Source organism: Lutispora sp. QWL-02, assembly GCF_058315355.1.
The window spans coordinates 288,358-519,043 of record NZ_CM177762.1 but is presented as its reverse complement, the minus strand read 5'-3'; the positions used below and the strand labels follow the sequence as shown (position 1 = coordinate 519,043).

Here is a 230,686-nt window from a genome sequence, read left to right as displayed (position 1 = left end):
AGCCTGCGCTGCCTGTAAAACCGCTTAAATATCTCCTATTTGCAGGGCAGTATATAAGTGCGGCATCAAGATCCGCTTCTGCTGCAAATTTCTGCACATAGTTACTTTTTCTCATTTTATCACCTTTCCATGCTGACTCTCAACTACAAGCCTTTGCCTATACCGGCCCCACAAGATAGGAAGCCCCCGCCCAAATGGGGGGGAGCTGTGTTTATACAAGATAATTTTAGAAGTAGAAATCCTCAATCTTGAGCTGACCGTCGTCATATACACCAAATCCTTGAATATTGGCATTGTATACTACGACTTCTTCAGGGCACTGGAGGAATACGCAGGGGACTTCTTCCCAAACTATTTCTTGGGCCTCAAAATATGCATTTTTCCTGACCTCCGGATCTGTGGAGGAACGGCCAAGTTGCAGAAGCTCATCGACCTTCTTATTTGTATAGAAGGACATGTTGCCGCCTGCTCCATGCATAGAAGAGTGGAAAGAGGCATAAAGAGAATAATCCGGATCTCCTGTATCCGATGTCCAGCCAAGCCCGAACATCTCAAGATTGCCTCCGATTACCTTATCAATAAATGCGCCGCGTTCAAGGGTCTCGATATTGACCTTTACTCCTATTTCTGATAACTGTGCCTGAGCCATTTCAGCAGTATCAAGGCGTTCCTGGTTTTGATCACATGAGATAGTAATTTCAAGACCATTTGGATATCCAGCCTCTGCCAAGAGGGCTTTTGCCTTCTCAATGTTGTATTCGTGAGGAGCCAGCTTATCATTAAAGGACCATACAACACTGCTCATAGGAGCAGACGCAATTGATCCGACACCTTGATAAACAACGTTGAAAATAGCTTCCTTATTTATTGCCATATTGATAGCCTGTCTTACCTTGATGTTATCAAAAGGAGCTTTTTTGCAATTGAAGCAAAGGAAGTTGATTCTGGAAGCCTGGCGCCTGAATACCTTGACATCTTTATTTGACTCAAGACGGCTAAGCTCGGAAGCCTGCACATCAATAGAAACATCTATCCCTCCTGTTTCAACTTCGATGGAACGGCTTGCGATCTCAGGTATGCTTCTAAATACCACATTCTTTATTTTAGGTTTATTACCCCAGTAATCTTCGTTGGCTATAAGGTCTATGCGGTCACCGGTTGTCCAGCTTACAAACTTGTAAGGGCCTGTTCCTACAGGATTCTGACCGACCTTATCTCCTGCCTCTGTATAAGCTTTCTCATTTACAATTGACATAACAACGTGACCAAGGTGGTTTAGAATAGGTCCAAATGGCTCAGTCATCTTCATTTCAAAGGTGTAATCATCGATAACCTTAGATTTTTCAAAGTCGATGGTTGCTCTGATAGATTCAGCGTGGGGAGATTGAGCAATTTGGGAAAAAGAGAAGGCTACATCGCTTGCTTTAAACTCCTCACCGTTATGGAACTTAACGCCCTTTCTCAGGTGAAAGATATAGGTTGTGTCATCAACAATTTCCCAGCTCTCTGCAAGGCCCGGTGCTACGTTGCCCTCATCATCACGAGTAACAAGGGTATCAAAAATGCAGCTTGCCACACGTCCTGCAGGGGAATCTGTCGTACCGTAAGGATCAAGGGATTTGGCATCTGCTCCCTGAGCAATTATGATTGTATCTTTTACTTCTTTGGGAGTATCAGTGCCGGAATCAGGTGCATTTGTCTTTGCACTGCAGCCTACCGTCAATACCATGGCAATGGCAAGCATGACTGCAAGTACGTTTCTGAACTTTTTCATATACATTCTCCTTTTCATTTTTAGTATTTATAAAACAGCCTTGTATGCTGGTTTAATAAAAAATCAATATAGATGGCATGCTACAAAATGCCCCGGCTCAAGCTCCTTAAGCTCAGGCTGCAATTTTAAACACTCAGGCTTTGTATAAAGGCAGCGAGGTGCGAAACGGCATCCGGGAGCAGGATCTATGGGAGAAGCTATTTCCCCTTTAAGCAGTATGCGCTCTCTCCTGACATTGACTTTTGCTATCGGTATAGCAGAAAGAAGCGCTTGAGTATAGGGATGGAACTGCTTTTCAAAAAGCCTGTCAGAGGAGCACTTCTCCACTAGTGTACCTAAATACATAACGCAAATATTATCGGATATATGCTTAACCACTGAAAGATTATGTGTGATGAATATATAAGTAAGGCCTCTTTGTTCCTGCAGATCCTGCATAAGATTGAGTATCTGTGCCTGAATGGAAACATCAAGGGCAGAAACCGGCTCGTCGCAGACAATAAACTTTGGCTCCAATGCGAGAGCACGCGCTATGCCGATTCTCTGCCGGCGTCCTCCGTCAAGCTCATGGGGATATGAATCAGCAAGACGCTCTGCAAGCCCCACCGTTTCCATTATTTCGAGAACCGCTTTCTCCTGCTTTATCTTGTCACCGTCGTACATATTATGGATTATCATAGGCTCCACAATTATGCTTTTGACAGTCATGCGGGGATTTATGGAAGAGAAAGGATCCTGAAATATCATCTGCATATCCTTTCTGGATTCCTTAAGCCTATCACCGCTGATATTGGTTATATCCTTATCCTCAAAGAAAATCTTCCCCTCGGTCGGCTCGAGAAGATGAATAATGCAGCGGCCAAGGGTAGATTTGCCACAGCCTGATTCTCCTACAATACCCAGCGTTTCGCCTCTTTCTATTGAGAAGGAAACATCGTCTACAGCGTGGAGGAGCCCTTTTGGGGTTTTGAAATATTTTTTGAGATTTTCTACTCTAAGCAGTTCAGACATTATTCGTTCCCTCCTTTCTCAAAATTGAAGCATTTTACAAAATGTCCCGCCTCTACTTCTATATCAGGGGGATTCTGTGTTTTGCATTTCTCGCAAGAATACTTGCAGCGAGGTTCAAAACTGCAGCCCCTAGGAAGATTTGCAGGGTCAGGCATAAGTCCCGGAATAGGGCTAAGCCTGTCCGCTTTAGACTCAATATCCGGGATGGAACCAAAAAGTCCCTTTGTATATGGGTGGCATGTGTTATCATAAATTTGTATGAGTGAACCATATTCCACTATTTCACCAGCATACATAATGGCAACTTTGTCACACACTTCCACAACAACACCAAGATCATGGGTTATCAGGATCATGGATGTATTTTTCTCTCTTTTTAGTTTTGAGATAAGGTCAAGAACCTGTGCTTGAATGGTAACATCCAATGCAGTGGTGGGTTCATCCGCCAAAAGCAGCTCCGGGTTGCAGGAAAGAGCTATGGCAATAATAACACGCTGCTTCATCCCGCCCGAAAACTGATGAGGGTATTCTGAGTAGCGCTCTCCGGGAATACCAACAAGCTCAAGCATTTCCTTTGCCTTTAAAGTAGCGTCAGCATATGAAAGCTTTTCATGGATACGAAAACTTTCTGCGATCTGATCTCCTACTGTAACAACAGGATTTAAAGAAGTCATAGGATCTTGAAATATCATAGATATCTTTTTACCGCGAATAGCTCTGAGCTTATGCTTATTGAGCTTTAGAAGGTCCTGACCCTGAAAAATGATTTCTCCTTCAGTAACTATTCCGGGAGGATCAGGTATAAGTCCCATAATGCCTAAAGCAGTGGTAGTTTTACCTGCCCCCGTTTCACCAACAAGACCAAGAGTTTCACCCCGGGACAAGGTAAGATTAAGCCCGTTTACAGCCTCAACAGTACGCTCATCGGTTTTATATTGAATAGTAAGGTTTTTTATTTCAATAATATTGTCATTGTCCATTCTACTGTGACCTCCTTAGTTCTTAAGTCGAGGATCTAACGCATCACGCAATCCATCACCCAGTACATTCAAAGCAAAGATAGTTATCATAATTGCAACTCCCGGGAAGGTGGCCATATGCCAGTAAGCTCTGATGTACTGCCTTGCGGATGAAAGCATAGAGCCCCACTCCGGTGTAGGAGGTTGTATGCCAAGTCCAAGGAAGCTCAATGCAGAAGCGGAAAGTATAGCGCCTGCCATACCCAAGGTTGCCTGAACAATAATTGGTGCAAGGCAGTTAGGTATGATATGTTTGAGAATAATTCTCGAATCTGAGGCGCCTATACACTGTGCTGCTTCTATATACTCCTGATCCTTTATGGTAAGGACAGAAGCGCGAACAACACGAGCATACCCCGGAATATCAGCAATAGCAATGGCTATTACCAGATTAAACAAGCCTGGCTTGAGGGCCGCCGCAAGGGATATTGCAAGGAGCATACCCGGAATGGCCATGAGAATATCCATAGCACGCATGAGCATATTGTCCACTTTTCCGCCATAGTATCCGGAAATAGCACCAAGCAACCCTCCAAAGATGATTGCCGCAATGATTGAAGAAAACCCAACTATGAGGGATATGCGGCTGCCGTAAATAATACGGCTGAGTATATCACGGCCAAAATTGTCAGTGCCAAGAAGATGCTGTTTGCTGGGAAACTCAAATGTGTGGCTGTAATCCTGAAGATCATAAGGATAGGGGGCAATGTAATCTGCAAATATTGCACAAATTATCAGAGCAGCAAGTGTTATGAGAGCAAACATTGCACTTTTATTCTTTTTCAAGCGATGCCAGGCATCATTCCAAAAACCTTTTTTTGGACCTTTTTTGTTACGCTTCCACATTCTTTTTGGGCCCCCTTTTCCTGGACAGTTTGTACTGGGACTTAATCCTGGGATCAATAAATCCATATAATATATCTACCAAAAGATTACAAATACTAAAAGACAGAGCAAGTAAAAGAACACCGCCCTGCACGACAGGGTTGTCTCTCATATTTATACTGTCTATGATAAACTTTCCAAGGCCGGAAATTGCAAATACAGATTCGATAAGCACAGAGCCGCCGAGGAGTGTGCCAAAACGCATCCCAATTACTGTAATAACAGGTATCATAGCATTTTTAAGTGCATGATATATAATAACTACACGTTCATTTTGCCCTTTTGCCCTTGCTGTTCGTATATAATCCTGGCGAATTACCTCAAGCATGCTGGATCTGGTCATTCTCATGATTGTAGCGGAGCTCGAAAGACCCAGCGTAAGCGAAGGAAGAATCCAGTACTTCCACCCGTAGGAACCTGATGCCGGCAGCCATCTCAGATATACCGAGAATATTATTACCGCCATAAGCCCCGCCCAAAATGTCGGCATGGATACTCCTATCAAGGATATGCTTGTTGCTATCTTGTCAAATATCGAATATTGCTTGGTGGCGGAGATTATACCCATAGATACTCCCACAATTACCGAAATTGCAACGCTGAGTGTTGCTAAAAGTATTGTAGTCGGGAACCTCTCCAAAATTTCATCTATTACCGGTTTCTTAGATGCATAGGAGTTGCCAAGATCGAAGTCAAATACCAGGTCTTTTATATAGCGCAATAGCTGCACAAAATAAGAATCATTGAGCCCTAAAGTTTCGCTGAGTTCTTCAACTGCCGAAGCTGATGCCGCTTCACCAAGAATCATTCTAGCAGGATCACCAGGCGTCATATACATAATTGTAAAAACAATTATGATAACTCCGAGAAGCACGGGTATCATCATCAGAAGTCTTTTACCAATATACCTTAACAAATTGTTCACTCCTTAAAATGGTTTAAATACTTATTATTTGACACCTTTTTTTTCTGCAAGTTTTATAAGAGCCTTTCTCATTCGTATTACAGCCTCCCGAAGCTGATCTTCATTGAGAGCGCCGTGAACAATGCGCACATGCCCCCTTCCCTCGTTCCCATAGGGAGCACCTGAGTTTATCGCTACAAGCGCCTCATCATTAAGGTAGGACGTTATTTCACTTCCTGTGCCCAAACGGGAAACGTCCACCCAGGATAGAAAACCTGACTCTGACATGATCATAGAAACACCGGGTACATCGTGAAGAAGCTCATATACGATTTTTCTGCGTCTGTCAAAGCTTTGAAAATAAGACTCCATAAAGCTGTCATCACGCAAAGCGGCAATGGCTCCCAGCTGTGCGGTTGTATTTGCGGCGCCGATCACGGTAACGGCTGTTCCATACATCTTGTCAATGACCTTGGCATCGGCAACTATATACCCCACACGCAAACCGCTTAGCCCCATACCCTTTGAAATGGAAAATACGGAAACGGTACGCTCCCACATACCCGGAAGAGCAGCTATCGAAACCATCTCTATACCGTCGAAGCATGGCTGTTCAAAAGCCTGATCGACTACAACGACCAAATCATTTTTTATTGCAAAATCCGCAAGGCTGGAAAGCTTTTCCCGGCGATAAACAGCAGTCGTCGGATTGTTGGGATTTGTCAGGACGATCATCTTTGTTTTTGGTGTGAGTCTTTTTTCAAATTCCTCAATCCTAAACTGATAGCCATCTTCTGCATAAACAGGTATGCGGACCACTTTACCGCCCATAATCTCTGTATTTTGAAAATTATTGGGGTAGCTGGGGTCTATTATCATCACTTCATCGCCTTTGTCTATAAAGAGAAGCATGGCGAAGAACAGGCCGGAATCGGATCCGGGTGTGATAAGAATATTTCTTTGTGGTTCGACTTCCATTCCATTTATCTTTTTAAGTTTTTTTGCTATTTCTACCTTAAGCTCACTATTGCCGATAGGCGCAGTATAATGGCTGGCAAAGCCGCTGTTGATAGAATCTGTCATTGCTTGTGCTACATGAGGCGGAATAGATGGATGGGGATAGAAAGGATCAGCCCACATCATTAGTGCCACGCCACGTTCGCCCATCTTGAGGACTGCATCACCTACGTCTGCTTTTTCTACTGCTGAAAAAAGTCCCCCCTCGGCTTTTTGAAAAGCCGGTGTCATTTTTTTTACAATCATCCCATTATCTTTCCTTTCAATTTTGCTTCTATTTCAATAAGTTTAATTTAAAATATTATTCTAACTGATAACAATTATGCTGTTTCAGAGGCTAAGAGTTTGTAAGCTTTATAAGACCAATATCAGCCAATATTTCAAAAAACTCTTCAGCATAATTGCTGCATTCCACTCCGGTCTGAAAATAAACTCGGCGTGCAATATCCGCTGCAGTTCTTTTACCGTCAGCTTCATAAACTAAATAATCATCCAAGGAAGGATACCCGGGATATTTGCTGCGCAAGCCATAGAGTTTTTTCTTTTCTTGGAAGGTCATGTCTCCTATTATGCTCCTCATCGCAAGAGGAGCCTTGAATAATCTAAGGGGAATGGGAGAGGATGACAAAGGATTTTTTTCTCCTCTTTTAAAGTAAATCTGTTCAAGGCGGAGAAAAAGTTTCTTTTCATCCTCGATCACCGATGAAATCTGACAGAACTCTTTTTCATTAAAAAGAGATAAAATACGGTTGAGGGTCGCAAAATATATATCCCTAATATAATCGCAGCGTTCTCTGGCATCACTGCAAGCCTTGTTTCTTCTCAAGCTGTTTATATACTGAAAAAATCGGTCAGAAACCTCAGGTATTACAGCTTCTGCATCTTCCACGGTAAACCTTGAATATATGTAGCAATATGAGCCTGCTAAAGCCGCAGAACGGCGAAGCATTTTCGGATCAATATGATCAATGCTGTCGGCACTTGTGTGATAGGTCTTATCCGGCCACTGCGTTAGTGCAACAGTAGGAATGTCTACAGTAGGATCAGAAAGAATATAATGATCACTGCCAAAAGCAAATGGCACCTTAACACCCATAAAAAGGGGGACATATCTGTCCTTACCCCCAAAGCTGCATTCCTTTGACAGCTCTCCCATAATGATCGATGAAAGATCCCCGGAGAAGGAATGAGCACAATCGGGCGTATCAACAATAATGGTTGGACCTGCTTTGCCGTTCTGACAGCCTGCTACCATGTCAAGATTTATACCCGCCACTATCTTAGAGAGCCTGTCCTCGTTTTCCTTAAGAAATGCATATGTGCCTGTAAACTCTGGTATCAGCAGCAACCTTATTGTCCTGTGCGGGCGAGGAAGAGTACCATCTGCGATAAGCCTTCCAAGGGCGCACATTGCTTCCATAGCCGCTGCCACACCGGAAGCGTTATCATTTACGCTGGAGCGCGGGTGGCACAAGTGGGCTACCATCAATATTTCCTCATCCGTATCACCATGGATAACAGCATCAACGTTTTCTATAAAGCCCTCCGTCAAAGTTGAAGAAACCTTAAAGCGCGCCGTAGGCCTTCTTTCTTCAGCTGCCATAGCTATGCAAGCTTCACGAAGCCTTTTGCCGCTATAGGGTGATATGGCAAAGCCGCAAAGCTTATTCTCCTGTTCCTCACTATAAATATGAAAACTGAGATTTGCATGGGAATAAGCCATTTCCTCATCCTCACTCATATTTATGCGTACAGGCTTTATTTCCGGCATGGACACGGTTATAATGCCCAGCGCACCTAAGTCTATGGCACGGTTATACCATTTGTCAAAATCATTTTCCACAAAGAGTAAAGCTCCTGCAAGGGAAGTATTAAAATCTGCCGGAGCAATATTATTCTCTACATATATGATTGTGATATCCTTATTTGAAAAATCCATACTTGCACTGCGCTGTATAATGGACATTTCCTCGCGGTTAAAATCAGAAAGGCGCTCCTGCCATGGCAAGGTAATTTCCAGCCACCCTTCTGTGCAATTCCATTCCTTAAAGAGCTTCTGGGTAAAGCAGAGAGTCCTTCCATCGGCAGGATAGCTGTGAATGCAAACATCCAGGCCGTTTTCCCGCAGAATACCAGCTGTACACTCTGCAGCAGCTCTGTATCCCTGTGAGGCCTGTATCCTATGAAAAGCGGAGACTTCTCTGACAAAGCTCATTGCCTCACCATCGCTGCAGGCATCATTTATGACCTCTATGCATCTTTGCAAAGTAAATGCCGCGTTGGATTTTACCATTTCAGGGCCTCCTTCTATACGAAGATTTATACTGAATTATTATTCATCAGTATAGCACAGCTTGTCTCTAAAGCAATGGAAACAGGAGAATTCAGAATACTCGCCAGTCACTAATTATGCAACAAAAAAGCATCCCTTTTACAAGTACCAACTTGTATTTAACTCAGATAGATGATAAAATTATTAAATAAATATCATGGTGAAGGGGGGCAGCAGCTTGGACAATATTGTCAGTAAAATACACAGATTAAATACAGTATTTAGTAGATCTGCAACCACATTTATACCACTTGACGCACTTTGTGATGAACTTTGCGGTATAATAGGTTGCAATATCTATCTTTTTAATACTAATGGGCATATATTTGCTTACTCAGTTGCACAAAAGTTTCTTTGTCCATATACGAAGTGCTCCCTTGAAAATGAAGAACTCCCTCAGTACTATATGGATTTTTTCAGTAAAAACAACATGAGCATTACAGATATGTATGAGGAGCACCCAAAATGCACCTATGCAGATGTGAAACACTGTCTTTTCAGAAACAGATACTACTCTATGTATCCAATATTTTCTGCATTTAAAAAAGTAGCAGGTATATTATTCATAAGATATGAAGAACCTTTTTCCGAGTCAGACAAGATTTTGTGCGAGTACACTTGTGCAATAGTCTCGATAGAAATGTTGCGGCAGGAACAGGAGAAAATACAGCACCTCTCTATGGAGGCTGCCAAGGCCAAGCTGGCTGTAAACTCCCTTACATTCAGCGAGAAAAAAGCCGCCCGCGCTATTTTGGAGGCCATCAAGGGAGATAGCGGTGAGGTCTTTCTCAATTCTATTGCATGCAAAACTTATACAACCCCATCTACAGTATCCGGGGCCCTTAAAAAGCTTGAGCTGGCAACTTTGATAGTTACAAGAACAAGGGGGGTAAAGGGTAAATATATAAAAATACTCAATCAAAATCTGCGAAGTGAGCTTGAAGAATACGAAAGAAATCCGCGCACAATTTCCTGATAATTGCTATTGATTATTGGAATAAATCAGAAAAGGAACAGCCTTATAATTAATATATAAATATAAGCAATACTTATAATACAATCTATAAAATATAATGCACCATATATTGGTGCATTATATTTTATAAACTTATATGATTTTTATATTTTTATTGGCAATAATTCATATAAAAGGCTATTGAACTATACAATTTTTTTGATGAGAAAAGCATTTGCCGGACAAACTACAAAGCAAGTAGGATTATCAGAATGAAAATTATGCTATAATAGATTATAAACCGGATTTTATTCCTGTTTCGGGAGGAATTGATATGAATTACTTCAAATACATAGCCTACAATGAAGACTTAGGCCATACACCGGTGGAAAATACTTTTATAAACCACTATATGCCGTCAGCTCCGGGAGATTATGTCAAGGTGTATCTATTGGGGCTTAAATGCTCCTATAGCCTTCAAAACAATTACTTATCTGATGAAATAATCGCCAAAACAGTGAATATATCTTTAGAAGAGGTAAGGAAGGCTTGGCAGTACTGGGAGGCCCAGGGCATACTCCGGGTTATACAGCAATCCGAGAAAGAAGACAATAATGTAATAGAATTTATGGATATAAAAGAGCTGGTTCTGAACATAAAGGGCAAGGAGAGCAAACCCGGAAAGAACAGTGTAGATAGGATCATACTGGCAAGACAGAACATAAAGGTTAAAGATATGTTCGATTACATAAGAAAAATTTCCGGCAGGGAGCTGTCTCAAAATGAAATCTTCACATTTTTAGACTGGATAGACGATTATGGCTTCCCCCCTGAGATCGTGGTCATGATAGTGGAAGACTGCTATTCCAGAAGCAAGAAGGATCTCCCTTATCTGAAGCAAGTAGCCAAAAACTGGTTCGATGCAGGGGTGGATTCTCAGGAAAAGGCCTTGATCTATGCCAACCGCCACAAGGAAAAATGGCAAAAGTACAGCAAGGTATTAAACTTTCTCAGGATTGGCCGTCAGCCCACAGCGGTGGAAGAGGAAATGCTGCAGAAATGGTTTTATGAGTTTTCCTTCTCCGACGAAGCGGTGATCAAAGCCTGCGAGCTCACAGCCAAGACCTTGAAGCCTTCATTTTCTTACATAGACAAGGTGCTGTCGGAATGGCATGGGAAGAACATAAAAGCGATGGATGAAATCGAAGCTTATCTGTCCAGAAATAATACTGAAGCGAAAAAAAGCACGCCCAAAACAGGGAAGAGCAGCTTCAATAATTTCAAAGGCCGTACATATGACGCAGATCTTCTAAAACAAAGGCTCCTAAAAAAGAGCAGAGGTGAGTTAAGTGAATAATATCCAGGCCATCATGAAGGAATATGAAGAAGCCAGAGAAAAGAGCAAAAGAGAGCTGGAAAGCAGAAAAGAGGAGCTCTATGCCAAACTGCCGAGGCTAAAAGAAATTGATGATGAGATGATAAACCTGAGCATATCCATAACCAAAGCAGTGCTGAATAATACCGGGGACCATGAAAAGCTGGTGGAAGATTTGCATAAAAAACAAACAGATTTGAAAGTGGAAAAAGCAGAAATACTCACGGCAAATGAATATCCGAAAGATTATCTCCAAATAAAATATAATTGCAAAAAATGCAAGGATACAGGCTATGTGGGATTGGAAAGATGCAACTGCTTAACACAAAAACTTATCGCTCATCAGTATAAGCAGTTCAAGCTTTCTCATAGGATAGCCCAGGAAAACTTCGATAACTTCAACATCAACTATTACTCGGACGAATTAATGGACAATAGAGTATCTCCCAGAGAAAATATGAAGGAAATATATTTTGAATGCATAAAATATGCACAAGAATTTGACAATCACGGCAAAAATCTGCTGTTTATAGGGAGACCGGGCCTTGGCAAGACCTTTCTATGCAACTCCATAGCCAAGAGCTTGCTGGACGCGGGCAAAAGCGTCATATATCAATCATCTCCGGACTTGATAGACCTGGTGAGAAAGTTCAAATTCGATTTTGACAATGAAGAAGCGGGAGATGAGGCTTTAAAGGATGTATATGAATGCGACCTGCTCATAATAGATGATCTGGGCACTGAGTTGAACACCCAGTTTTCCGGCCTTGTCATATACAATATGTTGAATAAAAGGCTTACAGACCACAAAAAGATGATAATATCCACCAATCTGGATGTGGATGAAATAATGAAGGCTTATTCTGAGAGGATATCCTCAAGAATATTCGGCAACTTTGATATGTTCGAGTTCTACGGTGAAGATATAAGGCTTAAGATGCATGATATAATATAAATAAACTACCCTCGCGGTCGGCGAGGGTAGTTTATTTATATATTTACAGCACTGCTAAGTCTTCGTCTTTAGGATCGCAGATGAACATGTGTCCCGGAGAATGGGTTATCATAAGCTCCGGCTTGCTTGTCATCGCTATGGATTGGGGTGTAACGCCGCAGGCCCAGAATACCGGCACTTCTCCATCCTTTATGTTGGAAGGATCTCCAAAATCAGGCTTGTTTACATCCTTGATCCCTATTTGGCCCGGATCTCCTATATGGATCGGAGCACCATGGACCTGAGGAAATCTTGAAGTTGCCTGAACAGCCCTTGGCACCTGGCGGTAGGGTATGGGCCTCATGCTGACGACCATTTTGCCGTGGAATTTGCCTGCAGGCACGCAGTCGATATTTGTTATATACATAGGTACATTATGGTTATCCTCTATATGCCTCACAGGTATTGAGGCGTTTAACATGGCGGATTCGAAGGAAAAGCTGCAGCCCAACAAGAATCCGACGAGATCGTCTCTCCAGTACTTTTCAATATTATTCACTTCATCTGCCAGTTCCCCATATTTATAAATCCTGTATTTCGGTACATCGAATCTCAAGTCTGCACCCTTTGCCATGATCTTGGGCTCCGGGTCGCCTACGTCTGTCACATCCAATATGGGGCAGGGCTTAGGATTTCTCTGAGCAAATAATAAAAAGTCAAAGGCTAAATCCTTGGGAACAATTGCAAGGTTTGCCTGTATGTGACCCCTGCACATGCCTGAGGTAGGCCAGGTCACTTCTTCTTTCCCGATAAGTGCTCTAACTTCTCTTGGACTCATATTGGCTAAATCCATCATATAATCGCCGAACAGCTCGGCTATCCCCCTTTGTTTTATATTGTATCGCTTATATATAATATTACCACAATAGGTACTAATAATGTTCACATAGTGTGTATAATCCCCCAGGCACCATACGTTAAATTTTCCCTTTTAATTCAAAATAATCATTTTCTGCTCGGTTTTCTATGCCCTCTAATACTTCTATCATTTTCAAAATTACGGTATAATTATGGAAGAAACAAATCAGACTATAAAGCTTTGAATTTATTTTTATTTTTTGGGGGATAGCAATGGAAAAAGCAAGTATAAGCAAAATATCAAACAAAACATTAACAAGTATGTTAAACAATTCTATAGAATTGCTTGTAGAAGATTTTATAAAAATAGTTCTCAGTGATTTTTCTTCAGCAAAAAAGATAATTGGTATTGCATTAAAACAAAAGCAAGCAGAGAAGGTTAGAAATAAATATGAAGAAAACGGATTGCATATACCACCGTTTATGATAAGCTCTATAACCAGCATATGTAACTTAAAATGCAAGGGATGCTATGACAGGTTGAAAACTCATAGTTGCTCGCCTGAGCTTTCTGAGGAAGAATGGTCAGGTATTTTTCTTCATGCAGAAATATTATACCTGTTGTAAGCATAGAAGGAGATAAGAATCAAACTGATAATAGAAGAGGGGAAGGCGTATTTGAAAGGATTTCTTTAAGCCTGGATTTGCTGAAAAAAAGAAATATTTTTTATGGCATATCCATCACTGTGACATCAGATAATTTTGATAGTGTTCTGGATGAGGGCTATATAAGAAGCTATATCGATAGAGGCTGCAAGGCTTTTTTCTTTATCGAATATGTTCCCTTTGTGCCATATTCAGATGTAAGTTTAAAAAACTTAACACTTAAAGAGGCATTGAGTTCATCTTTATTAAATGAAATACGAAGCCTTCATGGATTGTTACAAGAACATAAAGGCGGATGCACACTCTTTGAAAATAAAGACATTGTAGAGAGCCATTTGAAAAACACAACTTATAAGTAATACATAACATTGCTGAGCTTATGCTATATAGTTTTATAAACTCTGAAACCAACGTCCAGCTTATCTATGTACTCCTTATCCTTATAATCTTCCTTTATCTTTTCTCCGGCTCTTCGAATCCTATCTTTGCCTATTTCGCATATATTTTTATACCCGGCCTTATAGGCTTGAGATTTTTCACCCGTAGGCTCCGGCAGCTGTATCATGATAAACCTGCGGTTTCCTCCGTCCTCCGCGTTGAGCTCCATGACTGCGTGGGCTGTGGTCGCCGATCCCGAGAAGAAATCCAGCGCTATATCCCCATTGTTCCTCACCGTTGATAGCTGAAGCATCCTTTTTATCAAGCCTATAGGCTTTGGATTGTCAAAAACGATTTTGTCGTCAAACAGGCTTTTGATCAATTGAGTACCGTTGGTTGTAGTCTCAACATCATCCCAGATGGTCTTTGCAACCTTCCCCCGCTTCTCCGCTTCCCAAAGGAACCGCTTCCGCTGGGGTCCTCCTTCTCCTGTCCTGCCGAAGACAATTCTATTGTCCTCCAGAAGCTCTTTGAATTTATTGTAATCATTTTTCCAGCTGCAATTTATATTAGGCCTATATACTATACCCGTATTTGGATTTATTATTTCATATTGCTGATTGGGCCTCCACCCGCCTACCTGGAAAGGATCTGCCTTCCAGGGCCCTCTCGGATCATCATCCGGATTTTCAAAGCCCTCTCCGCTCTCCGGCAGTCGGAATTCTTCCCTATTTTTTATATAATAATCCATGGATTTGAAATAGACTAGATTATGAGTATGGGACGCTGATATTATAGCCGTATTGGTCACTGATTTTGTAGATTTCCATATGATGTCCGCCAAAAAGTTATCCTCGCCGAAGATTTCATCGCATATCATCCTCAGATTGGCAGCTTCATTATCATCTATGCTTATGAAAATCACTCCGTTTTCAGACAGCAGATCAGAGCCGAGCTTCAGTCTTGGATATATCATGGAGCACCAGCCTGAATGAGAGAAATTGTCATTATATATGAAATCCTTTCCCGTATTATAGGGTGGGTCTATATATATCATCTTTATTCTGCTTTTGAAGCTCTCCTGCAGCAGCTTCAAAGCCTCCAGATTATCTCCCTCAATATAAATATTCCCTGTATTTTCCCAATCCTTGCTTTCTTCCGGACGAGGCTCCAGGATCTTGCAGGAAGGCTTATCTGCCTCCGCTATGGCGACCTTCTTCCCTGCCCAGTTCAATCCGTAGCATTCGCTGTATTTTTCAATATCACTGCTGATCCTATCCATTGTTATCAACTCCCGAACTCTATTCCTCGTAACCCCTACTCATATAATATTATACGACAAAAATAATGGAATAAATATGGTATTAATAGCTGCTCTCCTTACAAAACTCACTGATATATGATAAGATTAAGATAGGCAATAATTGCGGCATACAACCATGTAAATATAAAGGAAGTGCAACATATTGAGCAATGGGAAATTCAAGCTCTTGGGCCACGATTTTGATTACAGAGAAGATGAATACGACCGCTTAAAGAATTTGAACAAGAACAAGAAGGAGTATAAGGTCTTTACAAATAAAGCTAATTTTAAGAAGATAGAATTTGACTATGAAGAAGATCCCTATGAGCCCGAAAAAGGCAGATAGGGACCTTTTTTATCTAATATCTATTTGGATGCTGGGAACCATCCCTTAGTGTTATTAGCAATCCTCACCAAGGTAAGCATCACAGGAACTTCAACAAGCACACCAACAACAGTTGCAAGTGTTGCACCAGAATCAAGCTTAAATAATGAAATCGCCACTGCTACAGCCAATTCAAAAAAGTTGGACGCTCCGATCATACCAGCAGGAGCTGCCACATCATGAGGCAGCTTCCAAAGCTTTGCCCAAAAATATGCAATGAAAAATATCAAAAATGTCTGGATGATCAAAGGCACTGCTATCAAAGCGATATTAAGCGGATTATCTACTATTTTCTGTCCTTGGAAAGAGAAAATTATTATCAATGTAAGTAATAGACCTGTAATTGTAGCATTACTGAACTTTGGTATAAATGTATTTTCAAAATAGTTCAATCCCTTGTTCTTTACTATTGTTGTTCTTGAAAGCCATCCTGCCGTAAGAGGAATCACAACGAACAGCACAATAGACATGAACAAAGTAGCCCAAGGTATGACTATATCACTTATACCCAGAAGGAAGGCTACTATCGGTACAAACCCAACCAAAATAATAAGGTCATTGGTCGCAACCTGTACAAGGGTATAAGCCGGATTTCCCTTTGTAAGATGGCTCCATACAAATACCATCGCCGTACAAGGCGCTGCTCCCAACAGCACCGCCCCTGCAAAATAATCTTTGGCGAGCTCGGAGGGTATGAGGCCCTTGAAAACCGTATAAAAGAAAAATGCTGCAATAGCGTACATTGTAAAAGGCTTGATAAGCCAGTTTGTAACCCATGTCACTATAAGTCCTTTAGGATTTTTCCCCACCTGCTTTATGCTGGCAAAATCAACCTTAAGCATCATGGGGTAAATCATCAGCCAAATAAGTATAGCGACAGGTATTGATACATTGGCATATTCGAATTTGCTCAGCAGTTCGGGTATGGCAGGAATATACACCCCGATCAAAACCCCTGCTGCCATGCATAATATAACCCATACCGTAAGATATTTTTCAAAAAATCCAATGCCGGCAATAGCTTTTTCTTTATTCATGAATCATTGCTCCCATCTCTCAATCCATCTTAGCTACTTAGCGCTCTCTAAGATTTTTGCAATCTCCTTAGGCTTTAATACCTTGCCATAGGACACGACCTTTTCATCAACTACAAGACCCGGTGTTGTCATAACACCATAAGCCATAATGTCCTTAAAATCCGTTACTTTGATGATTTCCGCCTCAATGCCCATCTCCTTTAGTGCTGCTTCAGTGTTTTCTTTCAAGGTGATACAGTTCTTGCATCCGGAACCTAAAATTTTTATTATCATCATTTATCTCTCCTTAAAATAATCTGTTGTGTTAGCTGATAACGAGTATAAAGTATATTTATCCCATGGCTGGTATAGCTTTACATCAGCAAATAACCAAATGCATTGAAAACATAGCCTATGATGATGATACCGATTGTAACGACACCTATAAATGTGGCTAAAAGCTTTGTTTTTACTACCTTATTGAGCATTATCATAGACGGAAGGGACAGAGCAGTTACTCCCATCATAAAGGATAAAGCCGTACCCAGGCCCACACCCTTTAAAACCAAAGCCTCTGCAATCGGTAAAGTGCCAAAAATGTCAGCATACATGGGTATGCCCACAAAAGTTGCCAGCAATACCGAGTACCATTTATCCTTTCCGAGTATGGCAGAAATTATATTCTCAGGAATCCAATTGTGAATGGCTGCGCCAATCCCTACACCTATGATAATGTAAAGCCATACTTTTTTGATTATGCTTAGAACCTGTTCTTTAGAGTATTGAAGCCTGTCTTGGACAGTCAAATCTCCTTGCTCCATATCGAGGACTTTGTTTCCGAAGACAAAGGGCTCTACATATTTCTCAAGCTTCAGCCTGCTGATCACCGTTCCCCCTATAACCGCAAGAATGATGCCTACCATAACATAAGCTATAGCTATCCTCCAGTTGAATATGCCGGCCAGCAGCAGAACTGAAGCCAAATCTACAAGCGGTGAGGAGATCAAAAATGAAAATGTGACCCCAATGGGCAATCCTGCGCTTGTAAACCCTATGAATAAAGGTATGGAGGAACAGGAGCAAAAGGGTGTGACCGTACCCAGCAAAGCCCCCAACATGTTAGCCGAAATCCCGTTGAATTTGCCCAGTATTTTTCTCGTTCTCTCCGGCGGAAAGAAGCTTTGGATATATGAAATCATAAATATCAAAACAGATAGCAGTATGAATATCTTTATGACATCATATATAAAAAAGTGAATGCTTCCGCCCGCCTTGCCGTTTACATCCAAGCTAAAAACGTTTTTAACAAGCAATGTTACCAAATTGTGCAGCCATACCATTTTTAGCAATTGATCATTCAGCCATTTCAGTATAATCAAGCCATCATCTCCTTAACATCCTTCAGTGCAATCTTCGCGACTGACCATTTTAATATCTATGGCATCAAACAAAGTCTTCAACTCTTCCAGAGCTTTCATGTTTATTGAGTATTTCATCCAGATGCCGTCCCGCCTGCTATCGACCAGGCCGCTATCGCAGAGCGTTTTCATATGGTAGGAAAGAGTAGGCTGGGTTATATTGAATTCTTCAAGTATCTTGCATGCACATAGTTCGCCGTGAGAGAGCATGTGAAAGATTTTTAATCTTGTCTCATCACTCAAGGCTTTCATATAAAGAGCATATTCTTTGCAATTATTCAAATACCTCACCTCCTCTATAAATTCTTATTTCAGGCAGCATCACAGCCTTTTAGCCTTCATCGCCGCATAAAACTTTTTTAGGTTTTCAGGCAGCACATATTCATTATCCTCACCTGCTATATCCTCTCTCCCAAATATACCGTTCAAGAGGCCTTCCATTATCAACTCTTTTGGTGGTACTGCATATTCTTCACCCTTATATACCCAGACGCGGCACTCTATATCATCTCCGCACAACTCACCGCATGATTCGCATCTGCTCTCTCTGACTTCCATTTGAATATCCCTGCCATCCACCCGAATGGTAGGTGAGCTGATAAACTTGTGCTTTATGGCCAGTTCTTCGCTGGTCACATTGATTTTGTTCAATATCACCTCAATATCGGCTAATTCCAGTACATTAGATATGCCCGCCAAAGCTTCTTCAAGGTTTTTATCAGTACCTTGGCACCATTCACATACGCTCAAATCCAAGTATAAGAAATCTATAACAACACGCCTTTTGTTTATTTGACTCATGTCTTCCCCGCCGCAGCAGCCTGAGCCGCAGCAGCAGCCTCCGCAATTTGATTTATTCATTAATATCCTCCCATGCTTTTCCCGTTCTGATGATCTCGGCAAATTCTTGAGGCAAGCCATTTTCTTCTATGGCCCTTGCAGTGCTTTCACAATCGTAGTCCACTTCATGTATTTCAACTTTTGCTCCGCCGCCATATAAATCGATGACCGCATAATTGGCCTTAGAGTTGCCCGTTTTGGGCTTGCCTACACTGCCGGCGTTTATCAGCATCTTGCTGCCATACATTTTGTAATAAGGCTTATGCGTATGTCCGCAAATAAGTATATCGGCTTCGCAGTCAGCCATCACTTCTTCCGCTTCCCTGGAACTTTCTTTCAAATATTCATTGATCTTTCTTGGGCTTCCATGCACAAATAAAATCGTCCTGCCCTCAAAAGCCATCTTAATCTCTTTGGGAAGGCTCTTCAGAAACTCTTTATTGTCTTCTCTTGTATTCTCTATAGTCCAATTCAGAGATATCGCTGCATTTTCCATATCCTTAGGATTTGTATAATCACAACCGCAAACCATCAATTCTTCGCCGACTGCTTCATCATAATTGCCCTTGACGGTCAATATCTTCTTTTCCCTGATAGTATCTATAACTTCATCCGGGTGAGCGGCATAGCCAACTAAATCCCCCAGACATACGATCAAGTCTGTCTTTTTCCCATCAATATCCGAAAGCACCCTGTCCAGAGAAATTATGTTACTGTGTATGTCCGCAATTACTGCTATCCTCATAAACTCATGACCTCATTCCCCCACTTATTTCTGTTTTGCTATCATCACATAGATATCTCTCTATGTATTATATTCCTATATATAGATAAACGTCAATATGTTTGACAAAAATTATTATTTTGTGAGGAAGCTTAAGCACCTCAGATATTTCCCGGGAAATATAATGAGGCGAATATCTTCCCAACCTCTGCAGGTAGTGGGTATAGATCTTGATATCAGGAATAAGAAAAGCAAAAAGTATCAAGTTTCAAAGAAGAAGCAGCTCTTGTTGAACTTGATACTTTTCGGCAACTGAGTATCCGTTTTTCCCTTATACTTGAGCATAAATAAAATTGCTATCCATTCTATATATAACGTGAAAAAGATTTTTCAGCATAACACCCTCTCCTGCAAACTCCAAAGCATATCTACAGTATGTATCATGATGAGCACCTCATCCCTCGATCATTTCCCTTTGTATGCTGTTCCATCCAAATAGGCCGCCGGTATGGATGAACAATATATTGTTATGCTTATCAAATCTGCCTTTTTTTATCTCCTGAACCAGACCATACATAGCCTTGCCTGTATAAACCGGGTCCAAAATAACGCCTTCGACACTGGCAAGCTGCTGGATAAATTTTATTTCGCAGATCCATATTCAAACCTCCTTCAATTCTTGAATCCATCATAACATAATTCGGTTAGTATATTACAGCTCATATGTTGGACGAGATTTCATTCAGTGTTAATTTTTGAAAACATATTCTCTATGAAACCAGAAACTCAATAAAGAAAATGTACTTTTGACAATGGGAGAGTATCCTTTGAATTGAAAAAGCATAATAACAATACTTTTTTGTCTGTGGCCGACACAGGAGCAGGAATACCGGAGGGATGTCCGGATAAAATATTCGGCAGGTTTTATCAGTTAATATAAACTTACTACTGTAAAATATTTAATGCGTCATATATAGAACAACATAGAGGAAAAATCCTTGTAAAAAGTATGATAAATGAAAGTACAACCTTCAGCATTGGGCTTCCTCTTGCGAATCATTAATAGATACAAAGAGGGAGCAGTACACGACTGCTCCTAAACTGCTTTTTTTCTCGGATTGTAATAAGAAGCGGACAATACATTTTCCAGCTTGAAATTCCGCACCTGCTTACGCAGATAGCAATATGCCTTAATTTTATCCTCCTGCATTTCCAGTACCTTTATATTCCGTTCACTCATTTCTGACTTACCGTTATAAATTATAGTAATAATACTGCCTCTCTCCAGTGATGCCTTCAACACATGTTCAATCATGCTATCACCTTCATTTTTCTTTTATTATACCAAACATACGTTCGTTTGAAAAGAGGCTAATTTCACCAAGGCTGACTGGGGTTATACTACACGGATGGAAAACAGCGGGCAAGCCGCTACACAATAACCACACTGTATACATTTCGACGGGTCGATATATGCCTTTCCTGTGCTGTTAAAGCTTATGGCTTCGCTGTGGCAAGTATCAATGCATATACCGCAGCCCACGCACAGGTTTGGAGATGTCCTTACTATTTTTTTGCTTCTCATGCTTGCAATGCCTTCTAAATTCCTTTCCCCGTTAAAATATCTTATGTTATATAATACCTCTTCTTTGCTGATCATCCCAATAGCAATGGAATAATTTTCACCAAAATCCATAGCATATTCCATGCTGCTCTCATAATCTTCTATCATAGTACCGCCGCCCAGGACCTTCATAAGGTATATCCCCTTACCGTTTTTATCGCAAAGGGCTATTGCCTTTTCCATCTCATCACGGGTTCCTTCCAATATTCCCCGGCCAATTTTATTTATCAAAGGAAATACCACATCAATATCCTCTCTTGAGGCTGCTGCTTCAACTACTTTTACACTATGTGTCGATATGCCTACAGCTTTTATCATGCCTTTCTTCTTGTAATCCAATAAGGCTTGCAGAGCTCCTTTCCGCTGCTCAAATACATCTGCTTGAACTCTTGCTTTTGGAGCATGAAGATGAAAAATATCTATATAATCTATTTCCATCCCCTTCAAGGCTTCCAATACGGCCTTCTCCATGTCCTCATAAGTAGCTGCCGCAGATTTCGTGGCAATAACGGGTCTGAATTTTATCTTCTTCAAAGCACCTTTTATATGAGGATAGGTACCATAAGCCTGAGCCGTGTCAATAAACTTGATCCCCTTATCCAATGCATAAGCTATCACTTCGCTGCTTTCTTCAACAGGGAGATTCTTCTGCAAGGGACCTATGGGTAAAGCACCATAGCATAGCTTTGTTACCTCAATGCCTGTATTTCCTAGAACAATCTTTTCCAAAATATCAACCTCCGGATTATAGTTTTTACCCCATTATAACATATAATGAAGATGCATTATCATAGGGGCATACCATAACGGATTTTGAATTCATCCTTAGTATAATTATCCCTGATCAGCACAAATCCGACATATCCTTTATCCAGCAGCTCCTGCTGCTGCCGAATCCTTCCGTTCTCAACTTCGATACAGCTTTTATATGGCTGTGCAGCCTCATGCCTCATATTTCTATGCAGCAAGAATCTCCACTTGCCTTCATAAGAGCCTTCTCTTCTATCCAGAGCCTTGATCGCTAGGCCCGAATCCATCACATTTTTCAAGCTGGGATAATTAAATGGATGTATTGTGCAGCATACATGGTAATAACCCAATTTGTCAATAATATCAAACGTATGCTTCATCATCTTTGCCTGAAGCCTATTCCCTCTGTACTCGGGATGTACTACGGTCGCCTCCAGGTGAACCACATGGTCAAGCTCATCCTCCGGTATATTTAATTCCCGTCCCAGGTGATATTCATCATTGCCCGAAAATGTGATGGTCCTAAATGCAACCAGCCTGCCCTCTGCAAAGACGCCTATGGCTCTCCCCATGCCATCATCCAGAACTTGAGTAAGAACAAATTCCTTAGAATCCACCACAAAGGTCTGCGGATTTTTCAGATCATCCGCAACTAAATTTTGAAGCTCTACCATATTCTCAATATCTGACTTCTCCAGTATACGCATCTCATATGCTACTTCTTTAACTATTGTTCTCTTTATAAACCCGCTTTCTATAAGCTTTCTCATACTCTTTCCTCCATGTCTTTGTATGCATATATAACTCTATTGTTCCAAAATTCCACACTAAAATTACTCTATTCTTTTTTTATCTTCAAATATATAAAAAATCCTCCTTGGCGCAAATCGTGCATAAGCAAGGAGGAGTCTTCATTCAGTAGGGGATGATAATCCCCGCCGAATGTCAGCCGAGTTCATAAAAGATGAACTGCACCCGCCGCCTTTAGAGGCGTTGGACTTAGGGTGGGTTATTTATGTGTCCGATTGTTTTGTAATATTCTTATCATGATTCCATGTCCACCCACAACGGCCTCGTTGCCTCTTTCGGCAAAAGATATATATCCGTTAGCAGGCAATGAATCTAAGACAGTCCAGTCTTTGAAATTCTTGGTATACATAACCCGGGCTCCGGTTATATATAGTACATCATCAATCGAAAAAATATCATATATGCCCTCTTCGGAACCTGTTAAATTTAGATTTGAGCTTTCAGTAGGAATTTCATAGCTTTCATATTCTCTAAAGTCTTTTGTTATATACAATTTAAATTTAGGATATTCATGTGCTGCCAAGACGAATGAATCTTTAAAAAAGTATATTGCCTTTACATGCTGGCTCGGCAATTCCATCTTTTTAAAATTCTTTAAATCATGGGAAATATAAATATAATCTTTGAAATCGGATGCTTTGGAAACAGTGTAAAATGGATTGGAGGATAAATCTTCCGTCTTTGCTGCTTCAGTTGCGAAAGCCAAATATTGGTTATTATAGTAATATAGTTTTCCTAGATTCCATTTGGAATAATCCGTCATGATTGGCGTAAAGTTATACATATCATCTGAAACAGCAATAATAGCCTTTTCTAATGAGTTGTGAGTCAATACTGCTTTATCCCCTATAACCGATACTCTTATATTGTTTAAGTCCGCATTGGCGTTTTCAATATAATTATCTATGTGCAGCTTATATTCCTCCCAGTTTGCTAAGTCCTCACTGCTCCAAACATGGCATTCCCATCCTTTTCCATCCTGTCCCCACTTTATGCCGTATATATAATACTTGCCATTTAAGAAATGTATATCACGAAATTTTGATGAAGTATGGCCTTTTCCTTCTACTATTTTATAATCAGTCTGCCATGCTATGCCATCATAGGATGAAATAACAGCATCGTCTGTAATTGCTACAAAACGTTTCCCATCAAACAGTATTTTTTTATATCTGTTTAATTCGTTTCCAAGATTGGATTTCCAATTTAATAAATCTGAAGATATATCAGTAGAGTCCTCAACTAAAATGTAATATCCACCGCTCTCCATAGCAAAGGAAGCAATGGCTGACCTTGTCTTAGTAGAAAAGTTTGTACTGCACTCCGTTATATTCCATGCTGAATTACCAGTGCTTGCAGCCATAACCTTTCTGCTATTATTACGTATATCGGTGCCGACAGCTATATATTTGCCATTATAATATCCTCCATACTTCCAATCCACGTCAGCAGATTGGGTAATCCAATTAATTCCGTCCGGGGATATCCCAATTTTCTTATATGTTATTCCAAAGAATTTGCCTCCAGCAAATGTTATTTTATCGAATGCTCCTGCCTTAGTTTCAAAATTTATGTTACAAACATTAAATTTGTCACCATCATTTGAATATACCATATTGGTTTTTCCGATACTCATATCACCCATGCTGCTGATAGAATTGGTATCGCTAAGCCTTGCTGAATAGCTATTTCCTCCATAGGCTATAAGGGTGCCATCGCTTTGAACCATATCCCGCAGTATAGTTGGAGACTCAATGCAAACTTTCCATGTTTTTAAATCTTGGGAAGAAATGACTATCCCTTTGCAATAATCCGGGTCAAAAGCTCTGGGATCTCCTTCACTATACATTCCGCACAGAAAATATGTGCCCTTAAAATATGCTGCATCAGAAATAAAAAAATTCACTTCATCTGCTTTAGGATATATATTCAGCCCTATATCATTTTGGGATTCAATCCTTTCAAAGGTTTCAAAATCCTTTGTTTTAAATATTGCATATTGTCTCCAAGGGTCAACGGCAATGGCGAAATAAGAATCGTTTATGTAAAATATCTTTAGAATGCGATAGCCTTTGATTATTTGTTCTTCCCAGCTTATTCCATCATCTGATGAAAAAAGAATTGAGTCCATCCCGATTGTAGCAGCGGCTTTAAATTTGTTATCGATTACAATAATATCTTCAAATTCAATGCTTTTATCAAAGGTAGCTATTTCCCAATCGCCAACTGATAGCTCTTCACAGGTGGCCAATGAACCCGATTCGCTTATTGAGACAACGACGCCATTACCATTTACGGCAGTTTTTTTAGCATTAAAGTAATACATATTGGTATTAATTTTTGCATCAATAAAAGCACTGGCAGGTGTTTCTGCAGAGGCGGATACCTCCATAAATGAAGATGTCATAATTAGCAAGCTTAGCACTATGAATAATATTCTTTTCATTTTCCTATGCTCCTTAATCAATATTTTGGCGATGTTTTAATTATATTCTTACATCCAATATCAGTCAATTTTCAAGCACCGCAAAATGGTAAAAAAGATTTCTGCTGATCGGGTAGGAAGCTAATCATTAGTTGATTAGCCGACCTACCACACCGCACGTACGTACCGTTCGGTATATGGCGGTTCCCTAGTTTACGCTATAACAGATTTGTAATAAGAGTTGAAAAACTGAAAACCGTCCTTTTCCAATCTTTGGTTGGATAAGGCAGCTTTTAGAATCGGGCTATTGGCTATCCGCCAGTAGCCTTTTCTTGAGTGCGCAATGATACCTGCATTGGAATGGCTGATTCCCAGCTTCTCCAGATTCCGGTATCTTGTCCTTACTCTTTTCCACCGTTTCCAGAATACCCTGCGGATTCGTCTCCTCATCCATTCATCCGTGTCCTAGAAATTTGATTTTCCCTGCATAGGACACTACTGTTTTCTCTAGGTTTACCTTAAGGAACAGTTTCCTTTCAATGTACGGGATGATGTGTTCCAGCGCAATTGCTTGCTGGATGACTCGGTCTACTGCCGTTGGTATTCCCAGTTTCCGTTTCTTCCCGTTCTCTTTGGGTATTTCTACTCTTCGTACCGGGGCTGGCCGGTATTGACCTGCCAGTATGGATTCACGGAGTTCCTCGCCGTTATCTTTGAGATATTGCAGAAGTTCATCCACTCCCATCCCATCTACTCCTCTGTCGGCCTTGGTGACGTTGTTTTCAGTTATCCTCTTGCCGATAAGCGCTCCGCCTTCCTCTTCGTGTTCTGCACTGTCCCTCCGGCGGCAGCCATTGCCACAGCAATGTTTTGTGCTTTCTTTTCTCTCGACTTCGGTAACATTCATTTACTCTCACCTCCTAAGGTTCTGCCCTTCCCATGCCCGTCGACTGACATGGTACTATGGCGTCTGCTGACTTCTCACGATAAATCTTGTTTCAACCGTGGTTCGTAAAAAAAACTTCCCACGTCCGTGAGACCTCCCCGGGTACTCACACGTTCTTTCACTCTTATACTCATTCCATAACTACTAAATACAATTCCGTGCAGTTATTGGACTTTGGTTTGTATGGCAACCTTATCCTTGTATCTAGCCTCGAATGTAACAAGCCAGAGTTTTGCCTAATCCTTTCTTCAGATTCCAACTCACGATGGACACCCTTGGCTTCGGCTGTATCCTTCCCACTGCCAGGCGGATTGGGGACTTTCACCCGTTAGAACGTGTGCCCACCGGGCACACCATGAAAAAAACACTGCAAATATTTGCAGTGTTTATGTTTCAAATGGAGCTGGTGGACGGAATTGAACCCCCGACCTGCTGATTACAAGTCAGCTGCTCTACCTGCTGAGCTACACCAGCTTATCTAAGTAATTCTAAGCTTCTCATTACTTCGTCACTCTGCGGTCTCAAAAATGCTCACATATCAATATATGCTCCGCTTTTTGAGCTTTGAGTTCCTTGTGCTGCTCGCTTACAATTCCTTATCTACAATGAAAATTAAAAATGGCGACCCAGAACGGGCTCGAACCGTCGACCTCCAGCGTGACAGGCTGGCATTCTAACCAACTGAACTACTGGGCCGTTTATAATTATCAAAATGGTGGGCACAATAGGGCTCGAACCTATGACCCTCTGCTTGTAAGGCAGATGCTCTCCCAGCTGAGCTATGCGCCCAAATATGGTGACCCGTGGGGGAATCGAACCCCCGTTACCGCCGTGAAAGGGCGATGTCTTGACCGCTTGACCAACGGGCCGCTTGATGGTGATCCACCGGAGAGTCGAACTCCGGACACCATGATTAAAAGTCATGTGCTCTACCTGCTGAGCTAGTGGATCATCTGTGAGGAATTATAGCTCACATTAATACATTCTACATGCTGGCAACTGATTTGTCAACAATATTTTTTTCTTTTTTGCTGCCAATCTCAGGCAGCAAATCCTTTTGACAAATCCCCCAAAACAAGAGACGTATTGATATTATAATAGGATTTTAAAAATTTTGCAATGGTAAAGCTTTATTTTTATATATTCTGAAAATTGTTATCCGATTTTATTGATTATATCTCTTGCTACAACAATGCCGGTGACGGAAGCCTGCATAAGGCCTCTTGTAATTCCTGCCCCGTCTCCTATAGTATAAAGATTTTTTACGGAAGTCTCGAAATTGTCATTTACCTGGACCTTGCTGGAGTAAAATTTGCACTCTACGCCATACAGCAAAGTATTCTTCGAGTATAGACCCGGAGCCACATTATCAAAGGCCTTTAATGCCTCTATGATGGAAACCAGATACCTGTGGGGCAGCACATAGCTCAAATCTCCGGGTACCGCATTTTTCATCGTGGGGATTGTAGTGGATTTCTTTAATCTATCCCTGTCGGTTCTTCTGCCCTGAAGCAAATCCCCCAGCCTCTGAACCAAAATTCCGCCGCCGGTGAGCATGTTTGCCAGTCTGGCTACATATTTCCCATACTCGATAGGCTCCTTAAAAGGTTCTGTAAATCTTGTCGAGACCAGCAGCGCAAAATTTGTATTATCGGTCTTCAGGTTTTCATCCGCATAGCTGTGACCGTTTACAAGGGACAAGCCGCCTTCATAGTTTTCCTGGGATACAACACCGCCCGGGTTCATGCAGAAGGTTCTCACCCTGTTGTCAAAGGTATCGGAGTAATATACCAGCTTGGCTTCATATAAGTCTTTTGTGAGATGGTCCATGATGCTGTTGGGTACTTCTACCCTCACCCCGATGTCAACAGCATTGTTATTTGTGTTTATCGACAGTTTCCTGGTTTGCTCTGAAAGCCATTCGGCACCGCCTCTTCCCGGGGCAGCAACAATATATTCACCATATACCGTCATCTCTTCTTCGTCTTTTCTTTTTATTACTACAGCTTTAGCTTTACCCTTTTCCTCAATTATATCTATGACATCCGTCAGTTCGGAGAACACAACTTTAGGGTTCTTTACCAAATATTTATACATGCCCTCAAGAACATAGAAAGCTTTTTCCGTGCCCAGATGCCTTACCGGACAAGGTATCAACTGTATATTGTGCTTTGAAGATTCATATTTCAAATCATCTATTACTTTGCTGTTCAAACCATGTACTTCGCTTTGAGCTCCAAAGTTCAGATATATGGAATCAGCATACTTTATCAATTCCTTAGCCTCATCATCCGTCATATAATCTGTAATATTGCCTCCCACCTCAGGGCTTAAGGACAGCTTACCGTCACTGAAAGCACCCGCTCCAGACCATCCGAAGGTTATGCCGCAAGGATCACAGCCTACACATTTGCCTATGCTTCTGGCAGGGCATTTTCTTTGAGACAAGGTTCTTCCTTTGTCCATTATAAGGATATCCAGATCTTTATTATTTTTGACTAACTCCAAAGCAGTAAAAATTCCAGCAGGACCCGCGCCTATTATGATGACATCATAATTATTTTTCATTCTTCTCACCCTTTATCCTCAGAGTATTTTACTGTTAATTTCAGAATGCTCATCAGAAGCCTTTAATATATTAACAGATGTATATTATAGAGTCAACTTGCACATTCTTGTTTTGAACTGATGTGTCTTTATATTCCGACTACTTAGGCCGCAAAGATATACACAACATAGATCTGCATCAAATTGACAAAAATATTTAATTCATATTTTTTTGTTGGAGGTTGCATTCAATATTTCAACATATATTATGTTAATATACCATAATGCATCAATTTATATGAATATTCTGCATTCACTGGCGTTGCAAATTCAGATTTTTTAAATCCACATTATCCACATTATCCACAGAGATATGCACATATGTTCGAATAACCTTTTGGAAATATGTAATTTCAAGGGTTTAAAAGCTCATATTTTAGTCCTTATTGGAGTTATCCACTCGTTACATAAAATTCTGTGGATAACTTATATCTTATTGATAAAATTCAAAAAATTAAAAACCGCGTATTTCGCGGTTTTTATGACTCATATTAGTACATAATTCTACTTTAGCACGGTGCTTCTATATCTTTGCTTTATCTGCAAATTTAGTAAACTGTCCCAGCCATACCAATTCTACTGTCCCTGTGGGGCCGTTACGCTGCTTGGCAATTATTACTTCACCTATGTTTTTCTTTTCCGAATCGGGATGATAGTATTCATCTCTATAGAGGAATATGACCACATCCGCATCCTGCTCTATGGCTCCGGATTCCCTGAGGTCTGATAGTATAGGCCTGTGATCCGCTCTTACTTCCGGTGCACGGCTCAGCTGAGAAAGGGCTACCACCGGCACTTCCAGCTCACGGGCAAGCGCTTTAAGCGATCTTGATATGTCGGAGACCTCCTGCTGCCTGCTGTCGTATCTGCCGCCGGCGCCGGACATCAGCTGCAGATAATCTATGGCTATCATCCCTAGCCCATGCTCAATTTTTAATCGCCTGCATTTAGCCCTTATTTCAGTTACGGATATGGCAGGAGTGTCGTCTATAAATATAGGTTTATCGGCCAGCACCCCCATAGCCCGGGCCAGCTTTATCCATTCATCTTCCGATATATCCCCGGTTCTCAGCCGATGTGCGTCTATCAATGCTTCTGAACATAGCAATCTTTGAGAAAGCTGCTCCTTTGACATTTCCAGAGAAAATATGGCCACAGGTATACTTTCTCTTACTGCAGCATTTTGCACCAGATTCATCATCAAAGCAGATTTACCCATGGAAGGCCTTGCCGCGATCAGTACCAAATCCGATCTCTGCAAGCCCGACAGTTTTTGATCTAAATCCGAAAAGCCTGTTGGTATTCCCGTAATTTTTCCTTTATTCAAATAAAGCTCTTCTATCCTGTCAAAATTCGCAGTCAGTATTTTCTTTATCGGAACAAAACCCTGGGTGGATCTGTTCAAGGATATATCAAATATGCTTTTCTCCGCCTGATCCACTACTGAAACAGGATCCTCCGGGTTATCATAGCATTTGGATATGATATCGTTAGATGACCTTATGAGCTTTCTCAGCAAGGATTTCTGCTCCACAATCTTTACATATTGTTCTATATTGTGGGTCGTGGGCACAATATTCATAAGCTGGGTAAGGTATGTTATACCCCCAACCGCATCCAAAGTGTTTCTTCCCTTTAGTTTTTCGGTTATGGTAATAAGGTCTACAGGGTTATTCTCATTATATATGTCTACTATTGCTTCATAAATCTCTTTATGGACCTCCCTGTAAAAATCATCCCCCTTTAGTATTTCCGTAGCTGCAGAAATAGCCTCTTTGTCCAAAAGCATAGCTCCCAGAACAGATTGCTCCGCTTCCAGACTGTTCGGCGGTATCCTTTGTATCAGCTCATTCATATATACACCTCAAATCAATACCTGGTTAAAAATTCCACTACCTCTTTTATATTGCCTGCATATATTATGTTTATACCTTCAATATCATAAGCATCGCTTTTATTTTCAAAAGGTATCACCATATTCTTAAAGCCTGCTCTTATGGCAGCGCTTATTTTCTCTCTTACTCCCCCCACTGCCTTTATGCTCCCGCCTATGGATATTTCTCCTGTCACACAGCAGTCGCCGCGCAAGGATACTCCTGCGATGGAAGAATACAAAAGGCAAGTGATGGCCGCTCCGGCGGATGGACCGTCTACCTTGCCCCCGCCTATGCAATTCACATGGATATCATATTTGTCGGGATTTATGTTCATATTGTTTTTCAGCACTGCAAGAGCATTAAAAAGGGAGTCCCTTATCATCGAACCGGCGGTTTCATTGAATCTTACGGAGCCCATTTCATCTTCCCGCTTAAAGGCCAAGGCTTCAAATTCAATTATGCTGCCCAGATAGCCGCTTACTCCGGCTCCGTATATCTTGCCGATTTCAGAGCCGTCATTGGCTTTTGCATATTCATCTCTTACGAGAGAACCCAACGCCTCATAGGCACGCTCATAATCTATGACCACCCTCTCATCGGGCTTTTCAAACAAATGGCCTGAGTAGCAATCCAGCAGTACATTTACCGCTTTCCTTGCATCGTAGGTATATTTGCCGATAAGCTTCTTAGCCTCTTTGTCTATGCTTATGCCAAGCCTCTCAGCTCCGCTTTCCAATATGGATTCTATATCGCCGGGGCTTAACGGATTAAAAAATATTTCTGCACATCTGGATCTTAAGGCAGGGTTTATTTCTTCTGGCCTCCTTGTAGTAGCTCCTACCAGGATAAAATCTGCGGGTGCCCCTTCCTTAAAGAGCGTATGGATATATTTAGGCATATCATCGCTGCTTTCATCATAATAGGAGGAATCAAAGCTCACCTTTTTATCTTCCAATACTTTAAGAAGCTTATTTTGGAGCATAAGATCCAATTCCCCTATCTCATCGATAAACAATATTCCTCCGTGAGCATCGGTGACAAGACCCGGCTTTGGCTCAGGCACACCGATATCGGACAGGTCTTTTCTCGCACCCTGATATATTGGATCATGAACAGAGCCCAAAAGCGGGTTTATCGCTTCTCTCGGATCCCACCTCAGGGTGGTTCCATTCACCTCAATAAAAGGCGCATCCTTTCTAAAAGGGCTGTACTTTCTCTCCTTGGCAGCCTTCAGAGCGATCCTGGCGGCAGAGGTCTTGCCTACTCCCGGAGGACCGTATATTATCACATGCTGGGGATATGGAGAAGCGATCTTCGATATCAATGCCTTCACGCTCTTGGATTGCCCGATTATTTCATCCTCTTTTTGAGGCCTCAAAATATCGGAAATTTGTTTCGTCAAAAATACCCTCTTTTTTTTCTCCAATTCCGCATATCTCTTAAGAGTGGATGCATTTTCATTATCCGAGTGTTTTTTTATAACCTGGAGCTTTATCTGATTGAGATATTCTTTTTCGTTTTCCTCCATTTTGTAAAGTATTTGCTGATTTATCAGTTTTTCCGTATATACTCTGGCTGCCCTATCCGACAGCTTGTCCTTGAGTTTCATAAGAAGTTGGTCCAGATCATACTGATCTTTTGCTGCAGAAATTTCTTCATTTGGGCTTAATATATCCCAAAGCCTTTGGGCTTTTGCTTTAGGGTCCTTGAGATCATCAAGGCCTACGCATTTGCTGTCGCCATAAATCTTCCTGCTATAGTCTATAAGTACATCCAATAGTTCATCATTGCTGCATACTATGCTACTTCCCAACGTTGATCCCTCTTCCTTATTCTTCTGTAACTGTTACTTTGATTTTTGCCGATACTTCCGGATAAACCTTTACTTCTACATCTTGGGTCCCCAATGCCTTTATGGCATCATCCAGCACTATCTTCTTTTTATCTATTTCAATTTTATGTTTTTGCTTTATGATTTCTGCGATATCCTTGCCGGTGATGGAGCCAAAAAGCTTTCCGTTGACACCGGCCTTTGTCTTGATCACAAGCTCAATCTTGCTCAGTCTCTCGGCCAATGCCTTAGCTTCCTCCAGCTCTTTCTTCTTTTTATTCTCCAATGAGCTTTTTTTGTCGGAGATCTCATTCAGCTTGCCTGCAGTAGCTTCCGCAGCAAGCTTCCTTGGAAATAAATAATTCCTGGCGTAACCATCACTCACATTTACTATATCATCTTTTTTCCCAAGAGATTTTACATCTTGCAAGAGAACGACTTTCATTATCTCTCACCTTCCTTTATATATTCATCAACCGCTTTCTTGACCAAAGCTATGGCTTCCTCCATATCTATGTCTGAAAGCTGGGCACCCGCTACTGTCAAATGTCCGCCGCCGCCAAGCTTCTCCAATACTACCTGCACATTTATATCCCCCAGGGATCTGCCGCTGATAAATATGTAGTTTTCTATCTCGGACAGCACAAAAGAAGCGTTGATCCCTTTTATGTTCAATAGTTCATCTGCCGCCTGAGCAGCTATTAGAGCAGGATTGTCTATATGCTTTGATATAACTGAAATAGCAATATTGTTTTTATACATTTGCGCATTTTTTACAACCTGGGCTCTCGCCAAGAAAGTATCCATATTGTCCTGGAACAGCTGCCTGGTCAAAGTAGTATCAGCTCCTGCCCTCCTCAAGAAGGATGCGGCTTCAAAGGTTCTCACTCCGGTCTGGAATGAAAAATTCTTGGTATCTATAAAAATACCTGCCAGCAATGCTTCTGCTTCAATCTGCTTGATCTTAGGCTTTTCAAACATGTACTGAAGTATCTCGGTTACTAGCTCGCTTGTAGAGGACGCATAAGGTTCTATATATGTGAGCACTGCATCATCTATAAATTCCGTGCCTCTGCGGTGATGGTCTATTATTACCTTTTTCTCCACCTTCTCAATCAAAAGGGGCTCAACAGTGAAGCTTGGCCTGTGAACATCCACCACTATAAGAAGAGTACCCTTGCTTGCAATGGCCATGGCGTCATTTCTTTTTATGAAGGTATCGTCATATTCCCTATCTTCCCTAAGCTCTGCCCATAGATTATCTATACCTGCGTTAACTCCGTCCAATACTATTCTAACCGGCTTATTATGATTTTTACAACATCTATATATTCCCAAAGAAGCACCCATGCAATCCAAGTCCGGCATCTCATGGCCCATTATGAGCACATCCTGAGACTGCTCAATGAGCTGTCTCAATGCGTAGGCTATTACCCTGGCTTTGACTCTGGTCCTCTTTTCTACAGCCTTTGATTTACCACCGTAGAAAGAAAGCTTATCATAATTTTTCACTACCGCCTGATCGCCGCCGCGCCCCAATGCTATATCCATAGCGCTCTTGGCAAATTTCTGAAGCTCTGCATGGGTTTTCCCGTTTACTCCCACACCTATGCTGAGAGTCAAAGGGATTTTATTGCCTGAGTTTATCTCCCTTACCGTATCCAATATTTCAAAGCGTTTTTCTTCCATTAAAGTGAGCTGTTTTTGATTAAAATGAAGTATGTATTCTCCGTTGAAATACTTCTGTATCGATGCATTGTTTATTGCCGCCCAAGAGCCGATGATCCTATCCAGATCAGCCAATATCACCGGTTCGGATGCTTCCTCCACATCCTTTAAGACTTCATCCAGATTATCGACTTCCAATATGGCAACCACATTTTTTTCCTCAAGATACCTGTTCTTGAGATTCATGTATTCAGTTTTATCAACCAAGTATGTAATTATGATCCTTTTATCCTTGCCATCTTCTGATACATTAAAGGGCTCACAATGCAAATCATAATACCTGTCTTTGACTTTTGTGTTCCTGAATTCCTTCTTTTCCTCTTTTAAAATGATTTCTGTATCATAGCCCGGTAAATATGTATCCACCTTCTTATCCAGCAGATAATCGCCCTGGAATATCTCCAGAAATAGCGAATTGTACCAGCTGATATTACCCTCGTCATCAGAAATCACCAAAGGAAACGGCAAATTCAGTATGGCATTTTTTGTTGCAAAGTCCACACTTTCCGACAGCTTTTCGATATAGAGCCTGAGCTCCTCCTTTTTTTGAGTTTTTTGCTTAACATTGTAGTAAATGAGATAGAGCAACAGTATTGCCCCCAGCAATCCTATAAACAGATTATAGTAGCCGATGATCAATATACCGACACCTATTATCCATAGATAGATATTGGAGTCAGGCAATATCATCCTGTAAAAAAATCTGCCTTTCATCATATCCCCCCGATATGCCTTTTATCTAATTTTCTAAAATTGAAAATCGCATCAATAAGTCCGATAATCGTAAGGTAATTGGATAGGGTAAGAAATAAAAATATAAGTATAAACACCTTAAAGGGCCTGGCCACCTTGTATTTTTCCAGAAAGAATGAAGCGGCAGACAACCCTACGATGGTAAACACCCACCTTACAATATAGATTATGTTTATCTGAACCGTTTGAATATTAGGTATATGCAAGTATGAAGCCATCATTGTCAAAAGCACTATTACCAGCATGCCCAGAGAAAAGTTATCCGGAAGCCTCCATTGCGAAAAGGGCTTCACATCTTCTATCTGATATTTCATCCTTCCAAGTATCATCTTTACGGCCTTGAAATTGATAAATGAAAACAGCATGCCGTTCATAAGAAATAATGTGGGTATTATGTATTGCATGGCCGTTATGCCTTCCTTCATCATCGTCACAATGCTGTTCAACTGATCCTCCGATATCCCCATTGACTTATAAAGGCTTACTGTCGTATCTATAGATTCGTTCATAATTTTCATAAGCTGCTCTATAACCTGAGCGGCTGATTGGCCGGCTATAAAAAAACCAAACAGTATTCCAAAAACGGAGCATAGGGCCAACACCAGACCGGAGACGGTGATATTTACACTGGGACTTACCTTTTTGTTCATCAGCCAGCCCATAACAATACCCGATATTCCAAACACCATAAAAAGATATAGGCCGCCGAAGGGCTCTGTAAATATGGAAACAATTGCTCCGGCTACCGCTGCAGATATAAAGCTGACCTTAAATCCATTCCTGAATCCGATGATTATTATAGGGGTCGCCCAAAACATACCTATCAATGAGAGCAAAGGCATATAGTAGACCATTATTCCCAAAGCTGCTGTTACGGAAGCAAAGATAGCGCCTTCCACCAAGGCTTTTGTATTCATACTATTTTTCATTATGCACCTCTTATCTATGTTTCTGCAAATAATCGGAAAGGTCTGATAGGTCACCATACCATTTCTCTGTTTCATGCTCTTCAAGCATGCCGATTTTTATTTTGTCCATTATTTTAGAATCAATTACTCCATAAGATAATCCAAGGCGTTTCCCTAATATATATGTAACCATTACCAGGTTCGCCAATATGTCCAAAAGGGCATCACGGCTTGCCTTGCTGCCCTTGAGCAGTATCTGATGTAATGATGCCGCAGATGTCAAAAGCTCACTTTTTAAGAACTCGATTATTCTGATATTTCTCGTAATATCAGTTTCCTTTTGCAATGCGCTCCCCCCTCATCCATGCCATATGTGATCAAGCTATCATATGCATATTTCTATTATACTGCCAATGTTAATTATTATAATAGCACACCCGGCTTTTGTGTACAACAAAAGAAAAAACCCAGGTTTTTATCCCGGGTTAAATTCTATTCTGCTGTAAAAGGCAGCAAGGCAATGTTCCTTGCTCTCTTAACTGCCAGAGTAAGCTGTCTTTGATGCTTTGCACAGTTGCCTGAAATTCTTCTGGGTATGATCTTTCCTCTTTCAGATACATATCTGCGCAGTTTATTTACATCTTTATAATCTATTGATTCAACCTTGTCAATGCAAAAGTTGCAAACACGCTTCTTCGGCTTACGCATTTTTCCGCCGCCACCGGCTGAATTTCCACGTCTATTCAAAACTGTTCCCTCCTATCCATACTAAAATGGAAGATCGTCTTCCTCGTCTACAGGATGGAAATCTTCTGTCTCAAGGCCAAAACCGCTTTGTCCCGCCTGGTTCCTTGAATCAGAGGCTCTATCCAAAAATCCAACTTCATCAGCGACTACCTCATACGAATAATGGCGCTTGCCTTCCTGGTCATCCCAAGTTCTGGACTGAAGCCTCCCTGATACTGACACCAACCTACCCTTGCCCATATATTTATGAACATTCTCTGCTATTTTGCCAAAAACCACGATAGGTAAAAAGTCGGCAGTCTGTTGACCGTCTCTTTTAAAGGCTCTATCAACTGCAACAGTAAACCTGGTTATAGCCATTTGATTGTCGGGAGTGTACCTTATTTCAGGGTCTCTGGTCAATCTGCCAACAAGAGCAACTTTATTCATACTATTTACACCGCCCTTTGTTATTTTTCAATTTTTACTATAAGATGTCTGAGTATGTCTTCAGTTATACCGAATACTCTATCCAACTCTCTTGGAATTTCGCTTCCTGCTTTATACTTCATGTAAACATAATAGCCTTCTGTGTAATCTTCGATAGGATAAGCAAGCTTTCTCTTGCCCCAATCGTCGATCGTTTCAAACTCTCCGTTTACTTCAATAAGAGCTTTGAACTTTTCTACAATGGGCTTTAAAGCCTCTTCTTCTACATCAGGCTTTATGATGTAAATTGTTTCATATAAATTCATAATAATATTCACCTCCTCCCCACGGACTAACGGCCCTGCTCTCGCAGAGCGAGGAATTTACGCCATAATATTATACCATTACCGGTTGTTTATATCAACTGTCTATCTCAATATTTTCTTCTGGCTGGACAGATTTTATTACTTTTTTTACAGACTTTTCAAATTTTACTCTGGGAAGCATGACTACCCTGCCGCATCCCAGGCATTTGATCTTAAAGTCAGCACCTACCCTTGTCACTTCCCACTGGTTGCTGCCGCAAGGGTGCCCTTTTCTGGTCTCAACAATATCTCCAACACTATATTTTTTCGGATAATACATATTTACCCTCCAATCATTCCTTATTGAGTGCATTTATATATCCGGAACGCATAAAATGCACTCCCCTTCGACATTCCATCACGCCTTATCAGACCGGCTTATGTACACTCTTCTCGGATAAGGTACCTCGATATTTTCTTTGCGAAAAGCTTCTTTTACTATCTTTCTCATTTCTCTCTCTACAGACCAGTGCTTTAAAGAAGCCGTTTTCATTATCATCCTTATCTTTGCATCCGATTCTCCAAAGCTGATTATACCCAGAACTTCCGGCGGTTCTATAACCCTATCTCTATTATTCTCATAAAAGCTGCTGCCTATATCCTTCAAAATGCTTATCGCTTTATCCGCATCAGCTTCATAAGCAATGCTGATATCTATGATTGCCAGTGAATTACCACGGCTATGATTTATAACTGTTTTAATCTCCCCATTGGGTATTATGTGCAAATCCCCATTGAAAGCTCTTATTTTTGTTATCCTCAAACCTATGTCTTCCACATTTCCTGTGGCTGGACCTATAGATACATAATCTCCAACCGCATATTGATCCTCAAACAGTATAAAAAATCCTGATATCACATCCTTTACAAGATTTTGAGCTCCAAAGCCAAGGGCCAGACCTCCCAATCCGGCGGCTGCCAATATGGACTGAGTAGGTATGTTCAGCACATTGAGCACGGATATCGCCATTATTATATAAATTGTATACCTTATTATGCTTTTCATCAAACCCGATAAGGTGTTAGACTTCTTTTCATCCATTCTGAGCCTGGGTGAAAGCTTAAAAAAATTATTTATTACCTTGTTCAAAACAGCATTTATGATGCGCCAAAAGATGATTATAAAGAGTATCTTCAAAGCTGCAGATAAGTATACATTGAAAGACCCCATTTCGGCGAGGAAGCTTATTATCTTCATTTTCAGTTGTTTCATATCTTTACCTCACTAATCGATCAGCATTTTTGCGGCTATATTTAATTTTAGCATTTTTCACCTAATAATTCTAACGCTTCACTAGCCATCGTTAAAATATTTTCTTGAATATCATCAGCATTTTCCAATTCTTCTTTAGTGTACCACTTGAACAAATTAGATTCTCCATCGGCCGGTCTTGTTTCATAAGATTTTGCAGTTGCATAATAAACAAAGTCTATATGACAATGCTCTGGAGATATTTCACCAAAAATTGTGTGCATAGGATTTATTAATAATTTTTCTCCTACCAATGCACATGATTTTTTTAGTTCTTCGTTAACTGGACTATATAGACTTATTTCCAGTCCTGATTCTTCATGTGCTTCACGAATACATGCTTATTCGGGTAATTCATTAACTTCTATATGGCCACCCAAAGGAAGCATTTTTTTAGCCTTTTTATGTAAGTGAAATAACACTTTATCTTTATTAATAATAAATACCGAAACTGTAAAATGTCTATCCATATTTATATTCCCTCTCCAAAATTGAATACCAAATATTTCACCATAAAATAAAATTCTTCATTTATATAATTTTACATTATATAAATGAAGAATTACAAATATTTTACATAGCTTATACATAGATTGCTTCTCTGACCCTAAAATCCTTTACTTACCCAATATTGATCACTTTTCCTGCCCCATTCATTTTTTCTACAATGGAATACATATTTCCGGCTACGCCTACCTTAAGCTTTTCTTTGAGGCCATAAAAATCCAGGCAAGTACCGCAGCTTACTATTTCAACTCCTGCTTCACTCAGCTTCACAAGATTATCTAAAGCCTCTGCGCCTTCTGTAGTAAGCTTTACTCCTCCATTTAGAAAAATCATGGACTTCGGCATAGGTGATGATTCCGTCAACGCATAAAGATAGCTTTTCATCAGCACCTTGCCCAGCTCATCATTTCCGCTGCCGAGCTTATCCGTTGTGATCACTATAGCTATATCATCATTGGTCTTGGCATTAGTGTTTTGTTTATCATCCTTAACCTTATTTATTGAAATATAGAAGCAGCCGTCCTTTTCTTCTATTTCATATTCCAAACTCAAATTGGCAGCCAACCTGCTCACATTTTCCTTAGCAGTAATATTATCAACAATAGAAAGCACAACACCTTCTTCTATCGCTTCCAGAGCTTTCTTCGTCATTATAACAGGCTCCGGACATTTTAATCCTCTAGCATCAATTTCTTTCACCTTTTTTCCCTCCTCAGCTAAATCTTATATAACAATTATATATTACCTCAATTTTATTGGTAGCATAATAACTATAGAATTATTCGATAGCTCTATAATAGTCCATAGATAATCTCTATATTAATTTATTTTTTAAAAATGTTAATATCATCGATGTAATATCTTAATAATATTAATATTTGTATTGACATATTTAAATTTAGGTGTAAAATAAAATTAAATTATTGACCTACATTAAGTGGAATACATTGCTATCAGGAGTTGATTTAATGAAAAAAGAGGTTTTAGGAAAGTGTCCTGTATGCTCTAAAGATTTAGAAGTAGTGAAGCTTAATTGCAAAAGCTGCGGTACATCCATCGAAGGCCATTTTAATCTGTGCAGATTTTGCCTGATCACAAAAGAGCAAAAAGAATTTGCCGAGATCTTCATCAAGAATAGAGGAAATATAAAGGAAATTGAAAGAGAAATGGGGATCTCATATCCTACGGTGAAAAACAAGCTTGAGAACCTTATTGAAGCTTTGGGTTACAAAAGCCAACCGGAAGAACCAGAATACAAAAAGGATGTGCTTCAAAAGCTCTATAACGGAGAGATCACTGCCGAAGAGGCAATAAAGATGATGAATGATTAGGAGGTCTAAGTTTAATGGATGAAAAAATGATGATTCTCAAAATGCTTGAAGAGGGCAAAATAACTTCTGAAGAAGCATTAAAGCTTCTAAGCTCCATAGAAAGCAATACAGCTGCATCAGAAAAAAGCTCCTCAAAGGAATTTAAAACGGAGCAAACCTATTCAAGCAATAAATTCAATGACACTATAAACAAGTTCAGCAAAAAAGCTGAGGAGCTGGCAGATAAGTTCGGCCCTGATTTTGTATCGAAGGTTGAAAATGTGAGCACGGATTTTGCAGAAGCTGCAGTCAAATTTGCAGACAAGATGGTCAACTATATCAGCACAGGCTTTAATAACACCGAGATGTACAAGACCATATCCAAAAATTATTCTTTTCCCGTTGAAAATAATGATAATCTAAGGGTGGTGCTCAGAACTCAAAACTTATCCGTATCGGCCGCCCCTGCGGATAAGCCTGAAGTCTCCGTCAGCATGAAGCTGAACCTGTTCTTTGAGGATGCCGATATCGACAAGTATATATCCGCCAAGTACGAAAACGGCGTGATCTTCATCAGTACGGATTTCCCCACAAAAGCCTGGGGTGCATTGGAAGTTAGAGTTCCTCAATATATAGACAGCTTGGAAATCGAAACAAGCAACTCTAAATGCCGAATAGAAAACCTAAAGGGCGAAATCTTGCACTGCAATACTTCCAATGCTAAAATCGAAGTCTTGGATTCAAGCTTTGTCAAACTTAATGCAAAGACGAACAACAGCAAGATCATTGTTTCAGGGTCCAAAGCAACTTATGCTGCAATTGATACCTCAAACAGCAATATTGAGCTGGAGGATTCATGCTTTGACATATTGAAATCCAATACAAGCAACGGAAGCATATATTTAAGCCGCTTTGATTCTATAAATGACGGGGAGGCTGGATATACGCTTCAAACCTCCAACGGAAAAATAAAAATAAGCCTTCCAAAAAATAATAGCTCCGGATATAAAATCAATGCCAGAACCTCTCTTGGCAACATCAATATACCGGAACTTGGGGACTCTTATATGATTGATAGGAGGAATGGCAATATGAAGGCTGAAGCTTCCGTGATCAGCAGCGGCTATGAAGCCTCAGGCAAAAAAATATTGATCGATGCCTCTACCTCTAATTCATCGATCAATATTGCTGATGATTAACGGGACCTCCCGTTGAAAATCTTCATCAATAATAATACGCCTATCAGGATCAATAATATGGGCCAGATATAATTATAATATTGATAAAGCTTCCAGTTCAGCAGTCCATAGCTGAAGGCCAGAAAAACGATGCCCAGAAGATTTAGAATAGTACCGACTATCAAAGGCCAGCTGCTTCTTTCATAAAAAGCGATGAAATATATCAAGTAGAATGCAAACCCCAGCAAGAGGAAGTAGCTTGTCCACAGCTTTGCTGAATTGAAATTTTCCATGAGGAATACATATCCGGCCAAAGAAATCAATATAGCTCCGGGAAATACAAAGCCAAAAATCCCTTTGGTATAATAGAAGAACAAAAACAATATGCCCAGGGCCAACAGCATCAGTTCACCAGACATTCTGAAGCGAAAGATCCCCAGATCCTGAATCAAAGATAAGACTCCTGAGAATACAGCCAAGGACCCCAAAGCCAAAAAAATCTGCTGTCTTTTTGTATACCATAAATATAATAGGAATATGCCCCCAAACAGTACAAAAGAATTACCGGGCATTACTCCCAAATTTTTTAAAATAGCAGAGATGCCGATCAATATCAAAAGCACACCTAAAACGGAACGTCTCTTGTTCACTGAAATCACTCCTAATCAATAAATATATTCAAGGCCGTATCCAATGCCCAACTCATCATAAAATTATATTTATAGAAATACTTTGATAGCAATGAAGCCTCTATGGCCTGCTGCATAAAGTTAAATTTTTCTACAGATGCAATGGGTATAAATATGGCATATATGAATAACAAAATCAGTACAGATTGAACCAGCCCAAGTATTGCGCCGCCGCTGTGATTAATGGTGCTAAGAACGGGAAGCCTAAACACTCCTTTAAGCAAAGCTTCAAGGAGCAGCATGCATATACGTACAGCCATAAATGCCAAAAGCAGCGCTATACAGTTTATTATTACCATGGTTATGTACTGGTATAGATCATCAAAGCCTTTCTCTACAGGCAAAGAAAAAGCAAATGCTTCTGTAATCTTATTTTTTTGAATGAACTCCAGCAGCTTATTTTCTATGCCCGTATACGCTACCAAAGCTTCTGCAACAAGCCCGCTGTATTTCTTAGCTGCAATGATCGATACTATCAGCCCTCCTATGCTGAACAGCCCATGTATCAAGCCTCTTGCAGCCCCATATAGAACTCCTATTGCGATTATTGACACAATAATATAATCTACCCAGTTCATAAAATCACCTACTTTTGAAAGGTAAGCCTTTGAAGCTTCCTGTTGGAAATTATATATATGTCCGAATCATTATTTATGTATGTGCTGTTTATGTCAATATTTGATTCATATACAGCCAGCATCTTTCCCTGCCTGCCCGATAATGTCAAATTGTCCTTATCATAAAGCAGGAAATAATTCTTACCTGCGAAAATACCGTCAGGCTTTGTTTTAACAGCAGCTGAGCCAATTTGCTTTAAATTGTAATCATGGATAAATACATCGTAAAATCCTGTATTTTTTACTATCGATACTATGATGTCATTACCTGCGGATACCTTGAGCAAAGGGTTGGAAAAGTCCAGATTTTTAACCAGCTTCCCATCTGATCTGAATTTTTTGATTGAGCTTTCAGATATAGCAACCAAATCTCCCTTATTGTTGTATTTTATCTTTGATACCAGCATATCTTCAAAATTATTTGCCCATAATATCTCACCCTTGTTGTTATATGTAGCTATCTTTGTAACCACCTTGCTGGAGGAAGCATCCAGCAGAGAAACCGTATAGCTCTTTCCGGTTATTCCGTCAAAGGAAATCACATGGGCGCTGCCTATAGCCGCTTTGCAGTTCCTGACTCCTTTCATGCTGAATATTTCGAAGGAATTATATGCATCTTCTTTATATTGAATCATAAGCAGTCCGCTATCTGAAGAAAGTATATTGGATGCAGGTACTGCAAGCTCATATTGCCACAACACTTCACCGGATTTGGATATAGTGGCGATGCTCCTGTTATTTATATTTACAACAATGTCTTTGCCGCAGCCAATGATGCTGCTCACATTGCCTTTCAGCTTTATGGTCCAAAGTATGGTTCCTTCCATATTTCTTGCCCGCAAATTTGACTTTTCACCCTCTATCATAATACCGCCATAAGTAAACAGCGTACTATCATTTGATATGGGAATGAGCTCTTGTTGAACCCCAAGCCGTTTTACATCGTCCATTGACACATTTCCGCCATAGAAAAAATTTTTAAACATAAGCAAAACTATAAAAAAGAGTATGGCAATGATCAAGATCAAATAGGGAAAAGCTCTTTTTTTTATCATTTATCTTACCCCCAATGTATATACGTAAATTATCAAAAGAAGTTTCCTTAAAATGTATTGAATTTATATGCCTATTAACACCGCAAAACAGATTAAGCGATATGTTGGCCCCACGCACCAGCTATATAATTTAATTATATCATTTTATAACGCATCAGCAGAAATTTTTTCTACTGATGCGCTTTTCAACGGAGTTTGTCATTTCATCACTGTATTTAAAAATGGTTTTTGGGAAATACTTTATTTTAGAATAATTGGACTCGTTGTGCCGGCTTGATGGATTCTTACAGTTTGAAAAAGCTTATGGCATCAGTAAGCAAAATGGATGTCCGGAATCAACCTGCACAACAGAATGCGTTAAGGAGTACATGATATGAGCTTATACGAAAAATCCGTAGATGTTTCTAAGCCTTTTTCTTTTATCTATTTTTCGAGCTATTTCGAAGAAATTTTCAAGAAAAGCTACAATGATGGTTACACCGATACCGTACTGCTTTGCATCGGTACCGACAGATCAACCGGCGATTGCCTTGGTCCATTGGTAGGACATAAGCTTAAAGATATGAAACTGAAAAATGTGCATATATACGGTTCTTTGGATGAGCCTGTCCATGCCAAGAATTTGAAGGATTACATAGGTAAGCTGAATCTCTTCCCGAACCCCTTTGTAATCGCTATAGATGCTTGCTTGGGGAAAATCGATAGAGTAGGATTTATCAGCGTCAGGGAAGGCCCTCTTTTCCCAGGAGCAGGAGTGAATAAAGCTTTGCCTTCAGTAGGAAATATAAGCGTAACAGGCATTGTGAATGTATGCGGCTTCATGGAGGTAATGGTCCTTCAAAACACCCGCCTTAGCTTGGTGATGAATCTGGCAAATGTGATATCCGGCGGCATACGATACAGTCTATGGAAACACTTTAATTCAGAGGTCAGGAGATTAGGAAAACCACCGAAAGACACTGAAATTTCGCAAAAAATCACTGAAGGGTGACAGTATCAAACCTTTATATATAAAATGCTATTTGCAGCCAATTTATAATTCACCATAATTGAGTAAAAACAATCTCTGTCATTCTTAACTAAGCAAAATGAAGCAAAGCATTCATCTGTATATATGATTCTTTGCTGGCGCTCATAATGACGGCATACTCCTTTTTAATTGTAATCAGTGGTTTCCGCCCCCATCAAAGCAATGGGCTATATGTCCTGCGCGTAAGTATGTTTACTATCTCATCTATGCTTTTGTTCCCCGCGTTGATCAAAAGAGCTCCATGGGGTGAATCGCTATATGAGCTCAGCATATTTGTAATAGAAAATTTATTTACTTCAAAATACGGATGATTATCCTTATCCTTATATATTACTGCATCTGCCACATGGTTTTCCCCTATATAAAAGCATTCATAGCCCCTGCTTTCTAATTGCTCCTTCAATCTTTCCAATCCCTTTTCCACCGCAATAACCATAATACCACCTCCAGGGTTATTATCCCTTCCCGGAGATGGTATTATACTATCTTCTGCTTTTTATGCACCTGTCAAGAACCAATTCTTCCTCTACAGATAACGGATATCTCGAAGCACCGCTTTCAACAGGCTTAGCATAGGTCACAGTTTCATTCCTTCCATATATGGATGTAATAATCGCTCCATTGTTATAATTGTCCAGCATCGCAATCGAATAGCTCAGATCAGAACCGGCTTCAGCAAAAGCATTATATCTTATAATATTAAACTTCTGAATGCATCTGTCGGTTTGTTCCTTGAGATGAACCATATCCTGGTTGAGAATTTCAATCCTTCCCACTGTAGTATCAATGCTCGACATATAATCAGCCATCATCTGCTCCAAATTTTTGTTTGAGCTTCCTCTCATCATCTTCTTATATCTGCTTCTAGCCCTCACCAAGCTGACTGAGAGGATAATATTCCAGATCAGCAATATCAAAATGGCTGATGCAAATATTAAGCTCATTATATAATTATTGTTTATTAACTCTAATAAGTTCATGTTATCACCTCGTCTTATCTGAGTTGTGTTGACTGATAACGATTGCGGAAGCTCCAGGACTAAGACTTTGTAAGCCTGCATAGGGTTGCGCCAAAACTCGCGTGCAGCGTTTATCAGCCAGCATAACCATTAAACCCCCACCGTGAAAATCCGTGAAAGATTCCGTGCCAATCCGTGTTCCCGTCCTCCTGACCCCAGCGCCAACCCTAGCTCCTGTACCCTGAGTTCTGAATCCTTAGCTCTAGGGTAATGTTTCACGTGAAACATCAACAGCTCAGCTCTTGGGATTCAAGGATTTGCGCTCTTCCGCCTACATATATCTCTGTCTTTGTTTTTTCATCAGCATATACAAAAATATTACTGGGACTGTCCATGAAATAGCCTTGCTCTATTTTGAATGAAGTCTTTTCTATTTTTTCTTTTGCCATAGTTTTTATGTAGTATATCAAAGAAGCATTGGAGGTTCCTGTTGCCGATTCCTCATCTATGCCCACTGCGGGAGCAAAGTTTCTGCAGGAAAAATCTGAGTCCTTTTCAATTGTTTCACGTGAAACAACATGAGCTCCTACTATGTTTTTACTCCTGCAGAAGGCGATCATCTCTTCCTTTTTTATGCTCATATCCTTTAAAGCTTGCATAGAACCGACTTCAATTATAGCATCTTTTAGGCCTGTAGAGACTATCGATATTTTTCCATTTATATCTGTTATTATATCTTGCTCTTTAAGAGTCGTAATCTTTTCAATATCTCCGGCATCAGCGAAACCAACTATCTCCGGCTCTTTCATCTGTATATAAAATATATCTTCTCTTTTTATTGCTTTCAGCTTTCCTGCTTTAGTCAAATGATAAGCTTCTTCCTTTTCCAGATATCCAAGCTTATAAAGAATGAAAAAGGAAGCCAGAGCAGCATGGCCGCATATATCGACTTCTTCCTCAGGAGTAAAATATCTTATCTTAAAATCCGGATAACAGGATTCTTTAATGCTTATGAAGGCTGTTTCTGAAAAATTATTATATCTGGCTATGGCTTTCATATCTTTCTCATTTAATCCTATATCGTCAAAAACAACCGCAGCCTTATTTCCTCCTCCAAACTTTGAAATAAAGGAGCTCAAAATATATTGTTTCATGAAATCACCTCCAAACCCAAAATTTTGGCTTGTAACGAAGTTTTTCTTGTTATGGTGTTTTATTATTATTCGCCTGATTAAAACGTCTCTAAAGGCAAAATAGAAGGCCATTATTTTTCCAGCAAATCTAAGATTTTATCCAGATCATCAATTCCATAATATTCAATTTCAATTTTCCCCTTCTTTTTGCTGTGGGTTATGGTAACTTTGGTTCCAAAAATATTTCTTAATCTTTCTTCGATATCACATATTTCTGCGGATTTACTTTTTATCCTTTTTACAGTTTTCTTTTCTTTTGATAGCTTTTCTGCTTGCCTTACATTCAGACCCTCGTTGATGATTCTTTCAGCCGCTTCTATTTTCTTTTTGTCATCATCAAAGGCCAATATTGCCCTGGCATGTCCGGCTGTTAATTTGCCGGAAATCAGATGTTCAACTATTTCATTAGGAAGGTTCAATAATCTCAAGGAATTTGTTATTGCTGACCTGCTCTTTCCTATTCTCTTTCCTATTTCATCCTGTGAGAATGAATGCTCTTCCATCAATGTTTTATAGGCATTAGCCTCTTCAATAGGATTTAAATCCTCTCTTTGCAAGTTTTCTATCAGCGCTATCTCTAAAATTTGGGTCTCGCTGTAATCCTTGACTACTACCGGAACAACTTTTAAGCCTGCTATCCTGGCAGCTCTCCAGCGCCGTTCACCGGCCACGATCTGGTAGCCTTCTCCATCCCGCCTCACAATTATGGGCTGTACAATGCCATGTTCTTTTATTGACTCAGCCAGGCTATTTAAAGCCTCTTCGTCAAATTTTCTCCTGGGCTGATTTTCATTAGCTTCTATTTCGGTTGTTTTCAATTGAAGAACGCTGTTGCCGTTGCTAAGCTCGGGATTTTCCGGTATGAGAGCACTCAAGCCTTTCCCCAAAGCTTTCTTAGCCATCATATCGCCTCCTCGGATAAATCTATAAATTCTTCTGCCAGTTCAAGATACGCCTCTGCACCCTTTGATTTGGAATCATACCCCAATATGGACAGACCATGGCTCGGCGCCTCCGCAAGCCTTACATTTCTGGGTATCATAGTTTTATATACCTTTCCTTTGAAATATTTCTTTACTTCCTCAACTACCTGAATGGAAAGGTTAGTCCTTCCGTCAAACATGCTCATTACAACGCCTTCAATTTCCAGTTCCTTATTTAAACTCTTTTTTACCAATGTGTAGGTTCTCATCAACTGACTTACCCCTTCTAAGGCATAATACTCACATTGTATGGGAATCAAAACGCTATCTACTGCTGATAATGCATTTACCGATAATAAACCTAAAGACGGAGGGCAATCAACAAAGATGTAATCATAATACTCTTTTATTTCGGTTATACATTCCCTTAGCTTCAGTTCTCGCCCCTTCAATGAAGTCAGCTCTATTTCAGCACCTGCAAGCTGCACGCTTGCAGGTATTATGTATAACCCCTCATGTGTGGTAGCTTCTACGCATTCCCGCGGAGAAATGTTATTTATAAGTACATCATAAATGGTATATTTTAAGCTGTTCTTATCCAAACCAATGCCGCTTGTAGTATTGCCTTGGGGATCAATGTCTATCATAAGGATCTTTTTCCCAAGGCTGGCAAGGCATGCAGATAAATTTATCACTGTTGTTGTTTTCCCTACGCCACCCTTTTGATTGAACACTGCAATAGATTTCGACATATTCCACACCTCACCTTCTCCATATAATTATATTAATACAAAGTTATAATATATGAAAGTGCAAATGAATAATATATACAAAGAAATATGAAGGTGGACTATATGTATAAAAAAATATATTCAAAATGTATATGTTTGGGGTTTGCTTGGGGGATTTTTGCCTGGATAGATTTTTTCAAAAATATTCAGCTTCCTTCAAAAATCCGCTCTGCACCGGTGTTTTTATCTATTAGCTTAGGAAAAGCAATAATGAGCAAGCAGGAAGTGCTGTACGACAAAAATATATTCATTTTTACAGTTCTATGGGGAGGCTTTATAGGTTATGTAATAGCATCAATTTTGAAAGTCATAATATCTGCAATACGGGAGGATTAAAATGGCAAGAATAATCATATCTACATTTTGGTTGGTTTTTATAGCTGAATTGGGAGATAAAACTCAATTGGAGACCATGCTTTTATCAGCAAAGCATAGCTCACCCTTTCCGGTTTTTATCGGCGCCTGCTTGGCGCTGATCTGTTCTTCACTCTTGGGAGTATTTGCGGGTACTTACATAACAAAATATATACCCCCTCATTTCATACAAAATGCAGCAGGTATTCTATTTATAATAATGGGTGCATTGATACTGCTGAATAAAATATAAATGTTGTGACACAAGAGGAGGCGGAAACCACTGAAAGACACGGAATTTTTCGCAAAAAAACACGGGAGGATAGCAAAAAGATTAATCACACCGCAAACAGCATTTACAGTGTGATTAATTAATCTTCAGTAAAATTCAACGGACTTTTAATTGATTTAAATAAACACTCTCCCGTGTTAATTCGTGTTTTCTATTCTCCTATCACGCTTTTGGCACCTTAATGCTTATTTCGATATAATCGCCCTTATCCTCTTGATTATACTGCATCTTAAAGCCGGTTTTTACTATTTCCTTATATGTATTCTTTATGGTGTTTATATATATGTTATAGTTGATCTTGCCCCTTATTCTTTTATCAGACGGTTTTTCCTTTGTCGCTGCTATTTCATCCAGATATTTTTCTACAAGCTCCTCCGTCTTTTTTACATTTAAGGAACGGCTTATTATAGTTTTTACCACCTTGTGCTGGAGTTTTTCCTCCGGAAGCTTCAGGAGAGCCCTTGCATGCCTTTCTGTCAGATTATTTGCCAATATCTCTTTTTTTATATCCGAAGGCAGTCTTAGAAGTCTCAGTTTGTTAGCTATAGTCGATTGGTTTTTTCCTACTTTTTTGGCCAACTCTTCCTGAGTCATGCCGTGATCATTTATTAAATTATAATAGCCTTCTGCTTCATCGAGAAAATTTAAATCTTCTCTTTGCAGATTTTCAATAAGCGCTATAACTGCAGAATCCTGTTCCACTACTTCCACAACTATAGCAGGAATCTTTTCCAATCCTGCAATCTTTGCGGCTCTAAGCCGTCTCTCTCCTGCAATCAATTCATAACCGTCTTCTCCAATTTTTCTGACATTAATGGGCTGCAGCACCCCATAAGCTTTGATAGATTCGGAAAGCTCATCAAGGGATAAATTATTAAAGTTTTTTCGCGGCTGATATGGATTAGGAGCTATATTTTCAATAGAAATATTTGTTATTGATTTGTTTTCATTCAACTCTATCATCCCCTCTGCATTTCAAGGGGAATTGATATTCCCCAGGCTTGCATATCTATTTAGAAAGAATTATATCAACAGACCCAGCCTCTTTATTTATTCGCCATTCTTCACTATGTTCCTTCTTATAGCAGTAGACTTTTGACCTGCATATTCAGTCAAATATCATATAATTTCTACCTTTACCGAATCACTTTATAGGACTGGCTGCAGGTTTTCCAGGTTTTCTCGGATATTTTGTCGGAGTATTTTTGATCTTTTTTATTATCAATATATAATGTATGATATCGCTATAGGGCAATTGATATTCTTCTATCCTTTCCAAGCTCCCTCCCAGAATCTCTACAGCTTTGCCGGCTTCCTCCAGCTCCTCCTTATAGGAAGGACCTTTTTGACATAAGAAATATCCCCCCATTTTTACATAAGGAATACAGTATTCAACCAGCACATTCAATGAAGCAACAGCTCTTGACAATACTATATCAAAGCTTTCTCTATATCCTTGCTTTACTCCGAATTCTTCAGCCCTTCCATGTATTATGTCAACTTGATTCAATGCCAGCCTCTTCGCTGCATCTTCAAGATAAATAATCCTTTTATTCAAAGAATCCAGCAGGGTCATGCTGATGTCATCCTTTAATATTTTTATCACCATACCGGGGAAGCCTGCGCCGGTGCCGATATCTATTACTTTATATCCTGCCTTTATCATTCCGCTGTTTAGACAGGTAGCAGAATCAATAAGGTGCTTTATATATACTTCTTTTTCATCTGTTATTGAAGTGAGGTTTATTTTTTCATTCCAATCCAAAAGGATGTCCTTAAATGCGATGAGCTTTTCCAGTTTTTCTGCGTCAACTCCTATTCCTAGCCTTTCCAGGCCTTTGACCAATATATCAACATTATTCATATAAACACTATCTCCTTCTGATTTGCTCCAAATAAACCAGCAGCACAGAAATGTCCGCCGGAGATACCCCTGATATCCTAGATGCCTGACCTATATTTGAAGGCTTTATCTCCGATAGCTTCTGCATCGCTTCCGTAGACAGGCCTTTTATTTTTTTATAATCAATATCATCTTGAAGTCTTTTACCTTCCAGCTTCCTAAACTGCTCAATTTGTACGAGCTGCTTTTTTATATATCCTTCATACTTTATCAGTATTTCCAGCTCTTCTGCTTCCTCATCGGTCAATCCAGGCATATCTTCGTCCAATTCTGTCAGTGAATTGTAGGTTATCTCGGGCCTCTTTATCAATTCATAAAGGGTTATACCGCTTTTTATATCGGCACTGTCGTATTTCTTTAAAAACTCCTTCACCTTTTCTGTAAAACCGATGGATTTGTTCTTTAGCCTGTATATTTCATTTTCTATATTTCTTTTTTTAACTATGAATTGCTTATATCTTTCCTCTGTCACCAAACCTACATTATATCCTTTTTCCGTAAGCCTTAAATCCGCATTATCCTGTCTCAGCACCAATCTGTATTCTGCCCGGGAGGTCATCATCCTGTAGGGCTCATCAGTCCCTTTTGTTACCAGATCATCTATGAGCACCCCTATATAAGCCTCTGATCTGTCCAGGATCAAGGGCTCTTCTCCTTTAAGCTTCAATACGGCATTTATTCCCGCCATAAGCCCTTGGGCTGCCGCTTCTTCATATCCGGAGCTGCCATTTATCTGGCCGGCAAAATACAAACCGTTTACATGCTTGGCTTCTAAGGTCAGCTTAAGCTCCTGGGGATTTATGCAGTCATAATCTATGGCATATGCGGTTCTCATCATCTGGCAGTTTTCCAAGCCTTTGATCGATCTCAGCATTTCTATTTGAACATCTTCCGGCAAGCTTGATGACATGCCCTGCACATACATCTCTCTGGTATTCAGGCCTTCCGGCTCTATAAATATCTGATGACTGTCTCTTTCCGGAAAATTAACGATCTTTGTTTCAATGGAGGGACAATATCTGGGACCCACACCTTCGACTCCTCCCGTATAGAGGGGTGATCTGTGAATATTATCTCTTATGATCTTATGGGTCCTTTCGTTGGTATAAGTCAGATAGCAGCTGTTTTGGCGTATTTCTATACCCTTTGACATAAAAGAAAACAGCTTCATCTCTTCATCTCCGGGCTGCTCCGACATTTGATCATAGTCTACCATTTTCCCATCTATCCTGGCAGGGGTTCCCGTTTTAAATCTTCTGATTTCAAAGCCAAGATTTTTTAAGCATTGTGACAGCTTCTTAGCAGGAAACAAACCATTGGGTCCCCCCTCATAGCTGACATCTCCAATAACTATTTTCCCGTTCAAATATACACCTGTAGCCACTATTACAGCCTTACAGCTATATTGAGCACCCAAATTTGTGATAACTCCTGTCACATCGCCATTCTTTGTTAATATATCAATTATTTCTGTTTGCTTTATATAAAGGTTCTCTTGACTTTCCAGAATCTCCTTCATTCTCTCGGAGTATCTTTTCTTATCTGCTTGAGCCCTGAAAGCTCTCACGGCAGGACCCTTTTTTGTATTTAAGGTTCTTACCTGTATCATGGCATGATCGATATTAATGCCCATTTCTCCGCCTAGCGCATCTATTTCCCTTACAAGATTACCCTTAGCAGGTCCGCCTAAAGACGGATTGCATGCCATCATTGCTATACTGTCGAGATTAATGGCCGTCACAAGGGTTTTCATGCCCATTCTGGCACATGCCAAAGCAGCCTCGCAGCCTGCATGACCTGCACCTATAACCACTACATCATATTCCCCTGCAAAATAATTCATATTTTCACCTACTACCTCTGTTGTGCTAACTGATAACGATTGCGAGAGCTCCAGGACTAAGACTTTGTAAGCTTGCATAGGGTTGCGTCAAAACTCGCTTTGGCTCAAACAGTTGACGCAACTTTTCCTAATGCTTCGCTAACAAACTCTAAGTCCCTTCACGATGCATTCTTATATCAGTTAGCACAACAGGTTAAATTAAAGTTATTGCCGCAAAATCAAATATAGAAACCCTCCGTGATTTTCCGTGAAAAAATCCGTGTCTTTCCGTGGTTCCCGCAATCTTAAAACCCCAAAGCCTCACCCAAAAACCCTGAGTTCTAAAATCATCATTTACCTATGCAAAATCTGCTGAAAATTTCCGTTATTATGTCTTCCTCCACAGTATCGCCCGTTATTTCACCTAAAAACCTCCATGCATCCCTTATATCTACGGATATCAAATCAAGGGGTATACCGTCATCTATTGCTTCCAGCGCCCTGTCTATGCTTTCATGAGCCTTGTCTATAAGAGATTTATGCCTGATATTTGATACCACGGCGCTGCCCCGGGTTTTCACGTTTCCGCTGTAAGCTGCATCCCATATGGCTTTCTCCAGCAATTCGATCCCTTTTTTGTCCTTCACGGACATTCTTATTATTCTTTCCTTGTTAAAGCTCTCCTCCAGTAAGTCTAATTCTGCATCAATGCCCATATCTATCTTATTGGCAGAAACAATTACTCTTTTATCCTTCAGCATTGATGCTATAAGCATATCTTCAGGATCCAGCTTTTTTGAAGCATCGATTATAAAAATAACAAGATCCGCATCATTTATAGCTTCTTTCGTCCTTTCTACACCGATCTTTTCAACCACATCCTCCGTCTCTCTAAGGCCAGCCGTATCTATCAGCTTTATTAGCACACCCTTTACATTGAGATATTCTTCGATTATATCTCTTGTAGTCCCCGGGATGTCGGTTACTATAGCTCTGTTTTCCTTAAGCAGGAGATTCAGCAGAGAAGACTTGCCTACATTGGGTCGTCCGATTATGGCGGTGCTAAGTCCTTCTCTTTGGATTCTTCCCTCATAATAGGTATCCTGCAATTCTTCAAGTATTGCTTTAACCTCCAGGCCCTTGGATCTAATAGTCTCCGCAGTAATTTCTTCAATATCATGCTCCGGAAAATCAATAGAGGCCTCGATATGGGCCAGCATAAATAAAAGCATATCCATAGCAGCTTTTACCTTGACTGACAGTTCTCCCTGCAGCTGATTCATCGCATTTTCAAGGCCTTCATCCGTCTTTGACGTTATCACGTCAATCACAGCTTCAGACTGTGCAAGATCAATCCTGCCGTTTAAAAAGCCGCGCTTGGTGAATTCTCCGGGTTCAGCCATCCTGGCGCCTTTTCTTAACACCAGTTCCATTATTTTTCTTATAGGTACTATGCCTCCATGACAATGGATCTCGGCTACGTCTTCACCTGTGTATGAGTAAGGGGCTCTCATGATCACAGCAAGAACTTCGTCAATTTTACTTCCTTCGTCATCAAAAATTAAGCCGTAGGTCATGTATCTGGACGGCATATCATTAATGTCTTTTACTTTTTTCCCTTTAAATATTTTGCCTAAGATGTCTTGCGAATCTTTCCCGCTCAATCTTACTATCCCGATCCCGGCTTCTCCTGGGGCCGTTCCCACAGCAGCAATGGTATCCTCCAGCACATTAACACCTCTTTCAAATATGATAAACCCAGTATTTTCATACTGGGTTATTTGCATGCGATAATAACCTTCCTATTAGGCTCTTCCCCTTCGCTGTATGTAATAACACCGGGGTAATCCTGCAGAGCAGAATGGATAATCCTTCTCTCATATGGGTTCATAGGCTCCAATTCCATCCTCTTCCTTGTCTTTACCACTCTTTCCGCCAGCCTGTTTGCCAATCGTATAAGAGTTTCTTCCCTTTTTGATCTGTAATTCTCTGTATCCAATACCACCCTTAAATAATCATCCCTGCCCTTATCCTTGTTGACAACAAGGCTTACCAGATATTGCAGGGAATCAAGGGTCTGGCCCCTTCTTCCTATAATAATTCCCATCTTCGGGCCTATAAGATTGATATAAAGACCGGCTTCCGTATGTTTAATCTTTATTTCTGCCTTTACATCCATGCAATTAAGAACTTCTCTCAGGAATCCATAGGCTGTATCCTTTTCCTTGCTTCTATCCGCAGATGTTTCTTTTTTTGCAGACACTTCAGGTTCTGCCGCTTTTTCTTCTTTTACAGTAACTTTTACCCTTGCAAGCCTGCTTCCTATCAATCCCAAGAATCCTTTGCTGGGCTGCTCCAATATTTCGATGACTGCCTTGTCTTTGGTGATGTTAAGCTCCTGTATGGCCAGCTCTACAGCTTCCTCAACTGTCTTGGCTGACTTTTCAACCCATTTCATTTAATTATTCGCCTCCTTTATGACCAAGCACAGCTTTGGTCATAAAATACTGCTGTAATATAGTAAATATGTTACCAACTACCCAATATAAAGCTATTCCTGAAGGAAATTTTAAAGTAAAGAAACCTATCATCAAAGGCATTACGGTGTTCATTGATTTCATTGTAGGATCCACATTGCCCCTAGATGAAATCATGGCTGTTTGTACATAAGTGGTAAGTGCGGACAATATGGGAAGTATATACCATTTATCCGGCATGCCCAAATCAACCAACCACCAAAATCCCTTGGCAATGGCTGCAAATTCTTCGGGGGTAAAAACGAATTTTGTAGGATTCTGCAAGACGCCAAATAATGCAATTATTATTGGAAGCTGTATAAGAGCAGGAAGACAACCTGAAGCCGGATTATAGTTATGCTCCTTATAAAGCTCCATCAGTTTTTGATTCATCTTTTCCGGATCGCCTTTATATTTTGTCTGGATCTCTTTCATCTTAGGATTGATTTCATTCATTTTTTTAGTCGATTGTGTTTGTTTTATATTGATAGGCAGTAACAATATTTTCGTAATGATCGTGAAAAATATTATGGCATAGCCATAGCTTCCCGTAAAATCAAATAGCAGCTTGAGCAACGCACCAAACGGCCTGGAAATTATATCTAGCAAAACATCTCCCCCTAAATATTAATGTTTATCTAATCAATGGAACCCACACTGCTGCAAAGCGGGAATCACAGGTTTAGGAATGTCCTTTTATTGATGCAGCGGAATGTTCCCAAGTTTTTCTGCGATATTTTATGGCACCGGATCATATCCTCCGGGATTAAAGGGATGACATTTCATTACCCTCTTTATTCCCAAAACAGTACCTTTTATGCTTCCGTATTTCCTCACAGCTTCAAGAGTATAATTGGAGCAGGTAGGAATAAAGCGGCATTTTCCGGGACTTATAGGAGATATAACCAGTTGGTAGAATCTTATTAAAAATATTATTATATATTTCATTTCTTAACATCTTCTTTGAGAAGTCTGGCTCTTCTAACAGCATTCAACATATCTCTTTCAATATCATAATAGCTTGCTTCGCTGCTTTTTACCCTTGCCGTAAAAATAATAAGATATCCTGTTTTTATAAAACGGCTTATCTTTCTGAAATTTTCTCTCATCAATCTTTTTACACGATTTCTCTTGACGCTGTTGCCAACCTTTTTGCTCACCGAATATCCGACTTTATTTGTATCTTCATCGCTTTTCAATATATAAAGCACTAAAGTGTTCTCAGCGTAATATCTGCCGTTGGCATATACTTTTTTAAACAAAGAATTTTTTTTAATTCTTCCGGGGATCTTCATATTATCCTCCATATAATGAGGCATGTAGAGAAAAAGGCCACAAAAAGCGGCCTTACACTGTTAATCTCTTTCTACCTTTTCTTCTTCTTCTTTTAAGAACCTGTCTTCCGTTTAAAGTACTCATTCTTTCTCTAAAGCCGTGTACTTTTTTTCTTTGCCTTTTTTTCGGCTGATATGTCATTAACATCATTACACCCCCCAACGATTATGTGTATATAAATATTGCACATTAACACTGGACTAACCCGCCCTAAACTGCCCCGTTTATATAAACAACGAGTACCCCGGGTGTCTAAGTCCAGCATGGACTCGGCTAACATTTTGTTTCACAAAATGAAGTCTCGTTCAAGCATAATACGCCACCGTACATTAAAATTATATATATATTAATATTTACTGTCAAGAAATTTAAGTTAAATCTCATATTCAGAAATAAATATTAACAGTATTCTAAGTTAAGAATGCCCTATCCGATAGCTCAGCATCGCTTATGTAAGCTACCGGCGTTTAGCTATGGCAGTCAAATATATTTTTATTTGCTGTGGATAACCTTTAAAATTCAATTGAATTCCTGGCTCCAATTTGCTAATATTAGTTTAAGATTGTGTATAACTTTTAAGTTGTTGTCAAAGTTATCAGTTTATGCACAAGTTGTGTATAAATTTGTGTATAACTAATATATTTTGTGTATTGATTTTATCATTCTTGTTAATAATCAAATAAAATCAACTAAATTAATAAGCTAAAATTGTTAATATTTTTTTTGCCCAATTTGTGGACAATTTATTTATGCAATATTATATTAACATATTATCAATATTTTATTCACAATTTGCTTTTGTTTAAATAGCATAGTTTTTCAATATGCACTATGAGGAGGATGGAAATGAACCCCCAAAATTACGAGATATGGGATAAAACCCTTGATATTATTAAAGTTGAACTTACAGAAGTAAGCTTCAATACTTGGCTCAAATCCATAACGCCAATAATGATCAATGATGAAATGATCTTGTTTCATGTTCCCGACGATTTCACCAAAGGTATCATAGAAACACGTTATGCTACACTTATCAAGAATGCGTTGAAACAGGTGACTTCAAAGTATCATGAACTAAAATTTACAGTAAACGAGACAGAAGCGGATATGGAAAAGTCCAATAATGTCATGGGAAAAAAAGAAGTAGAAGAAGTCGTCAATACTTCTTTGAACCCACGATATACTTTTGATACCTTTGTAATAGGCAACAGCAATAGGCTTGCCCATGCTGCTTCGGTTGCAGTAGCAGAATCTCCCGCAAAGGCTTACAATCCACTTTTTATATATGGAGGAGTAGGCTTGGGAAAAACCCATCTAATGCATGCCATAGGACACTATGCCTTAAATCAGAACAAAAGAGCAAAGGTCGTATATGTATCCTCCGAAACCTTTACAAATGAATTGATAAATTCGATCAGAGACGACAGAAATATAGAATTCAGAAGCAAGTACAGAAATATAGACATACTATTAGTGGATGATATTCAGTTCATTGCAGGAAAGGAACGAACCCAGGAAGAGTTTTTCCATACCTTTAATTCATTGTATGAGGCAAACAAGCAAATAATTATTTCCAGTGATAGGCCTCCAAAGGAAATACCTACACTAGAGGACAGGCTTAGATCAAGATTTGAATGGGGATTGATAGCCGATATTCAGCCTCCGGATCTCGAAACAAGAGTTGCTATATTGAAGAAAAAAGCAAAAATTGAAAATCTGGTTATACCCGATGATGTAATGCTTTATATAGCCAAAAAGATTCTTTCTAATATAAGAGAGCTTGAAGGTGCGTTAATAAGAATAGTAGCATACTCGTCCCTGACAAACAGAGAAATAAACGAGGACCTGGCAAGCGAAGCATTAAAGGACATAATATCAAATTCTAAGCCTAAATTTATAACTGCGGATTTAATAAAAGAAAAAGTCGGCGAATTTTTCAATGTAAAGGTTGAAGACTTTAATGCAAAAAAAAGAACTAGATCCATCGTCTACCCAAGGCAGATCGCGATGTATCTTTGCAGGGAAATGACGGACCTTTCCCTCCCAAAAATAGGTGAAGAATTTGGAAGAGACCATACAACCATAATGCATGCCTACGACAAAATATCTTCAGATATGAATATAGACCCTGAATTAAAAAACATAATAAATGATCTTAAAGGAAAAATTGAAAATACTTAATAAATGTTGACAAACTGCAAATAAGCTGTTGATAGCGAAAACCCTAAAAAAGGTTGTTGATAAAATGCCTTAATAAAGGTATTACTTTTCAACAATCTATCAACAATAGGAACCCAGTTTTTTAGCTGTTTGACAAGCTTTTTAACAAATCAACAGGCCCTATTACTATTACTAGTATTATTTATTATATTATTTAATAATAAGAAAAAATCGGAGGTTATCCACATGAGAATAATAACAAACAAATCAACCTTGTTGGAAAGCATAAATATTGTTCAAAAAGCAGTGCCTTCAAAAACAACTCTTCCCATATTAGAAGGCATCTTATTCCAAGCAAAAAACGGAAAGCTCACTTTAGTATCCACAGATCTTGAAATGGGCATAGAAACAACATCAAATGTGGATGTCATAGAACAAGGAAGCACTGTGGTCTCATCAAAAATAATAGGAGAAATTGTAAGAAAATTACCGGATTCAGATGTGGAGATCGAAACTAAGGATAATTTTGTTTACATAAAAAGTGAAAATTCTGAATTTAAAGTCCTATGCTTATCGAAGGAAGAATTTCCTGAGCTGCCCAATGTAAGCAGAGAAAAAGGACTCAATTTGACAAACTCTATGCTCAAAGAGATGATAAAGCAGACCATAGTAGCCGTTTCAAATGATGAAATAAGGCCAATATTGACGGGAGTTTTATTGGAAATAGCGGGAGATCAAGTGACAATGGTAGCTCTAGACGGCTTCAGAATGGCTGTCAAAGTAACAAGTGCCTTAAACGATGAAAATTTCAAGGCGGTTATACCCGGAAAAACCTTGATTGAAATAGGAAAAATACTTGATGACAGTGAGGAATCCGTCAGCATTTTCCTTTCCAAAAATCAAGTATTGTTTCAAATGAAAGATACCACTGTAATTTCAAGACTTCTTGAAGGAGAATTTATAAATTACAAGCAGCTGCTTCCTACTGAGTATAAGACTAAAATTGTACTCAAGACTGAGCATCTGCTGGATGCCTGCGAGAGAGCAGCTCTATTCGCAAGGGAATCAAATAACAGTATTAAATTTGAAGTCTATGATGATATAATGAATATTAAATCAAACAGTGATAATGGAGATGTTCATGAAGAGGTAAAAATATCAAAAAATGGAGAAGATATAGAGATTGCTTTTAATCCTAAATATCTGATAGATGCTTTAAGGGTAATAGGAAGAGATGAGATAACCATTGAATTTACAACCAGCGTCAGCCCCAGCATAATAAAACCCGCCAAGGATTCCGGATTTTTATACTTAATACTTCCGGTAAGAAGGAGATAAGCATCAACCACCCTATAAGGGTGGTTTTATAAAGGAAGTGAATTGAAGTGTTGGAAATAAAGATAGATACCGAATATATCAAGCTCGATCAGTTTTTGAAGTTTGCAGGCCTTGTAAATACAGGAGGAGAGGCCAAAAACATTATTATGGAAGGCAGAATAGCTGTAAACGGATCAGTTGAAAAAGCCAGAGGCAAAAAACTGAGGGCTGACGATATAATAGAATTTGAAGGGCATAAGTATAAGATAGTTTAACTGTCGGGGAGTGCTTTTATTGAATATTGAGAGCATATTTTTGCTTAATTTTAGAAACTATAGTGAACAATATATAGAATTGGATCCCGGCATCAATATATTTTACGGTGAGAATGCCCAGGGAAAGACCAATGTGATTGAAGCTGTATATTTGCTTACCATGGGAAAATCTCACAGAACCAATAAATATAATGAGATGGTCAAATGGGATAAAAATGATTCCCGGATATGTATAAAATTTAATAAAGATGATTTTGATTACAACATAGATTTTATACTGAAAAGGAATCAAAAAAAACAGATAAAGGTCAACGGAGTAAGGCTAGATAAGCTGAGCGATATATTGGGAAAACTGAATACGGTTATATTTTCGCCTGATCATATGAAAATAATAAAGGAAGGGCCTTCGGAGAGAAGAAGGTTCATAGATTCTATATTGTCTCAGACAAAGCCTAAATATTATTATAATTTTACCCAATATTTAAAGGTTTTGGCTCAAAGAAATATGCTCTTATGCAACGAGAAAAATGATGGAATCATAGAAAAAACCTTGGATATTTGGGATCATCAGCTGATAGAATATGGCTGCAAGATCATAAAAGACAGGCAGATATTTGTTGAAAGCATAGATACTAAAGCATGGAGAATAAATAAGGAGCTCTCAGGAGGAAGAGAGGATTTTCATTTGAAGTATATGCCTTCCATAGGCTATGGAAAGCATGAAATAAGCGATATAAAAAATGCCTTCGAAAAAAGGCTGATGGAAGCCAGAGCTTCAGATATAAGGCGCAAGCTCACACATTACGGACCCCATCGGGATGAGCTGAATCTATTTATAAATGATAAAGAAGTAAGGAATTACGGCTCTCAAGGACAGCAAAGATCTGTTCTTCTATCTTTAAAGCTTTCTGAAATGGAATACATAAAAGATGAAACAGGATCAACGCCTGTTTTACTCCTCGATGATGTTTTCTCAGAATTGGATAAATTAAGACAGGGCTTTTTGATTTCCTTTATAAAAAATGTGCAGGTGATCATTACATGCACTGATTATGAAAATCTGTATTTAGGGGATAAATCCACATATAAGATTTTTAATGTAAGAACCGGAAAAGTATACAATAAATGATTAAAAGGTTATAATATTATTATTCGGGGATATTACGAAGGAGGATTTTTTTATGTTTATTCACCTTGGTGGGGATGTGGTAGTGCCTTTGAAAGATATAATTGCGATAATGGATATAGAATCGAGCAGCGTTTCTCAGAACACAAAAGAGTTTCTTCAAACGGCAGATGATGAAGATTTTATAATAAAAATCTCAAAAGATTCGCCAAAATCTTTTATACTTTCCGAAAGAGATAATAAGACGGTCATCTATTTATCTCCCATATCATCTGTTACTCTTTACAAAAGATCCGGATTTTTAAACGATGTTTCATTGAAGTAGATATATAGGGGGAGTTTTTATGGCGGAAAAAAAGCAAAATCAGCAATATGAAGCTGAACAGATACAAGTATTGGAAGGTCTTGAAGCAGTAAGAAAAAGACCGGGAATGTATATAGGCAGCACCGGTTCAAAGGGACTTCATCATCTTGTTTGGGAAGTGGTAGACAACAGCATAGATGAAGCTTTGGTCGGTGTTTGTAAAAATATTGAAGTAATAATCCATAAGGATAATTCAGTAACTAATATAGATGACGGAAGAGGTTTTCCCGTAGGAATGCATCCAAAGCTGAACAAGCCTGCAGTCGAGGTTGCTTTGACAGTGCTTCACGCGGGAAGCAAATTCGGAGGCGGCGGGTATAAAGTATCAGGCGGCTTGCATGGAGTAGGCGTGTCCGTTGTAAATGCTCTTTCGGAATATCTTGAAGTAGAAGTAAAAAGAGAAGGAAAAATATTTTATCAAAGATTTGAAAGAGGAAACCCTGTGACCGAATTAAAGGTCATAGGCGATTCAAAAGCCACAGGTACAAAGATAACCTTCAAGCCTGATGATCAGGTTTTTGATGAACTGGAATACAGCTTTGAAATATTGGAGCACAGGCTTAGAGAAATGGCGTTTTTGAATAAGGGAATCAAGATTACCCTCAGGGATGAAAGGACAGACACAGAAAAGGTTTATCAATATGAGGGTGGTATAGTTTCCTTTGTGCAATTCTTAAACAAAAATAAAGAGGTATTGCATTCTGAGCCCTTGTATATTGTCTCCAGCAAGGATGATATCATCGTTGAGGCATCGATTCAGTATAATGACAGCTACAATGAGAATATCTTCAGCTTTGCCAATAACATAAATACCATAGAAGGCGGTACACATGCTATAGGCTTCAGAAATGCAGTAACAAAAGCGATTAATGATTATGCCAGAAAGTATAAAATTATAAAGGACAATGACCCAAACCTTCAGGGAGAAGACGCAAGGGAAGGATTAACCGCCGTCTTAAGCATAAAGATTTCTGATCCCCAGTTTGAGGGCCAGACTAAAACAAAGCTTGGAAATCCTGAAGTGAGAGCCATAGTTGATAGTATCATATTCGAAGGACTGGAAGCCTTTCTGGAGGAAAATCCTTCTACGGCAAAGACTATCATAGAAAAGGCGGTCACTGCATCCAGGGCAAGAGAAGCCGCCAGAAAAGCCAGGGAGCTGACAAGGAGAAAGTCGGCTCTGGAGAGCACTACTTTGCCCGGAAAGCTTGCAGATTGCTCAGAGAAGGATCCTTCATTATGCGAAATATACATTGTCGAGGGAGATTCAGCGGGCGGTTCTGCAAAGCAGGGCAGGGACAGAAGATTTCAGGCCATACTGCCTCTCAGAGGTAAGATACTCAATGTTGAAAAGGCCAGATTGGATAAGATTTTATCAAGTGAAATGATAAGAGCCATGATCACAGCCTTTGGTGCAGGAATAAGCGATGATTTCAATATAGAAAAAATGAGATACGGAAGAATAATCCTTATGACGGATGCTGATGTGGATGGTGCTCACATAAGAACATTGCTGCTCACCTTCTTCTATAGGTATATGAGGCCTTTGGTTGAAGCAGGAAATGTTTATATAGCTCAGCCTCCCCTTTATAGAGTCAGAAAGTCAGGCAAAGGAAAAGCGAAGGACCATTATGCCTACGATGATAAGGAATTGGAAAGAATTCTTAAAGAAGTGGGAAGAGACAATATAAGCATACAAAGATATAAGGGCCTTGGTGAGATGGACCCTACACAGCTTTGGGATACTACCATGAACCCTGAAACCAGGACAATGCTGCAGGTATCCTTGGAGGATGCGGTAGCTGCAGATGAGATATTTACTATTCTTATGGGCGATAAGGTAGAACCAAGGAAAGAGTTTATAGAACAAAATGCAAAGTATGTCAGAAATTTAGATATATGACGGGGGTGCGAGCATGCCTTTTGACAGTTTTGATGTTGCCAAGGCTGCAATAAACTTGGCTATATCATCCAGAGCCTCAGAAGAATCAATGATAAAGGATCTGAAAAATAAGAACATACTTGCTGCGGCAGTGGATATTGGGGGAGATTTCAATTCTTCAATACCTAAAATAATTGAAAGAGCTGTTGTAGCTTCTAAAAGGAGCGGCATAACAAAGGATTGCCATGTTCATGACGGCGCCGTTATAGGCGCAACCAAGGAAGCTTTGATGCAGATAGCCATGAAAGCCAATGGATATAATATAGGAGGAAAAATAGGCATAGCCAGATCCGGTGAACATCTGAGCATATGTATATTCATGAGCATGGGTGTGCTGCATCTCAACGACGTTGTTATTGGTCTGGCACATCGGGCCGTGCCGGATTTTAAATAATATTGGAATATTTAAAATATTCCAATATTATTTTTTTATTGACATTTCGCTTTTTATCTAATACAATCTTATTTATATTTATTAAAATTGTAGTTTGGTAGAATGGTAGTTTACAGCGTGATATTGCAGAAAAGGACTGGCCTATCATGGTCAGCTTTTTATTATCCACAGGAAGTATAAATATGCTATATTATGACTTGCCTGATGGATATGAAGAAAGACTAAATATATAATTGGAGGATGGTAGTATGGTAGTAAAACAAAAATCATCAATTCTTTTTGTGGTTCTCTTATTGATCATTTCATTATTTTCCGGATGCAGCAATGCAGAAGCACCGGCAAATAATCAAAATCCCGAAACCACAGATCAGACAAACAAAACCAAAGAAATAGGAATAACGCAAATAGTCGAACATCCGGCTTTGGATTCTGCGCGCCTTGGCTTTATTGATGCATTAGCTTCAAAAGGCTTAAAAGATGGTGAGAACCTCAAGGTAGATTTCCAGAATGCCCAGGGTGATATTCCTACAGCTCAGACTATCGCACAAAATTTTGCAAGCAGCAAAAAAGATATGATATTTGCAATAGCAACTCCTACAGCCCAGGCGGCTTATAATGCTACAAAGGATATACCAATACTCATAACTGCTGTTACAGATCCTGTAGATGCAGGTCTTGCAAAATCTCTGGAAAGGTCAGAAACAAATGTCACAGGTACAAGCGATGCTGCGCCTATGGGCAAGCAATTTGAGCTTCTTAAAAAGCTTATACCAAACGCTAAAAATGTAGGTATTTTATATAATACCAGTGAAAGAAATTCAGAAATACAGGTTCAAATGGCAAAGAAAATAGCCGGTGAATACGGCTTGGAAATAATAGCAAGTGGAATTACCAGCACCAATGAAGTGCCTCAGGCTGTTGACTCGCTGAAGGGCAAGATAGACGTGCTATATGTGCCTACAGATAATATGGTGGCTTCATCCATGGCTATAATATCCCAAAAATGCACTGAGAATAATATACCTGTAATAGGTTCGGAAAGAGCCCATGTGGAAGGCGGGGCTCTTGCCACAGAGGGAATAGATTACTACAAGCTAGGCTTCCAGACGGGGCTTATGGCTTTTGAAGTATTGAACGGCGCTAAGACTGAAGATATGCCGATAGAGACTCTATATGAAAAAGACACAGCTCTTACAATAAACTATGATGCTGCAAAGAAATTAAATATTTCCATACCTCAGGAAATAATAGACAAGGCTGAAATCATAAAAGGCGGTGCAGCCAATTGAACAATTTCTGGATAGGGGTATTGGAGCAGGGACTTTTATTTTCTATCATGTCCTTTGGGGTTTATATAACTTATAAAATTTTGGATTTTCCCGATCTGTCCGTTGAAGGCACCTTCCCGCTGGGTGCCTCTGTCACGGCGTTGCTTTTGGTGAAAGGCGCCGATCCCATTCTGGCCTGTATGCTTTCAATGTGTGCAGGCATGGCTGCGGGATTTGTTACAGGAGTGCTGAATGTTAAGTTTAAGATAACAAATCTGCTCTCGGGCATATTGGTGATGATAGGCTTATATTCCATAAATCTGAGGATCATGGGAAAGGCTAATACTCCTTTTTTCAATGCAAAGACTATTTTCTCGGGAGAAATTCCTCCCGTATTTGTGATAATGATATTGGCATTGATCGTAAAGCTGTTTCTTGATTTGATGTTCAAGACGAAGTTTGGTTTTATATTGAAGGCTACCGGTGATAATCATAATATGGTCACATCATTAGGCGTAGATATAGGAGTTATCAAAATAATGGGCATCATGCTTTCAAACGGATTGGTTGCTCTGGCAGGCTCTGTCATGGCTCAGTACCAGAGATTTTCCGATGTAGGAATGGGGAGCGGAATAATAGTTATGGGCCTGGCTTCTATCATAATGGGAGAAACCTTATTAAAAGCTTTCCCTATAATATTTGGGACAGCCTGCGCTCTTTTCGGATCACTGCTTTACAAGGGCAGTATAGCCATAGCCTTGAAGGCCGGCTTGCCTCCCACGGATTTAAAGCTTATAACCTCTGTTATAGTAATAGCTGCCCTGGCGGTTTATAACAGCGGTTTGAAGGTCAAGTTTGGGAGAAATCTACTTTCTGGGGGTGTAAAAGCTGTTACTGATACAAAATCTGCATAAAACCTTTAATAGGGATACAGTCAATGAAAATAAGCTTTTTCAAGGGCTATCCCTGGAAATCAAAGATGGAGACTTTATAACCATCATAGGCAGCAATGGAGCAGGAAAATCCACTTTATTAAACATCATCTCAGGAGGCATACAAAGCGATGAAGGCTCGATCCTGCTCAATAAAAGAGAGATATCCAAAACCCCTGAATATAAAATCAGCAGGCTGATAGGCAGAGTGTTTCAGGATCCTAAAATGGGAACTTCGCCTTCTATGACTGTGCTGGAGAATATGTCTATGGCATGGAATAAAAATAATAGGTACGGATTTTCATGGGGTATTGAAAAAAATAGAATAGCGGACATCAAAGATTCCCTCTCAAAATTATCCTTAGGATTGGAGGATAAGCTTGATGTAAAGGTAGGGCTCCTATCCGGGGGGCAAAGGCAGGCTATGGCCCTTCTGATGGCAGCCATATCAAATCCTTGCCTTTTGCTGCTGGATGAGCATATGGCCGCTTTGGATCCCAAAACCTCTGAGATTATTGCAGGGCTTACAGATAAAATAGTGAAGGAATGCAAAATAACCACACTTATGGTCACCCATAATCTCAAGCAGGCCATAGGTATGGGAAACAGGCTTATAATGATGCACAGAGGTAAAATTATTTTGGATATAAGAGATAAAGATAAAGAGTCCCTCACTGCAGAAAAGCTTTTAGCTTTATTCAGCCAAAAGGAATCGTCAGATATCATCAGCGATCGTTTGATGCTGGCATAAAAAAATAGTTGACATAGTTAAGAGGGCGTATTATACTATTATGTAAATGAATATTTATTCTATCAAGAGAGGTGGAGGGACTGGCCCGATGAAGCCCGACAACCGGCATTCTCATTCGAATGCATCGGTGTCAATTCCAGCAGCACAAGCTGAAAGATAGAAAGGAATTATCCTCTTCTGTTTTTCAGAAGAGTTTTTTTATTGTATAAAATTTAATATTATACTCTTATCAAGAGAGGTGGAGGGACTGGCCCGATGAAGCCCGACAACCGGCATTCTCATTCGAATGCATCGGTGTCAATTCCAGCAGCGTAAAGCTGAGAGATAAGAGAGGTGTGATCCCTCTTTTATCATTGAGGGATTTTTTATTTGTTTCTAACACCGGAGGGGGTACTAAAATGATCGATATAAAAGGCCTTTATAAAACATATACAGGCAAGGAAGGAAATACGGAAGCTCTGAAAAACATTAATCTCAGGATTGAGAAGGGTGATATTTTCGGCATAATAGGCTTAAGCGGAGCAGGAAAATCAACCCTCATCAGATGCATAAACAGGCTTGAAGAGCCTACGAAAGGCAGCATTTTCATTGAGAATAAGGATATCGTTAAGCTGAATGACGGCGAGCTTAGGGATATGAGAAGAAATATAGGAATGATATTTCAGCATTTTAATCTTTTGAGCAGGAAGAATTGCAGAGAAAATATAGCCTTTCCGTTAAAAATAATGAAATATGATAAACGAGAAATGGAGAAACGGGTAGATGAGCTATTGGATATTGTAGATCTAAAGGATAAAAAGTTCTCTTATCCCAGCCAGCTCAGCGGGGGACAAAAGCAAAGGGTAGCAATAGCCAGAGCTTTGGCTACCAACCCTAAAATACTTCTTTGCGATGAAGCTACTTCTGCTTTGGACCCAAATACCACATCTTCCATACTCAAGCTGCTGAAGAGCATAAATGAGACGCTGGGAATAACAATTGTGATGATAACCCATCAGATGGAGGTCATAAAGGAGGTATGCAATAAAGTAGCTGTGATTTCAGATGGAAGTATGGTGGAGCAGGGGAATACCTATGATGTATTTTCAAAGCCGTCTCATCCTATCACAAAGAGCTTTATAAAGGACGTATCCTTAAACATTGACAGAAATATAATAGATGATCCTGAAAATACTGAGGTTGTGAGGATTACATTTTTAGACCACAAGGCAAAAGAGCCGTTGATATATAAAATCATAAAGAATTTCGATATTGAGGCAAACATCCTGGCGGGACAGATGAACAGCATACAAGGAAGAACCTATGGAAATTTGGTTGTAGGCCTCAGGGGAACAGATGAAAAAATAGAGGCTGCAATAGGATACCTAAAGGATGAAGGCGTCATAGTAGAGGAGTTGAAATATAATGGAAGTTCTGATTGAAACAATAAAAAAAATAATGCTTTTAATGCCCAAGCCCCTTTATGAAACTCTATACATGGTGTTTGCATCCACATTGTTTTCGGTTATTTTCGGAATGCCTCTGGGCATCATAACAGCAATATCGGAGGAAGGCAATATTTGGGAAAGAAAGGGCTTGAATAAAGCTTTAAACGGGGTAATAAATATAGCAAGATCCTTCCCCTTCATAATACTGATGATTGCGGTCTTTCCGCTGACAAAGCTCATCGTGGGAAAAAGGATAGGCACAACTGCAGCCATAGTGCCCTTGACCATAGCAGCCATACCCTTTGTAGCCAGGCTCATTGAAAATGCGATAAAGGAGATAAGCCCCGGAATCATAGAAGCAGCCCAATCCATGGGTGCCGACGTAAAGCAGATAGTTTTCAGGGTGATGATACCGGAAGCATTGCCTTCCATAGCATCAGGTATAACCTTGACAATAATAAATCTCATAGGATATTCGGCAATGGCAGGTGCTATAGGGGGCGGGGGCCTTGGAAATTTAGCCATACGATTCGGGTATCAGGGATTCCAAAAAGATGTCATGATAGGAACTGTCATAGTATTGGTCTTAGTGGTTCAGATAATACAGGGCATTGGGAGCAGGATATATAATAAGTTACTGAAATAGATTTACAAAATATAAAAATTGCGAAGCATTTTTTATGGCTGCGAGGCACGGGGTACGGGGCACGGGGCACGTGGATTGAGCAGGACTCTGGAGTCAAGGAGACGGAAACCACTGAAAGACACGAAGATAACACTGAAAAACACTGAAGGGGTTTAATATATGCAATACAAGAGCGATATAACTGATATTTCGGTCATTCTGAGCGTAAGCGAAGAATCTTAGGTATTCCTTATGGTTCTAAGATCCTTCACTACGTTCAGGATGACATATCAGATATAACCTTATTAACACTTTATACAAAGAATAAAATATCCCTCTGTGTAAATCAGTGCTAAATCAGTGTTAATCCGTGTTCCCCGTTCCCTACCCCTGTATGACGCATCATTATACCGACGTGACGCAATGTACAAAAAATATTAAAAATAATTATCGATAATTGATATATATTTTACTGTTTTTCAACCTGGCCAGTTGAAAAACAAAAAATAACTAAGTAAAAATGAAAGGAATGTTTATAAATATGAAAAAGATAATATCACTGGTTTTAGCATTATTATTACTGGCATCCTTGACTATTGGATGCGCACCCAAGGAAGAGGCTGCACCGGCAGCAGCAGAAAATGAGAAGGAAACGGTGCTGAAGGTAGGAGCTACACCAATCCCCCATGCAGAGATATTGGAAGTGGTTAAGCCTTTATTAGAAAAGAAAGGCTTAAAGCTTGAAGTGATCGTTTTTAATGATTATGTTCAACCAAATACAGCACTTGCAGACAAAGAATTAGATGCAAACTTTTTCCAGCATCAGCCCTATTTGGATAATTTCAATAAAGAAAGAGGTTTAAACCTTGTATCTGCAGCTAAGGTTCATGTGGAGCCTTTAGGATTATATTCTAAAAAAATAAATAGCATAACCGAATTAAAAGACGGCAGCACCATAGCTATACCGGATGATGCTACGAATAATGCCAGATCATTGTTATTGCTTCAGGAAAACGGCATTATCAAGCTAAAGGATGGAGGAAGCATAAGTTCTTCGGAAAATGATGTAGTAGAAAACCCCAGAAACCTCAAATTCCAGGCTATTGAGGCTGCACAGCTCCCAAGGGTTCTGGAAGATGTAGATGCTGCCATAATCAATACCAACTTTGCAATTCCGGCAAATCTTAACCCCGTTAAGGATGCATTGCTGATAGAAGACGGAAATTCACCTTATGCCAATACGCTTGTTATAAGAGGCGGAGATGAAGGAAGAGAAGATTTGAAAGAGCTGTCCAATGCATTGAACAGTCCGGAAGTAAAGAAATTTATTGAGGAAAAATATGAAGGAGCAATAATTGCTGCATATTAGTCAAGTTTTTGTAAATCTATAAACGCACAATGAGATTGATCGAACAATAAGACAAAAAACAGAGTTTAGAGTATAATATATAGGTGGCCATTAATAATATAATTTAATGGCTGCCTATATTCTTTGTTTTTGAGGAGAACCGTATGAGTGAGTGGGTAAAGGCAATGGTAGATATAATAGTCCAATATGGAGGCTTTGGACTTTTTATAGTGTCCTTTGCCGAATCTTCATTTTTTCCTATACCTCCGGATTTGATATTGATACCATTGTCTATAATAAATCATGAGCTTGCGTTGTTTTATGCGGCTTTGACCACTTTTTCATCAGTTATAGGAGGGCTATTCGGCTACTATATCGGTGCAAAGGCGGGAAGGCCTATTTTGATGAGATTCTTTGCTGAGGAGAAGATAAAGAGAGTAGAAGAATACTTTGTCAAATATGGAGGATGGGCCGTTGCCATAGCAGGACTCACCCCAATTCCTTACAAGCTTTTCACAATAGCTTCCGGAGTATTTAAGATAAGAAAATCTGTATTTGTAAATGCTTCGATCTTAGGGAGAGGGATCAGATTCTTCGCAGAAGGGGCAATAATCTATATGATGGGAGATCAGGCCCAGAGGATAATAAGCGAATATTTTGATGTGCTTACCGTGGGAATAGCAGCAGCCGGGGCTTTGACATATTTAATATATTATTTGATCAAGAAAAAAAAGTATGGGGAGCACAGGGTATCGGCAGGTTTATTTGCCAGGGGCATCAGCAATAATAAGTATGCAGCAGCTGTTTATAAAAGGCTTGTAAACAATTATGGAGGGTTTATATTTTTGATTCTATCCATTGTTTTGATGTCCTTGTCCTTTGAATTTCTCTTTTTACAGCCCCAATATGAGCTTTTATTATATCTATATATCCCCGTAATTTCTTTGATCATAGGAATATTGTTCTACATCTTTATATTTAGAAACCCAGATAATAGCTTATGGACTTTAAAAAGCCTGCTTAAACATGCGATAGCTGCTGAAATTATTATTTTAGTTTTAGCAGCAGGATTAGCCTATGGTATAGGGAATGATATTGTGGTCCATATGGATCAAACAGTAAACAGCTGGGTAATGCCAATAAGAAGCCCTTCTTTAACAATCATCATGAAAGTGCTAAGCTTTTTTGCATCCTCTGCATTTTTACCCTTTGCCGTTGCATTTTGTTTCTGTTTGCTGGTGCTCAGGTGGAAAAGGCTAAAGTCGGGATTTATACTTTTAATAAATATTCTGGGAGCCAATTTCATTAAAATATTTATTAAAAATATATTCAAAAGAGCAAGGCCCGAGTATGCAATAATAATAGAGAAGGAATACAGCTTTCCCAGCGGCCATTCCCTTATTGGTTTTACATTTTATACAATGCTGGCATATATGGTATTCAAATATTATAATGGACCATATAAGCGCTTAATAACAGGCTTTCTAATCATCTTTCCCATCATTATTGCATTCAGCAGGCTGTATTTAGGAGTCCATTATGCCAGCGATGTTTTTGCCGGCTTGCTATTGGGAACATCTTGGCTTATAGCTTGTATAATCATGGATAATTGGAAATAATATTAAAAAATTGGACAAAAATCTGCCGTAGAATTATAATTATAGTGTCCTATTCTATCGTGCCTGAAAGCAAAGGACATTAAGCTGGTGCATAAGAGATGTTTTAAAATAACCAGTTAAAGGCACGCTGCTAAATCCATCGGTATTTCTCATATTTATGTTGAAATAAATTATATTTTGATGGAGAACTGCTGATGTTATTCTCTATAAATAAAGGAGGTGCTGTTATTGGAAAATTTAGAGGGAAATGTTATGCAAATTAACATAGAAGATGAGATGAAAAAATCCTTTATTGATTATGCCATGAGCGTTATTGTACAAAGGGCACTGCCGGATGTAAGAGACGGACTTAAGCCCGTACACCGACGTATACTATATGCAATGCATGATTTGGGATTTACACCGGATAAGCCTCATAGGAAGTCTGCAACCACAGTAGGTGAAGTGCTTGGTAAATATCATCCCCATGGTGACGTCGCCGTATACGATACTATGGTAAGAATGGCACAAGATTTTTCACATAGATATATGCTTATTGACGGTCACGGAAACTTTGGTTCTGTTGACGGAGATAGCCCGGCTGCCATGCGTTATACAGAAGCGAGGATGGCCAAGATTTCTATGGAAATGATGAGAGACATCAATAAAGAAACCGTCGATTTCATTCCAAACTATGATGAAAGCTTAAAGGAGCCTTCTGTACTTCCTTCCAGATTTCCTAATTTATTGGTCAATGGGAGCAACGGTATTGCAGTTGGTATGGCAACATCAATCCCTCCCCACAACTTAAATGAGGTTATAGACGGGGTCATTGCTGCTATAGATGATCCGGATATTGAACTGGATGAGTTGATGAAGCATATTAAAGCTCCTGATTTCCCTACAGGCGGCTTGATAATGGGAAGAGAAGGAGTAAAGAAGGCATATGCTACAGGAAGAGGCAGGGTTATAGTCAGAGCTAAGGCTGAAATTGAAGCTATGTCGAGCAATCGCCAGAGGATTGTGGTTTATGAAATACCTTATCAGGTGAATAAGGCCAATCTAATTGAAAAAATTGCCGACCTTGTAAAGGATAAAAGGATCGAGGGTATTTCTGATCTGAGGGATGAATCCGACAGAGAAGGCATGAGAATAGTTATTGAGCTAAAGAGAGATGCCAATGCCAATGTAGTTTTGAATCTTTTATATAAGCATACCCAATTGCAGGATACATTCAGCATAATAATGCTTGCTCTGGACAGAGGGCAGCCGAGGGTAATGGACTTAAAGACCATGATAAACCACTACATTGCCCATCAGAAGGAAATAATAATAAGGCGTACCCAATATGATCTCCGAAAGGCGGAAGAAAGAGCACATATATTGGAAGGCTTGAGGATTGCGCTGGATAATATCGATGAAATCATCAACATTTTGAGGAGCTCCAAAACGGTGCCTGAAGCCAAAGAGAGAATGATGGAAAGATTCGGTTTATCCGATGCTCAAGCCACTGCTATAGCGGAAATGAGGCTGAAGAGCCTTACAGGCTTGGAAAGAGGCAAGATCGAAGAAGAATACCTTTCTCTCATAAAGGATATAGAATATTACAATTCTATACTGGCCAGTGAGCTTATGGTATCAAATATAGTTAAAAATGAGCTGCTGGAAATAAAGAAGGTCTATGGAGATAAGAGAAGGAGCAAAATAACTCAGTCCGCCGAAGAGTTCAATGAAGAGGATCTGATAGATGAGCAGGAGGTGGCTGTTACCTTGACTCACTATGGCTATATAAAGAGACTTCCTGCGGATACTTATAAGAGCCAGAGAAGAGGAGGCAGGGGTATCACAGCCCTTCAAACGAGAGAAGACGATTTCGTTGAGCATTTGTTTATTACCTCAACCCATAATTATCTGCTGTTCTTTACAAACAAAGGCAGGATGTACAGGCTTAAGACTTATGAAATTCCTGAAGCCGGAAGACAAGCAAAAGGAACAGCCTTGGTAAATCTGCTTCATCTTGACGGAGATGAAAAGGTGAGCGCCGTAATTCCTATAAAAGGCTTTGAAGACGAAGGCTATTTGATATTCATGACAAAAAGGGGAACTATAAAGAAAACAGAGCTGAAGCAGTATGCATCCCAGCGAGTTACAGGGCTCAATGCCATAACATTGCGTGATGAGGATGAACTCATCTCTGTCAAGCTGACAAGGGGCACATCGGAATTGATGGCTATAACAAGGCATGGCTTGTCCATCAGATTCCCCGAATCAGATGTCAGGGATATGGGGCGAAGCGCTATGGGAGTAAAGGGAGTCAACCTAAATCCCGATGATAGTGTTATAGCATTAGATATAGTGGAGGAAAATGCTGAACTTCTGGTAATAAGCGAAAAAGGCTTCGGCAAAAGAACGCCTTTGACCGAATATAGAGTCCAAAGCCGCGGCGGCAAGGGAATAAAGACTTCTAATATAACAGAAAAGACGGGATACCTGGTAGGTGCAAAGGTGGTCAAGGATGACTGCGAAGTGATGCTGATAAGCGCCGAAGGCATTATAATAAGAATGGCTATCGATGGAATATCCGTAATGGGCAGAAGCACTCAGGGAGTCACTTTGATGAAGCTTGCAGAGAATGACAGTGTGGTTGCCTTGGCCAAGATAGTGCCAGATGAAGAATGTTAAAATAAAGGGCTTTTGCTGCGGTGAAAGTTTCAGTTTATAGAAAAACACGGTTTTCAGATGTGAGAAAACCGTGTTTTTGCTATTCTGCAAACTTGCTCTAAAGCTCATTTCTTAAAGCAGCTTCTAAGCTTTCACCTAAGATAACCAATCTATTTTCCGTATTTTTTAGACTAAAAAAGTCTACCAATAATATATTGCCGATTTTTTGAATGCCGCCAACCGTTGCCGGTACGATTATTATCTCCATATCTTCTTCGGTGCTTTCTCCAAGCTTGTTTAGATTTAGTCGTTTGATTGCATCAATAGTAGGCTGAACCTCATCTATGTATTCCAGTATCATAAGATTGTTTGAATAGTACTTCCTTTCTGCCTTATTACCGGAAAAAGGTTCTTTGTTATTCAGCGCGCTAAGCACCCTTCTGAGAGATTCGCTGTTAAAATCCTCATTATATATATATGAGAATTCTCTCATAGAGCTAAGGTCGTTTAAAAAGCTTTCATTCACCTTTTCTTTTGCCATCATTGAATTCCAAAAAAATAGTGTGATTTCGAGACCGTTTAAATTTGTTTTTATATTTGCCATGTAAATTCGTTGCCAAATATTATTGTTTTGGTAACGCTTTTCACCTCCCAGCTTATACTTGTTTAAATTTTTCATTATTATTATAACACGTTCATTGTTTTTATCGTCAGTTTTATGATTATTTTTTTAATCAATTTTGTAAGGAAAATTTATACTTTTTCATGCATCTAAAAAGTATAATCCGGGCCAATAATAATAGCGGGGCTTGATGTGATTATTTAATGCAATCTGGTGAATACAGATGGAAAAAAGAACAATAAATAGTATATTGACATCATAAATAATTCATGATAATATATAATTCCTGCCTGAGCGCAGGACAAAATCACAGCAAGGAAGCGCATGCAATGCGTTACGCTGAAAAAAACTAAAAACCATATTGACATCTCGTTTGATGCGTGATAATATAGGAAAGGTCGGCACGATGAGCCGACGGTAAAATGGACTTTGAAAACTAAACAGTATTAGATATGAAGAATGTAATTCTTTTGAGTAGGATTGAACAACTATTTATGTATAAAAGCATTAGAAATAATGATTTTAAGATATTAATTAGAGAGTTTGATCCTGGCTCAGGACGAACGCTGGCGGCGTGCCTAACACATGCAAGTCGAACGGAAATGCGGAAGTAGTTTACTATTGACGTATTTTAGTGGCGGACGGGTGAGTAACACGTGGGCAACCTGCCTTAAAGAGGGGGATAACACCGAGAAATCGGTGCTAATACCGCATAACATTAGAAAGTCGCATGACTTTGTAATCAAAGGAGAAATCCGCTTTAAGATGGGCCCGCGCCTGATTAGCTAGTTGGTGGGGTAGAAGCCTACCAAGGCGACGATCAGTAGCCGATCTGAGAGGATGAACGGCCACACTGGAACTGAGACACGGTCCAGACTCCTACGGGAGGCAGCAGTGGGGAATATTGCACAATGGAGGAAACTCTGATGCAGCAACGCCGCGTGGAGGACGAAGGTTTTCGGATTGTAAACTCCTGTCTTTTGGGACGATAATGACGGTACCAAAAGAGGAAGCCACGGCTAACTACGTGCCAGCAGCCGCGGTAATACGTAGGTGGCGAGCGTTGTCCGGAATTACTGGGCGTAAAGGGCGCGTAGGCGGCCTGTTAAGTCAGATGTGAAACCCCCAGGCTCAACTTGGGGATTGCATATGAAACTGATGGGCTCGAGTGTCGGAGAGGAAAGCGGAATTCCTAGTGTAGCGGTGAAATGCGTAGATATTAGGAGGAACACCAGTGGCGAAGGCGGCTTTCTGGACGATAACTGACGCTGAGGCGCGAAAGCGTGGGGAGCAAACAGGATTAGATACCCTGGTAGTCCACGCTGTAAACTATGGATACTAGGTGTGGGAGGTATCGACCCCTTCCGTGCCGCAGTAAACGCAATAAGTATCCCGCCTGGGGAGTACGGCCGCAAGGTTGAAACTCAAAGGAATTGACGGGGGCCCGCACAAGCAGCGGAGCATGTGGTTTAATTCGAAGCAACGCGAAGAACCTTACCAGAACTTGACATCTCCTGCATAATCCGTAATGGGATGAAATCCTTCGGGACAGGAAGACAGGTGGTGCATGGTTGTCGTCAGCTCGTGTCGTGAGATGTTGGGTTAAGTCCCGCAACGAGCGCAACCCCTATACTTAGTTGCTAACATTTGGTTGAGCACTCTAAGTAGACTGCCGGAGACAATTCGGAGGAAGGTGGGGATGACGTCAAATCATCATGCCCCTTATGTTCTGGGCTACACACGTGCTACAATGGGTATAACAACGGGAAGCAAACCAGTGATGGCAAGCAAATCCCTAAAAAATACTCCCAGTTCAGATTGTTCTCTGCAACCCGAGAACATGAAGTCGGAGTTGCTAGTAATCGCGAATCAGCATGTCGCGGTGAATACGTTCCCGGGCCTTGTACACACCGCCCGTCACACCATGGGAGTTGGAAGCACCCGAAGCCGGTGACTTAACCGCAAGGAGAGAGCCGTCGAAGGTGAAGCCAATGACTGGGGTGAAGTCGTAACAAGGTAGCCGTATCGGAAGGTGCGGCTGGATCACCTCCTTTCTAAGGAGCACATGAGAAGTAACACTCTCATAATCCTATGGTCGATGGACTAGCCACTGGCTGCTAGCCACTAGCCGCTGGCAAACAAGGCAGACCCAAGAGGAATACCTAAATGCCAGAAGCAAGAGGCCAGAAGCTAGAAGCTGACCCAATATAACTACCCAAGAGAATACATTATATCTGATACTGATTAGTTTTGAAAGTCCATTGGACTTTCAGCCACTGGCCGCTAGCCACTAGCCGCTGGCAAAATGCCAGAAGCAAGAGGCAAGAAGCCAGAAGCTTGCGAGCGAAGCTCGCCATGCACCTTGAAAACTGCACAATACTGAGAAAAGAAGAGGTAACAGTATGTAGATACTGTACTACTACTAAAGCTGAGGAAAAACACTGATCAAGCTAATAAGAGCATATGGTGGATGCCTTGGCACCAGGAGCCGAAGAAGGACGTGACAAGCTGCGAAAAGCTGTGGTAAGCCGCAAATAGGCCATGACCCACAGATCTCCGAATGAGGAAACTCACCTAAGGTAATGCTTAGGTATCATACAGTCAATAAAATAGCTGTATGAAGGGACACCGGGGGAACTGAAACATCTAAGTACCCCGAGGAAAAGAAAGAAACATCGATTCCCTAAGTAGCGGCGAGCGAACGGGGAAGAGCCCAAACCAAAGAGGGAAACCACTTTGGGGTTAGGACCGGCATAAACCATAAGACCCTTAGCCGAATAGAGCTGGAAAGCTCAATCGCAGAAGGTAAAAATCCTGTAGGCGAAAAGGGAAATATGGAAGCCGGAATCCAGAGTACCACGAGGAACGAGAAACCTAGTGGGAAGACGGGAGGCCCACCTCCCAAGGCTAAATACTACCTGGTGACCGATAGCGCACAGTACCGTGAGGGAAAGGTGAAAAGAACCCCGGGAGGGGAGTGAAAAAGAACCTGAAACCGTATGCTTACAATCGGTGGGAGCACATTTAAGTGTGACCGCGTACTTTTTGTAGAACGGACCAGCGAGTTGCGATGGCTAGCGAGGTTAAGGACTTTTGGTCTGAAGCCGAAGCGAAAGCGAGCCTTAATAGGGCGTAAAGTTAGCTATTGCAGACCCGAAACCGGGTGACCTATCCATGGACAGGGTGAAGTTGAAGTAAAATTCAATGGAGGCCCGAACTCACCGTTGTTGAAAAAACGGGGGATGAGCTGTGGATAGCGGAGAAATTCCAATCGAACTCGGAGATAGCTGGTTCTCCCCGAAATAGCTTTAGGGCTAGCCTCAATGGAGAATCTCGGAGGTAGAGCACTGAATGGGCTAGGGGCTTTTAAGGTTACCGAACCCTATCAAACTCCGAATGCCGAAGATTTGCTCATTGGGAGTCAGACTACGAATGATAAGATCCGTGGTCAAAAGGGAAAGAGCCCAGACCATCAGCTAAGGTCCCCAAATCCAAACTAAGTGGAAAAGGATGTGTGACTACACAGACAACCAGGATGTTGGCTTAGAAGCAGCCACTCATTGAAAGAGTGCGTAATAGCTCACTGGTCAAGTGGTCATGCGCCGAAAATGTCCGGGGCTAAAGTTTGGTACCGAAGCTATGGCATGGAAACATGGGTAGGGGAGCATTCTATGTAGGCTGAAGCTATACCGAAAGGAGTAGTGGACTGCATAGAAGAGAGAATGCTGGTATAAGTAGCGAAAGTTAAGTGAGAATCTTAACCGTCGAAAATCTAAGGATTCCTGAGGAAGGTTCGTCCGCTCAGGGTAAGTCGGGACCTAAGGAGAGGCGTATAGCGTATCCGATGGACAATCGGTTGACATTCCGATACCACCTAGAATCGCATGAAGGAAGCAGTGACGCAGGAGGATAAGATGAGCACGGTGTTGGTAATCCGTGTCCAAGCACAAAGGCTGACATACAGGAAAGACCGTATGTCATAAGGCTGATGTGTAAAGGGGAGTGAAATCCAAGTAACGAAGCATCTGATTTCACACTGTCAAGAAAAGCTGCTAACGAGAAACTAGGTGCCCGTACCGCAAACCGACACAGGTAGATGAGGAGAGAATCCTAAGACGAGCGAGAGAAGCGTTGTTAAGGAACTCGGCAAAATAACCCCGTAACTTCGGGAGAAGGGGTACTCTAGAGATAGAGTCGCAGTGAAAAGGCCCAAGCGACTGTTTAGCAAAAACACAGGTCTCTGCTAAATCGAAAGATGAAGTATAGGGGCTGACGCCTGCCCGGTGCTGGAAGGTTAAGGGGAATGCTTAGCGCAAGCGAAGGTATGAACTTAAGCCCCAGTAAACGGCGGCCGTAACTATAACGGTCCTAAGGTAGCGAAATTCCTTGTCAGGTAAGTTCTGACCCGCACGAATGGCGTAACGACTTGGGCACTGTCTCGACAACGCGCTCGGCGAAATTGTAGTACTAGTGAAGATGCTAGTTACCCGCGATTGGACGGAAAGACCCCGTAGAGCTTTACTGTAGCTTGGCATTGGGTTTCGGTATTTCATGTACAGGATAGGTGGGAGACTGAGAAATTAAGACGCCAGTCTTAATGGAGTCACCGTTGGGATACCACTCTTGAGATACTGAAATTCTAACCAGTGGCCATATAACTGGTCATGGGACATAGCCAGGCGGGCAGTTTGACTGGGGCGGTCGCCTCCCAAAGAGTAACGGAGGCGTCCAAAGGTTCCCTCAGAATGGTTGGAAATCATTCGCAGAGTGCAAAGGCAAAAGGGAGCTTAACTGCAAGAGAGACAACTCGAGCAGATACGAAAGTAGGGCTTAGTGATCCGGTGGTACCGAGTGGAAGGGCCATCGCTCAACGGATAAAAGCTACCTCGGGGATAACAGGCTTATCTCCCCCAAGAGTCCACATCGACGGGGAGGTTTGGCACCTCGATGTCGGCTCGTCGCATCCTGGGGCTGGAGTAGGTCCCAAGGGTTGGGCTGTTCGCCCATTAAAGCGGCACGCGAGCTGGGTTCAGAACGTCGTGAGACAGTTCGGTCCCTATCCGTCGCGGGCGCAGGAAATTTGAGGAGATCTGTCCTTAGTACGAGAGGACCGGGATGGACGAACCTCTGGTGTATCAGTTGTCCTGCCAAGGGCATAGCTGAGTAGCTAAGTTCGGAACGGATAAGCGCTGAAGGCATCTAAGCGCGAAGCCGGCTTCAAGATGAGATTTCCCACAGAGTAATCTGGTAAGACCCCATGTAGACCACGTGGTAGATAGGTCGGAGGTGTAAGTACAGCAATGTATGCAGCTGACCGATACTAATAGGTCGAGGGCTTGATCTAAAAATATTCTTCAGACAAACAAAGCTCAGATATTGTGTAGTTTTGAAGGTGCACGCAGCCTTAAGCTGCGAGCCGCTAGCTACTAGCCACTGGCTGCTAGCTAGAAAAAAAGACCCCAAGGGAATGCCCTAATCTAGAGGCCAGAAGCCAGAGACTAGAGGCTGACCCAAAAGGAATACCTCATAGCAAATTATCCGGTGACAATAACAGAGAGGCCACACCTGTTCCCATGCCGAACACAGAAGTTAAGCTCTCTAGTGCCGATGGTACTTGGACCGCAGGGTCCCGGGAGAGTAGGTCGTCGCCGGGTCTTTTTTTATTTTTTGCCAATTTCCAGATAGATGTGTACAATATGTGTAATATGTGGGAAAATGTACTATATAACAATATTCTAATGTGGGGTGATCTGCATGAGGAAAAAATATAGTATTCTAGTTTTGATTATTTTATTGTTTATTTTAACCTTCTTCTCAGACACACATGAAAAGGGAACCACACCTATCAATAAAATTGAGAGTAATCCGTATAATAATCAATACATTATAAAAGCGAATCTAAATACAGCGGATAAGATCATAAATGCAGTACAACAAGTGATATATGTCAATAATACAGGCATAGAATTAGAAGAAATATATTTTCATGTGTATCCTAATTCGTTTAAGACGGAGGAAACTGCTCCGGTAGAAGAATACAATCCCCGCTTTATACCAGGCTATACGGATATTGTATCGCTGGAGGCAGCTACAGATAAAGGAAAAATAGCTTTAAAACATGAAATTATGGGTAGAGACGGCACTATACTTAGAATTGAATTGCCTTATAATATAAAGCCTTCAGAAAATATAGTCCTTGATATGAAGTACATAGTACATATTCCTCCTGCGAGATACAGATTTGGATATGGTGATATAACCATCAATCTGGACAATTGGTACCCTATAGCAGCTGTATATGATGATAAGGGCTGGAATATTGAAAGATATTATAGTATCGGAGAACCTTTCTACAGTGATGCTGCAGATTATAAAGTAAGTATTGAAGCTCCCAAAGAATACACTATTGCAAGCACAGGATTCTTGATTGAAGAAAAGGCGGAGGACGGGAGAACAGTTTGGAGCTTTGAAGCAAATAGTGTAAGAAATTTTGCACTGATAGCCTGTGATAGATATAAAGTGCTGGAGAAAAACATTGATGGAATTTTAGTAAAATCTTATTTCTATAGTTATGATGAGAAATACGGAAAAATAGCCCTTGAACACGGAATCCGAGCAATAAAAGCCTTTAACCAGGAATTTGGCAGCTATCCATATCCAAGTTTTTCAATTGTAGAGGCAGACTGCCCCCAAGGCATAGAGCTGTCAGGTATGGTGTGCATAAATGATCTGTATTATTACAATGACTCAGTATTCCAGATCACCAAATGGAGAATTTTAAAAGAACCCTTTAAGCGTCTAATCACCCGTGGAGTGGCTAGGCAATGGTGGTACAACACCGTCGGTCATGATCAGATAAATGAAGCCTGGCTTGGCGGAGGATTTACCCGCTATTGTGAAGGCCTTTTTATTGAGCTTGAACGAAAAGATGAAGAGGCAGGCAGAAATTTTTTTTGGAGTGAGGTCGAGCCCAATGTAAATTCCCTAATCGGAATAGGAGATTATGATATTGGTGTGTATAAGCCTTTAAGCGAGTTCAAATATATCGAAGAATATAAAGCCTCGGTGCAAGATAAGGGGGCATTATTGCTCTATAGCCTCAGGCAGGAGTTGGGGGACGATATTTTTAAAGAGATACTGAGGCAATATTATAGTAAATATAAGTTTAAAAACGCTTCAACAAAAGATTTTATAAGCATATGCCAATCTATCAGCGGCAAAAATCTAGAATCCTTTTTCAGTAAATGGCTGTAGGAATATGTAAACGATAAAGCTGATAGATATAGAGGATATCGGCTGCTAACAGTTATTATATAATAGCTAAAATAATTGTTTGAAAAGTATATCACAATAATATATAATTTATATAAAAGATGGTATAGATGTAACAACGCGGAAATTGTGGAAAAAGGAAGTATAATGTCATAAAATGTCTAATATCTCTAGCCAATTCGGCTACAGGAGGTGATGTTTTGAATATCAGTGAAAGCTATCAGGAAGCGTGCAGACTGTTAAAGCAAAACAGGAAAGAAGCCTCAAAGAAGATTTTTGAAAGCATATTAGCAGAGAAACCCGGGCATTTTGAAAGTATAAATAAGCTTGGTACCATATATGCAATACAGGGGGAGCTGGATGATGCCAAGAACATGTACCTCAAAGCATTGGAGATAAACCCGGATTATGTCCCGGCACTATGCAATCTTGCAAATATATATAACCAAAACGGAGATTTTGAAAACGCATTAAAATATTACAGCATTTCAATAGAAAAAGACAGCAAATATCCTATGACCTATTATAACCTATCTGTATTATATAAATCTCACAAAGACTATGATAATTATTTAAAATGCATTAATCAATACAAAAAAAGTCTTAAAAACCAAATCGATCAGGAAGATAAACCAAAGATTCTTAAAGGCCGCAGTAGGACACTTATAATCGCAGCTCTAATTTTTATAGTGATGTTTATATTCTCCATAATCAGAGGGAGATATATATAAAAATGAATAAGGAGGGTAGTTTAGTTTTCTTCGCATAAAAATAAAGAGGAGGGTTAATAGTGAGAAGAATTACATACATACTACTCGTGACCGTAATGATATTATCGATGATTATTTCGGTTTATGCAGCACCGGAAGACAAAGTGGGAGTTATAAAAGCATTTAGTGAAGAATCCATAACAATGATTGTAAATGGCAAAGATGTTACTTACAAAATCAATGAAAATACTAAAGTAATGAGAATCGATCAAGAGATGGACTTGATGGACATTGCTAAAAAGGGTTTAAAAGCTACATTTAAAGCTGACAACAATAATCTTATATACATTAACATACCAAACATGGGAGCTGAAATTCAAGGAACTCCAAGAGTAGCTGTTTCAGATCTAAGAATAAATACTACTGAATCAAAAGCTGATAATAAAGAAACAGCCAGCATTGATTCCAAAACAAATGAAGTACTTACTCATATTTCAACAGTAGTAAAGGAAATAGGAGAAACAGAAGATAGTGTTTATGTTTATTACAATGAGGAAGGAAAAGAATATATTGATCTTGGAGATAAGGTAATTATTGAGGGCAGCATTAAAGTAAATCTTAACGGTAAAGACCTTAAGGTAATAGGCGAAAAGGATGAATTTAATTCTGCAGCTCCTGATGATGAAGTAAAGTTTGCCATAGTAGACGGATATTCTAATCTATTATTTGAAGGAAAAATAACTGATAATAAAGATGCTGCTCAGGCAGATATTGAAAAGATACTTAAAGTAAGCTATAAGAAAAAAATGTTTGAAGTGTATACTACAGAAACAAATTTCTTAAACGTAAACAGCGAAGCAATTATCGAATTAAATGGGAAGATAGTACCGCTCGATAAAGCTTTAGCTATGTCTAATGCAAGTCTTATAAGAACAAATCCTGACGGTGAATTAATTCACTTAGATGCTTTCTATAAAGGAGTAAATGCTGAATTTCTAAACTTGAATAAGAACGAAATTACTGTAAACGTAATAAAAAATGGTAAAATTGTAGGGCAAGAGGTATTAACATTGGCAGAAGGAGTTACTGTATCTGATAAGGATGGTGCTCCTATAGAATTAAAAGATTTGAAAGCAAATGATAATATCCTTATTACAACTGAGCCTGCAGAAGGCTATAGTATTACTTCGATAACAAAAAAGTAAATAAGTGAAACAAATTTAACAAGGAGGGGTTTTGTGTGAAAACAGATAGGACTGTTATTTCAATAGTTTTAATACTGTCAATTATTTTATCAACCTTTGGAGTTGTTGCAGCTGCACCAGCTCCCAAATCTCAGGGTATTTTAATGCGGGCTGATTTCAGCGACCCTTTATGTTTGGTTCCCTTTATGCATTCTGATACCGCGTCAAGTGATATTTGTGATTTAATATATTCATCGCTTTTAAAATATGATAAAAACTTAAATCTATCGCCAGAAGTAGCAGAGGCTTTGCCTACAGTATCTAAAGACGGCAAAACCATAACCTTTAAGCTTAAAAAAGGAGTCTTATGGCATGATGGAGTGGAACTCACATCTGCCGATATTAAGTTCACATATGACATTATAAGAGATCCTGCAGTCAACTCCGACAGAATGGCCGATTTTGAAATAATATCAAGGATAGATACTCCTGATAAATACACAGTTGCATTTATATTGAAAAATCCAAGTGGTGTTTTGCTGGATCAATTCCAAAACAAGTATTTAATACCAAAGCATTTATATGAAAAAGAAGACAAGACAAAGTTAAAATCCTCAAAATATGCACGCAATCCTGTAGGATGTGGGGCATTTAAGTTTGTGGAATGGAAAAACAATGAAAGAGTAACTCTTGAAGGATTTGATAAATACTTTGACGGCAAACCTGGATTTGAAAAATATATATTTGATATAAATCCAAGCCAGGCAACTGCAATGGTTAAAGTTGAAAAAGGCGAAGCAAACATGGTACAGGTTCCTGAATCCGATGTAGCCCGTATGAGTAAATTGCCTAATCTAAATGTAAATCGCTATGTCGGCAATGTATTTGACTGTGTTCTTTGGAATACAAAAACTTCTTTCTTTTCTGATAAAAAGGTAAGGCAGGCCATGACTCATGCGATAAACAAGAATGCTATAGTAAGCGGTATTTACAAGGGCAATGGTAAGCCGGCCGTAGGTTCAGTTGTGCCAGCACTGCCTTTCTATAATAAAAATGCAAAGGATTATAAATACAGCATAGCAACAGCAAAGAAGCTTTTGGATGAAGCCGGCTGGAAGGTTGGAAAAGACGGAATACGAGAAAAGAACGGCAAGAAATTTAAGATCACAATGCTTACAAACAAGGGCAATATAATGAGAGAAAAGCTTATAGTTGAAGTTCAAAGACAGCTGAGGCAGGTAGGAATAGTAGTAGAACCAAGGATTATAGAATGGAATACATTTATTACTCAATATCTTGAAACAGGAAATTTTGATGCCTATGTAGGCGGATTCACAACAGGCTTGGATGCTGACCACAGAGCTTTTTATTACAGCGATCCTGCTGTGGGAATATTAAACAGAGGTGGTTACAGCAACCCTTCAGCAGATAAAATAATGGATGAAATTGTTATTACCACAGATATGAAAAAGCAAAAAGAATTAATGTTTAAGCTGCAAGAAATTGTAGCTGAAGATCAGCCAATGACCTTCATAATATATAGGACTCAAGCAATTGCTTTAAATAAAAATGTTAAGAATGCAGAATTCTATGATCTATTAAATTGGCATAATCCAGAAAAATGCTGGGTTGAATAGAAGCTCACAGGTATAAGGGTATGCGAAAAGTCGCATACCCTTACTATAAGGAGGAAAAAAATGTTAAAGTTTATTATAAGGAGATTAATACAATCTATACCTCTCTTATTTATAGTTTCTGTTATTTCATTTGCTATAATTGCTCTTGCTCCAGGTGATCCGGTATATATGTTTGTAAGCCCTGACAAGGCATCTTCTCAAAACTTGGATGCTTTAAGGCAAGAGCTTGGATTAGACAAGTCTATACCTGAAAGATATTATAAATGGGTAACGAATATGATCAGAGGTGATATGGGAAATTCCTTTGCTTATGGGAAACCTGTAAAGGATATTTTGTTTGAGGCTTTGCCTAATACCATTATACTTGCATTAGCGGCAGAAATTTTTGCCTTTATATTGGCAGTTCCTGCCGGAATTATATCCGCTATAAAAAGAAATACGGCTTGGGATTATACATTTTCAACGTTTTCCTTCATAGGGGTATCATTGCCCACGTTTTGGTTTGGCCTTATGCTTATACTTGTTTTCAGCCTGAAATTAGGATGGCTTCCTACAGCGGGTATGAGGGCTAATTATGAAGAATTTGTATTAATGGATAGGATCAAACATCTGATACTTCCTACTATAGTTTTAGGTACTGCACACATGGCCTCAATAATGAGATATATGAGGGCTTCAATGATGGAGGTTATTAATCAGGATTATGTGAGGACAGCAAGGAGCAAGGGCTTAACTGAAAAAATTGTAATATTAAAACATGCTTTAAGAAATGCTTTGATTCCTATAATCACTTTGATTGGTCTTACGATACCGGCACTTTTCAGCGGTGCCGCAATGACGGAAACAATATTTTCATGGCCCGGTATGGGAAGAATAGTAATAAGTGCTACATTTATGAGAGATTATCCGGTTATGCTTGGAGACTTGGTATTGGCATCGGTAACAATAATTGCGGGAAGCTTGATTGCGGATATATTATATGCGGTAGCTGACCCCAGAATCAGATATGATTAGGGGGTGGGAATATGACTACTAAACTTGAAAATAAAAATGAAAATGTAATCTTAGCAGAAAGCTTTGAATATAGTGATACATGGATAAAAAAACTTAAAATATTCTGGAAGCGTTTTAAGAAAAACCGATTTGCCGTTGTAGGCTCAATTATTCTCTTAATCCTATATATGGCATCTTTTTTGGCGCCTGTTATTGCACCGTATCCGGAGGAAGGCCTGACGGATGATATATTCTTTACGGATGAAGTTCCTAAATACAGTTCCTATAATCCTATAGAGGTGATTACAGAAAAAATAATCAGATTGGGATATAAAGAAGATTTAAATGATTTGGATAAATTGGAGGATTACGATTACTTAAGCGGCTTAGGATATTTGGAAGAAGATAGTATATTTCAAATTGTTACACTGGCAAGCACTTTGAGGATGTATAAAGATATGGAGGCAGAAGGCCAAAATATTATATTGAAACCTAATTTTTTTGGACGGGATGAATTAGGCCGTGATGTTTTTTCAAGGATACTATATGCAGGACGAGTTTCATTGACCATAGGTTTTGTATCGGTAGGCATATCTGTTGTGATCGGAACCCTTTGGGGCTGTATTGCAGGCTACTATGGTGGATGGATAGATAATATTATGATGAGAATAGTAGATGCAATAATGTGCATTCCTACATTTATTCTTTTAGTAACGGTTATGTCTATATTTGAACCTAGTATATTTAATGTTATGATTGTTTTGGGCTTAACCAGTTGGACAGGGCTTGCGAGAATGGTAAGAGGAGAGTTTTTAAGCCTCATGAAGAGAGATTATGCAGAGGCAGCGAGAGGTGTAGGAGCCAAGGATGTGAGAATAATATTCAGACATATTTTGCCTAATGCCATAGCACCTATTATAGTAAATGCCACTATGGGAATAGCAGGAGCCATACTTTCTGAATCAGCCCTTTCGTTTTTTGGAATCGGAGTACAGCCGCCCTATGCGAGCTGGGGAAATATGCTAACTAATGCACAGGAGCTTAATACAATGCTGAATGCTCCTTGGAAGGCTTTTTATCCGGGTGCGTTTATTTTTATAACGGTTTTATCATTTAACTTCCTCGGCGATGGGCTAAGGGATGCTTTAGACCCAAGGCTTAAGCAGTAAGGGAGGTATGATTATGGATAAATTAGTTGATATAAAGAATCTCAGGACATATTTTTATACTGAGGATGGAGTAGTTCCTGCTGTTGACGGTATAGATTTTTACATAAAACACGGAGAAACCTTGGGAGTGGTTGGAGAATCAGGCTGCGGCAAGAGTGTTACATCTTTATCGATATTAAGGCTGCTTCCTAAACCAATGGGTAAAATAATGGAAGGCAGTGAAATATTATTTGAAGGTGAAGATATTGTAAAAATGAATGAAAAAGAAATGCGCCACGTGAGAGGAAATGCGATATCTATGATATTTCAGGAGCCTATGACTTCCCTTAATCCGGTTTTTAGAGTAGGTAATCAGATCGAGGAAGTACTCCACTGGCATCAGCATATGAATAAAGCTGAGGCCAGAAAAAAATCCATAGAAATGCTTAAACTGGTTGGCATCCCGAGGGCAGAAAAAGTAGTTGATGATTATCCCCATTCCTTAAGCGGCGGTATGAGGCAGAGAGTGATGATTGCTATGGCTCTGGCGTGCAATCCTAAGCTTTTAATTGCCGACGAACCGACTACTGCTCTTGACGTTACCATACAGGCCCAGATCTTGGATTTGATGAAAAAATTAAAATCCGAAATAAATTCATCAATTATGCTTATAACTCATAACATGGGTGTTGTAGCGGAAACCTGCGAAAGAATAATAGTTATGTATGCCGGAAAAATAGTTGAAGAGGGAGATGTACATTCAATTTTCAAAGAACCTAAACATCCCTATACAAAAGGTTTATTAGCATCTATTCCTTCTATAAAGTATAAACAGGATAAATTAGATTCAATTCCCGGTTTGGTGCCAAATCCCCTTAATATGCCAAAAGGCTGCAGATTTGAGCCAAGGTGTAAATATGCACTTTCCAAATGCAAAGAAAACCAACCCGATATGACGGTATTGGGGGAGGAACGCAGAGTGAGCTGTTTCCTATATGAAGAGGGAGGTGCGGTGTAATGAGCAATCTTTTGGAAGTAAGAAATCTTAAGAAGTACTTTCCTATAAAGGGTGGATTTTTTAATCAAACAGTAGCTTATGTAAAAGCTGTAGATGATGTAAGTTTTTATATAAAGTCAGGTGAAACTTTAGGGATTGTAGGAGAATCAGGCTGTGGCAAATCTACGACAGGCAGAGCTGTATTAAGACTCCATGAACCTACAGCCGGTGAGGTAATATTTGATGGTATTGATATTCCTAAGCTTGATAAAGAAAAATTAAGGATAAAAAGACGTGATATGCAGCTTATTTTTCAGGATCCGTACTCTTCTCTGAATCCAAGAATGACAGTAGGTGATATAATTGGAGAGCCCTTGGAAATTCATGAAAATTTGAAGGGAACAGATAAAACCGACAGGGTAAAAGAATTGCTGAATTTAGTGGGACTCAGTCCTTATCATGTAAGACGCTATCCTCATGAATTCAGCGGAGGCCAGCGTCAGAGGATAGGAATTGCAAGAGCAATAGCCCTAAAGCCTAAGTTTATAGTTTGTGATGAAGCGGTTTCTGCTCTTGATGTATCCATACAAGCTCAGATAATTAATCTGTTCCAGGAGCTTCAAGAAAAGCTTGATCTTACATATATGTTTATTTCTCATGATCTGAGTGTGGTAAAGCATATATCAAATAGAATTTCCGTGATGTATCTAGGGACTATGGTAGAGATGGCGGAGTCCGACAGACTATTTGAAAATCCTGTACATCCATATACACAAGCCTTGCTTTCTGCCATACCTATAGCTGAGCCTGATAACGAGAAGCAAAGGATTATATTGGAGGGGGATGTGCCAAGTCCTGTCAATCCTCCCAAAGGGTGTGTTTTCCATACCAGATGCAAGTATTGCATGGATATCTGTAAAGAGGAAAAGCCGAAATTTAGAGATATAGGAGACAGTCATTATGTGGCCTGCCATCTTAATGAATAATTGAAAATAGAGATTTTGAAAATGCATGTTTAAATAGCTTTTTACATGCATTTTTTTATGCTAATATAATAGTGTAGTATTGTTATCTTAGGGGTGTGAACTTAATGGCTACTTGGCTTACACATTTGAGAATAGCTGAAAAAATCAAAGAAAAGATTAGAGATATTGATATGGATTATTTTATGGCAGGAAGTATTGCGCCGGATTCAGGGAAAAAAGAAATAACCCATTTTTGCAAAGGAACCGAGGAAAACAGATATATTGACTTAAAAAGCTTCTATAACAGGCATCTCAGACCAGAGGAGCTTTTTATCAGATCAGACAAGACCAGGTCGTTTTACTGGGGATACTATTTTCACCTGATTGGGGACAACCTATGGAATGAGAAGTATTTAAAACCAATTATAAAAGAATACAAAGACGGGAATAGCATTATACATATGTTCAGGGAAGAGATGGATGCTTTGGATTTTCAATATCTGGAGAAATATCCGGAGAACAATATATTATCTAAATTTCAATGTATGGAAATAAAACTTGAATTCTTTAATGAATTTTCGCCTCAGCAAATATATGAGAATATAAAAAAAATCAATGATTATTATGGGAAAGAAAACCATAAGCTGGATAGAGAATTTAAATTCCTTGATGCAGAAGCTATAGAGAGATTTATTGATATAACCGTTGGAAAAGCTATTGCTGCTTTTTACGAATAAATTTAAGGAGAGCATGAATGGTTGATACAAAATTGAAAGGATACTTTTACCTTGGTATAACAATACTGATTTTTAGCACATTAGAGGTCGTGTCATCAAGCCTCAAAGGCTTGATTCACCCAACCCAACTCATATTTATAAGATTTTTAATAGGCGGATTAGCACTTTTACCTTGGGTTATAGCTAAAAAAGAAAAGATATCGGTAAAGGACTGGATGTTTTTCGCAAGCTTAGGCATATTAAATACTGTGATAAGCATGGGAAGCCTCCAGCTGGCCATATCTATGGGAAAAGCTTCTACCGCTGCAATACTTATAAGCTCCAATCCTATTTTTGTTGTAATGTTTTCCTATTTGCTGCTAAAAGAAAAAATAACGAAAAATAGCATAATTTGCATGATTCTTGGAATTATAGGCATTACCTTAATAATATATAAAGGAGGTTCAGGCGGAGATACAGCCATGAGCTTATTTCTGGGAATAGTTGCTTCGCTTACCTTTGGGTTATATTCAGTATTGGGAAAAATGAAAGCGGATAATATAAGCAGTATCACCATGATAAGCCTATCGGCTATAATCGGAGCCATATGCACAATACCGCTGCTGCTGTATATGGGCCTTCCTGTTCTTTATTTTCCAAGAGAGGGATTTTTCAGAATAATGTACTTAGGATTAATTTTATCAGGTTTTGCATATATTACTTTTATTGAGGCGCTTAAAATACTCAGTGCAAGCAAGGGTTCAATGGTATTCTTTCTTAAGCCTGCAGTAGCCACTGTGTTGGCGGTGATTTTCCTTGGAGAAAAGATAAGCCCCAAGACAATACTGGGTATGGCATTTGTTGCTGCAGGTATATTGATAAATTTTTATAAAAAGCCTTCCGCTGATGCATCTAAGAGTTAATAGGGTTTAAGCCAGGGGCTCAACAGGAGTTGAAAGCAAGCTTGAAGCAGAGAGATATGACTGAGGATTTAAAACAAAACACATATAAGGTTCATCTATACATACCTTTTACTTATCGGTGCTGTATCAGCATGCCCAGTGCTGTAATGGAGCACTGTTTTAATTATTTATTACAGTTTGGTTTCAAAATTTCTAAATAATTGTATTATTTACCTTGTAACTATATAATGATTGGTAAGATAAAATTATTTGCCTTATGCTGCTGCTGTAACTTATCCATATCTTAGGCTGATAAAAATGGACTGCAAAGACCAAAAAAAGTAAGGGTTAAATATGATGAAATTCTCAAATATTAATTATAGCAATGTTTAAGGGTGAAGATCATGAAAAAGAGCTTTGAGTTATGCAGAATTATGTCATTCATACTTGTTTTTATATTTTCCTTGTTCTTTTCTTTACAAGCATCTCCCTATGATGCAATGGAGATAATCATTAATGATAGATTTATTAAAAACAGCCCTAAGACAGTATTAATAAATGACGTTGTTTATATACCCTTGTCACAGTTACAGGATAATCTAGGAATTAAAGTTTATTTCCAGGAGGATGATAGAAGTTATCGTATCTATTGGTGGAGCAATTTACTGTATATAAACAAGGAAAAGAATATCATAATGGTCAACAATGAATACAAAGCCCATGAGCATGCCGTAGAAATAATAAATGGTGTATTATATATACCTGAAGATATGCTTGTCGAGATTTTGGGATTTAGAATTGAAAAAATCGATTCGGTTAAAGGTTTTAGAATAATAACAAATGATAAAGTGGTGACTGCTGAAGAATTGCTTAAAATGCGAGAGGAAGAAAAAAAGGCAAAGCCTGCAATAGGAAAATATAATGGACCGAAAGTGGCATATATTACTTTTGATGATGGAATCGTTAGGGGTAACTCAGAAAAGATATTGGATATTTTGAGGGAAAAGAATGTGAAGGCGACTTTTTTTGTTTTAGGAAATACTATCAGCAGGAATCAGGATATATTAAAGAGGATGGCGGAAGAAGGGCATTCTATAGGAAATCACAGTTATAGTCATAGAAAGGAAATAATATATAAGAGCAGTGACAGCCTAAAAAATGAAATCGATAAAACATCTGATTTGATTTTAGAAACTATAGGTAAAGCTATGTATTTGTTTAGGCCGCCTTATGGGAGTAAGATTATAAAAGGGCAGAACTATCAAAAGGTGCTTAAGGATTATAAGGTTATACTGTGGAATGTTGACAGCAATGATAGCAGGGTAAAGGATATCAAAGCTGAGCAGATATATAAGAATGTAGTGGCTCAAGTTCAAAATAAAAGGTCGGCAATAATACTGATGCATGAAACAAAGACCGAAAGCGTCAAGGCTCTTCCGCTGATAATTGATTATTTAATAGAAAGCGGATTCGAAATAAAAGCTATTGAGGAAGATGAGGTAATAAGCTATAAATAAAAAAGGGAATTAAAACTTTTATAAATCAGGTTGACATAATATCAGGAACCTGATAATATATAATTCCTGAGTCGGTGCTGAACAAGTTTGGAACAAAAATTAAAAAGCATATTGACAAGGGAAAGAGAATGTAATAAAATAAAGAACGTCGGCGCGATGAGCCGACGAAAGAATGGACTTTGAAAACTAAACAGTATTAGATATGAAGAATGTAATTCTTTTGAGTAGGATTGAACAACTATTAGTTAAAAGCATTAGAAATAATGATTTTAAAATATTAATTAGAGAGTTTGATCCTGGCTCAGGACGAACGCTGGCGGCGTGCCTAACACATGCAAGTCGAACGGAAATGCGGAAGTAGTTTACTATTGACGGATTTTAGTGGCGGACGGGTGAGTAACACGTGGGCAACCTGCCTTAAAGAGGGGGATAACACCGAGAAATCGGTGCTAATACCGCATAACATTAGAAAGTCGCATGACTTTGTAATCAAAGGAGAAATCCGCTTTAAGATGGGCCCGCGCCTGATTAGCTAGTTGGTGGGGTAGAAGCCTACCAAGGCGACGATCAGTAGCCGATCTGAGAGGATGAACGGCCACACTGGAACTGAGACACGGTCCAGACTCCTACGGGAGGCAGCAGTGGGGAATATTGCACAATGGAGGAAACTCTGATGCAGCAACGCCGCGTGGAGGACGAAGGTTTTCGGATTGTAAACTCCTGTCTTTTGGGACGATAATGACGGTACCAAAAGAGGAAGCCACGGCTAACTACGTGCCAGCAGCCGCGGTAATACGTAGGTGGCGAGCGTTGTCCGGAATTACTGGGCGTAAAGGGCGCGTAGGCGGCCTGTTAAGTCAGATGTGAAACCCCCAGGCTCAACTTGGGGATTGCATATGAAACTGATGGGCTCGAGTGTCGGAGAGGAAAGCGGAATTCCTAGTGTAGCGGTGAAATGCGTAGATATTAGGAGGAACACCAGTGGCGAAGGCGGCTTTCTGGACGATAACTGACGCTGAGGCGCGAAAGCGTGGGGAGCAAACAGGATTAGATACCCTGGTAGTCCACGCTGTAAACTATGGATACTAGGTGTGGGAGGTATCGACCCCTTCCGTGCCGCAGTAAACGCAATAAGTATCCCGCCTGGGGAGTACGGCCGCAAGGTTGAAACTCAAAGGAATTGACGGGGGCCCGCACAAGCAGCGGAGCATGTGGTTTAATTCGAAGCAACGCGAAGAACCTTACCAGAACTTGACATCTCCTGCATAATCCGTAATGGGATGAAATCCTTCGGGACAGGAAGACAGGTGGTGCATGGTTGTCGTCAGCTCGTGTCGTGAGATGTTGGGTTAAGTCCCGCAACGAGCGCAACCCCTATACTTAGTTGCTAACATTTGGTTGAGCACTCTAAGTAGACTGCCGGAGACAATTCGGAGGAAGGTGGGGATGACGTCAAATCATCATGCCCCTTATGTTCTGGGCTACACACGTGCTACAATGGGTATAACAACGGGAAGCAAACCAGTGATGGCAAGCAAATCCCTAAAAAATACTCCCAGTTCAGATTGTTCTCTGCAACCCGAGAACATGAAGTCGGAGTTGCTAGTAATCGCGAATCAGCATGTCGCGGTGAATACGTTCCCGGGCCTTGTACACACCGCCCGTCACACCATGGGAGTTGGAAGCACCCGAAGCCGGTGACTTAACCGCAAGGAGAGAGCCGTCGAAGGTGAAGCCAATGACTGGGGTGAAGTCGTAACAAGGTAGCCGTATCGGAAGGTGCGGCTGGATCACCTCCTTTCTAAGGAGCACATGAGAAGTAACACTCTCATAATCCTATGGTCGATGGACTAGCCACTGGCTGCTAGCCACTAGCCGCTGGCAAACAAGGCAGACCCAAGAGGAATACCTAAATGCCAGAAGCAAGAGGCCAGAAGCTAGAAGCTGACCCAATATAACTACCCAAAAGAATACACATATCTGATACTGATTAGTTTTCAGAGCCCATGCTCTGAAAAGTCGCTAGTCATCAGTCACTAGTAATGAACGGTCTTGACCGTTCAATGACCCAAAAGGAATGCTCAAATCTAGAGACTAAAGACCAGGGACTAAAGACTGACCCTTGAGGAATACCAAGGGCTCGTCATAAATGGGGGTGTAGCTCAGCTGGGAGAGCACCTGCCTTGCAAGCAGGGGGTCAGCGGTTCGATTCCGCTCATCTCCACCAAATTTAGAACTCAGAGCTAAGAACTCAGAACTCAGAAGAACGGGAACTGAGAACTTAGAATGAGATAGAGCACTGAATCCTGAAATCTGAGATCTATAACCTGAGCTCAGACGGAAAAGGAATCGTCAATAATGGGCTCATAGCTCAGGCGGTTAGAGCGCACGCCTGATAAGCGTGAGGTCGGTGGTTCGAGTCCACTTGAGCCCACCATAAACGTCAGAGCTAAGAAGTCAGAACTCAGAACTCAGAAAACTGAGGGCTGGGAACTAAACTTGAGACTTGAGCTTTTAATTCCTGAAACCTGAAAACAGACCTATAAGGAATACTAAGGGCTCGTCTAAATGCACCTTGAAAACTGCACAATACTGAGAAAAAGAAGAGGTAACAGTATGTAGATACTGTACTACTACTAAAGCTGAGGAAAAACACTGATCAAGCTAATAAGAGCATATGGTGGATGCCTTGGCACCAGGAGCCGAAGAAGGACGTGACAAGCTGCGAAAAGCTGTGGTAAGCCGCAAATAGGCCATGACCCACAGATCTCCGAATGAGGAAACTCACCTAAGGTAATGCTTAGGTATCATACAGTCAATAAAATAGCTGTATGAAGGGACACCGGGGGAACTGAAACATCTAAGTACCCCGAGGAAAAGAAAGAAACATCGATTCCCTAAGTAGCGGCGAGCGAACGGGGAAGAGCCCAAACCAAAGAGGGAAACCACTTTGGGGTTAGGACCGGCATAAACCATAAGACCCTTAGCCGAATAGAGCTGGAAAGCTCAATCGCAGAAGGTAAAAATCCTGTAGGCGAAAAGGGAAATATGGAAGCCGGAATCCAGAGTACCACGAGGAACGAGAAACCTAGTGGGAAGACGGGAGGCCCACCTCCCAAGGCTAAATACTACCTGGTGACCGATAGCGCACAGTACCGTGAGGGAAAGGTGAAAAGAACCCCGGGAGGGGAGTGAAAAAGAACCTGAAACCGTATGCTTACAATCGGTGGGAGCACATTTAAGTGTGACCGCGTACTTTTTGTAGAACGGACCAGCGAGTTGCGATGGCTAGCGAGGTTAAGGACTTTTGGTCTGAAGCCGAAGCGAAAGCGAGCCTTAATAGGGCGTAAAGTTAGCTATTGCAGACCCGAAACCGGGTGACCTATCCATGGACAGGGTGAAGTTGAAGTAAAATTCAATGGAGGCCCGAACTCACCGTTGTTGAAAAAACGGGGGATGAGCTGTGGATAGCGGAGAAATTCCAATCGAACTCGGAGATAGCTGGTTCTCCCCGAAATAGCTTTAGGGCTAGCCTCAATGGAGAATCTCGGAGGTAGAGCACTGAATGGGCTAGGGGCTTTTAAGGTTACCGAACCCTATCAAACTCCGAATGCCGAAGATTTGCTCATTGGGAGTCAGACTACGAATGATAAGATCCGTGGTCAAAAGGGAAAGAGCCCAGACCATCAGCTAAGGTCCCCAAATCCAAACTAAGTGGAAAAGGATGTGTGACTACACAGACAACCAGGATGTTGGCTTAGAAGCAGCCACTCATTGAAAGAGTGCGTAATAGCTCACTGGTCAAGTGGTCATGCGCCGAAAATGTCCGGGGCTAAAGTTTGGTACCGAAGCTATGGCTTTTGAGAAGTGGGAAGTGAGAGGTGAGAAGTGGGAATGATAAAAGGCTTTAAGGATATGAGAATATATCAAAAATCCTATGAACTAAGCATAAAAGTTCACACATTAACACTTAAATACCCAGAGTATGAAAAGTATGAGATAGGAAGCCAGATAAGAAGATCAGCAATGTCAGTACCGTTAAACATAGCAGAAGGCTATGGAAAGAAAGAATCAATTGCAGACTTTAAGAGATTTCTAAGAATGGCATTAGGGTCATGCAATGAGATAGAGGTACTGATGGATATGAGCAAAGACTTAGGCTATATAGATGAAAGTACACATAAAGAAATAACCGAACAATATATAGCAGTGAGGAAGCAGATAATATCGACGATCGAAAAATGGAAGAATGGCTAAAAATCTCAAATCTCACACCTGACTTCCCACTTCTCAAAGGGGTAGGGGAGCATTCTATGTAGGCTGAAGCTATACCGAAAGGAGTAGTGGACTGCATAGAAGAGAGAATGCTGGTATAAGTAGCGAAAGTTAAGTGAGAATCTTAACCGTCGAAAATCTAAGGATTCCTGAGGAAGGTTCGTCCGCTCAGGGTAAGTCGGGACCTAAGGAGAGGCGTATAGCGTATCCGATGGACAATCGGTTGACATTCCGATACCACCTAGAATCGCATGAAGGAAGCAGTGACGCAGGAGGATAAGATGAGCACGGTGTTGGTAATCCGTGTCCAAGCACAAAGGCTGACATACAGGAAAGACCGTATGTCATAAGGCTGATGTGTAAAGGGGAGTGAAATCCAAGTAACGAAGCATCTGATTTCACACTGTCAAGAAAAGCTGCTAACGAGAAACTAGGTGCCCGTACCGCAAACCGACACAGGTAGATGAGGAGAGAATCCTAAGACGAGCGAGAGAAGCGTTGTTAAGGAACTCGGCAAAATAACCCCGTAACTTCGGGAGAAGGGGTACTCTAGAGATAGAGTCGCAGTGAAAAGGCCCAAGCGACTGTTTAGCAAAAACACAGGTCTCTGCTAAATCGAAAGATGAAGTATAGGGGCTGACGCCTGCCCGGTGCTGGAAGGTTAAGGGGAATGCTTAGCGCAAGCGAAGGTATGAACTTAAGCCCCAGTAAACGGCGGCCGTAACTATAACGGTCCTAAGGTAGCGAAATTCCTTGTCAGGTAAGTTCTGACCCGCACGAATGGCGTAACGACTTGGGCACTGTCTCGACAACGCGCTCGGCGAAATTGTAGTACTAGTGAAGATGCTAGTTACCCGCGATTGGACGGAAAGACCCCGTAGAGCTTTACTGTAGCTTGGCATTGGGTTTCGGTATTTCATGTACAGGATAGGTGGGAGACTGAGAAATTAAGACGCCAGTCTTAATGGAGTCACCGTTGGGATACCACTCTTGAGATACTGAAATTCTAACCAGTGGCCATATAACTGGTCATGGGACATAGCCAGGCGGGCAGTTTGACTGGGGCGGTCGCCTCCCAAAGAGTAACGGAGGCGTCCAAAGGTTCCCTCAGAATGGTTGGAAATCATTCGCAGAGTGCAAAGGCAAAAGGGAGCTTAACTGCAAGAGAGACAACTCGAGCAGATACGAAAGTAGGGCTTAGTGATCCGGTGGTACCGAGTGGAAGGGCCATCGCTCAACGGATAAAAGCTACCTCGGGGATAACAGGCTTATCTCCCCCAAGAGTCCACATCGACGGGGAGGTTTGGCACCTCGATGTCGGCTCGTCGCATCCTGGGGCTGGAGTAGGTCCCAAGGGTTGGGCTGTTCGCCCATTAAAGCGGCACGCGAGCTGGGTTCAGAACGTCGTGAGACAGTTCGGTCCCTATCCGTCGCGGGCGCAGGAAATTTGAGGAGATCTGTCCTTAGTACGAGAGGACCGGGATGGACGAACCTCTGGTGTATCAGTTGTCCTGCCAAGGGCATAGCTGAGTAGCTAAGTTCGGAACGGATAAGCGCTGAAGGCATCTAAGCGCGAAGCCGGCTTCAAGATGAGATTTCCCACAGAGTAATCTGGTAAGACCCCATGTAGACCACGTGGTAGATAGGTCGGAGGTGTAAGTACAGCAATGTATGCAGCTGACCGATACTAATAGGTCGAGGGCTTGATCTAAAAATATTCTTCAGACAAACAAAGCTCAGATATTGTGTAGTTTTGAAGGTGCACGCAGCCTTAAGCTGCGAGCCGCTAGCTACTAGCCACTGGCTGCTAGCTAGAAAAAAAGACCCCAAGGGAATGCCCTAATCTAGAGGCCAGAAGCCAGAGACTAGAGGCTGACCCAAAAGGAATACCTCATAGCAAATTATCCGGTGACAATAACAGAGAGGCCACACCTGTTCCCATGCCGAACACAGAAGTTAAGCTCTCTAGTGCCGATGGTACTTGGACCGCAGGGTCCCGGGAGAGTAGGTCGTCGCCGGGTCTTTTTTTATTTTTTGGAAAGTATGTTATATTCCAAACCTTTTTTATTTTTTGAAAAGTTGGAAAAACTTTGGTATTTATGCTAAAATAATAACTGAATATATAAACTGGATTTATACAATATTTAATCGCAGCTAACTCATACTATAAGCGGTGCTGAGCTTCTGGACTCTGAAACCGGGTAAAGTTATAAACTCTTTTTAAGACTGAGAATACTGTTCATATATTTATTGTAGTGCATTTTGGGGGAATTTTAATGGATTTCATAAATAGTCAGTATAAGATTGTTGGGTTGCTGAAAGAGGACAAGTATGGCTGCGAATATTTAGTGAAGGATTTATACAAGGATAGTTTGCTCAAAAGGATGAGAGTGATCGATTACATTTCTGAGATCAAAAATTTTATTGATTATATGAAGATAAATTTTTATGATTATCAAAACCTTATCCATCCCAATGTGAGCGAATTTTATTATTTTAATAGAATAAGGATTATAAATGCGAAGCCTGTTGTATCAAACAAATTTTATTATACTTATGAGCATTATGAAGGAAAAAATCTTCTGAACTATATCATCGGTAAAGATTTTAATGAGCTTTTAGACATAGCAGCGCAGATATGCTCTGCTTTTAAATTTATACATCTCAGAAATATGCTATTTTGCGGTATCAGCAGCGATCAAATAGATGTGATCGATAATGGCGGCAAAAAGCAAGTAAAAATAGCTGCTCTTCCGTATAAAAGGCCGGTTCATGAAAACATGCTGATTGATCGGGATGATTTGTATTTTAAGGCTCCGGAGGTAATACAGTACTCAAGATATACGAAGCAAAGCGATATATATATGCTTGGCGTTATTATTTTTCACATTTTTACGGGTATTCCTGTGGAAGGCTCAAGCTTTAAGGACCGATTGGAAAAAATACAATATGATGCCCGATCGGATCACTACAAGATTACTGAAATAGTAAAAAAATGTACAAGCATAGATATAGCTGAAAGGTACAAATCCATAGATGAAGTCATAGAAGACATAAATGAAAGTTTCAATAAATCTTTTAAAATTGTTGATAAAAAATATATTGAAACTTTTCCTTTATATTCTACTAGCCTTGTAGCCAGAGAAAACTCAATAAGATACATAACTTATAGCATACATAAATATTTTTATGAAAATAGCAAGCTGAATGCTGTGATAATAGAAGGAAGTCCCGGAACAGGCAAGAGTGCTTTTTTAAATGTATTGCACGATAGAATAAATCAAGAGGGTGAAGATGTAGTATATTTAAACCTTAAACAAAACTCTTTTCCAAAGTATTATGCTATTACCGAAATTATAAAGAACTTGACTAAACATGCCGGGAAAGAGCTTATAGATAAATATAGCGAAGGTTTATGCTATATTATACCAGAGATTATATCAAGCGGTACAGTTGTTCCATTTTACACTAAGGATGAAGAAACTGAAAGGCATAAGCTGACATATAGGTTAGGAAACTTTATTTTGGAGGCTTCGCTTAAGCAGCCTTTTGTTTTTATAATAAGGGGCTTTGAATACGTTGATGAAGCTTCTAAGGATGTATTTTACTATATTATGAGGAACCAAAGCAGAGGAAAAATATTTTATGTATTATCATTTGGGAATAAGGATGTACAAGAGCAAATCAGAAATTATATAAGGCAATTGATGGGTGAAGAGAGCATCGGAGAAATACAGCTCTCAAACTTAAATATACATGAGACATCAGATTTGATCAGAATTATATTAGGTATTGAAGAGGTGCCCATTAATTTCATTGCTCAAATATACCAGGAAACAGATGGCAATCCCTATATGGTTTATGAGATTATGTACTCTCTTTATCTTGATAAGCATATTTTTATAGATGACGAAGGACAGTGGGTTTTTGATAATGTTGATTTATCAAAGTTAAATCTTAATACAAGCGTTGATGAGATGCTTCAAAACAAGATCAATAAGCTGGAACCGGTAAAAAGAGAAATACTGGATATAATATCAATATTTAATTCGTCAGTTTCTTTGGATGTGCTGGAGAGCATGATTGATATGAAAGGCGAGGAACTGATCCTGCTGATAGACAGCATGATAACGACTAATATCCTTTCAAGGAAAATGGATGACTGGGGAATTTCCGTGGATTTTAACTCTATAAACCTTAAAAAAAGCTTTTATGCACAGCTGGACGATTTTACAAGATATCAATATCATAAAAAGGCTTCCCGGATACTTGAGGAGAAGTTCTCGGCAGAAAACAGAGAGAACAGGGATGAGCTCATTTATCATATGACAAACAGCGGAAGATGTGATGAGGCCATAGATTATCTCATTATAGCATCGGAGGAAGTGGCAAAGAAAGGCTTGATAAAACAGGCGATACAGTTTTTGCAACAAGGCTACGGGTATTTTCCCAATAATAATGTTTGCTCAAAAAAGACAGATATATGCCTTAAACTGGGGGATTTGTATTATAAGGTAGATGAATCGGATAAGGCATTGGAATACTATAGTGCTGCTATGCGCAATGCAGAGAAAATGGAAGACAAAATGCGCCTTGCAGACTCACATATAAAGATGGTGAAGCTGTTTTACAGATTGAATGACGTTAGAGCATCTTTGGAGCATTCTATCATGGCCAAAAGGTTGATAAGAGAAATAGGTTATAGAAAAGGAATGCTTGAGTTGATATTAGCTTTGAGCCAGCTAATGATATACAGGCGAAAGTACAATTCATATATGAGGATCATTGAGACGGTTCTAAGGTCCATAGATGAAAATGACAAATATTATTGGGCAATGTTAAAAGCTGTTTGCGGAAGAATACTTGCTAAGAAGAATCATTTTGATGAGGCATTGAAATGTCTTGAGGAAAGTATAGAAGTTCTTGAGAGCCTGGAGGAATATGAAGGACTGATACATGCACTTAATACGATAGGAACTATTTACAGTGACTATTATTATGATATAGAAAAGGCTACGGAATGTTTTGAAAAAAATCTGAGCATCTGTCAAAGGACCAATAATTTATCTTTTATGGCATTCAGCTATAATAACTTGGCAGAAATGCACAGGGAAAAGGATAAATTCAAAGAGAGTCTTGAGTATTACAGTAAAGCGTTGGAAATGACAAGCAAAAATCACAATAAATATTTGGAAGTAATGATATATATGAATCAAGCTTTGGTCTATATGGAGCTGGAGGATTACAAGAAGTGCCTTAAGTATATGGAAAAAGCAAGAGTCATGCTCGATAATTCTAAGGATTTGGGTGAAGCGGCTCAATATTATAATATATACAAGGCTATATTTTTCTATAATATCGGTTATTTTCAAAAGTCCATAGCTTATGCACAAAAATCTGTTGATATGTGCATAAGTTGGGGAACAGAGGCTGATGCTGAGGCATTATATATTATAAATCTATGCAACGCTAAGCTTTATAAAGGTTATGATTATGAAAAGCTTAGAGGTTTTACTAAAGAGCTTTTTAATAATAGAAAGTATAAGCTTGGAAGGAGAGCATGCCATAGCTTTGCTGAACTGTTTGTCGAAGAGGGAAAATTTGATGAGGTCAAGGCATTTTTGGCTCTTTCTGATGAATACTCGAAAGTTATAAACACCAGACATCTTGAAAGTGAACATGAATATTTATCGGCAATTGTGTGCAGTGAAAACGAAAGAAGGCACAAGCTTCAAATTATAACAACCTCCGGCAAGACTATAGAAAGCAACGAGATAAAGTGGAAAGTATATAAGTCATTAGGGCTGGAGCTATATGATCAGGGTGAATATTATGAGGCATTGAAGAGCTTTATCACATCCATGAATGCATTAAGAATGCTTGTTGAGGGTGTACCCGATGAGTATAAGGTCAAATTTTTACTTTCACACAGGAGATATATAGTTAAGGAGAAGCTTCTGAATCTCGCCCAAAAGATTACCGGTAAAGAAGGTATACTCTATGGCACGTCACTATTAAGCGGAGAGATAAAGGACATGAAGAAAAGAATTGAGGAATATTTTGATTATAGAAAATTTAAAGATATAATACAAAAGGATAATGGGGACAGCATAAATAAGAGCATTGATTTAGATAAAGGCATACTGGGAAAATTTTTGGCAGATCTTCTTGACAGAATAAACAACCTGGGTTTGAATGCAGAGGAAAATATAGATATTTTGATTGAAATGCTAATGGATTTGACTCAGGCTAAGAATGCTTTTCTGGCAATTATTGACGACGATAATAATATAAAGATGCTATCTTCCAGAATAAAAAGCGAGAATAGTGCATTTTATAAATACACAATGGATCAGGCGAGGCAAAAAAATGAAAGCATAATCATAACGGATGCCTTTGATTACAAAAATAAAACAAAAGATAATATAATACCTAAGGATATATGTGCAGTATTTTGTATACCTGTGACATGGGCTAGGCATGATGAGGATTCTGTGAAAGACAGAAGGAAATACAAGGAAACAAACCAAATCAGCGGATATATCTATCTGGACACGGATACCATAATAAATAATTTTACACAGGAGACTTGTAAATTATGTGAAGCCGTATCAAAAATTTTGCACGTGCTCATAGAAAACTATAATCTGAAAATGATTTCCGGCATAGATAAGCTGACAAAGCTTTATACACGCAAGTATTTTGAGATGGTGCTGCAAAATGAAATTTATATCAATTCATCCATCGAAGGCGAATTCTCCTTGATAATGATGGATATAGACAAGTTTAAGCAAGTAAATGATCGCTTCGGCCATCAAAGAGGAGACGAAATATTGCAGAAAGTAGCAGCTATTGTTTTGGATAATGTAAGAAAGAGCGATATTTGTGCCAGATATGGAGGAGAGGAATTTATAATACTTCTCCCGCGGACAGGCTCTGAAGGGGCATACAGGCTGGCGGAAAAGATCAGAAGAAAAGTAGAAAAGTCGAAGCTTTTAGGGTATCATAAAAATGTGACAATAAGCTTGGGAATAGCTACGTATCCTACTCACAGCTCCTGGATGAGAGATTTGATAGATAAAGCCGATCAAGCTCTCTATCACTCCAAGGAAAACGGCAGAAATAAGTCAACAGTTTTTGATATAAACATGATCAGGACAGTTAAAAGAGTAGATAAGCTGGCAGGCATCATATCTGGGAACATGGTGGAAGATCAGAGAAATATTGAGACAATGATAGAAATGCTGGAGTTGCAAAGAAACGATAAGCTTTCTCTGGAGGAGAAGCTGAATGAATTTCTTGGCAAAATAGTGGAATTATCAGAAGCTGATATAGGATATATCTTTATACTGGATGAAAACAAAAAAATTATAAAAGAGATTTTCAGAAAGAATATCAATAAAAAGAATGCGGATAGTATACCATATAATGATCAAATCCTTCAAAAAACAATAGATTCAATGAGCGGAGAATACTTTATCGATTGGACAGGAAATGCGCCTATTGATCCGGTCACCGGTATGCCCAATTGGCAATCCAAGATGCTGATACCTATTATTCATGGAGATAGGCTTTATGGAGTGCTGTATCTTTCCGTAGAATTGAGAAATAAAGAATTTGATGCAAATATATATAACTATGGAACCAGGCTTTGCGAGATAATTACTCCTATATTTTATTCAGAGAAAATGGATAGGTGATTTTATGTTGTCTGATGAGAGAAGAGACATGATATTGGATATATTGAGAGAAAGCTCTGTCCCTATCAAGGGGACTGAGCTTTCCAGAAAAACTGGAGTGAGCAGGCAGATAATAGTCCAGGATATTGCACTCTTGAGAGCAAAAGGATTAAATATATTTGCTACTCCTCAGGGATATTTGCTTATAAAAGATGAAGCCAATAAAATGTCTAAAGTTATCGCTTGCAATCATGATAGAGACGGCATGAGGAAAGAATTAGAAATTATCGTGGATAATGGAGGCAAGGTCATAGATGTCATTGTGGAGCACTCTTTATATGGTGAAATAAAAGCTATGCTCATGCTAACCTCCAGATTGGACATTAAGAATTTTATGAAGCATTATGAAAACTCGGATACAAAACCTCTTTCTGTCCTTACAGGCGGAGTCCATCTGCATACCATAGAGGTGGCGGATGAAATCTCTTATAGCCATATCATTAAAGAACTAGACAAGTTTGGGTACCTTATAAATAATATGTAAATTAACTCGTTGTGCTACATTATCTTGATAAATTGCTACATGCATCTATAAGAGCAATAAAAACCGCCTCAGATCCACTTGAAAAAGATCAAAAAATGTGCTACATTTATACTTACAGGTGACAAGACAGGTGTAAATACATTTGAGGAGGTAAAAAATTGGACAGGAAGTTTTCGATTAAGAGTTATCTTATAGACACATTGGGATCTATGGCCTTGGGCCTCTTTTCGTCGCTTATTGTAGGACTTATACTTGATCAAATGGGCTCCAAGCTTGGAATAAGCATACTTATAGACTTAGGCAGAGTTGCAAAATTTCTCATGGGGCCAGCTATAGGCATTGCTGTGGCATACGGCAGAAAAGCACCTGCTTTGGCGGTGTTTTCCTCTGCAGTCACAGGGGCTTTGGGTGCGGGGACAGTATTTTTAAATGCGGCTAATCAATACGGAATAAGGGTAGGAGAGCCTATGGGAGCTTTTATCGCTGCCCTTGTAGGCGTTGAAGTAGGTAAATTGATATCGGGAAAGACAAAGGTGGATATAGTGCTGGTTCCTTCCTCCGTGATCATAGCGGGAGGCATCGCAGGCAAATATATATCACCTGTGGTATCGGCCATAATGACTGCTTTGGGCAGCATAATAAATACCGCCACCGTAATGAATCCCATACCCATGGGCATATTGGTCTCTGCTATCATGGGCATTGTATTGACGCTACCCATAAGCAGTGCAGCATTAGCCATAGCTCTCGGACTTAAAGGGTTAGCAGCAGGAGCGGCAACCGTGGGCTGCTGTACCCAAATGGTAGGATTTGCTGTTGCCAGCTATAGGGAAAACAAATTGGGAGGCCTCATAGCCCAGGGATTAGGCACGTCCATGCTCCAAATGCCAAATATAATAAGAAACCCTATGATATGGATTCCTCCAACCTTAGCCAGCGCCATATTAGGACCGCTGTCCACTACTTTGTTCAGGATGGAAAATGTTCCGGAGGGCGCGGGCATGGGGACCAGCGGACTTGTAGGTCAGTTCGGGACTTTTGCTGCCATGTCCGGTACAAACGGCGGGACAGTGATATTGGTGAAAATATTGATACTTCAGGTATTGCTTCCGGCTGCCCTGACTTTCATCATATCGGAATTCATGAGAAAGAAAGGATATATCAAAAATGGGGATATGAAATTGAATTTATAGAAGGCCTTTGTGTAAAGTTACTGTATAAAGAATAAAAATAAATTTCAATTGCTTTGACCTACATTTTATGTTGTGTTAACATAAAATGTAGGGTTTTTATTCAAAAATTCTAGCAGATCAAAAGCTTGCATAACGAGTTATTCTAATGGCTATAAACATTGAATTTTCATAGTTTATTTTAATATTGTTTTCCGTATAGATTGGGGGGAAAAAGATGAATGAAATTCTTGTTGTTACTTTGGCAGAGCCTATTGGTAAACAATATAGAGATGAGCTGAAGAGGTTTTTTGACGATGTTATAACCATTGATTATATGATTTGCAGTTCAAGTAATATTAAAGCTGCTTACGATTATGATTTGATTTTGATTTCAAATTATGATTTAGTTAATGAAATTAAAGAATATATTAACCCCAAATCCAAAATACTAAAAATAATAAAAAACATAAATCCAAAAGGGCTTGAAAAGATAGAGAACATTTCGTACGGGGAGGCTGCTTTGGTAGTTAATGTGGGACCAAAGAGTGCGTCCGAGAGCATTCATCTTATATATTCACACGGCAGGACAGATTTAGATCTTTATCCATATTATCCTGGGATAAAAGAATATGTTGATACTGAAATTGTGATTACACAGGGAGAGCCGGATATATTTTTAAACAAGGATAAACATATTATTGACATATATGCTACGGTAATCGATGCGCAGATATATTGGGATATAATATTGTATTTTGGTTTGCCTAAAGACAGGTATGGTAAAAAGCTTGCAGAGATGAGCATCGTCAACAGAAACTCTAATGAGGGCTTTTCATACATAATGAGCGAAAAGGTTATCCAAGATAACGTTATAAACGCACTTTTTGAAAATTTGAATGAGGGTATTATAATATTTGATTCAGACGAAGTCATCATAAACAGCTCGTCTATCGTGCAAAAATTCATGGGAATAGCAAATGCAAACATTATTGGCAGAAAGGTTTATGATGTATTGCCTATATACAAAGACCAGCTAGGCAGGAATGAAGAGGTACTCATTTCGGTAAATAATAATGTGCTTATCTGTAGTACTGTTCGCAATATCACTCTTGGTAACAAAGATATAGGCCTAATCATTTTGAAAAGATATGACGACATGCAAATCAAGATGTATAAGCATACAAAGCAATTGACGGAGAAAGGGTACAGAGCAAAATATAGTCTCGATGATATTGCAGGAAACAGCGCTGTTATCAATAACCTTAAGGAACGCTGTATTAAAATGGCTGCCAGCGAGGCTACAGTCTTAATATTGGGAGAGAGCGGAACAGGCAAGGAGATATTTGCGCATGTAATTCATGAAAATTCCTTCCGAAAAGATAAACAATTTATGGCGATAAACTGTGCGTCAATTCCTGAAAATTTGCTGGAAAGCGAATTTTTTGGATATGAGGAAGGCTCGTTTACAGGAGCTAAAAAGGGCGGTAAAATGGGAATATTTGAGCTGGCTGACGGAGGGACCTTGTTCTTGGATGAAATAGGAGAAATTCCTCTTCATCTTCAAAACCGGCTTCTTCGTGTACTTCAGGAAAAAGAGGTAACAAGAGTAGGGGGAAACAGTGTTATTCCCATAGATGTGAGAGTTATTGCAGCGACAAATGTGGATCTTAAAAATCAGGTAAGGCAAGGTTTGTTTCGTAAGGATTTATTTTACAGAATTTGTGTTTTACCGCTGAATATTCCTCCGCTAAGAGATCGGGGCAGTGATGTTTTCGAAATTTTTGATAGATTTTGCAAGGATTATTCTTACAAAATGAACTTGAGCGATGAGGTAAAAGAACATTTTCTTAATTATTCTTGGGAAGGTAATATAAGGGAACTAAGAAACTGCTTTGAATATCTTAAGCATTTGGGCAAAAAAACAATATATTATGACGATCTGCCGGAAACATTTAAAATGGATGTACCTTTTGCTGAAAAGGTTAGCAGTGTGGTTAAACTAGAAGAGAATAGTAGGGATGTAGAAATTGAAATATTAAATATTATAAAGGACGAAAACTCCCAAAACAGAAAAATTGGCAGAAAGAAAATATCTGAGTTGCTTTGTAAAAAGAATATTTTCATGAGCGAGCAAGAGGTTAGGAAAAAGCTATTAGAACTTAAAGATAAAAATTTGGTAGATGTTACAAAGGGAAGAGGTGGAACAAGGATAACAGATAAAGGTATAAAGCATCTGATGCCTTGATAAATTGTTGGTATAAATTAAAAACTGTAACAAGTGTATCTGTTTTACCAAATGATACAATTGTTACAGTTTTTTTATTCTGTATTATAGCTTTGTAAAAGTATAGTTATAAGCTAGCAAGAAAAGATCGATTTATTTCATAAAAACTGTTTTCCCTATACGAAATTTATTGTAGGGTTGTTCGAAAAGGCCAATGCTGTTGGTTTGCTCATTGCACTAAAATGAAATTTAATGCTGGAAGCTTATCTAATTAGCCGCAAAAGTTGAAAATTGGACAAAGTCTTGAAGATTCTATGACTTGGCATATTATTTGCTGAACATATTAATGCAAGATGGAAATATAGATATGCAAATATTTATTTATTGTGATTCTTTAAACTTTACTTTATACACAATAACAGTTTGATGCCAAGGAGGATAATAATGGATGTGATGAGAAAAAGTTGCGGTAAACATGCTGTAGTTTCTACTGCAAGGATAGAGGCTTCTAAAATAGGCATTGAAATATTCAAAAACGGCGGTAACGCGATAGATGCAGCTGTGGCTGTGGGTTTTGCTTTGGGAGTATGTGAGCCAAGCACTTCAGGGCTTGGAGGCGGAGGCTTTATGATGATAAAGGACAAGACCCTTAGTGAGCCCATTGTAATTGATTTCAGAGAAAACGCACCTCGAAATGCAAACGAAGATATGTGGAAATTTAGCGAGGATGGAAAGGTACAAAATAAAGAAAATCAGATTGGCGGCAAGTCGGTTGCTGTTCCGGGTGAGGTTGCAGGTCTTTTGTATGCGCTTGAGAAATATGGAACTATGTCTGCAGAGGAGGTGATTGGTCCTGCTGCAGAACTCGCCGAAAAAGGGTTTGTAGTTACAGAGATGATGCAAAAACACTTTACTGATTATGAAGATTATCTTAGAATGTGTCCCGGCAGCGCAGATCTATATTTCAAAAAAAATAAAATTAAGGTCGGGAAAATTTGTAGGAATAAAGATCTTGCTAATACATTGAAAAACATAGCGAAATATGACGCTTATTGGTTTTACAAAGGCGAGCTTGCCAAAAAAATTATAGATTGCGTGAAACAAAGAGGCGGTGTTATGACAGCTCAGGATCTGGAAGAATATAAGATAACTGTTAGAAAGCCTGTTGTGGGCAGCTATAGAGGATATAAAATTTATTCAAACTCGCTTCCGAGCTCGGGGGGTGCACACATTATTCAGACTCTCAATATACTGGAGAATTTTGATATAGGGAGTATGGAGGTCAATAGCGCCGAATATTTGCATATTTTTTCAGAGGCATTTAAAAAGGTTTATACTGACCGTGCAAAGAATATGGCAGACGGTGACTTTTATGAAGTCCCCATAAAAGGCATTACCTCAAAAGAATACGCAAAGAGGATAGCCGGCGGAATCATGCCGCACAGATGTATCAAAATAAGCATAGAGGATCCATGGAAGTATGAACATGCTGATACAACGCATTATTCTATAGGCGACAGCGAGGGTAATATGGTTTCGGTAACAAAGACAATTAATCATTTTTGTGGGTCATGTATGGTTCCCGAGGGAACAGGGTTTATTTTGAACGACACAATGAGCGATTTCTCGGTAGTAAAAGGAGATATTAATGCGGTTGAACCGTTTAAAAAGCCTCTGAGCACCATGAGTCCTACAATTATTATGAAGGATAATAAACCTTTTGCTATATTGGGTTCACCGGGAGGTGAGCGTATTATATGTAATGTAGTTCAGGTTATTTCCAAGCTGATTGATCACAAAATGAGTATAGATGCTGCTATAGATTCTGCAAGAATTACAGAAAACGTTAAATGCAAAATATTTTATGAAGGCAGAATAGATCGAAAGGCAATAAAGCAGCTTCAGGCTTTGGGACATGAAACGGAAAAAGTCCTGGATTATGATATAAGGATGGGCGGTGTGCAAGGAGTTGTATACATGGACGACGGTGCCATAGAAGGAGCAGCTGATCCGCGCAGAGACGGAGAAGCAATAGGATATTGACAGGAGGCTGAAGCAATGCTTAGAGATACCTATATTGAAGTCGATCTAGACAGATTAGCTCATAATGTGAAAGCCATACGAGAAAGAGTGGGGAATCATGTTTGTATTTGTGCCGTTGTCAAAGCGGATGCTTATGGGCACGGCAGCATAGAATGTGCAAAGACTATTATGGAAAGCGGAGGCGACTATCTGGCAGTTGCGGCTCTGACAGAAGCGTTGGAACTGAGACAAGTTTATCCCGATTATAGAATATTCATTATGGGGTATACCTCTGATGAAAATTTAAAATATGTTGTAAAAAACGATATAACACAATGCATATTTACATATGAACAGGCTTTATTGCTTGATAAATTGGGCAGAGAATATAACAGGAAGCCCAAAATTCACATAAAGTATGATACCGGCTTTAACCGCATTGGCTTTAGAGATTGCGAAGAAAGCATAGAGAAAATTAAAGAAATCGTAAAGTTAAGAAATATTGAATGTGAGGGTATTTTCTCTCATTTTGCTCTGGTTAACGACGATGAAAACAAAAGACAGTTCAATGCATTTACAACGGCGGCCGAGAGAATAGAAAGTGCTGGTTTTAAATTTGGGTATAAGCATATATGTGACAGTATCGCGGCTATAGACTATCCGGAATTTTGCCTTAATATGATTCGACCGGGAGCTATTCTCTATGGGATGAAATCTTTTAGAAAGAACGATCTGGACATAAAGCAGGTAATGAAGTTTAAGACAAAAATAGCATACATAAAGTCTCTTAAGAAGGGAGAGGGTGTCAGCTATAATCATAAGTACAAGGCTCAAAGAGATATGCTTTTAGCTACGATTCCTGTAGGTTATGCAGATGGTTTTCCAAGAAACATGTTCGAAGTCGGTGAGGTTACAGTGAGAGGGATGAGGGTTCCTGTTGCAGGAGTTATCTGTATGGATCAGTGCATGATAGATGTGACGGATGTTGAGGGAGTCGGTGCAGGCGACGAGGTTATAATATACGGCGACGAAGAGGAGAATGCCGTTACATTTGCAGAGGCTTCGCAAAAAGGGGGCACCAACAAAAATGAACTGCTTTGCAGATTTACCAGAAGAACTCCCAGGGTATATATTCGTAACGGTATAAGAATTAAAAAATTAAACTATTTGCTGCCTGATTTGCCAAAAGAGGATTATTAAATAAGCTTTTGACTCAAAACACGATCAGAAAGGAATGATCAGCAACATGGATATCAAAAAGAGTATATTAGATATAATACCGGAAGTGATAAGGATAAGAAGAGAATTCCATGCCCACCCCGAGCTCAGCGGTGAAGAAATAGAAACAAATAAAATGATTTGCTGGTATCTTGATGAATACGGAATAGAGTATAAATCGGGTTATGCAGGCTACGGGGTGGTTGGAATCGTAAGAGGCACCCAGGAAGGAAAGACTGTTGGAATAAGAGCGGATATAGATGCTTTGCCTATCTGTGAAAACAACGACTTGGAATACAAATCGGTAAATGAAGGCGTCATGCATGCGTGTGGACATGATGCACATACAGCAATTATGCTTGGGGCTGCGATTATTCTCAAAAAGATGGAGCATGAGCTGAGGGGAAATGTTAAGTTTTTCTTCCAACCTCAAGAGGAGGCAATCGGCGGCGCAGAACCTATGATTAAAGAAGGCTGTTTAGATGATCCAAAAACAGATCATGCAATTGGTCTACATGTTATGCCGAATGTACCAACAGGAAAAGTCGAGATCAGATACGGAAAGCTGAATGGAAATACAGGAAATGTAGAAATCATCGCAAAAGGAAAATCCGGACATGCAGCTTACCCCGACACAGCAGTTGATGCAATCGTAATAGCAGCACATATTATTACCGCGCTGCAGACGATGGTCAGCAGAAATATATCACCATTAAATTCTGTTGTACTGACTATCGGAAAGATAAACGGCGGCGAGAAGAATAACATAATCGCAAAAGAGGTTGTATTGTCAGGTACACTTAGAGCACTTGATATGCAGACAAGGAATAAAGCCAAAGAAATTATAAAAAGAATAGCCGAAAACGTTGCAATAGGCTTGGGCGGAAGTGCAGAGGTTGATTTTAGGGATGGTTATATTGCGCTTATTAACGATGACAGCGTTATGAAGGTTGTAGAGAAAACAGCAATTGAGGTTGTAGGCAGGGAGAATATTTTATATAAAGAATTTCCTAGTCTTGGCGGCGAAGATTTTTCCTATTTCGCCGATAGAATACCGTCGGCATTTTTTCATTTAGGATGCGGAAATGAGGAGCTTAAAACCACTGCACCCTTGCATAGTGATAAATTTGCACTGGATGAAGATTGCATGAAAACAGGCATCGAGATGGAAGTAAGAACAGTATTGAAACTGCTCGGACAGAATTTATAACTGTTTTTATTAAAGAAACGGGGATGATGATGATGGATAATTATTATTCACAGCTAAAAAGCAGCAAAACAGAAGAAGCAGGTCGTACAGCTTATAGCAATGTCGGTATGGTAGCAACCGCTCATTATGATGCCTCAAGGGTAGGGGCCCAAATCCTCGATAAGGGTGGTAACGCTTTTGATGCTGCGGTTGCAGCAGGATTTGCTCTCGGCGTATGTGAGCCGAATGCTTCGGGACTAGGTGGCGGTGGTTTTATGACTGCTCACTGCGCGGCCGAAAAACGAAACATATTTGTGGACTTTCGTGAGGTTGCGCCTATGTCGGCAAAGCCCTCCATGTGGAAAATCGGTGAGGATGGAGAAGTGATAGGCAAAGAAAAGGAAGAGGGCGGAAAATCCATATGCGTACCCGGCGAAGTTGCAGGCTTATGTTATATATTAGAGAAGTACGGCACAATGTCTTTGCAAGAAGTGCTGGATCCTGCAATTGAGCTTGCAAAAGATGGAGTAGTAATTTCAGAAGCATTACAGGAAGATTTAAAATCAAATCACGATATGTTTGCAAGGTTTGCCGAAGATGGTAATGTGTTTTTAAAGGATTATGAGGTTGGCGAACGCTTACCTAATCCTGCACTTGCAAATACTCTTTCCAGAATAGCAAAGGAGGGTGCAGATGCCTTTTATAGAAGTGATTTAACCGATATAATGATTAAAAGTCTTAATAAACATGGCGGAAACTTTACAAAAGAAGATTTTACTAGCTTTAAGGTTAGAGAGCTTACGCCGCTCAGCGGTAATTACAGAGGTTATGACATTATATCATCTCCGCCGCCAAGTTCAGGAGGAACACACATTCTTGAAATGCTCAATATTCTGGAGAATTTTGAAATCGGGAAATTAGATTACCATTCAAAAGAGCATATTCACCTTCTTTCAGAGGTATTTAAAATGTGCTTTGCTGATAGAGCAAAATATATGGGGGACCCTGATTTTGTAAAAATTCCTATGAAAGGACTTCTCTCAAAGGAATATGCAGCAAAGAGGGCAGGGTCATATAGCTTAGATAATATAGCGCCTGCTGAATCAGATAACCCGTTTAAGTTTGAAACATGCGATACTACTCATATCTCTATTGCGGACAAGTATGGAAATGTAGTGGCTATAACCAAGACTATAAGTGCCTTTTTTGGTTCAGGTGTAGTACCTGAAAATACCGGAGTGATTATGAACTGCCAAATGAGGGGCTTCTTCGTCGGGGAAGGCAAAAGCAACTCGGTAGGCGGGGGTAAAAAGCCACTGAGTTCCATGAGCCCAACTATCATATTAAAAGACGGAAGGCCTTTTGCGGTTTTGGGCACTCCGGGAGGCAACAGGATTATAAGCACTATGGCGCAGGTTATTTCAAACCTTATAGATTTTGGAATGGATATTGAAAGCGCTATCAGAGCTCCCCGCTTTTACAATGATGTTATGGATTTGCTGCACTATGAAGCTCGTATAGACGAAAAAGTCATAAAAAGCCTTGCGGACAAAGGTCAGGAGATCAAAAAGCTTAAAGATTGGGATCGTTTTGTAGGTGGAGTACAAGGGATATATTATCACAAAAATGGGACAATGATTGGCGTCGCTGATCCACGCAGAGATGGAAGAGCAGTGGGCTGCGAGTAGGCCATAATCATTCCTGTAAAAAAATATGACCATCAATAATATTTATGGAGGGGAAAAAATGAAAAAGCTATTATCAATTATTTTATCAGTGTCTATGCTTGTTTTATTGGTGGGGTGCGGACCCCAAGACAACAAAGCGTCAGATGCTTCAGGCGAAAAAACTATAAAAGAGACCCTTACTGTAGTTCTCTCAAGTGAACCAGTTAACCTTAACCCCCAAGTATGCAACATGCTTAATGCTTACGTTGCCGAATTCCTGATTTATGATACGCTTCTTGAAAAAGATGCTGATGGCAACATCGTACCTAACCTTGCGACTAGCTGGGAGATGATCGACGATACACATATTCGCTTTAAGCTTCGTGATGATGTGTACTTTTCAAATGGGGAACAGATGAAAGCATCTGATGTTGTTTACACCATAAGTCGTTGTGTTAATTCTCCTGTAACAACATCCACATATAAGTTTTTCGATGATGTAAATACTGTTGCGGAGGATGATTTTACAGTTGTTATAGCATTAAAGCAGCCCTTTGCAGCTGTTTACAGTTTGTTGACGCATGCTTATAGCAGTATAGTTTCCAAGAGCTATGTTGAAAAAGTCGGAGATGATGAAGCTGGTCTTAAACCTGTAGGCACAGGCGCTTATACACTTGATAAATGGACATCAGGTTCTGCACTTCTGTTGAGACGTAATGACAAATATTGGGGAGAGAAGGGGGCTTCTAAATTTATCGAATTAAAGGTTATTACAGAATCTGCTAACCGTGCAATAGAGCTTGAAACAGGAGCTGCAGATATAGTTCTTGATGTCACTACTAACGATGCAAGCCGTATCGAAGCTGCAGAGAACCTTAAGCTAATTTGCGGCCCCAGCTTCAGGACTACATTTATCGGCCTCAATTTAGGCAAAGAAGAGACAGGCAATCCAAAAGTTCGTGAAGCTCTTGCCTACGCGCTTGATATTGAGGCACTTGCTGATGCAGTTTATGAGCAATACGGCACAGTTGCAGACAGCATTATGTCAAACACTGTCGCTGGTTATAAAGCTGTAAGAAAGCATGAGTATAATGTTGAAAAAGCTAAAGCATTGCTTGCAGTAGCGGGTTATCCTAATGGAATCACACTGTCCGGCAGAACTCAAACTATTGTGGAATTTAAAACCATAGCTGAAGTTGTTCAGAATATGTGGGCGGATGCAGGAATTAAAGCAGAAATCCAGGTTTTAGATAAAGCTACATACAGTGAAAAAGGCAAAGAAAATGGAGGCACAAATATCACTGTTACAGCACAGACAGCAACCACTGGTGACGCTTATCAAGCTATTGGCACCATATTCTCAACAAATTCGACCAGTGGAATAATAAATTCAAGCGACAAAGATCTTGAAGATATGATCGAACAAGCTTCCTCTACATACGACGATGCTGAACGCAATGAATTGTATGCAAAGACTCAGGATTATATTGTTAATAACTACTATGCTATACCAATCGCATTTACGAGCATTATAACAGGCACGGCAAACGAGGTGCAGAATTATGTTCATAGCCCTGCAAACACTCCTGATTTAACCTACGTTTATGCTTATGCAAAATAAACTTAAAAAGATATTATTGTAATACTGTGATACACTCCCAGCAGAGCGGATAAAAAGCTTTGCTGGGACTGTGAATCAATAGCCGTAAAACAACGATACTTTGGAAAGGAAACCAAATATGTTAAAATACGCTGTCAAACGTTTATTGATGTTAATTCCTGTTTTACTTGGCGTCACACTTATTATTTTTACTATGCTTTATTTTACACCGGGTAATCCAGCGGAAATATTGCTTCCCGATGACGCGACTGCTGAGCAAATCGCATTGAAAGAGGAGGAGCTTGGTCTTAATGACCCGTTTGCCGTTCGATATCTTAACTATCTGAAAGATATTGTCACTAAAGGTGATTTCGGCACTTCTTACACTACAGGCAGACCCGTTTCAGAGGAAATACTGGCGCGATTCCCTCGAACAATAAAACTTGCAACGGCAAGTATTATTGTTGCTATAGCAATGGGTGTTTTGTGCGGTATTATTTCTGCGACACGTCAATATTCAATTTTTGACAAGATAGCCGTCGGTGTGTCAATGATAGGCGTTTCAATGCCGAACTTCTGGCAGGGGCTTCTGAACATTTTGATCTTTTCTGTATGGCTTGGCTGGCTTCCGGCTTCTGGATTCGGCGGCTGGAAATATTGGGTTTTGCCTGCTCTGACAATTGGGACCTCATCTTCAGCCAACATAATGCGTATGACTCGTTCTACGATGCTTGAGGTTGTTCGTCAGGACTATATACGTACAGCAAGGGCTAAAGGTCAGACTGAGCGTGTCATTCGTTACCACCACGCACTTAGGAATGCAATGATTCCCATTGTTACCGTTATTGGTAATTCCTTCGGCAGTATGCTGAGCGGTGCGGTTATAACAGAATCAATATTTGCTATTGCAGGCTTAGGCAAGCTTCTTGTTGATGCTATCAATGTAAGAAATTATCCTATGGTTCAGGGCTGTGTATTGTTCATTGCACTTATCCATGCTGTTGTAAACCTGGCAGTTGACCTTCTGTATGCATTTATAGACCCGAGGATTAAATCACAGTACAGTGCTAAAACAAAAAAATCCAAGAGGGTTAAAGAAATTGCAAAGGAGGCGGTGTAGGATGAAAAATACTGATGCAAAAAGGAAAAACAACAGTATGTGGTCGCAAGCATGGAAACGCCTAAAGCGCAACAAAACTGCCATGTTTGGGCTAGCTTTGCTCATTCTTGTTGTTTTGGGAGCAATTTTTGCAGGTGTGGTTGCTCCCGAAGGTTACGATGCTCAAAATCTGAGGAATCGCTTTATAGCACCGAGTGCCTCACATATTTTCGGTACAGATCAATATGGGCGTGATATTTTGGTCAGAGTTTTATATGGCGCCCGTATCTCGTTGAGCGTTGGGTTTTCAGCTGTTGTACTATCGGTTACCATTGGAACGATAATAGGTGCTTATGCCGCTTATTACGGAAAAAATGTAGATAATATTCTAATGCGTTTTATTGACATCTGGATGGCTATTCCAAATATCTTGCTTGCAATTTCAGTTATGGCGGCTCTTGGCGCAAGTGTTAACAATCTGGTTATTGCAATTGCAATCGGCGCCATACCAGGGCATGCCAGAATAGTGAGAAGTGCAGTTTTGTCAGTAATAAATCAAGAGTTTATAGAAGCTGCGGTATCCAACGGTGCAAGTGACTTTAGAATTATCACCCGTTATATTTTGCCCAATTGTTTAGCACCAGTAATTGTACAAGCTACTATGAGTGTCGCTAAAGCCATACTTTCCGCATCAAGCCTCAGCTTTATCGGTCTCGGTGTGCAGCAGCCCATACCTGAGTGGGGTGCGATGCTTAGTGTGGGAAGGACTTACATTCGTGATTATCCATGGATTATTACCTTTCCGGGGCTTGCTATCATGATAACAATTTATGGGATCAACCTATTTGGCGATGGTCTTCGTGATGCATTGGACCCTCGTCTAAAACATTGAGGTGTGAAATATGAAGGAAAAATTGCTGGAAATAAATAATTTAACAGTTCAATATGTGGTAGAGAATGAGGTTGTAGAGGCAGTAAATAATGTTTCGTTTACTCTCAATCGCGGTGAAACACTTGGTCTGGTAGGTGAAACAGGTGCAGGTAAAACGACGCTTGCACTCAGCATCTTAAGGCTTATACCTGATCCTCCAGGAAAAATAGTAAGCGGGAAAATAATCTTCAACGGAAAAAATATAATGGAATGTTCCGATAAAGAGATGCGTAAAATTCGCGGTGAAAAAATCAGTATGATTTTTCAAGACCCTATGACCAGCTTAAACCCTGTTTTAACGGTTGGCGATCAGATTACCGAGATGATTCGCCTACATGACAAGGTCAGCCGTACCGAAGCTGCCCGCCGTGCTGTTCAGGCTTTGGAGTCGGTTGGCATTCCCGGTGAACGCTATTTGGAGTATCCACACCAATTTTCAGGCGGCATGAAGCAGCGTGTTATAATTGCAATTGCTTTGGCTTGTAATCCTGAACTGCTTATAGCCGATGAGCCGACGACTGCTTTGGACGTAACAATTCAGGCGCAGGTTCTTAATTTGATGGTGAATCTCAAAGAAAAAATGAATACATCTTTGCTGCTCATCACTCATGACTTGGGTGTTGTTGCTGAAACCTGCGATAAGGTTGCAATTGTATATGCAGGAGAAATTGTTGAATATGGTACGCTTGAGCATATATTCAATAATCCCTGTCATCCGTACACATTGGGCTTATTCGGTTCCCTTCCGAGTCTGGATCACGATGTGAAGCGTTTGAAACCTATTCCTGGGATGATGCCTAACCCTGCCGATCTTCCAGTTGGATGTAATTTCATGGAAAGATGCAGTCAGAGAATGGATAGTTGCAAGATGAAAAAACCTGCAACTATCGAGGTAGAGCCTGGACATTTTGTGAAATGCTATAGGGCAGGGAAGGAGATGACTGAAAAATGAGTATCTTGTTAGAGGTTGAAAATCTAAAGAAATATTTTAATACACCCAAGGGAACTTTGCATGCAGTTGATGGAGTAAGCTTTAAGCTTGAAAAGGGCAAAACTTTGGGGGTTGTTGGAGAGTCAGGATGCGGGAAGTCAACTTTAGGGCGTACAATTATTCATCTTCTCGAAAGCACTGACGGAAAGATTCTCTTTGAAGGCAAGGATGTTACACATCCAAGCAAAAGCCAGTTAAAAAGCCTAAGACGAGAAATGCAGATGATTTTTCAGGATCCATTTTCATCTCTTAATCCACGTATGACGGTGGAACGGATAATTGCCGAACCTTTGCTAATCTATAAACAATATGCCGGCAAAGAGGAAACCTATAAGCAGGTAAGAAAGCTTATGGATACCGTAGGTATATCACAACGTATTGCCAACAGCTATCCTCACGAACTAGACGGCGGACGCAGACAGCGTGTAGGCGTTGCACGTGCTTTGGCACTTGAGCCTAAGCTCATTGTATGTGATGAGCCTGTTTCAGCGCTTGATGTTTCAATTCAAGCTCAAATTCTTAATCTGATGCAGGATCTTCAGGAGGAGTTCGGCTTGACATATATCTTTATCACGCATGATATGTCGGTTGTTAAGCATATTTCTGATAATATTCTTGTAATGTATATGGGTACTCCATTTGAATTTGCAGAGAGCAAGGAGCTGTTTAAAAACCAGTATCATCCTTATACAAAGGCATTGCTGTCGGCGGTTCCTGTTCCGTCAATTAAATATAAGAAAAAGCCGGATATTTTAAAAGGTGAAATCAGTTCACCGATAAATCCGCAGCCAGGATGTCGATTTGCTTTAAGATGCTCACATAGACAAGATGTATGCTTACAGCAAAACAATCCGTTAATGGAGCTATCTCCAAATCATTTTGTATCCTGTGCAAGGGCTTGCGAGTTAAATACAGTATTGATGTAAAATCATTCAGCTTCTTTTTAAGCAGCAATGAATAACCAATAGATAATAGCTATAGCAAAAAAGAGAAAAAGTAGTCTGTATGGATGAAATAAGTAAATAAGCCGTTATTAATAAGTTGCATGCTAATGAAGCTTCAGAAGCTCCAGTGCGTGTACAAGAGAAAGAAGATATACGAGTACTTTCCATGGGAAGCAGATGAAGCTGAGGTATCCCTACAGCAAATTCAATTTATAAACGCTATCAAAAGGTTTGAATATTTTGGCTTATGATTGTATAATTTACTTATCATGAGCCATATTCTTTTTTTGGAGGGATAACGATGAAAGGTAAAGGAACTTGGAAGCTCAAGGGCCTTGCAATAATATTAATCTTGCTGGTTATGGTTATTGCCGTATTTGCAACTTTGTCCGGTTATTTAATCGATTTTCAGTGGTTTGGAGAGTTGGGCTTCAGAGAAGTATTTTTTAAAAAGCTCTTCACTCAAATTAAATTTTTTATACCTTCCTTGATAGTTAATTTTGCTTTATTTTATGTATTCATGAAATCTATCAACGCTCATTCAATAAAGAGGAGCGGAGCAATACTATCGTCGCAGGAAAGCAAAACAAGGAACAGGGTGTTCATTATTGTTTCAGGTCTGATTTCCGTCATATTTTCCATAGCCTTTGTTACAGAGGTATGGTATGATTTTTTGATATTTATCAACAAAACGGCATTTAATATAAAAGATCCGATTTTTGGATACGATATCGGTTTTTATATATTCACGCTGCCGTTCTTGAATAAGCTCTATGGATTTTTGCTGGGCATTATAGCTTTCTTTGCCATAATAACCTTAGTATTCAATGCCATATTGCTGATTTCTCCAAAACAGCAGGATGTAGGCATAGAGGATGGTTTTAATGTCCGTCGAATAAGAAGTGTGTCCTATAAGGATGTATTGATCGCAGCTTGGAAGCAGCTATCCTTCTTGGGAGGGATATTTTTTCTGCTGCTGGCTTTCGGTTTTTATCTCAGAAGCTTCGAATTATTGTATTCTACCAAGGGCATAGCCTTTGGAGCAGGATATACCGATATCCGTGTGAGTCTGCCCTTCTACTATGTATATATTGCTGTTTCAATTATAACTGCAATATCCTTTATGGTTTCATACAAAGGCAGAAAGCCTAAGCTAGCCATATTCGGCCCCCTTATCCTTGTCGCGGCTATATTATTATCCGGAGTTGTATCCACCGCGGTACAGAACCTTATAGTGACTCCAAACGAGTCGGCAAAGGAAGAAAAATATATTCAGCATAACATAGATTATACTAATTATGCTTACGGCCTTGACAAGGTGGAGGAAAAGGAGTTTGGGGTAGCTCAAAACCTTGTAAGGCAAGACATTGAGGAAAACAGAGTAACCATAGACAATATCCCTGTAAATGATTATAAACCGGCAAAGGATATATATAATCAGATTCAAGGCTTGAAGAGCTATTATCAGTTCAATGATATAGATATAGACAGGTATATGATCGATGGCACCTATAGACAGGTTTTCATATCCTCCAGGGAACTGCAAAGTGCTAATATACCGAAACAGGAGGCAGGAAATACTGCATCCTGGATTAACAGATATCTCAAATACACCCATGGGTACGGGGTGGCAATGTCACCTGTAAACGAGGTAACTCCTTCAGGTCAGCCAAGGCTCTTTGTAAGAGATATGCCGGTTACATCTGAGGTGAATATAAAGGTTGACAGGCCTCAGATATACTTTGGAGAGCTGACAAAGGATTTTGTAATTGTAAATACGAGGGAAAAGGAATTCGACTATCCTGCAAGCAATGCCAATGTAGAAACTCTGTATGAAGGCACAGGAGGCATCAGGCTCACGCTGCCAAATAGGATTATGCTGGCACTGACTCAAGGCAAGATGAACTTTTTGCTTTCCCAGGACATAAACTCCCAAAGCAAAATTTTGCTTCACAGAGAGATAATTGAAAGGGTAAAAAAGATAGCGCCTTTTCTGGCTTATGATGAGGATCCATATATAGTAGTAAGCGAAGGCAAGCTATATTGGATCATCGATGCATTTACTTTAAGCAGCAAATATCCTTATTCTCAGCCAATAAACAAAAACACCAGCAACAATTATATAAGAAATTCTGTAAAGGTTGTATTAGATGCTTATAACGGAAGCGTAGAGTTTTACGCAGCTGATGAGGATGATCCGATACTAAGCACTTATGCCAAGGTGTTCAAAACCATGTTTAAGCCGCTGAGCAGCATGTCCGATGATTTAAGGGCACATCTGAGATATCCTCAGACCCTGTTTGACATACAGACGGATATTTACAGCAAATATCATATAAAGGATGCCAGAGAGTTCTATAATAAAAGCGATATATGGGATATATCAACTCAGATATACGGACCAAGCAGCGCAAGCAGTGAAAGCCAGCTGGTTGAGTCTTCGTACCTTATCATGAAGCTTCCTGACTCAGATAAGGAAGAGTTCATACTCATGGTGCCCTATACACCTCAGGGAAAGAACAATATGATAGCCTGGTTTGCTGTGAAAAATGACGGAGAAAGCTACGGCCAGCTTAAGCTCTATACCTTCCCTTCGGGTAAGATCATAGAGGGGCCTATGCAGGTGGAAGGCATAATAAGCCAGGATGTAGCCATAGGCAATGCCATTAATTTGCTCCAGTCCGGCGGCAATTCCCAGGTTATCAGGGGCAATATGCTTATCATTCCTATAGAGGATTCAATACTATATGTTGAGCCTGTGTATTTGAGGGCCAGCAATGCCAGTGCATTGCCCGAGCTCAAGAAGGTCATAGTATTTTACAGAAATCAAGTAGTTATGGAAGATAGTTTGGAAAAATCTCTGGCCAGGATATTCCCGCTGCCGAAGGAAGAAGAGCTTAATGTACCGGAGAAGCCTCAAACACCGCCGGCTCAACCGCCGGCAAACCAGCCAATTGCAGAAGCCGATACGGTTGCAGAGCTTATAATACTGGCCAATGATACCTTTAACCAGGCTCAGGAAGCTATGAAGGCAGGCAATTGGGCCTTGTACGGAGATAAAATAAACGAGCTCCAGGGCATACTCCAAAAGCTGAATAGCTTAGGTGGCGCACTAGTTCAGTGATAAGGTACGGCAGAGCAGGACAAATGAAACAAATAATCGTTAAAATCAGTCTAACTTAAAATAGAAATAATTAAGGTTAACGGGGGACATACTGCAATCACAAATATGCGCATTTTGCAGCTATGGACCCCTGTTCCTTGAATGGGACTTCATTTAGTATAAAAAAGGGGAGTGAGAGATATTGAAGAGATTGACAGCATTAATCTTAGCTATTATATTATTAACCGGCTGCAGCAAGGACATAGAAACTGGTCCCGGCAGCAATGAAACAGAAAAAGTATTGAAGCCCTTCGAGATAGTCATGGCCGTTGGGAGCAGAGAAATATCCTTGAAGGAGAAGCAGGAGGGGTACTTTGACAACCCATTTCGGCTTGATTTCTGGTTTGACGGCAAGCTAAATATAAAGGATGAGGATCTGAAAAAGTATCTGGTCGTTTCATCCAGGGATGTGAACCCTAAGGCAAGCGTCATACATAGCGACAAAATCGATACGACGAGAATAACCGCTGAATTCAATGAGACTGGGAATCTTCCCGATGAGATAAAAATAACTTTGAAAGCAGGCATCGCCGATGATAAAGGGAGAAAACTTGCTGAGGATATTAGCCTGTCTTTAAAAAAAGAGAAGCAGGTGAATGCATATATAAAGCTGAAAAATGATCCCACAATAAGTTCTGATTCGGGGTTTGACTTTAACTCTTATACTTTGGATGAAAAGGATAAGGATTTTGAAGTCACCTTCAATTATCCAATGAACAGAAAAAGTGTAGAAGAGGCTTTTTTAGACGGCTTCAAATATGTGCCGGAAGAATTTATGGCAAAGGTGGCAATCGCTTGGAAGGATGACAGCAATCTTACAGTCCGTTTTTCTGATATGCAAGCCGGACAATCCTACCCCATAAGCTTTAATGGTGCAAAGACAGCAACGGGTGAGGAATATAAGGAAATTGAAATGAATAAAGCTTTCGGGTTCCTTGTGCAAGAGACCCAGGAGATATCAAAGATAGATGCCAAAGGCAATATTGCCGGAGATATGCCTATTGAGGATGAAATTCTCGAACTGGAGGAAGTATCTCCGGATGGCAAATATGCTTTTGGTTACAGGGTTATTGATAATGGTGGAGATTTCTTCCCTGTAAAGCCTATTTTGCTTGAGCTTGGAGATAATAGCGTTAAGAAGCATTTTCTTAGAGGGTTGGATTATATGCAAAGTATAATATTCGGATGCAAATGGCTGCCGGATAGCAAGAGCTTCTTGATATACGACAGTAAAAGCATATGGCTCTATACAGTGGAAGAAGTGCTGCAGGGCAAGCCAGGCAAGCTTATATTCGAATATGCCGCCGATAAAATGGACTATATAATAGGAGCGGAGATATCCCCCGACGGAAGCATGATCGGGGTGTTCAAATCTGAATATAAGGATTTTCAAGATAAGGACAGCAAGCAGGTAGACATTTATTATATTGATCTGGAGGGCAAGACCATAGAAAAGTTGGAAGATATTTTCTATCACACCAGCAGCGACGGCTTTCCGATTCCAGTGAAATATTCGTGGAAGGATAATGATATCATTATATCGGAAGGATACAGTCAGAAAAATGATGAAGCAAATGTATATAGTATCAGCTTAAAAGAAAAGAAGACGGCGGTGATAGCCACCAAAGCTTCCAATCCAAGCCTTTTGAATGATGACATCATGATAATAAGAAAGGTAGAATATGATAAGGATAATGGATATATGGCATATGGAGACGGAAATATAATAAATCTGAAGAATAATAACATAGAGGCTGTAATACAAGGGAACCTCACTTATTCTGTCTATGGGCTGGGCAGCAATATAATAGCTTATGAATTGTATGAAGATGATTTCACTACTTATATATATGACAGGGCCCAGCAAAAAGTAATGAAAAAGCATCAGGGAATGCTATTTGGTGCAGATTCGGATCATTTTTATATACTGCGATAAGCATGCAATAAAAATAGCCCCGGGGGTAGGGCTATTTTTATTTTCTCATCTTTTGTATTTTAGGAGCTTAATCTATCGTGCTAGATAGATTTTACCCATTGAGCAATGGATTTATTCATCACAATCTTTTTTAAAATTATCGATTTACCTATTGCATTTTTAAAAAAGAGAGTGTATAATAATTCAAAATAGGTAAAACTGGTGACAGGGAAAATGATAAACACTTGGTTGAGAGAGCCTGCGTTTGGTGCAAGCAGGTCCGGGATTTTATCTTATCCACCCTGGAGGGATTGCGAAGAGCAAAACGGGGGCAGCCGTTACACTGCATAGAGAGGATCACTGGATCAATTTGGGTGGTAACGCGGAAGTAAGTCTTTCGTCCCTTTTATGGGACGGAGGACTTTTTTTAACTCACAGGAAAGTATGGATTTGCTTCAATAGATACTTTTCGCTGAATGGGTTTCTTCAGTATATCCAAAAGATCTATTGGTTAATTTGGGTGGCAACACGGAAGAAGAGTCTTTCGTCCCTTTGGGGATGAAAGACTTTTATTTTTTTATTTTAAAAAGGGAGGCAGAAAAATGCACAAAAAACTATTTATTCCGGGTCCTATTGATGTAAAGCAGGATGTGCTGGAGCAAATGACAAGGCCTATGATAGGGCACAGGTCTAAGGAGGCTTCTATACTTCAGAGGAGTATAAGTGAAAAGCTCCAAGAAGTTTTTTATACAAAGGAGCAAATCCTTCTTTCTACTTCTTCAGGCTCCGGACTGATGGAAGGGGCAATCAGATCGTGCACAAGGAAAAAAGCGGCTGTATTTTCTGTAGGAGCTTTTGGAGACCGCTGGTACAAGATGGCAGCATCCAACAATGTGCCGTCAGACAAATTTACCGTTGAGCCGGGAGAAGCAACTAAACCAGAGGCGGTGGACGAAGCTCTTGCAACCGGGAAGTATGATTTGATCACAATTACACATAATGAAACCTCTACAGGGGTCATGAATCCGGTGGAGGAGATTTCAAAGGTGATGAAAAAATATCCGGAGGTCATCTGGTGCCTGGATGCGGTGAGCTCTATGGCAGGAACAAAGATTGAAGTAGATAAGCTAGGTGTAGATATATGCATCACTTCAACTCAGAAATGCTTTGGTATGCCTCCGGGAATGGCCGCAGCATCTATGTCCAAGAAGGCTGTAGAAGCGGTAAAGCAGGTAAAATACAGGGGCGTATATTTGGACCTTTTGGAGCTTTATGAATACATTCAGAAGAAGGATCATCAATATCCATCTACACCGGCAATACCTATAATGTATGCCATGGATTATCAACTGGATAAGATCTTGTCCGAGGGACTTGAAAAAAGATTTGCCAGGCATTTAGAGATGGCTCAATATGTAAGGGCCTGGGCTAAGAAGAATTTTGAGATTTTTCCCAAAGAAGAGTATACCTCAAATACGCTGACCACCGTAAAGAACACAAGGGGGATTGATGTAGCTTCATTAAATAGGGAGCTAGGAAGCAGGGAATATGCAATATCCAACGGCTATGGGGATTTAAAGGAAAAGACCTTCAGGATCTCTCATATGGGGGATTACACCTTGGATGATGTAAAGGGCCTGATACAAGAGATAGATGATATTTTAGGCAAATAGGGGAAACGGGGAGGACGGAAAACGCGGATTAACACGGAGGGGGTTAGTTAAGTTTTAAACTCCAGTGAATGAAGTCTCGTTCAAGGTTACAAAAAAGATCTGTGAGGAATCCCCTAATCTAGAGGCTAGAGGCTCATCCAAGACTGATAAAGAAAGGGAGGAGAGAAAATAATGTTAAAAATATTAGTAGCGGATGGAATGGAAAAAGCAGCTGTAGAAAAGCTGAAGGATATGAAATTTGAAGTAGTGGAACAATATCATGAACAGGAAGAGCTTATGGAAAAAATCAAAGAATTCGATGTTTTGGTAGTACGTTCAGCCACCAAGGTCAGAAAACCTGTCATAGATGCTGCCTGCGAGACTGGCAGATTAAAGCTTGTCATACGAGGCGGAGTAGGGGTTGACAATATAGATGCGGATTATGCAAGGGCTAAGGGGATCATCGTAAGGAATACCCCCAATGCAAGCAGCGCATCTGTGGCTGAATTGGTAATAGGACATATGTTCAACCTGGCCAGATTTATTCACAACTCAAATGTTACTATGAGGCAGGGGAAATGGAACAAAAAAGCCTATGAAGGGATTGAAATCTTTGGCAAGACACTAGGTGTCATCGGATTTGGAAGAATTGGAAGGGAAACGGCAAAAAAAGCAAAAGCCTTAGGAATGAATGTGGTATATACTGATATTGCAGGAGAAATAAATGGATTCCCCGAATATAAATACCTGTCCATGGACGATTTGCTGGCTGTTTCGGATTTTATGACCCTTCATGTTCCTTACAGTGGGGAAAGGGCAGTTATAGGCAGAGAAGAGATAGGTAAAATGAAGGATGGAGCATATATAATAAATTGCGCCAGGGGAGGAGTGGTGGATGAAGGAGCACTGATAGAGGCTCTCGATTCCGGCAAGCTGGCGGGGGCAGCAATGGATGTGTTCGTGGAAGAGCCGGCAAAGAACTGCCCGCTGTGCAGCCATGACAAGGTATCCTGCACTCCTCATATAGGTGCATCTACCATGGAAGCCCAGGAGAGGATCGGAGAGGAAATCGTAAATATAATTTTGGACTTTGTGCAGGAGGGCGAATTAAATGGCTGTGCTGAAAGCCTTTAGGGCAATAAGGCCGGTACCTGAGCTTGCTTCGAGGGTAGCGGCGCTGCCCTATGATGTTATGAACAGTGAAGAAGCTCGGAGAATGGTTGAAGGAAACCCTTATTCATTCCTTCATATAGATAAAGCGGAGGTAGATCTTGACCCATCTGTAGATATCCATGATGAAAGAGTATATGATAAAGCGAGAGAAAATCTGGAAGCTATGAAGGAAAAGGGCTGGCTGAAAAAGGATGAAAAAGAAAGCTTGTATATATACAAGCAGGTAATGGATGGTAATGGGCAGATTGGCCTGGTGGGCTGTGTCTCTGCAGATGATTATATGAATAACAGGATAAAGAAGCATGAAAACACTAGAAAAGATAAGGAGCAAGATAGAATAAACCATGTGAAGCATTGCAATGCAAACACGGGACCGATATTTCTGATGTATAGGGCCCAAGAAGAAATCTCTGAAATAATTGATCAATGGATGAAGGGGAATGCTCCTGTATATGACTTTATCTCAGAGGACGCCATAGAGCATGTGGTTTGGGCTATTGATGATGATGAGACCATAAAATCCCTCGTATCCTTGTTTGGCGGTTTGGACAACCTTTATATCGCAGACGGACATCACAGAGCTGCATCCGCCGTGGAAGTGGCCAGGATGAAAAGAAGAGAAAACCCCGATTATAAAGGGGATGAAGAGTTCAATTATTTCCTGGCGGTTTTGTTCCCTCACAATGAACTGAGGATAATGGATTATAACAGAGTTGTAAAGGATTTAAATGGGTATACGGCCGAGGCCTTTATGGAAAAGGTCAATGAAAAATTTATGGCGGAAAAGTTCTCCGGCAAAGAGCGGTATAAGCCTGATGAGAAGCATACTTTTGGTATGTATCTTGATAATAAATGGTATAAGTTGACCGCCAAGGAAGGGACCTTTAATCCCCATGATGCAGTAGGCAGTCTCGATGTATCCATACTGCAGGATAATCTTTTGAATCCGATACTGGGCATCACAGACCCTAGGACTGATGACAGAATAGATTTTGTAGGAGGAATAAGAGGATTGGAGGAATTGGAAAAGAGGGTAAATGAAGAAATGGCGGCGGCCTTTTCTATGTATCCAACCTCGATAGAAGATTTGATGGCTATTGCAGATGCAGGAGAAATCATGCCTCCCAAGTCCACCTGGTTCGAGCCCAAGCTGAGAAGCGGACTTTTCATACATGATTTGGATTAAAACAGCCCTATAATAATTACAACTGCTTTACCATCGCTTTTCCAGCAAGTACGGCATATAGTAATCGGCTATATCAAATCTGGCACTTAAGAATCTGAGCATTGGAGGCTCATATGTGAATTTCAGGCCCTTAATCTTGCCTCTGTCCTTATATAGCTTGATGCATTCATACCAGCCTATTGAATATGTGATATATTAGATTTTTTGGTGTGTAAATACTTTATTGACAGGCATCCGCTAAAGATTTAGGAGTCTTGACAAAATAGGTTTATTTTTATATGATTAAAAAAACGACGGATTAGGGTAAGTGATTGAAATGGCAGAGATTATAAAAAAATCTTTATCTGAGCAGATTTATGATGTGTTAAAAGAGGAGATACTCAATCATCAAATAGGGTTTGGTAAAAAGCTTACGAATCGAGAATTGCAAGAGCGTTTTGGGGTCAGCTCCACTCCTGTCCGTGATGCAATCAACAGGCTTTATCAGGATAATCTGATTGAGGAGATTACAAAGGTAGGGGCTAAGATTATCGACTTCAGCCTGGAAAATGCGTTAGAGATCAATGAGTTGATTGGGTTGCTGTGCAGGGATGCGGTGATTCTTTCCGCAAAGAATGGTGATATCGATGAAATATCTGCCTTGCTTGAAGAATCCATCATCAATCAAGAAAGATACATTGACGATGACGAGTACTTATATTATGATTATCTTTTTCACTTGCTATTTTTTGATCACTCGAACAATAGCAAGCTCAGAGAAATATATATAAGGTATAATACTTTACGTTCTATTTTAGTAAAATGTTATTACTCCAATAACACCAGTAAAGCGGAATCCATTAATCAACACAGAAATATACTGGAGCATTATCGCGCCGGAAATATAAAAATCGCAGCAGATACGATGAGTGCTCACTTTGAACATGCAGAAATTTTCATAAAGGAAAATTATGATAAGTATTTTGGCATCTAGTGGTACCGCGAGCGCAACCTTTGTCTCATTGTGGAGACGAAGGTTTATTTTTTTCAAATAGGATGGGTCAAGAATTTTTTATAGTAAATTAAGAAGAGAAACCTTCTTGCCAAAGTTAAAATAATATTCATGATCTCACGTGCAGTTAAAGCCTTAAGAAAATCTTAATATTTCCCGAAGGTTTTATTAAGAAATTTATTATATAATATAAAGCAGCTGTTATAAAAAGCATACGATTGATAAATCTGGTGGTGGGATAGTACTATGACAAATAAAGAAACTGTGCTTATTGTTGACGACGAAAAGGAGATAAGTGATTTAATCGGAATATACCTGAAGAATGAGGGCTATACTGTGCTGAAAGCCTCTGACGGGCTGGAGGCCCTTGAAGTTTTGAAAAAGAATGAAGTTCATCTGATCATTCTTGATATTATGATGCCCAAAATGGATGGAATTCAGGCATGCATGAGGATAAGGGAAGAAAAAAACATGCCTATAATCATGCTGTCTGCTAAGAGCCAGGATATGGATAAGATCATGGGGCTTAGTACCGGCGCCGATGATTATGTAACAAAGCCTTTTAACCCTTTGGAGCTTATCGCCCGCGTCAAATCCCAGCTAAGGCGGTACACAAGGCTTAATATACCCAACGAGAAGAAAAAGGATGAAATCGATATCGGCAATCTCAGCATAAATGTTGCTACCCATGAGGTGATCGTAGATGGCAAAGAGGTGAAGCTGACCCCCAGGGAATTTGATATTCTTGAATTGCTTGCCAGAAATAAAGGCATTGTATTCAGCATAGAGAAAATATTTGAAAGTGTTTGGAAAGAAGATTATTATGAATCGGATAATACAGTCATGGTTCATATCCGAAAAATAAGAGAGAAGATTGAAGTGAACCCAAGAAAACCGCAATATATAAAAACGGTATGGGGGGTAGGCTATAAATTTGAAAGTTAGATTCTCACCATTTTGGTTGGTAAAACCATTGATTTGGTTAATGAAGCCGATGTTTTGGCTGATAAAAAAGTTGCTTTGGCCGATAAAGCAATTATCTAGGCCTTTAGGCGTGATTTTTCGAGCAATTCGCAGTAGAATAAAGGCCAGTATCCGCATGCAATTGATTTTGACATTTACTATTTGCCTTTTATTATCTATAACAATCAGTTCTGTTACGTCTGCTTTTTTAGTTAACAATACAAGAAAGGCTCGTATAGAATATAATCTTGGCAAATATCAAATCGATGAGGCTGTCAGGTATATTGCGGAGCAATTGGCTCAAGACTATTCTTTCCAGTGGGATGATAAAGCTATTCAGGAAATTATTGATGACTCTGTTGGAGAGCATAACTATAAAGTAATAATTGCAGATGTCGATGGTAAGGTGCTTTATAAATCAAGGAATGCAATAGAAACTAAGATAGACCTATACAGCGTAATTGAAAATGCAATAGGTGTGGGGACTGAACAGGACTACAAAGAGGTGCCATTGGAGTATTCCAGTTTCTATCCGTCCCAAGTAAATCGAACAAAGGTTTACGTTATAGGTATGGGGGTACCTGAATCAAATATAGTCTATATAAAAAATGGAGGTTTTGGGGTATTTTTAGGGAGCGTTGCAGCCTTTGTTGCTGTATTTGCTATCTCATTCCAGATGTTTACAAGAAAAAAGATGAAATATATAGAGGAGCTTGCCGCAGGGCTTCGGATCATATCAACCGGCAACCTTGACTTCAGGGTAGTGAGCAAAGGCTCTGATGAAATGGCTTCTTTTGCTGATAATATAAATAGCATGGCAGAGGAGCTTAAGCGCAAAATAGAAGAAGAACGAAGAGCGGAGAAAACTAAAAATGAATTGATAACCAACATATCACATGACCTGAGAACCCCGCTTACCTCTATTATGGGCTACTTAAAACTGGTCAGCGATAAAAAATATGAAAATGACAAGCAGTTGAAGGAGTATATCAATATAGCTTATGGGAAGTCTGAAAAACTAAAAATACTAATTGATGATCTTTTTGAATATACTAAGATATCCGGCCAGGGTGTAAGGTTGAATATCACTGATGTGAATATCAGCGAGCTGCTGGAACAGTTGGTTGAGGAACTGGTTCCCGTCGGCGAAGAAAATGGATTGGAATTTGTGAAGCAAATTTCCAATGAAAAAATGATTGCGCGTGTTGATGCGGATTTAATAGCCAGAGCTTTCGAAAATCTTCTGATGAATGCTATCAGATACTCTTATAAACCAGGTAAGATACTGGTAATGGTATGCCGTCAGAATGGCAAAGTCCTTATATGCATAGAAAATAATGGGGATGCAATACCATCAGATGAACTGCATAATCTTTTCGATCGATTCTACCGGCTGGAGAAGTCCAGATCAGCAGGTACAGGAGGCTCAGGACTCGGTCTTGCTATCGCTAAAAACATAGTGGATCTCCATCATGGAGATATCTGGGCTGAGTGTGAAGGAAACATCATAAGATTCTTCGTAGGGCTGCCCCTGGGGCCGCTTTCAGATTAACGCATTAAATATTCTACATAGCTGTTATGCTGTAAAAACTTTTTCACGTTATATATAGATAAGTAAAATAAGCTATTTATATGGCTTATTTTTTATGCATTAAATATGCATGCCGGTAAAGAAACAAAATTGTAAGACAATGTTAAGATAATCTTAAGATTTCCTTCAATGATTGTTAAGCTCCGTATTGCATAATGGATTCATCACATAAAAAGGAGCTGCTCGATCATGGACAAAAATCATCTTTATATTGTTCTGACCAGGACAAATACAGTATTATCAAGGCTCATAAGACTATTTATGAATGATGAATATACACATGCTTCAATAGCATTGGACAGAGACCTCAACAAAATGTACAGCTTCGGAAGGAAATACATATACAATCCTTTTATAGGCAGGTTTAAAAGGGAGTATATAGATGATGGGTTTTATAGGCTTCAGAAGGAAGTGCCCTGTATAGTATTGGAGGTTAAGGTCTCAAAGCAGCAGTACGAAAAGGCTCAAAGCGTGGTTGGCGGATTCATCTCGAAGAGTCATCTTTATAAATACAATTATAAGGGATTGTTCTATAACTTATTTGATGTGGAGAGATATGAAGATAAGCGTTTTGTATGTTCTGAATTTGTATATTATGTTTTGAATCAAAGCGGCATTGCAGATTTAAATATGCCCGGCAACCTGGTCAGACCTCAAAGCTTATTGGATATAAAGAGCAATATCGTATTCAAAGGTGACTTGAAGCATTTTGGAAAGCGGGAGAACCATTATATGATAGAGAGAAACTGCATCAGGGGGTTAAGTGCTATATGAATAACAAAGGGGAAAAGCTCAGATATGCTTATTGGTTTTTGGGGATCATGGGAGGATTAATCGGGGCGGCAGTATATATAAAAGCAAGCGGTATTCTGGATATCATCACATCGCTGGAAGCATTTAAGGAGTATATCATCGGGTTTGGAGCAAAGGCGGATTTAGCCTTTTTTATAATTCAGCTTGCATCCGTTATTGTTGCCCCAATACCCAGCAATATAAGCTCAGCTGCAGGAGGGATGATATTCGGCTTGTGGAAGGCGTTTTTCATCAGTGTGTCGGCAATAATATGCGGTTCAATTGCGGTATTTGTGCTGGCAAGAAAATGGGGGAAGCCCTTTGCCGATAGATTTATCAGCCCCAAAATTGCAAATAAGTATGGACGCCTTCTTGCGCGCAAGGGAGATATACTGCTTGCACTAATATTCTTTCTTCCATTTTTCCCGGATGACGCGATTTGTATTGTAGCAGGACTAAGCAGGATAAAATTCAGCAAATTTTTTATTATTACTCTGCTGACACGGCCTTGGGGGATTCTGGCTGCATCAGCAGTGGGCTCAGCCGATATCGCGATCCGGTGGTGGGGTTGGGTAATAATTGGGCTCATATTTGCAGCATTGTACCTGTTTGTATCAAATTACCACAGAAAAGCTGAGAGTCAGCTCTGATGAATCTAATAATATGTTGACGATATCGACACAATAATATATAATAAGCCTAAAATGATATTAAGCAATGAAGAGGAAAAAAGAGCAAGCAATCCGAAAGAGAGAAAGACTCATAGGCTGAGAGGTCTTTCAGGTAAAGGCTGCTTCAACCCACCTCAGAGCTGCTGGCGAAGAGCCAGGCCGGTGAGCCGCCGATAAGGGCTTTGAGATAGCATGATATTCATGCTAAATTGGGTGGTACCACGAGCACAACCTTCGTCCCATTATGGAGATGAAGGTTTATTTTTTTTTCAAATATATATCTATCGATTAAGGAGTGATTTTTTATGGAAAATAAGAAGGAACAGGATTTTGTAAAAGAGATTACCCCTATGGAAGAGGATTTCTCTCAATGGTACACAGATGTAATACTAAAAACTGATATGGTGGATTACGCTCCCGTTAAAGGGTGCATGGTCATAAAACCCTATGGTTATGGAGTATGGGAAGGCATACAAAGAGTAGCAGACAGAAGATTTAAAGAAACAGGGCACAAAAACGCCTATTTTCCTTTGCTCATACCAGAAAGCTTTCTAAAGAAGGAAGCGGACCACTTCGAAGGCTTCGCACCAGAGGTTTTATGGGTCACTCACGGCGGCAACGAAAGATTGGCAGAAAAGCTGTTTATAAGGCCTACATCAGAGACTATAATTTGTACCATGTATTCAAAATGGGTTCAATCCTATAGGGATTTACCGGTTCTTATCAATCAGTGGTGCAATGTTATAAGATGGGAAAAGACTACCAGGCCATTCTTGAGAACTGCTGAATTCCTGTGGCAGGAAGGACATACAGTTCATGCAACTGAAGAGGAAGCACAGGAAGAAACCTTGAGGATGCTTGAGGTTTACAGACAGGTAGCAGAGGACGAATTGGCCATGCCTGTTATATTGGGGGAAAAGAGTGAGAAGGAAAGGTTTGCGGGAGCCAACAAGACCTATACCATGGAAGCTATGATGCATGACGGCAAGGCTTTGCAGGCAGGAACCTCTCATAATCTGGGGCAGAATTTTGCAAAGATGTTTGATATACAATTCCTTGATAAGGACGGGATAAGAAAATACGGCTGGAGCACCTCCTGGGGCATATCCACCAGATTGATAGGCGGCATCATAATGGTGCATGGAGATAACAGAGGGCTGATGATGCCTCCGAGGGTTGCACCTGTTCAGGTTGTTATCCTGCCTATAGCATTCCATAAGGAAGGCGTATTGGATAAGGCTTATGAAATAAAGAGCGAATTGGCAAAGAACTTCAGAGTTGAAATGGATGACAGGGATACCTACAGCCCGGGCTGGAAGTTTAACTATTGGGAAATGAAGGGTGTGCCCCTCAGACTTGAAATAGGTCCGAAGGATATTGAAAAGAATCAAGTTACTGCAGTGAGAAGGGATACTCTTGAGAAATTTACGATATCTATGGATGGCTTGACCCAAAAGATCGGGGAAATATTGGATGACATCCATCAAAACATGTTTAATATGGCATTAAAGAATAGGGAAGAAAAAACTTACACTACCACTGATTATGAGGAAATAAAGAGAATAATGAAAGAAACTCCCGGCTTTGTAAAAACCATGTGGTGCGGAAGCAGGGAATGCGAAGATAAGCTGAAGGAAGAGACATCGGCTACCATAAGATGCTTGCCCTTTGAACAGGAGGAATTGGGGGATACATGTCCCTTCTGCGGCAAAAAAGCTGAGCATATGATCTATGTAGCAAAGGCGTATTAATAGGACTCAGGATTCAGAACTCAGAGCTCAGGAGTAGAGCAGGGATCTGAGTAATACATTGGCTTTCGAAACTTTTGCATAAACTGCTTGAAAAATTTAATAATAAGTAGTAAAATGAAAAAAACTATATAGCAAAATGCATTGATGGGAAAAAGTAGATGAAACTGCTATAAAGAGAGTCGGCGGATGGTGAAAGCCGATATGCAAGACATTGAATTCCGTCCCGGAGCGGCCTGTGATGAGCAGGAGCGGTGAAACCGTTAGATTTTTGAGAGAGCAGCATCTGCTGATGCTGTTAACTAGGGTGGCAACGCGGATTACCTTTCGTCCCTTTTGTGGGGACGGAAGGTTTATTTTTTTACCAAAAATTTTAAGGAGGTAATTTTATGCTTGACATTAAAGAAATAAGAGCTAATGCAGAAGAAGTAATAAGAAAGCTGAAAAGAAGAGGCGGAGAATACAGGGTCGGGAAGATACTTGAATTGGATGAAAGAAGAAGGGCGTTCTTGGCTGCCGTTGAAGATCTGAAGGCTCAAAGGAATAAAGTATCCGAAGAAATAGCCAAGATCAAGAAGGCAAGAGGAAATGCGGATGGGCTGATTGCTGAGATGAAGGCAGTTTCCGATAGAATAAAGGAAGATGATGACAAAGTAAGGGAGATAGAGGATGAAATCAATCAAGAACTCTTGACCATCCCTAATACTCCCAATGACAGCATCCCTGACGGCAAATCCGACGCGGACAACAAGGAAATAAGGAGATGGGGAGAGCCCACTGAATTCCCCTATGAACCCAAGGCTCATTGGGATATAGGAGAGGACTTGGGCATATTGGATTTCGCCACCGCAGGAAAGGTCACAGGTGCCAGGTTCACATTCTACAGAGGCTTGGGCGCCAGGCTTGAAAGATCATTGATAAACTTCATGCTGGATACTCATACGGCAAATGGATATACCGAGATACTGCCTCCCTATATGGCCAACAGCAGGAGCATGCAGGGAACAGGCCAGCTTCCTAAATTTGAGGAAGATATGTTTAAAGTAAACAATACGGACTATTATCTCATACCTACCGCAGAGGTTCCTGTGACCAACATACACAGAGAAGAAATATTGGAAGGCGTGGAATTTCCTATAAAATATACTGCCTACAGCGCTTGCTTCAGAGCAGAAGCCGGCTCTGCAGGAAGAGATACCAGAGGGCTCATAAGGCAGCATCAGTTTAACAAGGTAGAGCTTGTGAAATTTGCTCATCCGGATAATTCCTACGAAGAGCTTGAGTCACTTACGAATGATGCAGAAAGGATTCTGCAACTTTTGGGCTTGCCCTATAGAGTAGTATGCCTGAGCGCAGGGGATATAGGATTTTCATCTGCCAAGACCTATGATTTGGAAGTGTGGATGCCCAGCTATAACAGGTATGTAGAAATATCAAGCTGCAGCAACTTTGAAGATTTCCAGGCAAGAAGGGCTGATATAAAATTTAAGGAAAACCCGAAGGCCAAGGCCAGGTTTGTTCACACCCTGAATGGCTCAGGAGTAGCGATAGGAAGAACAGTAGCCGCTATATTGGAAAACTTCCAGCAGGAGGATGGCAGCGTATTGGTGCCAGAGGTCCTAAGGCCTTATATGGGCGGGGTAGACAAAATAAAGAAGTAGCAGGATGGCGCTGAAACCGGTAATCAGGTTTCGGCGCTTTTTCTTTATTCTGGACAGAGGCTTTAAAGAAGGATATAATTTTCTAAAAGGTCAATGTAATACATTGGCATGTATGCCAATAAATTAAGGAGAAGCTTTTTATGAAGCGATGCAATTGGTGCGGTGAGGATCAGCTGTACATAAAATACCATGATGAAGAATGGGGCGTCCCTGCATTTGATGACAAAAAGCAATTTGAATTTCTTGTATTGGAATCTGCTCAAGCAGGGCTGAGCTGGATCACCATTTTAAGAAAAAGGGAGAACTACAGAAAGGCTTATGACGATTTTGACCCTGTATCGGTAGCAGGCTTTGGTGAAGAGAAGGTTCAAGAGCTGATGAAAAATGAAGGAATCATAAGAAACGAAAGGAAAATAAGAGCTTCAATAAACAATGCAAAAAGATTTCTGGAAGTTCAAAAAGAATTTGGAAGCTTTTGTGATTATATATGGGGATTTGTAGATCACAAGCCTATAATAAACTGCTGGACAAGTGAATCGGAGAATCCTGCGAAGACGGAACTGTCCGAGAGAATAAGCGCTGATATGAAGAAGAGAGGGTTTAAGTTTCTGGGGCCTGTAATAATATACTCCCATATGCAGGCTACAGGCCTGATCAATGATCATATAAAGGACTGCTTCAGGCATGGTGAGCTGGCCAAGGATAGCGGGATATAGGACGGAGACTAACAGTTGGAGGGATTGACAATGAATTATAGAAGGATTGAACTTAACGGCAGCAATAACGGCAAGAAAACAGATATGATTTTGATGCAGATCGCCAGATGGCATAACCTCACACCGAAGCTGTGGATACCGGATTACAAAGCTTCAACAGCCGATATAGATGAAACGATACAAAGGATTAAGAATACAAAGAGGGAAGACTTATTTATTGCGGTGGCAGAGGATGATCAGGGCCAAGCTCAGGGATTCATATGGGCGTGCAAGCAAGAAAAACCCAAAGAAAGCGTTATGATTTTATCTTTATATATTGCAGAAGGCTGCAGGAGACATGGAGCAGCAACAAATCTGAAAGCATTGCTGGAAGAATGGTGCCGGCTTGAGGGTATAAAGACCATACAAACAACGGTTCATTACAATAATTGCAGTATGATGGCGTTAAATCAGAAGCTCGGATATATCCCAGGAATGGTGAATATGACAAAAACCTTGCTTTAGAGTGGATGGTTATCATTGATTGGTTTGGAGGATTACTATGAAAATAACAACTATAAAAGAAAATAATACAGAAATTGCTGTTATAAGCAGCAGCAAAATATTGATAACAGATGTTCAGTCGGCACTGGATTTAATAGCAACGGTAAACTATGAAACAGGCTGTGACCGTATGATTTTGAACAAAGCAGCCCTATGTGAGGAGTTTTTCCAGTTGAGAACGAGGCTTGCGGGTGAAATACTGCAAAAGTTTATCAATTATCATATGAAGATAGCCATTGTAGGCGATTTTTCCGTCTATACAAGTAAAAGCTTGAAAGATTTCATTTATGAAAGCAACAAAGGAAATGCTATATTTTTCTTGCCAGGCGAAGAAGAGGCTGTCGAAAAATTGAGCGCAGTTTAGCTTTAAAGTAGAGGGGGGTTAATATGGATATAGAGAAAGTGGGAAGCAGGGGCACCCTATTCAAATTTAATGAAAAGGATTCAGCCTTTCCTCAAGACACATACGTATATTTAATAGATGCAGGGGAAAAGCTATTCCTCTGCGATACTCATGTGGGGCCCAAATCCATGGAGACTGTAAAAGAGTATTTAGATGCTCAAGGGCTTGGGAGCAAAGAAATCATAGTTTTCAATTCCCATGGAGACTGGGATCATATATGGGGAAATTGCGCTTTTCCAAATGCGGCAATTATAGCCCATGAAAGCTGCAGGCAGAGGATCATGGAGAACGGAGAAAGGGACCTGGAGAAATTTAAAGGCAAATATCATGACGGTTCCTTTAAGCTGAAGCTGCCCAATTTGACCTTTGACAGCAGATTGAGCTTTGATGATTACGGTATAGAGTTCATATATGCCCCGGGTCATACGGCAGATTCCGCTATTTGCTATGATAAAAGGGATTATGTTCTGTTTGTCGGGGATTTGGTGGAGCATCCATATCCGTATTTGAGCTATGATGATTTGGAAGCATATATTAAATCGCTGGAATACATAAAGGGCATCGGAGCCCGGACCGTTTTATGCGGCCACTCAGGCAGCGTGGATGAAAAGCTGATAAATGAAAACATCGCTTATATTAAAGAACGGATGAAATAGGGGGGACAGCTATGTACATTAAGTCACTTAACAGTTTAGATCCGGCTGTAGAGAAAGAAATAAGAGAAGTATACTCATACTGCAAAAAGCACGATAGCCTGAAAGCCAAGCTGCTTCTTGACGGTGCAGTAAACTTTAATCTGGAAATCAATTATTTGTTTTTGCTGTATGAAGAAGATAGGCTCATAAGCTTCTTATATATGTTCATGCCCACAGCCCAGGGCGCTGAAATATCAGCATATACATTGCCTGAATACAGAAGAAAAGGATGTTTCAAAAGGCTGCTATCGGAGGCAGCAGAACAGTTAAAAAGATATGATGTAAAGAATATGCTGCTTGTTTGTGAAAGCCAATGCCTATCGGGGCAGGAATGCATCAAAAGACTGGGCGGGAGCTATGACTTCACTGAATATTTTATGAGATTTGATATATCAGCCAATGTATTTGATAAGAGCTATGAATATAAGACTAAACTATATATGCCTGGCATATCGGATATAGAAAAGCTGTGCCATGTCAGCATGCTGGCATTTGACGAAACCCGTGAAGAGGCTGAAAGCTTTATTATAAATTGTTTTAATTCAAAGAATCGAAAAGCATATGCAACTTTCCGGGAAGACAAGATGATAGGCATAGGAAACGGATATCTCGGAGATGAAGAAGCAATAATATATGGGCTGGGAGTGCTTCCAGAATTTCAGGGCAGAGGCTTCGGCAAGGAGCTATTGCTTTTGATAATGAAGGACTTGCTGCAAAATGGATACAAAAACATAAGCCTTGAAGTAGACAGCAATAATTTGAGGGCCTTTGAGCTGTATAAAAGAAATGGTTTTGGGGTAGAGGTTGCCTTTGATTATTATAAGAAAGGCGTGCCATTGGATAGATAAGGAGGCTGACATCGATTATGCAAACGAAGGATACATTAAGGATATCGGAGGTGGAGCTTGGAGGCATACCTTGCCTGTATGTCAAACCAAGCTTTGTCATCAATGAAAGACCGGCAGTGATCTATTATCACGGATGGGAGTCAAATAAAGAAAATAATCTTTTTCTTGGAAAGGTATTGGCCTTTAACGGCTTTGAGGTGATCTTACCCGATGCTCTTCATCACGGCCGGAGGGGCGCTTTGAAAAGCTATAATGCAGAAGCATTGAAATCCTATTTCTGGAGGGTGATATTTAATTCGGTGACGGAATATAAAGCATTAAAAGAAGCTGCCGCAGAAAAGCTTGAAATAAACCCTGACAGGCTTGCCGTTATTGGAAGCTCCATGGGAGGCTTCATAGCCGGCGGAGTGTTCGCATCAAACCCGGAAATAAAATGCCTAATCAATATGAATGGAGCTTGCGCATGGGAGAAGGCAGAGATGAAGTTCAAGGAAATCGACCGGGAAAGACAAGGCCTGGCAGATGAAGATCAGCTTGAGCGAATAAGGCAATACGACCCCTGGTCGAAGAAGGATGAATTATATCCCAGGCCTATGCTTTTGCTGCATGGAGACAGTGATACTTCCATATCCGTAGATATCCAGAGATATTTTTTCGAAGGATTAAAGGAAGTATATAAGGATATGCCGGAAAGATTAAAATTTATTGTAACACCCAAGCTGAATCATTATAAGACCATCGGCATGGTGGAGGAGTCTGTAATCTGGCTTGAAAAATATTTGTAACAAATCCTGCAAAAATTGGGTCTAAAGAGATAGCACCTATAGATGGAGAAAAATGGGCAGGTATGATTTTAGCTGTTCTAATACTGGCAGCAGCCAACCTATGGGAGGCATATATGATAATAAATCGTTAAATACGGAGAGTGATGCGCATGAAAAAGATTTTTGAGTTTCTTGGAACTGTTGTAATAGCGTTTGCAATCGCAATGTTTTTAAAATCTACTGTATTTGCTATTCCGGAGATAAGGATGAATTCTATGGAAAACACACTTATCCAGGGCGAGAGGGTATTGGAGATCAAGTTCATCTATGACCTTACCGCTCCGAAAAGAGGAGAGGTGATCATTCTCGACAAGGACAACGCAAGCAAAGGGTTCTTTCTTGATTACGCCGATGAGATAAAGGAGACTATTGATGTTATCAGAGGTAAAGCTGGCAGGAATCATCTGATAAAAAGGATCATAGGGCTTCCCGGAGATGAAATAAAGATCGAGGAAGGCCAGGTATATATAAATGATGAATTGCTTGAGGAGGCCTATGTCAAGGGAGAGACCTATGCTGATGCTCTGGAGTTTCCGCTGATAGTGCCTGAAGGCAAGGTTTTCGTTATGGGGGATAACAGAGAGGTGAGCTTGGACAGCAGGCAGCTGGGCTTCATAGACTACAAGCAGATTGAAGGCAAGGCTGTGGCCAGGATATGGCCTTTAGACAAATTAAAAATAATTAAAAAGTGAGATGAAAACCATGAAAAGAAAGTTTTGTATTTTCATGCTTATAATATGTTCCATGCTTTTTGCAAGCTGCACAAGCCAAGCACCGAAAATTGGAAAAGAGGTATCAGCAGAGGCAAAGGATGAAATGTACAAGCTGGGAGATTATGAAAAAGCTGTGGCCCTATTAGACAAGCATCTAAAGGAAGCTTCACCGGAGAAAACCATGGTTACAAAAAATGATGAAATTCAAATAATGAAGCTTCAGAAGCTGAATGAGAATTATTATTTGGCAGCATATCAGATATCTCCTATTTATCCTCTGACAAATTTGAATTATGCTCTTGTAGGTTTTCAGGAAAACAGCTGCAGGACAATAAATCTTGACACTGGAGATTATATATCTGATGTATCCTATGACAATGGAATCATCTCTTTTTACTGCGAAGGCAATAATGTATTTAATGGCTTCAAAGTATTTCCTCATAATATAAATTATGATATAAAAAAAGGAGAATTTTCGAGAGAACAATTATATTACAGCTTAAAGCATGGATCCTTGGTTAATTTGGGAAATTGTGTAAACAAAATAGGGATAAAAAATATTGCAGAGAATAATAAGGAAATTACTTTTGATTTTAAAGAAGTAGAAGGTACTGTACTTGCAGGAGGTTGTTTTTGTCCTGCTATCAAATCAGGAGTATTATATGATGGCGAAGGCAATCAAAAATTTAGTTTGGATTTTGAAAATTTAATATTATCAAAAGAAGCAGAGAAAAAGATAATGGATTTAGCAGAGAAAGAATATATATCAAGTGTGGAGATTAAAAATTATGAAGACTTAATGGAAAACTACCACACGGTTGTATATTTCCGTTTTAAAGATGTCTCTGAATATACATGCAGCTTTAAATCTGATGAACAAACCGGTTTTGAGAGGTTTATTCTTACGTTAAGATAAGTTTAAATAAAAAAGGCGAAAGGGTAAAAAATATGATTAAATAAAGTTAAAGAGGTTGAAGTAATGATTTTTGAGAGGGAAAAAATTTTGAGATGGCAAATAGCTTCTGTTATCTGGGTAATAGTTGTAGGCTCTTTGCTCCATTTTACTTTTAGATGGTCAGGAAACTCACCTTTGGCAGGCGCATTCAGCGCAGTAAACGAAAGCGTTTGGGAACATCTCAAATTAGGGTATTGGTCCATGATACTTTTTTTCCTTATTGAATATCCTTTTATTAAGGGATATACAAATAATTATTTCTTTGCAAAAGCTATCGGCATTTTTGCTATGAATCTTTTTATCGTATTGTTTTTCTATTCTTATACTGCATTGACAGGGAAACACTTATTGCTTTTAGATATTATATCCTATATATTAGGAGCAGTGATATATGGAATAGTAAGCTTTAAAATTATGATGAGCAATATTAATAAAAATATTAATATTATTGGACTTGTTTTGCTCATTATATTTGGTGCTTTATTTATATGGTTTACTTATTATCCTCCACGTTTGCCTATATTCAAGGATCTAGAGACCGGCAGCTACGGAATTCCATAACCACAAACTGGCACCGAAATTTATTATGCTTTTGTTGACACATATAAATTTACCTGTTATAATTTAATATGTCTTAAATTTGGAGAGATGTCCGAGCGGTTGATGGAGCTGGTCTTGAAAACCAGAGATGTTTCACGACATCCGTGGGTTCGAATCCCACTCTCTCCTCCATAAGAGAATCATAACTTAGCTCTTTGAATAAGAGTATGTATAAGAGGAAAAGTAGCTGGGAATTCGAACGGGAGGAACAAGAAAATGCGCCCTTTGGAAGCATTTTCCCTCCCAGGCGAGATAGTGAGCGAAAGCGAACGGAGCGAATCCCACTCTCTCCTCCATAAGAGAACCATAACTTAGACCTGGAGAAGTACTCAAGTAGGTCGAAGAGGCGCCCCTGCTAAGGGCGTAGGTCGGGAAACTGGCGCGAGGGTTCGAATCCCTCCTTCTCCGCCATCTGAAAACGAATCACTCACAAGAGTGATTTTTTTAGTATAAACGAATAAGCAACGGGGATTCGAACGGGAGGAACAAGAAAATGCGCCCTTTGGAAGCATTTTCCCTCCCAGGCGTGAAAGCGAGCCAAAGCGAGCGGAGCGAATCCCTCCTTCTCCGCCATCTGAAAACGAATCACTCACAAGAGTGATTTTTTAGTATAAACGAATAAGCAACGGGGATTCGAACGGGAGGAACAAGAAAATGCGCCCTTTGGAAGCATTTTCCCTCCCAGGCGTGATAGTGAGCGAAAGCGAACGGAGCGAATCCCTCCTTCTCCGCCATCTGAAAACGAATCACTCACAAGAGTGATTTTTTAGTATAAACGAATAAGCAACGGGGATTCGAACGGGAGGAACGAGTCTCTTTAAAATTATTCATTTTCCAAATGGGAAATCCTTTAGTATAATATATATGACTTCAGAAAACTATTATATAGTGTCTTTATTGATCACTAAAAATTTGGAGATGAATTATGTGAATAGAAAAAACACAAGGAAGATCAAAGTAGGAGATATATACATAGGCGGAGATTCAAGAATATCCGTGCAATCCATGACAAATACTGATACTAAGGACGTGGCTGCTACTGTGAACCAGATCCTTGGTTTGGAGAAAGCCGGGTGCGACATAATAAGATGCGCTGTTCCTGATATGGCAGCAGCGGAGGCTTTAAAGGATATAATAAAGCAAATCCATATACCATTGGTTGCAGATATACATTTTGATTACAGGCTTGCCCTTAAATCCATAGAAAATGGAATCGCCGCTTTAAGAATAAACCCGGGCAATATCGGAAGCCCGGACAGGATAAAGCTTGTGGTTGAGGCTGCCAAGAAAAAAGACATCCCTATCAGGATCGGGGTCAACTCCGGCTCTCTGGAAAAAGACATATTGGAAAAGTACGGGAGGGTTTGCCCTGAAGCACTGGTAGAAAGCGCTCTGAAGCATGTAGGTATACTTGAAGGCCTGGGCTTTTGCAATATTGTTATTTCTTTAAAATCCTCTGATGTGATGCAAACCATAGAAAGCTACAGATTGATATCGGAAAAAGTGGACTATCCCCTTCATATAGGAGTTACGGAAGCGGGAACCTTGTTCAGCGGTACCGTAAAATCCTGTGTAGGCATCGGAGCTCTTCTGGCCGAGGGCATAGGGGATACTATAAGGGTTTCTCTCACTGGTGATGTGTTGGATGAAGTCAAGGTTGGCCGTGAAATACTGAAGGCTTTGGGATATATAAATGAGGGCGTCAAATTTGTATCCTGTCCCACTTGCGGAAGAACCCAAATAAACCTTATTGACATAGCGAAAGAGGTTGAAAGAAGACTGGCCCAATGCGATAAGAACATCAAGGTGGCTGTGATGGGCTGTGCAGTAAATGGACCGGGTGAAGCCAGGGAAGCCGATATAGGCATAGCCGGCGGGAAAGGCGAAGGACTGATCTTCAAAAAAGGCGAGATAGTAAAAAAGGTAAAGGAAGAGCAGTTGATAGAAGAACTGATAAAAGAAATCGAAAAAATGTGAGGGCAAACTAGAGATAAAGCTTCGGGGAATAATACCCTGGAGCTTTATCCTTAATCCTTTATCATATTGCTCATAAATCATAAGAGTATATTTTGAAGTGAAAAATATAAGCAATATGATAAAATAAAGGTAAGGGAATATAGAGTGACTATGAAAAGGGATGGTTGAGGATATATGAGAAAAGTGAGACTGATCTATAACCCGGTGGCAGGGGATGCAAGGTTTAAAAACAGGCTGGACACAGTCATAAAAAATTTTCAAAAATCGGGATACATAGTTTCACCTTACAGGCTTATGAAAGCAAATGATATGGATAACGCTCTATGTGATGTAGATGATAAATATTCCGCTATAGCCATATCCGGCGGAGACGGTACAATAAACAATCTTATCAATGCCATGAAGAGAAATGCTGTAGATCTGCCTATAGGCATCTTTCCCTTCGGGACTTCAAATGATTTTGCAGCTCATATAGGGATACCCAAGAACATTTCTCAATGCTGTGACATGATAACAGACGGCGAAATAATAAATGTAGATGCAGGTACAGTAAACGGCACTTATTTTGTAAATGTGTGCAGCGCAGGCCTTTTGGCTGAAGTAGCCTACAAGACGGATATAGGCATGAAGAACAGCCTGGGCAAGATGGCTTATTATTTAAAAGGCTTTGAAGAAATACCGAAGCTCAAACCTATAGCGATGAGGATGGAGTACGATGATAAAGTCATTGACGATAACTTTTATCTTTTTCTGGTTTTAAACGGCAGGTCTGCCGGAGGCTTCTTAAGGCTGGCTCCTTATGCTTCTGTCTGCGATGGGCTTTTGGATGTGATCGCCATAAAAGCGGCAAACATCACAAATGTGATCAATCTTGTTTTAAAGGTGCTGAAGGGAGAGCATACGAGCGACCCAAATATATATCATTTCCAGACGGATAACCTTAAGATATCCTCCAATCAAATCTTTGAAAGCGATATAGACGGAGAGAGAGGCCCTGTTTTTCCCCTTTCAATAGGTGTGAAAAAAGGGGACATAAAGGTGTTCATACCCAGCCGCGGATAATGATGGAAGTCGATAATGATATTTGCTTGTGATAGTATATTATTAAGGCTCATGAATAATATATAATAGTTCAACTTTGTAAATAAAGAGGGGGAATGGTCACAGTGAAATTCAAACTAAAGCTGCTTCCTTTATTCCTTATACTTATGATCCTGATATCGGGCTGCTCCATGGAAAAAGAGGCAGCACCTGCGCTGAAGCCGGATGAGATCGATGCCAGAAGCTTTTACAGTATAGATGCAGAACTGAATGCCGAGGAAAAGACCCTTACGGCTATCCAGGAAGTGAATTATTATAACAATGATGATGTTGAGATGAAGGAATTATATTTTCATGTATATCCCAACGCATTTAAAACCAAGGAAACAGCTCCCTTCTTGTTTGATGATTTTGATAATGCTTACAAGAGAGGCTTTAAGCCGGGATACGTAGAAATAACTTCCGTCACCCAAAAGGACAGGAGCGGCGAGAAGCTTTTAAAGCATTCCCTATCAGGAGAAGGAGAAACTATATTGAAGGTGGAGCTGGCATCTCCGCTAAAGCCTTATGAGAGAGTGAATCTTAAGATTGAGTTCACGCTGCAAATACCTCCTGCGGGAGAGCGGTTCGGATATGGAGAAAATAATTTCAATATGGGCAACTGGTACCCCATAGCCGCAGTCTATGATGAAAAGGACGGCTGGAACCTGGATAAATATTTCGCCATCGGAGACCCTTTTTACAGCGATGCCGCAGACTATAGAGTCAGCATAAAAACTCCGGATAGCTATATTATTGCAGCTTCAGGCCGGCTCATTGAGGAAAAGAAAGAAAGCGGCGGGATACAGCGTATTTACGAAGGAAAGGCCCTCAGAGACTTTGCATTTGTTGCCAACAGCAATTTTACGATGCTTGAGGAAGAAGTAGACGGGATTAAGGTCATGTCATATTACTATCCCGAAGACAAAGTAAGGGGAGAAGAAGCTCTGAAATATGGGGTTCAATCCATAAAGCTTTTTAACAAATTATATGGCAAGTATCCCTACCCTGTTTATTCAGTAGTCCAAACTGAATTCCCCAGCGGGATGGAGTATCCTGCTTTGGTATATATAAGCGACAAATACTACAAGCCCAATTACTCCAGCGATCCTTTAATTATAACCGTAGCCCATGAAACAGCTCACCAATGGTTTTATGGCATCGTAGGCAATGATCAAGTCGATGAGGCCTGGCTTGATGAAGGCTTTGCAGCTTATTCGGAAACGGTATTTGCGGAGAAAACATACGGAAAGAAAACGGCACAGGATTATTACAGGAGAACTGTAGAAGACAGTGTCAAGGAAGCTATGTCCTCTCGAACCATAGACGGAAGCGTGGTCAAATCCTTGTCAGAATTTAAAAACTGGGATGATTATGGCCCTACTGCTTATGACAGAGGGGCTCAAGTCCATAATGAGCTTAGGAATATGCTCGGGGACGATACCTTCTTGAAGATTGTAAGAACCTATGTAGATAGATATAAATTCAAAATTGCAACTACCGATGATTATATAAAAGTATGCGAAGAGGTAAGCGGAAAGGATCTGACGGAATTTTTCAGGCCATGGCTCGGAGCCAGCAAATAATTTCCGGCTGTAGATTCAATCTACGGCTTTTTTTGTTTCATACTTTTTTTGTATTTCCTCGTATATAACTATGAATCACAATTAGCTTGATGAATTGGAGGAATTTTAAATGGTTAAGAAAAAGGTAGGCACTATAACCTTAGCTATTGGCCTGATTACAGCGGGCGCAGTGCTCTTTGCCCAAAATTTTACTGATCTTCCTATAAAGGATATATATAAGTATTGGCCCTTGCTTCTTATAGGACTGGGATTGGAAATAGTTATATATATGTCTGTTTACGGGAGGGATAATGCAAATGTGAAGTTGAGCATAGACGGCTTATGCATAATTTTTATTATCCTGGCTGCAATAATCGGCAGCGGAAACTTCATAGGCTTCAGACATATGCATATACGGGGAATAGGAGATATACCCTTTATCGGAGGTTTGGGATACCGGGGCCAGCTGGAGGAAAACATAAACCGGTCGGGTATATCCAAGGACTATGACATAAAGGAACTGAAGCTTACCAACAGCTTTGGGGATATTGAAATAAAAAAAGGCAAATCTGATGAAATCAGATTGGAAGCTGTGGCAACAGTTCAGTACAATGATGAGAGGAAAGCTAAAAATTATGTAAAAAATGCTTTAAAGATTGAAGAAGGCGAAGTTACAAATATTTATATTGAGGACTTATCAAATCTTGCCAACAAAGATTATAATAAAGCCATGGTGGACTTTATAGTATATATTCCCGAGGGAATAACCTTGGATATAAAGAATAGCTTCGGCAAGATTGAAATAGAAGGCGGAGGGAAAACCACAGTAAAAAACGGCAACGGAGATATTAAGCTTATAAATTGCTTCGAGGATGCAGAAGTAAAGAATTCCTTCGGAAAAATAGATATGGAAAATATAAAGGGAAGCATAGATGCCTCAAACAGCAATGGAAGCATAGATATAAGAAAAGCTGCCGGAGATATTGATGCCGATACTTCCTTTGGCAATGTAAGGCTTGAAGAAGTCGGAGGAAACATAGAAGCTGAGAGCAGCAACGGCAATATAGAAATATTTAAAGCAAGGGGCAATATAGAAGCAAAAACTTCCTTTGGAAATGTGAGACTGGATAAAGAAAGCATAGACGACGGAAAGGTTTCTGCCGAAACCAGCTTTGGAAGCATCAAGGGCTTCGATGACGCAAGTGTTCGGGACTCAGGGCAGAAGAAAAGCCTGGAAGCCGCTTACGGCAAAGGCAGCAGGGATATAAGATTGAAAACCAGCAATGGCAACATAGAAGCAAGGTAGGAAAGAAATCAGGGGATATTCCCCTTTCCTCATTTTTTTGAAGAATAATCAAAAAAAATTCGTCAAAACACATAAGTTGGAGGGCGGTGGATAAATTTGAAAGATGAGGAGCTCATTGAGCTTATAATAAATGGAAATACGGAACTTTATGCTGAACTGATAGAGAGATATAAAAATAAGGTATATTCTACAGCCTACAGCTATACGAGGGATTATGAGGAAGCCAAGGACTTGACTCAAGAGATATTCATAAAGGTGTATAACAATCTGTCCGGCTTTCAAAATAAAGCCCAGTTCTCTACATATCTTTACAGAGTAGCAGTAAACAGGTGCATAGATTGGACCAGAAGAAAGCGGCCCAAGACCATTTCCATGCTGACCTGCCAGGATGATGAAAATGTAGACATATATGATTTTATAGCGGATTATGACAGCAATCCGGAGGAAATACTGCTTAGGCAGGAGAATATGGATTTCATAAGGCGGGAGGTAAGCAACCTGCCTGAGATCTATAGCACAGTGATGATCATGTATTACTTTCAGGAGTTCAGCCCGCAAGAGATTTCAGACATATTGGGGGTTCCAAGAAAAACTATTGACACCAGGCTTTTCAGAGCAAGAAATCTTATCAAGGAAAGAATAAGAAGGAAGCTGGATTTTGGGGGTGGGAAAGTTGCTATGCAGCCGAGTTAGAAAGAGCTTGCACAGCTATGCAGCAGGCGAGACGGAAGGATTGGAGCATTTCCTTATGAAGGAGCATCTAGACAACTGTCCTTCCTGTAAAGCGGAATACGAAAGGATATTGGAGATAAAATCCATATTGTCGAATATGGGAAGAAATATTGCAGTTCCTTGCAGTCTCGTGGTAAATATTATGGAAACTATTGACTTGGAGAAGTATAAAGCTATAGGGATTCATGCTCTCAATAATCTGAGAAATTTTGGGATCAGCTTTATAGCAGCAGGGCTGATCATATCTCTATTCAGCATAGCCCCTGATATGGGATGCTCCAATAAAAGATTCATCGGGAGGAGCATGGCCAAGGTTCAAGAAAGCATACTAAAGCCCTTTGAGATGCTAAACAATAGTGTTATCAGTATTTCAGACAAGATATCAAATTTGAATGAAGCAATGGGTGCAAACAATGAGTAATTAATAGGGGGGACCAGAATGATCCGGGATATTTTATTTTTTTGTTTTTCTTTGATACCGGGTGCTGCTCATATGTCTATGGGTTTTTTCAAGCGGGGAGTCCAATTGATGATAACTACTATTGGGGCTTTTTCGCTTTTGATCAGTTTTAATACGGAACAATTGGTTGCTGTGGTATGCTTGCCATTATGGTTTTTTAGTTTCTTTGACGGATATAATATAAGAAGGCAGATAGCTGCAGGCAATACCATAAAAGATGAAGAAGTATACAGCTATGATATATTTTTTAATAACAAAAAATATCTGGGACTTGGGCTTTTGCTGCTCGGACTCATAGGTCTCATAAATTCCCTTCCTAACAGCCTGATAATATCCTTATTCGGCGTCAGATCACAGAATATTTATTGGATGCTGAGAAGAAGCATCGTGCCATTATTTTTAATAATAATAGGTTTATACTTGCTTATAAAAAGCAGGAAAAAATAAATCGCCACAATTTTACAGTTTGATTTTAAGATGCTTTTGTGATAATATATAATGTGTTCAAAAAATTGCGCTCGTAGCTCAGCTGGATAGAGTACTTGACTACGAATCAAGGGGTCGCATGTTCGAATCATGTCGGGCGCACCATCTATGCTGAAAAAGTTAAACCCTGGCAATGGCCGGGGTTTTTTATTATTTATTTACGGCGATGGTTTCCATTATATAAATGTTAATAATGATTGAATATTAAATCAATGGTACAATATATTTATGATGAAAAATGGATTTAGATGGGGTGAAGGGCATGAACCGTAATAAACTGAATATATGCCTGGTGGGCTTCGGCAATGCAGGGAAGGAATTCTGCAGGATGCTTGTGGAAAAAGGTGAAGAGATCAAGAATACATATGGCTGGAACGTAGTTGTCACTGCCATATCCACATGGTCTAAGGGCAACTTGCTGGATCTGTCGGGTGTGGACCTGAAAAGAGCGTTGGATGAGGTGGAGGCAGCGGGAAGGTTTTCTCATGATAACCCTCAGAAAGCTGACCACAGTACAACGGATATGATAAAAAAATCAGGAGCGGATGTATTGATCGAGCTGAGCACATTGTCCATCAAGGATGGGCAGCCGGCCGTAAGCCATATAGAAGAGGCCTTCGCAAATCATATGCATGTGATTACGGCCAATAAGGGGCCTATTGCATGGGATTATAAAAGATTGAAGGCATTGGCGGATGAAAAAGGCTTGTATCTCCTTCATGAGACGACTGTTATGGATGGAGCTCCGGTATTCAATCTGGTGGAAAAAACGCTGCTGGGCTGTAGAGTGTTGCGCTTCAAGGGTATTTTAAACTCCACTACCAATTTTATAATGGAAGAGATGGAAGCGGGAGCGGATTATGAAGCGGCTTTAAAAGAAGCCCAAATCAGAGGCTTTGCGGAAGCCGATGCCTCTATGGATATAGACGGCTGGGATGCAGCGGCAAAAACTGCCGCCCTCATCAATGTATTGATGGATGGGGATGCAACGCCTATGACTATTGATAGAACGGGAATTGCAGGCATCACTGTCAAAGATATGGAAGATGCAAGGTCCAGAGGAGGAAAGATCAAGCTGCTCTGCGAGGGATACAGGCATGAAGGTGAAGTGAAAGGCCGGGTCTATTCTGCCTTTGTGGATAACAAGGATATATTCAGCAATATTGATTCTACTACATCCATACTGTCCATCACAACAGACCTCATGGGGGAAATCTGCATGGTGGAAAGAAATCCTGAAATACAGCAGACGGCTTACGGAGTATACAGCGATATGCTTGCTTTGATACAGGACATCACAAGGGATGAAGCAAGCCTATAATAATTCCGCGTCTCAGCTTTACAGCGGGTAATGCTCATTAGTGCGAAAAAATCTAACAAGAATAGGAGTGAATTATCTAAATGAAAATTGTTGTTTTAAATCAAGATGATATTAAAAACGTATTTTCTATGGAGGATGCTATTCAGGCAGATAAGGATGCCTTGAAACTTTATTCGTTAGGTAAAAGCGCAGTACCCTTGCGCATAAATTTAGATGTTCCTAAGTATGAGGGGCATAGCCTTTATATGCCCGGGTACTCTGCTGACGCTAATGCATTGGGCGTAAAAATCGTATCGGTTTATCCTAAAAATATTGAAAAGGGCTTGAACAGCGTGCCGGCCACAATGGTATTATTGAATAGCGAAACAGGCGAAGTATGCAGTTTAATGGACGGTACTTACCTGACTCGTATACGTACAGGCGCTGTATCCGGAGCGGCTGCCGATGTGCTTGCCCGTAAGGACAGCAAAGTGTTTGCCATGTTTGGTACGGGAGGACAAGCAGAGACACAGCTGGAAGCGATTCTTACCGTGCGCCCCATAAAGATTGTAAAGGTTTTCGGCATAAGCATAGAACGTGCTGAACGCTTTACAGCGCGGATGACAGCCAAATTTGGAGAAAAATTTGGAGTGAAGATCTTTGCTGCTAAATCTTCCGACGAAGCTATTGAGGATGCGGATATCATAACCAGTGTTACAACCAGCAAAAAACCTGTTTTTGACGGAAGATTGGTGAAAAAGGGCTGCCATATCAACGGTGTGGGATCATATACTCCTGAAATGCATGAGATTGACGAATATACTATCACCCATGCCGATAAGGTATATGTAGATACTCGCAACGGCGTTTTAAATGAATCAGGAGATTTGATCATTCCTATTAAGAACGGTAACTTCAGCGCGGACAGGATTACCGGAGAACTGGGTGAGGTTATTGCAGGCAAGGCACCGGCACGTATGAGCGACGATGAGATCACAGTATTCAAGACTACCGGCAGTGCGGTTTTAGATATTATAAACGCTCAGCGCATTTATGAAAATGCCTTGAAGAAAGGAATGGGCAGCATCATTGAAATTTAGTGGTGAAAAAACATAAATACTGGAAATAAATGATATAATATAGTCAGTTAACGTATATAGGAAAAGGAGAGATGCTAAATGAAAATTCGATTTATAGGCCACTCTTGTTTTTTAATAGAGGAGGGCAAGTATTCCCTTCTTTTTGATCCTTTTATAACGGGAAACCCGGCAGCAGCGGTGAAGGCAGCAGATTTGAATCCTACTCATATACTTGTAAGCCATAACCACGGAGACCATAGGGGTGATGCTGCGGATATCGCTAAAAGAACCGGTGCCACGGTTTTTACTACCAATGAAATCGGCATCGATCTCAGCAAAAGCTGTATCAATGTGGCGGCCGGACATATAGGCGGCAAGGCAAAAACTGAGTTTGGAAGCGTCAAATTTTTTCAGGCCTTCCACGGGAGCGGAATAGCAGGAGGCCATGCCTGCGGCTTCGTAGTTGACCTTATGGGCAAAAAGATATACCATGCTGGGGATACGGGGCTGACGAAGGATATGGAGCTTTTATGGAAGCAAAATATTGATTTGGCATTGCTGCCCATAGGGGATTTTTATACCATGGGACCTGAGGATGCACTAGAGGCCGTAAAGATGATAAAGCCCAAATATGTGATACCGATGCATTATAATACATTCCCGGCTATCAGTCAGAACCCGGAGGCATTCAAAAAAGCCGTAGAAGGTGAGACCGGCGTAAAGACAATGGTGTTGAAGCCGGGAGAATCTATGGAGATGTAGGTAAAAAAGAAGATATATAGATAGGGAGATATTTCTAGTAAGACATGAAAGTCTTATGTAGTTATGTCTCTTTTTTTATGTTTCCAAATACAAACTAGATTAAAATGCATAGGTATGGTTAAAAGATTGTTAAAAAATAAATTTAAAAATTACTTATATTCAGAATATTTCGGGAGGACATTTACTAAAAGGGGCGAATACATTATATAGAACAGAATAACGTTCTGCAATACAGAATACTGGAGGTGTACTTAGGAAAGCTTAGTACTTTCATAAAATGTATCAAAAAGTTACTTATAATTTTGTCCAGCTAAAATATTTACTAAAAAAATGGAGGGAAGAGAAATGAAAAAAAGAGTAGCATTAATATTATTAATTGTTATGATCTTGTCATTAACTGCTTGCGGAACAAACAGCAATTCAGAGCCTGCAAAACCAGCTTCAAACGAGACTGTAAAAGAAATTGTATTAAAGGCTGGTCATTCAGTTGCTCCTACACATCCATATCATCTTGGGCTTGAAAAGTTTGCTCAGCTTATAAATGAACGTACCGACGGAAAGATAAAAATTGAAATATTCCATTCAGCACAGCTTGGTAATGAAAGAGATATGATTGAAGGATTACAAATGGGAACGATTGACATGGTTGTATCTTCAACAGGACCTATGGGAGGCTTTGAACCGAAGATGCTGGTTGTTGACTTACCTTTTTTATTTCGAGATAGGGAGCATGCATATAAAGTGCTTGATGGGGAAATCGGTAAAGAACTGCTATCCACTCTTCCTAGCAAAGGCATAGTTGGTCTTGCTTTTTGGGAGAATGGTTTTAGGCATATAACAAATTCGAAAAAGCCAATAAATGGGCCAGAAGATATTAAGGGTTTAAAGATAAGAACAATGGAAAACCAAGTTCACATGGATTCATTCAAAGAACTTGGAGCTGACCCTACACCAATGGCTTGGAGTGAAGTATTTACAGCCCTCCAACAAAAAGTAATTGATGGACAAGAAAACCCTATTCCAATAATATATACACAAAAAATATATGAAGTTCAAAAGAATTTAGCTTTAACAGAGCATTTCTATTCACCATCGCTTCTTCTGATGAGTAAATCAAAACTAGATAGTCTTGACGCAGATACACAAAGGATTTTAGCAGATACAGCATTAGAAGTCGCTGCTTATGAGAGAGGACTTATCAAAGAAATGGAAGACAAACAGATAGACGAACTCAAAGGCTTTGGAGTAGAAGTGACAACACCAGATAAAGCAAAGCTTCAGGAAGCAGTAGCCCCTGTATACAAAAAGTATGAATCTCAATTTTCAAAAGAATTGATTGATAAAATAATCAATACTAAATAATAAAAAGTTTCTATCGCTTCAACAATAATGTAACTAAGCTCAAGTACAAATGACGAAAACTTATGCTTTCTAAAGTATTACATAAAAATAGTATATTGATGGATATTGATATTGCTATCCATCAATATACTCATGGGAGATGGTAATATGGGTTTGATAAAAAAATTAAGCGACAAGCTCAGTAAAGGAACAGAAATAGTAATAGGGCTGTTATTGGCAGTTATGTCTATTGTAGTATTTTTACAGGTTATATATAGGTATGTGTTTCATGCTTCTTTACCATGGTCAGAGGAATTTGCAAGATACTTACTTATTTATCTGACATTTCTGGGTGCTAGCGTAGCTGTTAAGAAAAATGCCCACATAGGTGTTGAGGCAATAGTTAAATTGCTTCCTCATTCCGTGGCTAAAGCGGCAGAGTGGATTGCAAATGTATTATCTTTTTTGTTCTTTGCTATTTTGGTGGTTTGCGGCAGTAAGGTAGTAAAAGTTACACTGATGCAGCTATCACCGGCTATGAAAGTGAAGATGGGCTATATATATCTGGCTATAGTTATCGGAGGGATACTTATGATGATACATCTGCTCGCCAGAACATTCGAAAATAATGAAGTAGAAGGAGAGTGATACATCAATGGACAATGTTGGACTTATTTTGTTCGGAAGTTTATTAGTATTTTTCGCATTAAATATTCCAATTGCATTTTCACTAGGTTTGGCTTCAACTATGACCTTGTTGCTTGCAAGTAATGTTCCATTGGTGGTTATACCTCAGCGGCTTTTTACAGCTACAGACTCTTTTCCTTTTATGGCAGTACCTTTTTTTATACTTGCCGGAAGCCTTATGGAAAGCGGCGGAATATCCAGAAGGTTGATTAATTTTGCAAACACTCTTATTGGCTGGATATCAGGAGGCCTAGGTCTGGTATCAATCGTAGCTTGTATGTTCTTCGCTGCTATATCAGGTTCCGGAGCAGCTACTACAGCAGCCATTGGATCAATTATGATACCAGCCATGGTTAAGAGAAAATATGATGTCGGTTTTTCTTCGGCTATTCAGGCGGCAGGAGGACTTATCGGTGTTATTATTCCGCCCAGCATTCCTATGGTTACTTATGGCGTTCTTACCGGAGTGTCTATAGGAGCTATGTTTGTAGGCGGATTTGGACCGGGTATTCTTATGGGGCTATCACTGATGGCAGTAACATATTTTAAATCGAAGAAAGAAGGTTATGGAGGAGAACCAAAGGCAAGCTTTAAAGAAATAGTTGCATCATTTAAAGATGCAATACTTGCTCTACTAATGCCCGTAATAATTTTAGGCGGAATTTACGGAGGGATGTTCACCCCGACAGAAGCAGCTGTTGTATCTGTAGTATATGGATTTGTAGTTGGATTCTTTATCTATAAAGAATTATCATTTAAAAACTTACCAAAGATATTAGCTGATTCAGCTGTCAGCACATCAATAATAATGATACTTATTGCAGGCGCAACTCTTTTTGGGTGGATATTGACAAATAATATGATACCGCAGAAAATTGCATCGGCAATGCTGGCATTTTCCAGCAATCCCATTATAATTCTATTACTGATAAATATATTATTACTTTTTGTGGGAACTTTCATGGATACTGTAGCTGCTATTATCATATTAGTACCAATTTTATTTCCTATTATTACTCAAGTGGGAATTGATCCACTACACTTCGGCTTAATAATCTGTGTCAATTTGGCTGTAGGTATGATTACGCCTCCCTTTGGAGTGTGCTTGTTCGTAGCTTGCGGTATAGGGAAAATAAGTCTGGAAGAAATCGTAAAGAATATACTTCCATTCATCATAGTATTGATAATTGACATTCTGATAATAACCTATATACCTGCAATCACTACTTTTTTACCTAATTTATTAATGTAAGGTTTTCGGAGGGAGTATATTTTTTTACTCATATGTTTAGAATAGCATTCTGCTTTGCAGAACCTATCAATATCAAAAATAAAAGTAAATTATAATCTGGAGGTAATAAGAATGGCAAAAGTAACAACTCAAGTTCTTCAAGAGATGAAAAAAAGAGGTGAAAAAATAACCTATACAACTGCTTATGATTACTCAACAGGACTTCTTGTAGACAAGGCAGGTATAGATGTAATACTAGTCGGAGACTCCCTTGGAATGACTATGATGGGTGAAGATACAACAGTTCCCGTAACTATGGAGCAGATGATACACCATATAAAATGTGTGGTAAAAGGGGCTAAGAATCCAATGATAGTTGGAGATATGCCTTTTGGTTCATACAATGTGAGCAAAGAGCAAGCTATCATGAACGCTACAAGGCTTATGAAAGAAGGCGGCTGTGACGTTATAAAGCTGGAAGGGGGAGCAGCAGTAAAAGAAACTGTGAGAGCGATAGTTGATGCAGGTATACCGGTTATGGGACATATAGGCTTAACTCCGCAGACCATATCCAAGCTTGGCGGATTTAAGGTTCAAGGCAAGGATGCAGAAGCAGCGAAGTCACTTATAGAAGATGCTAAAGCCTTAGAGGAAGCAGGGGCCTTTTCACTTGTACTGGAATGTATACCCGCCCAGATTTCTAAAATGATAACTGAAGCAGTGTCAATTCCTACATTAGGGATAGGGGCAGGTATTTATTGCGATGGGCAAATTATGGTTTTCCACGATATGGTAGGCTTATTTGACAAGTTTACACCGAAATTTGTTAAAAAATATGTTAATCTGACCGATATTATATTAAAGGCATTAGAAGAATTCAAAGAGGATGTAAAGGCTCAAAAATTTCCGGAAGAAAAGCATAGCTTTGGAATAAAGGAAGAAGAATTGGAGAGATTGTACTAGAAGAGGTGTAATTAATGAAAATAGCTATAATTGGAGCCGGTGCAATGGGCAGCCTTTTTGGAGGTTTATTGCATGAAGCCGGTAATGAGGTTCACCTTATTGATGTCTGGAAAGAGCATGTAGATGTAATAAATGAAAATGGTTTAAAGATTGAAGGAATAAGCGGAGATAGAATTGTCAGGGTAAAAGCCCATAGTAAAGCCTCAGATGTGGGACCTTGTGAATTGGTAATTGTTTTTGTAAAATCCACTTTTACAAAAGCTGCTATATCCGATTCCCTATCACTAGTTGATGAAAATACTGTAATACTAACACTTCAAAACGGGTTAGGCAATGCAGATATTATAGGAGAAGTAATGGGACAGGATCGGGTTATAGCAGGGGTGACTTCTTTTGGTTCTACTTTATTAGGTCCTGGAAGGGTAAGACATGCGGGCTCAGGTGATACCTATATCGGAGCATTAGGCCATCTTTCTGATAAAAGGATAGAGGAAGTATCAAAGGTATTAAGTCAAAGCGGAATTAAAGCATTGCACTCCAAGGATGTTATGAGCTTAATCTGGAGCAAACTCATCGTAAACGTAGGTATAAATGCTTTAACTGCCATTACAGGATTGCTTAACGGAGAATTAATTGAATACGCAGAAACCGAAGAACTCCTTGAATTGGCGGTAAAAGAAGCAATTGAAGTGGCAAAAACAAAAGGAATAAAGCTTATAAATGATGAACCTGTTGTCCATGTAAAAGAAGTATGTAAGCTTACCGCAACAAATAAATCTTCAATGCTTCAGGATATGCTGAACAAGAAGAAATCTGAAATTGATTTTATTAATGGCGCCATTGTGAGGGAAGGAGAGAAACTAGGCATACAGACACCTGTTAATACTGTCCTTACCAATTTAGTCAAGATTAAAGAGAAAATGAATGACAGGATATAACTTTATTTTGTAAATATTTAAACTATGATATACTGTCATAAATAGGCTAATATTGGGGTGAGCGATAATGGATGTAAATAAAGGCACGAATGATTATAATATAAAATCCGTGATAAAATCCATGGAAGTATTTGAAATATTGGTAGAAAAGGGAGAGCTTAGTATAGGGGAACTAAGTGATCTATCAGGCCTTGGCAAGAGCAGTGTTCATAGGATATTAGGAACTCTTAAGCATATAGGATATGTGAAACAAGATATAGAAGATGGCAAGTATTATGCTTCAATAAAGGTTTTCGAGCTAGGCAATAAGATTGGTGATAGAATACCGTTTAAAAATATTGTTAGGGAGAAGTTAGAGCAGCTTTATGAGAAATGCCAAGAAACCGTTAATATTGGCATGCTTGATGATCTTGATGTAGTATTTTTAGACAAAATAATCACCAAGGAACCTTTACGCATAGTACTGGATGTTGGCAGAAGAGTGCCTGCGTATTGCTCGGGCATGGGAAAGATCTTACTGGCTTATACAGAGAATGTTAATCTTAAAGCTATTGAATACAAGAAATATACTGAGAATACTTTATGTAATGTTGATATGCTTGAAGAAGAATTGAAAAAGATAAGGCAGCAGGGTTTCTCCATAGATAACGAGGAATACATCAGGGGACTTATATGTATAGCTGTTCCTGTGAAAAAAAGAAACGGTGATGTTATAGCAGCTATAAGTGTAGCTGTACCTGCAGTAAGAATGAATGAACCAAAAAAAGAAGAATATTTAAAAATGCTGCAGGATACAGCTTATGAGATGACGAAGGAATTGCCTTATTAATCTGATATTTCTAGTGCAGTTGCTATTGAACGAGACTTCATTCAGTGAGGGATTCACTGGACCAAATCAGTTTTCTATATATGTAAATCGGCTTTATCGCCCATCCATATATTTTACTCTTCTCTGGTTAGGATTAAGGGCATCCTTTCATGGATGCTCTTCATTTTTTCCGAGGAATCCATGGTGAAAATAGCAAAGATATCCTAAGCCATGTGCCGCAGGTTCGACTCCTACTAGGTGCATCAAATGAAGCAGGTACGAAGTATTGAACAGTTTTATTGGACTGTCCAGTATTTTGTACCTTTTCCTTATCCCCAAAGTTTGTGTTTATAGGCTTTTGAACATCCTTGTCCAGGTTTATGTTGAACTGGCTTTCTTCTCATTATATTGCAATTCAAACTTGTTTGGTGTTTTGTAATTCAATGTGCTGTGTGGTCTTTCCATATTATAAAAACGAATGTAGTTATCAACACTTTCGTAGAATTGCCGCTCTGATTTGTAGATAGTGCGGTAGAGTTCCTTCTCTTTCATAGATGCACCCTGCTTTTTAACAAGAAAGTGGTGTGTTTTTCATTTTTGACCGGAACAGTCCGGTAAACATTTATGATTGAGCCTACCCGTCTTTTGCCAGTATCAAAAACCTTTCATACAATGTAAGTGTTTTTCAGTACCTTGTTCCGTTATAATAATATCGAAAGCAAAGGAGGTATTTTCTATGAAACAGGCAATTCTGGAGATTGAATCTCTGCGAAAATATTATGGCAGACAGGAAAACCAGACAAAGGCACTGGACGGCATCTCTTTCAAGGTGCTGCCCGGTGAATTCCTTGGCATTATGGGTGCCAGCGGATCAGGAAAATCCACACTGCTCAACTGCATTGCCACGGTCATTCGCCCCACAGAGGGACACATTTTGATGGGCGGTGTGGAGGTTGGTGCGCTAAAAGGCAGTAAGCTGGCAGATTACAGGGGGAAAGAAATCGGATATCTGTTTCAAAACTTTGAATTGCTGGACAACTTAACGGGTCAGGAGAATATTCTTTTACCCCTTGGCATCCATGGAGTGACTGAAAAAGAGGGAAATAAGCATCTGAGGGAGTTGACGGAGTATTTCGAAATCACCGACGTAATGAATAAATTTCCCTCTCAAATGTCTGGCGGCCAAAAACAGCGTGTAGCAACGGCCCGGGCTCTTATTCTTAATCCCCAAATTATCCTTGCAGATGAGCCTACCGGCGCACTGGATTCTAAAAACGCTCGTATATTGATGGAAAAGCTGGCTGGTCTTAACCGCATGCAGCAGTCCACTATTCTAATGGTTACCCACGATTCCAACGCGGCCAGTTTCTGCAGCCGGATTCTCTTTATACAGGACGGTGTCATTTTCCATGAACTGCGCCGAAAAGTGCCGAATGAGACACAGCAGCTGTTTTATGAACGTATTCTTGCAGTCATGGCACAATTGGGGGGAGGAAGTGCAAATGTTCTTTGATCTTGTGCGCCGCAATAGCAAGCGGAACCGACGGGAAAATGGGCTTTTTTTCTCATCGCTTTTGGCGGCTATTGTGGCCTTTTACATCATCCTCTCGCTGCCGAATCAGGGGGTTATGGGATTTCTTAAGGAGATGGAGAGCGGTGCTGTGGATAGACTTTTGAGCCTAATCCCAGCCTTCTATGCGGTAACATTGTTCATGCTCTTTTTTCTCATTTATTTTGCAAGCAGATACCAACTGGAGCGCCGGAGCCATGAGCTGGGAATGTACTTGATGATGGGCATGCGCCGTTCCAAATTGTTTTTTATGCTTCTGGCAGAAGATCTGTGGAGCAGTCTTCTATCAATTTTCGTAGGTATCCCGGTGGCAGTGCTGCTTTCGGAGGTTATCAGCCTTGTTACAGCGCGGGTGGTGGGCATTGGCATTTTGGGACAGCAGTCCACCTTTTCTCTCTCGGCTGTCCTTTGGACGATGGCAGGTTTTTTGCTTATTAAACTAGCTGCGTTTCTTCTGCTCAGCGGAAAATTTGCTTCCACAGAGATTGGCACTTTGCTTTCCGCGACCCCAGAAGGCGCAAAGAAGCAGCGGTCAGCGATGCTTTATCGAATTGCATTGGTCATCGGTGTATTGCTTTTGGTGACAGCATATATACTGGCAATTAGCGGTGAAGCGTGGTATTCGCTGGCTGTTATGGGAATGACTTTATCAATGGGCATTGCTGGAACTTTGTTGCTGTTTTTCGGTTTGCGAACGGTGCTGGATACTTTGGCAAAACGTCAAACGGGCAAATCCGGGTTGGGCGTGTTCACGTTCCGACAGCTGCAGGAGAATGTAATTGGTCAACCGATTTCCCTGGCTGTCAGCTCTCTTTTAATTCTGGGGGCGCTGTGCTTCTTTGGCTACGGTGTTTCCATGACACTGTACTACGGTAGTGATGACACCCACACGCTGGATTATACTTTTCAAGATGCAGAAAATCCTCTGGCGATTCCTGAAAGACTGAAAAATTTGGGATTGGATGACTGCTTTGAATCCATTTTTGATATGCGCATTGGTCATATTCTCAGTGGAGATGACAATGAAGGAGAAACGCTCGGTATGGATGAGGTGCTGGCGCTGATAGAGCAGGAGCCGGATTCTTCCGTGAAGTCTGATCTTTTGGGCCAATACAACAACCTTAACAATCCTTACGTCATTTCCCTCTCGGGTTATAATCAGCTTTTGGCTGCGGCAGGCGAGCCGACAATCACGCTAAACAACAATCAGGCGGTCATTTATGGCTATGCTGCCTTTACAAATAGAGAAAAAGCGGAACTAATAAACCGCGTGCTCTCGCAGAAGCCGGAAGTAGTAGTCAATGGCGAACGCTTACAGCTATCAGGCACCCTACAGACCAGAAATCCTGTAACGGATCGATCTATTACGCTTTACTTTGCCCTAATCGTTCCGGATGAGGCCTTTGACCGATTGGCAGACAAATCGTATACCCATTATTGGAATGCAGTATTATCTCACCAGTTCGTACAGGAAAACGGGCTAATGCAGGCCATTCAACAGGTAAATCAAAAGCTGGATACAACAGGTATCCACTATGAAAGCTATCTGCAGAGTATGGGACGGCAGCTTTTTTATCAGGTCTCTTCCAGCTATCTCACGCTGTACCTTGCGGTTATTTTCCTTGTCATAGCCAATACAGCCATTGGAATGCAATTCTTAACACAGCAGCGCAAGACCGGACGACGTTACCAAACACTGGTGCGGCTTGGCAGCCATTATGAGGCACTCTGCCTTTCCGCAAAGCACCAAATCCAGTGGTTCTTTGCCTTACCTGCGGTGGTTGCAGCAGTAGGAAGCCTGTTCGGCGTTCGGGCTTTATTCTCCGGATTTTTGTCGCCGGATATGGCGGAAAGTATTCCGGGGCTCTATCGCATCGCTTTTGTGATACTTTTTCTGCTTTGTGTGGTAGAATATGGGTATATGCTGGTCGTGACACGAGCCAGTTCAAAATATATTTTGACACAGATGGAAGCGAATCGGGAAGAATAAAGAAAGGAGGGAGCTGCCATTAAGAAAATTGTTATTGTGGAAGATGATCCATTTATGCGGGAGGAACTGTGTGAAATTTTTGAGAAGGATGGGTATCCGGTTGATTGCATTGCAGAATTTGACCATGTAGTGGACGAAATTATACAGGCGGCTCCCGGCCTTGTCTTACTTGACATTAATCTACCCGGAATCAGCGGCTTTGATATTTGCCGGGAGCTGAAGTGTAGAGCCATGTTGCCTGTCTTGGTGCTGACCTCTCGTGATCAAATGAAAGACGAACTCCATGCGCTGCATTTGGGGGCGGACGAGTATTTGACGAAACCCTGCCGGAAAGAACGCCTGCTTGCACGTGCCGCTAACCTGCTCCGACGATATGAGGGGCGCAGCCAGTTGCGTCCCGGTATGGACTTTTTATTAGATAGCCAAACCTATGCGTTGTATATTCATGATCAATCCGTGGTGCTTCCACAGAATCAGGGCAGATTACTGGAGGTTTTTTTAGCTCACCCTGATGAGCTTGTAACCAAAGAAACACTTTGTATGGCGCTATGGGGAACAACAGAGTATATTGATGAAAATGCTTTGCAGGTGAATTTGAGCCGGTTGAAAAAGACAATGAAAGAGCTGGCAATGGCACAGCAGATCGAGACGGTGCGCGGGCTCGGCTATCGGCTGATAGCCAAGGAGAAGAGAGATGAAACATAATTTTCTATGCATCTTAAAAAAATATGCAGTCTGGTTGCTGCTCTTGATAGGAGTCAATCTTCTATACGCTTTGGCACTGTGGCTTTCAGAAAGCGAAGTGTTTCTACGGCTTTGGCTTGTGCTTGCGCTCAGTTCGCTGTTGATATTTTTAACGGCACTATTCTTTGCCTGGCGTGTGGACAAACAACGAGAAACAGCTTTTCAGGAGTTCATCAATCATCCGGATGAAATGACTGAAGCCAAAATGCTGCGTCTTGTCAGCCGGCAGGATGGTGAGCTTGTTCGGCACCTTGGAACCCTGCTTCGGGAAAACGAGCAGGCTAAGCGGATTTTGATTACACAAATGAATGACTATGAGGAATATGTGGAATCTTGGGCACACGAGATTAAAACGCCGCTTTCTCTTTTGATCTTTCTTCTGGACAATCGCAGGGATGAGTTGCCGCCTGTCGTCTATCAACGACTCGACTATGTACGCTCGCAGATGCAGGGACTGGTTGAGCAAATGCTCTACTATGCAAGGCTCAAGGGCAAGCAAAAAGATTACCTATTTGAATCGCTGTCCCTTACAGAATGCTGTGAGGAAGCGTTGGAGATTTTTCAACCTTTGCTCAAGGAAAAGGGCTTTCAAATCATAAAAGTATTGCCGCCGCTTTTTGTTCTCTCTGACTACCGGGGGCTACTGTTTATCATAAACCAAATACTCAGTAATGCCGTTAAATATACGAAGAGCACAGGAATACCGGAGCTGCATGTAACGGCGGCACAAAATGAGCGAGGGGTTATTCTTTGCATCCGGGACAATGGGATTGGCGTGCAGCCGTGGGATTTACCATTTTTGTTTGAAAAGGGCTTTACCGGTGATACCGGTAAAGACAGAAAAAAGGCAACTGGCATGGGGCTGTATCTCGCAAATGAAATGGCAAAGGATTTGAAGATTGAACTGGATATCCGTTCGAAGCCGCTAAAGGGCACTGAAATAATTATTCTTTTTCCGATTATCGATGCGTAGAGCAAAGTATAAGACATAATGGAGAAGAATAAGAAATCTTTTTTGCATTGTTTTCACATATATGTTGAAAAAGTTAAACCTCAGCGATGGCTGGGGTTTATATACTTATATATAATATCTATACATCATGGAGAAATCATAGATAAACAAAATATTGGAAAACGGCTTATTATGCTATTATTATGGATGATTGATAGTAAAATTATATATCTATGAAGAGTGTTGATCAAGAAAGGAAGGTTTTTATGAAAAGATTCATAGCATTTTTAGTTATCGTTGTAATGCTTTTGCCCTTGAATGTATTTGCAGAAGTAAAAACTCAGAGCTATTCAAACGCTCCTTCCAGCTCGGGAGAAAGAGTGCTGGTAATCGATGAAGATAACTTAGGATATCCTTCCGTATACACCGTATCTCCCAGAGGAAGAGGATATCTGCTTACAAGCTTTATATTTGATACTTTGACCTGGAAGGACGATAAGGGTGTTGTTCCCATGCTGGCAAAGAGCTGGTTAGTATCAAATGACAACCTGATATGGACCTTTTATCTTGCCGGGAATGCAAAGTTCACCGATGGCAAGCCTGTCACCGCCAAAGATGTAAAATTCTCTTACGAGTATATGATGAAGCATCCTCACCAGTGGGTTAATCTTAACATGATAAAAGAAGTCAATGTGATGGGAGACTACGTTGTACAGATATCGTTGAAGGAAGTATATGCGCCTTTCATCACAGATGTTGCAGGAAATGTCCCTATAATGCCTATGCATATATGGAAGGATGTAAATGAGCCGCAAAAATTCAATTCAGACAAGGCAGTCATAGGATCCGGTCCTTTTAAGCTGACCAAGTACGATAAGGATGCGGGTACATACATATATGAAGCCAACAAGGATTATTTCTTAGGCTCTCCTGTAGTAGATAAGCTGATATTCACTGCCAACAGCCAGCCGGCCTTATCCCTGAAAAACGGCGAATTGGGAGCAGCTCAAAAGCTTAAATACGGAGAAGCTCTGGCAATGAAGCAGGATAGCGATTTAAAGGTCATGGAAGGCCCGGGCTTATGGGTCTACAGGATGTATTTTAATTTTGACTTGCCTGAATTCAACAGCAAAGAGGTCAGACAGGCCTTATACTACGCCATCGACAGAGCATCAATCGTCAGCAAAGTGCTGAAAAATGGCGGGATACCCGGCAACCCGGGACATATACATCCGGATTCCCAATGGTATTCTGAGGTAAAGGACTATGAATATAGCAAGACCAAAGCTGCGGCTTTGCTGGATGGCATAAATGCTAAGGATACCAATAAAGACGGCATCAGAGAATACAAAGGCAAGAAAATGGAATATGAGCTTTTGACTACCGATGATAAAGTCGGAGAGGCAGAAATGGTAAAAGGCTACCTGGGCATGATCGGGATCAAGCTCAATGTCAAGGCAGTGGATCAGAAGAGTGTAGATGCCTTGATCAAGGACGGAAAGTTCCAATTGGCTCTAAACGGCCATGGCTCCTTTGGAGGGGATCCTGTGCTTTTAGCCCGGTTTGTAAGCAAGGACGTAAACATAGGCTCCACTCCTTCGGTAACGGCACAGGGAGGCAAGCAATGGAGCAATAGGGAATTTGATAAGGTATTTGAAGAGCAGCTGAAGGATTTGAACAGCGCAAGCAGATATAAGAAGGTTGGACGATTGCAGCAGATAATAGCAGAAGAGCTTCCCACATTGACTTTATATTATAGAAAGATCACCTTTGCTTATGATCCGGGTAAATTAAACGGGTGGTTTTTTACCAAAGACGGAGTGGCTATTGCTGTACCTACAGCCCAAAACAAGCTGGTTTATATAAGGGGCACTTGGGGCAAATAATTTCTGAAAGGTTTTGATATGAAATCTGTAAAATCTTTGTCGCGGGTTGTGATTGAGAACTTAATATTTTTTATTGTGCTTGTCGTATTGAGCTTTCTTCTTCCGAGGCTTATTCCCGGCAGCCCTATATACGGGCTTGCAGATAATACCCATGTGCTTAACATGAGTGTGCCGGAAGAAGTGCTCTCAAGATACAAGGAGTATTATGCACCGGAAAAGACTCTTGCTGAGCAGTTTATTCTAAATGTTGAACAATTGCTCAAGGGAAATCTGGGCTATTCCTTTCACTTTGGATTGCCGGTGTCAGACATCATAAAGGGGAGAATAGGATGGACGCTGCTGCTTTCTATCAGCGCCATCCTTATTTCTACGATGATCGCAGTTCCCATGGGCATAAAAGCAGCTATGAAAAAAGGCAGCTTTATGGATAAGCTTTTAGTGTTTCTGATCATATTGATGGAGGCTGTCCCCATATTCCTTTTCGGACTGTTGATCCAGATGGCCTTTGCATATAAGCTCAGGCTATTTCCGGCACAGGGGGCTTATTCTATAGGCATGGATCATGAAACATCGGGTTTTTTCATGGATGCCTTGAAGCACAGTGTTCTCCCCTTGATGGCTTTGACTTTTTCTCAAACACCTTCTTTTTTATTGTTGGTCAGGAATACTGCAATAAGAGTAAAAAAGGAGCCCTACGTAGAAATGGCTGTATATAATGATATAGATGAAAAAACTATAAAATATAAGTATATTGTAAAGAATTGCTTGCCAGAGCTAATAGGCAAGCTTAATATACACATCATATATGCAATTGTCGGTACATTGTTTATAGAAGTGATATTTTCATATCCGGGAATGGGGGAGCTTATGAAGATTGCAGCAGGGGCTAGGGATTATTGCCTGATACAGGGTATCTTCTTATTGACGGGTCTGTACGGGATAGCGGTTAATATTATTTTAGGATTTTTGACAAATATCATATTCCCGAGGATGAGAGCATGAATAAGGCTGCTTTGCTTATAGCCTTGATAATGTTGCTGATAAGCCTTCTATCCCCCTATATCGCTCCTTATGACCCTGAAGATTTCAGCTTTGACAGTCTTATGCCCCCGGATGAAGAGCATATACTGGGCACTAATTCCCTTGGTCAGGATTTGTTTTCCCAGCTGTTATACGGATTCAGGTTCAGCACCATAATAGCCCTGGTTTCTGCTTTCATATCCACATTCATAGGCACTGTATTGGCCATGTTATGCTCCTATTATGGGGGGTGGGTTGAGGCCTTCATAATGAAGCTGACGGATTTTTTTCTCATCATCCCCGAAATAATCGTGATAATGCTCTTTTCTGTTTTTGCAGGGCCGGGTTTATATAATATAATAGCTGCCATAGCGCTTTTTTCCTGGAGCAAGGTAACCCGAATACTTCGAACCAAATCCAATCTTGCTATAAAGGACGAAGGAGCCCAATACACTTTGCTCCTCAAAGGAAATCTTGCTGATGTGATGAGAAAGATTTGGCCTCAAATATATCCTGCCGCGGCTACGATGTTTGTGCTCCAATGCAGTAAGGCAATACTATACGAAGCCAATCTGTCATTTCTCGGCATAGGAGACCCTACGGTCAAGTCCTGGGGAAGGCTTATAAGGCAGGCTATGGACTATGAAGGATTATTTTTCGAGGGGGCTTACCTCTGGTGGCTCCTTCCGCCTATCGCATGTATAGTAATATTTGTGGGAGCCATGTCATTAATATCTTTTGATATGAATAAGGAAACAATTAGGTAGGTTTTAATATATGGAGATTTTAAGAGTAGAAGCCCTGACTGCTTATTATGAAGGGAAAAACTCAAAAAAATTTTATTACCCGGATTTCACTATTGGAAAAGGACGGTGCCTTTGCATAAAGGGAGATACTGGATGCGGCAAAACTACATTATTAAAGGCACTTTTTAAGAAGGATTTTGAAGGAAAAGCAGACTATAAAAGCGCTCAGTTGGTGGGAAAGGATATAAGAAGCTATGGAAGAGATATCTATAGAGTCGTTTCTTTTATGCCCCAGTTTTCTCAAAATGCATTAAATCCAAGCTTGACTGTTGAAAGCCATGGGAAGGATGTTCCGGGATATAACAGGGAAGGATTTTTAGAAATGCTGGCGTCCTTGAAGCTGGATGAAGATGTAATGAATAAATATCCTTATGAGCTGAGCGGAGGAATGAAGCAGAGGATAGTCATGCTGCTGGGTTTTTTAAAAAGCCCCAGCTTGTATGTGATGGATGAGCCTTCAACGGCAATAGATGCTTTGACTCTCAAGCTTATATTGGATTTTCTGAGAGGGATGAAGGAGAAGGGCATAAGCATTCTTATGGTAACCCATGACTTTGGCTTTTCAAAGCATATTGCCGACGAGCATATAATATTGCAGGTGTTGTCATGAATAAGGTTTTAGAATTTAAGGGCGTCAGCAAGAGCTATGGCGGATATAAAGTTTTGGAAGACTTGAGCTTTTCCATTGAGAAGGGGTCTATAGCTGCGTTGATAGGGGAAACAGGAAGCGGCAAATCTACCATAGCCAGATTGGCCGTCGGCTTAGAAAGACCGGACAAAGGAGAAATACTGCTCATGGGAAAATCCGTAGGGCTTCTGAAAAAACGCGGCTTTTGCGATTGCGCCTCTATCCAGTATATATTTCAAGATGCTTATGGAGCTCTTGAGGATGGATATAGGGTAGAGCAAATATTATCGGAGCCCATAAGGATATGCAAAAGAAGGGGCCGCGAGGAAATATATTCTCCGGAACAAGCCTTGTCAATGGCAGGATTAGGAGATTATGAATATTGGAAAGGGATGAAGGCCGCGGCACTAAGCGGAGGTCAAAGGCAAAAGCTCTCAATAGCCCGAGCTTTGATACCAAAGCCGGATATTTTGATAACCGATGAAAGTACAGCAATGCTGGACACAAAATCCTCCCAAGAAGTATTCGAAATATTGAGGGAAATATGTATAGGCTATGGATTGAGCGTTATCGCAATTACCCATCAAAGGCATATCATCGATAACTCATGCGATAAAGTTATGGTACTGCGCGGAGGAAGAATAATTGAGGAGGGACCGTCAGATATCGTTATGAAATTTCCCTCTGAAGACTATGCCAAGGAGCTTATAGCTTGTATGAATATATTTGTGGGGGTTTAGAGATGAGCAAGCTTGTTTACGCTGATTTGACTCAAGAAAAAGTCACTGTTGAAAATATTGAAACGGATTATAAAAATTCAGGAAGAGCCCTGGCAGCAAGATTGATATGGGAAAGGGTGCCTGCCGGTGCAGATTATCTGAGCGAAGAAAATGCCATCGTGCTGGCTCCCGGATTTTTGACCGGCACCCAGGCCCCCAGCACAGGGCGGCTCAATATCGGAGCGAAGAGGAGCGAAGGCAGCGATGTCAGGATGATCAATATTGCAGGGCCGATTTCACAAAAAATCGCCTCTATGGATATAGCAGCTTTGATGATCACCGGAGCTGCAAAGGGGTCTAATACGGTGCTTCATATAGAAAAGGACTCATTATCCTTTCATAAGCTTGATGAAATATCAGGCATGTCTACAGGGAAGACCGTTGAATATTTAAGGGCTTTGTGGGGTGAAGACACCTCCATAATAGGAATAGGCCCCTGCGGTGAGCATGTGCTGCCCATTGCTTCAATATTCAGCACCTACAAAAATGGGCACCCCGCTTATTACTGCTCACGGGGAAAAATGGGCGATATATTCGGATATAAGGGCATCAAAGCCATTGCGGTGAGCGGCAAAAATCACTTTTCCGCAAAGGTCTCGGATGAGGAGGCCTTTAGAAAAGCCTCTAAGCGGCTGGGGAAAAAGATAATTGAAAATCCTGTATGCGGAGGAGCTCTGCCTGCATATGGGTCCATTACCCTGATAAAAATGATGAGAGAAGGCAAAAACTTTAAAATTAAGAAAGAGACAGAGAAAAAGAAGGAAAGCAAGGGTGCAGTGGTTACATATAATGATATGCCTGTAAATAAAAATTGTGCTCCAAACTGCGTAATAGGATGCCTTAACAGGCATCGGTCTTCGGATGACACTCCTTATAGCTCACCTGCGGAAAGCGAAGCTTATGCAGCGTGTAAGGATCTTTTCGGAATCGATGATAAGGACTTCATAATCAATTTGAATAAGCAGTGTTTCAATCTGGGGGCGGATACACTGGAGTTTTTATCCTCATGTGCCATGCTGTTTGAAGCCTATGATGAAAAACCTTCAAAAGGAAAGCTTGTAAATTGCATTGAGGAGCTGAGGAAATTGACGGCAAAGGGAAGGATAATAGGCAGCGGCACCAGGGGAATATATGGCTTATATGCAGAAAACAAAGCTCTGAAGGCAATGATGACAAAGCCTTCCTATAAAGAGGAGGGAAGCTTTAAACTGGATCTCAAGAACAGGGCTCCAGGCTGTGAAGATTTAAGCCCTGCAGAATATTTATACGGATATATTGCCGCCTCCGGCAATCTTGGGCTTTGCCTTTTCACCAGCTTTGCCATGCTTGAAGACAGCGAAGCGATGGAAATACTGGCCGATCTTGTGAAGGCTAAAACCGGCAGCGACATTAAAAGCGCCGATTTAATAAAGGAAGCATTGAGCAGCCTCAAGGAGCAAAGACAAGTCCGGCATGATTCGCTCAGCGGAGATATAGCCTCCTATATGCCGGAATTTGTGAAGGTACTGTATAGATATTTTGGACAGTGATATATTTATTCCATAAAATCAAAGAGCGTATATTCCTTTTTGCCGGCGAGAGGTTTGATGTTGAAGTCTATGAACCGGGGCGCATTCATAATCGATTTCAGCATAGATAAATCGGCTTTGTCGTCCAGCCATATATTTTCCTCTTCTCTGGTCAGGATTAAGGGCATCCTTTCATGGATGCTCTTCATTTTTTCTGAGGAATCCATGGTCAAAATAGCAAAGGTATCCTCATCATAGATAGCGGCCATGGAGAATATATCCTCATCATCTTTGCCGATGAGATGCTTGATCTTGTTGCCTTGTCCTGCCTTCCATTCAAAAAAGGCATTGGCGGGGATCAGACATCTTCTTTTGATCAAAGCGGATTTAAACATGGGCTTTTTATCCGCTGTTTCTGCTCTGGCATTTATGATAAGCCTCTTGCTGCCGCTCATGGGGAAGCCCCATTTCATAGGCAGAAGCCTTATCCTGCCGTCCGTTTTTACCACTGCAAGGGCATTTTCGGAAGGGAAAATTTCACCGGATTTGTATAAGCCCTCGGAATAATCTGCATTGTACCTGGTTGCCAGATCCTCTAATCCGCTTTTCAATAAAAACCTTCCACACATTTTTATAACCCCTTTTTATGATATTATAATAATAGTAGCATAATGATGAGGAGTAAACCACAGAAAGACAAGGAACCGGGCGGAATAATTCTATGAGGTGATATATATGAAAAGCAGAATAGAAATCTTTCTTGGAGATATAACCAAGCTTCAGGCGGATGCCATAGTGAATGCGGCCAATACCAGCCTGCTGGGCGGAGGCGGCGTAGACGGCGCCATACATAGAGCAGCAGGCCCGAAGCTCCTGGAGGAGTGCAGGGGGCTGGGAGGCTGCAAGACAGGAGAGGCGAAGATAACCAAAGGCTATAACCTGCCTGCAAAGCATGTAATCCATACTGTGGGGCCCGTATGGAAAGGCGGAAACAGCAGCGAGGATGAGCTGCTGAGGAATGCTTACAGAAATTCTTTGAAGCTTGCCGCAGAAAATGATATAAAAACCATAGCATTTCCGGCCATCAGCACAGGGGTATATTCATTCCCTCTGGAAAGAGCAGTAAAAATTGCCGTTGCAGAGGTTTTAGATTTTTTGAAGAAAAACAGCTCTATTGAGAAGGTCATCTTCACATGTTACAATGAAAAAGCATATGAATACTATAATACCATGATGGATAAAATATTTGGAGGCAGTGAGATTTGATAAAAGTTGTTTTAGCGGGAATCGGCGGTTTTATCGGCGCATCTTTCAGATACATGATATCCAATATGATTTCAAGGCATATAAGCTCTTCTTTGCCTTTGGGGACGCTAAGCGTAAATATAATAGGAGGGTTCTTCATAGGCTTTATACTGGAAGGAAGCATGAAGCTCTGGAGCCTTTCACCGGATATGAGGATATTTTTGGTCACCGGTATCTTAGGCGGCTTGACCACCTTTTCTGCCTTCAGTTACGAAACAGTAGAATTATTGAGCAAGGGCAGCTATTTTTTAGGGATGAGCAATGCCGCATTAAATCTGATATTAAGCCTGGCGTCCGTATGGATAGGAAGGCTTGTAGTTCAAGGCATAGGTTAGTAAACAAGCTAATATACAATTTTTTAAAGTTGACAAAAACAAAATAAAATTGTAATATACATATTGTAATAAAAATGCACCTATAGCTCAGTAGGATAGAGCAACGGTTTCCTAAACCGTGTGCCGCAGGTTCGACTCCTGCTAGGTGCACCATATTGAAATTACCAATCCCAACGCTTTGAGGCATTGGGGTTTTTTATGCTTCTTTATATGGCTTATTTGGCAAGTTCAAATAAAAAAAGTGAAGTAGGATTGATTTCCTGCTTTTTTCATATTTTTATTCCATTAAATAAATTAATACCTTATACTTAATATAAATAGTATATTATTGGCAAGGCATGGTGAGAGTATGCAATTTCAATATATTCCATATATATGGCCTTTGATTGTGTCTTCGTGCATTACATTATCTTTGGGAATATATGCATTGCTGAGGCGAAAAAATGCAAAAGGTGCTGCCAGCTTTATACTCAGCATGCTTGTGGTGACCATATGGTCATCAGGCAATGCACTTGAAATGGCGGCGGCCGACTTCGGCACCAAGCTTTTTTGGGCAAATATCCAATATTTTGCTTATTGCTATTCACCTGTAACATTGCTTGTGTTATGCATGGAATTCACCGGATATCATGGATGGGTAAGAAATAAAAAGATTTGGTGGCTTGCTGTCATACCTACAATTATCATAATGCTCGTTTGGACTGATGGAGTGCACGGTTTGATAAGGTATGGGATACACATGGATTACAGCGGATCATTTCCCGTCATTGCTAAAAGATACGGTCCTATCTTCTATATTCATGCTCTCTATTCACATTCTTTGAATATTACTGCATGGATACTTATCGCCAGAGCGGTATTTTTTAAGAACACAGTATACAGAAAGCAAGCATTTGCATTGTTTTTGGGATTAAGTTTAATTGTTATACCCAATATGCTGTATATTTCAGGCATCAGCCCTGTGAAAAGATTTGATATCACGCCGGTGTTCTTTGGACTGGCGGGTTTGATAATGGCATGGGGTATCTTTCGCTATAAGATATTCGACTTGATACCCTTGGCACGTGCTACTGTGATTGAGACAATGGAAGCAGGGATATTGGTCCTTGACTTGCAGGACAGGGTGCTGGATATGAATCCGGCCTTTGAAAAGATCATAGGTTTGACTGTTTCACAAGCTTCTGCCAAAAGGGTTGAAGAGGCCTGCTCTAAAATTCCGGAGCTGGCTAAGGCTTGCATGGACAGGAATATTGCACATACAGAGTTTTCAGTAGATGCCATGGAATATGCAAAGGTTTATGAGGCATTGTTTTCTCCTCTTGTTGACGGGGAGGGTATTCTTATAGGAAGGCTTGCAGTTATATATGATATAACTGATAAGAAGCAGGCACAGCAGGAGTTTTTAAGGCATCAATGGAGGCTTGCAGTGATTGAGGAGAGGGAACGGATGGCCAGGGATATGCATGACAACTTGGGACAGGTTTTAGGCTTCATAAGCTTACAGGCCCAGGGAATCAAGCAGGAACTTCTGAACTCAGGGGTAGAAGTGGTCTCTCTAAAGCTGGACAAGCTGATAGGCGTTACACAGGGGGCCCATGATGAAATAAGGGAATATATACACAATGCCAGGAGTACCGCCTTTACCGAAAAGGATTTTATCAAAGCATTAGAAAAGGATATTATTAGATTTGAGGAAGAAACCGGCATATATGTTAAAAGGGATATGCCTATTGACTTTACAGGTGAGATACTGGAGCCGATAATACGGTTGAATATGCTGAATATCATCAAAGAAGCCCTGAACAACGTAAGGAAGCATGCGGAGGCCGATAATGTAAAAATATCTTTTTCTTTTTCACAGGAGGAGTTCTGTACTATCATAGAGGACGACGGAAAAGGGTTTGACTGCAGTTTATACGAAAACAGCGCCGGTACAAAGTTTGGACTGAATATAATGCGGGAGCGTGCAGCTGCAATAGGTGCGGGAATTCACATCGAATCACTTGCGGGAAAAGGCAGCAGGATTGCTTTATATCTGCCTATCAGGAAAGGTGGGAAAAATGAAGATGAAACTAATGCTGGTAGATGATCATCCTTTATTTCTGGAAGGTCTTCAATATCTTCTTGAAACCTATGGAATAGATGTGGCCGGTACGGCAAAAAATGGGAGAGAGGCGCTTGCGCAAGCTCGGGCATTGAAGCCGGACATTATTTTAATGGACATCAAGATGCCTGAGTGCAGCGGAATAGATGCATTAAGGCTGATAAAGGCAGAGATGTCTGAAATAAAGATCATCATGCTTACTACGTCTGAGGAGGATGAAGATCTTTTTGATGCAGTGAAGTATGGAGCATCAGGATACCTTCTAAAAAATACTAATGCCAGGGAACTGGTAGGCATGCTGTCTGATCTTGAAAAAGGAGAGGTTCCTCTTTCACCGGATTTAGCTTCCCGGCTTTTAAAAGAGTTTAAGGACAATAGCTCCTATGAGCATGCATCTACAGCCAGCACATCACAGGATAGCAAAGGGAGGCAGCTTACCCAAAGGCAGCTGGAAATACTGGAAATGGTAGCCAAAGGAATAACCTATAGGGAAGCGGCAGATGCTTTGGGGCTTACTGAGCGCACTGTCAAATATCATATGGGGAGGATTATAGAGCTGTTGCATCTTGAGAATAGAGCACAAGTCATTGCTTATGCGGCACGGATGGGAATAGTGGAGCACAAATAACAGTTTATAAATACAGTCTTTAGTAGAAGGCTGTATTTTTTTTATAGCAGACTGTACTTTAGTACATGGTATACAAATGGGAAACAAGGTATTATATAAATAATTATGCAGAATTTTTTGACCATTTCTGATAGATATTGATATATTGAAGATTATAGGGAGGGATCATGTTGAAAAATATAAAAGTGAAGACGGTTTTGGTGTTCATGCTGATAATGATGACATATATATCTTTTTCCGGCATAGCTGTATATGGGGGATATGAATGGTATTTGCTCGATGATGACGGAAGCTCACCGGGTTCATGGACAAATTTGAATGATGAGGTTGCAAGGGTTACTTCCTTGAAAAATGGACCATCCAGCGGCAATCCGGGGTACTTTTACTACTTCAAAAATGACGAAAACGGTACTAGAGAAATGGCCGATGCAGAGATTGCAAGGACTGTTTATTTGAATGAGGAACAAAAAATGCTGTGTAATCTGGGGCAGCTAACGGTTAATTTTTCAGTAGACTATTCCGGATGGGATGATAGTGATAATGACCGGTTTAAGGTGCGCATATACAGCAACGGGACCAAACTTATCCACGATTCAGGCTATTATATAGGGAACAAATCCTGGAAAACACTGAAGAAAACCGGGATTACCCTTCCTGCAGGCACCACAGGCATAAAGGTGGATATATACGCAGACAGGGAAAGCGGAAGCGACCTGGATGTATACCTGGATAACATAAGGGTATGGCTTTCTGATGAAAAACCGCCTTACATGATCGAAGCAACAGTTACTGAAATCAGGGATTATAACGGTAATGCGGTGCCATTGAAGAAGGATAAGGATACCGGCGAGTATTTGGACAACTGGGTGAACACTTCAGATACCATTTATGGCAGTGTAAAGTACAATGAACCGGTAGATATATGGCTGGGAACACTTCTGAGGACAAATATTCTGGTTAGAAGTGGTTCTATGGTTTATGGAGATGTCCAAGGAGGGAGGGGATACTTGCATGAATACTCTATCCCAATTGGTGATAGACTGATAGCAGGAGACAATTATATACAATTCTATTATAATCCTGATGGATCGGGCCCCTTCGATGACCATGCGCGTGATATAGGCGGAAATGCCGCTATTTATTATGAAAAGCCTAATATAGATAAATATAAACTCAAGCTGGATAATGCATTGCCGAAGATTATTTCTCCAGTATATCCATGGGACAGCTATGAGGCATATGAACGCGGCAGGACAAGCATTGATATTGTAGTGAGTGAGGAAAACCGGGGGACCAAGCAGTCGCCTCTTACTCTGGCTTATCATTGGGAATATAGAGACAAAAATGGTTTTAAAATTACTGAGCCGGAGACGAAAATGTTGATAAGCAGTACAGTGGTACCTGTGGTAGATGATACTTATACAACCTATACAGTCAAAATTGATATTCCTAATGGAAGCAGCATACCCCCTTATCAAGAGTTCACCCTATTTATTGAGGCTTGGGATGAAGCAAGAAATGGATATAGGAACAATTATATATACTTTATAGTCAATCAAAAGGATGCAACACCTCCGACCATAACTTGGGACAAGAGTATTCGTGAGGATGGGACAGTAGTGGATTTAAATGCAGGAGAAGATACTCTGTATACCACAAGCCGCACAGTTTCTTTCAGTGCGAAGGATTTGGAGAGCGGTGTGGATGAAGTAAAATATTCGTGGACTAGAGAACCCTATAAAGCAGGAGATGTAATAAATAAAGTGGTACTGCCGGGAGAAGATGGCAAATATCACATACAGGGGACAAGCTCTGATGCTCCGCTGGAAGGCACATATTATCTAAATATACTGGCAGTAAACGGCACGGAAACGGAGACCATCAGCAGCAAAGCCTTTTATTTTGATAATCAAGGTCCTAGGGTCACAGGATTTAGTCTTGAACTGAGTGATTATGGAGATCCAAAAAGTGTAAATTATAGAGTTGAAGACAGGGCTTTGCAGGATAAGTTTTTATATACAATTTTGATGATGGATGAATTAACTTGGACTTATGAGCCTTTAACAGAACCTGATATATCTGAAGGTATAAAGGATAATGACGATATGTGGCGTGTAATGGAAATAGACAGCATAACAGGCACTGAAGGCACTGGAAGCATAAGCCTATTTGATGAAACAACACCTATTACAGGATACTACAAGCTGGTAGTCAGATTTTATGATGAATACTACAATTGGAAGCAGATTGAGGAGCAAATAACCATTGATCACGAACCTCCCACTATTGGAAAAGAAATGCATTTGGGAGAACCGGAAGTATTTAAGAAGAGGCCTGAAGTTACCCTTGACTACGGGACATTTGAAGGTGTTTTGATTGAAATAAATGATAACACATATGTAGGTAAAAATGAGGAATACATATCTGTTAAATGGGTAGATGTTGTAAGTAAAGAAGAAATACCTGCAAGTTTTAGAGACATGCAAGGCTGGGTTCTTATTGAAGGCAGTGAAGCTTTAGACGGTAGATATTACCTCCGGGTGATAGCGAAAGATGCTTTTGGAAATACCATGGACCAAAGGGTTTCTATAGATGGAAATCCAGTGGTGTTCTGTTACGATAATAGTACCCCAACGGTAAATATAGCATACGATAAAGTATTTGGCGCAAATGAATTCAAATTTTCCTATTCGGAGCTTAAGGATGCTTATACCGATGTAAAGTTGTTTAAATATGGGATATCAGCATCACCGGATATTATGCCTTCAGAGTGGATAGACATAAACCCTGCCTTAAGTGAAGGTGAAATAACCTGTTCTACCACTGAAGGGGTATGGTATTTGCATATAAAGCTTCAGGATACATTGGGCAATGAGCAAATCATCTCCTTCCCGGAGCCCTTTCACATAGATTTGACCAAACCATCAGGAAACATTGGTTTCACAAATGCTTATACCAACAAGCTGGATGCAGCATTGAAGCTGGAAATAGATGAACTGAAAACAATACCTGATAAAACCTTTAAAACCATATTATCTGATGACATGACAAAACTTGAGAATGATGCAATTGGGGAAGCAAAGCCGTCAGACTGGCAGGATATAACCTATGAAAACGGATTGGCAATATATAATTGGAGCCTCACAGATAAGGAAGACGGCGAGCAGAAGGTATATGCTAGATTCATGGACGAGGCAGGAAATATATCAGATATATATGAGGCTTCTATCATACTTGACAGGACAGCTCCAACAGGAGAGGTGACATATGATAATATTACAGAGCCTACAGCAGGTAATGTGACTGCAAGCCTGACAATGAATGACAATTATAATGTGACCTTGCTCAATAATGATGGGATCAGTTCTTATGTATTCAACCGCAATGGAGAGTTTGAGTTTGTACTCATGGATGATGCAGGGAATAAGGCCCGTATAAAAGCTGTTGCAGATAATATAGATAAGGACCCCCCGAAGGCATATATCACATATTCCAATCCAAGAGACATCTGGACCAATGAATCCATAACCGCAACACTTCATTTGGAGGATATAAATGGTTATACTGTTTTAAGCCAAGGCGAGTTTACCCACACCTTTGATGGAAATGATGAGTTTTTATTTGAGTTTGAGGATACTTTGGGCAATCAAGGAAGCATAAGAGCTGAGGTAAAAAACATAGACAAGGAAGCTCCGGAGGGCAGCATCATATATGCGGAAGGAGATACGGCACCTATCACTATATATCTTGATACAAACGAGCCTGTTAAAGTGACAAACAATGGCGGAAGCTTCAGATATATGTTTTATGAAAACGGAGAATTTATCTTTGAATTTGAAGATAAGGCAGGAAACACCGGAACAGCTGTTGCTTCTATATATACAATTACCTCTCCTGAAAATTATGTTAATGTGATGTATGGTGACTCAGGCGGGCTCACAAATGAAAACATTAGAGTGGAATTTACACCTGATCCGGTTTTAGCGTGTATAGCAAGTCCAACAGTGACAGCGGAGGTATACGGGGCGTATGAATATACATTTACTGATAATGGGGACTTGCCCGTATCCATAAGAGTATTTTCAAGCGCGGATGAAGAAAGTATAAGAACGGTGACAGGCAGTATTTACAATATTGACAGAACTCCCCCGGAAGCATATGTATATCTAAGCACAGAAGGACTCACAAACCAGGATGTTACAGCAACTCTGCTCACTTATGATGATAGAGGAAAATCTGTCACAATCAAGAATAACAACGGAGAATCAGAATATGTATTTGATAAAAACGGCGTCTTTACCTATGAATTCATGGATGAGGCGGGAAATATGGGGTATAAGGATATAACCGTTTCCAATATTGACAAGGAAGCACCGAAGGCTGAGATTAGCTATTATACAAAAGAAACCAAGCCAAATTCTAAATTTGCGAAAATATCCTTTACAGGAGAAGCTGAGGATGTAGAAATACTCAACAATAATGGTTCGGACACCTTTGAATTTGTGGAAAACGGGACTTTTACCTTCTCATATTCGGATAAAGCGGGGAATAAAGGTGAAGCCACTGCAAGGGTCGATAATCTGTCCGACAGTGTTTCGGCGGGAACCATTGAATATTACATCAGAGAAACCAAAATTGACGATCCTGATGAAACGATGATAAATGAAAGCGTCACTGCAAAGCTGGTTTTGGATAAAACGGGCGGTCCCTATACCATAGTGAACAACGGCGGAAGCGGCAGCTATACCTTTCTGCATAACGGAGAATTTACATTCGTTTACGAGGATGGGAATTCAAACAGAGGCTTTGCCACAGCCAAAGTAAGCACCATAGATAAGGAGGCGCCCAAGCTTCAAATACTGGCAGACATTGTAAGAGCCACCAGGGAGAATGTTATCATTACAGTAAGCTACAGCGATAATATTGAGGTTAAAGAAGTAATTCACAACATGGAGCCGGATAATGTCATTCCCTCCGAGAATGGGTTTACCTATATATGCAGCGGGAATAAGTCAATTGAGGTTACTGTTGTTGATACTGCAGGAAATAAGACTACAAAATCATATGATGTAAACTATATAGATAGGGAGAGGCCAACAGCAGAAATAATATATACTCCCAGCAGCTTTACAAATAGCAATGTAAGGGCGGTTCTGGTCTTGAACGAGCCCGCGAGGATTTTGACCAACAACGGTAAGGCGGAATACATATTCACTCAAAACGGAGAATTTGTATTTGAGTTTGAAGATGAGGCAGGGAACAAAGGCTCAAAGACAGCAGTTGTTAACTGGATTGACAAGACTCCTCCCCGGGTATCGTTGGAATACAGCAATACTAAGATGACAAACAAGCCTGTAGAGGTAACTCTGAAAGCAGAAGAGGGTTCCAAAATTTTGAACAATGGCGGTTCGGCTAAGAGGGTCTTTTACAGGAATGGGGAATTTACCTTCAGAGTAAGAGATGAAGCAGGAAACATCGCCGAGATAAAGGCAGAGGTAAAAAATATAGATTCAGATATGCCCATCATAACACTTAAGGGATCGTCTTATGTAACGCTTTTTCAGGATGAAGCTTATACCGAACAAGGATATACTGCTATTGACAATGTTGACGGAGATATATCAACTCAGGTCATTGTAGAAGGAAGCGTTGATACAACTGTAGCGGGAATATATATTTTAAAATACAAGGTATCTGATGCAGTGGGTAATAGCAATGAAGCGACGAGAACAGTAAAGGTACTGAGCCCCGGCGAGTTGGTGCTTCTCCTCAATGATGAGGTTGCCGAAGGAGAAAGCGTAATTTTGAATAAAAGGGATGTTAAAGTGAGTGCCTTTGGCAACGAGGGAAGCTTAAAAATAAAGTGGGATAAGGGCAAGAGGACCCAGGCCTATTTCAAGACCGAAGGATATATTGCTGCTCCCGGAGGAACTGTAAGGCTTGAGGCCTATAATTGGTATACATTCTTTGTACAGGATAGGGAAAGAAGGATAAAAACCATACAGGCATATGTAAATGAGTAGGGGGTGAGATGATGAGCAGAAGATTAAAAGCAGCTTTAATGCTTGCAGTTTGGAGTTTAGGCATTCTTGGCAATTTTATGTTGGAAGTAAGTGCGGAAGGAGTGCCGGAAGTGCAATCCATCAAAAACAATATAGTTGAGCTTTTGGTAAGCAAGGAGGACGGAAGGTTTGCGGTGAAAACTGCGCAGGGGTCTCCCCAAAGGCCGGAGGATGACAATGTACCTTTGCTTTTTTCGAAAGGTATTCCGGATACAACCTTTACCACCTTCAGAATTGATGGGAAGGACTACATATACGGCAATTCATATAATGGGATAGTAATAGACGGAGGCCTGGTAACAGCTCCGAAGGCGGAGGGAATGAAGAATACCTCCAGTTGGAGAATAGGAGATATAATAGTTACGCAGAAGCTGGAGCTTACGGATAATATTAAAAGCAGCGATGTAGGCAATGTGAAAATAAGCTATTCCATCACAAACAACGGTACCAAAAGCAGCATGGTAGGAACAAGGATCCTCCTGGATATGATGCTGGGAAGCAACGACGGCTGCAGCGTTTCACTGGATGGCAATACAGATATCTCTTATGAGACTAAAGTCTCGGGAGGTGATATTCCCGTATATTGGAGATGTACAGACTCTGTGGACAGCCCAAAGGTTGTGTCTTACGGCTTCTTAAAGGGCTGGGGCAATACAGAGCCTGACAGCCTGACCATAGCTCATTGGAGTTCATTGTCTTCTACCAAATGGGATTATTCCGTAAATCCGGAGCGGAATATAGGTTCATCACTTAATGATTATAAGAGTGCAGATTCGGCAGCCGCACTTTATTGGGAACCTAAAGCATTGGAGCCGGGTAAAACCATGCAATTTGAAACTTACTACGGCTTGGGCAGCATATCCGACAGTAGCAGCGGAGATACCTTCAGCATCAATGTTATGGCTCCCGCCAGGCTGAATATTAAAGGAGACATATATGAAAATAATCCCTTTGATATTATGATGGAGCTGGATAACAGCCTTGAAAACTCATCAGAGCTAGCGGGCATCAATGCTGAGCTAATTCTCCCTGATGGCTTGGAGCTTGTAGAGGGTCACCAAAGCAGCCAATATTTGTACAGAATATCTGTCGGCCAAAAGGCGGCTGCTGCCTGGAAGGTAAAAGCATTGAATACCCAGAAGCTGAGGGTACTGCAGTATATGATACGTATTAGCTCTTTGGACAGGGAGATAAAGAATATAAAGAAGTTCATCATCATTCCGGGTTTTGAAAATGATAATTCCGATATAGGTTATACAGATATTGTGCCCCGCAACCTTTATTATGAGGATGAGGATAATGCCATACAGCTTATTGGCTATGGTTTCGAAAGGCTTAAGGATAAAAGCAGCTATGAAATGAGCCTGGTAAATATGTCTAAAGGTGATGTCCACTATCTTGGTGAGTCCGATATAACTGTTGTCAGCGACAGCCAAATACGCATAAAAGTCGCAAAAGGTTTAAACACCGGAACGTACAAGCTCGTAATAAACCATAAAGACGATATGCTGGACTATACTTTAGGACAATATATAACAGTGACCTCGGATGTGAAGTATAAATCCAGAAACTATGGAATTATGGTAATAAAAGAGGAAAACATCGGTGGTAAAAGAGTTCAAAATGCCGTGCTTTATGAAAATGAATCTCAGCTCAGTGCCGGCGATAAAAGCAGTGCTGTGCTCATTATCAGGGGCAAGGTGAGAAGCGTATCCGATACAAGCTTCGATATCTACGGTGATACTATTGCCATAAATAATGACATATATTACAAAGGTTATGGAGACAATACACTATCTGTATTCAAAAGCGGAGACAGCTTCATAGTAAAAGGAAACGGCGAGCTTTACATGCAGTCGGCGCTTATGGGTAAAAGCATGGATATAGCCTTGAAAAAGGGCCACTTTTATATTGATTCGGCAAATGCCGTCATAAAGGATGAAGATGGCTATATGGATGACATCAGCATACTTTATGTAGGATACTTCCCTATACTGGTAAAAGAAATTAAGATACAAAAAAGTGGGGAAGTCAAGATTGATGGGATACTGCAGCTTGAGAACAAATACTTCAACTTTCTTACAAGTATTGGGACAGGCTTTATGGAATCAGATATAAAGGATATGAGCATAACAAATAAGAAAATAAATATCGACACAGAGATTAAAATACCATTTCCTCGCTGGAAGATGGGAGGGTTTCAGTCCAAGGATTATATGACCAAGAAGACCGCCAATATAACATTTTTTATAAATACCATAAAAGGGGCCTATGGCTTTAAGACCCAAGCAGAAAATCCCCAGCTTAAACTTTTAGATATAAATGCCACAATGGCTTTTGACAAGAATCTGTATCCTGATTATTTCGAGTTTAAGAATAATTATGGTAAGCTGCCCAAGCCCATAGGAAGCACAGGACTGGCTTTTGAGAGCATTGGGGGAGGAATATACGGGCTGAAGTCCATGATGGACTCGCTGCGTTATGGTATTTTGCCCACCGGCTCCAGCATCGCAGTAAGGGCGGATATTGTGGATTTATTAACCTACCATGCGAGAATAAAGGGATATACATTGGTGGGGCTTAGGAATATTGAAGCGGTCTTGAGTTGCTCCGGCATCGATCTTGAAGGAGACGGGTATATCTATTTTATAGATGTGGGAGACATCGTGGGGCACTTTGATTTCAGCGGCGGATACATAAGCGCAGATCTCAATATACTCGATATACTGATAGCCGACGCCTATTTCGGCATAAGCAGTCATGAGATAAAAGGCTCTATCAATGCAAAGCTTAAGATACCTGATTATGTTTGGTTCGTAGGAGGAGAAACCATTGCAGGCTACAAAGCCGGATTATCCACGAAGAAAATTGAAGGCAGTGTCAGGGTTTTGGGTGTGGGAGTTGACGTAGAATACAAATGGGGAGGATCAGTGAGTTTTGATGTGGCCTCTGTTGGTCCTATGGATAAAAAAGGGATATATATAGTACGCACAAAGGATGATCAGGGAAGGGATGTAACTATAAGCTATGGTACCAATATAGAAAAACTCAAGGATATCCCATATTCCTACAATGTCTGCTATAAAGGCGGCATAGGCGGGGCTCTCGCTCTGGGGGCTTCTGCTTACACATATAAGGCCAAAGTAGGTGAGAGCGTTGAATCTGCCATAATCGAGATGAAGTATGATGCCTCTGCAAAACCGGAGATAACAGTGACAGATCCGGATGGAAGCATATATGAGCTTGTTGAGGGAGTAAACTATAGAAACCATATCATACCTGCGGATGTATCTGGCTCCGGAATGGAAGAAAAGCGGCTGTTTGTGACTATTGTTTCGCCAAAACCCGGTGAATGGGCGATAGAATCGGATAAAGCTGTAAGAATGACCTTATATAATGCCAAGGAACCGGCTGTTTTCCAATCGCTTTCTGCAAAGCAGGAGGAAGGCAGGATCAAAGTGGATTGGGAGCTTAACAAAACTGAGGAGAGCAAAGTGTCACTATATCTTTTAAGGGAGGACGGAATTTCAAGCTCAATAGAAATCGGGAAAGATTTGGACGGCGCTTCAAGGTCATATGAATGCGCGATTCCGGCGGGGATAACAACAGGAAGCTATAAAGTCCGCGGCGAGGTAAAAAGGAACGGCACCGGCTTTGATGAAATGTACTCAGAGGGCTTTGAGATAATAGATGCTCTGGCACCGGAGATACCTTCAGATTTCACAGTAAAGCCCATAGGCAACGGCATGATGAAGGCGCAGTGGGATAAAGCAGCCGGAATAGATGAATACCGCATATATGCAGTGGATAATGAGGGGAAAATTGACAAAACCGTGGAAGCCATGATAAGCATAGACGGGGACAAGACAGAAACAATATTCGGCGGAACATTGTTTGACGGTGAAGGCAAAGAATACGGCTGGCTTACCGGCAGATCATATAAATTCGGTCTGTATGCAGTCAATAAAACACCGGCAGCAGGCTCGGAGGAAGAGCATATCAGCAAACCCTCCTACTCGGAAGAAATATATCTGCCGAAGCCTCAGCCCCCTGAGTTCACAATTGATTTTACTTCCGAATACGGCAATATAAATATAGAAAAAGATGAAAATGATAATGAGATACGATATACAAATGCCGGATATATAGATTGCAGATATCAATCAGATGAAACAGCAAAGGCAGTATTCTACATCAATGGAGAAAAGATCGATGAAGCAGAGGGCAAAAATTACAGCTTGCAGCTGGACCTTGTAAGGGGCAGCAATATGATAGAGATCGAGGCAATAGGGAAAGACGGGGATAAGGCCATAAAGGCATATGATTTTTATTATGATGATAGAGCACCGGAACTGATGGTGCAAAGCCCAAACAGCAATGATGCCATACAAAACGGAAGCATATTGGTATCCGGAAAAACAACGGCAGGCAGCAAGCTCTATGTTAATGGAACCCGGATGACTGTGGAAGAAGATGGAAGTTTTAACGAGGAATATATGCTTTCTGATTTGCAAAGGGAGACCATCACCATAATCTCTATGGACTTGGCAGGGAACCGTACAGAGTATTCTGCGGAAGTCCTCAACTCAGGCATCAGCGATATAGTGAAAGTAAAGATAATGCCGGAAGCTACACAGATGAAGATTGGAGAAAGGGTACAGATGAGGCTCTATGGGGTGACTGAAGACAACAGGCGAATATTATTGGAGTCGGATAAAGTAGATTGGCAGATATATGATACTGAAGGATCAGCATCTATAACAAAAGACGGCTTATTGACAGCAAGGAAATATGGTGAAGTTGTGGTGAACGCTAAATATATAGTTTCAGCCGATAGGGCTTACGAAGATGCTGCAATCGTCAGGATATTGCAGAAAACAAGCGGTAAGGACGATGAGGATAAAGGATCTTCTCCAGATATCCCTGATAATACCGGCATTATCAGAAACAGTGCCGAAACAGGAAGCCTGGTAAGAAGAAGGCTGGATTTTAGGGCAAATGAGGAAATAATAATACCGGGACTTCTGAAGCTCAAATTTACCGGTGACGAGGTATTGAAAGACGGATATATAGAAGTCCATGAAATAGAGGACCTGCTGCAATACAGGGAACAAAGCGGCAATAAGGATTTCCTCAGCAATATATTTGATATCAGAGTACCGGAAGGATATCAATCCAATTCACCTGTTGAGATGACAATTTATTTTAGTAAAAACAAAGCCAAGGGTTTAAAACACATAGGAATATATGCATATAATGAGAAGAAAAGCGTTTGGAAGTTGATTGGAGGAGCCGTTGATGAAGCCAACAGTTCTGTTACGGTAAAAATTTCGCATTTCGGCAAGTATGCAGTTATGGAAAACAGCGGAATAATTCTTATGACAGATATAGACGACCACTGGGCGAGAGATGCAGTGTACAGACTCATGGACAAAGGTGTCGTCAACGGCATAAAATCAGCAGCCGGAGAATATAGGTATGAGCCGGAAAGACCGGTTACAAGGGCAGAGTTTGCTAAGATGCTCTCTCTAAGCTCGGGTTATGTGCCGGATAATGGTGACACAGACCTGTCCCAATTTGCAGATGATAGGGAAATACTGCCATGGGCAAGGACATATATGGAATACTGCAATAAAAGGGGATGGATGAATGGGAAGGGTATAGGCAAGGCAGTATATATGAAGCCCAATGACTTAATAACAAGGGCTGAAGCAGCTGCCATGATATCCAGGGCATCAGGCTTTGCAGCAGCGGATAAAAATATAAAAGCAGCATTTTTCGATAAGAACAAAATCCCGGACTGGGCTGCGGGATATATAGATCGACTGACGGAGGAGAAGCTTATGCAGGGCTATTCTGACGGCAGCTTCAGGCCGGATCAAGTGCTTATTCGAGCCGAAGCGGCAGCCCTGTTTGATAATTATTTGAAAAAATAAATCCTTTTTCTTTGCTGTATATTTGACACACAGTTGTCATATTTTGTATGATATTATTCGATAAAAACAGAGGAGATGGATAAAATGGTCGAGCTGCCGGAAGCTGTTGTACTGGCGAATCAAATAAACGATACGTTGATCGGAAAGAAAATAAGGAAGGCGACTGCCAATCATACCCCTCACACCTTTGCCTGGTATACAGGCGATCCTGCCGGTTACCATGATTTGCTTGCGGGTAAGACAATTCTATATGCAACCTCTATCGGAGAGCATGTAGAAATAAAAGCCGACGATATGATATTGCATATAAGCACACCATTGCGCTACCATGCCGAAGGAGACAAGCTGCCGCAAAAACATCAGCTTCTGCTTGAATTTGAAGATGATACGGCCGTGAGCGCCACCATACAGATGTGGGGATGCCTATTCTGCTTCGGGGACGGAGACCAGGAAAGCGTTTCTGATTATTATCCGTTAAAGATATCCCCGTCCCCTTTATCGGACAGCTTTGACAGAACATATTTTAACAGTCTATTTGATGAGAAGACGGCTAAGCTGTCGGCTAAAGCATTTTTAGCCACAGAGCAGCGTATTCCAGGGCTTGGCAACGGGGTTTTGCAGGATGTCCTCTGGACGGCAAAAATTCATCCGAAGCGCAAGATGTCCAGCCTTACACCCGGAGAAATCGATGATATGTATGATGCAATAAAGCATGTGCTGAAACAGATGACGATTAAAGGCGGCAGAGACACAGAGAAGGATCTTTTCGGGCATCCGGGGGGATATAAGACTGTATTGAGCAAAAATACGGTTGATATGCCCTGCCCTGCCTGCGGTTCCTTTGTAAAAAAAGAGGCCTATCTGGGAGGCAGTATATATTATTGCAAAGGCTGTCAGCAGCTTTAAAGCGATACCATAAAGATACCAGGCTATGCGGCTTGGTATTTTTTTGCTTGACCTTATGGTATAATAATTGGTGTGAGAATATCAATAGATAGAAAAGGATAGCAATAATGAATTACAGAAAAGATGAAAATAACGGACAGAAAGTATTTATGGATATAAAGGATCCGGCCAGAGCAGATGTTATCAAGATTGCATGGCCGGTTTTGGTAGAGCTTCTTTTAGGCTCTTTATTCGGAATGATAGACATGATGATGCTGGGAAGGATAAGCGACAATGCATTGGCAGCTGCTTCCGTGGCCGCTGTAGGCATAACCAACCAGCCCTTATTTATAGGCTTGTCGCTTGTCCAGGCTCTGAATGTGGGCGGAACAGCTATGATCGCAAGGTACTATGGAGCCAATGAAAATGAAAAAATAGAAACGGTATTGAAGCATGTTATATTATTGAGCATGTTAATGCTGACCATTCCCTTATCTATATTGGGTTTAGTTTTTACGGACTCCATAATGACTTTTATAGGTGCCCAAGCGGATGCTTTGCAGGCCGGGAGAGGCTACTTCAGAATTATTATGGTAGGATTCATCTTTCAGTCCTTAAATATGTCAATATCAGCGGCGTTGAGAGGAATAGGGGAAACCAAGACGCCCATGAGAGTAAACCTGAAGGTCAACTTTTTAAATGTCATCGGCAATGCTGTGCTCATATACGGCTTATTTGGATTCCCGAAGCTCGGAGTGACGGGAGCCGGCATATCCACCGCCATGTCTAATGCAATAGCCAGTGTGCTTTTGCTTGCTTACATAGTTAAAGGCAAAAGTATTATTAAAATCAGCCTAAGACACCCCTTTAAATTTGACGGGAATATCATATACAACCTGATCAAGATAGGGGTGCCTGCAACCCTTGAGCAATTGGCATTAAGAACAGGCATACTTTTGTTTGCCAGAATAGTTGCCGGGTTGGGAACCGTTATTTATGCAGCTCATCAAATAGCATTGAACATATTGGGGCTTTCCTTCCAGCCCGGCCAGGCCTTCGGCATAGCAGCTTCATCGTTGACAGGCAGGACTCTGGGTGCTAAGGATCCTGAAAAGGCGGAGGAATACGCCAAAAAAACACGGAGAATAGGCTCGATGATTTCAACCTTTATGGCGGTGATATTCTTCTTCTTCGGTCCTCAGCTCGTAAGCTTATATTCCCCCGATCCGGTAATCATACGGAATACCTCTGCTGCACTCAAGGTCATTGCATTGGTACAGCCCTTCCAGTCATCACAATTCATACTGGCAGGGGCTTTAAGGGGTGCGGGAGATACATTTTGGCCTTTAGTGGCAACATTTACAGGTGTGCTGCTGATAAGGGTCGTTTTCACACATATATTTGTAAATATTATCGGGTATGGTTTGGTTGGGGCATGGATGGCTGTATTTATTGACCAGATTATAAGATGGGTATTTGTTTATGCGAGATTTAGAACGGGCAAATGGAAGCATGTGAAGATAAGATAAAAGCTATAGGATAGGAGCTGGCCTTATGAACTATATCTGTATAGAATGCGGCAGCAAGTTTCCATTAGAAAGCAATGCTTGGAAATGCAGCTGCGGAGGGTTGCTAAACCTTGAGTATGAAAAGAAGCCCATAGATTTCAAATCCACTGCAGCAGCAAGGGATCACTCGTTGTGGAAATATATTGATGCGCTGCCCTTTGAAAAATATGATTGCTGGAGAGGCATTACTTTGGGTGAAGGAGATACTCCTTTGATTCGGATTGAGGGGAACTTATATGCAAAAGCGGATTACTACATGCCCACTTTATCCTTCAAGGACAGAGGGGCTGTCGTTCTGATATCCATGGCTAAAAAGCTTGGGGGAGGCAGAGTCATTGCAGACAGCAGCGGCAATGCAGGGACGGCGATTGCTGCCTACAGCGCCAGAGCGGGTATAAAGTGCGATGTGTTTGTGCCTGCGGCAACCTCGGATAAAAAGATAAAGCAGATAGAAGCTCATGGAGCAGCGATCCATAAAGTGCCCGGGACCAGAGAGGATACTGCAAAGGCTGCTATAGATATGGCAGAGAGCACAGGGCTATTTTATGCCAGCCATATTTATAATCCTTTGTTCTGGGAAGGAACCAAGACTTATTTTTATGAGGCCTTTGAGCAGCTGGGCAGACTTATGCCTGATGCTTTTATCATACCTGTAGGAAATGGTACTCTGCTTGTGGGGGCGTACATCGCTTTTAAGGAGATGCTTTCCTGGGGAGCCATCGATAAAATGCCCAGGATTTTAGCTGTGCAAGCAGAAAACTGTGCGCCAATTTTCAAGGCTTTCGTCGGAGGAATGGATAAAGTGGAGCCCTGTAAGAACCTGGGGACATTGGCAGAAGGGATCGCTATAGCAGCTCCTGCCAGAGGCGCTCAGATATTGAAGGTGATACGCGAAAGCGGAGGAGATATCATCGGAGTGTCAGAAGAGAGCATAACCGAAGCCAGAAGGTCATTGGCCTGCCAGGGCATATATGTGGAAATAACTTCTGCCGCCAATTATGCGGGCTATTTGGATTATATAAAGAAATACCCTGAGCTTAAAACTGCCAAAGTAGTATTTCCTTTATGCGGGGCCGGTATCAAAAGCAGCTAGACAGGCCATAAGGCGCTGCCTAGCCCATATCTTCGATTTCAGTATCTTTATAAATTTCAGCGAAGCCTTTTTCTAAAAGCTCCATAAAATTATCATAGGGCATCTGCTTATATGTGCCGTTTTCATCAAATATCTTCACTAATTTGCCGTCAATTTTAGAAAGCTGCCATTTTGCCTTTATATCGCCAAGGTTGAATATTATTGTTTCTCCGCCGCGCAATTCCATATATCATACCTTCTTTACACCTTTTCATCATTAATTCTACAAAACCTTGGAATTTCCTTTTATCTTTCGTATATAATAGAAATTGGAGAATAATAAATGGAGGGCTTAGGATGAAAATAATGAAAAGATTAATTGCTCTGACGATCATATTTTCAATTCTCATAATGCCTGGTGCCACAGCTTATGGAGACAGCATTATTTATATAGCTTATTTCAATAAAATAGTGCTTCAGGGTGAAACCTTCATGATCTATATATCCGGGATCAAAGCCGATGATGCGGTGAAGGTCACATCAGACCTGAAGGCCAGATCGGAGAAGTATTTTCCATATAAAAACGGAAAGCTTGCCATCATCGCAGTAGGCTGTACTGCAGAGCCTGGAGAGTATGTATATGACATCCTGATATCCCGCGGGGACAAAGTCCTAAGGGATGTGAAGAATAAGATAACGGTGAAGGAAAACTCTTTTAAAAAGGATTATATAAAGGTTTCAAAAGAAACGCAGGAAAAGAAGAGCCAGGATAATTTGAATTTTGATACGGAGCAAATTGCCAAGGCGAAAGCAGACCCGGAGAAATTACCGCTTTATAAAGGCGGCTTTATTGCTCCCGTAGATGCCGAAATAAACACCGAATTCGGGGCGATGCGCTATGTAAACGGCGTCAGGAGCAGCGTTCACTCCGGATTGGATTTCAAGGCAAAAAAAGGTACGCCTGTGATGGCTTCCAATGACGGAAAGGTAGTGCTTGCCATGGAATTGAATGCATCAGGCAACACTGTGATTTTAGATCATGGGCTGAATATATATACTTCCTACTGCCATCTGGACAGCATCGGCGTTGAGACAGGAGATCGTGTTGAGAAAGGCGATATCGTAGGCAATGTCGGCTCTACGGGATATTCTACGGGACCGCATCTGCATTGGACTTTTTCCATTGGAAGGCAATCTACGGACCCAAAGCCTTTTATGGATGGCCTCGGAACGCCCAATTTTTAGCGCTTGCTGATCAACTGCCGAAAAAGCTTTGCACAATAAAACGATAGATGACAAATCACATGAAATTAATTACTATTGCTAAATGGGCATATTTTATATATAATATTATAGTGCCCGCAAAAGAATGTGAGGGATTTTCACATATATGGATATGCATGAAAATTTCATGAAAATTGCTTTGGATGAGGCGAAAAAAGCAGCCGGCATCGATGAAGTTCCCGTGGGTGCGGTTATTGTCAAAGACGGCATAATAGTTTCTCAAGCCTTTAACACCAGGGAATCCTCTAAGGATGCAACGGCCCATGCAGAGATCGCGGCAATAAAAAAGGCCTGTGAAGCTTTGGGCGGTTGGCGGCTGATAGACTGTGAGATGTATGTGACTCTGGAGCCCTGTCTGATGTGCAGCGGCGCCATACTGCAATCCAGGATCGAGAAGCTTTACATGGGAGCCATGGATCCTAAAGCCGGCGCAGCCGGATCTGTCATAAATGTGTTTGAGGATTACTGGTTTCACCACAAATGTGAGGTATACACAGGAATACTGCAGGAGGAATGCAGCAGTATTTTGAAGGAATTTTTCAAAAAAAAGAGATAGCTGAAAATAATTAAATATGGAGAGGTATCGAAGTGGTCATAACGGGGCTGACTCGAAATCAGTTAGGGAGCAATCCCACGCGGGTTCGAATCCCGCCCTCTCCGCCATTGATAAACGAATCACTCACAAGAGTGATTTTTTAGTATGAGGGAATAAGTAATGAGGGATTCGAACGGGAGGAACAAGAAAATGCGCCCTTTGGAAGCATTTTCCCTCCCCGGCGTGATAGCGAGCCGAAGCGAGCGGAGCGAATCCCGCCCTCTCCGCCATTGATAAGCGAATCACTCACAAGAGTGATTTTTTAGTATAAGGGAATAAGTAATGAGGGATTCGAACGGGAGGAACAAGAAAATGCGCCCTTTGGAAGCATTTTCCCTCCCCGGCGTGATAGCGAGCCGAAGCGAGCGGAGCGAATCCCGCCCTCTCCGCCATTGATACAGGAACACTTAAAATAAATCTATCCGGCGAAGCCGCATATAAATCTTTTTTACCCGCTCCGCTTCCGCCAGAGCTCCCGATAGAGTTTGATGCTGAAGCGGTCAGACTTCTTGTGGAGGTCAATAAACAGCTCGCTATTTTTGCTGGAAAAAGGATTAATTACAACACCGGCATTGTATATCTCATACTTTTTAAAGAAGAACCGTATTGAGTATTACGACCGTTTGACTGAGGTTCGCAATAAATGAAATTATGAACAATGGTTGAAGTTTTTTCTGCAAGCGGCACATGAATCTGCTCAGGACGCGGCAATAACAATTGACAGACTGGCGGCTCTTCATGATAAAAATGTGTCTGTTATCAGCGGCATGGGCAGAACTGCAAAAAACGCCTTACAGCTGTTATGTGATGCAGGTATTCTGGTTCAATTTTCCGGCAAACAAAGAAACAGAGTGTTTTCCTATGAGGCATATTTAATCCTGCTCCGGGAAGGAACTTAAAGGTAATTAGTGTCCTTGTCTTGAGTATTCTTATCAGATTGGAGGAATCTATACAGATTGAGGATGCAATTCCCTCACTGGAAAAAAGCTCACAGGTCAGTATTTCCGAGAGCATCCCTTTGCCTTGTCAATCGTCTTGCTGGTGTCTGCTCCATTTCTAAAAAATTACCTCTGCTTGAAGATTTCCGGAATAAGAAATATAATTATTGAAAGGACTATAAATTCTAAAGATATATATCATATCAATATAAAAGAAGCCCCCCCGCAAACAATTGGGATAAGGAGGGATAATATGTCCCGAATCAAACAAGTTACGCCGGAAACCCGTTTTTTCCCCCGGAGGCTTATGGAAAAGCTGGATTATATCAAGCGTTACCCTCTGACATTGATTGAGGCCCCCTCGGGCTTCGGCAAAACCACTGCTCTGCGTCATTTTTTTGATACACAGGTTTCACAGGCTACACCGGTGTATTGGCACACCTTTTCTGCGGATCGTGCAGCCGTATCATGGAAGGCCTTCTGCAGCCTGATAGGAAAATTTGACCCGGAAAGCGCAGAGTGCCTTTTGGAAGCGGGTCTGCCGGACGAGGACACTCTGCCGGTGATTCAGGGAATTTTTCGGAACTTAAGCTGCCCTCAGGAAACCTATCTGGTGCTGGACGACTTTGCTGCGTGGAGCTTGCCTTCATCCGGGGAATTTCTTATGGCGCTTTCCGCCCACGGAGGCGAGGGCCTGCATATAGCAGCCGCCTCACAGCTTCTGCCGCGGGAGGAGCATAATATCATCCTGCAAAGCGGACGCTTCTGCTTTCTCCACGAATCCGTACTCGCCTTCTCTAAAGAGGATGTGGACGCTTACTACCGGCAGGCGGGAGTCACCCTCAATGCCGTACAGCTGACGGAGGTGGCCAAAATCACGGAAGGGTGGATCATGGCTCTGTACCTGCAGCTTCTCGCCTTTATAGAAAACGGGCGCTTTGAGAAAGGCGGCATGGACAGCCTGATGCGTAAGGCGCTGTGGAACAGGCTTCTGCAAAAGGAACGGAACTTCCTGCTGGCCGTATCCATATTCCCGCACTTTTTCCTGGTCCAGGCTACGGCCATGTCCGGCATGAGCCCGGCAGAAACGGAAAAGCTGCTGCGGGAAAAAAGAGTATTCGTACACTTCGACAAAGAAACAAGGATGTTTTATCTGCACAGCTTGTTCCACAGCTTTCTTGCGGAGCAGTTTGCCCTGCTGCCGGAAGCAAGGCAAAAAGAACTCTACCTTATGGGCGGAGACTTGGCGGAGCAGGCCGGCGACCGTGTGAACACCCTGCGCTTTTATTATCTTTCCGGCATGTGGGAGAAACTGCTTGCCCTGCCCCTGACCAGTTATGACATCGCCGACATCGCCGACGAAACCACAAAGCCCATGATTCTGGACATTCTGGAGAATACATCCTTTGAAACCAAGAAGAAATATCCGTCTGCCATCGTGCCCCTGGCCTTTACTCTCTTTTTCCTCCATGAGAACCATAAGCTTCTTGCCATGCAGGAGGAAATCCGGCAGATCATCGTCCAGAGCGATCTGCCTGAAGGGGAAAAGGACAAGCTGCTGGGCGAAACGGAGCTGCTGCTTTCCTTCTTGGAATACAACCGCATCGATGCCATGAGCGTCCGTCACCGCAGGGCCCTGGAGCTTTTGGGAGGTCCCGCTTCTCTGATCAACATCAAGAGCACATGGACCTTTGGCTCTCCCTCTGTGTTGTACATGTTCTACCGGGAAAGCGGAAAGCTCAACGAGGAGCTCCGACAGATGGACGAATGCATGCCTGTTTACTACATACTCACCGGCGGCCACGGCAGCGGCGCAGAAACCATCATGCGGGCGGAAGCCCATTTCCTGCGGGGAGAGGCCGATGAGGCGGAAATGCTGTGCCACAAATCCATGTTCACCGCCGACAGCAAGCGGCAGAACAGCATCTACCAGTGCGGATTGTTCCTGCTGGGGCGCATCGCCATCCTGCGGGGAGATGAAGCCATGCTGCAAAATGCCATACATTCGCTGGAGGAACGCTCCCGTCAGAACACCGAGGACTTGTGCCGGTATACTTTGGATCTGGCCCGGGGATATTTGCACCTTCTGCTGGACAGCAAAGATGAACTCCCTCTCTGGATTGAGGAAGGTGACATCAACGACAAGCGCCTGGTCATCATGACCCAGCCCTTTGCCTATATCATATACGGAAGGGCGCTGCTGGAGCAGAGAGAATACCTGAAGCTCATGGGAGCATGCCAGCACCTGCTCGGTATTTCCTCCATCTTCCCGAATCTGCTCCCCAAAGTCTATGCAAAGATTTATATGGCCCAGGCCCTTTATGCCGCAGGCAAGCAAGGGGAAGCCCTTTCCCCGCTGAAGGAAGCTCTCTCCATGGCGCTGCCCGACGGCGTCTATATGCCCTTTGCGGAAAATTATGGAGGGCTGAAGGAATTGCTGGCTGCAGCCTTAGGTATAGGCAGCAAAACAGATCTTGAGAAGATCTGTCAATTGGCGGAGCAATTAAGATATTCCAAACATAAGCTCTCCACTCCCAAGCTCATCCTCACCCTGCGGGAAACAGAGATAATAGAAATGGTCAAGCGTGGCTTGAACAATAAGGAGATAGCGTCGGAGCTTTATATCTCGGTGAACACGGTGAAAACTCTTCTCCGGCGCATTTATGAGAAAACGGGGGCTTCTTCCAAGACCCAGCTGGCCATGCTGGAGCTGCAGAAAAGATAAACTATTAGGAAAAATCACCCATATGGGTGACAGACAAAATTTATTCCGCACCTTACAATGAAGCGGTAAGGTGCGGTTTTATTTTTTTGCATCCTGAGCTTTACAACTATATTAAAAATGATACATAAAATACTCATATAGGGAAGGGGGAATATATATGCCCGAGAATGCGGATCGAAGGAAGGAGCGGCGAAAAGAATTGTTCGCCGGAAGGATCCTGGACCTTGCGGTTGATACCGACATTGATGAAATCCTCTGTATATGGCTCAAGAATAGAGCAGGCCGGTATCCTATCATCACTTATGAAGATGCGATTTACAGTCAGCTTGGAGAGCAGCACGTAGGGCTTATGATTCTGGCAAGAGAAATCACTCTGGAGGAACTGAAAGTACCGGAGCATGCCCCGGTATGGGAACAGTACTGCAGGGAGCGCCGGGATATAGACGGCAGCGCCCTTGTGGGGACCAGGCAGCATGCGGCAAGGCGGTTGTTCCTGCATGAATTGGAAGGCGGCGGCGAATGCCTCGTGGTGGCGCAGGATATGGAGATCCGCTGGGGTACCGGCACACTTATGCCTGATCCGGAATGCCCGGAAGGCACATCTAAAAAATGTAAAGGAGGTAATATATGATGCAACACAAACCCAAAAGAAAAATTTTATCTATGCTGCTGGCGGTATGCCTGCTGCTTGAGATGCTGCCCGGCATGGCTTTGCCTGTATATGCGGCTAATGTGGGAACAAATATATATGGGCATTCAGTTGCTTACACTCCCGCAACCTCTTTGTATACCACAGTAGCACATCCCAGCTATGTGGCAAAAGGAGGTACGGAATACGCAAGTTTGCAGAGCTTCAAGCTGTTTGACGCAACAACCAGTGTTTGGGGCAGTGTCCCTGAAGCAACACGCAAAGATAAGGGCAAGGCTACGACTTGGCTTTCCAATAACAATTATTTGCTCAACAAATTCGGATGCCGCAATGATAGTTCCTATATCGTTGATTTGGGTAAATTATTTGGAAAGGTTACTGTATTTAATACAAGCCCTAAGATTATGAGGAGGACGGAGACGAAGATTTTTCCCGGCAATCTCCAAGTAGGTTTTAAGGAAGGCTCCTTTCATGCCGCATATAATTTTGAGGGCTTATCCTGGCAGGATACTGAAGAATTGTCCCCTTTTGGGAAAAACTTATATAAGGATGCCTTGGCTAAAATGAATGATGTAAAAACGGGAAATATCGGCAATATGATAGAAAAAGGAGATATACAGTATTTTACCGCCTTTGAACTGGACGGCTACAACCACAGCTGTATATTTTGTGACAGCTATGATACTTCTATTCTCAAGATTTTTGATAAGCAATGGAAGAAGCAGGAATATCAAGCTTTTAACTATTCAAAAGCCAGCGGCCCTGATTTTGGTATAGATAAGGCCTGGTATCCGGCAAAGAGCCTAAAAACTCTTTATTACTCCGGCGATTCGGGACATGATGAGAAAATCAGTGCAAAGCTTACCAATGCAATTTTAGTAGGCCGAGATATTGCAGGCCCCAGGATAAAGAGCATAAAGGTGACTTCCGATAAAGAAGGCAAAAATGAGATATCCGGAGGGGCTATAACTTTGGATAACATTGGAAGCATTGCGGATCGCACCGTATATTTTCAAGTGATATGGGACGAGCCGGTTTTATTTAAGAACCTTAATAATAACGATATTGCAAATTTAAAGCTTAAAGTCCAGACATTGGGGATTGATGGTACCAGCGGTATGATAGCTGAAGCCCATTTTTTGAATTTCACTCCTAAAAATTCAGATTCTACCCCAATGATGACCTTTGAATATAAAATCCCTGATCCTTATACGGATAATTCTACGGTGACTCAGGAAAGAGGCTATTCCTATAAGTTTACGAAAGTTGCTATCAGCACCACAGAAAATAAGGATTTCTGGTATAATCTACAGGATTTATCCGGCAATAAATTTGCTGCTGACAAGAACGGCAATCAGCCGTCAGGCAAAGTGGAATATTCCATAGACGGATCACCTTTTGTGGATTTGGAGCCTTTTGCCATAAAGAATATCAGAGTGACAAAGGATAAAGCGCCTAATAAAGAGTTTGTAGAACAGGGAGAGCTCTTATCCGTTACATTGGAGCTGAATAAGAATCTTGGCTATGATACCATAGGCTTTTACGATTTAAGAAATTATTTTTATAACGGCACTAATTATCAAAACTTCCCTACTGTAACGCTGAACATCAAAGATGAAGAGGGCAAGGACGTGACTATAGCTCCCGGGAGTCCAATGTCTGATGGCAGCAGATTGGTGAAGAAAGTTTTTGTCGATGGCAAGGGTTGGGTTGACTCCAGTCCCAGGCAGCATTGGGTTACCCCGGTGAAGAACCAAGGGGGTATGAACTGGCCTTTGACGGCGGTGAGCATAAACGATTATAAGAAAGTCTCCGAGGGGTCGGGGATGAAATTCTATGATGTGAACAAGATCACATATAATGTGCAGCTATACCCGGGCTATACCCTAGAGGAAGACACGATTAAAGTGACAAAAGTGACACCGGCGGCGGACACCAAGGACGGGTCGGGATATAAGCTGATGGACTATGCGTTGAATGGAAACGGCGTTTTGGCGCCTACGAATTTGCGGTCTGAGGTTAAGAATGCCGGTAAGGCAGATCAATATGCCAAGGCTCCCGATAAAAATTATAAGCTGGACTTTGAGCCTCCGATAATGGTTGTAGATGTCAGTGATAAAGAATATGGCATCATAATGGTCAAGGCGGATATCACCGATGATTCCCTCTGGGGCTGTGATGCGGCTTTTGACATATCTGTTGAGGGCAGCGTTAAAGGAAAAATAGGATATCAATCAGCTGCCGGCGAAAACTATGGAGATACTTGGTCAGAGGCTGCGGAAGACTCCGCAAGAGTCGGTTTAAGCTCTCCAGTGATTGGGGACGGAAAGACAAGGCAGGCCTATGCCTTTATAAAGCTTCCAACTGTGTCGGAGGTAAGCAGGGTTACTGCAACGGTAACTGTAACCGATGAGGCCCGCAACAGTTCCGAAGGATCAGGGAAGCTCCCTCCGGATGGAGAAATCTGGAGCGGCTTTGACAGGCTGCCACCTGTAGTAACTTTTATAAAGGATGGAGAAAAAGCAAAGGTATCCATTACTGATATGAGCAATGTGACTTATAGCTATGAATGGCAGGATACCTTTGAAGCAGATGGCACTACTCGCAAAGGCGAGCCGGGGCTATATACCGGAAGCGGTTCGGGTAATGCAGGCGAAATTTCCTATGCAGGTACCCTGCCCGAGGGCAACAAAATACATTATAAGACCCTGTGGGTCAAGGCAGAGGACAGTGAGGGCAACGAGAACAATCCTGCATTCATGGATTTTGCCTTTGACAGAACCTATTCAGAGATCAAAATAAACAGCACCACCACGGGAAGGCTTACAGCAAGCGACGAAGTAAGCGCAAATGTAACATTAAAAAATGTCAAGCGCTATTGGTATGTATGGCTTGAAAGGCCTACGGATTATATCTGGCGAAACAATACATCCGGTACAGAAGATGATATAGATTACGGTGACGCGGCGTCCTTTGCAGCAGGCAAGGGCTGGGGCATTTCGGGAAGTCACTTTAACGGGTGGAGCCCCAGTGATCCAAATAAGAAAGTGGAAGCCGGAGTCGAGAATGAAAATACCGTTGGTTTTGCAGGCTTCTCCTTAAATAGCTTGATGCCGGGCAGCCCTGACAGCCAGGGTGAAGGCACTGTTGCAGGCGCTGTATATACAGGCGGCTTTGGAGGCAAAGGACAAATCACCGTTGCAGAAGCCGTATATGCGGGTACGACAGCGGGGGAAACCTATATAAATACAACCGAGCTGGATATCAAGCTTAATTATGATAATACACAGGTGATAAGATACAATGAAAATCCATACTCCTCCAACAACCTGGATGCCAAATGGGATATTTCCTACATTGGAGGGGCTAATGGGCCTCAAACCATCCCTGCAAAGGATAGCTCCCGTCCTCTGGTGCTATTGATCGCCGTGGAAGATCCCAGCGATGAAACGGAAACTGGTGCCACACCCGGCAATCTCCGCTTTGCAGCAATAGAGTTTGACACCTTTTATAATGAGCCGGAGGTGGCAGTGCGGCAGGTTCGCTTCTCCACCAACGATGGCAATGGTAATCGTATAGACCATGAGAGAAAAAGTGATGGGGGCTGGATTGAAGTAAATGAAGGCTTATATTGGCCTATGGATAAATTTTATAGTTGGGTTGCAAATGGCGAGACGCAGCGTAGGATTCAACAAGACCAGCTTATGATAAACGCCGCTACACTCCACGACTTTGCCGAAGCAGAGTTCTATTTAGGTGCAGACCCGTCTACAGGCCTCGACAGGCTGCCGGAGGGCGGGCTGAAGATTGAACTGAGAAAAGAGCTTTACAGGGCAAAGTTTAAGGGAGAAAAGGACGGCGAAGAAACAACAAAGCTTGTATTTGATTATGAGTTATACAGCAGTATAGAGACAATGAAAGATCCTATTGTTATACAGGACTGGATAGTAAATAAGGACGATCTCACAAAGGCTAAATTGTTTACCGATGGATTTATAAACAACACAATAGGCAGTCAAAGGGACTTCCCCTATGGTTCAAAGCCCTATAGATTCACAGTAAAATTAGACCCTGCCTTAGTGGATGCGGTGCCCTATGAGATCCATTATGTAAAAATCGGCGAAGATGATGATGGGAATGATATATTAGAGCCGGAAGTCTGGTATGTACGCTATGGGTTCTATGCGGTCACTGATTATGGGCAGAATATGAAATCCGATGAGCTTATAAGCAGCTTCATATTTGACAACACACCGCCCAGTTCTCGGTTGAGGGCTATTACAGGGGATGTAAAAGCGGCAAATGATCCAAATTTTCCATATATCAACAGAGGTGACATCGATATATCGGAACTGCCCAAAGCTGTATTTAGTATTGAAGGCGGCAGTTTCACCGATATAACAACAGATATCCCATCAGTTACTTATTCGGATGGTACAGTGGTTAAAGAAGATGAATCAAAACCCGGACTATCCTTTGAATTTTATGACAAAGGTCTTGATTTAAATGGTGCTTTGCCCCATACTCCCAGCCCCTATATGCCGCTACTGTTGGCAGCAAGGGATACGGAAGACTCAAAAGTAGGCTCTCAGCCGGCGGTGCGTTGCGGCAAGGTGGAAGATTTAGAAATACGAGACGGCAGAGTAAGATTCAAAGAAAAGGATTGGCCTGAATTTTTCCTAATTGAATCTGACTTTATAATGTCCCTTAATAAAAGCGCAGATGTAACATTAGATGAGTATGAAAGCAGCCTTATATACTATCAGTTCTATGATAAGATACGGGGCACTGAGTCGCCCATATATGTTATAAACCTAAAAAGAGACGAAACCCCACCGGTAGTAGAGCTTAGCATCTCAGAAACGGAGAAGCCTGTCAAAGAAGTAAATATAAAAGTAGAAAATCCCTATGATATGCACTCCGTGACAGAGGGAGGCATCACCGCCTATGTAATAGATACACCAACAGGGGAAATTGATCTCGAAGTAAAGGCATGGCGAAAGGTGGATCAGGGTGAAAAATTCAATACTACCGATAGCAGCAAAGACGATTATTATGATAAAAATGAAGATTTCCAAGAGGGCTACGATGAAGATACACAAGAACCCTATATTAAATATGTAAGAGTAAAACCAAATGAAGACGGTATTTACAAATTTATAAGAAACGGATATATATGGCTCGTTGCAAGAGACTCGGCAGGAAACACGACAGAAGATTTAATAGTAAACGGTGAGAAAGCTGATATTACTGATGAAGAATGGGGTATTCGCTACGAGGTGAAAAATATAGATTTGGATCCCCCGGAATTTGTAGAAAAGACGGTTTTTACATCAGATGTAGACAATGGCAAATTTACATTAACAGCAAAAGCTGATAGCACCGCCGTGGCAGCTTATATAAGATTTGATAAAGAATACACGGAATTTATTACCGGAGGTAACTATGGCAAGTCTGAGAGCGGTGAGACCGTAGCCGTTCCCAGCCAACAGTCTCCTGATCAGCAGCCTACCATGTACGCCTTGGGAGAAATACCGGGGCAATTAGAAGGCGGCTTTGACCCGGAGACAGGTGAAATCAATGCCACCATATATGTAAAGTACCATAAAAAGGATAAAGCCGAAGATGAAGATAAAGTTTTAAAATCCGCATCCCTTATAATTGTTGATAGCGCAGGGAACGAGGCAGAGAAAAGCTTTGATTTCGGTACAGGCTTAGCGGGAGTAGAGCCCAAAATTATAAATACAAGCGGTGATATAAGCGATAACAAAAACAATTATCCTGTTTATAGCTACGGAGGAAAGCTAAGCTTTAGCGCTCCGGTAATGATAGATATGTATAATACTGACTTTGCAACGGAGCACGATAAATTACCTATATATAATGACGGAGCTTTGGCTTTAGGCTATATAGACCTATTTGGCGGCACTTATGTGGAATATATCTACGCTGATATATTCGGACCCGGATACAGCCACAGTGTGAAGCTCTATGCCGGAGACGAGGAATTGGATACCGGCGCAACCGTCAAAAAGAGCATTACCAATAAAAATGTGACGATAAAAATTGATATGCAAGGAACGGACGGGTTGACTATAAACGGTCAAAAGCAATGGGAGACAACAGTATCGCAAAACGGAGATGTAAACTATACATTGGCAAATAGTAATCTAAATCAACAAAAAACATTTACACTCCCCATAAGATGTATTGACAAGGAATTACCAGAAGCCTATGTAACAACCTCCATAAGCAGCTTTATAAACGAAGAAACGGGAGAAACAAAAATATACTCAATAACTTACGAAATCACCGGCTTTAGCAAAAGGAATGTTTCTGTCATAGATGACGCAGGCAATAGTGCTCCTTTGAGCATCACCTTTGATGCAGGCTCAACCGGCAAAATCCATACCTTTAAATTTAAAGACGAAGCAGGAAATATAGGAAGCTACGAAGCTGATGTAAGTGATGTAGATTTCAGCGATCCGGAGGATGCAAAGATTGCAAAATACAGACTCACCTTTAGCGGCTCCGGCAAAGACGGCGCTAACACGCTAGGTACATTTACATCTGGCGGTGATGCTTTAGAATTAGGCGCGGTGAACAGCGATATCGTAGTAAAAGCCGAAGCATTAAACGCTGCCGGAGAACCGGTGCCCGCAACTATGAGCCTTATAGGCTCGGCACCAAGCGGTGTAACAGTATTCACCGGACAAAAAACCGTTCTCTTTACTTTGGAAAAGGAAACGGAACAAGAAGTCAGGGTGAAACTGACAGGTCCCTCTATAGGAGGCACAGCTAACTCTATAGAAGTGCCCATAATCATACCCGGCGGCACCATAGATAAGACACCGCCAAAAGGTACGGTAAGTTATTTGGAAAGCGGTGTTAATATTAAAGCTTATCTGATACCTCAATGCACGGACTTGGCTGATAACGGCATAAACGTTATAGGTCAGAAGGGCGACGGCATAGCACTTAAGCTTGAACAGGATAGCGTAGGATATTATGTAAACTTTGACTCCAACGGCAGCGGATATTTCATATTGACGGATAAAGCGGGTAATATAGGTACCGTAGCCATTGCCGTTGCAACTATAGATGATGAGCCGCCGAAACTAGGAGCGGAAGGCTGGTCGGGAGTGATAGAAGCTTATAGTAAAGCAAATACATGGGCAAATGATCTTGTTAAAATACTAACCACCCCCACAAATAACTCAATAAAAGTGTTCTTCTCCTTTAATGAACAGCTATCCAAAGCTGAGGTGACAGCCTATGACAACAGCGAAGATTTAAACGAACAAAAGCCTACAGAAGAATATGTAGCAGCTATAGTATCCGGCAACTCGGTAACTATAGAGTTTAAGCAAAACTGTCAGGCAAAGATTTCCGTCTTTGATATACGGGGCAATGAGGCGGTATTATGGCGTCCCGAGGACGGTCCCATAACCGTCATAGACAAAGTGCCCCCTAAATTGGTGAGCGGATATCCACAAAAAACATCTGCTGACAACAAAGTCACAATAACCTATAAGTTTGCAAACAGCGAAGAAGTCATGCTCTTAAGCAATCCAAAGGATGGATATAAAAATGAGCATGTAGTTGAGTTTGCGAAAAACGGTCAATACATTCTCACCTTTGCCGATGAGGCTGGAAATATCCTTAGCCAATATCCAAAAGTAGAGAATATTGATGAACTGGCGCCTTATGTAAAGATGGCTATGGACTTTACAGGTGCAGGGCAAGAAATAACGGTTCAGACGGTTGAGGATAAGACATTCTATTATACAAATAAAGACGTGCGTATTTTACTAAATATAACTGATGAGACACCGACTGACTTAACTGTTACTGCCACAAAGCAAGGAGGCGCAGAAGCAACGGTAACTGCAGAAAATGTCACAATAGGCGAAAATAGCTATACTCATCATATGACAGTTTCAGAAAACGGCATCTATGCAATAAAAGCCAAAGACAAATGGGGACATGAAAATGCGGTCTATGCTAATGTGACAAGCATTGACAGGACCCCTCCCGCCATAGTGATGGCAAGCACCAAAGCCGTTGGTACAGGGAAAAACGCGGATAAGGACGCCGTTCGTACTGCTATACTCCAAGGCATCACCGCCACAGATGGTCAATCGGGAGTGATGGCCAAGGACGGCCAATCGGGAGTGACATTAGCCGTAACTAATATGGATGCTATAAAGCTTAATACCCCCGGCAGCTACACAGCAAAAATAACAGCCAAAGACAGATTAGGAAATACGAGTGAAAAGACAAGAACGGTAAATGTATTAAGCGGTGATCTCAAAATCTTTACGATAAACGATGAACTCGTTGAGGCTAATGATATTTTTATGACCACAGAGGATAAGATCACCGTCTCTACAAATCATAGTACGTTTAAAGGGGAAAAAATAAACCTGTACTATACCCCGGGATACAAAACCACGGCACAGATGAAATATACCATACCTTTTATAGGCAGCGACGGCTTTGATATAAGCACCAAAGGCTATTACACAATACTGGCGCAAAGTGCGGAGCGGGGCATGTACATGGTATATGTCTACGTATATTAAGAAGGGAGGGGAATAAGTCATGATGAAGCGTATTATATCTGCCGTACTTTTAATAACTTTGATATTCACCATAATACCCATGGAGCCTCTTTGGGCGGATTGGTCAGAACCTGAGACAGTGGAGATCAAGAACGATTATATAAAAGTTACCGTAAGCAAAGAAAACGGAGGCTATGTAGTAGCTACCATAAAAGGAGATATACTGAAAAAAAGCGATGACGATAAGGCTCTTACCCATAGAGGCACTAATATGGATACATCCTTTACATCCTTTAGAATTGGAAATGAAGATTATATATTCGGCAACAATTATGGTTTTTTAGGCTATTCTTCAACAGATGTAACAACGGTCGTCGACCCCTTGGGAGCTTGGGTTACCAGCACTTGGGGTGTAAAAGACTATACAGTGGAGCAAAAGATTACATTAATAAACAGCGAAGTCTCGGAGCAGCTGGGCACGGCAATGATAAGCTATACCGTGAAAAATAACAGCGGCAAAGCCGTGAATGTCAAAAGCAGAGTTCTGATGGATACCCAATTGGGCAACAAGGACTACGGCTACTATGAACTGCCAAAGCAAAACCTGGGTCAAGGCTATGAATACTTTGAATTCGAGCGCACATGGGATAAGACCCAAGACCCTGCCATCAGAATGCCGGCGGATTATTTCGTCAGGGACAATCCTTTTGCATCAAGCATAGTGGGCTTTGGAGTAAATAGTGTGTTTGAAGACCAAAAGCCCTATAAGATGACTTTTGCACATTGGGCAAATATAGCAGCGACGAAATTTGATTATGAGCCGGACCCTTCGTTAAACTTTACCAATAGTATAAACGGCACAAAAACCGCAGACAGTGCCGCTGCTTTATACTTTGATTTGGGAAGCATGGGAGCCGGCAAGGAAAAAACCTTTTCCACCTATTACGGCGTCACGGCTAATTTAAAAAACAAAGACAATAAAATCCTTATAAACACTACGGCACCCTCCAAATTGGAATTTAAGGATGGAACAAATAAGGCATATAAAGGCTCGGAAAAGGCAGTGGGAGACAATATCGTCCGGATCAATACCACTGTTACAAACCCAAACACATCGAAAAAGACCTATAAAGCTTTGGCGGTGGTGGTATATGCTATGGGCTTCAATACCCAGAGACAGACGGATATGGGTACTTGGATTCCCTATGACAACATTGACCCAGTATATACGGATGTTATAAATTTTGAGTCCGGGCAAAACCGTACCACTTATTTTGATTTTAAATTCGCACCGGACAAGAATGCCCAACTGGGCAGCTTTATAACAAAGGTCTATGATATGGATGAAAAGGTAAATGAGCTTGGCTCCTATGCCGAGGAGTACTGCTTAGGCACCACGGAGAATTTCATCATCCTCCCAGGCTCTGACCCAAAATTGCCTGCCATCACTTTGGCGGATTTGGGACCAAAAATAGTCTATAACGATGAAAATCGCTATATCACAGTAACAGGGCAGGGCATGAGCTTTTTCAAAAGCGACCTTTTAAATAAAATTGAGCTCAGAGGAGAAAACGGAAAAACCTATGAAATACCTATAGGAAACTTGACCTTTGAGCAGGGAGACAAACCCAAAACTGTCACTATGCTCCTTAACGGCTATATGGAGCCGGGACCTTATCAATTGCATTTTATATGGAAGATGAATACGGGAGATCCGGCCCTCCAAGGAGTGCCTGAGGATTTCACCTCCCGGGCTATGGTTGTCCATATGTCCAGCGACCCTCAATACCGCAATGATCAATACGGTGTGGTGACGGTACAAAGGGGTGAAAACAAAAAATATGAAGTAGTTGCCTATAAGAATGAAACAAAATTCACAGAGGCGGCTGTAAAAGCAAGTGACCTCTTGCTATCCTTCAGAGGAGATATATTGCAGGATCAAGACAATGAGAAGCTTTATAGAATGCTTGGCAAAAATAAGAATATAAATATCAGCCATATGCTTAATTATTACGGCAGCAACCTAACCATAGAGGAAAGAAGTGACGGTACCGTAGAAGTCCTTATGGACGGCAAGATTACCACCGTTGGGGCCAATACCACCGTCAGAGACGGCACTGCGGCCTTTCGGTTAAAGGCCGGGACGGAATACATCGTTCCTGTATACAGCGAAAGGGGCGAAATAAAAAGCGGCGAAAGTCTAAATGTCGGGCAAGACTATATAGAGTTGAAATGGAATAATGCCTTTGACACCTTGCGCACTATAGGCGGTTTCCTCATAGATTTGAAATACGGCATATTAGGCAAAATCCAAAATTCCGAAGGCACTGAAAGCTATGATATCATATCCTTCGGCGGGGGCCTTGATTTAGGCTTTATGACTCCCGGAGGAGCGGCAAAGGCCCGTGAAAACAAAAAAGACGGCGATAAATGGGAAGAAATAGGTGTATACTATGTGGATGTTGACAAAGGTACCGTAGAGAAAGAAGAGGATATAGAGATTCCTCCCAAGAACTCCAGACCCAGCAGAGTTGAGGCAGGAGCAACCATTCATGATGTTTTATACGGTGGTAAAAAGCCCGGCTATATAGGCATCAATATGAATGCCCATGTCAGCCTGCCGCAGATTGTCAGCTTTTTACCCAATAAGATTGAAGGGAATTTGGACATCAACACCATTGGCGGATATGAGGTGGGAATTGAAGGAAAGGTCAAGACCGCTACATTGGAGATGCAGTTGGCCCTTGTAATAAAGTCCAATCCATCGGGAGCCCCCATTCCTGATAAGCTGTACTTCACCATCGGCGGTTTTGAGCCGGGACTAAATGTGGATTCTGTGGGAGTCTTATGGATAACCGGCGGGGGCGGAGGCTTTGATAAGCTCTACGATAGCATATACGGCAAAGACGGATTGCCTCCTATAACCGTTTTACTCCATATAGAGTTTGATATCACAAAGATACTTACAGGCAGCGCCGATCTTGAACTATCCTTGCGCTCCATCTCCATCAGCTTTGATGATTTGAGCTTGAAGAAGCTTAAGGATGCAAAATTCGTCGACGGCGGCATGGTGGCCATAGGCTGGTATCCAAATTTTAGCTTTAATTTTAAAGCCGGCGTCAACTATTTGCAAATACTAAAAGGCTCCTTGCAAATTACGGCGGGTGCCGGAGGAGATACGAAAGCCTTCTTTGAAATGGTTCTGCGGGTAGCTTTAAGAGTGCCAAAGATTATACCTGTTGTTGGAGGCATGGAAATAGCCTCTGCGGAATTGGGCGGCGGCACGGAAAAAGTATGGGGAAATATAACCCTCCTTGAAATTATAAAATTAGGCTTCGTCTATTACTGGGGCGGAGATGTGGAATTCACGGCGGGCAATGTGGGAGGCAACGAATCCATGGGCTTGGCGCCGGGTGTGGAGGCTATTGCTTTTGCCGATGCAGGAGAGCGGCGCAGCTTCGCCATGTTCAAGGCCATGACGGTGCCCCGGCAGATAGGGACGGATCCGGTGACGGGGGAAAGCCAATTTATTGCCATTGGCAGCAATTTGAAATTCGCGGCGGGCAGCAAGGTCGTACCGGATTTTGACGCTATGGTAAATCAGGCTATGGCACCGGCGCGGAGAATGCAAATGTCTGCAATTAATCCCACCCAAGTATCTACCAATAGCGAGCGCACCCATCATTTGGTGCAGTTCGGTGAAACGGCCAATTATATTTTGACCATAAGCTCTGTAGATGGAAGTGAGCTTACAAAAGGATACTTGGAAAATCATATGACGGTAAAACAAAACGGCAGCTTATACCCTCTGACTTACTATGTGGCACCCGGGGAAGGCGCCAGTGATGAGGAGATGGAAAATGCTCTTAAAGATGCCAATGTAAATATAACAGGGAATGCGGCAAATATAATCATACCTAAAACCCATCTTGGTACGAATAAAAACTTTTTAATCGAGTTTAACGACGGCAAAGCCTACGATGTGGGAGCCATATATGTAGACCCTGTAAGCGAGCTAAAAACATATGAAGCGTCATTATCTGGAAACAGCCTTGCGGTGAATTGGACAGGAGAAAACATCAGCGATACGGCAAATATAATAGTATCCGTATCCGATATGGAAGGACAGGACGGCGTTATCCTGAATACTGATGAGATATGGGCAAAAGACGGCGCTGCCACACTTACCATACCTGATAAGATGGCAAGCGGAACTTACTATGTCACTTTGACCTTGAGCGATGAGGAGAAATGCTTTGAAAAGTATAGGGTAGAAGTGCCTATCACAGTGACAAACAGTTTAGCTCCCGATACGCCAACATCCGTTACTCTAAGCAATGCAGGGGATGATAAATTTAGAGTAAATATCACGCCTGCAGATCCGGAAGATGTTAATCTAAAAGGATATTTCATAGACGTTTACGAAGGGGATACCATGGTTGACTCGGGACTGTATTTTGATAAAGATGATGATATCCTGATCGGTGGACGTTATGAAATGCCGGTGATGGACGAGGACGGCAAACCTACGGGAAAATCCGTAACGGTAGGCTATACTCCGGGGAAGAGCTATAGGGTAAAGGTAAGAGCCGGCAATATTGTAGACCCGAACAAAGATATCGACGGAGACGAAATATACCATTGCAGCTCCTATATAAATTCATCGCCTGCGGTATTAGTGGAATCAACACCGCCGAAAATAAATATAACCTATGACAAAGCAGCAAAAAACATGATAGTTACCTCTGATGTCCCCGTAACGGGAGAGCTATATGTAAACAGCAGCATTGCGGATGGCAAATGGTATAAATTCGATACTCTGTCTATGACAATGACACAAAATATTGAATTTCCTGACGGAAATCATACTTTGGAATTCCACGCCGTTGACGGAGACGGTGACCATGCCATTGTGCAACAGATTATAAACATTGATACGACTCCCCCTACATTTATGATTGAAACGCCCATAAGCGGCAATGCTTTTAGCGATTCCATAATTGTGAAGGGTACAGGGGATTCTGATGCTACTTATACCTTTAAGCTAAACGGTGTGAAAGTAAACCCCATAGAATCGGATATATTTAAAACAGGGCTTCTCGAATGTACTTTGCTTATTGGAAATATGAAAAGCAATGCAAAAATGGATTTGGAGATTATAGCAGAAGATGCTGCGGGGAATGCTTCCAGGCAAATAATAGAATTGACGAATAAAGACTTGGCTGAAGTAAACAGCATCACCGTATATAGCAACAATACACCGGTAACAGGGGGTAAGATAAACCTTGAAAAATCAAAAACAGCACAGCTGCGTCTAATGGGTGCAGCAGTCGGCGGAACATCAATAGATATAACGGACAGCACCGCCACAAGGATGGAAGTCTTTGGCGGCAGCTCGGCAACCCTAAGGGGCAATGAAGTTACAGCAGTAGCTGAAGGCCAAACCATGCTTAGCATACAATACGATATTGGCGGGGACAGAGTCGTCCAAGAAGGCGTGGTAATAGATGTTGCCCCTGATAAAGATGATGATAGCGGAGATAAGGATGACAACGGCGGAAGCAAGGATAAAGATGATAGAGAAGACAAAGATGACAAGGGCAAAGAACCTTCAAAACCTGCTCCGGCATCACCGGATACAAAATGGAAAAATCCTTTTGCAGACATCAAGGAATCCGATTGGTTCTACTCCTATGTGGAATATGTATGCTCAAAGGGATTGTTTAACGGCACAACGGAGAGCACATTCTCACCGGCCATGCCTATGACGAGGAGTATGCTGGCAACAGTGCTGTGGCGTATGGACGGCACACCCTCACATGGGGGCAAAAACCCTTTCACTGATCTCAAGGCAGACTGGTATAAGGATGCAGTGCTCTGGGCCAGTGAAAACAACATTGCATCAGGCTACGGCGGAGGGCTTTTCGGCCCCGATGACAACATTACCCGGGAGCAGATGGCAGTCATGCTTTATCGCTACAGCCAGTACAAAGGCTATGACGTGACGGCAGGAGCTGATCTAAGCGGCTATATCGACGCAGAGGATATAGGCGGCTGGGCTTTGACGGCCATGAGATGGGCTAATGACCGGGGCCTGATCACCGGTAGGAGCGATAAGGAGCTGGCGCCTAAAGCCAAAGCCAGCAGGGCAGAGATTGCCGCCATACTTTACCGGTTCATGACAAGATATATGGAAAAGTAAGCTTTATAAAGCTGAATAGTGAAAGCGGGCAGTGAAGAACTGTCCGCTTTTCACAAGTGCGCCCGGCGGGCGCACGTTCTAGCAGGTGAAAGTCCTGAATCCGCCCGGTAGTGGGAAGGATATAGCCAAGACCAAGGGTGTCACGGGCGACTGCGAATCTAAAGGAAGGTGGCTGGCAATGGTATGGGAAAAGCGCCCAAGATGTTCTTAGAAAGTGCCAGACCTATTTGGAAGAAGGCTATGTGTAGGCGGTAGATGTGGTGGCACTTACGCCCATAATGACAATAAAGATATTCGATTTCTCTCCGTTGCTATACCATATTGTGATATTGTCATAGCTGAAAGAAAATGGATTAATATTGCAAAATCTCTGCGGCGCACACATTCATGCCGGATTTCCGCAGATAAAGTGGTCGGAGTTGAATTTGATTAACGAGAGGGCAATCATGCCCAGACACTTTATGTGGTGGGGCTTGGAGTAAAATAGTTCACTTTGATAGAGAAGTGAGGTATAATAAATAACAGGAATTTGGCAGTGATGTCAACATTTTGATTTGTCAATTAATATGTGTAAATATTAGAAAGGTGTTAAAAAATGAGTGTGTTTTTTTATGGCTGTATAACAATGGATGGCTATCTTGCTGATAAAAACCATAACTTGGACTGGCTTTATCAAACTGGAGCAGTAGAAGAAACTGATTATGAAAGTTTCTATAAAAATATAGATATTACTATCATGGGTAAAAGGACATTTAATGAAATTGAAAATATAGAGAATATAGATAGTTTTTATCCGACTACTAAAAACTATGTTTTTACACATGCTGAAAGCTTATCCGTTAAGGGATTTATTCCTATAAATTGTGATATTGTTGAATTTGTTAAACAAATAGATAATGATAAAAACATTTGGATTGTTGGAGGAAACACAATGTTGGCTCCCTTATTAGATAATGATATGGTAGATAATATGATAATACAAATTGCTCCTGTGTTATTGGGAAGGGGGATACCATTGTTTTCACAGAAGGAAGCATTAAAGCGATTTTACTTAAAAGAAGTTAAAAAATACGGACAGTTTGCAGAATTAATTTATAATAAAGTGCATCTTAGCGGAGCATAGGCTGCTGCGTTTGATGTCCTCCTTGTCCGCTTGCTTTACAGAAAAGCCTTGCTCTTTCAGGGACTTTTGAATGCTGGACAGGTATTTAATCCCGCCGCATTCAAAGACAGCCACCACAAGACCGACACAGTATAACACCCACGCCAGATAGGAAAAGAACAGCACGATGGACTGGACCCAGTTCATTTCCAACAGGTCGGCTCCCATGTTTCCCATCTGCATAAAAAAGCCGCAGCAGGCTTATAGGCATACCATTACAGATATCCACAAGTGCAGGTCTATGCCGTTTCTGAAATTTGGATTGTTCACCGGCTTTGTTCCAAGAACTTCTCGAAAACGCAAGACGGTGCTGTCAATCACCCCCTCTTCTCGGTTAATAAGCAATATCTTAAGTGCTTCGTATTTGTCCGCATAGCCAAGAGTTATAAAATCGGCGCGGACACGAAGATTGCCGCTGATTTTTCCATAACAGCTTCTGCCGACAAATTTTGCACCATCAAAGCTTTTGTCGCCTGCAAATAGTTTTTTGAATTCATTTTCTTTTCCCTTTCTGTGAAAAACTTAATATTGACAAAATTGTCTAATCACGATAGACTAATAATAGTCTAATGGCATACGACAGGAGGTTTATTATATGGAACAATATAAACTTGGTGAGATGGAGCAGCAGTTTGCCGAACTAATTTGGAAGCATGAGCCTATCAGCTCCCGCACCCTTACCGAATTATGCGCTGAAGCCTTCAATTGGAAGCGAACTACCACCTACACTATGCTAAGGCGTTTATGTGATCGTAGGTTATTTCAAAATAAAAGTGGCACAGTAACCGCATTGATGTCTGAAGCTGATTTTAGGGCTGGGCAGGGAGAACAATTTCTCAATGAAACTTTTGATGGTTCTTTGCCCCAATTCTTTGCCGCATTTACCCGCCGTAATAAGTTAAGCAAAAACGAAATATACGAGATACAGCGGCTAATTGATGAACACAGGGAGGGTTAGTTATGCTAGAGAAAATATTCTTGCAAATTCTTAATATGAGCTTTACTGCAAGCTTTGTGATTCTATTTGTGCTTATGGCAAGGCTGCTCTTGAAAAAGTCACCTAAAATTTTATCCTATACCCTTTGGGGTGTTGTACTATTTCGGCTGATCTATCCTTTCAGTTTTGAGAGTGTGTTTAGCCTCTTGCCTGCAAAGACAAACCCTATTTCCCAAGATATTATCTATGCAACTATTCCAACCATAGACACAGGCATCCCGGCAATCAACCATACTGTAAATCAATTACTGCCAGCGGCTACCCCAACTGCCAGTGTAAATCCTCTGCAAATTTGGATTTTCATCGGTACTATGGTTTGGCTTTTGGGTATTGCTATTTTATTGATTTATAGCATTGTCTCTCTTATGAAACTACAAAAACGCCTTAAGAACGCCGTTCATGAAAAAGATAATATCTATCTTGCAGAGCATTTAGATACCCCTTTTGTTATGGGAATTGTTCACCCAAAAATTTATTTGCCGAATACACTTGCCGATAAAGAAATAGAGTACATCTTGCTCCATGAGCAAATGCACATCAGGCGCTTTGATCATGTGGTAAAAATATTGTCCTTCTTTGTGCTATGCCTGCACTGGTTCAACCCTTTTGTATGGGTGGCGTTTTTTGTAAGCGCAAAAGATATGGAGATGTCCTGTGATGAAGCGGTCATCAAACAGCTAGGCAATGATGTGAAAAAAGAATATTCATCCTCGCTGCTTACACTTGCCACAGGAAGGCGCATCATTGGCGGTACCCCTCTTGCCTTTGGTGAAGGTGATACTAAAGGGAGGATAAAAAATGTACTGAATTATAAAAAGCCTGCTTTTTGGGTGACTGTAGTGTCAGTGGCAGCTGTCCTTTGTTTGTCAACGGCTCTAATGACAAATCCGAAAGATAAAGAAATAGGATTTAGTGGCGTAAATGCTGTTATTCTCGAAATCGACAAGGAAAATCAAACTATGACCGTTAAGGGTATAGATGAAAACAGCGTGATAGGTGATAAGTGTATCTTGACTTGGGAAGCTGATCCTTTTGTAACTGTCGCAACAAACAGTAAGCCTATGCGCCTTTCTTTAGATGATTTCTCTGTTGGCGATTATGTTGTGATTTTTATCGGTGAGGTACAGGAAAGTCATCCAACAAGAGCAAAAGCGACGACCATTCAGCTCCAGCCTAAAGAAATGTACACATACTCTGCGGAGAATTTATGGAAAGCCCGCACAAAATATGTCGGCGATAATTCAGCCGTTGGAAAGCTCCTTGGATTATTGCCATTGCCGGCGGAACTGCATCACAAGCAATTTGAACTGCTTACAAACTCAAATCAGCGTGGCATCAGATGGATTCTTGACGAAAATGAAAATGCTACCTACAATGTAAATGATTTGAATCTATCCGCACTGTTGCTCTTTGCATTGGTTGATAATTTGGAAGACTTTTATATCATAACAAAAGATCCCTTTGGCGGCGAAACAGAGCTTCATTTCAATCGTGAATGGGCAAATGATCAGGTTGGTGGTGATATGCGCATATATGCAGCAAGTCCGGAAAAGCTGCAAGAACTGATTAACTTTTACAATATAAACCCGATCGCAGACCCTTTGGAACAGGCGATTCATAAAGCAATTTTAGAGTATAATAAAAATGATTACAGGCCAGCGGATATTGCTTGCGAAAGTCATGTGGTATTGGCAACAGAAGCAGGTGGTAGAGCTGGTAATTCAGACATTGAAACTGTCACCGTATATGCCCCATGAATATTGGCAGCCACGTGACGGCTCATATTACAAACCTGATATAGAAAAGAAATTTCCAAAAGCAGTATTGCAGGATGCCTTGGATACGCAGAAGTTTATTGTAGGACAGAAGCAAAGTATTTATCAGCAACTGATTAAGGGCGGTTTTATCAATGCTGAGCTTATGATTACAAGCGTCATTCAAGATATTTTGCAAATGGCGGATGCCCCATCTAATTGGAGACTACAATCAAAACAACGTGAGCTAATCTATTACGGTGACTATATGCTTACCTATGCGTATACCAGATTTTTAGAAGGTAGCCAGACCGGTAAAAAGGCAAGAATTATGGAGTCAGCTTGCAGAGCTATTTTGAAACAGTTTAATGAAGATATTGATTTTGCTTCAAAAACAGGGCAGGAATGGTTTGATGCTTATCTTGCCTCAATAAAAACCTATCAAGCCAAAGAAGGGCTGGATTTTGTCAAGGCAAATATGCCAAAAGCATATTTATTGTTGATGCTGGAATAGCATACTCATTTAATCAACAAGGAATAGAGCCGATACGCAATTTCTTCGATGTATCGGCTCTTCCTACTACATCCCTAAAATAGTCCAGAGTATCCTTGCGTAAAGATGGTAGTTTGGATCGCATCAGCTGTGGTATATGGTATAAATATACTTGAATAGCCTTAATTTTCTGTTCACTACGAATAGTATTTTCCGGTTATTTCCGTTATATCAATTTGTATTACCGCCGTACCTTTAACCATGTTAACGGGGAGTTCTTTACTTGCTGAATGAGGTGTGTATTTTTCTGCGATTTTTTTCAGTATATTTCCTTTTTCATTAATATCATCAACAAGCCTGGCAGTACCGGAAATAATGACGCTTTCATATTTTGTATTTGTATCACATGGATTTCCATCAGGATCCAGCAGTAATTTATCCATTTCATAAACAGAAAATCCTATTCGTGAGTCACGGGCAATATTATCAAGCTTTTTCCCTTTGGGAAGACCGTGAGCAAAGATTGCATTCTTGTAATAAACAAAATGGATTGGAGTAACATATGGAGTTCCATCAGAATTCAATGTTGCTAAGCTGCCAGTTTGTGAGCGTTCAAGTAGCTGTCGTATCTTTTCTTCGGATAACTGGTGGGTTTTCATTCGGTATTGCATAATGTTATACTCTCCCTATCATATCGTTTTTATTTTATTGTACTATAAACCCGGCTCTGTTTTAAGGACCGGTTTTGATAAATTTATAGGATACAACACTCTCACATGAGGGCAGAACCCCATTTACTGACCTGAAGGAAGGCCGGTATAAGGATGCGGTGCTCTGGGCCAATGAAAACAACAATTCTTACTTTACTAAACAAAGAATTGTATGTATAATTTATATAGAAAGCCAAGTTATTTTGTTCAATATTCAGGAGGAAAATAGCGATGAGCAATGAGGAAAAAATACTTGAAATGCTAATTGATCTTACAAAAGCAATAGATAATACCAGAACAGAACTCAAAGAAGAGATTCAGAGTGTCAGAACAGAACTCAAAGAAGAGATTCAGGGTGTCAGAACAGAACTCAAAGAAGAGATTCAGGGTGTCAGAACAGAGCTCAAAGAAGAGATTCAGGGTGTGAGGACAGAGCTCAAAGAAGAAATCCAGGGTGTTAGGATAGAACTTGAGGCAGAGATTCGGGAGAACAGAAAAGCGATTGTCAAAATCGAAAATAAGATTGAAAGTGAAATATCAGATAAAATCTGCGGTCTTTACGATAGCAGAGAAGTGACAAATGACAAACTTGATAAAATTTCTAGCGATATTGGAGACATCAGAGAAACCATATCAAATGTTGAACTCATCACCGCCAGCAACTGGAGAGATCTAACGAAGCTTAAATCAATAAAATAATGAGCTTGTAAAGTTTTATAAAAATGGTATCAGGCTTGTGATAAAAAAGAGGCAGCCATCGTGACTGCCTCTTTTATTTATGGCACCGGGTTTTTAACAAATAACCCAGGAAGCTTATTTGCTTATAAAAGGGCTTTATAAGCTATAAAAAAGGAGGTTTTTGGATGAGCCGGGGTATTATGCAGTATTCGCAGATACTCATTTAACCCACTCCTCACATAAACTTGCACAATTGTCAATAAAACCATATAATAATAACAGAAGTATATCGTATGTTTAAATACTTATTATAAATGAAGGTGCTCCACTTGGCACTTGCGTAGGGCCCTAAGATTTTCTCCATGCTCAAAATGATAATAAGCACTTTCGGGAGGCGAATAAAATGGCGCGGAAAAGACAAATCAAACCGGAAACCCGTTTTTTCCCTAAAAGGCTCATGGAAAGATTGGAATTAATAAAATCTTACCCCCTTACCCTTATAGAGGCACCGTCAGGCTTTGGTAAAACCACAGCTCTTCGTCACTTTTTTGATTCAAAGATACCCGATACTGCATTCATTTCTTGGCATACCTTTTCTTTTGAAAATCCTAAAAGCTCATGGAAAGCCTTTTGCGGGCTTATATATGACTTTGACCCTAAAAGTGGGACAGAATTGGAAAGCATAGGTTTGCCGGATGAGGATAATATGAGCCGTATCAAGGACGCCTTCCGCAATCTCCTTTGCCCTGAGGAAACTTATATTGTACTCGATGATTTTGCTTCATGGAAACTGGCAAAACCCGTATTGTTCTTGGAGGCTTTATCAAATCATGGGGGCATCGGATTGCATATAGTTGTTGCATCACAGCTATTGCAATGGGAAGGTCAAAGTACCCTTTTGCCCAGCAGCCGTTTTCATTTGATTAGGGAGTCTGCCCTGGCATTCTCCCGCAGCGATATTGATGCATATTATCGTCAAGCCGGCATATCACTCACCGGTATGCAGCTTGAGGAGCTGGAGAAAATTACCGAAGGCTGGATTATGGCACTATATCTACAGCTTTTGGCCTATATCAATAGCGACAAATTTGAAGTAGGGAGCATGGAGGATCTTATCCATAAGGCCTTATGGGACAAGCTTCCGGAAAAGGAAAAGAAATTTTTGCTTGCAGTATCAATCTTCCCAGGATTTTCATTGGCCCAGGCTACTGCAATGTCGGGCATGACCCCCGCTGAAACGGAATCCCTCCTTAGGGGAAAAAGAGTATTCGTCCATTTTGACAGGGAATCCCGACGATTTTATCTTCACACACTTTTTAGAAGCTTTCTTGCCCAGCAGTTTACTTTGCTTACTGAAGAAAAGAAAAAAATAATTTATATAGCAGGGGGAGACCTGGCGGAGCAAGCAGATGATCGTATAAATACTTTGCGCTTTTATTATTTATCCGGTTCATGGGAGCGCCTTATGGCTTTGACCCTCACCAGCTATGAAATAGCGGATATTGCGGACGAAAACACAAAGCCCATGATTTTGGATATCATAGACAATACTCCCTACGAAATCAAGCTCAAATACCCGGCATCCATGGTACCTTTAGCCTTTACTTTATTTTTTCTCCACGAAAACGAAAAGCTTTTGACTTTTAAAGAGGAAATATTGGAAATAATCAATGAAAGCGCTCTTTCTCAAGTTGAGAAAAACGCATTATTAGGAGAAATGGAATTATTGCTATCATTTTTAGAATATAATCGCATTGATGCTATGAGCGCCCGCCACCGTAAAGCATTAAAGCTATTAGGCGGTCCCGCAGCTCTTATTAATATAAAAAGCACTTGGACTTTTGGCTCTCCATCGGTACTTTATCTGTACTACCGTGAAAAGGGCAAGCTGGATGCGGAGCTGATGCAAATGGATGAATGCATGCCTTATTACTATTCCTTGACCCGGGGTCATGGCAGCGGGGCAGAAATCATTATGCGGGGGGAAGCACATTTTTTGCGAGGTGAACTAGACATGGCAGAAATGCTCTGCCATAAAGCTATGTTTACTGCAGACAGCAAGAGACAGAGCAGTATCTATCAATGCGGCTTGTTTCTTTTAGCGCGAATTGCCATATTCTGCGGCGATAAGAATATGCTTAACACTGCTTTGCAATCCATGGAGGAGCGGGCTCGACAAAATACGGAAGATCTATGTCGCTATACTTTGGACTTGATTAAAGGGTTTTTATACATATTACTGGGAAATAAAAGTGAAATTGCACCTTGGCTATCCGAAGGGGATATTAATGATAAACGTTTGGTTATAATGGCACAGCCTTTTGCCCATATTATTTATGGACGGATACTTTTGGAGCAAAAACAATATCATAAAATTTTGGGGGTAAGTGAATTTGCATTAGCCATATCCTCGATATTTCCTAATTTATTGCCGCAAATATATATAAAGCTATATATGGGTCAGGCGTTGGAAGCACTGGGTAAGCACTCCGAAGCCATTGATTGTATAAAAGACGCTTTATCAATAGCATTGCCGGATAATATTTATATACCCTTTGCCGAGAACTATACAGGAATCAAAAATCTATTGCCCAAGGCCGGTTGCAGCTCAGAGGCTTTAGAAAAAATCGTATATTTAGCTGATATGTTAAAAAGCGGTTTAGCAAATTTAGGTCAAGGAGACATTCCTTTAACACCTCGAGAGGCGGAAGTACTGCTTTTAATAAAGGAAGGGCTTAGTAATCCAGTGATAGCTGAAAGGTTAAATGTTTCTGTTTCTACTATAAAGGCAGCCGTCAGCATCATTTTAAATAAAAAAGGCGTTACTTCCAGAGAAATGTTGAAGGGATAAGATAAAAATAAATGGCCACCGGCCAGTATAAAAAATTAATTCTACACTTTACAATTTTAATGTAGGGTGTTTTTTTATACTCAAAAAACAAGGGGGGAATGCATATGGCAGAAAAAAAGATGCCTAAAGGGGAAAAGGATACGATTATCGCAAAGGTAAGTGCTTTAGATGATTACAAGCTGAGAATCACATTTACCCATGGGAGTATTTTGGTTCTGGACATGAAAAGCAGATTAGGCACTATACGCTACTATCCTTTAAATGACACGGAGATATTGCATTCCGCCTATACTGACGGCACAAAAATCATCTTTGATACGAAGCCTAAATATGAGTTGGATATTTTCCCTCAAGAAGCAATGGAAATGGCGCTGACACCCTCCCATGACGGCAAAATTATTCTGAGGGCGGAAACGCTAGGCAAACATAAAGTATATATAGACTTTGCCAGCGGCAGCTCTATGGAGCTGGATATGAAGAATCATTTTGAAGATGTGAATTACAGCATTTTAAAGGACAGAGAGCTATTCCACTCAATGAGTACAGACGGGGAAAATCTTATTTTTGGAGAGGATTTAAAGATCCATATTCGGGAATTGGTTTTTCCTATGGGGAAACATTGGAAAGAAAATAAATGAAACAAGGGGGTAATTTGAAAAATGAAAAGAAAATGTAAAAGGCTGGGCAGCCTGCTGCTGGCACTATGCATGGTAGTGACTATGTTGCCGGGTGCGGTCTGGGGAGATGTAGGTGACGAATTCACAGACGGCGATTTAAAATACAAGGTACTGACAGAGGACAGCGGGGCAAAGACCGGCACCGTAGCGCTTATAGGGTACCCAGGCGGTAGTACGCCGTCGGGAGAGCTTACCGTGGCGGAGTCGGTATATAATGCTGGCATAACCTATAGCATAACGGAGATTGGAGAGGGGGCTTTCGAGTCAACAAATTTGACAAAAGTTGAAATACCGGATTCTGTAGAAACCATAGGGAAAGATGCCTTCAAGTGGTCTGATGAGCTAAAAGAGGTTATTCTGGGTGATTCCGTGGAGACCATTGAGGAAGCAGCTTTTAATTGCGAGAATTTGGAAAGTGTCACACTGGGCAATTCTGTAAAGACCATAGGAGTAGAGGCCTTTCAAAATACAAAGATAAAGAGCATCAATATACCTGCTTCCGTGGAAACAATAGGCACAGATGCCTTTTATGGATGCAATGAGCTTAAGGAATTTACGGTAGCTGCGGGCAGCGAGCATTTTGCGGCGGAGGACGGCGTCTTATTCAATAAGGATAAAACCGTTTTAATCCTATATCCTGTTGGGAAAACGGGAAAATCTTACACTATCCCGGATTCAGTAAAGACCATCGGAGAAAGAGCCTTTGCCGGAAATAAGAACCTTATACAGATAGACACTACAAATGCAGTGACCATAGGCAAAAGTGCTTTTGCCGGCTCTGCCTTAGGGAGCATTGACATTGGGGATTCTGTAGTAACCATAGATGAAGATGCCTTTTATGATTGCCGAGATTTGGAGACAGTAACTTTCTCAACGAACTCTTCACTGGAGACTATAGGAGATGGTGCATTTAACATGTGCGAGGATTTAGTGAGCATTGATCTGCCCGCTTCACTAAAGACCATAGGTGGATGGGCTTTCGGTTATTGCCACAGCCTTGAAAGCCTTTGGATAGGCCCATTAGTGGATTCAATCGGTTCTAATGCTTTCTTTGCCGAGAAGTTAGCCGGTTTTACTGTAGATCCGGCTAATGAACACTACTCATCGGCAGATAGCGTCCTTTATGACAAAAATAAAACTACATTGATAAGATATATGCAAGGCAAGCCGGATACATCCTTTAGCATACCTGATACGGTTACAACTATTGAGGAATCCGCTTTTTATGCCACAGATAAATTAGGAACTGTGACTATTCCATCAGCCGTGAATAACATTGGTGATTCCGCTTTTTACTGGTCCGGCATCAAGAGCATAACCTTCTTGGGAGATACGCCTCCAACGGTAGGGAACGGCATCTTTGCCAGCTGCAATAACTTGACGGATATCTATGTGCCTGAAGGCAGAGTGGATGCATATAAGTCGGCGTTAGGTACAGACTATGCTTCAAAAGTTACAGCATTACCCACAATAGATCAAGCAGGCTGGGAGGCTTTGATTGCCAATAACGGGGCTGCGATAAAGGACGGAGATATCATTATCCTGGGTGAGAATGTGACCGGGAATCTTTACAGAAACAATAGCTTGCCGAACCTTACCATAGACGGCAACGGTCATACTATTAACGGACGATTACAGTTTGTTAATAAAATAAACCTTACCTTAAAGAATATATCGATTCAAGGTCCGGATAACATAGAGGCAATCAAATTTACTAATTCAAGTGAAGAAAGCAAGCTCACAACTTTAGGTACGGTGACAATTACAGGAGGAAATGGAAAAGGCTCGGGCTTATATGGCGGAGCAGGTGTATATAGCGATGCTGACTTGACCATCACCGGCAGTGACGAAACCATATTTACCGCCGGCGATGCCTATGAAAGTTTCCCATATAGCAACCCAGCCGTATGGGTGCAGCAAGGCAGTCTTACACTGGACGGCGGCAGTCCTACCTTCCGGGGTGGCAAAGGCTATAGCTCCTATGGTGCACTTGTCGGTAGCGATGATAATCTGAAAGAGCTCATCATAACCTCCGGCAGCCCCAAATTCACAGGCGGTTCCCTAAACGACATCGGCTCTAGCGGTGCAAATATAGATGGTACCATTCGCATATCCTCCACCGGCAGCCCAGAGTTTATCGGTGCCAATGGTAAGGGAGATAGTTACTCAAGGGCGAATGGTGCCTGGGCAAGGAATTTGGAGATAACAGCCGGTACCCCAATATTTAAAGGGGGCTCTGCCTCGAGTAGTGAATCTTATTTATACGCTGGTCATGGCATCAGTTTATCAGATAGTGCAACCATATCAAATGATACCTCTCCCATATTTACCGGCGGGGATGGTGCGGCTCAAGAGTGTGGCGGAAGTGGCCTAAGCTTTAACGGAGGCATAACCATTTCCACGTCGGGAGATGTGATCTTCACCGGGGGAAGTAATTGCCGATACGCCATAGAAGAAGGCGGCGGCGGTTCTGGGACGAAAACCGGCATCAACCTCAAAGACCTTAAAGGCAAAATTACCGCCGATAACACAAAGGGCAGATATGGTGCTATCGGATTGTATGAAGGCGGCATAACCTATCCTGAAGGGCTGGCTGACTACAGAAAATATAACGGGACTGACAAAAGCTATATTTTGGATATGAATGATACAAATCCGACCGTTCCGAAGCATCAGTTAACAATCATAGGCGGCTCCGGCAGCGGTAAATATGAAGCAAACACCATTGTAACCATAACAGCGGATGATCCTTCCCACGGCAAACGGTTTAAGGGGTGGACCGGCGCCGACGGCTTGACTTTTATCGAAGGCAGTAAATCTTCTAGAATGGCGAAATTCAAGATGCCCGCCAATGATGTTACTTTGGAAGCAACCTATGAAGATATTCCAACATTGACTTATACTATCACCTTCGATGCCCAGACAGGTTACGGTATACCTCAAACCTTACAAACCGATGCAGAGGGCAAGCTCATGTATATGCCCGACCCTGTAAGATCCGGCTATACCTTTGACGGCTGGTACACCGCTGCAATCGGCGGAACAAAGATAACCGCAAACTATATATTTACCGCAGACACCACCCTCTATGCCCATTGGACAAAAATAGACAGCGGCGATAAAGATAAAGACAAGGATAAGGATAAAGACAAAGATGGATCAGGCTCAGGCGGCAGCAGTTCCGGCTCATCCGCAACACCAACTGCACCGATAAAGCCTACAGCTCCCACTGCTCCTTTACAACAAACAACTACACCGGATGCTGCCATAATAATAGTAAAAGCTGATATAAGCTCCGAAGGCAAAGCGACGGCACAAGTGACACAAGCACAAATAAGCCAAGTGATTGCAAAAGCTCAAAAAAAAGCAAAAAAGACCGATGAGGTAGCAAGATTGGAAATAAACCTTGACGGTACAAAAGGGGCAAAAGAAATAGAAGTTACCATATCCTCGTCATCCATAAAGGATATGGTCACAGGGAATATAGCTGATATGACACTGACAAGCGATATAGGCTCCCTCACCTTTGACGCGGATTCTCTAAAGACAATCTCCGATGCCGCCAAAGAAGATATAACAATTTCCATAGCAAAAGCGGATACCTGGAAACTATCCGAGGAAGCAAAAGGAAAAGTAGGCAATCGTCCCGTATATGACTTTACAGTAAAAAGCGGAGAAAAGACTATATCACAATTTAACGGTACAGTAACAATAGCATTGCCCTATACACCGGCATCGGGAGAAGACACAAATGCCATAGTAGTATACTTCATCAATGATAAAGGCGAATTAGAAACTATAACAAACGGCAGATATGATGCAATATCAAAAGCAGTGATATTTGAAACAGACCATTTCTCCTACTATGCTATAGGCTATAACAAAGTACAATTTAAAGATGTAAAAGATAAAGACTGGTATAAGGATGCCGTAAGCTATATAGCGGCAAGAGGAATAACCTCGGGAACATCGGAAGGGAACTTTAACCCAGCCGGTACCCTTACAAGAGGGCAATTTATCACCTTGTTGATGAGAGCCTATGATATTAAGCCCATAGATAAACCAAAGGATAACTTTGCTCCCGATGTGGCAATAACGAGACAGGATATGTCCTCATTGCTGTATAATACACTAAAGGCCATAAAGAAGCTTCCAAATGCAAACGGCGAATTCCCGTATAGCTTTACAGACAAGAGCGATATATCCGATTATGCAAAGGAAGCTATGGAATATATGGTTAGATCAGGGGTAATATCCGGCAGTGACAATAAGCTTTCACCAAAAGCTACCACCACCCGAAGCCAGATGGCACAGGTACTGTATAATTTGATGACGAAATAATAACATAGCACGATAAAATGACACAAGAGACTGTTGCAAAATTCCAACTTTGTAACAGCCTCTTGTATATCTCTTTCCTAAAGTCGCACATATCCAAAGCATTTTCCAATAGATTACCAACAATAATGCATAAGCCGCTACAGCATTCACCGCATAGTTTTCACAAAGGCGGATTTCCCTATCCGGCGGCAGTCATCAGCGGAAAACCAGGCAATCTCTTTGATCAGCTGGGAGATGCTTCCCGCGGGGAATTGGCCGTTATATTTTACCGTTTTATCCCTTTGCCACCTTTGCAGGATACCACTTGGCAAACCATACCGTAAAGGCACCCATCAATGCAGGTGCTGCGGAATTGATCAATCCGCTGTAGGCGGACAGAGGGCTATTCATAAGAAAGTATGAGAAGGCTGCAATCAGCAGGTATAATATTCCCCATGCCATGGTCAGTATCCTGTTGGTTTTGATGAACAATGGATTGTCCAAGGCCTTGTCACCGCCGTAGTCGCCGCTTGAATAATGAGCGGACAATGGTACTTTTGCTGTGCAGGATAGCAGCCACAGCGTTCCAAACAGCAGATAGGACAGGCAAATGATGAGAGCTTTATCTACCAAAAGCAGCGCCGTCAAACTGAGCATGGATACCAAAACGCCGCTGATCCTATCATAAACCGTCAGTCTGTATCTATAGCCAAGCATGGGGATTAAAGAGCAGGCCGCAATTCCTGCTGCACCGCCCCAAACAGCATCAATGGGGAGCAATACCCACAGGATGATCCATTGGTACAGCAGTATGCTCATATTTGTTTTTCCCGGTTCACTATGAGCCTTCAAGGCAGGCTTTTTTCCGCCGAAATATTCATCCATCTTCAGCATGGTGTCAAATTCACCTAAAACCCTGTACTGCTTTTTCATCATGGCTTCGGCGCCGTTGAGCTTTCCCTCCGAGATTTGCCGCCAAATTTCAAAGGATGTTTCAATCCTTGTGGTGTATGGTATAAAATCATCGGTCATGACAGTACAGTTTTCCTTGCCCAATAACAATTGATAGGTCTTATCCAGGTCGGTAAAAAACATTTCGAGGACTATATCCTTCACATAACCCTGGGGGTTGTAAATGGCAGCCATCTGCCGCATGAAGCTGTGGGAAGGGTCCCGGGGCCTGTTGCCCTGAGCGGATTCTTTTATATCCCAGCTGGCGTCGGCCATCTCCACAAAAACCTCCGGAGGGTATAAAAGCTCCTTCAGCTTGCTCTGCGTAGCCTCTGAAAAACTGCCGTACAGGGCAAATTCCTCTCCGGCTTTTTTGACATAAGATAAATAATCGCCGGTCCTTGCTGAAAGCTGCGGCACCCGGAACAGCTCTCCCTCAGGGCAGATGATTTTTGTCAGCCTTTCTCCGAACATTATTTCAAACTGCCGGAGCAGAGCATCATAATTATTTTTTGTGGAATAAAAGCCGCAGGTTGAGATCAATACATGGCGTTGATGTGACAGGTCGTATCTGGGAGGGTGTCCGCTGGTCCCGTCCTCATACACAGCCATAAAAGGCAGGTTGGTAGGCAGCAAGCGATCCAGGAAGGCTTTGATCTTGGAAGGCATGCCCAAATAATAAAGAGGGAAGCTCCATAGGATGACATCGGCGTTTATATACTTTTCCGTAAGCTCTGCCATGTCATCCTTTATGATGCAGCGGCCCGGTGTTTTGGTCCAACATGCAAAACATCCGCGGCAATGTTCGATATCGGAGTTGTGGATGGATATGATATCAATGCGGTGGCCGCTGCCCTCACTCAATCCCTCCAAAAATGCATTTGCCAATTTAAGAGTGTTGCTTTCATCACCCCTGGGGCTGCCGTTGAGCACCAATATATTCATAGTGAGCCCTCCAGCAGCTTGATTGCGCTGTCTGCCCAATCAAGGCACATTTTGAAATAAGATTTGCCGAAGGCAGCCGTAAGCCCCCAGTAAAGAGCTTGTTGATTTGAGCTGGCGCAGGAGCGGTAATCTTCTATATTGCCGTCGGTTCCTTCCAAAGCCTCCATGACATCCATACATCTTTTTTTAT

At 40.9% G+C, this 230,686-nt stretch carries 182 protein-coding genes, 12 tRNA genes, 6 rRNA genes, 2 pseudogenes, 2 riboswitches and 2 other annotated features (2 of these 206 running past the window's edge); of the genes and pseudogenes, 134 read left to right on the top strand and 68 right to left on the bottom strand.

Annotated features, from left to right (window positions below; genetic code table 11):
- The 8 genes from AC4HCY_RS02235 to AC4HCY_RS02200 form a co-directional block, all read right to left on the bottom strand.
- Positions 1-115 carry the 5' end (the start) of a M24 family metallopeptidase gene (locus AC4HCY_RS02235; protein WP_491095298.1) on the bottom strand. It extends 953 nt beyond the left edge of the window, so only the first 115 of its 1,068 coding nucleotides appear in the window; it begins with the start codon at positions 113-115; the stop codon falls past the left edge of the window.
- A 111-nt stretch (positions 116-226) separates the two neighbouring features.
- Positions 227-1,774 carry a glutathione ABC transporter substrate-binding protein gene (locus AC4HCY_RS02230; protein ID WP_491095297.1) on the bottom strand — a complete coding sequence of 516 codons (1,548 nt, stop codon included), beginning with the start codon at positions 1,772-1,774 and terminating at the stop codon, positions 227-229.
- Between the two features lie 63 nt (positions 1,775-1,837).
- Positions 1,838-2,785 carry an ABC transporter ATP-binding protein gene (locus AC4HCY_RS02225; RefSeq protein ID WP_491095296.1) on the bottom strand — a complete coding sequence of 316 codons (948 nt, stop codon included), beginning with the start codon at positions 2,783-2,785 and terminating at the stop codon, positions 1,838-1,840.
- Positions 2,785-3,765, bottom strand: a complete 981-nt coding sequence (locus tag AC4HCY_RS02220) for an ABC transporter ATP-binding protein (protein WP_323432379.1) — start codon at positions 3,763-3,765, stop codon at positions 2,785-2,787. The genes AC4HCY_RS02225 and AC4HCY_RS02220 overlap by 1 nt, the downstream gene beginning before the upstream one ends.
- 15 nt (positions 3,766-3,780) lie before the next feature.
- Positions 3,781-4,650, bottom strand: a complete 870-nt coding sequence (locus AC4HCY_RS02215; protein ID WP_323432378.1) for an ABC transporter permease — start codon at positions 4,648-4,650, stop codon at positions 3,781-3,783.
- On the bottom strand, positions 4,637-5,605 hold the full coding sequence (locus AC4HCY_RS02210) for an ABC transporter permease (RefSeq protein WP_323432377.1): 969 nt from the start codon (positions 5,603-5,605) through the stop codon (positions 4,637-4,639). The genes AC4HCY_RS02215 and AC4HCY_RS02210 overlap by 14 nt, the downstream gene beginning before the upstream one ends.
- 33 nt (positions 5,606-5,638) lie before the next feature.
- The gene (locus AC4HCY_RS02205) at positions 5,639-6,856 is read right to left on the bottom strand and encodes a pyridoxal phosphate-dependent aminotransferase (protein WP_491095295.1); all 1,218 of its coding nucleotides are present in this window, start codon (positions 6,854-6,856) and stop codon (positions 5,639-5,641) included.
- A 91-nt stretch (positions 6,857-6,947) separates the two neighbouring features.
- Entirely contained in the window at positions 6,948-8,903 is a 1,956-nt protein-coding gene (locus tag AC4HCY_RS02200; RefSeq protein WP_491095294.1) for a DUF4910 domain-containing protein, read from the bottom strand.
- A gap of 217 nt (positions 8,904-9,120) precedes the next feature.
- Here AC4HCY_RS02200 and AC4HCY_RS02195 point away from each other — a divergent pair, with 217 nt between their 5' ends.
- The 3 genes from AC4HCY_RS02195 to AC4HCY_RS02185 all read left to right on the top strand — a co-directional run bounded on the left by AC4HCY_RS02195 (position 9,121) and on the right by AC4HCY_RS02185 (position 12,227).
- Positions 9,121-9,918: a hypothetical protein gene (locus tag AC4HCY_RS02195; RefSeq protein WP_323432374.1), complete on the top strand. Its 798-nt coding sequence runs from the start codon at positions 9,121-9,123 to the stop codon at positions 9,916-9,918.
- 313 nt (positions 9,919-10,231) lie between these two features.
- Entirely contained in the window at positions 10,232-11,254 is a 1,023-nt protein-coding gene (locus AC4HCY_RS02190; protein WP_491095293.1) for a DnaD domain protein, read from the top strand.
- On the top strand, positions 11,247-12,227 hold the full coding sequence (locus tag AC4HCY_RS02185; protein ID WP_491095292.1) for an ATP-binding protein: 981 nt from the start codon (positions 11,247-11,249) through the stop codon (positions 12,225-12,227). Before AC4HCY_RS02190 ends, AC4HCY_RS02185 begins: the two co-directional genes overlap by 8 nt.
- 43 nt (positions 12,228-12,270) lie before the next feature.
- On the opposite strand, the gene AC4HCY_RS02180 is transcribed toward AC4HCY_RS02185, so the two are convergent.
- Entirely contained in the window at positions 12,271-13,062 is a 792-nt protein-coding gene (locus AC4HCY_RS02180; protein WP_491096070.1) for a putative hydro-lyase, read from the bottom strand.
- 275 nt (positions 13,063-13,337) lie between these two features.
- Between AC4HCY_RS02180 and AC4HCY_RS02175 the strand changes: the two genes are divergently transcribed.
- Both AC4HCY_RS02175 and AC4HCY_RS02170 read left to right on the top strand, forming a co-directional pair.
- Positions 13,338-13,691, top strand: a complete 354-nt coding sequence (locus AC4HCY_RS02175; protein ID WP_491095291.1) for a hypothetical protein — start codon at positions 13,338-13,340, stop codon at positions 13,689-13,691.
- Positions 13,646-14,089 carry an SPASM domain-containing protein gene (locus tag AC4HCY_RS02170; RefSeq protein WP_491095290.1) on the top strand — a complete coding sequence of 148 codons (444 nt, stop codon included), beginning with the start codon at positions 13,646-13,648 and terminating at the stop codon, positions 14,087-14,089. Before AC4HCY_RS02175 ends, AC4HCY_RS02170 begins: the two co-directional genes overlap by 46 nt.
- Before the next feature lie 23 nt (positions 14,090-14,112).
- Here AC4HCY_RS02170 and AC4HCY_RS02165 read toward each other — a convergent pair whose 3' ends face one another.
- The gene (locus tag AC4HCY_RS02165; protein WP_491095289.1) at positions 14,113-15,390 is read right to left on the bottom strand and encodes a site-specific DNA-methyltransferase; all 1,278 of its coding nucleotides are present in this window, start codon (positions 15,388-15,390) and stop codon (positions 14,113-14,115) included.
- A 184-nt stretch (positions 15,391-15,574) separates the two neighbouring features.
- Here AC4HCY_RS02165 and AC4HCY_RS02160 point away from each other — a divergent pair, with 184 nt between their 5' ends.
- Positions 15,575-15,757, top strand: coding sequence for a hypothetical protein (locus AC4HCY_RS02160; protein WP_323432652.1), 183 nt, complete (start codon positions 15,575-15,577; stop codon positions 15,755-15,757).
- 20 nt (positions 15,758-15,777) lie between these two features.
- Here AC4HCY_RS02160 and arsB read toward each other — a convergent pair whose 3' ends face one another.
- From arsB to yedF, 32 genes and pseudogenes are all read right to left on the bottom strand, one after another.
- The gene (gene arsB / locus AC4HCY_RS02155) at positions 15,778-16,833 is read right to left on the bottom strand and encodes an ACR3 family arsenite efflux transporter (RefSeq protein WP_491095288.1); all 1,056 of its coding nucleotides are present in this window, start codon (positions 16,831-16,833) and stop codon (positions 15,778-15,780) included.
- A gap of 33 nt (positions 16,834-16,866) precedes the next feature.
- On the bottom strand, positions 16,867-17,106 hold the full coding sequence (locus AC4HCY_RS02150) for a thioredoxin family protein (RefSeq protein WP_491096069.1): 240 nt from the start codon (positions 17,104-17,106) through the stop codon (positions 16,867-16,869).
- A gap of 80 nt (positions 17,107-17,186) precedes the next feature.
- Positions 17,187-18,191, bottom strand: coding sequence for a permease (locus tag AC4HCY_RS02145; protein WP_491095287.1), 1,005 nt, complete (start codon positions 18,189-18,191; stop codon positions 17,187-17,189).
- A gap of 12 nt (positions 18,192-18,203) precedes the next feature.
- On the bottom strand, positions 18,204-18,482 hold the full coding sequence (locus AC4HCY_RS02140; protein ID WP_491096068.1) for an ArsR/SmtB family transcription factor: 279 nt from the start codon (positions 18,480-18,482) through the stop codon (positions 18,204-18,206).
- Positions 18,483-18,551: 69 nt separating this feature from the next.
- The gene (locus tag AC4HCY_RS02135; protein WP_491095286.1) at positions 18,552-19,091 is read right to left on the bottom strand and encodes a DUF2703 domain-containing protein; all 540 of its coding nucleotides are present in this window, start codon (positions 19,089-19,091) and stop codon (positions 18,552-18,554) included.
- Positions 19,084-19,815: a metallophosphoesterase family protein gene (locus AC4HCY_RS02130; RefSeq protein ID WP_491095285.1), complete on the bottom strand. Its 732-nt coding sequence runs from the start codon at positions 19,813-19,815 to the stop codon at positions 19,084-19,086. The genes AC4HCY_RS02135 and AC4HCY_RS02130 overlap by 8 nt, the downstream gene beginning before the upstream one ends.
- A 433-nt stretch (positions 19,816-20,248) precedes the next feature.
- A pseudogene (locus AC4HCY_RS02125) lies at positions 20,249-20,443 on the bottom strand (D-cysteine desulfhydrase family protein); the annotation flags it as partial.
- Between the two features lie 447 nt (positions 20,444-20,890).
- Positions 20,891-21,109, bottom strand: a complete 219-nt coding sequence (locus tag AC4HCY_RS02120; RefSeq protein WP_491095284.1) for a hypothetical protein — start codon at positions 21,107-21,109, stop codon at positions 20,891-20,893.
- Between the two features lie 81 nt (positions 21,110-21,190).
- Entirely contained in the window at positions 21,191-22,147 is a 957-nt protein-coding gene (locus AC4HCY_RS02115) for an aldo/keto reductase (RefSeq protein ID WP_323432675.1), read from the bottom strand.
- Between the two features lie 59 nt (positions 22,148-22,206).
- Positions 22,207-22,938: a GNAT family N-acetyltransferase gene (locus AC4HCY_RS02110; RefSeq protein WP_491095283.1), complete on the bottom strand. Its 732-nt coding sequence runs from the start codon at positions 22,936-22,938 to the stop codon at positions 22,207-22,209.
- Positions 22,939-23,177: 239 nt separating this feature from the next.
- Positions 23,178-25,424 carry a hypothetical protein gene (locus AC4HCY_RS02105; protein ID WP_491095282.1) on the bottom strand — a complete coding sequence of 749 codons (2,247 nt, stop codon included), beginning with the start codon at positions 25,422-25,424 and terminating at the stop codon, positions 23,178-23,180.
- A gap of 192 nt (positions 25,425-25,616) precedes the next feature.
- On the bottom strand, positions 25,617-25,853 hold the full coding sequence (locus AC4HCY_RS02100; protein ID WP_491095281.1) for a hypothetical protein: 237 nt from the start codon (positions 25,851-25,853) through the stop codon (positions 25,617-25,619).
- A gap of 4 nt (positions 25,854-25,857) precedes the next feature.
- Complete coding sequence (locus tag AC4HCY_RS02095; protein WP_491095280.1) at positions 25,858-26,310, bottom strand: hypothetical protein; 453 nt, start codon at positions 26,308-26,310, stop codon at positions 25,858-25,860.
- Positions 26,311-26,747: 437 nt separating this feature from the next.
- Positions 26,748-26,823, bottom strand: a tRNA-Thr gene (locus AC4HCY_RS02090).
- Positions 26,824-26,968: 145 nt separating this feature from the next.
- A tRNA-Asp gene (locus tag AC4HCY_RS02085) sits at positions 26,969-27,045 on the bottom strand.
- A 17-nt stretch (positions 27,046-27,062) separates the two neighbouring features.
- A tRNA-Val gene (locus AC4HCY_RS02080) sits at positions 27,063-27,138 on the bottom strand.
- 5 nt (positions 27,139-27,143) lie between these two features.
- Positions 27,144-27,218 (bottom strand) — tRNA-Glu (locus AC4HCY_RS02075).
- 6 nt (positions 27,219-27,224) lie between these two features.
- Positions 27,225-27,300, bottom strand: a tRNA-Lys gene (locus AC4HCY_RS02070).
- A gap of 204 nt (positions 27,301-27,504) precedes the next feature.
- Positions 27,505-28,917 (bottom strand): NAD(P)/FAD-dependent oxidoreductase, encoded by a 1,413-nt coding sequence (locus AC4HCY_RS02065; protein WP_491095279.1) that lies wholly within the window; start codon positions 28,915-28,917, stop codon positions 27,505-27,507.
- Positions 28,918-29,479: 562 nt separating this feature from the next.
- A complete protein-coding gene (gene dnaB, locus AC4HCY_RS02060; RefSeq protein ID WP_255229203.1) occupies positions 29,480-30,811 on the bottom strand; it encodes a replicative DNA helicase in 1,332 nt (443 codons plus the stop codon).
- Between the two features lie 14 nt (positions 30,812-30,825).
- On the bottom strand, positions 30,826-32,646 hold the full coding sequence (gene lonC, locus AC4HCY_RS02055; RefSeq protein ID WP_491095278.1) for a Lon family ATP-dependent protease: 1,821 nt from the start codon (positions 32,644-32,646) through the stop codon (positions 30,826-30,828).
- A gap of 16 nt (positions 32,647-32,662) precedes the next feature.
- Entirely contained in the window at positions 32,663-33,109 is a 447-nt protein-coding gene (rplI, locus tag AC4HCY_RS02050) for a 50S ribosomal protein L9 (protein WP_323432708.1), read from the bottom strand.
- Entirely contained in the window at positions 33,109-35,109 is a 2,001-nt protein-coding gene (locus AC4HCY_RS02045) for a DHH family phosphoesterase (protein WP_491095277.1), read from the bottom strand. Before AC4HCY_RS02045 ends, rplI begins: the two co-directional genes overlap by 1 nt.
- Positions 35,106-36,074: a YybS family protein gene (locus tag AC4HCY_RS02040; protein ID WP_491095276.1), complete on the bottom strand. Its 969-nt coding sequence runs from the start codon at positions 36,072-36,074 to the stop codon at positions 35,106-35,108. Before AC4HCY_RS02040 ends, AC4HCY_RS02045 begins: the two co-directional genes overlap by 4 nt.
- Positions 36,075-36,084: 10 nt before the next feature.
- Complete coding sequence (locus tag AC4HCY_RS02035; RefSeq protein WP_323432711.1) at positions 36,085-36,399, bottom strand: MazG-like family protein; 315 nt, start codon at positions 36,397-36,399, stop codon at positions 36,085-36,087.
- A gap of 146 nt (positions 36,400-36,545) precedes the next feature.
- Complete coding sequence (rpsR, locus tag AC4HCY_RS02030; RefSeq protein ID WP_323432738.1) at positions 36,546-36,761, bottom strand: 30S ribosomal protein S18; 216 nt, start codon at positions 36,759-36,761, stop codon at positions 36,546-36,548.
- A 60-nt stretch (positions 36,762-36,821) separates the two neighbouring features.
- Positions 36,822-37,229, bottom strand: a complete 408-nt coding sequence (locus AC4HCY_RS02025) for a single-stranded DNA-binding protein (RefSeq protein ID WP_323432712.1) — start codon at positions 37,227-37,229, stop codon at positions 36,822-36,824.
- Between the two features lie 20 nt (positions 37,230-37,249).
- Positions 37,250-37,534 (bottom strand): 30S ribosomal protein S6, encoded by a 285-nt coding sequence (gene rpsF / locus AC4HCY_RS02020; RefSeq protein WP_323432713.1) that lies wholly within the window; start codon positions 37,532-37,534, stop codon positions 37,250-37,252.
- 94 nt (positions 37,535-37,628) lie between these two features.
- On the bottom strand, positions 37,629-37,853 hold the full coding sequence (locus tag AC4HCY_RS02015) for a DUF951 domain-containing protein (RefSeq protein WP_255229212.1): 225 nt from the start codon (positions 37,851-37,853) through the stop codon (positions 37,629-37,631).
- Between the two features lie 78 nt (positions 37,854-37,931).
- Positions 37,932-38,786, bottom strand: a complete 855-nt coding sequence (locus AC4HCY_RS02010; protein ID WP_323432714.1) for a mechanosensitive ion channel family protein — start codon at positions 38,784-38,786, stop codon at positions 37,932-37,934.
- A gap of 47 nt (positions 38,787-38,833) precedes the next feature.
- Positions 38,834-39,079 carry an NUDIX hydrolase gene (locus tag AC4HCY_RS02005; RefSeq protein WP_491095275.1) on the bottom strand — a complete coding sequence of 82 codons (246 nt, stop codon included), beginning with the start codon at positions 39,077-39,079 and terminating at the stop codon, positions 38,834-38,836.
- Between the two features lie 367 nt (positions 39,080-39,446).
- Positions 39,447-39,983, bottom strand: coding sequence for a sulfurtransferase-like selenium metabolism protein YedF (gene yedF / locus AC4HCY_RS02000; protein WP_491096067.1), 537 nt, complete (start codon positions 39,981-39,983; stop codon positions 39,447-39,449).
- A 317-nt stretch (positions 39,984-40,300) separates the two neighbouring features.
- Between yedF and AC4HCY_RS01995 the strand changes: the two genes are divergently transcribed.
- The gene (locus AC4HCY_RS01995) at positions 40,301-40,663 is read left to right on the top strand and encodes a DUF2089 domain-containing protein (RefSeq protein ID WP_323432717.1); all 363 of its coding nucleotides are present in this window, start codon (positions 40,301-40,303) and stop codon (positions 40,661-40,663) included.
- A 14-nt stretch (positions 40,664-40,677) separates the two neighbouring features.
- Positions 40,678-41,841: a DUF4097 family beta strand repeat-containing protein gene (locus tag AC4HCY_RS01990; protein WP_491095274.1), complete on the top strand. Its 1,164-nt coding sequence runs from the start codon at positions 40,678-40,680 to the stop codon at positions 41,839-41,841.
- Here the strand turns inward: AC4HCY_RS01990 and AC4HCY_RS01985 are convergent.
- From AC4HCY_RS01985 to AC4HCY_RS01975, 3 genes are read right to left on the bottom strand one after another with little or no spacing between them, the layout of a single operon-like run.
- The gene (locus AC4HCY_RS01985) at positions 41,838-42,470 is read right to left on the bottom strand and encodes a hypothetical protein (RefSeq protein WP_491095273.1); all 633 of its coding nucleotides are present in this window, start codon (positions 42,468-42,470) and stop codon (positions 41,838-41,840) included. The two genes, AC4HCY_RS01990 and AC4HCY_RS01985, sit on opposite strands and share 4 nt — an antisense overlap.
- Before the next feature lie 11 nt (positions 42,471-42,481).
- A complete protein-coding gene (locus tag AC4HCY_RS01980; protein WP_323432720.1) occupies positions 42,482-43,087 on the bottom strand; it encodes a CvpA family protein in 606 nt (201 codons plus the stop codon).
- A gap of 8 nt (positions 43,088-43,095) precedes the next feature.
- On the bottom strand, positions 43,096-44,181 hold the full coding sequence (locus AC4HCY_RS01975) for a DUF5711 family protein (RefSeq protein ID WP_491095272.1): 1,086 nt from the start codon (positions 44,179-44,181) through the stop codon (positions 43,096-43,098).
- A 373-nt stretch (positions 44,182-44,554) separates the two neighbouring features.
- Between AC4HCY_RS01975 and yyaC the strand changes: the two genes are divergently transcribed.
- Complete coding sequence (gene yyaC / locus AC4HCY_RS01970) at positions 44,555-45,172, top strand: spore protease YyaC (RefSeq protein ID WP_323432722.1); 618 nt, start codon at positions 44,555-44,557, stop codon at positions 45,170-45,172.
- Positions 45,173-45,365: 193 nt separating this feature from the next.
- On the opposite strand, the gene AC4HCY_RS01965 is transcribed toward yyaC, so the two are convergent.
- From AC4HCY_RS01965 to AC4HCY_RS01945, 5 genes are all read right to left on the bottom strand, one after another.
- The gene (locus AC4HCY_RS01965) at positions 45,366-45,647 is read right to left on the bottom strand and encodes a YkuS family protein (RefSeq protein WP_323432723.1); all 282 of its coding nucleotides are present in this window, start codon (positions 45,645-45,647) and stop codon (positions 45,366-45,368) included.
- A gap of 46 nt (positions 45,648-45,693) precedes the next feature.
- Positions 45,694-46,191: a DUF4446 family protein gene (locus AC4HCY_RS01960; RefSeq protein WP_323432724.1), complete on the bottom strand. Its 498-nt coding sequence runs from the start codon at positions 46,189-46,191 to the stop codon at positions 45,694-45,696.
- 266 nt (positions 46,192-46,457) lie between these two features.
- Complete coding sequence (locus AC4HCY_RS01955; protein WP_323432725.1) at positions 46,458-47,324, bottom strand: PhzF family phenazine biosynthesis protein; 867 nt, start codon at positions 47,322-47,324, stop codon at positions 46,458-46,460.
- Positions 47,325-47,434: 110 nt separating this feature from the next.
- Positions 47,435-48,268: a ParB/RepB/Spo0J family partition protein gene (locus AC4HCY_RS01950; protein ID WP_491095271.1), complete on the bottom strand. Its 834-nt coding sequence runs from the start codon at positions 48,266-48,268 to the stop codon at positions 47,435-47,437.
- Entirely contained in the window at positions 48,265-49,038 is a 774-nt protein-coding gene (locus tag AC4HCY_RS01945; protein ID WP_323432727.1) for a ParA family protein, read from the bottom strand. The genes AC4HCY_RS01950 and AC4HCY_RS01945 overlap by 4 nt, the downstream gene beginning before the upstream one ends.
- A 102-nt stretch (positions 49,039-49,140) precedes the next feature.
- Here AC4HCY_RS01945 and AC4HCY_RS01940 point away from each other — a divergent pair, with 102 nt between their 5' ends.
- Complete coding sequence (locus AC4HCY_RS01940) at positions 49,141-49,413, top strand: hypothetical protein (RefSeq protein WP_323432728.1); 273 nt, start codon at positions 49,141-49,143, stop codon at positions 49,411-49,413.
- A gap of 1 nt (position 49,414) precedes the next feature.
- On the top strand, positions 49,415-49,684 hold the full coding sequence (locus AC4HCY_RS01935; protein WP_323432729.1) for a TMEM165/GDT1 family protein: 270 nt from the start codon (positions 49,415-49,417) through the stop codon (positions 49,682-49,684).
- A 201-nt stretch (positions 49,685-49,885) separates the two neighbouring features.
- On the opposite strand, the gene noc is transcribed toward AC4HCY_RS01935, so the two are convergent.
- The 9 genes from noc to rpmH form a co-directional block, all read right to left on the bottom strand.
- Positions 49,886-50,677, bottom strand: coding sequence for a nucleoid occlusion protein (gene noc, locus AC4HCY_RS01930; RefSeq protein ID WP_491095270.1), 792 nt, complete (start codon positions 50,675-50,677; stop codon positions 49,886-49,888).
- 190 nt (positions 50,678-50,867) lie between these two features.
- Positions 50,868-51,587, bottom strand: a complete 720-nt coding sequence (gene rsmG, locus AC4HCY_RS01925) for a 16S rRNA (guanine(527)-N(7))-methyltransferase RsmG (RefSeq protein WP_491095269.1) — start codon at positions 51,585-51,587, stop codon at positions 50,868-50,870.
- Between the two features lie 7 nt (positions 51,588-51,594).
- Positions 51,595-53,469: a tRNA uridine-5-carboxymethylaminomethyl(34) synthesis enzyme MnmG gene (gene mnmG, locus AC4HCY_RS01920; RefSeq protein WP_491095268.1), complete on the bottom strand. Its 1,875-nt coding sequence runs from the start codon at positions 53,467-53,469 to the stop codon at positions 51,595-51,597.
- A gap of 329 nt (positions 53,470-53,798) precedes the next feature.
- The gene (gene mnmE / locus AC4HCY_RS01915; protein WP_491095267.1) at positions 53,799-55,235 is read right to left on the bottom strand and encodes a tRNA uridine-5-carboxymethylaminomethyl(34) synthesis GTPase MnmE; all 1,437 of its coding nucleotides are present in this window, start codon (positions 55,233-55,235) and stop codon (positions 53,799-53,801) included.
- Entirely contained in the window at positions 55,226-55,906 is a 681-nt protein-coding gene (gene jag / locus AC4HCY_RS01910) for an RNA-binding cell elongation regulator Jag/EloR (protein ID WP_323432733.1), read from the bottom strand. The genes mnmE and jag overlap by 10 nt, the downstream gene beginning before the upstream one ends.
- Positions 55,907-55,910: 4 nt before the next feature.
- Positions 55,911-56,573: a YidC/Oxa1 family membrane protein insertase gene (locus AC4HCY_RS01905; RefSeq protein WP_323432734.1), complete on the bottom strand. Its 663-nt coding sequence runs from the start codon at positions 56,571-56,573 to the stop codon at positions 55,911-55,913.
- 129 nt (positions 56,574-56,702) lie between these two features.
- The gene (yidD, locus tag AC4HCY_RS01900) at positions 56,703-56,912 is read right to left on the bottom strand and encodes a membrane protein insertion efficiency factor YidD (RefSeq protein ID WP_323432735.1); all 210 of its coding nucleotides are present in this window, start codon (positions 56,910-56,912) and stop codon (positions 56,703-56,705) included.
- Positions 56,909-57,259 (bottom strand): ribonuclease P protein component, encoded by a 351-nt coding sequence (gene rnpA, locus AC4HCY_RS01895; protein WP_323432736.1) that lies wholly within the window; start codon positions 57,257-57,259, stop codon positions 56,909-56,911. The genes yidD and rnpA overlap by 4 nt, the downstream gene beginning before the upstream one ends.
- A gap of 52 nt (positions 57,260-57,311) precedes the next feature.
- Positions 57,312-57,446 carry a 50S ribosomal protein L34 gene (gene rpmH, locus AC4HCY_RS01890; protein WP_255229241.1) on the bottom strand — a complete coding sequence of 45 codons (135 nt, stop codon included), beginning with the start codon at positions 57,444-57,446 and terminating at the stop codon, positions 57,312-57,314.
- 699 nt (positions 57,447-58,145) lie between these two features.
- Here rpmH and dnaA point away from each other — a divergent pair.
- From dnaA to gyrA, 15 genes are all read left to right on the top strand, one after another.
- Entirely contained in the window at positions 58,146-59,480 is a 1,335-nt protein-coding gene (gene dnaA, locus AC4HCY_RS01885; protein WP_491095266.1) for a chromosomal replication initiator protein DnaA, read from the top strand.
- A 225-nt stretch (positions 59,481-59,705) separates the two neighbouring features.
- Positions 59,706-60,797 (top strand): DNA polymerase III subunit beta, encoded by a 1,092-nt coding sequence (dnaN, locus tag AC4HCY_RS01880; protein ID WP_323433250.1) that lies wholly within the window; start codon positions 59,706-59,708, stop codon positions 60,795-60,797.
- A gap of 47 nt (positions 60,798-60,844) precedes the next feature.
- On the top strand, positions 60,845-61,051 hold the full coding sequence (yaaA, locus tag AC4HCY_RS01875) for a S4 domain-containing protein YaaA (protein WP_323433249.1): 207 nt from the start codon (positions 60,845-60,847) through the stop codon (positions 61,049-61,051).
- A gap of 19 nt (positions 61,052-61,070) precedes the next feature.
- Positions 61,071-62,180, top strand: coding sequence for a DNA replication/repair protein RecF (recF, locus tag AC4HCY_RS01870; RefSeq protein WP_323433248.1), 1,110 nt, complete (start codon positions 61,071-61,073; stop codon positions 62,178-62,180).
- A 52-nt stretch (positions 62,181-62,232) separates the two neighbouring features.
- Positions 62,233-62,502, top strand: a complete 270-nt coding sequence (gene remB / locus AC4HCY_RS01865; RefSeq protein WP_255229246.1) for an extracellular matrix regulator RemB — start codon at positions 62,233-62,235, stop codon at positions 62,500-62,502.
- 19 nt (positions 62,503-62,521) lie between these two features.
- Positions 62,522-64,444: a DNA topoisomerase (ATP-hydrolyzing) subunit B gene (gene gyrB, locus AC4HCY_RS01860; RefSeq protein WP_323433247.1), complete on the top strand. Its 1,923-nt coding sequence runs from the start codon at positions 62,522-62,524 to the stop codon at positions 64,442-64,444.
- Between the two features lie 13 nt (positions 64,445-64,457).
- Entirely contained in the window at positions 64,458-64,877 is a 420-nt protein-coding gene (locus tag AC4HCY_RS01855; RefSeq protein WP_323433246.1) for a HutP family protein, read from the top strand.
- 248 nt (positions 64,878-65,125) lie between these two features.
- On the top strand, positions 65,126-66,166 hold the full coding sequence (locus AC4HCY_RS01850; RefSeq protein ID WP_323433245.1) for an ABC transporter substrate-binding protein: 1,041 nt from the start codon (positions 65,126-65,128) through the stop codon (positions 66,164-66,166).
- A gap of 47 nt (positions 66,167-66,213) precedes the next feature.
- The gene (locus tag AC4HCY_RS01845) at positions 66,214-67,059 is read left to right on the top strand and encodes an ABC transporter permease (RefSeq protein ID WP_491096066.1); all 846 of its coding nucleotides are present in this window, start codon (positions 66,214-66,216) and stop codon (positions 67,057-67,059) included.
- Positions 67,034-67,828 carry an ABC transporter ATP-binding protein gene (locus AC4HCY_RS01840; protein ID WP_491096065.1) on the top strand — a complete coding sequence of 265 codons (795 nt, stop codon included), beginning with the start codon at positions 67,034-67,036 and terminating at the stop codon, positions 67,826-67,828. The genes AC4HCY_RS01845 and AC4HCY_RS01840 overlap by 26 nt, the downstream gene beginning before the upstream one ends.
- 56 nt (positions 67,829-67,884) lie before the next feature.
- Positions 67,885-67,991: riboswitch (SAM riboswitch) on the top strand.
- Positions 67,992-68,051: 60 nt separating this feature from the next.
- Positions 68,052-68,159, top strand: a riboswitch (SAM riboswitch).
- Between the two features lie 67 nt (positions 68,160-68,226).
- Complete coding sequence (locus AC4HCY_RS01835) at positions 68,227-69,249, top strand: methionine ABC transporter ATP-binding protein (RefSeq protein WP_491095265.1); 1,023 nt, start codon at positions 68,227-68,229, stop codon at positions 69,247-69,249.
- The gene (locus AC4HCY_RS01830) at positions 69,233-69,901 is read left to right on the top strand and encodes a methionine ABC transporter permease (protein WP_323432646.1); all 669 of its coding nucleotides are present in this window, start codon (positions 69,233-69,235) and stop codon (positions 69,899-69,901) included. The genes AC4HCY_RS01835 and AC4HCY_RS01830 overlap by 17 nt, the downstream gene beginning before the upstream one ends.
- Before the next feature lie 520 nt (positions 69,902-70,421).
- Positions 70,422-71,249 (top strand): MetQ/NlpA family ABC transporter substrate-binding protein, encoded by an 828-nt coding sequence (locus tag AC4HCY_RS01825; RefSeq protein WP_323433545.1) that lies wholly within the window; start codon positions 70,422-70,424, stop codon positions 71,247-71,249.
- 143 nt (positions 71,250-71,392) lie between these two features.
- Positions 71,393-72,847 (top strand): phosphatase PAP2 family protein, encoded by a 1,455-nt coding sequence (locus AC4HCY_RS01820; protein ID WP_323433546.1) that lies wholly within the window; start codon positions 71,393-71,395, stop codon positions 72,845-72,847.
- Positions 72,848-73,099: 252 nt separating this feature from the next.
- On the top strand, positions 73,100-75,508 hold the full coding sequence (gene gyrA, locus AC4HCY_RS01815) for a DNA gyrase subunit A (RefSeq protein ID WP_491096064.1): 2,409 nt from the start codon (positions 73,100-73,102) through the stop codon (positions 75,506-75,508).
- 97 nt (positions 75,509-75,605) lie between these two features.
- On the opposite strand, the gene AC4HCY_RS01810 is transcribed toward gyrA, so the two are convergent.
- On the bottom strand, positions 75,606-76,166 hold the full coding sequence (locus AC4HCY_RS01810) for a hypothetical protein (RefSeq protein WP_491095264.1): 561 nt from the start codon (positions 76,164-76,166) through the stop codon (positions 75,606-75,608).
- Positions 76,167-76,640: 474 nt separating this feature from the next.
- Between AC4HCY_RS01810 and AC4HCY_RS01805 the strand changes: the two genes are divergently transcribed.
- The 72 genes from AC4HCY_RS01805 (at position 76,641) to AC4HCY_RS01450 (ending at position 162,244) form a co-directional block, all read left to right on the top strand.
- Positions 76,641-78,163 (top strand): 16S ribosomal RNA (locus tag AC4HCY_RS01805).
- Between the two features lie 389 nt (positions 78,164-78,552).
- Positions 78,553-81,453 (top strand): 23S ribosomal RNA (locus AC4HCY_RS01800).
- A gap of 193 nt (positions 81,454-81,646) precedes the next feature.
- Positions 81,647-81,763 (top strand): 5S ribosomal RNA (gene rrf, locus AC4HCY_RS01795).
- Together the 16S, 23S and 5S rRNA genes form the textbook arrangement of a ribosomal RNA operon.
- Before the next feature lie 100 nt (positions 81,764-81,863).
- Positions 81,864-83,363, top strand: a complete 1,500-nt coding sequence (locus tag AC4HCY_RS01790) for a M1 family metallopeptidase (protein ID WP_491095263.1) — start codon at positions 81,864-81,866, stop codon at positions 83,361-83,363.
- A 218-nt stretch (positions 83,364-83,581) separates the two neighbouring features.
- Positions 83,582-84,112, top strand: coding sequence for a tetratricopeptide repeat protein (locus AC4HCY_RS01785; protein ID WP_323432642.1), 531 nt, complete (start codon positions 83,582-83,584; stop codon positions 84,110-84,112).
- A 59-nt stretch (positions 84,113-84,171) separates the two neighbouring features.
- Entirely contained in the window at positions 84,172-85,296 is a 1,125-nt protein-coding gene (locus AC4HCY_RS01780; RefSeq protein ID WP_491095262.1) for a hypothetical protein, read from the top strand.
- 35 nt (positions 85,297-85,331) lie between these two features.
- Positions 85,332-86,912, top strand: a complete 1,581-nt coding sequence (locus AC4HCY_RS01775; RefSeq protein ID WP_323432596.1) for an ABC transporter substrate-binding protein — start codon at positions 85,332-85,334, stop codon at positions 86,910-86,912.
- 60 nt (positions 86,913-86,972) lie between these two features.
- Complete coding sequence (locus AC4HCY_RS01770) at positions 86,973-87,926, top strand: ABC transporter permease (RefSeq protein ID WP_323432597.1); 954 nt, start codon at positions 86,973-86,975, stop codon at positions 87,924-87,926.
- Positions 87,927-87,937: 11 nt separating this feature from the next.
- On the top strand, positions 87,938-89,074 hold the full coding sequence (locus tag AC4HCY_RS01765; protein WP_323432598.1) for an ABC transporter permease: 1,137 nt from the start codon (positions 87,938-87,940) through the stop codon (positions 89,072-89,074).
- A 13-nt stretch (positions 89,075-89,087) separates the two neighbouring features.
- The gene (locus AC4HCY_RS01760) at positions 89,088-90,071 is read left to right on the top strand and encodes an ABC transporter ATP-binding protein (protein ID WP_491095261.1); all 984 of its coding nucleotides are present in this window, start codon (positions 89,088-89,090) and stop codon (positions 90,069-90,071) included.
- Complete coding sequence (locus tag AC4HCY_RS01755) at positions 90,071-91,036, top strand: ABC transporter ATP-binding protein (protein ID WP_323432600.1); 966 nt, start codon at positions 90,071-90,073, stop codon at positions 91,034-91,036. The genes AC4HCY_RS01760 and AC4HCY_RS01755 overlap by 1 nt, the downstream gene beginning before the upstream one ends.
- A gap of 104 nt (positions 91,037-91,140) precedes the next feature.
- Positions 91,141-91,752 carry a zinc dependent phospholipase C family protein gene (locus tag AC4HCY_RS01750; protein ID WP_491095260.1) on the top strand — a complete coding sequence of 204 codons (612 nt, stop codon included), beginning with the start codon at positions 91,141-91,143 and terminating at the stop codon, positions 91,750-91,752.
- A gap of 17 nt (positions 91,753-91,769) precedes the next feature.
- On the top strand, positions 91,770-92,654 hold the full coding sequence (locus tag AC4HCY_RS01745; protein WP_491095259.1) for a DMT family transporter: 885 nt from the start codon (positions 91,770-91,772) through the stop codon (positions 92,652-92,654).
- Positions 92,655-93,037: 383 nt separating this feature from the next.
- Positions 93,038-94,150: a polysaccharide deacetylase family protein gene (locus AC4HCY_RS01740; RefSeq protein ID WP_491095258.1), complete on the top strand. Its 1,113-nt coding sequence runs from the start codon at positions 93,038-93,040 to the stop codon at positions 94,148-94,150.
- A gap of 278 nt (positions 94,151-94,428) precedes the next feature.
- Positions 94,429-95,951, top strand: a 16S ribosomal RNA gene (locus AC4HCY_RS01735).
- A 350-nt stretch (positions 95,952-96,301) separates the two neighbouring features.
- Positions 96,302-96,377 (top strand) — tRNA-Ala (locus AC4HCY_RS01730).
- A gap of 133 nt (positions 96,378-96,510) precedes the next feature.
- Positions 96,511-96,587, top strand: a tRNA-Ile gene (locus tag AC4HCY_RS01725).
- Positions 96,588-96,807: 220 nt separating this feature from the next.
- Positions 96,808-100,136: ribosomal RNA gene (locus AC4HCY_RS01720) — 23S ribosomal RNA — on the top strand.
- Between the two features lie 193 nt (positions 100,137-100,329).
- Positions 100,330-100,446, top strand: a 5S ribosomal RNA gene (gene rrf, locus AC4HCY_RS01715).
- A gap of 255 nt (positions 100,447-100,701) precedes the next feature.
- Positions 100,702-106,125, top strand: a complete 5,424-nt coding sequence (locus tag AC4HCY_RS01710; RefSeq protein WP_491095257.1) for a diguanylate cyclase — start codon at positions 100,702-100,704, stop codon at positions 106,123-106,125.
- Positions 106,126-106,129: 4 nt separating this feature from the next.
- A complete protein-coding gene (locus AC4HCY_RS01705) occupies positions 106,130-106,648 on the top strand; it encodes a transcription repressor NadR (RefSeq protein ID WP_491095256.1) in 519 nt (172 codons plus the stop codon).
- 209 nt (positions 106,649-106,857) lie between these two features.
- Positions 106,858-107,841 carry a PTS sugar transporter subunit IIC gene (locus AC4HCY_RS01700; protein WP_442916734.1) on the top strand — a complete coding sequence of 328 codons (984 nt, stop codon included), beginning with the start codon at positions 106,858-106,860 and terminating at the stop codon, positions 107,839-107,841.
- 214 nt (positions 107,842-108,055) lie between these two features.
- Positions 108,056-110,065, top strand: a complete 2,010-nt coding sequence (locus AC4HCY_RS01695) for a sigma 54-interacting transcriptional regulator (RefSeq protein ID WP_491095255.1) — start codon at positions 108,056-108,058, stop codon at positions 110,063-110,065.
- A gap of 423 nt (positions 110,066-110,488) precedes the next feature.
- Positions 110,489-112,087, top strand: a complete 1,599-nt coding sequence (gene ggt, locus AC4HCY_RS01690; RefSeq protein ID WP_491095254.1) for a gamma-glutamyltransferase — start codon at positions 110,489-110,491, stop codon at positions 112,085-112,087.
- Positions 112,088-112,102: 15 nt separating this feature from the next.
- Positions 112,103-113,266, top strand: a complete 1,164-nt coding sequence (alr, locus tag AC4HCY_RS01685) for an alanine racemase (protein WP_323432984.1) — start codon at positions 112,103-112,105, stop codon at positions 113,264-113,266.
- 46 nt (positions 113,267-113,312) lie between these two features.
- The gene (locus AC4HCY_RS01680; protein WP_323432985.1) at positions 113,313-114,494 is read left to right on the top strand and encodes a M20 metallopeptidase family protein; all 1,182 of its coding nucleotides are present in this window, start codon (positions 113,313-113,315) and stop codon (positions 114,492-114,494) included.
- Positions 114,428-116,161, top strand: a complete 1,734-nt coding sequence (gene ggt / locus AC4HCY_RS01675) for a gamma-glutamyltransferase (protein WP_491095253.1) — start codon at positions 114,428-114,430, stop codon at positions 116,159-116,161. The genes AC4HCY_RS01680 and ggt (AC4HCY_RS01675) overlap by 67 nt, the downstream gene beginning before the upstream one ends.
- A 58-nt stretch (positions 116,162-116,219) precedes the next feature.
- Positions 116,220-117,761 carry an ABC transporter substrate-binding protein gene (locus AC4HCY_RS01670; RefSeq protein ID WP_491095252.1) on the top strand — a complete coding sequence of 514 codons (1,542 nt, stop codon included), beginning with the start codon at positions 116,220-116,222 and terminating at the stop codon, positions 117,759-117,761.
- 118 nt (positions 117,762-117,879) lie between these two features.
- Positions 117,880-118,860 carry an ABC transporter permease gene (locus tag AC4HCY_RS01665; protein ID WP_323432988.1) on the top strand — a complete coding sequence of 327 codons (981 nt, stop codon included), beginning with the start codon at positions 117,880-117,882 and terminating at the stop codon, positions 118,858-118,860.
- A 1-nt stretch (position 118,861) separates the two neighbouring features.
- Positions 118,862-119,731, top strand: coding sequence for an ABC transporter permease (locus AC4HCY_RS01660; protein WP_323432989.1), 870 nt, complete (start codon positions 118,862-118,864; stop codon positions 119,729-119,731).
- Positions 119,732-119,741: 10 nt separating this feature from the next.
- On the top strand, positions 119,742-120,722 hold the full coding sequence (locus tag AC4HCY_RS01655) for an ABC transporter ATP-binding protein (protein ID WP_491095251.1): 981 nt from the start codon (positions 119,742-119,744) through the stop codon (positions 120,720-120,722).
- Entirely contained in the window at positions 120,719-121,687 is a 969-nt protein-coding gene (locus AC4HCY_RS01650; protein ID WP_323432991.1) for an ABC transporter ATP-binding protein, read from the top strand. The genes AC4HCY_RS01655 and AC4HCY_RS01650 overlap by 4 nt, the downstream gene beginning before the upstream one ends.
- A gap of 319 nt (positions 121,688-122,006) precedes the next feature.
- Positions 122,007-124,829, top strand: coding sequence for a UPF0182 family membrane protein (locus AC4HCY_RS01645; RefSeq protein ID WP_491095250.1), 2,823 nt, complete (start codon positions 122,007-122,009; stop codon positions 124,827-124,829).
- Between the two features lie 181 nt (positions 124,830-125,010).
- On the top strand, positions 125,011-126,804 hold the full coding sequence (locus AC4HCY_RS01640) for a hypothetical protein (RefSeq protein WP_491095249.1): 1,794 nt from the start codon (positions 125,011-125,013) through the stop codon (positions 126,802-126,804).
- Positions 126,805-126,996: 192 nt separating this feature from the next.
- Positions 126,997-127,191: a binding site (T-box leader), on the top strand.
- 194 nt (positions 127,192-127,385) lie between these two features.
- A complete protein-coding gene (locus tag AC4HCY_RS01635; RefSeq protein ID WP_491095248.1) occupies positions 127,386-128,456 on the top strand; it encodes a pyridoxal-phosphate-dependent aminotransferase family protein in 1,071 nt (356 codons plus the stop codon).
- Positions 128,457-128,627: 171 nt separating this feature from the next.
- A complete protein-coding gene (locus tag AC4HCY_RS01630; protein ID WP_323432995.1) occupies positions 128,628-129,569 on the top strand; it encodes a D-2-hydroxyacid dehydrogenase in 942 nt (313 codons plus the stop codon).
- Entirely contained in the window at positions 129,547-130,794 is a 1,248-nt protein-coding gene (locus AC4HCY_RS01625; protein WP_491095247.1) for a DUF1015 domain-containing protein, read from the top strand. Before AC4HCY_RS01630 ends, AC4HCY_RS01625 begins: the two co-directional genes overlap by 23 nt.
- 316 nt (positions 130,795-131,110) lie before the next feature.
- The gene (locus tag AC4HCY_RS01620; RefSeq protein WP_323432997.1) at positions 131,111-131,767 is read left to right on the top strand and encodes a GntR family transcriptional regulator; all 657 of its coding nucleotides are present in this window, start codon (positions 131,111-131,113) and stop codon (positions 131,765-131,767) included.
- 264 nt (positions 131,768-132,031) lie between these two features.
- The gene (locus AC4HCY_RS01615) at positions 132,032-132,730 is read left to right on the top strand and encodes a response regulator transcription factor (RefSeq protein ID WP_323432998.1); all 699 of its coding nucleotides are present in this window, start codon (positions 132,032-132,034) and stop codon (positions 132,728-132,730) included.
- Entirely contained in the window at positions 132,720-134,300 is a 1,581-nt protein-coding gene (locus AC4HCY_RS01610; protein ID WP_491095246.1) for a sensor histidine kinase, read from the top strand. The genes AC4HCY_RS01615 and AC4HCY_RS01610 overlap by 11 nt, the downstream gene beginning before the upstream one ends.
- A gap of 228 nt (positions 134,301-134,528) precedes the next feature.
- Positions 134,529-135,113, top strand: a complete 585-nt coding sequence (locus AC4HCY_RS01605) for a hypothetical protein (protein ID WP_491095245.1) — start codon at positions 134,529-134,531, stop codon at positions 135,111-135,113.
- Complete coding sequence (locus AC4HCY_RS01600) at positions 135,110-135,781, top strand: TVP38/TMEM64 family protein (RefSeq protein ID WP_323432541.1); 672 nt, start codon at positions 135,110-135,112, stop codon at positions 135,779-135,781. Before AC4HCY_RS01605 ends, AC4HCY_RS01600 begins: the two co-directional genes overlap by 4 nt.
- A gap of 326 nt (positions 135,782-136,107) precedes the next feature.
- Positions 136,108-137,553 carry a proline--tRNA ligase gene (gene proS / locus AC4HCY_RS01595; RefSeq protein ID WP_491095244.1) on the top strand — a complete coding sequence of 482 codons (1,446 nt, stop codon included), beginning with the start codon at positions 136,108-136,110 and terminating at the stop codon, positions 137,551-137,553.
- Between the two features lie 132 nt (positions 137,554-137,685).
- Positions 137,686-137,888 (top strand) — a binding site (T-box leader).
- 51 nt (positions 137,889-137,939) lie between these two features.
- Complete coding sequence (serS, locus tag AC4HCY_RS01590) at positions 137,940-139,211, top strand: serine--tRNA ligase (protein WP_491095243.1); 1,272 nt, start codon at positions 137,940-137,942, stop codon at positions 139,209-139,211.
- Positions 139,212-139,351: 140 nt separating this feature from the next.
- Entirely contained in the window at positions 139,352-139,927 is a 576-nt protein-coding gene (locus tag AC4HCY_RS01585; RefSeq protein WP_323432544.1) for a DNA-3-methyladenine glycosylase I, read from the top strand.
- A gap of 30 nt (positions 139,928-139,957) precedes the next feature.
- Positions 139,958-140,431, top strand: a complete 474-nt coding sequence (locus AC4HCY_RS01580) for a GNAT family N-acetyltransferase (protein WP_491095242.1) — start codon at positions 139,958-139,960, stop codon at positions 140,429-140,431.
- Positions 140,432-140,468: 37 nt separating this feature from the next.
- Positions 140,469-140,834: a DUF4180 domain-containing protein gene (locus tag AC4HCY_RS01575; protein ID WP_323432546.1), complete on the top strand. Its 366-nt coding sequence runs from the start codon at positions 140,469-140,471 to the stop codon at positions 140,832-140,834.
- A gap of 23 nt (positions 140,835-140,857) precedes the next feature.
- Positions 140,858-141,529, top strand: coding sequence for an MBL fold metallo-hydrolase (locus AC4HCY_RS01570; RefSeq protein ID WP_323432547.1), 672 nt, complete (start codon positions 140,858-140,860; stop codon positions 141,527-141,529).
- An 11-nt stretch (positions 141,530-141,540) separates the two neighbouring features.
- The gene (locus AC4HCY_RS01565; RefSeq protein WP_323432548.1) at positions 141,541-142,416 is read left to right on the top strand and encodes a GNAT family N-acetyltransferase; all 876 of its coding nucleotides are present in this window, start codon (positions 141,541-141,543) and stop codon (positions 142,414-142,416) included.
- A 17-nt stretch (positions 142,417-142,433) separates the two neighbouring features.
- The gene (locus AC4HCY_RS01560) at positions 142,434-143,201 is read left to right on the top strand and encodes an alpha/beta fold hydrolase (protein ID WP_323432549.1); all 768 of its coding nucleotides are present in this window, start codon (positions 142,434-142,436) and stop codon (positions 143,199-143,201) included.
- 149 nt (positions 143,202-143,350) lie between these two features.
- On the top strand, positions 143,351-143,932 hold the full coding sequence (gene lepB, locus AC4HCY_RS01555) for a signal peptidase I (protein ID WP_323432550.1): 582 nt from the start codon (positions 143,351-143,353) through the stop codon (positions 143,930-143,932).
- 10 nt (positions 143,933-143,942) lie between these two features.
- Entirely contained in the window at positions 143,943-144,869 is a 927-nt protein-coding gene (locus AC4HCY_RS01550) for an outer membrane protein assembly factor BamD (protein WP_323432551.1), read from the top strand.
- Positions 144,870-144,932: 63 nt separating this feature from the next.
- Positions 144,933-145,469, top strand: a complete 537-nt coding sequence (locus AC4HCY_RS01545; RefSeq protein ID WP_491095241.1) for a DUF6512 family protein — start codon at positions 144,933-144,935, stop codon at positions 145,467-145,469.
- Between the two features lie 81 nt (positions 145,470-145,550).
- Positions 145,551-145,640: transfer RNA gene (locus tag AC4HCY_RS01540), tRNA-Ser, on the top strand.
- A gap of 187 nt (positions 145,641-145,827) precedes the next feature.
- A tRNA-Ser gene (locus AC4HCY_RS01535) sits at positions 145,828-145,919 on the top strand.
- A gap of 516 nt (positions 145,920-146,435) precedes the next feature.
- Complete coding sequence (ispG, locus tag AC4HCY_RS01530; RefSeq protein ID WP_491095240.1) at positions 146,436-147,485, top strand: flavodoxin-dependent (E)-4-hydroxy-3-methylbut-2-enyl-diphosphate synthase; 1,050 nt, start codon at positions 146,436-146,438, stop codon at positions 147,483-147,485.
- Positions 147,486-147,659: 174 nt separating this feature from the next.
- Positions 147,660-148,547 carry a YegS/Rv2252/BmrU family lipid kinase gene (locus tag AC4HCY_RS01525; protein ID WP_323432554.1) on the top strand — a complete coding sequence of 296 codons (888 nt, stop codon included), beginning with the start codon at positions 147,660-147,662 and terminating at the stop codon, positions 148,545-148,547.
- 104 nt (positions 148,548-148,651) lie between these two features.
- Positions 148,652-150,151, top strand: coding sequence for a M1 family metallopeptidase (locus tag AC4HCY_RS01520; RefSeq protein ID WP_491095239.1), 1,500 nt, complete (start codon positions 148,652-148,654; stop codon positions 150,149-150,151).
- Between the two features lie 109 nt (positions 150,152-150,260).
- Complete coding sequence (locus AC4HCY_RS01515; protein WP_491095238.1) at positions 150,261-151,436, top strand: DUF4097 family beta strand repeat-containing protein; 1,176 nt, start codon at positions 150,261-150,263, stop codon at positions 151,434-151,436.
- A 96-nt stretch (positions 151,437-151,532) separates the two neighbouring features.
- Complete coding sequence (locus tag AC4HCY_RS01510) at positions 151,533-152,129, top strand: RNA polymerase sigma factor (protein ID WP_323432557.1); 597 nt, start codon at positions 151,533-151,535, stop codon at positions 152,127-152,129.
- Positions 152,101-152,589, top strand: a complete 489-nt coding sequence (locus tag AC4HCY_RS01505) for an anti-sigma factor family protein (RefSeq protein ID WP_323432591.1) — start codon at positions 152,101-152,103, stop codon at positions 152,587-152,589. The genes AC4HCY_RS01510 and AC4HCY_RS01505 overlap by 29 nt, the downstream gene beginning before the upstream one ends.
- A gap of 18 nt (positions 152,590-152,607) precedes the next feature.
- Positions 152,608-153,075 carry a hypothetical protein gene (locus AC4HCY_RS01500; RefSeq protein ID WP_323432558.1) on the top strand — a complete coding sequence of 156 codons (468 nt, stop codon included), beginning with the start codon at positions 152,608-152,610 and terminating at the stop codon, positions 153,073-153,075.
- A gap of 67 nt (positions 153,076-153,142) precedes the next feature.
- A tRNA-Arg gene (locus AC4HCY_RS01495) sits at positions 153,143-153,219 on the top strand.
- A gap of 157 nt (positions 153,220-153,376) precedes the next feature.
- Positions 153,377-154,435 carry a homoserine dehydrogenase gene (locus AC4HCY_RS01490; protein ID WP_491095237.1) on the top strand — a complete coding sequence of 353 codons (1,059 nt, stop codon included), beginning with the start codon at positions 153,377-153,379 and terminating at the stop codon, positions 154,433-154,435.
- Between the two features lie 80 nt (positions 154,436-154,515).
- Positions 154,516-155,514 (top strand): ornithine cyclodeaminase family protein, encoded by a 999-nt coding sequence (locus tag AC4HCY_RS01485; protein ID WP_491095236.1) that lies wholly within the window; start codon positions 154,516-154,518, stop codon positions 155,512-155,514.
- 78 nt (positions 155,515-155,592) lie between these two features.
- Positions 155,593-156,255: a metal-dependent hydrolase gene (locus AC4HCY_RS01480; protein ID WP_323432560.1), complete on the top strand. Its 663-nt coding sequence runs from the start codon at positions 155,593-155,595 to the stop codon at positions 156,253-156,255.
- A gap of 345 nt (positions 156,256-156,600) precedes the next feature.
- Positions 156,601-157,617, top strand: a complete 1,017-nt coding sequence (locus AC4HCY_RS01475; protein ID WP_323432561.1) for a TRAP transporter substrate-binding protein — start codon at positions 156,601-156,603, stop codon at positions 157,615-157,617.
- 147 nt (positions 157,618-157,764) lie between these two features.
- The gene (locus AC4HCY_RS01470; RefSeq protein WP_323432562.1) at positions 157,765-158,244 is read left to right on the top strand and encodes a TRAP transporter small permease; all 480 of its coding nucleotides are present in this window, start codon (positions 157,765-157,767) and stop codon (positions 158,242-158,244) included.
- Between the two features lie 7 nt (positions 158,245-158,251).
- Positions 158,252-159,535: a TRAP transporter large permease gene (locus tag AC4HCY_RS01465; RefSeq protein WP_323432563.1), complete on the top strand. Its 1,284-nt coding sequence runs from the start codon at positions 158,252-158,254 to the stop codon at positions 159,533-159,535.
- Positions 159,536-159,646: 111 nt separating this feature from the next.
- Positions 159,647-160,477, top strand: a complete 831-nt coding sequence (panB, locus tag AC4HCY_RS01460) for a 3-methyl-2-oxobutanoate hydroxymethyltransferase (protein ID WP_323432564.1) — start codon at positions 159,647-159,649, stop codon at positions 160,475-160,477.
- A 14-nt stretch (positions 160,478-160,491) separates the two neighbouring features.
- Positions 160,492-161,415, top strand: coding sequence for a ketopantoate reductase family protein (locus tag AC4HCY_RS01455; RefSeq protein WP_323432565.1), 924 nt, complete (start codon positions 160,492-160,494; stop codon positions 161,413-161,415).
- 67 nt (positions 161,416-161,482) lie between these two features.
- A complete protein-coding gene (locus AC4HCY_RS01450) occupies positions 161,483-162,244 on the top strand; it encodes an IclR family transcriptional regulator (protein WP_323432566.1) in 762 nt (253 codons plus the stop codon).
- A 113-nt stretch (positions 162,245-162,357) separates the two neighbouring features.
- Here the strand turns inward: AC4HCY_RS01450 and AC4HCY_RS01445 are convergent, their stop codons facing one another.
- Both AC4HCY_RS01445 and AC4HCY_RS01440 read right to left on the bottom strand, forming a co-directional pair.
- A complete protein-coding gene (locus AC4HCY_RS01445) occupies positions 162,358-162,408 on the bottom strand; it encodes a hypothetical protein (RefSeq protein WP_491096063.1) in 51 nt (16 codons plus the stop codon).
- Positions 162,409-162,601: 193 nt separating this feature from the next.
- Positions 162,602-162,775, bottom strand: a complete 174-nt coding sequence (locus AC4HCY_RS01440; protein ID WP_323432567.1) for an integrase core domain-containing protein — start codon at positions 162,773-162,775, stop codon at positions 162,602-162,604.
- 184 nt (positions 162,776-162,959) lie between these two features.
- Here AC4HCY_RS01440 and AC4HCY_RS01435 point away from each other — a divergent pair, with 184 nt between their 5' ends.
- The 10 genes from AC4HCY_RS01435 to AC4HCY_RS01390 all read left to right on the top strand — a co-directional run bounded on the left by AC4HCY_RS01435 (position 162,960) and on the right by AC4HCY_RS01390 (position 174,127).
- A complete protein-coding gene (locus AC4HCY_RS01435; RefSeq protein ID WP_323432568.1) occupies positions 162,960-163,736 on the top strand; it encodes an ABC transporter ATP-binding protein in 777 nt (258 codons plus the stop codon).
- A complete protein-coding gene (locus AC4HCY_RS01430) occupies positions 163,726-165,783 on the top strand; it encodes an FtsX-like permease family protein (RefSeq protein ID WP_491095235.1) in 2,058 nt (685 codons plus the stop codon). The genes AC4HCY_RS01435 and AC4HCY_RS01430 overlap by 11 nt, the downstream gene beginning before the upstream one ends.
- 18 nt (positions 165,784-165,801) lie before the next feature.
- Entirely contained in the window at positions 165,802-166,488 is a 687-nt protein-coding gene (locus tag AC4HCY_RS01425; RefSeq protein ID WP_491096062.1) for a response regulator transcription factor, read from the top strand.
- Positions 166,478-167,500, top strand: a complete 1,023-nt coding sequence (locus tag AC4HCY_RS01420) for a sensor histidine kinase (protein WP_491095234.1) — start codon at positions 166,478-166,480, stop codon at positions 167,498-167,500. The genes AC4HCY_RS01425 and AC4HCY_RS01420 overlap by 11 nt, the downstream gene beginning before the upstream one ends.
- Positions 167,501-167,745: 245 nt before the next feature.
- Positions 167,746-169,365, top strand: a complete 1,620-nt coding sequence (locus AC4HCY_RS01415; RefSeq protein ID WP_323432571.1) for an ABC transporter substrate-binding protein — start codon at positions 167,746-167,748, stop codon at positions 169,363-169,365.
- A gap of 18 nt (positions 169,366-169,383) precedes the next feature.
- On the top strand, positions 169,384-170,367 hold the full coding sequence (locus AC4HCY_RS01410) for an ABC transporter permease (protein ID WP_491095233.1): 984 nt from the start codon (positions 169,384-169,386) through the stop codon (positions 170,365-170,367).
- Entirely contained in the window at positions 170,364-171,152 is a 789-nt protein-coding gene (locus tag AC4HCY_RS01405) for an ABC transporter permease (protein WP_323432573.1), read from the top strand. Before AC4HCY_RS01410 ends, AC4HCY_RS01405 begins: the two co-directional genes overlap by 4 nt.
- Positions 171,153-171,162: 10 nt before the next feature.
- Positions 171,163-171,801, top strand: a complete 639-nt coding sequence (locus tag AC4HCY_RS01400; RefSeq protein WP_491095232.1) for an ATP-binding cassette domain-containing protein — start codon at positions 171,163-171,165, stop codon at positions 171,799-171,801.
- Positions 171,798-172,559 carry an ABC transporter ATP-binding protein gene (locus AC4HCY_RS01395; RefSeq protein ID WP_491095231.1) on the top strand — a complete coding sequence of 254 codons (762 nt, stop codon included), beginning with the start codon at positions 171,798-171,800 and terminating at the stop codon, positions 172,557-172,559. Before AC4HCY_RS01400 ends, AC4HCY_RS01395 begins: the two co-directional genes overlap by 4 nt.
- Positions 172,560-172,561: 2 nt before the next feature.
- Complete coding sequence (locus AC4HCY_RS01390) at positions 172,562-174,127, top strand: aldehyde ferredoxin oxidoreductase N-terminal domain-containing protein (RefSeq protein WP_323432576.1); 1,566 nt, start codon at positions 172,562-172,564, stop codon at positions 174,125-174,127.
- Positions 174,128-174,132: 5 nt separating this feature from the next.
- Here the strand turns inward: AC4HCY_RS01390 and AC4HCY_RS01385 are convergent, their stop codons facing one another.
- A complete protein-coding gene (locus AC4HCY_RS01385; protein WP_491095230.1) occupies positions 174,133-174,717 on the bottom strand; it encodes an SOS response-associated peptidase in 585 nt (194 codons plus the stop codon).
- A 124-nt stretch (positions 174,718-174,841) separates the two neighbouring features.
- Here AC4HCY_RS01385 and AC4HCY_RS01380 point away from each other — a divergent pair, with 124 nt between their 5' ends.
- From AC4HCY_RS01380 to AC4HCY_RS01335, 10 genes are all read left to right on the top strand, one after another.
- The gene (locus tag AC4HCY_RS01380; RefSeq protein WP_491095229.1) at positions 174,842-175,372 is read left to right on the top strand and encodes an O-acetyl-ADP-ribose deacetylase; all 531 of its coding nucleotides are present in this window, start codon (positions 174,842-174,844) and stop codon (positions 175,370-175,372) included.
- Complete coding sequence (gene crcB / locus AC4HCY_RS01375; protein ID WP_491095228.1) at positions 175,369-175,746, top strand: fluoride efflux transporter CrcB; 378 nt, start codon at positions 175,369-175,371, stop codon at positions 175,744-175,746. Before AC4HCY_RS01380 ends, crcB begins: the two co-directional genes overlap by 4 nt.
- Positions 175,747-175,822: 76 nt before the next feature.
- A tRNA-Arg gene (locus tag AC4HCY_RS01370) sits at positions 175,823-175,899 on the top strand.
- Between the two features lie 274 nt (positions 175,900-176,173).
- On the top strand, positions 176,174-177,835 hold the full coding sequence (locus AC4HCY_RS01365) for a sensor histidine kinase (RefSeq protein ID WP_491095227.1): 1,662 nt from the start codon (positions 176,174-176,176) through the stop codon (positions 177,833-177,835).
- A complete protein-coding gene (locus AC4HCY_RS01360; RefSeq protein WP_323432581.1) occupies positions 177,807-178,478 on the top strand; it encodes a response regulator transcription factor in 672 nt (223 codons plus the stop codon). The genes AC4HCY_RS01365 and AC4HCY_RS01360 overlap by 29 nt, the downstream gene beginning before the upstream one ends.
- A gap of 167 nt (positions 178,479-178,645) precedes the next feature.
- Positions 178,646-184,501, top strand: coding sequence for a DUF5011 domain-containing protein (locus AC4HCY_RS01355; RefSeq protein ID WP_491095226.1), 5,856 nt, complete (start codon positions 178,646-178,648; stop codon positions 184,499-184,501).
- Positions 184,502-184,509: 8 nt separating this feature from the next.
- Positions 184,510-190,476: an S-layer homology domain-containing protein gene (locus AC4HCY_RS01350; protein ID WP_491095225.1), complete on the top strand. Its 5,967-nt coding sequence runs from the start codon at positions 184,510-184,512 to the stop codon at positions 190,474-190,476.
- Positions 190,477-190,560: 84 nt separating this feature from the next.
- Entirely contained in the window at positions 190,561-191,382 is an 822-nt protein-coding gene (locus AC4HCY_RS01345) for an endonuclease VIII (protein WP_491095224.1), read from the top strand.
- 107 nt (positions 191,383-191,489) lie between these two features.
- Positions 191,490-192,890: an MATE family efflux transporter gene (locus AC4HCY_RS01340; protein ID WP_323432585.1), complete on the top strand. Its 1,401-nt coding sequence runs from the start codon at positions 191,490-191,492 to the stop codon at positions 192,888-192,890.
- A gap of 25 nt (positions 192,891-192,915) precedes the next feature.
- The gene (locus AC4HCY_RS01335; protein ID WP_323432586.1) at positions 192,916-194,022 is read left to right on the top strand and encodes a threonine synthase; all 1,107 of its coding nucleotides are present in this window, start codon (positions 192,916-192,918) and stop codon (positions 194,020-194,022) included.
- Between the two features lie 19 nt (positions 194,023-194,041).
- On the opposite strand, the gene AC4HCY_RS01330 is transcribed toward AC4HCY_RS01335, so the two are convergent.
- Positions 194,042-194,248: a hypothetical protein gene (locus tag AC4HCY_RS01330; protein ID WP_323432587.1), complete on the bottom strand. Its 207-nt coding sequence runs from the start codon at positions 194,246-194,248 to the stop codon at positions 194,042-194,044.
- A 110-nt stretch (positions 194,249-194,358) separates the two neighbouring features.
- On the opposite strand from AC4HCY_RS01330, the gene AC4HCY_RS01325 reads away from it, so the two are divergent.
- The 9 genes from AC4HCY_RS01325 to AC4HCY_RS01285 all read left to right on the top strand — a co-directional run bounded on the left by AC4HCY_RS01325 (position 194,359) and on the right by AC4HCY_RS01285 (position 216,081).
- Complete coding sequence (locus AC4HCY_RS01325) at positions 194,359-195,246, top strand: M23 family metallopeptidase (protein WP_491095223.1); 888 nt, start codon at positions 194,359-194,361, stop codon at positions 195,244-195,246.
- Positions 195,247-195,391: 145 nt separating this feature from the next.
- The gene (gene tadA, locus AC4HCY_RS01320) at positions 195,392-195,841 is read left to right on the top strand and encodes a tRNA adenosine(34) deaminase TadA (RefSeq protein WP_333783325.1); all 450 of its coding nucleotides are present in this window, start codon (positions 195,392-195,394) and stop codon (positions 195,839-195,841) included.
- Positions 195,842-195,859: 18 nt separating this feature from the next.
- Positions 195,860-195,948, top strand: a tRNA-Ser gene (locus AC4HCY_RS01315).
- 594 nt (positions 195,949-196,542) lie between these two features.
- A complete protein-coding gene (locus tag AC4HCY_RS01310) occupies positions 196,543-196,779 on the top strand; it encodes a hypothetical protein (RefSeq protein ID WP_323431280.1) in 237 nt (78 codons plus the stop codon).
- 292 nt (positions 196,780-197,071) lie between these two features.
- Positions 197,072-199,543 (top strand): helix-turn-helix transcriptional regulator, encoded by a 2,472-nt coding sequence (locus AC4HCY_RS01305; protein WP_323431279.1) that lies wholly within the window; start codon positions 197,072-197,074, stop codon positions 199,541-199,543.
- A gap of 157 nt (positions 199,544-199,700) precedes the next feature.
- A complete protein-coding gene (locus AC4HCY_RS01300; protein ID WP_323431278.1) occupies positions 199,701-200,174 on the top strand; it encodes a hypothetical protein in 474 nt (157 codons plus the stop codon).
- Complete coding sequence (locus AC4HCY_RS01295; RefSeq protein ID WP_491095222.1) at positions 200,171-208,777, top strand: hypothetical protein; 8,607 nt, start codon at positions 200,171-200,173, stop codon at positions 208,775-208,777. The genes AC4HCY_RS01300 and AC4HCY_RS01295 overlap by 4 nt, the downstream gene beginning before the upstream one ends.
- A 19-nt stretch (positions 208,778-208,796) precedes the next feature.
- Positions 208,797-214,958, top strand: a complete 6,162-nt coding sequence (locus tag AC4HCY_RS01290; protein ID WP_491095221.1) for an S-layer homology domain-containing protein — start codon at positions 208,797-208,799, stop codon at positions 214,956-214,958.
- Between the two features lie 595 nt (positions 214,959-215,553).
- Positions 215,554-216,081, top strand: coding sequence for a dihydrofolate reductase family protein (locus tag AC4HCY_RS01285; protein ID WP_323431275.1), 528 nt, complete (start codon positions 215,554-215,556; stop codon positions 216,079-216,081).
- 93 nt (positions 216,082-216,174) lie between these two features.
- Here AC4HCY_RS01285 and AC4HCY_RS01280 read toward each other — a convergent pair.
- Positions 216,175-216,309, bottom strand: a pseudogene (locus AC4HCY_RS01280) (conjugal transfer protein TrbL family protein); the annotation flags it as partial.
- Positions 216,310-216,715: 406 nt separating this feature from the next.
- Here AC4HCY_RS01280 and AC4HCY_RS01275 point away from each other — a divergent pair.
- Genes AC4HCY_RS01275 through AC4HCY_RS01265 form a run of 3 tightly spaced genes read left to right on the top strand, consistent with a single transcriptional unit; the run spans position 216,716 to position 219,385 of the window.
- Positions 216,716-217,078: a BlaI/MecI/CopY family transcriptional regulator gene (locus tag AC4HCY_RS01275; RefSeq protein WP_323431274.1), complete on the top strand. Its 363-nt coding sequence runs from the start codon at positions 216,716-216,718 to the stop codon at positions 217,076-217,078.
- 2 nt (positions 217,079-217,080) lie between these two features.
- The gene (locus AC4HCY_RS01270; protein ID WP_491095220.1) at positions 217,081-218,874 is read left to right on the top strand and encodes a M56 family metallopeptidase; all 1,794 of its coding nucleotides are present in this window, start codon (positions 217,081-217,083) and stop codon (positions 218,872-218,874) included.
- Positions 218,846-219,385 (top strand): hypothetical protein, encoded by a 540-nt coding sequence (locus AC4HCY_RS01265; RefSeq protein ID WP_323431272.1) that lies wholly within the window; start codon positions 218,846-218,848, stop codon positions 219,383-219,385. Before AC4HCY_RS01270 ends, AC4HCY_RS01265 begins: the two co-directional genes overlap by 29 nt.
- A gap of 176 nt (positions 219,386-219,561) precedes the next feature.
- On the opposite strand, the gene AC4HCY_RS01260 is transcribed toward AC4HCY_RS01265, so the two are convergent.
- Complete coding sequence (locus tag AC4HCY_RS01260; protein ID WP_323431271.1) at positions 219,562-220,035, bottom strand: pyridoxamine 5'-phosphate oxidase family protein; 474 nt, start codon at positions 220,033-220,035, stop codon at positions 219,562-219,564.
- A gap of 270 nt (positions 220,036-220,305) precedes the next feature.
- Between AC4HCY_RS01260 and AC4HCY_RS01255 the strand changes: the two genes are divergently transcribed.
- The 4 genes from AC4HCY_RS01255 to AC4HCY_RS01240 all read left to right on the top strand — a co-directional run bounded on the left by AC4HCY_RS01255 (position 220,306) and on the right by AC4HCY_RS01240 (position 228,621).
- Positions 220,306-220,773: a hypothetical protein gene (locus AC4HCY_RS01255; protein WP_491095219.1), complete on the top strand. Its 468-nt coding sequence runs from the start codon at positions 220,306-220,308 to the stop codon at positions 220,771-220,773.
- Positions 220,774-221,155: 382 nt separating this feature from the next.
- On the top strand, positions 221,156-223,603 hold the full coding sequence (locus AC4HCY_RS01250) for a helix-turn-helix transcriptional regulator (protein ID WP_491095218.1): 2,448 nt from the start codon (positions 221,156-221,158) through the stop codon (positions 223,601-223,603).
- 104 nt (positions 223,604-223,707) lie between these two features.
- Entirely contained in the window at positions 223,708-224,241 is a 534-nt protein-coding gene (locus AC4HCY_RS01245) for a hypothetical protein (RefSeq protein WP_491095217.1), read from the top strand.
- A 21-nt stretch (positions 224,242-224,262) separates the two neighbouring features.
- Positions 224,263-228,621 (top strand): leucine-rich repeat protein, encoded by a 4,359-nt coding sequence (locus AC4HCY_RS01240; protein WP_491095216.1) that lies wholly within the window; start codon positions 224,263-224,265, stop codon positions 228,619-228,621.
- 273 nt (positions 228,622-228,894) lie between these two features.
- Here AC4HCY_RS01240 and AC4HCY_RS01235 read toward each other — a convergent pair whose 3' ends face one another.
- Both AC4HCY_RS01235 and AC4HCY_RS01230 read right to left on the bottom strand, forming a co-directional pair.
- Positions 228,895-230,496: an NAD(P)H-dependent oxidoreductase gene (locus tag AC4HCY_RS01235; RefSeq protein WP_491095215.1), complete on the bottom strand. Its 1,602-nt coding sequence runs from the start codon at positions 230,494-230,496 to the stop codon at positions 228,895-228,897.
- A protein-coding gene (locus AC4HCY_RS01230; protein ID WP_491095214.1) for a PadR family transcriptional regulator crosses the window boundary here: on the bottom strand, positions 230,493-230,686 show its 3' end. It continues 358 nt past the right edge of the window; only the last 194 of its 552 coding nucleotides appear in the window; the start codon falls outside the window, past its right edge; it ends in the stop codon at positions 230,493-230,495. Before AC4HCY_RS01230 ends, AC4HCY_RS01235 begins: the two co-directional genes overlap by 4 nt.

Bases quoted from the DNA above. Each gene is read 5' to 3' on its own strand.
- AC4HCY_RS02230 (WP_491095297.1), bottom strand. From the start codon at position 1,774: ATGAAAAAGTTCAGAAACGTACTTGCAGTCATGCTTGCCATTGCCATG.
- AC4HCY_RS02225 (WP_491095296.1), bottom strand. From the start codon at position 2,785: ATGTCTGAACTGCTTAGAGTAGAAAATCTCAAAAAATATTTCAAAACC.
- AC4HCY_RS02220 (WP_323432379.1), bottom strand. From the start codon at position 3,765: ATGGACAATGACAATATTATTGAAATAAAAAACCTTACTATTCAATAT.
- AC4HCY_RS02215 (WP_323432378.1), bottom strand. From the start codon at position 4,650: ATGTGGAAGCGTAACAAAAAAGGTCCAAAAAAAGGTTTTTGGAATGAT.
- AC4HCY_RS02205 (WP_491095295.1), bottom strand. From the start codon at position 6,856: ATGATTGTAAAAAAAATGACACCGGCTTTTCAAAAAGCCGAGGGGGGA.
- AC4HCY_RS02200 (WP_491095294.1), bottom strand. From the start codon at position 8,903: ATGGTAAAATCCAACGCGGCATTTACTTTGCAAAGATGCATAGAGGTC.
- AC4HCY_RS02190 (WP_491095293.1), top strand. From the start codon at position 10,232: ATGAATTACTTCAAATACATAGCCTACAATGAAGACTTAGGCCATACA.
- AC4HCY_RS02180 (WP_491096070.1), bottom strand. From the start codon at position 13,062: ATGATGGATTTAGCCAATATGAGTCCAAGAGAAGTTAGAGCACTTATC.
- AC4HCY_RS02175 (WP_491095291.1), top strand. From the start codon at position 13,338: ATGGAAAAAGCAAGTATAAGCAAAATATCAAACAAAACATTAACAAGT.
- AC4HCY_RS02170 (WP_491095290.1), top strand. From the start codon at position 13,646: ATGGTCAGGTATTTTTCTTCATGCAGAAATATTATACCTGTTGTAAGC.
- AC4HCY_RS02165 (WP_491095289.1), bottom strand. From the start codon at position 15,390: ATGGATAGGATCAGCAGTGATATTGAAAAATACAGCGAATGCTACGGA.
- arsB (WP_491095288.1), bottom strand. From the start codon at position 16,833: ATGAATAAAGAAAAAGCTATTGCCGGCATTGGATTTTTTGAAAAATAT.
- AC4HCY_RS02150 (WP_491096069.1), bottom strand. From the start codon at position 17,106: ATGATAATAAAAATTTTAGGTTCCGGATGCAAGAACTGTATCACCTTG.
- AC4HCY_RS02140 (WP_491096068.1), bottom strand. From the start codon at position 18,482: ATGAAAGCCTTGAGTGATGAGACAAGATTAAAAATCTTTCACATGCTC.
- AC4HCY_RS02135 (WP_491095286.1), bottom strand. From the start codon at position 19,091: ATGAATAAATCAAATTGCGGAGGCTGCTGCTGCGGCTCAGGCTGCTGC.
- AC4HCY_RS02130 (WP_491095285.1), bottom strand. From the start codon at position 19,815: ATGAGGATAGCAGTAATTGCGGACATACACAGTAACATAATTTCTCTG.
- AC4HCY_RS02120 (WP_491095284.1), bottom strand. From the start codon at position 21,109: ATGATTGAACATGTGTTGAAGGCATCACTGGAGAGAGGCAGTATTATT.
- AC4HCY_RS02110 (WP_491095283.1), bottom strand. From the start codon at position 22,938: ATGAGAAAGCTTATAGAAAGCGGGTTTATAAAGAGAACAATAGTTAAA.
- AC4HCY_RS02105 (WP_491095282.1), bottom strand. From the start codon at position 25,424: ATGAAAAGAATATTATTCATAGTGCTAAGCTTGCTAATTATGACATCT.
- AC4HCY_RS02100 (WP_491095281.1), bottom strand. From the start codon at position 25,853: ATGAGGAGACGAATCCGCAGGGTATTCTGGAAACGGTGGAAAAGAGTA.
- AC4HCY_RS02095 (WP_491095280.1), bottom strand. From the start codon at position 26,310: ATGAATGTTACCGAAGTCGAGAGAAAAGAAAGCACAAAACATTGCTGT.
- AC4HCY_RS02065 (WP_491095279.1), bottom strand. From the start codon at position 28,917: ATGAAAAATAATTATGATGTCATCATAATAGGCGCGGGTCCTGCTGGA.
- dnaB (WP_255229203.1), bottom strand. From the start codon at position 30,811: ATGAATGAGCTGATACAAAGGATACCGCCGAACAGTCTGGAAGCGGAG.
- rplI (WP_323432708.1), bottom strand. From the start codon at position 33,109: ATGAAAGTCGTTCTCTTGCAAGATGTAAAATCTCTTGGGAAAAAAGAT.
- AC4HCY_RS02045 (WP_491095277.1), bottom strand. From the start codon at position 35,109: ATGATGAAAGGCAGATTTTTTTACAGGATGATATTGCCTGACTCCAAT.
- AC4HCY_RS02040 (WP_491095276.1), bottom strand. From the start codon at position 36,074: ATGAAAAATAGTATGAATACAAAAGCCTTGGTGGAAGGCGCTATCTTT.
- rpsR (WP_323432738.1), bottom strand. From the start codon at position 36,761: ATGCGTAAGCCGAAGAAGCGTGTTTGCAACTTTTGCATTGACAAGGTT.
- AC4HCY_RS02025 (WP_323432712.1), bottom strand. From the start codon at position 37,229: ATGAATAAAGTTGCTCTTGTTGGCAGATTGACCAGAGACCCTGAAATA.
- rpsF (WP_323432713.1), bottom strand. From the start codon at position 37,534: ATGAATTTATATGAAACAATTTACATCATAAAGCCTGATGTAGAAGAA.
- AC4HCY_RS02015 (WP_255229212.1), bottom strand. From the start codon at position 37,853: ATGTATTATCCGAAAAAATATAGTGTTGGAGATATTGTTGAGACCAGA.
- AC4HCY_RS02010 (WP_323432714.1), bottom strand. From the start codon at position 38,786: ATGAAACAACTGAAAATGAAGATAATAAGCTTCCTCGCCGAAATGGGG.
- yedF (WP_491096067.1), bottom strand. From the start codon at position 39,983: ATGACGAAGAAAGCTCTGGAAGCGATAGAAGAAGGTGTTGTGCTTTCT.
- AC4HCY_RS01995 (WP_323432717.1), top strand. From the start codon at position 40,301: ATGAAAAAAGAGGTTTTAGGAAAGTGTCCTGTATGCTCTAAAGATTTA.
- AC4HCY_RS01990 (WP_491095274.1), top strand. From the start codon at position 40,678: ATGGATGAAAAAATGATGATTCTCAAAATGCTTGAAGAGGGCAAAATA.
- AC4HCY_RS01980 (WP_323432720.1), bottom strand. From the start codon at position 43,087: ATGAACTGGGTAGATTATATTATTGTGTCAATAATCGCAATAGGAGTT.
- AC4HCY_RS01975 (WP_491095272.1), bottom strand. From the start codon at position 44,181: ATGATAAAAAAAAGAGCTTTTCCCTATTTGATCTTGATCATTGCCATA.
- yyaC (WP_323432722.1), top strand. From the start codon at position 44,555: ATGAGCTTATACGAAAAATCCGTAGATGTTTCTAAGCCTTTTTCTTTT.
- AC4HCY_RS01965 (WP_323432723.1), bottom strand. From the start codon at position 45,647: ATGGTTATTGCGGTGGAAAAGGGATTGGAAAGATTGAAGGAGCAATTA.
- AC4HCY_RS01960 (WP_323432724.1), bottom strand. From the start codon at position 46,191: ATGAACTTATTAGAGTTAATAAACAATAATTATATAATGAGCTTAATA.
- AC4HCY_RS01955 (WP_323432725.1), bottom strand. From the start codon at position 47,324: ATGAAACAATATATTTTGAGCTCCTTTATTTCAAAGTTTGGAGGAGGA.
- AC4HCY_RS01950 (WP_491095271.1), bottom strand. From the start codon at position 48,268: ATGATGGCTAAGAAAGCTTTGGGGAAAGGCTTGAGTGCTCTCATACCG.
- AC4HCY_RS01945 (WP_323432727.1), bottom strand. From the start codon at position 49,038: ATGTCGAAATCTATTGCAGTGTTCAATCAAAAGGGTGGCGTAGGGAAA.
- AC4HCY_RS01940 (WP_323432728.1), top strand. From the start codon at position 49,141: ATGTATAAAAAAATATATTCAAAATGTATATGTTTGGGGTTTGCTTGG.
- AC4HCY_RS01935 (WP_323432729.1), top strand. From the start codon at position 49,415: ATGGCAAGAATAATCATATCTACATTTTGGTTGGTTTTTATAGCTGAA.
- rsmG (WP_491095269.1), bottom strand. From the start codon at position 51,587: ATGAATAATGTTGATATATTGGTCAAAGGCCTGGAAAGGCTAGGAATA.
- mnmG (WP_491095268.1), bottom strand. From the start codon at position 53,469: ATGAATTATTTTGCAGGGGAATATGATGTAGTGGTTATAGGTGCAGGT.
- mnmE (WP_491095267.1), bottom strand. From the start codon at position 55,235: ATGCAAATAACCCAGTATGAAAATACTGGGTTTATCATATTTGAAAGA.
- jag (WP_323432733.1), bottom strand. From the start codon at position 55,906: ATGAAATGGGTTGAAAAGTCAGCCAAGACAGTTGAGGAAGCTGTAGAG.
- yidD (WP_323432735.1), bottom strand. From the start codon at position 56,912: ATGAAATATATAATAATATTTTTAATAAGATTCTACCAACTGGTTATA.
- rnpA (WP_323432736.1), bottom strand. From the start codon at position 57,259: ATGAAGATCCCCGGAAGAATTAAAAAAAATTCTTTGTTTAAAAAAGTA.
- rpmH (WP_255229241.1), bottom strand. From the start codon at position 57,446: ATGTTAATGACATATCAGCCGAAAAAAAGGCAAAGAAAAAAAGTACAC.
- dnaA (WP_491095266.1), top strand. From the start codon at position 58,146: ATGAACCCCCAAAATTACGAGATATGGGATAAAACCCTTGATATTATT.
- dnaN (WP_323433250.1), top strand. From the start codon at position 59,706: ATGAGAATAATAACAAACAAATCAACCTTGTTGGAAAGCATAAATATT.
- remB (WP_255229246.1), top strand. From the start codon at position 62,233: ATGTTTATTCACCTTGGTGGGGATGTGGTAGTGCCTTTGAAAGATATA.
- gyrB (WP_323433247.1), top strand. From the start codon at position 62,522: ATGGCGGAAAAAAAGCAAAATCAGCAATATGAAGCTGAACAGATACAA.
- AC4HCY_RS01855 (WP_323433246.1), top strand. From the start codon at position 64,458: ATGCCTTTTGACAGTTTTGATGTTGCCAAGGCTGCAATAAACTTGGCT.
- AC4HCY_RS01850 (WP_323433245.1), top strand. From the start codon at position 65,126: ATGGTAGTAAAACAAAAATCATCAATTCTTTTTGTGGTTCTCTTATTG.
- AC4HCY_RS01845 (WP_491096066.1), top strand. From the start codon at position 66,214: ATGTCCTTTGGGGTTTATATAACTTATAAAATTTTGGATTTTCCCGAT.
- AC4HCY_RS01835 (WP_491095265.1), top strand. From the start codon at position 68,227: ATGATCGATATAAAAGGCCTTTATAAAACATATACAGGCAAGGAAGGA.
- AC4HCY_RS01830 (WP_323432646.1), top strand. From the start codon at position 69,233: ATGGAAGTTCTGATTGAAACAATAAAAAAAATAATGCTTTTAATGCCC.
- AC4HCY_RS01825 (WP_323433545.1), top strand. From the start codon at position 70,422: ATGAAAAAGATAATATCACTGGTTTTAGCATTATTATTACTGGCATCC.
- AC4HCY_RS01820 (WP_323433546.1), top strand. From the start codon at position 71,393: ATGAGTGAGTGGGTAAAGGCAATGGTAGATATAATAGTCCAATATGGA.
- gyrA (WP_491096064.1), top strand. From the start codon at position 73,100: ATGCAAATTAACATAGAAGATGAGATGAAAAAATCCTTTATTGATTAT.
- AC4HCY_RS01810 (WP_491095264.1), bottom strand. From the start codon at position 76,166: ATGAAAAATTTAAACAAGTATAAGCTGGGAGGTGAAAAGCGTTACCAA.
- AC4HCY_RS01790 (WP_491095263.1), top strand. From the start codon at position 81,864: ATGAGGAAAAAATATAGTATTCTAGTTTTGATTATTTTATTGTTTATT.
- AC4HCY_RS01770 (WP_323432597.1), top strand. From the start codon at position 86,973: ATGTTAAAGTTTATTATAAGGAGATTAATACAATCTATACCTCTCTTA.
- AC4HCY_RS01765 (WP_323432598.1), top strand. From the start codon at position 87,938: ATGACTACTAAACTTGAAAATAAAAATGAAAATGTAATCTTAGCAGAA.
- AC4HCY_RS01760 (WP_491095261.1), top strand. From the start codon at position 89,088: ATGGATAAATTAGTTGATATAAAGAATCTCAGGACATATTTTTATACT.
- AC4HCY_RS01755 (WP_323432600.1), top strand. From the start codon at position 90,071: ATGAGCAATCTTTTGGAAGTAAGAAATCTTAAGAAGTACTTTCCTATA.
- AC4HCY_RS01750 (WP_491095260.1), top strand. From the start codon at position 91,141: ATGGCTACTTGGCTTACACATTTGAGAATAGCTGAAAAAATCAAAGAA.
- AC4HCY_RS01745 (WP_491095259.1), top strand. From the start codon at position 91,770: ATGGTTGATACAAAATTGAAAGGATACTTTTACCTTGGTATAACAATA.
- AC4HCY_RS01740 (WP_491095258.1), top strand. From the start codon at position 93,038: ATGAAAAAGAGCTTTGAGTTATGCAGAATTATGTCATTCATACTTGTT.
- AC4HCY_RS01710 (WP_491095257.1), top strand. From the start codon at position 100,702: ATGGATTTCATAAATAGTCAGTATAAGATTGTTGGGTTGCTGAAAGAG.
- AC4HCY_RS01705 (WP_491095256.1), top strand. From the start codon at position 106,130: ATGTTGTCTGATGAGAGAAGAGACATGATATTGGATATATTGAGAGAA.
- AC4HCY_RS01700 (WP_442916734.1), top strand. From the start codon at position 106,858: ATGGCCTTGGGCCTCTTTTCGTCGCTTATTGTAGGACTTATACTTGAT.
- AC4HCY_RS01695 (WP_491095255.1), top strand. From the start codon at position 108,056: ATGAATGAAATTCTTGTTGTTACTTTGGCAGAGCCTATTGGTAAACAA.
- ggt (WP_491095254.1), top strand. From the start codon at position 110,489: ATGGATGTGATGAGAAAAAGTTGCGGTAAACATGCTGTAGTTTCTACT.
- alr (WP_323432984.1), top strand. From the start codon at position 112,103: ATGCTTAGAGATACCTATATTGAAGTCGATCTAGACAGATTAGCTCAT.
- AC4HCY_RS01680 (WP_323432985.1), top strand. From the start codon at position 113,313: ATGGATATCAAAAAGAGTATATTAGATATAATACCGGAAGTGATAAGG.
- AC4HCY_RS01670 (WP_491095252.1), top strand. From the start codon at position 116,220: ATGAAAAAGCTATTATCAATTATTTTATCAGTGTCTATGCTTGTTTTA.
- AC4HCY_RS01665 (WP_323432988.1), top strand. From the start codon at position 117,880: ATGTTAAAATACGCTGTCAAACGTTTATTGATGTTAATTCCTGTTTTA.
- AC4HCY_RS01660 (WP_323432989.1), top strand. From the start codon at position 118,862: ATGAAAAATACTGATGCAAAAAGGAAAAACAACAGTATGTGGTCGCAA.
- AC4HCY_RS01655 (WP_491095251.1), top strand. From the start codon at position 119,742: ATGAAGGAAAAATTGCTGGAAATAAATAATTTAACAGTTCAATATGTG.
- AC4HCY_RS01650 (WP_323432991.1), top strand. From the start codon at position 120,719: ATGAGTATCTTGTTAGAGGTTGAAAATCTAAAGAAATATTTTAATACA.
- AC4HCY_RS01645 (WP_491095250.1), top strand. From the start codon at position 122,007: ATGAAAGGTAAAGGAACTTGGAAGCTCAAGGGCCTTGCAATAATATTA.
- AC4HCY_RS01635 (WP_491095248.1), top strand. From the start codon at position 127,386: ATGCACAAAAAACTATTTATTCCGGGTCCTATTGATGTAAAGCAGGAT.
- AC4HCY_RS01630 (WP_323432995.1), top strand. From the start codon at position 128,628: ATGTTAAAAATATTAGTAGCGGATGGAATGGAAAAAGCAGCTGTAGAA.
- AC4HCY_RS01625 (WP_491095247.1), top strand. From the start codon at position 129,547: ATGGCTGTGCTGAAAGCCTTTAGGGCAATAAGGCCGGTACCTGAGCTT.
- AC4HCY_RS01620 (WP_323432997.1), top strand. From the start codon at position 131,111: ATGGCAGAGATTATAAAAAAATCTTTATCTGAGCAGATTTATGATGTG.
- AC4HCY_RS01615 (WP_323432998.1), top strand. From the start codon at position 132,032: ATGACAAATAAAGAAACTGTGCTTATTGTTGACGACGAAAAGGAGATA.
- AC4HCY_RS01605 (WP_491095245.1), top strand. From the start codon at position 134,529: ATGGACAAAAATCATCTTTATATTGTTCTGACCAGGACAAATACAGTA.
- AC4HCY_RS01600 (WP_323432541.1), top strand. From the start codon at position 135,110: ATGAATAACAAAGGGGAAAAGCTCAGATATGCTTATTGGTTTTTGGGG.
- proS (WP_491095244.1), top strand. From the start codon at position 136,108: ATGGAAAATAAGAAGGAACAGGATTTTGTAAAAGAGATTACCCCTATG.
- serS (WP_491095243.1), top strand. From the start codon at position 137,940: ATGCTTGACATTAAAGAAATAAGAGCTAATGCAGAAGAAGTAATAAGA.
- AC4HCY_RS01585 (WP_323432544.1), top strand. From the start codon at position 139,352: ATGAAGCGATGCAATTGGTGCGGTGAGGATCAGCTGTACATAAAATAC.
- AC4HCY_RS01580 (WP_491095242.1), top strand. From the start codon at position 139,958: ATGAATTATAGAAGGATTGAACTTAACGGCAGCAATAACGGCAAGAAA.
- AC4HCY_RS01575 (WP_323432546.1), top strand. From the start codon at position 140,469: ATGAAAATAACAACTATAAAAGAAAATAATACAGAAATTGCTGTTATA.
- AC4HCY_RS01570 (WP_323432547.1), top strand. From the start codon at position 140,858: ATGGATATAGAGAAAGTGGGAAGCAGGGGCACCCTATTCAAATTTAAT.
- AC4HCY_RS01565 (WP_323432548.1), top strand. From the start codon at position 141,541: ATGTACATTAAGTCACTTAACAGTTTAGATCCGGCTGTAGAGAAAGAA.
- AC4HCY_RS01560 (WP_323432549.1), top strand. From the start codon at position 142,434: ATGCAAACGAAGGATACATTAAGGATATCGGAGGTGGAGCTTGGAGGC.
- lepB (WP_323432550.1), top strand. From the start codon at position 143,351: ATGAAAAAGATTTTTGAGTTTCTTGGAACTGTTGTAATAGCGTTTGCA.
- AC4HCY_RS01550 (WP_323432551.1), top strand. From the start codon at position 143,943: ATGAAAAGAAAGTTTTGTATTTTCATGCTTATAATATGTTCCATGCTT.
- AC4HCY_RS01545 (WP_491095241.1), top strand. From the start codon at position 144,933: ATGATTTTTGAGAGGGAAAAAATTTTGAGATGGCAAATAGCTTCTGTT.
- AC4HCY_RS01525 (WP_323432554.1), top strand. From the start codon at position 147,660: ATGAGAAAAGTGAGACTGATCTATAACCCGGTGGCAGGGGATGCAAGG.
- AC4HCY_RS01515 (WP_491095238.1), top strand. From the start codon at position 150,261: ATGGTTAAGAAAAAGGTAGGCACTATAACCTTAGCTATTGGCCTGATT.
- AC4HCY_RS01500 (WP_323432558.1), top strand. From the start codon at position 152,608: ATGATCCGGGATATTTTATTTTTTTGTTTTTCTTTGATACCGGGTGCT.
- AC4HCY_RS01490 (WP_491095237.1), top strand. From the start codon at position 153,377: ATGAACCGTAATAAACTGAATATATGCCTGGTGGGCTTCGGCAATGCA.
- AC4HCY_RS01485 (WP_491095236.1), top strand. From the start codon at position 154,516: ATGAAAATTGTTGTTTTAAATCAAGATGATATTAAAAACGTATTTTCT.
- AC4HCY_RS01480 (WP_323432560.1), top strand. From the start codon at position 155,593: ATGAAAATTCGATTTATAGGCCACTCTTGTTTTTTAATAGAGGAGGGC.
- AC4HCY_RS01475 (WP_323432561.1), top strand. From the start codon at position 156,601: ATGAAAAAAAGAGTAGCATTAATATTATTAATTGTTATGATCTTGTCA.
- AC4HCY_RS01470 (WP_323432562.1), top strand. From the start codon at position 157,765: ATGGGTTTGATAAAAAAATTAAGCGACAAGCTCAGTAAAGGAACAGAA.
- AC4HCY_RS01465 (WP_323432563.1), top strand. From the start codon at position 158,252: ATGGACAATGTTGGACTTATTTTGTTCGGAAGTTTATTAGTATTTTTC.
- panB (WP_323432564.1), top strand. From the start codon at position 159,647: ATGGCAAAAGTAACAACTCAAGTTCTTCAAGAGATGAAAAAAAGAGGT.
- AC4HCY_RS01455 (WP_323432565.1), top strand. From the start codon at position 160,492: ATGAAAATAGCTATAATTGGAGCCGGTGCAATGGGCAGCCTTTTTGGA.
- AC4HCY_RS01450 (WP_323432566.1), top strand. From the start codon at position 161,483: ATGGATGTAAATAAAGGCACGAATGATTATAATATAAAATCCGTGATA.
- AC4HCY_RS01440 (WP_323432567.1), bottom strand. From the start codon at position 162,775: ATGAAAGAGAAGGAACTCTACCGCACTATCTACAAATCAGAGCGGCAA.
- AC4HCY_RS01435 (WP_323432568.1), top strand. From the start codon at position 162,960: ATGAAACAGGCAATTCTGGAGATTGAATCTCTGCGAAAATATTATGGC.
- AC4HCY_RS01430 (WP_491095235.1), top strand. From the start codon at position 163,726: ATGTTCTTTGATCTTGTGCGCCGCAATAGCAAGCGGAACCGACGGGAA.
- AC4HCY_RS01420 (WP_491095234.1), top strand. From the start codon at position 166,478: ATGAAACATAATTTTCTATGCATCTTAAAAAAATATGCAGTCTGGTTG.
- AC4HCY_RS01415 (WP_323432571.1), top strand. From the start codon at position 167,746: ATGAAAAGATTCATAGCATTTTTAGTTATCGTTGTAATGCTTTTGCCC.
- AC4HCY_RS01410 (WP_491095233.1), top strand. From the start codon at position 169,384: ATGAAATCTGTAAAATCTTTGTCGCGGGTTGTGATTGAGAACTTAATA.
- AC4HCY_RS01405 (WP_323432573.1), top strand. From the start codon at position 170,364: ATGAATAAGGCTGCTTTGCTTATAGCCTTGATAATGTTGCTGATAAGC.
- AC4HCY_RS01400 (WP_491095232.1), top strand. From the start codon at position 171,163: ATGGAGATTTTAAGAGTAGAAGCCCTGACTGCTTATTATGAAGGGAAA.
- AC4HCY_RS01395 (WP_491095231.1), top strand. From the start codon at position 171,798: ATGAATAAGGTTTTAGAATTTAAGGGCGTCAGCAAGAGCTATGGCGGA.
- AC4HCY_RS01390 (WP_323432576.1), top strand. From the start codon at position 172,562: ATGAGCAAGCTTGTTTACGCTGATTTGACTCAAGAAAAAGTCACTGTT.
- AC4HCY_RS01380 (WP_491095229.1), top strand. From the start codon at position 174,842: ATGAAAAGCAGAATAGAAATCTTTCTTGGAGATATAACCAAGCTTCAG.
- AC4HCY_RS01360 (WP_323432581.1), top strand. From the start codon at position 177,807: ATGAAGATGAAACTAATGCTGGTAGATGATCATCCTTTATTTCTGGAA.
- AC4HCY_RS01355 (WP_491095226.1), top strand. From the start codon at position 178,646: ATGTTGAAAAATATAAAAGTGAAGACGGTTTTGGTGTTCATGCTGATA.
- AC4HCY_RS01350 (WP_491095225.1), top strand. From the start codon at position 184,510: ATGATGAGCAGAAGATTAAAAGCAGCTTTAATGCTTGCAGTTTGGAGT.
- AC4HCY_RS01345 (WP_491095224.1), top strand. From the start codon at position 190,561: ATGGTCGAGCTGCCGGAAGCTGTTGTACTGGCGAATCAAATAAACGAT.
- AC4HCY_RS01340 (WP_323432585.1), top strand. From the start codon at position 191,490: ATGAATTACAGAAAAGATGAAAATAACGGACAGAAAGTATTTATGGAT.
- AC4HCY_RS01335 (WP_323432586.1), top strand. From the start codon at position 192,916: ATGAACTATATCTGTATAGAATGCGGCAGCAAGTTTCCATTAGAAAGC.
- AC4HCY_RS01330 (WP_323432587.1), bottom strand. From the start codon at position 194,248: ATGGAATTGCGCGGCGGAGAAACAATAATATTCAACCTTGGCGATATA.
- AC4HCY_RS01325 (WP_491095223.1), top strand. From the start codon at position 194,359: ATGAAAATAATGAAAAGATTAATTGCTCTGACGATCATATTTTCAATT.
- tadA (WP_333783325.1), top strand. From the start codon at position 195,392: ATGGATATGCATGAAAATTTCATGAAAATTGCTTTGGATGAGGCGAAA.
- AC4HCY_RS01305 (WP_323431279.1), top strand. From the start codon at position 197,072: ATGTCCCGAATCAAACAAGTTACGCCGGAAACCCGTTTTTTCCCCCGG.
- AC4HCY_RS01300 (WP_323431278.1), top strand. From the start codon at position 199,701: ATGCCCGAGAATGCGGATCGAAGGAAGGAGCGGCGAAAAGAATTGTTC.
- AC4HCY_RS01295 (WP_491095222.1), top strand. From the start codon at position 200,171: ATGATGCAACACAAACCCAAAAGAAAAATTTTATCTATGCTGCTGGCG.
- AC4HCY_RS01290 (WP_491095221.1), top strand. From the start codon at position 208,797: ATGATGAAGCGTATTATATCTGCCGTACTTTTAATAACTTTGATATTC.
- AC4HCY_RS01285 (WP_323431275.1), top strand. From the start codon at position 215,554: ATGAGTGTGTTTTTTTATGGCTGTATAACAATGGATGGCTATCTTGCT.
- AC4HCY_RS01275 (WP_323431274.1), top strand. From the start codon at position 216,716: ATGGAACAATATAAACTTGGTGAGATGGAGCAGCAGTTTGCCGAACTA.
- AC4HCY_RS01270 (WP_491095220.1), top strand. From the start codon at position 217,081: ATGCTAGAGAAAATATTCTTGCAAATTCTTAATATGAGCTTTACTGCA.
- AC4HCY_RS01260 (WP_323431271.1), bottom strand. From the start codon at position 220,035: ATGCAATACCGAATGAAAACCCACCAGTTATCCGAAGAAAAGATACGA.
- AC4HCY_RS01255 (WP_491095219.1), top strand. From the start codon at position 220,306: ATGAGCAATGAGGAAAAAATACTTGAAATGCTAATTGATCTTACAAAA.
- AC4HCY_RS01250 (WP_491095218.1), top strand. From the start codon at position 221,156: ATGGCGCGGAAAAGACAAATCAAACCGGAAACCCGTTTTTTCCCTAAA.
- AC4HCY_RS01245 (WP_491095217.1), top strand. From the start codon at position 223,708: ATGGCAGAAAAAAAGATGCCTAAAGGGGAAAAGGATACGATTATCGCA.
- AC4HCY_RS01240 (WP_491095216.1), top strand. From the start codon at position 224,263: ATGAAAAGAAAATGTAAAAGGCTGGGCAGCCTGCTGCTGGCACTATGC.
- AC4HCY_RS01235 (WP_491095215.1), bottom strand. From the start codon at position 230,496: ATGAATATATTGGTGCTCAACGGCAGCCCCAGGGGTGATGAAAGCAAC.